167 protein-coding genes and 5 pseudogenes (1 of these 172 cut by a window edge) are annotated in these 230,686 nt (G+C 72.9%); 92 read left to right on the top strand and 80 right to left on the bottom strand.

Annotated features, from left to right (window positions below):
* On the bottom strand, positions 1-1,303 hold the 5' portion of the coding sequence (locus J2X68_RS22780; RefSeq protein ID WP_310434387.1) for an acyl-CoA dehydrogenase family protein. Its footprint begins 347 nt before the window's first position; 1,303 of the gene's 1,650 nt are visible here — the first part of the coding sequence; it begins with the start codon at positions 1,301-1,303; its stop codon lies beyond the left edge, outside the window.
* Between the two features lie 124 nt (positions 1,304-1,427).
* Here J2X68_RS22780 and J2X68_RS22775 point away from each other — a divergent pair, with 124 nt between their 5' ends.
* On the top strand, positions 1,428-2,609 hold the full coding sequence (locus J2X68_RS22775) for a YihY/virulence factor BrkB family protein (protein WP_310434386.1): 1,182 nt from the start codon (positions 1,428-1,430) through the stop codon (positions 2,607-2,609).
* Positions 2,610-2,686: 77 nt separating this feature from the next.
* Here the strand turns inward: J2X68_RS22775 and J2X68_RS22770 are convergent, their stop codons facing one another.
* A complete protein-coding gene (locus tag J2X68_RS22770; RefSeq protein WP_310434385.1) occupies positions 2,687-3,526 on the bottom strand; it encodes an NAD(P)H-binding protein in 840 nt (279 codons plus the stop codon).
* 80 nt (positions 3,527-3,606) lie between these two features.
* On the opposite strand from J2X68_RS22770, the gene J2X68_RS22765 reads away from it, so the two are divergent.
* Together J2X68_RS22765 and J2X68_RS22760 are read left to right on the top strand one after the other, a co-directional pair.
* Positions 3,607-4,602 carry an AraC family transcriptional regulator gene (locus J2X68_RS22765; protein WP_310434384.1) on the top strand — a complete coding sequence of 332 codons (996 nt, stop codon included), beginning with the start codon at positions 3,607-3,609 and terminating at the stop codon, positions 4,600-4,602.
* 314 nt (positions 4,603-4,916) lie between these two features.
* Positions 4,917-5,591 carry a helix-turn-helix domain-containing protein gene (locus tag J2X68_RS22760; RefSeq protein ID WP_310434383.1) on the top strand — a complete coding sequence of 225 codons (675 nt, stop codon included), beginning with the start codon at positions 4,917-4,919 and terminating at the stop codon, positions 5,589-5,591.
* 10 nt (positions 5,592-5,601) lie between these two features.
* On the opposite strand, the gene J2X68_RS22755 is transcribed toward J2X68_RS22760, so the two are convergent.
* Complete coding sequence (locus J2X68_RS22755; RefSeq protein WP_310434382.1) at positions 5,602-5,997, bottom strand: VOC family protein; 396 nt, start codon at positions 5,995-5,997, stop codon at positions 5,602-5,604.
* A gap of 304 nt (positions 5,998-6,301) precedes the next feature.
* Positions 6,302-6,934 (bottom strand): VOC family protein, encoded by a 633-nt coding sequence (locus J2X68_RS22750; protein ID WP_310434381.1) that lies wholly within the window; start codon positions 6,932-6,934, stop codon positions 6,302-6,304.
* Positions 6,935-7,457: 523 nt separating this feature from the next.
* Here J2X68_RS22750 and J2X68_RS22745 point away from each other — a divergent pair.
* The 3 genes from J2X68_RS22745 (at position 7,458) to J2X68_RS22735 (ending at position 9,396) form a co-directional block, all read left to right on the top strand.
* Positions 7,458-8,111 (top strand): ThuA domain-containing protein, encoded by a 654-nt coding sequence (locus J2X68_RS22745; RefSeq protein WP_310434380.1) that lies wholly within the window; start codon positions 7,458-7,460, stop codon positions 8,109-8,111.
* A gap of 167 nt (positions 8,112-8,278) precedes the next feature.
* Entirely contained in the window at positions 8,279-9,142 is an 864-nt protein-coding gene (locus tag J2X68_RS22740; RefSeq protein WP_310434379.1) for an isocitrate lyase/PEP mutase family protein, read from the top strand.
* Entirely contained in the window at positions 9,139-9,396 is a 258-nt protein-coding gene (locus J2X68_RS22735; RefSeq protein ID WP_310434378.1) for a hypothetical protein, read from the top strand. Before J2X68_RS22740 ends, J2X68_RS22735 begins: the two co-directional genes overlap by 4 nt.
* A 268-nt stretch (positions 9,397-9,664) precedes the next feature.
* Here the strand turns inward: J2X68_RS22735 and J2X68_RS22730 are convergent, their stop codons facing one another.
* The 4 genes from J2X68_RS22730 to J2X68_RS22715 form a co-directional block, all read right to left on the bottom strand.
* Complete coding sequence (locus J2X68_RS22730) at positions 9,665-9,877, bottom strand: hypothetical protein (RefSeq protein WP_310434377.1); 213 nt, start codon at positions 9,875-9,877, stop codon at positions 9,665-9,667.
* A 30-nt stretch (positions 9,878-9,907) separates the two neighbouring features.
* Positions 9,908-10,969: a substrate-binding domain-containing protein gene (locus J2X68_RS22725; RefSeq protein WP_310434376.1), complete on the bottom strand. Its 1,062-nt coding sequence runs from the start codon at positions 10,967-10,969 to the stop codon at positions 9,908-9,910.
* A gap of 532 nt (positions 10,970-11,501) precedes the next feature.
* The gene (locus tag J2X68_RS22720) at positions 11,502-12,626 is read right to left on the bottom strand and encodes a LacI family DNA-binding transcriptional regulator (RefSeq protein WP_310434375.1); all 1,125 of its coding nucleotides are present in this window, start codon (positions 12,624-12,626) and stop codon (positions 11,502-11,504) included.
* Positions 12,627-12,829: 203 nt separating this feature from the next.
* On the bottom strand, positions 12,830-13,843 hold the full coding sequence (locus J2X68_RS22715) for a hydroxyacid dehydrogenase (RefSeq protein ID WP_310434374.1): 1,014 nt from the start codon (positions 13,841-13,843) through the stop codon (positions 12,830-12,832).
* Between the two features lie 797 nt (positions 13,844-14,640).
* Here J2X68_RS22715 and J2X68_RS22710 point away from each other — a divergent pair.
* Positions 14,641-16,323, top strand: a complete 1,683-nt coding sequence (locus J2X68_RS22710) for a carboxylesterase family protein (protein ID WP_310434373.1) — start codon at positions 14,641-14,643, stop codon at positions 16,321-16,323.
* 344 nt (positions 16,324-16,667) lie between these two features.
* Here J2X68_RS22710 and mmuM read toward each other — a convergent pair whose 3' ends face one another.
* Positions 16,668-17,609, bottom strand: coding sequence for a homocysteine S-methyltransferase (mmuM, locus tag J2X68_RS22705; RefSeq protein WP_310434372.1), 942 nt, complete (start codon positions 17,607-17,609; stop codon positions 16,668-16,670).
* Between the two features lie 54 nt (positions 17,610-17,663).
* Positions 17,664-18,114: pseudogene (locus J2X68_RS22700) on the bottom strand (autotransporter); the annotation flags it as partial.
* 506 nt (positions 18,115-18,620) lie between these two features.
* Between J2X68_RS22700 and J2X68_RS22695 the strand changes: the two are divergent.
* The gene (locus J2X68_RS22695; protein WP_310434371.1) at positions 18,621-20,030 is read left to right on the top strand and encodes an RICIN domain-containing protein; all 1,410 of its coding nucleotides are present in this window, start codon (positions 18,621-18,623) and stop codon (positions 20,028-20,030) included.
* A gap of 6 nt (positions 20,031-20,036) precedes the next feature.
* Here J2X68_RS22695 and J2X68_RS22690 read toward each other — a convergent pair whose 3' ends face one another.
* Positions 20,037-21,719, bottom strand: a complete 1,683-nt coding sequence (locus tag J2X68_RS22690) for a rhamnogalacturonan lyase B N-terminal domain-containing protein (protein ID WP_310434370.1) — start codon at positions 21,717-21,719, stop codon at positions 20,037-20,039.
* Between the two features lie 191 nt (positions 21,720-21,910).
* Between J2X68_RS22690 and J2X68_RS22685 the strand changes: the two genes are divergently transcribed.
* The 4 genes from J2X68_RS22685 (at position 21,911) to J2X68_RS22670 (ending at position 26,520) form a co-directional block, all read left to right on the top strand.
* On the top strand, positions 21,911-22,957 hold the full coding sequence (locus J2X68_RS22685) for a rhamnogalacturonan acetylesterase (protein WP_310434369.1): 1,047 nt from the start codon (positions 21,911-21,913) through the stop codon (positions 22,955-22,957).
* An 87-nt stretch (positions 22,958-23,044) separates the two neighbouring features.
* A complete protein-coding gene (locus J2X68_RS22680) occupies positions 23,045-24,811 on the top strand; it encodes a DUF2264 domain-containing protein (RefSeq protein ID WP_310434368.1) in 1,767 nt (588 codons plus the stop codon).
* Positions 24,812-25,102: 291 nt separating this feature from the next.
* Positions 25,103-25,474: a VOC family protein gene (locus J2X68_RS22675; protein WP_310434367.1), complete on the top strand. Its 372-nt coding sequence runs from the start codon at positions 25,103-25,105 to the stop codon at positions 25,472-25,474.
* A 209-nt stretch (positions 25,475-25,683) separates the two neighbouring features.
* On the top strand, positions 25,684-26,520 hold the full coding sequence (locus tag J2X68_RS22670) for an isocitrate lyase/phosphoenolpyruvate mutase family protein (RefSeq protein WP_310434366.1): 837 nt from the start codon (positions 25,684-25,686) through the stop codon (positions 26,518-26,520).
* A gap of 5 nt (positions 26,521-26,525) precedes the next feature.
* On the opposite strand, the gene J2X68_RS22665 is transcribed toward J2X68_RS22670, so the two are convergent.
* Positions 26,526-27,131 (bottom strand): WHG domain-containing protein, encoded by a 606-nt coding sequence (locus J2X68_RS22665; RefSeq protein ID WP_310434365.1) that lies wholly within the window; start codon positions 27,129-27,131, stop codon positions 26,526-26,528.
* Positions 27,132-27,726: 595 nt separating this feature from the next.
* Here J2X68_RS22665 and J2X68_RS22660 point away from each other — a divergent pair.
* On the top strand, positions 27,727-28,431 hold the full coding sequence (locus J2X68_RS22660) for a CatB-related O-acetyltransferase (RefSeq protein WP_310434364.1): 705 nt from the start codon (positions 27,727-27,729) through the stop codon (positions 28,429-28,431).
* A 172-nt stretch (positions 28,432-28,603) separates the two neighbouring features.
* Here the strand turns inward: J2X68_RS22660 and J2X68_RS22655 are convergent, their stop codons facing one another.
* The 7 genes from J2X68_RS22655 to J2X68_RS22620 form a co-directional block, all read right to left on the bottom strand.
* Complete coding sequence (locus J2X68_RS22655) at positions 28,604-29,935, bottom strand: jacalin-like lectin (protein ID WP_310434363.1); 1,332 nt, start codon at positions 29,933-29,935, stop codon at positions 28,604-28,606.
* A gap of 120 nt (positions 29,936-30,055) precedes the next feature.
* Complete coding sequence (locus J2X68_RS22650; protein WP_310434362.1) at positions 30,056-30,586, bottom strand: hypothetical protein; 531 nt, start codon at positions 30,584-30,586, stop codon at positions 30,056-30,058.
* Positions 30,587-31,125: 539 nt separating this feature from the next.
* Positions 31,126-32,007, bottom strand: a complete 882-nt coding sequence (locus tag J2X68_RS22640; RefSeq protein ID WP_310434421.1) for a carbohydrate ABC transporter permease — start codon at positions 32,005-32,007, stop codon at positions 31,126-31,128.
* A gap of 8 nt (positions 32,008-32,015) precedes the next feature.
* Positions 32,016-32,981, bottom strand: a complete 966-nt coding sequence (locus J2X68_RS22635; RefSeq protein WP_310434361.1) for a sugar ABC transporter permease — start codon at positions 32,979-32,981, stop codon at positions 32,016-32,018.
* Between the two features lie 20 nt (positions 32,982-33,001).
* The gene (locus J2X68_RS22630) at positions 33,002-34,267 is read right to left on the bottom strand and encodes a sugar ABC transporter substrate-binding protein (RefSeq protein WP_310434360.1); all 1,266 of its coding nucleotides are present in this window, start codon (positions 34,265-34,267) and stop codon (positions 33,002-33,004) included.
* 745 nt (positions 34,268-35,012) lie between these two features.
* Positions 35,013-36,266 (bottom strand): ROK family transcriptional regulator, encoded by a 1,254-nt coding sequence (locus J2X68_RS22625; RefSeq protein WP_310434359.1) that lies wholly within the window; start codon positions 36,264-36,266, stop codon positions 35,013-35,015.
* 150 nt (positions 36,267-36,416) lie between these two features.
* Positions 36,417-37,661 carry an FAD-binding protein gene (locus tag J2X68_RS22620; RefSeq protein ID WP_310434358.1) on the bottom strand — a complete coding sequence of 415 codons (1,245 nt, stop codon included), beginning with the start codon at positions 37,659-37,661 and terminating at the stop codon, positions 36,417-36,419.
* A gap of 149 nt (positions 37,662-37,810) precedes the next feature.
* Between J2X68_RS22620 and J2X68_RS22615 the strand changes: the two genes are divergently transcribed.
* The 5 genes from J2X68_RS22615 to J2X68_RS22595 all read left to right on the top strand — a co-directional run bounded on the left by J2X68_RS22615 (position 37,811) and on the right by J2X68_RS22595 (position 45,351).
* Positions 37,811-39,130, top strand: coding sequence for a radical SAM protein (locus tag J2X68_RS22615; protein ID WP_310434357.1), 1,320 nt, complete (start codon positions 37,811-37,813; stop codon positions 39,128-39,130).
* A gap of 306 nt (positions 39,131-39,436) precedes the next feature.
* On the top strand, positions 39,437-40,936 hold the full coding sequence (locus J2X68_RS22610) for a cellulose-binding domain-containing protein (protein WP_310434356.1): 1,500 nt from the start codon (positions 39,437-39,439) through the stop codon (positions 40,934-40,936).
* A gap of 786 nt (positions 40,937-41,722) precedes the next feature.
* Complete coding sequence (rsgA, locus tag J2X68_RS22605) at positions 41,723-42,868, top strand: ribosome small subunit-dependent GTPase A (protein ID WP_310434355.1); 1,146 nt, start codon at positions 41,723-41,725, stop codon at positions 42,866-42,868.
* A 432-nt stretch (positions 42,869-43,300) separates the two neighbouring features.
* The gene (locus tag J2X68_RS22600) at positions 43,301-44,842 is read left to right on the top strand and encodes an AlkA N-terminal domain-containing protein (RefSeq protein ID WP_310434354.1); all 1,542 of its coding nucleotides are present in this window, start codon (positions 43,301-43,303) and stop codon (positions 44,840-44,842) included.
* Positions 44,839-45,351, top strand: coding sequence for a methylated-DNA--[protein]-cysteine S-methyltransferase (locus J2X68_RS22595; protein WP_310434353.1), 513 nt, complete (start codon positions 44,839-44,841; stop codon positions 45,349-45,351). Before J2X68_RS22600 ends, J2X68_RS22595 begins: the two co-directional genes overlap by 4 nt.
* A gap of 226 nt (positions 45,352-45,577) precedes the next feature.
* Here the strand turns inward: J2X68_RS22595 and J2X68_RS22590 are convergent, their stop codons facing one another.
* On the bottom strand, positions 45,578-46,060 hold the full coding sequence (locus J2X68_RS22590) for a DUF456 domain-containing protein (protein ID WP_310434352.1): 483 nt from the start codon (positions 46,058-46,060) through the stop codon (positions 45,578-45,580).
* Between the two features lie 71 nt (positions 46,061-46,131).
* On the bottom strand, positions 46,132-47,115 hold the full coding sequence (locus tag J2X68_RS22585; protein ID WP_310434351.1) for a helix-turn-helix domain-containing protein: 984 nt from the start codon (positions 47,113-47,115) through the stop codon (positions 46,132-46,134).
* A 1,478-nt stretch (positions 47,116-48,593) separates the two neighbouring features.
* Between J2X68_RS22585 and J2X68_RS40310 the strand changes: the two genes are divergently transcribed.
* Both J2X68_RS40310 and J2X68_RS22575 read left to right on the top strand, forming a co-directional pair.
* Positions 48,594-50,033 carry a PP2C family serine/threonine-protein phosphatase gene (locus J2X68_RS40310; RefSeq protein WP_399040560.1) on the top strand — a complete coding sequence of 480 codons (1,440 nt, stop codon included), beginning with the start codon at positions 48,594-48,596 and terminating at the stop codon, positions 50,031-50,033.
* A 62-nt stretch (positions 50,034-50,095) separates the two neighbouring features.
* On the top strand, positions 50,096-51,838 hold the full coding sequence (locus J2X68_RS22575; protein WP_310434349.1) for a pyruvate dehydrogenase: 1,743 nt from the start codon (positions 50,096-50,098) through the stop codon (positions 51,836-51,838).
* Positions 51,839-51,862: 24 nt separating this feature from the next.
* Here the strand turns inward: J2X68_RS22575 and J2X68_RS40305 are convergent, their stop codons facing one another.
* Positions 51,863-52,744, bottom strand: coding sequence for a hypothetical protein (locus tag J2X68_RS40305; protein ID WP_399040591.1), 882 nt, complete (start codon positions 52,742-52,744; stop codon positions 51,863-51,865).
* 465 nt (positions 52,745-53,209) lie between these two features.
* A pseudogene (locus J2X68_RS40300) lies at positions 53,210-53,395 on the bottom strand (helix-turn-helix domain-containing protein); the annotation flags it as partial.
* Positions 53,396-53,677: 282 nt separating this feature from the next.
* Here J2X68_RS40300 and J2X68_RS22565 point away from each other — a divergent pair.
* From J2X68_RS22565 to J2X68_RS22555, 3 genes are all read left to right on the top strand, one after another.
* Complete coding sequence (locus J2X68_RS22565; RefSeq protein ID WP_310434347.1) at positions 53,678-54,310, top strand: hypothetical protein; 633 nt, start codon at positions 53,678-53,680, stop codon at positions 54,308-54,310.
* A gap of 140 nt (positions 54,311-54,450) precedes the next feature.
* Positions 54,451-54,966: a hypothetical protein gene (locus J2X68_RS22560; protein ID WP_310434346.1), complete on the top strand. Its 516-nt coding sequence runs from the start codon at positions 54,451-54,453 to the stop codon at positions 54,964-54,966.
* Between the two features lie 1,046 nt (positions 54,967-56,012).
* The gene (locus J2X68_RS22555) at positions 56,013-56,501 is read left to right on the top strand and encodes an ATP-binding protein (protein ID WP_310434345.1); all 489 of its coding nucleotides are present in this window, start codon (positions 56,013-56,015) and stop codon (positions 56,499-56,501) included.
* 183 nt (positions 56,502-56,684) lie between these two features.
* Here the strand turns inward: J2X68_RS22555 and J2X68_RS22550 are convergent, their stop codons facing one another.
* A complete protein-coding gene (locus J2X68_RS22550) occupies positions 56,685-57,752 on the bottom strand; it encodes a DUF2637 domain-containing protein (protein ID WP_310434344.1) in 1,068 nt (355 codons plus the stop codon).
* A gap of 314 nt (positions 57,753-58,066) precedes the next feature.
* On the bottom strand, positions 58,067-58,915 hold the full coding sequence (locus J2X68_RS22545; RefSeq protein ID WP_310434343.1) for a (2Fe-2S)-binding protein: 849 nt from the start codon (positions 58,913-58,915) through the stop codon (positions 58,067-58,069).
* Positions 58,916-59,071: 156 nt separating this feature from the next.
* Between J2X68_RS22545 and J2X68_RS22540 the strand changes: the two genes are divergently transcribed.
* Entirely contained in the window at positions 59,072-59,896 is an 825-nt protein-coding gene (locus tag J2X68_RS22540) for a GntR family transcriptional regulator (protein ID WP_310434342.1), read from the top strand.
* A 176-nt stretch (positions 59,897-60,072) separates the two neighbouring features.
* On the opposite strand, the gene J2X68_RS22535 is transcribed toward J2X68_RS22540, so the two are convergent.
* Together J2X68_RS22535 and J2X68_RS22530 are read right to left on the bottom strand one after the other, a co-directional pair.
* Complete coding sequence (locus J2X68_RS22535; protein WP_310434341.1) at positions 60,073-60,858, bottom strand: hypothetical protein; 786 nt, start codon at positions 60,856-60,858, stop codon at positions 60,073-60,075.
* A gap of 171 nt (positions 60,859-61,029) precedes the next feature.
* The gene (locus J2X68_RS22530) at positions 61,030-62,739 is read right to left on the bottom strand and encodes a PucR family transcriptional regulator ligand-binding domain-containing protein (RefSeq protein ID WP_310434340.1); all 1,710 of its coding nucleotides are present in this window, start codon (positions 62,737-62,739) and stop codon (positions 61,030-61,032) included.
* 394 nt (positions 62,740-63,133) lie between these two features.
* On the opposite strand from J2X68_RS22530, the gene J2X68_RS22525 reads away from it, so the two are divergent.
* The 5 genes from J2X68_RS22525 to J2X68_RS22505 all read left to right on the top strand — a co-directional run bounded on the left by J2X68_RS22525 (position 63,134) and on the right by J2X68_RS22505 (position 70,032).
* Positions 63,134-64,024, top strand: coding sequence for an FAD binding domain-containing protein (locus J2X68_RS22525; protein WP_310434339.1), 891 nt, complete (start codon positions 63,134-63,136; stop codon positions 64,022-64,024).
* Positions 64,024-64,635 (top strand): 2Fe-2S iron-sulfur cluster-binding protein, encoded by a 612-nt coding sequence (locus J2X68_RS22520; protein ID WP_310434338.1) that lies wholly within the window; start codon positions 64,024-64,026, stop codon positions 64,633-64,635. Before J2X68_RS22525 ends, J2X68_RS22520 begins: the two co-directional genes overlap by 1 nt.
* Positions 64,636-64,637: 2 nt before the next feature.
* Complete coding sequence (locus tag J2X68_RS22515; RefSeq protein ID WP_310434337.1) at positions 64,638-67,031, top strand: molybdopterin cofactor-binding domain-containing protein; 2,394 nt, start codon at positions 64,638-64,640, stop codon at positions 67,029-67,031.
* Between the two features lie 159 nt (positions 67,032-67,190).
* Entirely contained in the window at positions 67,191-68,648 is a 1,458-nt protein-coding gene (locus tag J2X68_RS22510) for an NCS2 family permease (RefSeq protein WP_310434336.1), read from the top strand.
* 103 nt (positions 68,649-68,751) lie between these two features.
* Complete coding sequence (locus J2X68_RS22505; RefSeq protein WP_310434335.1) at positions 68,752-70,032, top strand: XdhC family protein; 1,281 nt, start codon at positions 68,752-68,754, stop codon at positions 70,030-70,032.
* Here J2X68_RS22505 and J2X68_RS22500 read toward each other — a convergent pair.
* The 8 genes from J2X68_RS22500 to J2X68_RS22465 form a co-directional block, all read right to left on the bottom strand.
* The gene (locus J2X68_RS22500; RefSeq protein ID WP_310434334.1) at positions 69,984-71,279 is read right to left on the bottom strand and encodes a lanthionine synthetase LanC family protein; all 1,296 of its coding nucleotides are present in this window, start codon (positions 71,277-71,279) and stop codon (positions 69,984-69,986) included. The genes J2X68_RS22505 and J2X68_RS22500 overlap by 49 nt on opposite strands.
* A 188-nt stretch (positions 71,280-71,467) precedes the next feature.
* Positions 71,468-71,908 carry an SRPBCC family protein gene (locus tag J2X68_RS22495; RefSeq protein ID WP_310434333.1) on the bottom strand — a complete coding sequence of 147 codons (441 nt, stop codon included), beginning with the start codon at positions 71,906-71,908 and terminating at the stop codon, positions 71,468-71,470.
* Positions 71,909-71,996: 88 nt separating this feature from the next.
* A complete protein-coding gene (locus J2X68_RS22490) occupies positions 71,997-72,764 on the bottom strand; it encodes a polysaccharide deacetylase family protein (protein ID WP_399040589.1) in 768 nt (255 codons plus the stop codon).
* A gap of 97 nt (positions 72,765-72,861) precedes the next feature.
* A complete protein-coding gene (locus tag J2X68_RS22485) occupies positions 72,862-74,310 on the bottom strand; it encodes a family 43 glycosylhydrolase (RefSeq protein ID WP_310434331.1) in 1,449 nt (482 codons plus the stop codon).
* A gap of 121 nt (positions 74,311-74,431) precedes the next feature.
* Positions 74,432-75,922, bottom strand: a complete 1,491-nt coding sequence (locus J2X68_RS22480; protein ID WP_310434330.1) for a family 43 glycosylhydrolase — start codon at positions 75,920-75,922, stop codon at positions 74,432-74,434.
* A gap of 289 nt (positions 75,923-76,211) precedes the next feature.
* Positions 76,212-78,431, bottom strand: a complete 2,220-nt coding sequence (gene katG, locus J2X68_RS22475; protein ID WP_310434329.1) for a catalase/peroxidase HPI — start codon at positions 78,429-78,431, stop codon at positions 76,212-76,214.
* A 67-nt stretch (positions 78,432-78,498) separates the two neighbouring features.
* Positions 78,499-78,936 (bottom strand): Fur family transcriptional regulator, encoded by a 438-nt coding sequence (locus J2X68_RS22470; protein WP_310434328.1) that lies wholly within the window; start codon positions 78,934-78,936, stop codon positions 78,499-78,501.
* A gap of 72 nt (positions 78,937-79,008) precedes the next feature.
* Positions 79,009-80,247 carry a cysteine desulfurase-like protein gene (locus J2X68_RS22465; protein WP_310434327.1) on the bottom strand — a complete coding sequence of 413 codons (1,239 nt, stop codon included), beginning with the start codon at positions 80,245-80,247 and terminating at the stop codon, positions 79,009-79,011.
* A gap of 518 nt (positions 80,248-80,765) precedes the next feature.
* Between J2X68_RS22465 and J2X68_RS22460 the strand changes: the two genes are divergently transcribed.
* Complete coding sequence (locus J2X68_RS22460; protein WP_310434326.1) at positions 80,766-81,941, top strand: SGNH/GDSL hydrolase family protein; 1,176 nt, start codon at positions 80,766-80,768, stop codon at positions 81,939-81,941.
* Positions 81,942-81,987: 46 nt separating this feature from the next.
* Here the strand turns inward: J2X68_RS22460 and J2X68_RS22455 are convergent, their stop codons facing one another.
* Genes J2X68_RS22455 through J2X68_RS22430 form a run of 6 tightly spaced genes read right to left on the bottom strand, consistent with a single transcriptional unit; the run spans position 81,988 to position 89,660 of the window.
* Positions 81,988-83,640, bottom strand: coding sequence for an FAD-dependent monooxygenase (locus tag J2X68_RS22455; RefSeq protein ID WP_310434325.1), 1,653 nt, complete (start codon positions 83,638-83,640; stop codon positions 81,988-81,990).
* A complete protein-coding gene (locus J2X68_RS22450) occupies positions 83,637-84,494 on the bottom strand; it encodes a fumarylacetoacetate hydrolase family protein (RefSeq protein ID WP_310434324.1) in 858 nt (285 codons plus the stop codon). The genes J2X68_RS22455 and J2X68_RS22450 overlap by 4 nt, the downstream gene beginning before the upstream one ends.
* Positions 84,491-85,411 (bottom strand): dioxygenase, encoded by a 921-nt coding sequence (locus tag J2X68_RS22445; RefSeq protein ID WP_310434323.1) that lies wholly within the window; start codon positions 85,409-85,411, stop codon positions 84,491-84,493. Before J2X68_RS22445 ends, J2X68_RS22450 begins: the two co-directional genes overlap by 4 nt.
* A complete protein-coding gene (locus J2X68_RS22440; protein WP_310434322.1) occupies positions 85,408-88,122 on the bottom strand; it encodes a glycoside hydrolase family 78 protein in 2,715 nt (904 codons plus the stop codon). Before J2X68_RS22440 ends, J2X68_RS22445 begins: the two co-directional genes overlap by 4 nt.
* A gap of 25 nt (positions 88,123-88,147) precedes the next feature.
* Positions 88,148-89,110 carry an alpha/beta hydrolase gene (locus J2X68_RS22435; protein WP_310434321.1) on the bottom strand — a complete coding sequence of 321 codons (963 nt, stop codon included), beginning with the start codon at positions 89,108-89,110 and terminating at the stop codon, positions 88,148-88,150.
* A 1-nt stretch (position 89,111) separates the two neighbouring features.
* Complete coding sequence (locus tag J2X68_RS22430) at positions 89,112-89,660, bottom strand: quercetin 2,3-dioxygenase (RefSeq protein WP_310434320.1); 549 nt, start codon at positions 89,658-89,660, stop codon at positions 89,112-89,114.
* 201 nt (positions 89,661-89,861) lie between these two features.
* Here J2X68_RS22430 and J2X68_RS22425 point away from each other — a divergent pair, with 201 nt between their 5' ends.
* A complete protein-coding gene (locus J2X68_RS22425; RefSeq protein WP_310434319.1) occupies positions 89,862-90,689 on the top strand; it encodes an IclR family transcriptional regulator in 828 nt (275 codons plus the stop codon).
* An 89-nt stretch (positions 90,690-90,778) separates the two neighbouring features.
* Here the strand turns inward: J2X68_RS22425 and J2X68_RS22420 are convergent, their stop codons facing one another.
* A complete protein-coding gene (locus J2X68_RS22420; protein ID WP_310434318.1) occupies positions 90,779-92,248 on the bottom strand; it encodes an MFS transporter in 1,470 nt (489 codons plus the stop codon).
* A 301-nt stretch (positions 92,249-92,549) separates the two neighbouring features.
* Between J2X68_RS22420 and J2X68_RS22415 the strand changes: the two genes are divergently transcribed.
* A complete protein-coding gene (locus J2X68_RS22415; RefSeq protein ID WP_310434317.1) occupies positions 92,550-93,659 on the top strand; it encodes a winged helix DNA-binding domain-containing protein in 1,110 nt (369 codons plus the stop codon).
* A 161-nt stretch (positions 93,660-93,820) separates the two neighbouring features.
* On the opposite strand, the gene J2X68_RS22410 is transcribed toward J2X68_RS22415, so the two are convergent.
* From J2X68_RS22410 to J2X68_RS22400, 3 genes are all read right to left on the bottom strand, one after another.
* The gene (locus J2X68_RS22410; protein ID WP_310434316.1) at positions 93,821-94,612 is read right to left on the bottom strand and encodes a serine protease; all 792 of its coding nucleotides are present in this window, start codon (positions 94,610-94,612) and stop codon (positions 93,821-93,823) included.
* 294 nt (positions 94,613-94,906) lie between these two features.
* A complete protein-coding gene (locus J2X68_RS22405; RefSeq protein ID WP_310434315.1) occupies positions 94,907-97,726 on the bottom strand; it encodes a LuxR family transcriptional regulator in 2,820 nt (939 codons plus the stop codon).
* Positions 97,727-97,948: 222 nt separating this feature from the next.
* Complete coding sequence (locus tag J2X68_RS22400) at positions 97,949-98,818, bottom strand: helix-turn-helix transcriptional regulator (protein WP_310434314.1); 870 nt, start codon at positions 98,816-98,818, stop codon at positions 97,949-97,951.
* 177 nt (positions 98,819-98,995) lie between these two features.
* Here J2X68_RS22400 and J2X68_RS22395 point away from each other — a divergent pair, with 177 nt between their 5' ends.
* Together J2X68_RS22395 and J2X68_RS22390 are read left to right on the top strand one after the other, a co-directional pair.
* Entirely contained in the window at positions 98,996-100,666 is a 1,671-nt protein-coding gene (locus tag J2X68_RS22395) for an AMP-binding protein (RefSeq protein WP_310434313.1), read from the top strand.
* Positions 100,663-102,270, top strand: coding sequence for an AMP-binding protein (locus J2X68_RS22390; RefSeq protein WP_310434312.1), 1,608 nt, complete (start codon positions 100,663-100,665; stop codon positions 102,268-102,270). Before J2X68_RS22395 ends, J2X68_RS22390 begins: the two co-directional genes overlap by 4 nt.
* 74 nt (positions 102,271-102,344) lie before the next feature.
* On the opposite strand, the gene J2X68_RS22385 is transcribed toward J2X68_RS22390, so the two are convergent.
* Entirely contained in the window at positions 102,345-103,307 is a 963-nt protein-coding gene (locus tag J2X68_RS22385; RefSeq protein ID WP_310434311.1) for a hypothetical protein, read from the bottom strand.
* Positions 103,308-103,518: 211 nt separating this feature from the next.
* Here J2X68_RS22385 and gcl point away from each other — a divergent pair, with 211 nt between their 5' ends.
* Positions 103,519-105,303 (top strand): glyoxylate carboligase, encoded by a 1,785-nt coding sequence (gene gcl / locus J2X68_RS22380; protein WP_310434310.1) that lies wholly within the window; start codon positions 103,519-103,521, stop codon positions 105,301-105,303.
* A 455-nt stretch (positions 105,304-105,758) separates the two neighbouring features.
* Here the strand turns inward: gcl and J2X68_RS22375 are convergent, their stop codons facing one another.
* From J2X68_RS22375 to J2X68_RS22360, 4 genes are all read right to left on the bottom strand, one after another.
* Positions 105,759-106,466, bottom strand: a complete 708-nt coding sequence (locus J2X68_RS22375) for a TIGR04222 domain-containing membrane protein (protein WP_310434309.1) — start codon at positions 106,464-106,466, stop codon at positions 105,759-105,761.
* Between the two features lie 153 nt (positions 106,467-106,619).
* Positions 106,620-106,883 (bottom strand): hypothetical protein, encoded by a 264-nt coding sequence (locus J2X68_RS22370; RefSeq protein ID WP_310434308.1) that lies wholly within the window; start codon positions 106,881-106,883, stop codon positions 106,620-106,622.
* Positions 106,884-107,656: 773 nt separating this feature from the next.
* Positions 107,657-108,559: a 2-hydroxy-3-oxopropionate reductase gene (locus tag J2X68_RS22365; RefSeq protein WP_310434307.1), complete on the bottom strand. Its 903-nt coding sequence runs from the start codon at positions 108,557-108,559 to the stop codon at positions 107,657-107,659.
* Positions 108,560-108,585: 26 nt separating this feature from the next.
* On the bottom strand, positions 108,586-109,407 hold the full coding sequence (locus J2X68_RS22360; RefSeq protein ID WP_310434306.1) for a TIM barrel protein: 822 nt from the start codon (positions 109,405-109,407) through the stop codon (positions 108,586-108,588).
* 225 nt (positions 109,408-109,632) lie between these two features.
* Here J2X68_RS22360 and J2X68_RS22355 point away from each other — a divergent pair, with 225 nt between their 5' ends.
* The 7 genes from J2X68_RS22355 to J2X68_RS22325 all read left to right on the top strand — a co-directional run bounded on the left by J2X68_RS22355 (position 109,633) and on the right by J2X68_RS22325 (position 115,580).
* A complete protein-coding gene (locus J2X68_RS22355; protein ID WP_310434305.1) occupies positions 109,633-109,917 on the top strand; it encodes a thiamine-binding protein in 285 nt (94 codons plus the stop codon).
* Positions 109,914-110,282, top strand: coding sequence for a helix-turn-helix domain-containing protein (locus J2X68_RS22350; protein ID WP_310434304.1), 369 nt, complete (start codon positions 109,914-109,916; stop codon positions 110,280-110,282). The genes J2X68_RS22355 and J2X68_RS22350 overlap by 4 nt, the downstream gene beginning before the upstream one ends.
* Positions 110,283-110,481: 199 nt before the next feature.
* Positions 110,482-110,991 (top strand): 2-oxo-4-hydroxy-4-carboxy-5-ureidoimidazoline decarboxylase, encoded by a 510-nt coding sequence (uraD, locus tag J2X68_RS22345; RefSeq protein WP_310434303.1) that lies wholly within the window; start codon positions 110,482-110,484, stop codon positions 110,989-110,991.
* A gap of 8 nt (positions 110,992-110,999) precedes the next feature.
* Positions 111,000-111,425, top strand: coding sequence for a hydroxyisourate hydrolase (gene uraH / locus J2X68_RS22340; protein WP_310434302.1), 426 nt, complete (start codon positions 111,000-111,002; stop codon positions 111,423-111,425).
* Positions 111,426-111,429: 4 nt separating this feature from the next.
* Positions 111,430-112,359: a factor-independent urate hydroxylase gene (gene pucL, locus J2X68_RS22335; protein WP_310434301.1), complete on the top strand. Its 930-nt coding sequence runs from the start codon at positions 111,430-111,432 to the stop codon at positions 112,357-112,359.
* Between the two features lie 206 nt (positions 112,360-112,565).
* Positions 112,566-113,945: an 8-oxoguanine deaminase gene (locus tag J2X68_RS22330; RefSeq protein WP_310434300.1), complete on the top strand. Its 1,380-nt coding sequence runs from the start codon at positions 112,566-112,568 to the stop codon at positions 113,943-113,945.
* A gap of 291 nt (positions 113,946-114,236) precedes the next feature.
* Positions 114,237-115,580, top strand: coding sequence for a nucleobase:cation symporter-2 family protein (locus tag J2X68_RS22325; RefSeq protein ID WP_310434420.1), 1,344 nt, complete (start codon positions 114,237-114,239; stop codon positions 115,578-115,580).
* Here the strand turns inward: J2X68_RS22325 and J2X68_RS22320 are convergent.
* Both J2X68_RS22320 and J2X68_RS22315 read right to left on the bottom strand, forming a co-directional pair.
* Positions 115,546-116,148, bottom strand: a complete 603-nt coding sequence (locus tag J2X68_RS22320; protein ID WP_310434299.1) for a 3'-5' exoribonuclease domain-containing protein — start codon at positions 116,146-116,148, stop codon at positions 115,546-115,548. The genes J2X68_RS22325 and J2X68_RS22320 overlap by 35 nt on opposite strands.
* 44 nt (positions 116,149-116,192) lie before the next feature.
* Positions 116,193-117,005, bottom strand: coding sequence for a helix-turn-helix domain-containing protein (locus J2X68_RS22315; protein WP_310434298.1), 813 nt, complete (start codon positions 117,003-117,005; stop codon positions 116,193-116,195).
* A 97-nt stretch (positions 117,006-117,102) separates the two neighbouring features.
* On the opposite strand from J2X68_RS22315, the gene J2X68_RS22310 reads away from it, so the two are divergent.
* Positions 117,103-117,954 carry an NAD(P)H-binding protein gene (locus tag J2X68_RS22310; protein WP_399040542.1) on the top strand — a complete coding sequence of 284 codons (852 nt, stop codon included), beginning with the start codon at positions 117,103-117,105 and terminating at the stop codon, positions 117,952-117,954.
* A 281-nt stretch (positions 117,955-118,235) separates the two neighbouring features.
* Here the strand turns inward: J2X68_RS22310 and J2X68_RS22305 are convergent, their stop codons facing one another.
* The 4 genes from J2X68_RS22305 to J2X68_RS22290 form a co-directional block, all read right to left on the bottom strand.
* Positions 118,236-118,658 carry an acyl-CoA thioesterase gene (locus J2X68_RS22305; RefSeq protein ID WP_310434297.1) on the bottom strand — a complete coding sequence of 141 codons (423 nt, stop codon included), beginning with the start codon at positions 118,656-118,658 and terminating at the stop codon, positions 118,236-118,238.
* Between the two features lie 58 nt (positions 118,659-118,716).
* A complete protein-coding gene (locus J2X68_RS22300) occupies positions 118,717-119,412 on the bottom strand; it encodes a hypothetical protein (protein ID WP_310434296.1) in 696 nt (231 codons plus the stop codon).
* Positions 119,413-119,459: 47 nt separating this feature from the next.
* The gene (locus tag J2X68_RS22295; RefSeq protein WP_310434295.1) at positions 119,460-120,071 is read right to left on the bottom strand and encodes a histidine phosphatase family protein; all 612 of its coding nucleotides are present in this window, start codon (positions 120,069-120,071) and stop codon (positions 119,460-119,462) included.
* A gap of 189 nt (positions 120,072-120,260) precedes the next feature.
* Positions 120,261-121,469, bottom strand: a complete 1,209-nt coding sequence (locus J2X68_RS22290) for a pyridoxal phosphate-dependent aminotransferase (RefSeq protein ID WP_310434294.1) — start codon at positions 121,467-121,469, stop codon at positions 120,261-120,263.
* Between the two features lie 86 nt (positions 121,470-121,555).
* On the opposite strand from J2X68_RS22290, the gene J2X68_RS22285 reads away from it, so the two are divergent.
* Positions 121,556-122,197: a winged helix-turn-helix transcriptional regulator gene (locus tag J2X68_RS22285; RefSeq protein WP_310434293.1), complete on the top strand. Its 642-nt coding sequence runs from the start codon at positions 121,556-121,558 to the stop codon at positions 122,195-122,197.
* Positions 122,198-122,323: 126 nt separating this feature from the next.
* Here the strand turns inward: J2X68_RS22285 and J2X68_RS22280 are convergent, their stop codons facing one another.
* The 3 genes from J2X68_RS22280 to J2X68_RS22270 form a co-directional block, all read right to left on the bottom strand.
* Positions 122,324-123,151 (bottom strand): hypothetical protein, encoded by an 828-nt coding sequence (locus tag J2X68_RS22280; RefSeq protein ID WP_310434292.1) that lies wholly within the window; start codon positions 123,149-123,151, stop codon positions 122,324-122,326.
* Positions 123,151-124,413: a VWA domain-containing protein gene (locus J2X68_RS22275; RefSeq protein ID WP_310434291.1), complete on the bottom strand. Its 1,263-nt coding sequence runs from the start codon at positions 124,411-124,413 to the stop codon at positions 123,151-123,153. The genes J2X68_RS22280 and J2X68_RS22275 overlap by 1 nt, the downstream gene beginning before the upstream one ends.
* Before the next feature lie 101 nt (positions 124,414-124,514).
* Complete coding sequence (locus J2X68_RS22270; protein WP_310434290.1) at positions 124,515-126,041, bottom strand: IucA/IucC family protein; 1,527 nt, start codon at positions 126,039-126,041, stop codon at positions 124,515-124,517.
* A gap of 102 nt (positions 126,042-126,143) precedes the next feature.
* On the opposite strand from J2X68_RS22270, the gene J2X68_RS22265 reads away from it, so the two are divergent.
* Positions 126,144-127,688, top strand: coding sequence for an IucA/IucC family protein (locus J2X68_RS22265; RefSeq protein WP_310434289.1), 1,545 nt, complete (start codon positions 126,144-126,146; stop codon positions 127,686-127,688).
* 118 nt (positions 127,689-127,806) lie between these two features.
* Complete coding sequence (locus tag J2X68_RS22260) at positions 127,807-129,309, top strand: amidohydrolase (protein WP_310434288.1); 1,503 nt, start codon at positions 127,807-127,809, stop codon at positions 129,307-129,309.
* Positions 129,310-129,623: 314 nt separating this feature from the next.
* On the opposite strand, the gene J2X68_RS22255 is transcribed toward J2X68_RS22260, so the two are convergent.
* Positions 129,624-130,931, bottom strand: coding sequence for a lysine N(6)-hydroxylase/L-ornithine N(5)-oxygenase family protein (locus tag J2X68_RS22255; RefSeq protein WP_399040535.1), 1,308 nt, complete (start codon positions 130,929-130,931; stop codon positions 129,624-129,626).
* Positions 130,932-131,027: 96 nt separating this feature from the next.
* Here J2X68_RS22255 and J2X68_RS22250 point away from each other — a divergent pair, with 96 nt between their 5' ends.
* Entirely contained in the window at positions 131,028-131,981 is a 954-nt protein-coding gene (locus J2X68_RS22250) for a methionyl-tRNA formyltransferase (RefSeq protein WP_310434286.1), read from the top strand.
* Between the two features lie 253 nt (positions 131,982-132,234).
* Here the strand turns inward: J2X68_RS22250 and J2X68_RS22245 are convergent, their stop codons facing one another.
* From J2X68_RS22245 to J2X68_RS22235, 3 genes are read right to left on the bottom strand one after another with little or no spacing between them, the layout of a single operon-like run.
* On the bottom strand, positions 132,235-133,236 hold the full coding sequence (locus J2X68_RS22245; protein ID WP_310434285.1) for an ABC transporter ATP-binding protein: 1,002 nt from the start codon (positions 133,234-133,236) through the stop codon (positions 132,235-132,237).
* Between the two features lie 4 nt (positions 133,237-133,240).
* Positions 133,241-134,338: an iron chelate uptake ABC transporter family permease subunit gene (locus J2X68_RS22240; RefSeq protein WP_310434284.1), complete on the bottom strand. Its 1,098-nt coding sequence runs from the start codon at positions 134,336-134,338 to the stop codon at positions 133,241-133,243.
* A 2-nt stretch (positions 134,339-134,340) separates the two neighbouring features.
* On the bottom strand, positions 134,341-135,366 hold the full coding sequence (locus tag J2X68_RS22235) for an iron ABC transporter permease (RefSeq protein ID WP_310434283.1): 1,026 nt from the start codon (positions 135,364-135,366) through the stop codon (positions 134,341-134,343).
* Positions 135,367-135,617: 251 nt separating this feature from the next.
* Here J2X68_RS22235 and J2X68_RS22230 point away from each other — a divergent pair, with 251 nt between their 5' ends.
* Both J2X68_RS22230 and J2X68_RS22225 read left to right on the top strand, forming a co-directional pair.
* Positions 135,618-157,814 (top strand): non-ribosomal peptide synthase/polyketide synthase, encoded by a 22,197-nt coding sequence (locus tag J2X68_RS22230; protein WP_310434282.1) that lies wholly within the window; start codon positions 135,618-135,620, stop codon positions 157,812-157,814.
* Between the two features lie 49 nt (positions 157,815-157,863).
* Positions 157,864-158,067 (top strand): MbtH family protein, encoded by a 204-nt coding sequence (locus J2X68_RS22225; RefSeq protein WP_310434281.1) that lies wholly within the window; start codon positions 157,864-157,866, stop codon positions 158,065-158,067.
* A 99-nt stretch (positions 158,068-158,166) separates the two neighbouring features.
* On the opposite strand, the gene J2X68_RS22220 is transcribed toward J2X68_RS22225, so the two are convergent.
* From J2X68_RS22220 to J2X68_RS22210, 3 genes are all read right to left on the bottom strand, one after another.
* Complete coding sequence (locus J2X68_RS22220) at positions 158,167-159,237, bottom strand: iron-siderophore ABC transporter substrate-binding protein (protein WP_310434280.1); 1,071 nt, start codon at positions 159,235-159,237, stop codon at positions 158,167-158,169.
* A gap of 81 nt (positions 159,238-159,318) precedes the next feature.
* A complete protein-coding gene (locus J2X68_RS22215; protein WP_310434279.1) occupies positions 159,319-161,172 on the bottom strand; it encodes an ABC transporter ATP-binding protein in 1,854 nt (617 codons plus the stop codon).
* A 137-nt stretch (positions 161,173-161,309) separates the two neighbouring features.
* The gene (locus J2X68_RS22210) at positions 161,310-163,157 is read right to left on the bottom strand and encodes an ABC transporter ATP-binding protein (RefSeq protein WP_310434278.1); all 1,848 of its coding nucleotides are present in this window, start codon (positions 163,155-163,157) and stop codon (positions 161,310-161,312) included.
* 212 nt (positions 163,158-163,369) lie between these two features.
* Here J2X68_RS22210 and J2X68_RS22205 point away from each other — a divergent pair, with 212 nt between their 5' ends.
* The 3 genes from J2X68_RS22205 (at position 163,370) to J2X68_RS22195 (ending at position 165,579) form a co-directional block, all read left to right on the top strand.
* Positions 163,370-164,125, top strand: coding sequence for a cobalt-precorrin-6A reductase (locus J2X68_RS22205; RefSeq protein ID WP_310434277.1), 756 nt, complete (start codon positions 163,370-163,372; stop codon positions 164,123-164,125).
* Between the two features lie 255 nt (positions 164,126-164,380).
* Complete coding sequence (locus tag J2X68_RS22200) at positions 164,381-165,295, top strand: HipA family kinase (protein WP_310434276.1); 915 nt, start codon at positions 164,381-164,383, stop codon at positions 165,293-165,295.
* On the top strand, positions 165,292-165,579 hold the full coding sequence (locus J2X68_RS22195; RefSeq protein ID WP_310434275.1) for an Rdx family protein: 288 nt from the start codon (positions 165,292-165,294) through the stop codon (positions 165,577-165,579). Before J2X68_RS22200 ends, J2X68_RS22195 begins: the two co-directional genes overlap by 4 nt.
* A gap of 39 nt (positions 165,580-165,618) precedes the next feature.
* On the opposite strand, the gene aceB is transcribed toward J2X68_RS22195, so the two are convergent.
* Positions 165,619-167,253: a malate synthase A gene (aceB, locus tag J2X68_RS22190; RefSeq protein WP_310434274.1), complete on the bottom strand. Its 1,635-nt coding sequence runs from the start codon at positions 167,251-167,253 to the stop codon at positions 165,619-165,621.
* 184 nt (positions 167,254-167,437) lie between these two features.
* Positions 167,438-168,049, bottom strand: coding sequence for a nucleotidyltransferase family protein (locus J2X68_RS22185; RefSeq protein WP_310434273.1), 612 nt, complete (start codon positions 168,047-168,049; stop codon positions 167,438-167,440).
* 192 nt (positions 168,050-168,241) lie between these two features.
* Here J2X68_RS22185 and J2X68_RS22180 point away from each other — a divergent pair, with 192 nt between their 5' ends.
* Positions 168,242-168,556 carry a DUF5955 family protein gene (locus J2X68_RS22180; protein WP_310434272.1) on the top strand — a complete coding sequence of 105 codons (315 nt, stop codon included), beginning with the start codon at positions 168,242-168,244 and terminating at the stop codon, positions 168,554-168,556.
* Between the two features lie 94 nt (positions 168,557-168,650).
* Here J2X68_RS22180 and J2X68_RS22175 read toward each other — a convergent pair whose 3' ends face one another.
* Positions 168,651-169,448 (bottom strand): IclR family transcriptional regulator, encoded by a 798-nt coding sequence (locus tag J2X68_RS22175; protein ID WP_310434271.1) that lies wholly within the window; start codon positions 169,446-169,448, stop codon positions 168,651-168,653.
* Positions 169,449-169,716: 268 nt separating this feature from the next.
* Here J2X68_RS22175 and allB point away from each other — a divergent pair, with 268 nt between their 5' ends.
* Together allB and alc are read left to right on the top strand one after the other, a co-directional pair.
* The gene (gene allB, locus J2X68_RS22170; protein WP_310434270.1) at positions 169,717-171,054 is read left to right on the top strand and encodes an allantoinase AllB; all 1,338 of its coding nucleotides are present in this window, start codon (positions 169,717-169,719) and stop codon (positions 171,052-171,054) included.
* 84 nt (positions 171,055-171,138) lie between these two features.
* Entirely contained in the window at positions 171,139-172,254 is a 1,116-nt protein-coding gene (alc, locus tag J2X68_RS22165) for an allantoicase (RefSeq protein WP_310434269.1), read from the top strand.
* Between the two features lie 144 nt (positions 172,255-172,398).
* Here the strand turns inward: alc and J2X68_RS22160 are convergent, their stop codons facing one another.
* The gene (locus tag J2X68_RS22160) at positions 172,399-173,151 is read right to left on the bottom strand and encodes an SDR family oxidoreductase (RefSeq protein WP_310434268.1); all 753 of its coding nucleotides are present in this window, start codon (positions 173,149-173,151) and stop codon (positions 172,399-172,401) included.
* A 146-nt stretch (positions 173,152-173,297) separates the two neighbouring features.
* Between J2X68_RS22160 and J2X68_RS22155 the strand changes: the two are divergent.
* Positions 173,298-174,119, top strand: a pseudogene (locus tag J2X68_RS22155) (AIM24 family protein).
* A gap of 190 nt (positions 174,120-174,309) precedes the next feature.
* Here J2X68_RS22155 and J2X68_RS22150 read toward each other — a convergent pair.
* Positions 174,310-174,696, bottom strand: a complete 387-nt coding sequence (locus J2X68_RS22150) for a ribonuclease domain-containing protein (protein WP_310434267.1) — start codon at positions 174,694-174,696, stop codon at positions 174,310-174,312.
* A gap of 110 nt (positions 174,697-174,806) precedes the next feature.
* Positions 174,807-175,007, bottom strand: a complete 201-nt coding sequence (locus J2X68_RS22145) for a hypothetical protein (protein WP_310434266.1) — start codon at positions 175,005-175,007, stop codon at positions 174,807-174,809.
* 201 nt (positions 175,008-175,208) lie between these two features.
* Between J2X68_RS22145 and J2X68_RS22140 the strand changes: the two genes are divergently transcribed.
* The 3 genes and pseudogenes from J2X68_RS22140 to J2X68_RS22130 all read left to right on the top strand — a co-directional run.
* Positions 175,209-176,462 (top strand): histidine kinase, encoded by a 1,254-nt coding sequence (locus tag J2X68_RS22140; protein ID WP_310434265.1) that lies wholly within the window; start codon positions 175,209-175,211, stop codon positions 176,460-176,462.
* Positions 176,463-176,546: 84 nt separating this feature from the next.
* Positions 176,547-177,236 (top strand): response regulator transcription factor, encoded by a 690-nt coding sequence (locus J2X68_RS22135; RefSeq protein ID WP_310434264.1) that lies wholly within the window; start codon positions 176,547-176,549, stop codon positions 177,234-177,236.
* A 98-nt stretch (positions 177,237-177,334) separates the two neighbouring features.
* Positions 177,335-177,457, top strand: a pseudogene (locus tag J2X68_RS22130) (cytochrome P450); the annotation flags it as partial.
* A 177-nt stretch (positions 177,458-177,634) separates the two neighbouring features.
* On the opposite strand, the gene J2X68_RS22125 reads toward J2X68_RS22130, so the two are convergent.
* Positions 177,635-178,651, bottom strand: a complete 1,017-nt coding sequence (locus J2X68_RS22125) for a Gfo/Idh/MocA family oxidoreductase (protein WP_310434263.1) — start codon at positions 178,649-178,651, stop codon at positions 177,635-177,637.
* A gap of 129 nt (positions 178,652-178,780) precedes the next feature.
* Between J2X68_RS22125 and J2X68_RS22120 the strand changes: the two genes are divergently transcribed.
* From J2X68_RS22120 to J2X68_RS22055, 14 genes are all read left to right on the top strand, one after another.
* Positions 178,781-179,518 (top strand): GntR family transcriptional regulator, encoded by a 738-nt coding sequence (locus J2X68_RS22120; RefSeq protein ID WP_310434418.1) that lies wholly within the window; start codon positions 178,781-178,783, stop codon positions 179,516-179,518.
* Positions 179,519-179,711: 193 nt separating this feature from the next.
* A complete protein-coding gene (locus J2X68_RS22115; RefSeq protein ID WP_310434262.1) occupies positions 179,712-180,716 on the top strand; it encodes a sugar ABC transporter substrate-binding protein in 1,005 nt (334 codons plus the stop codon).
* The gene (locus J2X68_RS22110) at positions 180,713-181,831 is read left to right on the top strand and encodes an ABC transporter permease (RefSeq protein WP_310434261.1); all 1,119 of its coding nucleotides are present in this window, start codon (positions 180,713-180,715) and stop codon (positions 181,829-181,831) included. The genes J2X68_RS22115 and J2X68_RS22110 overlap by 4 nt, the downstream gene beginning before the upstream one ends.
* On the top strand, positions 181,828-182,637 hold the full coding sequence (locus tag J2X68_RS22105; RefSeq protein WP_310434260.1) for an ATP-binding cassette domain-containing protein: 810 nt from the start codon (positions 181,828-181,830) through the stop codon (positions 182,635-182,637). Before J2X68_RS22110 ends, J2X68_RS22105 begins: the two co-directional genes overlap by 4 nt.
* Positions 182,638-182,964: 327 nt before the next feature.
* Positions 182,965-184,113, top strand: coding sequence for an ROK family glucokinase (locus tag J2X68_RS22100; RefSeq protein ID WP_310434259.1), 1,149 nt, complete (start codon positions 182,965-182,967; stop codon positions 184,111-184,113).
* A gap of 69 nt (positions 184,114-184,182) precedes the next feature.
* The gene (locus J2X68_RS22095; protein ID WP_310434258.1) at positions 184,183-184,776 is read left to right on the top strand and encodes a sugar kinase; all 594 of its coding nucleotides are present in this window, start codon (positions 184,183-184,185) and stop codon (positions 184,774-184,776) included.
* A gap of 126 nt (positions 184,777-184,902) precedes the next feature.
* Positions 184,903-187,746 carry a DEAD/DEAH box helicase gene (locus tag J2X68_RS22090; RefSeq protein ID WP_310434417.1) on the top strand — a complete coding sequence of 948 codons (2,844 nt, stop codon included), beginning with the start codon at positions 184,903-184,905 and terminating at the stop codon, positions 187,744-187,746.
* A 521-nt stretch (positions 187,747-188,267) separates the two neighbouring features.
* The gene (locus tag J2X68_RS22085; protein WP_310434416.1) at positions 188,268-190,472 is read left to right on the top strand and encodes an SWIM zinc finger family protein; all 2,205 of its coding nucleotides are present in this window, start codon (positions 188,268-188,270) and stop codon (positions 190,470-190,472) included.
* A gap of 373 nt (positions 190,473-190,845) precedes the next feature.
* On the top strand, positions 190,846-192,138 hold the full coding sequence (locus J2X68_RS22080) for a sulfite oxidase (RefSeq protein ID WP_310434257.1): 1,293 nt from the start codon (positions 190,846-190,848) through the stop codon (positions 192,136-192,138).
* A 223-nt stretch (positions 192,139-192,361) separates the two neighbouring features.
* Positions 192,362-193,684, top strand: a complete 1,323-nt coding sequence (pcaC, locus tag J2X68_RS22075) for a 4-carboxymuconolactone decarboxylase (RefSeq protein ID WP_310434256.1) — start codon at positions 192,362-192,364, stop codon at positions 193,682-193,684.
* 43 nt (positions 193,685-193,727) lie between these two features.
* Positions 193,728-194,363, top strand: coding sequence for an MBL fold metallo-hydrolase (locus J2X68_RS22070; protein WP_310434415.1), 636 nt, complete (start codon positions 193,728-193,730; stop codon positions 194,361-194,363).
* A gap of 39 nt (positions 194,364-194,402) precedes the next feature.
* Positions 194,403-195,182, top strand: coding sequence for an exodeoxyribonuclease III (locus tag J2X68_RS22065; protein ID WP_310434255.1), 780 nt, complete (start codon positions 194,403-194,405; stop codon positions 195,180-195,182).
* A 117-nt stretch (positions 195,183-195,299) separates the two neighbouring features.
* Complete coding sequence (locus J2X68_RS22060) at positions 195,300-195,719, top strand: DUF6278 family protein (RefSeq protein WP_310434254.1); 420 nt, start codon at positions 195,300-195,302, stop codon at positions 195,717-195,719.
* 116 nt (positions 195,720-195,835) lie between these two features.
* A complete protein-coding gene (locus tag J2X68_RS22055) occupies positions 195,836-196,579 on the top strand; it encodes an amino acid ABC transporter ATP-binding protein (protein WP_310434253.1) in 744 nt (247 codons plus the stop codon).
* A 48-nt stretch (positions 196,580-196,627) separates the two neighbouring features.
* Here J2X68_RS22055 and J2X68_RS22050 read toward each other — a convergent pair whose 3' ends face one another.
* Positions 196,628-198,175 carry a CocE/NonD family hydrolase gene (locus J2X68_RS22050; RefSeq protein ID WP_399040586.1) on the bottom strand — a complete coding sequence of 516 codons (1,548 nt, stop codon included), beginning with the start codon at positions 198,173-198,175 and terminating at the stop codon, positions 196,628-196,630.
* Between the two features lie 98 nt (positions 198,176-198,273).
* On the bottom strand, positions 198,274-199,032 hold the full coding sequence (locus tag J2X68_RS22045) for a hypothetical protein (RefSeq protein ID WP_310434251.1): 759 nt from the start codon (positions 199,030-199,032) through the stop codon (positions 198,274-198,276).
* A 143-nt stretch (positions 199,033-199,175) separates the two neighbouring features.
* Between J2X68_RS22045 and ggt the strand changes: the two genes are divergently transcribed.
* A complete protein-coding gene (gene ggt, locus J2X68_RS22040) occupies positions 199,176-200,987 on the top strand; it encodes a gamma-glutamyltransferase (protein WP_310434250.1) in 1,812 nt (603 codons plus the stop codon).
* 66 nt (positions 200,988-201,053) lie between these two features.
* On the opposite strand, the gene J2X68_RS22035 is transcribed toward ggt, so the two are convergent.
* Together J2X68_RS22035 and J2X68_RS22030 are read right to left on the bottom strand one after the other, a co-directional pair.
* Entirely contained in the window at positions 201,054-203,606 is a 2,553-nt protein-coding gene (locus tag J2X68_RS22035) for an ATP-dependent Clp protease ATP-binding subunit (RefSeq protein WP_310434249.1), read from the bottom strand.
* A gap of 131 nt (positions 203,607-203,737) precedes the next feature.
* A pseudogene (locus tag J2X68_RS22030) lies at positions 203,738-203,932 on the bottom strand (type I methionyl aminopeptidase); the annotation flags it as partial.
* A gap of 35 nt (positions 203,933-203,967) precedes the next feature.
* On the opposite strand from J2X68_RS22030, the gene J2X68_RS22025 reads away from it, so the two are divergent.
* From J2X68_RS22025 to J2X68_RS21985, 9 genes are all read left to right on the top strand, one after another.
* Positions 203,968-204,219, top strand: a complete 252-nt coding sequence (locus tag J2X68_RS22025; protein ID WP_310434248.1) for a helix-turn-helix transcriptional regulator — start codon at positions 203,968-203,970, stop codon at positions 204,217-204,219.
* Between the two features lie 141 nt (positions 204,220-204,360).
* Complete coding sequence (locus J2X68_RS22020; protein ID WP_310434247.1) at positions 204,361-205,911, top strand: hypothetical protein; 1,551 nt, start codon at positions 204,361-204,363, stop codon at positions 205,909-205,911.
* Positions 205,912-206,091: 180 nt separating this feature from the next.
* Positions 206,092-206,934: a nitrilase-related carbon-nitrogen hydrolase gene (locus J2X68_RS22015; protein WP_057606051.1), complete on the top strand. Its 843-nt coding sequence runs from the start codon at positions 206,092-206,094 to the stop codon at positions 206,932-206,934.
* On the top strand, positions 206,931-208,214 hold the full coding sequence (locus J2X68_RS22010; RefSeq protein WP_310434246.1) for an aspartate aminotransferase family protein: 1,284 nt from the start codon (positions 206,931-206,933) through the stop codon (positions 208,212-208,214). Before J2X68_RS22015 ends, J2X68_RS22010 begins: the two co-directional genes overlap by 4 nt.
* 30 nt (positions 208,215-208,244) lie before the next feature.
* Positions 208,245-209,828 (top strand): PucR family transcriptional regulator, encoded by a 1,584-nt coding sequence (locus tag J2X68_RS22005; RefSeq protein WP_310434245.1) that lies wholly within the window; start codon positions 208,245-208,247, stop codon positions 209,826-209,828.
* Between the two features lie 181 nt (positions 209,829-210,009).
* Positions 210,010-210,852: a nitrilase-related carbon-nitrogen hydrolase gene (locus tag J2X68_RS22000; protein ID WP_310434244.1), complete on the top strand. Its 843-nt coding sequence runs from the start codon at positions 210,010-210,012 to the stop codon at positions 210,850-210,852.
* A gap of 124 nt (positions 210,853-210,976) precedes the next feature.
* Positions 210,977-212,380 (top strand): dihydropyrimidinase, encoded by a 1,404-nt coding sequence (hydA, locus tag J2X68_RS21995; RefSeq protein WP_310434243.1) that lies wholly within the window; start codon positions 210,977-210,979, stop codon positions 212,378-212,380.
* An 11-nt stretch (positions 212,381-212,391) separates the two neighbouring features.
* Positions 212,392-213,411: a TIGR03842 family LLM class F420-dependent oxidoreductase gene (locus J2X68_RS21990; protein WP_310434242.1), complete on the top strand. Its 1,020-nt coding sequence runs from the start codon at positions 212,392-212,394 to the stop codon at positions 213,409-213,411.
* A gap of 227 nt (positions 213,412-213,638) precedes the next feature.
* Entirely contained in the window at positions 213,639-215,171 is a 1,533-nt protein-coding gene (locus J2X68_RS21985; RefSeq protein WP_310434241.1) for an NCS1 family nucleobase:cation symporter-1, read from the top strand.
* Positions 215,172-215,256: 85 nt separating this feature from the next.
* On the opposite strand, the gene J2X68_RS21980 is transcribed toward J2X68_RS21985, so the two are convergent.
* On the bottom strand, positions 215,257-215,925 hold the full coding sequence (locus J2X68_RS21980) for a hypothetical protein (RefSeq protein WP_310434240.1): 669 nt from the start codon (positions 215,923-215,925) through the stop codon (positions 215,257-215,259).
* A gap of 321 nt (positions 215,926-216,246) precedes the next feature.
* Here J2X68_RS21980 and J2X68_RS21975 point away from each other — a divergent pair, with 321 nt between their 5' ends.
* From J2X68_RS21975 to J2X68_RS21960, 4 genes are all read left to right on the top strand, one after another.
* Positions 216,247-218,073 (top strand): gamma-glutamyltransferase, encoded by a 1,827-nt coding sequence (locus tag J2X68_RS21975; RefSeq protein ID WP_310434239.1) that lies wholly within the window; start codon positions 216,247-216,249, stop codon positions 218,071-218,073.
* A gap of 160 nt (positions 218,074-218,233) precedes the next feature.
* The gene (locus J2X68_RS21970) at positions 218,234-219,091 is read left to right on the top strand and encodes an inositol monophosphatase family protein (RefSeq protein ID WP_310434238.1); all 858 of its coding nucleotides are present in this window, start codon (positions 218,234-218,236) and stop codon (positions 219,089-219,091) included.
* 299 nt (positions 219,092-219,390) lie between these two features.
* Positions 219,391-220,803, top strand: coding sequence for an NAD(P)/FAD-dependent oxidoreductase (locus J2X68_RS21965; protein WP_310434237.1), 1,413 nt, complete (start codon positions 219,391-219,393; stop codon positions 220,801-220,803).
* 34 nt (positions 220,804-220,837) lie between these two features.
* A complete protein-coding gene (locus tag J2X68_RS21960; RefSeq protein WP_310434236.1) occupies positions 220,838-221,347 on the top strand; it encodes an O-acetyl-ADP-ribose deacetylase in 510 nt (169 codons plus the stop codon).
* A 108-nt stretch (positions 221,348-221,455) separates the two neighbouring features.
* On the opposite strand, the gene J2X68_RS21955 is transcribed toward J2X68_RS21960, so the two are convergent.
* Positions 221,456-223,450, bottom strand: coding sequence for a M1 family aminopeptidase (locus J2X68_RS21955; protein ID WP_310434235.1), 1,995 nt, complete (start codon positions 223,448-223,450; stop codon positions 221,456-221,458).
* A 271-nt stretch (positions 223,451-223,721) separates the two neighbouring features.
* Between J2X68_RS21955 and J2X68_RS21950 the strand changes: the two genes are divergently transcribed.
* The 3 genes from J2X68_RS21950 (at position 223,722) to J2X68_RS21940 (ending at position 226,125) form a co-directional block, all read left to right on the top strand.
* Positions 223,722-224,243: a hypothetical protein gene (locus tag J2X68_RS21950; protein WP_310434234.1), complete on the top strand. Its 522-nt coding sequence runs from the start codon at positions 223,722-223,724 to the stop codon at positions 224,241-224,243.
* A 602-nt stretch (positions 224,244-224,845) separates the two neighbouring features.
* A complete protein-coding gene (locus J2X68_RS21945; protein ID WP_310434233.1) occupies positions 224,846-225,178 on the top strand; it encodes a MerR family transcriptional regulator in 333 nt (110 codons plus the stop codon).
* A 272-nt stretch (positions 225,179-225,450) separates the two neighbouring features.
* Positions 225,451-226,125 (top strand): hemolysin III family protein, encoded by a 675-nt coding sequence (locus J2X68_RS21940; protein WP_310434414.1) that lies wholly within the window; start codon positions 225,451-225,453, stop codon positions 226,123-226,125.
* Positions 226,126-226,343: 218 nt separating this feature from the next.
* On the opposite strand, the gene J2X68_RS21935 is transcribed toward J2X68_RS21940, so the two are convergent.
* On the bottom strand, positions 226,344-226,757 hold the full coding sequence (locus tag J2X68_RS21935; RefSeq protein ID WP_310434232.1) for a hypothetical protein: 414 nt from the start codon (positions 226,755-226,757) through the stop codon (positions 226,344-226,346).
* Between the two features lie 381 nt (positions 226,758-227,138).
* Here J2X68_RS21935 and J2X68_RS21930 point away from each other — a divergent pair, with 381 nt between their 5' ends.
* Positions 227,139-227,636, top strand: coding sequence for a hypothetical protein (locus J2X68_RS21930; RefSeq protein WP_310434231.1), 498 nt, complete (start codon positions 227,139-227,141; stop codon positions 227,634-227,636).
* Between the two features lie 1,052 nt (positions 227,637-228,688).
* Positions 228,689-230,248, top strand: a complete 1,560-nt coding sequence (locus J2X68_RS21925; RefSeq protein ID WP_310434230.1) for a pectate lyase — start codon at positions 228,689-228,691, stop codon at positions 230,246-230,248.
* Positions 230,249-230,686: the final 438 nt, after the last annotated feature.

Raw genomic sequence — 230,686 nt, 5'->3', positions numbered from 1 at the left:
GGACGTTGCCCGCGCCCTCCCAGATCGAGTTCAACGGCGACTCGCGCACCAGCCGGGGCATCCCCGACTCCTCGACGTAACCGTTTCCACCCAGACACTCCGACGCCTCCACGGCCACCGGCGCGCAGCGCTTGGTCACCCAGTACTTGGCCGCCGGAACAGCGATCCTCAGCAGCGCCCGCTCCTGCTCCCCACCGTCGTCGTAGGCGGCCGCGAGCCGCAGCCCGAGCACGGTCGCCGCCTCCGACTCCAGGGCGAGGTCGGCCAGCACATTGCGCATCAGCGGCTTGTCGACGAGCTTGCCGCCGAACACCTCACGGTGCGTGCAGTGATGGATCGCCTGCGCCACCGCCTGCCGCATCAGCCCCGCCGAGCCCAGCACACAGTCGAGCCGGGTCGCCGCGACCATGTCGATGATGGTGCGCACCCCACGCCCCTCCTCACCGACCCGACGGGCCCACGTCCCGTCGAACTCGACCTCGGCGGAGGCGTTGGACCTGTTTCCCAGCTTGTCCTTGAGCCGCTGGAGGCGGAAAACGTTACGGGTACCGTCTTCCAGCACGCGCGGCACCAGGAAACAGGTGAGTCCGCCTCCGCCCCGGAGCGGGGCCGCCTGCGCGAGCACCAGGAAACCGTCCGACATGGGCGCCGAACAGAACCACTTGTGACCGGTCAGCTCGTACGTACCGTCCTCGGCGAGCGGAGTGGCCACCGTGGCGTTCGCGCGGACGTCGCTGCCCCCCTGTTTCTCCGTCATTCCCATGCCGAACAGCGCCCCGGCCTTCAGCCGGGCCGGCCGCAGCTCACGGTCGTAGATCGTGGACGTCAGCCGCGGCTCCCACTCGGCGGCCAGATCCGGATCGGCCCGCAGCGCGGGCACCGCCGCGTGGGTCATCGACAGCGGACAGCCGTTCCCCGCCTCCACCTGCGTCCACACGAGGAAGCCCGCCGCCCGCCGCACATGCCCGCCCGGCCGTACCCAGGCGTCCGTCAGGTGGGCTCCGACCCCCTTGCCGAGCAGCCGGTGCCACGCGGGATGGAAGTCGACCTCGTCGACGCGGTGCCCGTACCGGTCGTGCGTCCGCAGCACCGGCGGATTCTCGTCGGCCTGCACAGCCCACTCGTGCAACTGTTCCGATCCGGCGGCCCGGCCCAGTGCCGACAGCTCGCCGTGCGCCTCGTCGAGCAGTTCCGGATCAAGGTGCCGTTCCACGGCCGCCACGAGCGCCTGATCAACGCCGTACACGTCGTACCCGGTCAGGGGCGGGGGCTGGTTGGTCACGGTGTGCGTGGTGCCTGCCATAGCCCGAACCTACCCCCGGGTACGACGGTCATGGCCGCCCAGCAGCCCGCGTGCCGCTCCCCGACCCGGTGAAGTGGCCTTGCCGGAGGTGAGTGCAGCCCCGAACGGCGGATACCTTTAGGGCGTGCAGCCAGGAAGTCAGTCACCCGAGCAACCCGGAAGCCCCACCGGGCGTCTCCACCGGGCGCGTGCCCTTTACCGGAACGTTTCCAAGCGACGGACAGCCTGGCTGCTGTTGAAGGACACCGTCAATTCCTGCATCGAGTACCGCATCCTCGGTCTCGCCGCCGAAGCCGCTTTCTTCACGTTGCTGTCCGTGCCGCCGCTGCTGCTCAGCCTCATCGGCCTGCTCGGCTACGTCGACGACTGGACGGGTACCGACACCATCACCAGCCTGGAGGCCAACCTCCTCGACGCCTCGCGCACGGTCCTCTCGGACAAGGGCGTCAGGCAGATCGCCCAGCCGATCCTCGACGACGTGATGAAGGGCGGCCGCCCCGACGTCATCTCCATCGGCTTCCTGTTCGCGCTCTGGTCGGGCTCGCGCGCGGTGAACGTCTTCATCGACACCATCACCGTGATGTACGGCCTCGACGGCGTGCGCGGGATCGTCAAGACGCGGCTGGTCGCCTTCCTGCTGTTCGTCGGGGCCCTCCTCATCGGCTCGGTCGCACTGCCCCTGATGGTCGCCGGGCCGGACGCGGTGGTGCGGATCGTCCCCTGGTCGACCACCGTGGTCCAGGTCCTGTACTGGCCGGTCGTGATCGTCCTCTCGGTCGCGTTCCTGACAACGCTCTACCACGTGTCCGTCCCCGTGCGCTCACCGTGGATCGAGGACGTCCCCGGCGCGCTCGTCGCCCTCGCCATGTGGGTGCTCGGCAGTTTCCTGCTGCGCATCTACCTGACCAGCACGATCGAGGGCGCCACCATCTACGGGTCCCTCGCCGCCGCCGTCGCCGTCCTGCTGTGGATCGGCGTGTCCGCGTTCGCTGTGCTGGTCGGGGCCGCCGTCAACGCCGCGATCGACCGGGTCTGGCCGGCCGCCGCGACGGCGGCGGCCCGCGCCGCCAACGAGCGGCTCCGGGAGGAGGAGGCCGCCGAGTACGTCGCCCGCATGGCCGCGATCCGCTCCCAGGAGGACTACGACCCCGACGATCCCGACATGCCGTCCGAGTTCCCCGAGCGGTGGTCCCGCTTCCTTCCGCCGGAAGACGTCACGGGACGTTTCCGGACGCACGCGAAGAGTTCTCCGAAGAGCCACGGGGGAACCGGCGGGAACAGCGAGGAACAGCCTCCCGAGAGGTGAGCTCCCGGGGAGCGGACCGAGAAGCCGGGGGCGAGAAGCCGGCGGGCAGGGCCCGGAGCGTCCCGGAAACGCGGAAACTACGCTTTCCAGACGCCCGCCGTCGCCGACTCCTTCGCGAACTCCGTGAAGTCGCGCGGCTCACGGCCGAGCACCTGCTGGACCCCGTCCGAGAGATACGCGTTACGACCGTCCAGCAACGACGCGAACAATTCCACCAGGAACGCCACTTCCTCCGGCGGCACCCCGAACCCGGCCAGCCGCTCACCGTACTCGGCTGCCGGAACGGGCGTGTACGTCAGCGCGCGCCCGGCTGCCCGCCCGACCTCTGCAACCGCTTCCCGAAACGTCAGCAGCCGCGGTCCGGACACCTCCACTGTCTCGCCCACGTACCGATCACCCCCGGTAAGCGTTCTCACCACCACGTCGGCGACATCGCGCAGGTCGACGAACGGCTCCTGCACCTCGCCACCCGCGAACACCAGCTCCCCGGTCTGCCGCAGTTCCTCCACCAGCGGCCCCTCGCTGAGGTTCTGCGCGAACCACGCGGCCCGCACGACCGTCCAGTCCGCCCCCGACGCCCGCAGCGCCTCCTCGGTCGGCAGCGCCCGCTCCTCACCCCGCGACGACAGCAGCACCAGCCGCCGGACCCCGAGCGCGACCGCCTGACGGGCCAGCCGTCCCACCGCGTCGGCCGCGTCCGGCGCCCCCACGTCCGAGGGATGCACCAGATACGCCGCGTCGGCGCCGCGCAGCACGTCCGCCCAGGTCGACCCGTCGTGCCAGTCGAACCCCTGGGCGCGTGAGGCCGCCCGCACCGTCAGCCCGGCCGACTCGGCCGCCTGCGCCACCCGGCTCCCCGTACGACCGGTCGCGCCGGTCACCACCAGTGTCATCCGCTGTGCCGTGTCCTGTGTCATGCGTTCAGTCAACTGCCGTACGCCGCACGGTCCCATCGCTGAACGGCTCATTCCCATAAGCGCGCGTCTACGCTGACCGCATGGACGCTCCCCCACGCTCGACCCTGCTCACGCGGGGGGACCCCCTCGGGGGCCTTCTGGAGGGCCCACGCGCGCGGGGCGCCCTCATGATCCGCGCATGCCTCGACCCGCCCTGGGCCGTACGGGTCGAGGACCGCGCCCCGCTGACCGTGATGCTCATGGTGCGCGGTGACGGCTGGGTCGTGCCGGACGACGGCGAGCACGTCCGCCTGCGCGCCGGCGACCTCGCCATCGCCCGTGGCCCGGCCCCCTACACCTGCGCCGACGCCCCCGGCACGCCTCCGCAGGCGCTGATCCTCCCCGGTGGGCAGTGCGCCTATCCGGACGGGCGCCTCCTCAACGGCTCCGTGGACCTCGGTGTGCGCACCTGGGGCGACCGGCCGGACGGCGCCACGGTCGTCCTGATCGGCACGTACCTGATGCAGGGCGAGATCAGCGGCCGGCTGCTCGACGCGCTGCCCCCCTTGCTGACCCTGACGCCGAGCATCTGGCCGTGCCCGCTGACCCCGCTGCTCATGGAGGAGATCGTCCGCGACGAACCCGGTCAGGAGGTCGTCCTGGACCGCCTGCTCGACCTCTTGGTCATCGCCGCCCTGCGGGCCTGGTTCTCCCGCCCGGAAGCGGCGACGCCGTCCTGGTACCAGGCGCTGGCCGATCCGGTCGTGGGCCGCGTTCTGCGGCTGGTCCAGGACGACCCGGCGCACCCCTGGACGGTCGCCTCCCTCGCCGCGAAGGCGGGCGTCTCCCGGGCGGCCATGGCCCGGCGCTTCAGCGACCTCGTGGGCGAACCCCCGATGACCTACCTCACCGGCCGGCGCCTCGCTCTCGCCGCCGACCGACTGCGCGACACCGAGGACACGATCGGCGCGATCGCCCGCCAGGTCGGCTACGGAAGCGCTTTCGCCCTCTCCAGCGCCTTCAAACGCGCGTACGGCGTCAGCCCACAGGAACACCGGACGCGTGCGGACCCGCGAGGGGACGGGGTGGGGGAGTGACGGGCGCGTGAGACGGCTGATGCGGCGGAGGAGAACGGGGCGGACGAGGTGGACGGGGCGGCTGGTTCGCCGGCTGCGGGCGGTGCGGAGCCCGGCTTGAGCGGGCGGAGTCGGCAACGGCGCGGAAACGCGTTTCCGTGGGCGTTTCGGCCTCTGCTGCAGCACTGACGGGGGGCTTCCGGTGTACGACAGCGGAACGGTCGGGGTGACACCGCACCGCACGGCGGCCTCGTGCGCTCGGCAGTCGGCGAGCGGGCGGGGACGGCACGACTCCGCACCGGCGTGCCGGATCCCGGCGGCGTAGCCTGGCGTGCATGTACGAGGAGCGACCCTCCCGGGTGGCCGGGGCGGTGGTGTGGACGAAGACGCCGTCCGCACCGCACGACGCGCTTCCCGTGCTCCCCGACGGCTGTATGGACCTGCTGTGGCGCGAAGGCACCCTGTTGGTCGCCGGACCGGACACCCACGCTCACGTGCCCGACGGCCCGCCCGTGACCTGGGCGGGCATCCGCCTGTTCCCCGGCACCGCGCCCGCGCTGCTCGGCATACCGGCCCATGAACTGCGCGATCGCCGGGTCGAGTTGGCCGATCTCTGGTCGCCGTCGGAGGCGCGTCGACTGGCCGGCCAGGTTGCCGCGTCCGCACACCCGGCGCTGGGGTTGGAGGAACTGGTGCTGGACCGGGCGGCGCCGCCGGACCGGGCGCTCCGCCGACTGGTCGCCGCCCTCGCCGCAGGACGGACGGTGGCCCAGACGGCCGACGAACTGGACCTCGGAGCACGCCAATTGCACCGGCGTTCGCTCGCCGCCTTCGGCTACGGTCCCAAGACGCTGGCCCGGATCCTGCGCCTGCAACGGGCTCTCGCGCTGGCCCGGCGCGGCGTGCCGTACGCGGACACCGCCAACCGGTCCGGCTATGCGGACCAGGCCCATCTCTCCCGCGACGTAAGGGAGTTCACGGGCCTCACGCTGGGCGTCCTGCTGCGCTGAGCGGTCTGCGCTACTGAGGGAGCGGGGCGAACAGGTCTACGCCGTTGCCGTCGGGGTCGAGCACGACGGCGTAGCGCTGGCCCCAGAAGGCGTCCCACGGTTTCAGTTCGCCTCGGTGCCCCGCGCCGAGCAACTCCTCGTACACCGTGTCGACCTCGCCCGGTGTGTCACAGCGCAGCGCGAGGGAGGTCCGACCACTTCCGGACGGCGGCCGCCAGCCCGGATTGAACGAGCGAACGGTGTCCTCGGTGTCCAGCAACAGCCGCATTCCACCCGGCAGTTCGGCCTCGGTGTGCGGTTCCTGCTCGGCCCCCTCGGGAAAGACGAAGCCGAGCCGACGGTAGAAGGATACGGACGCGGCCATGTCGGAGACGACCAGGCCGATGGCATCGAATCGTGGACTCATACGGCAACGGTAGGCAGCGCTGCCGCGGGCGGTCTTGAAAGAAACGGACACGCGCCCGGAAAACCTTTCCGTCACCCGGACGGCGCCGCTGGACGGACGCCGGACCGGGTGGACCGGGAACCCTGACCCGTCCTGACGTCCGGCGCAGCTTGTTACCGATCACTTTTCTCGGCCGCCCGCCGGGACGGAGCGCCGGTATGCGCGGACCCGGACCCGGACCTGGGGCGGGGGCCGTGGCGGGGCAGGGAGAAACGTGGCGTCGGTTGTCTGTTCCGTAGTGGGCCTGGCGGAGGGACTCCTCAGATCAGCCGAAGGTCACCGGCCCGTTGGGTGCGGCTACCGTGAACGAGAATCCCGCCGGGCCCTCGGTGAGAGCGAGATCGGTGCCGAGACTGGTCAGCAGAGGGTGGATCTCCGCGGGGTCGGGAGCGGTGGCGGTCAGTTCCAGCAGGGGACTGACGGGCAGGCCGGAAGCGGAAGGGTGGGTGGTGCCGCCCCAGTCGATGAGGAAGGGCACCAGGCCGGAGGGATGCGGGGACCCGCCATCGGTCAGCCGCCATCGCAGCAGCGTGCCGTCGGGGCGACGTCGGCTCATCTCCCGTACGTCACCGGTGTCGTAGCCCCGCGAGCGGGCGGCCGCAACCGTCGCGTCCAGGTCAGGCGGGCTGATGGCCCAGGTGATCGTCCGCGCGGAGGACAGGGCGTCCACGCCGAAGGGACGGGGGCTGGAGGGGGCCGGCTGTTCCCGATCCGGTCCGATGATCTCCAGGTATGCGCAATGCCCCAGGCCGACCAGGTAGTTGCGGGTACCGAGCCCGACATGCACCCCGCCCGGCGCCGGGGCTACCCCCGTGCGCCGGGTGAACTCGGCGACCGTCGCCGCCAGATCGGGCGTTGCGAGGACGATGTGATCGAGGCGTGCGGGAATGGTGTTCATCCCGGCGAGCCTACGCGCCCGGGTTCCGTAGCGGCCGTGCGTACGGAACGCCCGTGCGACCGACCAGGGTGCTGGAGCCACACGCCACTCGGTCTCCATGCCTTGTCCGCTTTACTGGCGCGAGTGCTGCTCCGCACGCTCGTCCTGGGGAGACCCTGGGCCCCCGGCCAAGGTCGGCGGCGGTCGAGATGGTCGGCAGCGTAAACCAGACGAAAGCGGTGGACTCACGTGCGCCTGCACCTCCCGCCGAAGTGTCCGGCGCCTTCGGGAGTCTCCGCGAACACGAGGCAACCGGTTACCCACCTGTGCAGCAGGCCGTCCGAAGCACCGATTCTCCGCGGCCGAGCGTGCCCTCCGGACGGTGTCCGACACATGCACACGGGTCTCACCGGACTGAGCGCATGACGTCCTGCCTCGGGAGGCGGGCTCGGCCCACCGTCTGCGAAAACAACGGGCACCGCCGAAATTTTCGCGCTGATCATCTCCCTGGGGCCCGGACTCACGGCCGCCTAGGCTCGTCTCCATGATCGCCCGCCTGCTCGTGTACACGCGCACAACCGATTACCGCCACGACTCCATCCCGGACGCCGTCGCCGCCGTACGCGGCCTGGCGGAGTTCGCGGTCGACCACACCGAGGATCCGGCGGCTCTGGAAGCCCCGCTGGGCGCATACGCGGCGGTGGTCTTCCTCTCCACCAGCGGCGAGGTGCTGACCCCGGCAGGGCGGGAACGTCTCGTCGGTTACATCGAGGCGGGCGGCGGTTTCGTCGGGGTGCACGCGGCGGCCTGCACGGAGTACGACTGGCCGTACTTCGGCGAACTCCTCGGCGCCCGCTTCGCCCGTCACCCCGAGTACCAGCCGGGCAAGGCGGTGATCGAGGACCACGACCACCCCGCCACCCGCTCACTGCCGGCCGTGTGGGAGTTCACCGACGAGTGGTACGACTTCCGCGCCAACCCGCGCGGGCGGGCGCGGGTGCTCGCCGTCGCCGACGAGTCGTCGTACTCGGGTGGCGGGATGGGAGCCGACCACCCGCTGGTCTGGTGCCGCGAGCAAGGCCGCGGACGCGTTTTCTACACGGCCCTCGGGCACGCCTCCCAGGCCTACGCCGATCCTCGTTTCCGCGGCCATCTGGGCGGGGGCATTGCCTGGGCGGCACGGCTGCGGGACCAGTGACGTTTCTCCGGTGAACCGGTTGCGCCATTGGGGTGAGCAAAGCCTTCACATGGGGAAAGCCGCGCGTCGACATAGAGATCCTTTTGTCTTCGTAAAGGGCTGTTGTGTCGCAACGGCTTTCTTTGCCTGGTGTGTTGACCCCTCGACTCCATTGGAGGAGCCGGACGGTGACTTACGGGAACAAGTTGCGGGAGCGGATCGCCGCCCCGGGAACGACCCCCCTGATCGGCGTGTACGACATGTACTCGGCGTCGATCGCCGCGGAACACTTCGACGGAATGTTCGTCTCGGGCTTCGGCTTCGCGGCCTCGCACTACGGGCTGCCTGACATCGGTTTCATTGCCTGGCCGGACATGGTGGCGTTCGTCCAGCGGCTGCGGGGCGCGTTCCCGCAACAGCACCTGCTGGTGGACATCGATGACGGGTACGTCGATCCGGAGGTCGCCTGCCATGTGGTCGAGGGCCTCGAACGCATCGGGGCCTCGGGCGTGATCCTGGAGGACCAGAAGCGGCCGCGCCGGTGCGGGCACGCCGACGGCAAGCAGGTGCTGCCGCTGAACGAGTACCTGGCGAAACTGGAGATGGTGCTGGCCACCCGGCGCGACCTGGTCGTGGTGGCCCGCACGGATGCCACCGACGAGCACGACATCCTGCGGCGGGCGGCCACGCTGGCGGCCACCGACGCGGACGTCATCCTGGTGGACGGGGTCCGAACCGTGGAATGGATCCGTCGGATCCGTGACGTGGTGGGAAACAAGCCGCTGCTGTTCAACCAGATCGCCGGCGGCAAATCCCCCAGGCTCTCGCTGAGCGAGCTGTCCGACCTGGGCGTGAACGTCGCGATCTACAGTACGCCGTGTCTCTTTGCCGCGCACGCGGCCATGGACTCCGCGCTCGTCGACCTCAAGCGTACCGACGGGCGACTCCCCGAGGTGGACGCGGAGAGCGGCATCGGAGTGCGGGCCTCGACCGAGCTGCTGGAGCGGAACATCGCACGTCTGCGGACCGCGACCGAGAGTGTGAACGCGTGAGGCCCGTCGCGCCCCGGCTGCGGACGGCGACGGTTCTGACAGTCGCCCTGCTGGGCGCCGCCACGGTGCCGGCCGTCGCCGAAAGCAGCCTGATCACCGTGATCGACAACTCGCACGCCGACTCGATTCTCGAGGTCGACCGGGCGGCCAACGTCCAGCAGGGCAGCAGTGGCACCGCGGGCAGTGACCACGACGGAAGCGCTGTCGACATGATGGAGGCGCTGGTGGGCGCGCCGGACCGGGAGGAAGACTGAGACGAGGAGGACACCGGCCGGGAGTCACCGTGATGGTGGCCCCCGGCTTTCCGCTGTCCGTTACAGCAACTTTCGCGGCTGCCTGTGCGTGCGCCCCGCTGCCAGGCGGGGCACTCCGCGGTGGAGAAACGCATGGAAACACACGTGGCAACAGTGGTGACGGCGACGGCCGGACCGGCCGGTCCCTGTCGCGACCGGAGCGGCACCAGTGACGTGCCGGCACATGCGAAGGGGCCCGGCCTGTGCGGCCGGGCCCCGGGCCGGTTCGTCAGTCCTCGCCCAGGTCGGGGCGTCCCGCCTCGTTCAGCTCGACGTCTTCGGGCTCGTCGCCGGTCTCGTCACCGGGCTCGCTGACGGTGGCGTGGGCGGTGGCGTCCCGAGGAACGGAGCCGAGAGTCGTGGCCTGGGCCGTTCCCATGACGGTGATGAGGGCGGCGGACGCAATGAGGAACAGGACCGGGGCGCGCGTGCTGAGGTTCATGCCCGGAAAACGATCAGTAACGCGGGGAGGTCACCGTTTCACGGCCGTGCCCCGATGCGGTGGAGCAGTGCTCGCTCGCTCCACGAGCCGCGTCGACAACTCCGTCCGCGTCCCCTCCGGGTGCTCGCCGTCCATCATCCGCAGCAACAACCGCAATCCCGTTGCCGCCATCTCCGCCAGCGGCTGGCGCACGGTCGTGAGAGCGGGCGTGGTCCACCGTGACTCCGGAAGGTCGTCGAATCCGACCACACTGACGTCATGCGGGATCCTCAACCCCCGTTCTTCTAAGGCCAGATAGGCGCCGAGCGCCATACGGTCGGAGCAGACGAAGACGGCCGTCGGCGGCTCGGGCAGATCGAACAGTTCATGCATGCTCCGGTACGCGACGGACTCGTCGAAAGCGCCGTCGCGCAGGTATTCCGGGCGGTACGCGATCCCTGCCGACGCCAGGGCGGACCGGTAGCCGGCGACCCGGGCGCTGCTGCACATCCTGCGGCGCGGTCCGGCGATCACGGCGATGCGTTCGTGGCCGAGCGCCAGCAGGTGTTCGGTCGCCGTCACTCCACCCTGCCAGTTGGCCGCGCCCACCGACACCACTCCGGGCGGCGGCTCGACCACCGGGTCGATCAGCACGAACGGAGTGCGGTGCTGCTCCAGCCACGCGTACTGAGAGCCCGTCAACTCGGTCAGGTTGAACAGCACTCCGGCCGACCCACGCACGGTCAGCTTGTCCAACCAGCCGCGCTGCGGGCGGCCGGCGCGGGTGCGGGACAGGGCGGCCGAGACGACCACGTCCAGACCCGCGTCGTGTGCCGCCTCCTCCGCGCCGTGCAGCACCGCACCCGACCAGGAGCTGTCCAGCGCATGCACGACGAGGTCGATCAGTCGCGGCGGCTTGGACGCGCCGAAGCGGGGTCTGCGCACGTAACCCAGCCGGTCCAGGGCCTCCGTCACCCGGCGTCTCGTCTCGGGGGCCACATCCTCCCTGCCGTTGACCACCTTCGAGGCGGTCGGTACGGACACCCCCGCCTCGCGGGCCACGACCGCCAGGGTCGGCCCGGCCGTCACGCTCACACCTGCCGTACGCACCATCGGGAACCACCTCTCCGGCCCGCCCGAAGGCCGGCGAAAGTTCGACCAGCGCCCTTTCGGAGCCGGTCGGGAACAGACGGCTCACAGAAAGCGCTTGCTATCCTAGGTGCGCCTCGGCGCGACGTGAAGACTCCGGAAAACGCGGGATCTTGAGCACTGGAAGTTGCGCAACCGCGGACGCGTGGCGCGGCCTCGATGGCATGAGGGCCATGAAAGCTGGGCCATGAAACACGGCTGGGCGCCGCGAGCAAGGTGTTTACCGCAGGGGCGAAGTGGGTGCGACGAGCCGTTCTACGTCCGCAGGGCCGATGTGAAGGCTCCGGTTCTCCCCGAGGGCACGGTGCCTTCACGTCGGCACGAAGGTCCGAAGCCGATGTCGAGCGTTCAGCTCGGCGGGCCCGGCTGTAACCGGTTGCGAACGAGATCGGGGTGTCGTCGAACGAGCCGCAGCAGCTGTTGGCTGTCCATTGTCCGGGGGTGCCGGCCTCGTACATGAACAGCTGATGCGGGTTGTTCCACCAGCGCGATCAGATCAACGCGCAGCCCGCTGTCGGCGTTGCGGTTCTCCTCGCCGCTTCGGCGGCCGCACCGAGTCCCGTACGACGACGTGGGTGCCCAGGACCCGGTGTTCGGCGTCTCCACTCTTGCGTCGGACGCCGCCCCCGGCGGCCTGTCGACGGTCGGCCACTGTGCGCAGGGCGACCCGGCCCATTTCCTCGTAAGGCACGTGCACCGTGGTCAGTTGCGGTGTGAGCTGAGACGCCAGGGGGATGTCGTCGTAGCCCGTGATCGACACGTCGTCCGGCACCCGCAAGCCTGCCTCGCACAGCGCCTGCATGGCTCCCGCGGCGACGATGTCGTTGCCGGCGAGCACGGCGGTGAAGTCAGGCGTCTCATGCAGCGCCGCCTGCACCGCGGCGTACCCGTGCTTGTCGTCGTACGGACCGTGCCGCACCAGCCCTTGGTCGAACGGCACGCCATATGCCTCGAAGGCCCGACGGGCTCCCTTCAACCTGTCTTGTGAGGTGGTGAGTTGAGCGGGGCCGGGTAAGGCCAGGATCCGCCGGTGGCCGGCCGAGAGCAGGTGGCCGGCCATGGCGTAGGCGCCGGACTCGTTGTCGTAGCCGATTGTCGTGGCCGGGACGTCCTCCTCCAGCGGGGGCCTGCCGACCAGGACCAGTCGCGAGCCGGCCGCGTCCAGCGAACGGGCGAACCGCGCCATACGCAGTCGGTACTCGTCGTAGTCGTAGGCGCCGCCGAGCAGAATCAGGGCGTCGACGCCCTGCCGGCGCATCAGGTTGACGAGGGCGAGTTCGCGTTCGGGGTCGTCGCCCGTGGTCCCGACGATCGACAGCCAGCCGCGCAGGGTGGCCGCACCCTCGACGCCCTTCGCCACGTGAGCGAATGCCGCGCTGGTGATGTTGTTCATGAGTATCGCCACCGTCGGAGTGCCGCCACCGGCCAGGGAGCGTGCGTGCGCGTTGGTGACATAGTCCAGGTCGCGGACGACCTTCATCACGCGGCGCCGCAGTTCATCGGAGACCGGGTAGCTGCCCGACAACGCGCGGGAAACGCTTGCCACGGACACACCCGCGCGTTCCGCCACATCCCGTATGGTCGCCCGGCCGGCATCACCCGTCGTCCTGCGCTGACTCACGTTGCGCCCCCTTCACTGTTCATGGGTGCCGACGAGGACGCCACGGTCACGGACCTCGCCGCGGCCTGATCAAGACACTGCAGGTGCCCGGCCCCCGTCGGTGCGGGAAACGTATCCCAATCGTCCGCGAGGAGAACTGGCCTGTGGACAACCCCGGTCGGCACCGTGGCCCGCGAGGTCGGCGGCGGCGCGAAACCTGCGCTTCAGGCCACCCGGGCCAGGTCGGCGTGGCGCACTTCGTGAGCGAGAGGCAGCCCGTCGGCCAGCCGTTCCAACTCCTCGACGACGATGCGGCCGAGCCGTTCCAACTCGTTTCCGAGGGAGCCGGCGATGTGGGGGGTCAGAAACACGTTCGGCAACCGGTAGAGCGGTGAGGCCGCGGGCAACGGTTCGGGTTCGGTGACGTCCAGCACCGCGTGGAGTCGCCCCGAGACCAACTCGTCGGTGAGAGCGGACTGGTCGACGAGGGCGCCCCGAGAGGTGTTGATCAGCACGCCGCCGTCACGGATCAGGGCGAGGCGGGCGCGGTCGAGCATGTGACGGGTTTCGGGGATGTCGGGCGCATGCAGGCTGACGATGTCGCTGTGTCGCAGAAGATCTTCCAGAGGGAGCAGCCGCGTGCCGAGTTCGGCGGCCTCCGCCGCGTCCACGTACGGGTCGTGCAGGAGAACCTCGAAGTCGTGCGGGCGCAACAGTTCCAACAAACGGCGCCCTACGCGCGAGGCGCCGACCACGCCGATCCGGCGGCCGAGGTTGCCGGTCGTCGAGGTTTCGGCGTGGGTCGGCTGGGCGTGAGTGCGGCGGAAGCGCTCACGGTGGACGAAGACGTCCTTCCCGGCGAGCAGGATCATCGCGAGCGTGTACTCGGCGACCGGGACGGCGTTGCCCGTCGCCGCGCTGGACACGGTCACCCCTCGGCCCCACAGGGCCCCTCCGGCGAGGGAGCGCACCGAGCCCGCGGCATGCAGGACCGTACGAAGGAGAGGTGCCGAATCGAGGATGTCCGGATCGAGCCGGGGACAACCCCAGCCGGTGATCAGGATCTCGACCTCGGCCAGTGTCGATGCCGCGGCGGGATCGGTGAAGTCCTTGACGACGTGCGTTGTGTCGATCTCGGCCGCCTTCCGTAGCCGGCTCACGAGCGACGGGGGAAACAGCAGGGGAAGGTGCACCGGGTCCATGGCGAACGCGGCCCTGGGCAGCTGGACGCTGGGCATGACTCTCCTGAGGTCCCGGGGGGAAGCGTTTTCTGAAAACGCCTTCTACCGTAGATCTGGGGTTGCGGGTGGTCAATCAGTCGGACGAGCGCGGGGTGGAGCCCTCTCGGTCGGTTGCCGGCGCAGAGTAAATAGCCATCTCAGAGCGGCCGTTGAGGTGGGAATGAGGGCCGGGACCTCTGAATGTGGGGGGGGGGAGACGGAACGTGTTTCTGGCCGTGGAGGTACCTGGTGGAGCGACGGAGGTGAGGGGTGAGGGGTTGTGCGGGTGCAGAGGTGCTGGCGACCGGTTGTCGTCGTCTCCTCGCGAGCAGCGAGCCAGAGCGGACCGCGACGACGGCCTTGGTCGATCCATCATCCTGACCGGCGCTCCCTGCATCGTCCGCATCGGGCTGTGCAGGTCAAGGCCCGGGTATTCGCAGCCGACGCGGCGACGGTCCGCTGGCGGGTGGTACCTGAGGTGCGCACTGGAGTTCTCAGCAAGGAGGCGGTCCCGTTGACGGATCAGCGGAAGCGACGGAAGCCTTGATCGATCAGTAGCAGTAACCGCTTTCTACTCGCTGCTACGACATTGGTCTGCAGAACGAGCGTCCGCCGACACTTCCATCGGCAGGCGCATTCCCCTTCCTCGCGAAACAGCGGTCGAGTGCACCCAGCGGCGGCTACGGCCATCTTGGCTTCGGCACTCCGATGTACGCCGGATGGCCCTGCCGCGGACTCGTGCGGCGGAATACTGCGCGCCTTTGTGGTGCTCTTGTCATACCGGTGCGTGAGTGCGGCGAAGGGCTGGTGAGCAAGTGGCAGCGGACCAGACGGACCCACGGGCACGAGTCCAGGCAGACCCCGACCCCGGTCCCGTCGTCACGACCCCCTACGGGGCCGTACGCGGGAGGTACGAGAACGGCATCGCCGCTTTCCGCGGCATCCCGTACGCGGCACCCCCTTTCGGCGCCCGCAGATTCCGGCCGCCCGTGCCGCCCGAGCCCTGGGACGGCGTACGCGACGCGGGATCCTTCGGCGCAACGCCGCCGAAACCGCCGTACTCCGAAGCGTTCGCCCAGTACCTGTCCGACCCCGTGGTGGAGGGCGACGACTGCCTCAACCTCAACGTGTGGACTCCCGACCTCGGGCCCGGCGCTCGGCTTCCCGTTCTCGTCTGGCTGCATGGCGGCGCTCTGACCAGGGGATCCTCAGCGGTGCCGGTGTACGACGGACAGAACTTCGCTCGGGACGGAATCGTTTTCGTCTCGATCAGCTACCGGCTGGGAGTGGAGGGCTACGGACTGTTCCCCGATGCCCCCGCGAACCCCGGTCTGCGTGATCAGCTTGCCGCGCTCGAGTGGGTGCATTGCTCGATCGGGGCTTTCGGCGGTGACCCTGACAAGGTCACGCTGGCGGGGCAGTCCGCCGGAGCCATCAGCGTCGGCGCTCTGATCGCGGCCCCGCAGGCACAAGGCCTGTTCCGGCGAGCCGTTCTCCAGAGCGGACCGCCGGAGGCTTTCGAGCGGGACAAGGTCCGGCGCATGGTCCGCCGTATGGCGAGCCGACTGAAGATCCCCGCCACCGCGGAGGCCTTTGCCGCTGTCGACCGGGATCTGCTCCTGCGCACGCAGGCGGAGGTCGGCAGGCTCAGCAGCCCTGTCCTCGGCGGGCCGGCCTTCGGCATCATCGTCGACGGCGACCTCGTCCCGCGCGACCCTCTCGAGGCCCTCGTCGCCGGTGACGCGGCTCCGGGCGTCGACCTGCTCCTCGGCTGGACCCGGGACGAGTACCGGTTGTGGCTGGTTCCGGGCGGCCTGATGGAGCGCGTGGACCGGATGGGGCCCGTCGCCCTCGCCGGCGCCATGGCCCGCTGTCACTGCGGCCATGAGGTGCCGCGCGGATACCGCGCCCTGCACCCCGAGGCGGGCACCGCCGAGATCGTCGGTCAGATGGTCACCGACAACCTGCTGCGCGGCCCCCTGCAACGGCTGGCCGAGGCCCGCCCAGGGGTGTCGTACGTGTACGAGTTCGCCTGGCCCTCGTCGAAGCCCGGCCTCGGCGCCTGCCATGCACTGGAGCTCGGCTTCGTCTTCGACACCGGCGAGACGGCCGAGTCCGCGAAACTGGCCGGGGGCGGCGCACCGCAGAAACTCGCCGATGCGATGCACGGGGCCTGGACACAGTTCGTGGCCACGGGTGACGCCGGCTGGGAGGCGTGGGGGTCGGCGCATCCCGTGCGAATCTTCGGTGAGGTGGACGGCGGGCGGTACACGGAAGACGGTACTGCGTATGAGGTCGACGGTATGTCGTATACCGCATACGGCCCGCGGGACCGTGAACTGGCCCTGTGGACCGCCGCGGCGGCCATCGCACCACGAGGGGAATCCGTCGACGAGACTGCGTCGCCGGACCCGCTGCCCGGCAAGACCCTGCGCAGCGCCGAACTCAGGTCCGCGGTGCGCCGATTGCGTCGGGCCGGGGGAGTGAGGGGACGCTGATCGTCGCATGCTTCGGCAATGGCGGCCGGTGCGCGGATTCCGTACGGGTTGACGCTCGAAGCACCCCCGGCAGTGCCTGGTCCAACCTGCTCCTGGCCCGACGACCCGTCGGGGGTCTCCCCGAGGTGACCGTAGACCGGAGTACCGGAAGTTCGCCGCCGAGCACCCGTGGCGCGGGAGGGGCGGACACCGCCGCCTTGGCGCGCAGACTCCGGCATCGTACTGCTCGCTGCGCGTCCGCAATCTCCTCGTCCTCCTTTACCGCACCACCCCCGAAAACCAGGGCTAACCGCTTTCTCCGACGGTGGCTGAGTCTCGCCTCGGTGGGCCGGAGGGACAGAGGCCTACGCCGAGGTCAGCGTCCGGGCGATCGATGCGACCGCCTCCGGGCCGACCCGGCAGCAGCCGCCGATCAGCCGTGCCCCCGACTCTCGCCAGCCCAGGACCTGTTCGGCGGTGAAGGTGGATCGGCCGCTCCAGGCACGGGCAACCGCGTCCCACACCTCACCGCTGTTGGGGTAGACCACGACCGGTTTGCCCGTCACCCGGGCCGCGGTCGCCACCGCAGCTTCGGCGTCTTCCGGGGCGCAGCAGTTCACCCCGACCGCGATCACCTCGTCCGCGTCGGCGGCCAGGGCGAACGCCTCGTCCAACGGCTGCCCCGCGCGCGTGCGGTCACCGGCGATCGAGTACGACAGCCACGCCGGCACCCCCAGCCCGCGTACCGCACGCAACAGGGCTTCGGCCTCATCGGCGTCGGGAACCGTTTCCAGAGCGAGCACATCGGGCGCCGCGGCGGCCAGAACCTCCAGCCGGGGGCGGTGGAAACGTTCCAGTTCCGCGATGCTCAGCCCGTAGCGGCCCCGGTATTCGGAACCGTCCGCGAGCATGGCCCCGTACGGCCCCACCGAAGCGGCGACCCACAGCGGGTGGACGAGGCCCTTGTTCCGGGCCTGGCGGGCGGCCTCCTGGGCGAGTTCCACGCTCAGCGCCAGTAGTCGCGCAGCCTCGTCCTGGTCGATGCCGCGTTTGGCGAAGCCCTCGAAGGTTGCCTGGTAGCTGGAGGTGATCGCCACGTTCGCGCCGGCCTCGAAGTAGGCGAGGTGCGCCTGAGTGATCGCCTCGGGCTGTTCGGCGAGCAGCCGTGCCGACCACAGTTCGTCGCTCAGGTCGTGCCCGGCGGACTCCAGCTGGTTGGACATGCCGCCGTCAAGGACGACGGCTCCCGCGGCGAGAGCCGTGAGGAGGGGGGTCCCGGCGCGGGGAGCGGGGTTGTCGCTGGTCATGTCACGACGCTAGTCGAAGGGGCGACCAGCAGTCGGATCCGTCCGGTGATTGAACGGAGTGCCCGCGATATGGAATGGGACGTGCCCGATCAGTGCCGTAACCCCGCCGGTGCCGTACTGGAGGGCCGTCCCACGCTCCACGATGATCGCGGGCGGATCGGGGCGGCGACCGTGGTCCAGGGATGGTTGCCGCCCTGGGTGTGCACTGCTTGCCGTCGGCGCGCCGTGGGCAACGGAAGTCGCTGTCCCTGCTCAGGACGAGGGTCCCGCCACCGCGCACGGTAAGCGTTCCCTCGCCGCGGAAAACGCCGTCGTAGGTTGTCGTCCCGGAGGTCACGGTGACCGCGGTGTCGCCGGCGAGCGTCACGTCCCGGTTCGCGAGGACGTCGGCGGGGCGGTGACATCCCCGGCCTCGGCGGCCATGCCGGAGAGCGGTGGCGACGAGGGCGGCGACGGTCGCGAGGGCACCGACGACCGCTACCGAGGTGTGGAAAGGGTTGCGCACGCATCGGAGACGCGCAGGGAGCCGCACGAATATCAGAAAAATGTTCCCCCGGACTTCGTCCAGGGTTCGGCTCACCCGGAAAACCCCCTTCCCGCCGGAAACCTCCTGAAAGGGCTTTCCGTCAAGTCCCGTCCAACCCGTTGACCTGCCCGTAACGCGCCCTTACCTTTTCGGCGTTCGTCATTTCACATGCCGTTCGGAGTTCCGAACGCCCCTCGCGAGGTGGTCGCGTGCATCCCCATCCGCTCGTCCCCCGCCGCGTCGGCCCCCAGGTGCGATCCGATGCCCTCCATGAGGACAACTGCTCGGCGAACCCTGCCTTCGCCATGGGTTGTCCATGCAACTGACGCGCCGTCAGTATCGGTCGTCCATCCCCCGTCACGCCCCGACGGCACTCCGTCGAACGGCCCCAAGCGCCCCACCGGTCCGGGCCTTCGGCCCGCACCTGGACGACACCCTCGAATTCGGCGTCTCCGTCGCCGACACCGTGAAGGAGAGTGCGTGAAATGAGACGTGCGTACGCGACCCTGCTCGCCCTCTGTCTCCTGCTGATGGGTGCCCTGGCGACCGCGGGACCCGCCCAGGCGGCACCCGTGACGATCGTCAACGGCACGCAGTTCACAGACACTTCGGGCAGCCCGGTACACGCCCATGGCGGTGGATTCCTCAAAGTCGGCTCCTACTACTACTGGTTCGGTGAGAACCGCAACGCCGACAACACCTTCCGGTACGTGGACGCCTACCGCTCCACCGACCTGCGGAACTGGGAGTTCCGCAACCATGTCCTGACCCGGTCCAGTGCTTCCGAGCTGGCCGCCGCCAACATCGAACGCCCGAAGGTCATGTACAACGCGTCCACCGGCAAGTTCGTGATGTGGATGCACAAGGAGAACGGGACCGATTACAGCGAAGCCCGAGCAGCTGTCGCCGTGTCGGACACCGTCGACGGAAATTACACCTGGCAGGGCAGTTTCCGCCCGCTCGACCAGCACATGTCCCGGGACATCACCGTCTTCGTGGACAGCGACGGCGCCGGATACATGGTCTCGGCAGCACGCGAGAACTACGACCTCCAGATCTACCGGCTCACCGCCGACTACGCCGGTATCGCAAGTCTGGTCGCCGACCCCTGGCACGGCGGCCACCGCGAGGCGCCGGCCTTGTTCAAGCGGGGCGGCGTCTACTTCATGCTCACCTCCGGCGCAACCGGCTGGAGCCCCAACCAGCAGCAGTACGCCACGGCGACCTCGCTCGCCGGCCCTTGGTCGGCCATGACGAACGTCGGCGACTCGACGGCGTACGGCTCACAGACCGCGTACGTGCTGCCCGTGCAGGGCACTTCGGGGACCTCGTACCTCTACTTGGGTGACCGCTGGGGCAACTCCTTCGGCGGGACCGTCAACGACTCCCGTTACGTCTGGCTGCCGCTGACCTTCCCCTCGACCACCTCGCTGTCGATGTCCTGGTCACCCGAGGTCACCGTCGACACGGCGGCCGGAACGGTTACCGGAACGAGTGCCACGTACAACACGCTCATCGCCCGGCACAGCAGCAAGTGCGCGGACGTCACCAGTCAGTCCCTCTGGGCGGGTGCCCAGATCAAGCAGTACGACTGCAACGGCGGCAACAACCAGAACTACTGGTTCAAGTCCGTCGGAAGCGGTTACTACCAGTTGGTCGTCAGAAGCAGTTCACTGTGCGTCCAGGAGAACGCGAGCACGATCAGTCAGGAGAACTGCACGACGGCCACGAGCCAGCAGTGGTCGCTGACGACGTCCGGCAGCTACGTGAGTCTGACGTCGCGTGCGAGCGGAGAATGCCTGGACGTGAGCGGCGCGTCCACCGCCGACTCCGCCGCACTCATCACTTACGCGTGCAACGGAGGGACCAACCAGCAGTGGACGCGCGGAAGCTGACCGGCATCAGGCGAGCAGGTCGATCGCGTCGATCGATGTGCCCGCGCTGAGGTAGGAGGTCGCCCCCGAACCGCTCACCACGTTGATCTTCAGCACGTTGTACTGGCTGGTGTCCGTGAGCCAGGCGCTCGCAGGAACGCTGTAGGTGAACGTGTAGTTGTTGCCCCGGTAGGACCCGTTGGTCAGGGACCGGGTGCTCGGCTGGGTGGGCGGGGAGGGGATGGCCGAGGTCCAGGTGTCGTTCACGACGATCTGCGGCCGGCCGTTGGCGTAGGCCGTCGTCACCCCGATGCGCAGGGTGTGTGCGGCGGCGGCCTGGGCCGCTGTGAGCTTGAAGTACACGAGCAGACCGCTGTTGACGTCCTTCCAGATGTAGCAGGGGAACGCCGAGGTCTCGCTGCCGCTGCCGATCACGACGTTGCCGGTCCATGCGGCGGCCCGGACGTCCGACGGATGCGCGTACGTCATCAGGTCGGCGTTCTTGAAGCCGCTCGGTGTGCCGGTCCAGTCGTTGATCCGCCAGATCGCGCTCGCGTTGCCCGGGTCGTTCGAGGACGGGATCGCGATCGAGTTGAGGGTGGTAGTCCCGCCTGCGGATACGGTCACCTGCGTACTGTAGACAGCCAGTTCGCTCTTGTGGACGGTCAGTGTGTACGTGCCGGGGAGCACCCCGGTGATCGAGAAGTAGCCGTCGGACGAGCGTGCCGAACCCCAGTACTGTGCAGCGGGGTTGGCCAGTCCGACTGTGTACGGGTACGCCGTGTTGCGTCCCGTGATGCCGACTCCCGCGACCCGGCCCCGGCCGCTCGCCGCGACATACCCGGAGATGCCGAGCGAGTCCGCCCACGAGGTGGTCAGGGCGCCCGGAAACAGAGACGAGGAGGGGGCGCCGCCGTCGGTGAAGGCGATGACATAGGGCCCCTGGAGGCCGAACCGCTGTTCCTCGGTCTGGTTCTGGCCGTAGTAGAGGATCTCGTACAGCCCTCCGCCGTCGGCGCTCTGATGGCGCAGGAGGGAACGGTAGAAGGGTCCGCCCGAGGCCTTCTCGTGGTTGCTGCGCACGATCCAGAGACCGACGCTGCCGGTCGTCCAGCCGATGTAGTCGTAGTCGATGACGCGCAGCTTGGAGTAGTGCTTGGAGCGGGTCTGGCCGTCGGACTTCGCGAAGACGTCGGAGGCCTCGATGGTGCTGGTCGTGTACGTGTAGGAGTCGGGCTCGTCGTTGAGGAACAGGCCCGCCTTGACGCGCACGATGTAACGCGTTGCCGAAACGGAGGTGTCGGCCTTGTTGGTCCACAGGTAGACGTTGTTCTCGCCGCTCCGGGCCGCGTAGTAGTGCTTGAGCGTGCCGTGGGTGACCGAGATCAGGATGGTCGAGCCGGACTGCGCGATCGTCACCGTGGAACTGCCGAGGCCCGACTCGATGTGCGAGTTCATGCCGCCGTAGCCCTGGTACTCAGTTCCCCGGTAAGCCAGCGAGGTGAGGTCGCCGGTGGATTTGCTGACCTTGAAGAGCAAGTTGGCGCCGGTGTCGACGACGTAGTTCGAGCCGTCGTCGCTGTAGCCGAAGGCCGCTGCCGCGGCCGGTGCGGCGAACGGGCCGGACAGGGCGGCCGATCCTGCCGTGGCCGCGGTGCCGAGGACGAAGGTGCGGCGTCGGATCGGCCGGTGGTTCTCGGATCCGGACATGGGGGTGCCTCCTTCGGGAGGTGTGGGGGTGCGGGTGCCTGAGAGAGTGACAGTTGAATCGATTTCGCGAAAGGGCTTTCGCTCGCGAGAGGTTGCCAATCTCGTGAAATCTGCCCTTGCTCTAGAAAGCGCTTGCCGGAGGCGATACGGTCCAGCCGCCACCCCCTGTTGCCGTGACGGAGGAGCCGCAAGTGAGACGTTTCAACATCGCCGTGCTGGCGGCGCTGACCCTGGCCGCCGGGCTGACGGCGGCGCCCGCCGCTCAGGCGCACAGTGGCCGCACGCCCCTCGGTATCGACAACTGCGCCGCAACCGCTTGTCACTTCGACGTCCCGACCGGCACGTACGACGTCGAGGTCGTCCTCGGTGGCGCCGTCGAGTCGAGTACCGGCATCACCGGGGAGACCCGGCGGGCCCTGCTCGCCGAGACCGCCGTTCCCGCCGGCGAACGTGTTGTCCGCAGTTTCACGGTGCACGTCCGGACCCCTGAGGGGGAGCCGACGGGCGCGGCCGGAACCGCCGGTCTGGATCTGGTGATCGGCGGATCGGCGCCGGCCCTGGCCGACATCAGGGTCACCCCGGCCCGGCACGCGCGGCAGGTCTTCCTCGTCGGTGACTCCACGGTCTGCGACCAGCCCGGAGACCCGTACACCGGGTGGGGCCAACAGTTGCCGCAGTACCTGCGCAGAGGAGTGTCGATCGCCAACTACGCCGATTCCGGTGAGAGTACGGTCACCTACCTGGGGAACCCGCTGCTCTGGGCCACGGTTCAGCCGCTGATCCGCCCCGGCGATCTGGTCCTCGTCCAACTCGCCCACAACGACAAGACGACCGATGAGCCGACCTACCGGGCCAATCTCGAGACACTGGTGGCGGGAGTGAGGGAGAGGGGCGGTCGACCGGTCCTGGTGACGCCCATCGTGCGTCGCTGGTTCAACGCCGACGGCACGCTGGACAACGGAACCGCACTGCTGGTCAACGGACTTGGTGTCGACCATCCGGCGGTGATCCGCTCGGTCGCCGCCGCGCAGGGGGTACCCCTGATCGATCTCACCGCGCAGACCAAGGCGCTGGTGGAGTCCCTCGGAGTCGAAGGATCGAAGGCGCTCTACCTTTACAACGAGAAGCGCGACAACACGCACACTTCCGTGCACGGAGCAACGGTCTACGCGGGCCTGGTCCGCGACGAACTCGTCGCCCGGCATCTGGTGCCGCGGGGCACCGTGCGGGTGGGATGAACGCCTGGGGGCGCCCCGACCGGAACCGGGACGCCCCCAGGTCCTGGCATCACCAGGCTCCGCCCCGGCCGCGAAGGAAGACAGCAGATGCATCTGCCCCCGCCCGACCTCGCCCGCAGCCCCCGCACCGGCTACACCCGCGCCCACTGGGAAGCCACCGCCGACGCGCTGCTCGCCGCGGTGGAGCCGTACACAACCGAGGATCACGCTCTCTACCACTTTCCCGGCGCACGGGAGAGCTGGTCGGGCCGCCTCTCCGACGGCCTGGAAGGGTATGCGCGCACGCTGCTGCTGGCGGCCTTCCGCCGGGACGAAACGGCGTTGGAGCGATACGCAACCGGTCTCGCAGCCGGTGTCAGCGGCGTCTGGCCCCGCATCGAGGACCGCGGTCAGCCCCTCGTGGAGGCCGCGTCGATCGCCCTCGCGCTGCGACTGACCCGACCGTTGCTCTGGGACCGCCTCGACGACGGCGTCCGGCAGCGCGCCGCGGTCTGGCTCGCAGACGCGCTGACCGCCGAGGCCTGGCCGTGCAACTGGGAGCTGTTCCCGGTGACGGTAGGCGGTTTCCTGGAGTCCGTCGGTCATCAGCCGGAGGCCTCCCGGGAGGCGATCGACCGCGGGCTGGAGCGCATCGAGCAGTGGTACGTCGCCGACGGCTGGTACAGCGACGGTGCCGGCCGTGCCTTCGACTACTACAACGGCTGGGCGATGCATCTCTACCCGGTCCTGCACGCCTGGCTGGCCGACGACCCCGAGCTGCTCACCCTCTACGGCGATCGGCTCAGGACCCATCTCGACGACTACGCTCACTTGTTCGGTGGCGACGGCGCCCCCCTGCACCAGGGCCGTTCCCTCACCTACCGGTTCGCCACCACCGCTCCGCTGTGGCTGGGCGCCCTGACCGGCTACACCCCGCTCCTGTCCGGCGAGACCCGGCGCCTCGCCTCGGGTGCGCTGAAGTACTTCCTGGAACGCGGGGCGGTAGATGAGCACGGCCTGCTGACCCTCGGCTGGCATGGCCCCGACGAGTCGGTTCTCCAGGGCTACTCGGGACCGGCATCCCCCTACTGGGCGAGCAAGGGTTTCCTCGGCCTGCTCCTGCCCCCGGAGCATGAGGTGTGGACCGCGACGGAGGAGGCGGGGCCGGTGGAACGGGGAAACGCCGTTACTTCCGTTTCCGCGCCCAACTGGCTGCTGCAGTCGACTTGTTCGGACGGCCTGGTTCGTCTGCACAACCACGGCAGTGAGGACGTTCGCTACGACCCGTACTACACGCGGTTCGCCTACTCCACCGTCACGCGGCCGCTGGACGCACCACCGGACAATGTCGTCATGGTCGGCGGCGACCCACGTCGCGAGGGCATCGTCCCGCTCGGGGTGGGGGACGACTGGGCGGCCTCCCGGTATGGCCTGAGCTGCGGGGCCGAGGTCACGAGCCTGGTGGTGGCCGAGGGCGCGGTGGAGGTGCGGGCGAATCTGGTGGTCGGCGGGGATCCGGGCACGGAAGTGCGCATCACGGGCTGGGTTCCGGTGGAGGGCGGGGATGAGCGGGTGCGGGCGGAGCTGGTGCCCGCGCACGGACTGACCGGTACCGGCACCCTGTCGGGTGAGCTGGGTGCAGGCCCCGCGACTCTCTTCGTCGCGGTGGCCCGCCTCACGGCCGAGCCGACCCCGCGGCCCCTTCGGGAACTGGTTTCCGTGGAGGTGCGGAGGACGGAGGCCGTGGAGGGCGGTACAGTTGACGGCGCGTACGACCTGAGTGTCCGTTGGCCCACGGGTGCGGAACGGCATTTCCGCTTCAAGGCTTCAGACTCGCCCTCCGCATCGGCGTCGTGGTCGGTGAAGCCTCGGTGAGCGCCTTTGAGCTGGAAGCGGCAACCGGGTCTACTGCTGCCGTACTCGGCGCTGTTCCAGGGCTTCAGGAGACGGGAGGTCGGCTCCAGCCGTACGGGGCGACGTGGACGTTGACGTACTGATTCGGCCGTGAACATGATGGCGGTCGGATGCGGCCGTCGGGGCGCACGGGACCTGTGCCGGATCGGTGGACCTGACTCGTCGACGTGTCGTGACCGGTCTCGGCGAGTGCGTGCTGGTGCAGGGGATTCTCCGTTGCCTCGCGAGAACGGAGTGCAGAAGAATCAGCGCATGACTTCTGCCATTCGTCACGTGACGATCCACAGCTCCGATTCCTACGCCCTCGGCACCTTCTGGTCCCAAGTGCTCGGCCAGCCTCTCCATGAGGACGACAAGCCGGGTGACGAGGAGGCGTTGATCGAGGGCGCGGGCATCCTCTTCGTCACCGTCCCGGACGCCGAGAGTCGCAGGAGCCGCCTTCATCTCGACCTGCAGCCGCAGGACCGTACCCGCGAGGAGGAGGTGGAGCGACTGCTCGAACTCGGCGCCACACTGGTCGCCGACCGCCGCAGGCCCGACGGCACCGGGTGGGCGGTCCTCGCCGATCCGGAGGGGAACGAGTTCTGCGTGGAGCGCAGCGCGGGAGAGCGAGCCGCAGGCTGAAGCGGCGGCCACGGGGCACGGCATGGACGGGTCCGGTGGCTGACTGCTCAGCAGGGGTGAATCGGTGACGAAGTGAAATCCGGCGGAATCGGTTCCTGGGAGAGTTCGTGGAGTTCGTGGGAACGACCTGCCGGAATCAGATCAGCGGAAACAGATCAGCGGGGACAGTTCGGCGGAGGCCGCAAGAACTTGCTCCTAGCGTGGACCGCATGCGTGCTCCCAGGCCCATCTCCGATCGCTTCGCCGACCTTCACCATGCCGACGCCCCCCTTCTCCTGCCCAACGCCTGGGACCATGCCACCGCGATGGCCATGGCGGACAAGGGGTTCCAGGCGATCGGTACGACGAGTCTCGCTGTGGCGGCGGCGGTGGGGCTGCCGGACGGGGCGTCAGCCACGCGCGACGAGACTCTGCGGCTCGCGCTGATTCTGGGTTCGCAACCGTTTCTCCTGTCGGTCGACGCGGAAAGCGGTTTCAGCGAAGATCCCGACGAGGTGGCCGAGTTCGCCCGGGAGCTTGCTGCGGTGGGCGCCGTAGGCATCAACCTGGAGGACTCCCTGGGGCCGGTCGACCGGCATGCGGCGAAGATCGCCGCGGTCAAGGCTGCCGCGCCCGGCCTCTTCGTCAACGCCCGTACGGACACGTACTGGCTCGGCGTGCCCGACGGAAACGGCGTGCGCGCCGGACGTCGCCGACACGGCATACGCAGTGCAGCCGAAACGCTGTCCCGCCTCGACGCCTATCAGCAGGCGGGCGCGGACGGGGTCTTCGTTCCGGGGCTGACCGATGGACGTGAGATCGCCGCGCTCGTGGCACGCCTGGACGTGCCGCTCAACGTCCTCTATTCGCCGAGCGGCCTCACCGTCCCCCAACTCGGCGACCTGGGGGTGAGTCGCATCAGTCTGGGTTCGTTTCTGTACCGGAGAGCACTGGGTGCGGCGCTCGACGCCCTCGATGAGATTTGCGAGGGGGACAGGCCGGGTGGCCGTACTCCGTCCTACGAAGACATACAGAACTGGGGCACCGACGCGGTACGCCATGTCTGAGGGCGTCAGGTGTCGGCGTCGCCTGTTTCGGTCTCCCGCGGCCAGTGGGTCAGGGCCATGTGCAGGGCCTCGATCCCCTTGTCCCACGACCGCTGTACGTCCCGGGGCGCACCGAAGCCGCCGGCGGCCTCCAGCGTGCAGTACCCGTGAAAGGTGCTGCGCAGCAGGCGGACGGCGTCGGTGAGGTCGGGTTCGTCGAGTCCGTAGGCGCGGAGCATCCCGTAGGTGATCTCGGCGGTCCGACGCGGAGCGGGGGACCGGGCGGCCAGGTCCCGGTCGACCTCCTGATCGAGCTGGATCTGGGTGGCGGCGTACCGGCCCGGATGCCGGAGGGCGTACTCCCGATACGCCCCCGCGAAGGCGATCAGCGCCTCCTTGCCGGCGAGTCCCACGACGGCCACGGCGATCCGGTCGATCATCTCGCCGCCGACCAGCAGCGCGAGCCTTGTCCGTAGTTCCCGGAGGTTCCTGACGTGCGAGTACAGGCTCGCGTCCTTGACTCCGAACCGTCGGGCCAGCGCCGAGATGCTGACGTTGTCGAAACCGACCTCGTCGGCCAGCTCCGCGGCGGCTTCGACGAGGCGGTCGGTGGTCAGGCCGACTCGTGGCATGGTGACCGCCTTGTGTGCGCTCGGACCTGCAGGTATCAGGCAGGATCCTAAGGCTTTCGCGGGTGAGCCGGAGGACGGCGGGTGGAGACGACAGGTGAGACGGCCGATGGAGACACCGTCGTGGAGCTGACCGAGGGTCCTGGAACCGCTCCGCAACCGTTTACCCGCCCCGATCTCCTCTCACGTTGCCGTTGCCGTTGCCGATGCCCATGCCGATGTCAATGCTCGTGCTGGCGTCTGGGGTTCGCCCCTGGGCCACGGTGTCGGAAAGGGATCCCGCATCGGCGGACCGGTTCGCCGATCACGCTCGGCAGCTGCTCTGCGCGGCCAGGAAATTACGGGCACCGCACGGCATGGGCTGGGAGCATGATCGACAAGCTGACTCTGTCGCCCGGGACCAGACCCAGACCTAGACCCAGACCCAGACCCGATACCCGAACCTCGCCCCCAGTCCGCGAAGACGGCCCCGGACCCGCAACCCGGGCCCGCAACCCGGCCCCGTACCCGCAACACAGCCCCAGCCTCAGCCCCGGACCCCGTACCCCGCTCGCAGCCCCGACTCCCGCCCCTCCCGAGCCCCGTAAGGACGCCTCGCATGCCAGTGCCCGCCGACCCCACCGTTCTGCACCCCATGCCCGAGCAGCGGAGGGTCGTGCTGCTCAGGCCGCTCGTGAAGTCCCCGCTGATCGAGGTCGGGGAGTACACGTACTACGACGATCCCGACGACGCCACGGCGTTCGAGGCGCGCAACGTCCTCTACCATTACGGTCCGGAGAAGCTCGTCATCGGCAGGTTCTGTGCGCTGGGAACCGGAGTGCGGTTCCTCATGAACGGCGCCAACCACCGTATGGACGGCCCCTCCACCTTCCCTTTCCCCACCATGGGCGGTTCCTGGGCCGAGCACTTCGACCTGCTCACCGGCCTGCCGAACCGAGGGGACACCGTCGTCGGGAACGACGTGTGGTTCGGTTACGGCGCGACGGTGATGCCGGGCGTCCGGATCGGACACGGCGCGATCATCGGCGCCGGGTCCGTGGTCACCGCCGACGTGCCCGACTACGGGATCGTCGGCGGCAACCCGGCCCGTCTCATCCGCACCCGCTACAACGAGACCGACGTCGCCCGGCTGCTGGCGGTCGCCTGGTGGGACTGGCCGACCGGGCAGATCACCGACCATGTACGGACGATCATGTCCGGCAGTGTCGACGACCTGGAGGCGGCCGCACCGAGCGCCGTGGCTCCACCCGCGGAAACCCCGGAAACCGATTCCCGGAGGACATCCATGCGAGGTCCTGCCTAACCCGCCGGGTACCAGACCCGAAGTTCCGGCCCCGGGGTCCCGGCGACCGCGAACGCGAGTGCCGCTCCGGGATCCGGCTCCGGGTCCCGGCTCCGCGTCTCGGCTCCGATATCCGAGTCCGGATCCGGATCAGCGACCCGAGTCGGCTCCGCGGTGCCGATCCGCACGGGGCTCAGCTGATCGGTGCGAAGAGCACGCCCAGCTTGTCCACCTCGTCGCCCGCGCGGCCCGTGAAGCCGACGATCTGCCAGCCGGACGGGGCCGTGAAGGTGGTGGCGTCGGTCGTCGCCGTACCGGAGGACAGGGTGCGGCCCCTGTCGGTGGTGAAGGCCGCCGAGAAGATTCTGGTACGGCCGTCCTTCTGGCCCTGCGTCAGCTTCACCGAGGTGAGGTGTTCGCCCGTAGCCAGCGTCAGTGTGGTCGCCGTGCCGCCCGTGCCGCCGTGGGTGAGGGTCGTACCGCTGTCGTGGGTCAAAGCCACCGCGTCGAGGCGGGCTCCACCCCGCAGGGTCAGCGTGCGCGGGGCCGAGACGGCCGGCAGGTCGTCCGCGTCGTTGAACGCGGTGCCGTGCGGACCACCGAAGAAGTCACTGGCCCGCAAGGCCGAGTTGAGGGTGTAGGAGAAGTCGACGGTGTGCGGGAAGTGGTCCGACAGGTTGCCGCCGGCGGAGTCCAGGAACGAGGCCCACTCGTTGTGGTAGCGAGTGGCGTTGAGGGTCAGGAGCTTGCTGCCACGGTAGAAGACCTTGTCCACGACCTCGCAGTCGTTGGTCGGCGCGGTCGTCGGGCACAGCAGCGCGTCCGTGCCCTGGGTGGGCCGCGTGCCGCCCTTCACCCGCTGTACCCACGCGTCCGTCAGGCCGTTCTCGTCGGCGAGGGTGCGGATGTTGTCCCCCGCGCGGGTGTAGCGGGTGTTGGTGTCGCCCATGACGAGCACCGCGTTGCCGGAGGAGTTCGCCTGGATGAAGTCCGACAGCTGCTCGATGTTGGCGCGGCGGGCGGCCAGCGCGTCGTCCGAGTCGTCCGCGTTGGTGTGCACGTTGTAGAGGTCCATGAAGACGCCGTCGGCCAACCGGACCCGGGACAGCGTGAAGCCCTTGGGGGTGAGACAGTTGGTTCCCGTGCAGTCGTTCCACCGCACGCGTTCGAAGTCCTCGAAGGCGTAGTCGGAGAGGGTGTTGAGGCCGTCGCCTATGGCCGCGCCACCACTGGTCGCGGTGCGGTACGGGTGGTTGTCGCCCGCGTAGAGCGCCGCGTGGTAGTTGAAGTCCTCCTGGACGTTCACGATGTCGTAGGCCGCCAACCGCGGTGAGATCAGCGGTGTGTTGGTCTCGGGGTGGCCGGAGCTGAGGCCCTCGGGGAGGCCCGCGACGTTGTACGTCAGGACGTTGAAGGTGCCGGATGCGGCGGCGGCGGTGGCCGCCTGGGCGGGGGTCACGGCGGTGGCGGTGAGGCCGGTCAGAGCCAGGACGCCGGCCGCCAGTGTGCCGATGAGTCGTCTCATGTGAGGGGATCTCCGGTGGGGGGAAGAGCGGCGAAGGAGCTGAACAAAGCTCAGATTGAGGCCGTCCGGAGTGACGCACAAGGGCTGTTGAGGAAACAGTGAGTACGGAGGAGAAAACGCTTACCCCCGTTGGTTCCGGGTGCCCTGCTTGTTCTCTTTGCGTTGCCTGCGGCGCTCCCCTCGCGACCGGTACGACTCCTCCAGCTTTCCGACCGGCGCCTGGACGTGTCCCGGCTCCCGTCCGTCGTTTCCGCCCGCGCACCGCCACACCGCGTGCCCGTCCTCCCACCCCGCGTGCATGCCGAGCCGGTGCTCGGCGCAGACCGGCCACACCTGCCACAGGCACCCCAGCACCGTCTCCTGCGCGGCCTCGGCGACATCGGCGATTGCGGCGCCCGGGGCCTGCGTGTCGGGGGGCAGGTCGTTGCCGTGCCAGCGTCCGTCGGGCAGGGCCACGTACACGTGCTCCGTCGCCTGCTCGTCGTCGGCCGATTCCTCCGGCCAGGCGGGCAGCGCCAGCAGGCACATCGGGCCCTGGTCCGGCAGAAGGGCGTTCAGGTCGTGGTTGACGAGGGCCAGTGCCTCGTCCCACGCCGGGTACTCGCCCGGCTCGACCGTGCGGGCGCGGGGTGTGTCGAAGATGTCGTGCATGGGGCCATCGTGTATCAGGCCTCGCTGCGACGGAACTCCGGGCATGCCGGAGCCTCCCCTCGGGATGCGCCAGAGCACGCCGCCGCACGACCGGGAGCCGATGCCGTGCCGGCCGTGGTCGTGGTTGAGGCCGACCGGGACGGGTCGCCGGGTGGGGAGAGGCCGGGCCGTCCCGTGGGCTGATCGAGGACCGACCGGTGTGCGCCGGTGGGGTTCGCGGTCGGCACCGGGCGCGGGTCGACCGGGAGGGGGTGGAGATGGTCCGTGCTGACGGGCAAGCCGAAGGCTCCGTCGCCCTGGAGGATCCCGTGCTCCGGCACCACGACCTCGGCTCAGTCTTGGGCGTCGTAACCGTTTTCGGTGCACGAGTCGTCCTCGGCATCGGTGGTAGCCGAGACGTGCAGTCGTCAACGTCCCTTGATGGAACCGATTTCGCGTCCGAGGCGGCGTACCGGGCGCGGGGCGGGAGGGCCCCGCTGCCCGGCGAGACGTTCTCGGCGTGGTCGGCGGCCCTGGTGCGGAAGACGCCGGTCTCCTGGTCAGCCCTTGATTCCGGTCTGCGCGATCCCCTGGACCAGCCAGCGCTGGAGGAAGAGGAAGACGAACACCAGGGGCAGGATGGAGAAGGCGGTGGCCATGAAGACCAGGTGGAAGACGACGGTCTGGTTGGTCATGTAGTTGGAGAGCGCCACCTGCACGGTCCACGAGCCCGGGTCCTGGCCGATGACCAGCGGCCACAGGAAGGAGTTCCAGCCGTTGATGAAGGTGATGGTCGCCATCGCCGCGAAGAAGTTCAGCGAGTTGGGCACCACGATGCGCCAGTAGGCGCCCCAGTGACCCAGACCGTCCACCCGCGCCGCCTCCTCCAGCTCCCTGGGGAACCCCAGGAAGTACTGCCGGAACAGAAAGCAGGTGAAACCGCTGAACAGGCCCGGGATGATGAGACCCCGGTAGGTGTCCACCCAGCCGAGCGACGACACCAGGACGAAGCTCGGGACGAAGGTGACCGCCGTCGGGACCATCAGGGTGCCGAGGACGGCGTAGAAGACCTTGTTGGCGTGCCGGTACGGGATGCGGGCGAGACCGTAGCCCGCGAGCGAGCACACCAGCAGGACGCCGGCGGTGTGCAGCGTGGCCACCACCGCGGAGTTCCACAGGGACCGGCCGAACGGAACCGTCCCGTCGGTGAACAGTTCGCCGATGTTGCCCCACTGGATGTCGGTGGGGAAGAACTTCCAGTTCTCTCCGGTGATCTCGGCGTCCGTGGAGAGGGCGTTGCGGATCAGCAGGTAGAACGGGATCAGGAAGAAGAAGCAGGCGATCCCGGTGGCGAGGTAGAGGCCGGTGGAGCTCATCACGCCGCCGCGACCGATGCGGCGGGGCCTGTCCGGGGACGGCGTGGATTCCGGTACGTCGGGCATCGTGGTGGTCACTTGGACTCCTCCCCCCTGCCGAAGCCCATGAACCTGCCCTGGAGCAGGGTCACGGCGCAGATCAGGACGGTCAGGATGACTGCGCCCGCGCTGCCGGAACCGTAGTCCTGGCTCTCGCCCAGGGCCTTGTAGTACAGCTCGACGAGGGGCGGCCGGCCCCACGTGGTCTTCGACAACAGGTTGAAGAACTCGTCGAAGGCCTGGTATGCGGCGATGAGCAGCAGCAGGATCACCGCGGTGGACGTGGCGCGCAGCTGGGGCAGGGTGATGTGGCGGAAGGTCTGCCAGCCCGGCTTGGCGCCGTCGATGGCGGCGGCCTCGTACAGCTCGCCCGGGATGTTCTGGAGCGCGGCCAGGAACAGGATCATGTAGAAGCCGGACTGGAGCCACAACCGGGCGGTGACGATGACGAGCCAGTACCAGGGCGGGCTGGGGTCGGCCAGCCAGGCGATGTTCTCGATCCCGAACCAGCCGAGGACCGTGTTCATCATGCCGAAGCGGACGCCGCTGAAGATGGACATCTTCCAGATGAGCGACGCGGCCACGTAACTGCAGGCGGTCGGTAGGAAGAAGACCGAGCGGAAGAACGCCCGCATGAAGCGCAGCCGGTTCACGAGCAGGGCCAGGCCCAGCGAGAGCGCCCAGGTGGTGGGCACGATGAACGCGGCGAACGCGGTGAAGGTGCCGAGCGATCCGACGAAATCGTCGTTCGTCAGCATGTACGTGTAGTTCTCGAAGCCGACGAACTTGTCGGGCGTGACGGTGAAGCGGGCCTCGAAGAAGCTGAGCCAGAGGCTCCAGAGGATCGGCGCGTAGACGAAGATCGCTAGGCCGATGAGGAACGGCCCGGTGAAGAGCCAGAAGTGGAAAGCGGGGCTGTCCCGCAGGCCCCGCCGCGTCCTGGCCGGGGCGGCCTCGGCCGGGGCGGGGCGCGCGCGGTCGCGCGTCTTGGTCGTCGACATGTCGTGGTCCGTCCCGCGACCTATCCGAACAGCTTCTTGAGTTCGCGGTCGACGGCCGTGTCGGCCTTGTCGAGCGCGGCCTCCGGGTCCATGTCCTTGCGGACGCAGTTGGCGAAGACGTCCTCGAGCGAGGTGCGCATGGCCTGGGTCCAGCCGATGTTGTCGAAGTGGCCGAACTCGTTGAAGAGCCTGACGCCCTCGGCGGCGTTGCCCGACTTGAGTTTGGTGGCCGACTCCGCGAGCGAGGTGCGCGGCGGGATGTGGAAGCCGAAGGAGGTGGCCCAGTCCTCCTGGTACTGCTTCTGGTCGATCCACAGCCACTTGACGTACTCCTTGGCCGCGTCGACGTTCTTGCCCTTGGCGTTGACGAACATCGACCAACCGCCGTTGTAGACCGACTGCTTGCCGGAGTCGATGGTCTTCGGGAAGGGGAAGACACCCCAGTCGTCGCCGAGCGCGGCCTGGATCCCCGGCATCGCCCACATGCCGCAGAACTGGATGGCGCACAGGCCCTGGTTGAGCGAGGAGGGGTCCCAGGACTCGGTCGGCGCGCCGAGGAGCAGGTTGCCGCTGGTGAAGAGCTTGCGCATCTTCTTCAGGCCTTCGATGACGCCGGGGGTGTGGTAGGCGATCTCGTTGTTGGCGGTGAGGTGGTCGGCCCCGGCCGACCAGATCATCGTGTCGATGACGTTGTGCAGGTCGTTGCCCATGTAGAGGCCCTTGACCTTGCCGGTGGTGAGCTTGGCCGCCGCCTCCGCCAGCTCGTCGAGCGTGGTCGGCACGTCGACCTCGGCCTTCTCCAGCATCGACTTGCGGTAGAAGAAGAACTGCGGGTCGTCGATCATGCGGACGCCGTATATCTTGCCGTCCACCGTGTGCGACGTGATGTCGGCCGGGTTGAAGTCGTCCTTGACCGGCGTGACGATGTCGGTCAGGTCCGCCACCTGGCCGCTTTTCACCAGCTGGATCTGCGGGTGGAACTCGAAGAGGTCGGGTGCGTTGTCGGTGAGCAGTGTCGCGAAGAGCTTGCTCTCGAAGTCGGCGCTGGTGATCCACTGCGTGGTCACGTCGGCCTTGTCGTAGGCCTTCGCGTACTTCTTGATGGCCTGCTCGGTGCCCTGCTCCCCGTACGCGTGGAAGTACTGCGTGAGGCCGACGCCCGAACCGGAGCCGCCACCACGGCCGTTGTTGCTGCCGCAGGCGGCGAGCGTGCCGGCGGCGGCCATGCCCGCGGCGGCTCGGAAGAGGGACCTGCGGGACCAGTTGCTGTTGCTCATTGCCGACATGGCGACGTCCTTGTCTCGAAGTGCGGCTACGGCTCCGGGGTGCGGCGCAGGTGGCTCAATTCCTGTCGCGGAGCGGGACGTTAACCTTCGGCTAAGCCTTCGGCAAGGGGTTGAACGAAGTCTGTTCGAAGCGTTGTGGTCGGTTCGGCATGGCGAACGAGACGGCCACCTGCAAAGGGAGTGGAGCGACTGCCGCAGGGTGACGCGAGTGCGTGGAGCGGGGGTTGAGGGCCGCCGGTGCCAGGGCCGGCGGCCCTCGGTCAGTGGGGTGATCGCCGCACGGCTACCGCCTGGTCAAGGCCTCGCCCGCTCGCGGATGCCGCCGTGGGGATCACTTCGGAGCCGCCGCCGACCGTGCGATCGCCGACGGCGGGGCGCGCGTCGGTCGTCCGGCGGGCGCGCCGTGCACCGGCATGCGGCAACCGGCGCGGGGGATCGCCATCGGCGTGCGCGGCGGTCGCGGCGGCCTCCCGCCGCCGGCCGGGGAATGACGCGGGGTGCTCCGGGGTGCCCTCTTCGCGCCGTACGACGGGACTCCTCAGCGCCGTTCCCGCGGAGGTGCGGGAGCAGGCGGCCGCCACGACGGCAGCGGTGTGCGAGAACGTTTTCCGCCCCGTGCTCCGTCACAGCAGGCGCGGGGGCGGCGCGTCTCTTCGGTGCTCCGCGAACAGAGGGCGTACGTCATCGTCGGTGCGCGTAACACTGCATCCTTCCGGCGTCGTGAAGGCGGTGCGTTCCGCTCGCTTCATGCGGGCGGTGCGGTACGGCTCCTCGCTCCGGCGGAAACGGCGCGCCTGGTGTTTCTCTGGCCGACCGACTGCAGCGCCCCTTCGAGCGCGAACGTCGCCGCGCCCAGGCATGCCGGGTCGGTCGGGATCGGGGACAGGACGATCCGGTTCGCGGCCAGGGGCCGTTTCAGCGCGTGCCGGGCCACCGCCTCCCGCACCTCGTCGAGGAGGGGTTCACCGAGCCGGGCGGCGACCCAGCTGCTCAGGACGACCACCTCGGGGTTGAGCACGTTGACCAGATTGGCGATGCCCGCGCCCAGGTAACGGGCGGTGCCGCGGACGACCTTCACGGCGACCGGGTCGTTCGCGGCGACCCCGGCGGCCAGGGCGTCGATGGTGGCGGTCTGGTCGTCGGGATGCAACAGCGGGCTCCGCGGGCTGAGTTCACGCAGGTTCTGCATGATGCCGGGCGCGCCGACGTACGTCTCCACGCAACCGTGGTTGCCGCACCGGCACAGCCGCCCGTCGAGCACGAGCGTGGTGTGTCCCCACTCGCCGGCGCTGTTGCTGACGCCCCGGTGCAGCCCCCCGCCGAGCACGAGACCGGCCCCGACCCCCGTGCCGAGGTTGACCACCACGGCGTCCCCGTGTCCGCGCGCCGCCCCGAACCACAACTCGGCGACCGCGCCCGCGCGCAGCGGGTTGTCCAAGTACAGCGGATACGCGATGTGTTCGGAGAGCAGATCGAGCAACGGAACGTCGTGCCAGTCCCAGTTGGGCGCGTACTCGGAGATGCCGGTGGCGCGGTCCACCTGCCCCGGAACGCTCACCCCGACGCCGAGCACCCGGGCGGCCTCGACCCCGGCCTGAGCGACCACCGAACCCGCGGCCGCGGCGACATGGCCGACCACCTGCTCGGGACGGCTCTCGCCGGGCCGCATGTGCTCCTCGGCGCGGGCCAGCACGTTCAGCGCGAGATCGAACAGCTCGACATGGACGTAGGTCTCCGCGATGTCCACGCCGATCAGCGCGCCCCCCGACGCGTTGACGGCCACGAGTCCACGGGGGCGGCCACCCGCCGAGTCCTCGAACCCGACCTCGGTGATCATGCGGAGGTCGAGCAGCTCACCGACGAGGGTGGCGACGGTGGCGAGCGAGAGACCGGTCGCGGCCGCGAGCTCCTGGCGGGAGGTGGGGGAGGCGGCGATGATCTGACGCAGCACCTCGTAGCGGTTCGCGGTGCGGATGTCCCGTGATGTGCCGCGCTTCATGCAGCGTGCCCCCTCGTCCCTTCCGTGCCGTCCGTGCCGGGCGGGCCCGCACTGCGACGGCACCGGCGCCGCGTCAGGCTATGGGCTGCCGAACCGTTCGACAAGGGGTTAGGAAAGGGGCTGTATGAAGTCGCCCGGAGCCGCCCGCGATCAGCCTGCCAGGACGTCCCGCACGAAGGCGTTGGTGAACTTCCCGGCCGGATCCAGCGCCCGCGCCAGGGCCGTGAAGTCGTCGATACGGGGGTAGCGCCCCCGCACCACGCCGGCCGGCACCTCGAACACCTTGCCCCAGTGCGGCCGCGGCTCGAACGGCTCCAGCGCGGCTTCCACCGTCCGCACCACCGGGAGCACGGCCGCCGTGTCCTCCACCCAGGTGAAGTGCAGCGCCACGGTGTCCCGCCCGTAGGAGGGACTCAGCCACTGCTCGTCGGCGGCGACCGTCCGCACCTCGCAGACCTGGAGCACGGGGGCGACCGTCGGCCGGATACCGTCGATCGCATACAACGCCTCGGTGGCATGCCGACGGTCCAGCAGGTACTCGCTCTGCAGCTCGTTCCCGCTGCTCGGGGTGAACTCCGCCCGGAAGTGCGGCAGCCGCTCGTGCCACGGCCCCGGCACCCCGAACTGCTCGGTGCAGTTGACCGCCGGCATCCCCGGCACCGGATGCAGCGCCTCCACGGCCGGCGTGGCCCAGGGGAAGTCGGCGAGGGGCTCGTCGGCGCGCCGCTTCAGCCACACCTGCCGGAAGCCCGGAGCGCCCCAGTCGGTGAACAGGCTGACGCTGTACGCCGCCGCCGCGACCGTCTCGAAGTCCAGCCCCTCCAGGGGCAGTTCGGTGAAGAGATGCTGCTCGACCTCGTAACCGGGCTCGAGATCGAGGACGAGGGCGGTGACCACCCCGAGAGCGCCCAGCGAGGTGACCGCCCCGCCGAACCGCCGGTCGCCGCGGCCGATGACGACGGTCGAGCCGTCTGCGGTGACGATCTCCACCTCGCGCACCGCCGAGGCGAGCGACCCGTTGCCGACCCCCGAACCGTGCGTACCGGTCGCCACCGACCCGGCGACCGAGATGTGCGGCAAGGAGGCCATGTTCGGCAGCGCCAGCCCGCGCTCGTGCACGCGACGCGCCAGCTCGGCGTACCGGACCCCGCCCGCGACCCGCACGGTCCGGGCCGCCGTGTCGACGTCGACCTCGCCGGCCAGCGCGCCCAGCGACAGCAGCACCCCGTCGGCGCCGGGCTCGGCGATCTCGTTGAACGAGTGCCCGCTGCCCAGCACCCGCACCCGCCCGCTGCCCGCGACGAGCGAGCGCAGCGCGTCGAGGGAACAAGGACGGTGCAGCTCGCCGGCCGCGAAGGTGATGTTGCCGGCCCAGTTGGTAACGGTTTCTGCCATGCGACTGCTCGCCCCTCCCGAGGAGATCGAGAACCCGGAATTCCCAGGTGGAACCTACCTTGCCCGCAACACGAGGGCCCCGCCCCCACCTCCGCGCCGCCGGGGGCATACCGTGAGGAGTCGTACGTGTGAACCGGGAGGAGAGAGGGATGGGCAGCCGTACCGCGCTGGTCGAGGATCTGATGGAGCGGTTTCCGCATGTTCCGCGGGAGGCCGTCTTCAAGGAGGACCTGCTGCGTGGAGGTGTGGCCTTCGATCCCTCCGCGCTGAGCGACAACGAGTCGGGCGAGGTCAAACCGAAGTCCTACTTCATCTTCTCCTTCGACCACGGCACCCTGCCCGAGCTGGGCGAGGCCGCGCTGCGCCGGCCGCCGGAGGAGATCATCCTCACGGGAGGCCCCTACGACCTGCGGCGGACCGTCGTCTCGGTCCGGGTGAACCCGTCCTCCCCGTACCGCGTCGCGGCGGACGACGAAGGTCTGCTGGGGCTCTACCTCGACGGGAAGCGCATCGCCGACGTCGGTGTGCCGCCGATGCCGGAGTACTACCGGCACAAGCTCTCCAACGGGAAGTCCGTCATGGAGGTCGCCCCGACCATCCAGTGGGGTTACCTGATCTACCTGACCGTTTTCCGGGTGTGTCAGTACTTCGGCGCCAAGGAGGAGTGCCAGTACTGCGACATCAACCACAACTGGCGCCAGCACAAGGCCGCCGGCCGCCCGTACACGGGAGTCAAGGACGTCGAGGAGGTCCTCGAGGCCCTGGAGATCATCGACCGGTACGACACCGCGAAGACCTCCACCGCCTACACCCTCACCGGCGGCGCGATCACCAAGACGGTCGCCGGCCGTGACGAGGCCGACTTCTACGGTCACTACGCCAAGGCCATCGAGGAGCGCTTCCCGGGCCGCTGGATCGGCAAGGTCGTTGCCCAGGCCCTGCCGAAGGACGACGTGCAGCGCTTCAAGGACTACGGCGTGCAGATCTACCACCCCAACTACGAGGTGTGGGACGAGTATCTCTTCAAGCTGCACTGCCCGGGCAAGGAGCGGTACGTCGGCCGCGACGAGTGGCACAAGCGCATCCTCGACTCCGCGGAGATCTTCGGCGCGCGCAACGTGATCCCGAACTTCGTCGCGGGTGTGGAGATGGCCGAGCCGTTCGGTTTCACCACCGTCGACGAGGCCATCGCCTCCACCACGGAGGGCCTGCGCTTCTTCATGTCGCAGGGCATCACGCCCCGCTTCACCACCTGGTGCCCGGAGCCCACCACCCCGCTGGGCAAGGCGAACCCGCAGGGTGCGCCGCTGGAGTACCACATCCGGCTGCTGGAGGCCTACCGCGCCACCATGGACGAGTTCGGGCTCTCCTCGCCCCCCGGCTACGGGCTGCCCGGACCCGGCCGCGCGGTGTTCTCCGTGAGCTCCTTCATGGACAGTCTTCCGGCGGAGGACTCGGCGACCGTATAGTCCGCGCAACGGTCACCACGGCCACCACGGTCACCGCAGTCGCGAAACAGCTGCCGGAACCGGTGTCGAAACGTGGCGCCGGTGTTGAGCACGAAGCGGTCCGCGTCCGTACCAGAGGCCGGAGTACCGGGCGCGGCCGCTTGTTCGTCCCGTTCCGCTGTCTGTCCTGCTGTCCTGACATGACATCTGAACAGGGCGCTTGTCAGTTGTGTTGGAAACGTGAAAAGCTCTGCCCCTGCCGCGAGGTTCCCCCCAACTCCATTGCCGTCATGGTGAGTTGACCTCGCTTGTGGATGCAGGAGACTCATGCCCGACCTGCCGACCCCGAAGGACGCCGCCGAGGCCGCGCTGTTCTCCGAGTGCTGGGACGCCGTCCTGTCGTACGCCGATCTGTGTACGTCCGGCTCGACCGCGGCGAACCAGCTGGCCCGTGAGGCCTTCGCGCTCGGCATACGCGAGGCCCGCGCCGCCGAGGACGGCACCGCACGAGGTGCCGGCCGTCGCTCGTCCCGGCTGCCCCGGATCCCGCTGCTGCTGACCGCCGTACGCACCACGGCCGCCGCCTGGGAGGCCCGGGGACAGGGCCACAAACTCGACCCCGATCTGCGCCTGTGGCTGAACTCCGACAAGGCCGCACGGTACGTCGGACCGCCCCTGAGCCGTCCCATCGCCCTGCGCGGACTGCGTGACATGCAGGAACCGGACGCCGCCCTGCTGTGGCTGGCCGAGGTGGAGGCGCTGCCGCTGCACGCCGTCGTCCGCAGGCAGGGCCTCGACCCGACCGCCGCGGTGGAGGAGCTGAACCAGGTCCGCGGCCTGTTCCGCGACCGCTGCCACCGCAACCACCTCGACACGCCGATGGACGCGGAGTGCCGCAGCTACGTCCGGCTCCTCGACGCCGTCACCCGCTCGCCCGCCGCCGACACGCCCCCCGACCTCTCCCGCCATCTCGCCACCTGCGTGGAGTGCGCGGAGGCCGCCGCCTGTCTGCGGCTGCACGGCGGCGGCCTGCCCGCGGCCCTCGCCCAGGGCGTCATCGGCTGGGGCGGCCTCGCCTACCTGGAGCGCCGCCGCCGGGCCGCCGAGGTGCGCCTCGGGCCCGGACGCCCGGACGCGCCGGACACCGAGGGCGCGGCGGCCCGGGCCGCCGCGAGCAGGGCACGCCTGCTGCGGGGCGGCATGCTCGCAGCCGCCGCCCTGGTCTCCGTGGTGGCACTCGCCGTGTCGATGATGCCCGGCGACTCCGGCGGCGGCAGCGGCGGCGAGACGGTCGCCCAGAACAACCCCGCGGACAGCACCCCGGTCGCGGGCCCCGGCTCCGTCCTGCCCTCCGCGGATCCCGCCACCTCGGCCGCGCCGTCCTCGTCCCGCCCGCCGGCGTCCGCGAGCGGCACGCCCTCGGCGACGGACGGCGACGACTCCGGGAAGCCCGATCCCGAGCCCCAGGGCACCTCCTCGGCCACCGCCGGGGCCGGAGGGAGCGAGGACCCGGCGGCCTGCGAGGTCACCTACGACCTCGTCAACCAGTGGCCCGACGGCTTCCAGGCCACCGTCACCGTCACCACCGCTGTGACGCTCGACGGCTGGAGCGTGGCCTGGTCCTTCCGCGACGGCCAGAAGGTCGACCAGATGTGGGACGCGAGCGTCGCCCAGGACGGCTCACGGGTCACCGCGACCGCAGCCGACTACAACAGGTCCGTCTCGGCGAACGGCACGCTGACCTTCGGCTTCCTCGCCTCCTGGCAGAACAAGAACAGCGCGCCGTACGCGTTCACCCTCAACGGACAGACGTGCACCAGCTCTTGACGCACGGCGGCTGAACAGGCCGCCGACGCGGGCCGGGCGCGAGGCGGAGAGAGGAGCGGGGTTTCCCCGCTCCTCTCTCCGCTTTCCGGCCGGCTTGCCGTGGGCGTGGTGCGCATGGTGGGCGCGGTGGGAGATGCGGGCGATGTGAGGGATGCGGAGGTCCCGCCCGGCGCCGGAGGTGCAGCACCAGCGGGGCCGTCGCAACCGGTTACGTCGACATTCCCGCGACGCTGTCCCGGTCCAGACCCAGGTCCAGACCCAGGTCCAGACCCAGGTCCAGACCCAGGTCCACCAGACCCAGGCCCACCAGACCCAGGGCCAAGTCCAGGTCCGGACGGACGGCGACCCGGTGCCGTCGGGGGCGAGGCGGACCTCCGCCCGGTGCCCGTCCGCTTCAGGCCCGTCCACGCCCGCTCGTCCACCCATGCTCGTCCACCCACCTCCGTCCCCCACGCTCGTCCACCCACCTCCGTCTGCCGTTTCGGTAGCGGTGCAGGTAACGGCGCGGTGCTTCGGCGACGTCGGCGACTGGGGCGGGAATTGGGTGGCAACCGGTGTACTGCGCGCCTATCCTGGGGGAGCTTCGAGCGGCGGGGCCGAGGGCCGCGCCGTCAGTCGTGTGAAGACCACGAGGAACAGGAGGTGTGACCGATGACTGTCGCCGAGAAGGGTGCTGTTCGCAGCGACCAGACGTTCGTTCACTCCACCTCCGCGGTCTCCGGCTGACCACCTCTTCCGCCTCGCGTATGCGAGCGTTGCCGGGGCCGCCCCTGTGAAGGGTTTCCCTTGCATTCCTCCTCCACCTCCTCCTCTTCGGCTTCGGCTTCGGCTTCGCCACGGTCTCTCGCCGCGTACGGCTGGGACGCCGACCGGGAAGCCGAGTTCGCCCCCCACGCCGAACGGGGCCTGCTGCCCGGCCGCGTCGTGCGGGTCGACCGTGGGCTGTGCGATGTCGCCACGGCGGCGGGCATCGTGCGCGCCGACACCGAGTTCGTCGTTCCCCGTGACCCGCTGAAGGTCGTCTGCACGGGCGACTGGGTCGCCGTCGACCCCGAGGACGCCGATCCGCGGTACGTGCAGACGCTTCTGACGCGTCGTACGGCCTTCGTTCGTTCCACCTCCTCCAAGCGGTCCGAGGGGCAGATCCTCGCCGCCAACGTCGACCACGCGGTCATCGCGATGTCCCTGGCCGTCGAACTCGACCTCGGCCGCGTCGAGCGTTTCCTCGCGCTGGCCTGGGAGTCCGGCGCCCAGCCCGTCGTCGTGCTCACCAAGGCCGACCTGGTGCCCGACCCGGTCGCGCTGTCGTATCTCGTCGAGGACGTCGAGGCGAGCGCGCCCGGCGTGCCCGTGCTCACCGTCTGCGCGCGCGACGGCGAGGGCGTCGAGGAGCTCGCCACCCTCGTGGGGCGGGGCACCTCCGTGCTGCTGGGGGCGTCCGGCGCGGGCAAGTCGACGCTCGCGAACGCGCTCGTCGGCGAGGACGTGATGGGCGTCCAGGCCACCCGGGACATGGACGGCAAGGGGCGGCACACCACGACCACCCGCAACCTGCTGTTGCTGCCCGGCGGGGGAGTCCTCATCGACACGCCCGGGCTGCGCGGCGTGGGCCTCTGGGACGCGGGTACCGGGGTCGGACAGGTCTTCTCGGAGATCGAGGAGTTCGCCCGGGACTGCCGTTTCCACGACTGCGCGCACGAGTCCGAGCCGGGGTGCGCGGTCCGGGCGGCCGTCGAGGACGGCGAGTTGCCGACGCGCCGGCTCGAGAGCTATCACAAGCTCGTACGGGAGAACCAGTGGATCGTGGCCAAGTCCGACGCCCGCATGCGTGCCGACGTCCGCCAGGACTGGAAGCGCAAGCAGGCCGCCGGCCGGGCCGCGGGCGAGGCGAAGCGCGGGCGTGGCCCGTGGCGGCCCGCTCCTCCGCGGTAACACTCGACCGTGGCGGTACCACTCGACTGTTGCGGTCAGCACGGCGGAATGTGGTCGGCCGCGTGGGTCGCGTCCGGCCTCGCTTGCCGATCTTGGTAGCGCTTACTGCTCCTGGCCGGCGCATGCTCGTTGCGGCAATTTGTTTTGCTTCTGGGGAGCCTGCTCCTGTTGCGGCAAGCCTGTGGCTGTTGTGACCACGTGTTTCCGTCCCGGCGAACGCGTGCTGTTGCGGCAACCTGTTTCCGGTCAGGAATCCCGTGTCTGTGACGGCAACGGGCACAGCAACCCGTTTCCGTTGCGGGAACCGGTTTCCGCTGCAGTTGCCCATCTGCGCTGCAGGTACCCGTCTGCGTTGCGGGAACCCGTTTCCGGTTCAGTGTCACGTCCGATTTCCGCTAGCACGGCGTCTCCCGGGCGCGAAGACTGGAGTGCATGACGGACCAGGACACGCGTTACGAGGCGGTCCGCAGCAGGGACGCACGGTTCGACGGCGAATTCTTCTTCGCCGTCGAGACCACCGGCATCTACTGCCGGCCCAGTTGCCCCGCCGTGACGCCGAAACGCCACAACGTGCGTTTCTTCGCGACGGCCGCCGCCGCGCAGGGCTCGGGATTCCGGGCCTGCCGACGGTGCCGTCCGGACGCCGTGCCGGGATCGGCCGACTGGAACGCGCGTGCCGACGTCGTCGGGCGGGCCATGCGGCTGATCGGCGACGGCGTCGTCGACCGGGAAGGCGTCACCGGCCTCGCCGTCCGGCTCGGCTACAGCGCCCGCCAGGTACAGCGGCAGCTCACCGCCGAGCTCGGCGCGGGCCCGGTCGCCCTCGCCCGGGCGCAGCGAGCGCACACCGCGCGGGTCCTGCTCCAGACGACGGGCCTGCCGGTCACGGAGATCGCCTTCGCGTCCGGGTTCGCCAGCGTGCGCCAGTTCAACGACACCGTCCGGACCGTGTACGCGACGACCCCGACCGCGCTGCGGGCCGCCGTACGAGAGGCCCGCCGCACCGCCACCCCGTCCGCCGGCATCCCGCTGCGGCTCGCCCACCGGGGCCCGTACCACGCGGGCGCCCTGTTCGACCTGCTGCAGCGGGAGGCCGTGGCCGGGGTGGAGGAGGTGAACGGGCCGCCCGGCGGGCGTACCTATCGCCGGACGCTGCGGCTGCCGTACGGCACCGGGATCGTCGCCGTGGACGAGCGGGCGGGCGAACCGGGCCGGGCCTCGGCCGTCCACCCGGGCGGCTGGCTCGAGACCCGGCTGCACCTGACCGACCTGCGTGACCTCACCACCGCCGTCCAGCGGCTGCGGAGGCTGTTCGACCTCGACTCCGACCCCTACGCCGTCGACGAGCGGCTCGGCGCCGATCCACGGCTCGCCCCGCTTGTCGCCGCCCGACCGGGGTTGCGTGCGCCGGGAGCCGCCGATCCGGAGGAGTACGCCGTTCGGGCGGTCGTGGGACGGGCGGCGGCCGAACGGCTCGTGCGCGCCTACGGCAAGACCCTCGACGCGCCCTGCGGAACCCTCACCCATCTCTTCCCCGAACCTGCCGTCCTGGCGCAGTCCGCATCAGGGACCGAGTCCGGTTCAGGGCTCGGGTCCGGTTCCCGGTCCGGGTCCGGGGCCGCATCAGAGCCCGGGGCCGGGTCCAGGGCCCGGCAGGAGGTCCGGTCGGACTCGTCCTCGGAGTCAGTCCCGGAGTCCGAGTCCCTGTCCGCCTCCGTGTCCGACGGCCCGCTGGGCGCCCTCGCCGCCGCCCTCGCCGACGGCACCGTACGGCTGGACCCGGGTGTCGACCGGGACGACGCCGAGGAGGCACTGCGCGCGGTGCCCGGTCTGGACGCCCGTACGATCGCGGAGATCCGTGCGCGGGCCCTCGGCGATCCCGACGTCGTGCCGCCCGGCGTGGACGTCCCCGACACCTGGCGCCCCTGGCGCACCTACGCCCTGCACCACCTGCGCGCCGCGGAGGAACGATGACCGACCTGACGTACTGGACCAGCGTCGAGAGCCCGCTCGGGCCGCTGCTGCTCACCGCCCGCCACGACGCGACACTGACCTCCCTCTCCGTGCCCGGACAGAAGGGCGGGCGGACCGTCCAGGACGGGTGGCGGAACGACCCCGGCCCCTTCCGCTCCGCAGCGGAGCAGCTCGCCGCCTACTTCGCCGGCGAGCTGAAGGAGTTCCGGCTGCCGCTGCGCAGCCACGGCACCGACTTCCGCGAGCGCGTGTGGGCCGCCCTCGACTCCGTGCCCTACGGGGCGACCACGACCTACGGCGAGATCGCCGCGCGCGTCGGCGCCTCGCGCATGGCCGTACGGGCCGTCGGAGGGGCGATCGGGGCGAATCCGCTGCTGATCGTGCGCCCCTGCCACCGGGTGATCGGCGCCGACGGCTCGCTGACGGGGTACGCGGGCGGCCTGGAGCGCAAGGTGCGGCTGCTCGCGCTGGAGGGCTCGCTCCAGGAGCCGTCCCGGGCGTCCGTCTGACCGAGGGCTGCAGTCGTCGAGGCGGTCCTCCTCCGGAACCGTCGTCCTCCGGGCTGCCTTCCCACCGGGTCCCTGCTGCCGCCGCCAGGACCGCCCCCGGCCACGCCCCCGAAACTGCCCCCGGAAGCGTCCCTGACCACGCCCCCGACTGCCCCCGTAGGCGCCCCTCCGGCCCTCAGCCCGTTCGCCCCTCCGGCCCCTCCGCCCCTCCGGCCCCGCCCGGGCATCACCCCCACAGAATCGCCCCCAGCCACGCCCCCATGACCAACAGGCAGGCGAACAGCTCCGCGAGGATGCTGGAGCCGCCCGAGCGCATGGCCGTGCGCAGGGCCGCGCGGGCTTCGCCGTGACGGCCCAGCCGGAGACGTTCGGAGAGGTAGATGCCGCCCATGAAACCCGGGATCGCGCCGATCACGGGGATCAGGAAGAAGCCGAGGAACGCGCCGAGCCCGGCGTACGCCGCCATCCGGGTGGTCGCGCCGCTCTCCCGGAGCCGGCGGGGCGGCAGCGTCCAGCGCACCACCTGCGACAGGAACAGCGTGACCGTGGCACCGACCAGCACGACCCAGGAGGCCGGCTGCGGATCCTCCAGCGCCCACCACAGGACCGCGGCCCACACCAGCCACGAGCCCGGCACGCCGGGCACCAGCACTCCGCACAGGCCGAGCAGAATGACCACGCCGACCAGCAGGAGTTGACCCACTCCCATCTGCCCAGAGTGCCCGAGTCGGGAAGAACCCGCAGGTCAGCCGTACGGCCTCGGACGGCCGGCGGGCACGGTCAGTGCTCCCGGGCCACCCACCCCCGTTCGTAGGCGTGCCAGCCCAGTTGCAGCCGGGTCGTCACTCCCGTCAGTTCCATCAGCCCCTTCACGCGGCGCTGCACGGTCCGCAGCCCGAGGTCGAGCTGCTTGGCCGCGCTCGCGTCGGTCATGCCGGCCAGCAGCAGGGAGAGGATCTCCAGGTCGGTGACGTCGGGACCGTCCTGGGTCTGCTCGACGACACCGGCCGAGCCGATACGCAGCGGCAGCGCCTCCCGCCACACCGACTCGAACAGGCCGGACAGCAGCTCCAGCAACCCGCTGGCGTGCACCACGAGCGCGGCCGGCTCCGCCGAGCGGCCGGTCAGCGGCACCAGGGCGAGCGAGCGGTCGGCGACGACCAGCTTCGTCGGCACCTGGTCCGCCACCCGCACCTGTTCGTCCCGGCCCAGTGCGGCGGTCAGCTCCGCCATGCCGTCCGGTTGGTCGAGGACCGCCCGCTCCAGTACGACGCGGTAGCGCACCCCGCGGGCCGTCGCCTGCTCCTCGGCGTCGTTCTCTCCGCCGGTGACGGCCACCGGGGTGCCGGTGACCAGCGCGCACACCTCCTCGCTCGCCCCGAGCTGGATCTGCAGGAAGCGCTGCGTGACGGCGGCGGCGCCCGTCACCACCTCGACGAGGTCGTGCACGGCCGGTTCGGCCGCGGCCGCCCGGTACTCCTCGGCGAGCAGCGCCGCCGCCAGTTCCGCCTTCTCCAGCTCGTGCCGCTGCTGGGTGAGCAGCGCGCCCAGGGCGACACCCGGAGGCGCGGCGACCCAGCGGCCGGGGCGACCCGAGGACTGCGCGGCGAGACCCTGCCGTTCCAGCCGGCGCAGCGCGCGTTCGGTGTCGTGCTCGCCGAGGGCCAGCCGACGCGCCAGGTCGGGCACGTCGGCGGCGCCCACGGACACGAGCGCCCGGTACGCCGACTCGTGCGTCCCGTCCAGCCCTATCGCTCCCAGCATCGGCTGCTGCCCTCCTTCTGACGTCCCGTGAGTGGCGGGAAACGGCCACGGCGTAAACCCGCCGCCGCACATCATCGCCGTACCGCCGGTCACTCTGCCAAGGTGTGGCCACGGCGGAAACACGTGATCATCCACTGATCATCCACAGCGGAGATCCGAACGCCGTGTCGACTCGTGCCGGCCGGCCACCACGCCGCGGCACGGAAACCTTTCGAAAACGTGATCCGGACTCATGATGCGCAGGGGCGCACAGGGGAAATGAGCCTGGGTCACCCATGTCGCCGGGCGGTTCTCCCGTGGGGGGTGGAACCGCCCGGCGGCCTTTGCCGCCTCTCGCCCCGCACTGCCGTCCAGACATCACTCGACCAACTGTTCGACACACGTGCGGTGGCGCATTTTCCGGATGCCCCGTTTTCATCCGGCCCCCGCAGTGGACAATCGGGGGCATGAGCCAGCAGGGGGGAAGGCCCACCGGTCACGAGGACGACTGGTGGGGGCAGTTGTACGACGACGCCACCGAGGACACGGGGCCCGCGCGCACCGCAGACTCCCTGGACGACCGTTTCGCCTCGGCCGCCGGAACGGTGCGCCCGGGCGGCGCGGGCGCGCCGGACGGCGCCGGCGGTCGCGGGTCCACGCCGCCTCCGCAGCGCCAGGGGGGCGCGGGCGGCACCGAGGGGCACGCCCCCGGCGCGGACGCTCCCGGCGCCGCGGGTCCGGTGCCGCCGCCCCGCGCGGAGCGGCCCGGTCCCGCCGGGCGGGCCGACTGGTGGGCCTCGCCGGCCGCGACGACGGCAGAGACGCCAGTGTCCCCGGAAACCACGGTTCCACCGCCCCGCAGCCGATCCGCCGCCGACTCCGCCCCGTCTCGGGACACCGGGCGCGAGACCGGGCAGGACGGCCCATGGGACGACGCATGGGACACGGGTCGGGACCCCGACCAGGCAGGTGCGGGTGCGGGTGCGGGTGCGGGTGCTGGTGTCGGCGCCGGAACCGGAGCCGGTGGTGGACGCGACGGCGGCGGGCGGAACGGCTGGAGTGACGCCGAGCCCGACAGCCTGTGGGACGCCGAGCCCGACAGCGCGTGGGACGCCGCGCCCGAAAGCGGGCGAGACGCCGGGCGAGACGGCCGGCGAGCCACCGCACCGGGTGCCGGACGGGACGCCGGGCGAAACGCGGCACCGGACGCCGGACCAGATGTCGGGCATGAAGGCATCGGGCGTGGCCCAGAACCGGACGTCGCCTCGCGGGGCGCAGATGGCGCCACGGGCGCCGGGGAGACGGGCCAGGACACCGGGCAGCCGGGGCGGCACCGTGCTCCCTGGGAACCGCCGTCGGCCACGCCCGCCGGTCCCACGAACTTCCCGCCCCGCCCCCTGCCCCCGGGGTTCGCCGAGTGGGCGCCCCACGGTCCCGCCCCGTCCCCCGCCGACGACCTCGCGGCGGCGGAGACACCCCCCGACGCCTGCGCACCCCCGGTGCCGACCGCCCCACCCGCCCCGCCGTCCACCCCACCTGCCGCACCCGTCGCACCCGCACCGCCGTCCACCCCACCTGCCGCACCCGTCGCACCCGCACCGCCGTCCACCCCACCTGCCGCACCCGTCGCACCCGCACCGCCGACGACCTCACCCGCCGGAACCCCAGGTCCCGCCGGACAGGCGACGACCGCGGCCGGACCCGGCGAGGGCACGGGGGAGGCCGCTTCCGCCACGCGGCCCCAGCAGCCCGCGACGCCTCCCGTTCCGGCCCACGCGCCGCCGCCCCCTCAGGCCCCCACCACCTCCGTCGACGGCTCGGCAGCCCCCTTCTACGGGACGGACCTCGCGCCCGCGCCCGCCCCCGGAGGCGAGCCGGACGCCGGACGCGCCCCCGCCGCCTCGAACACCTCCCCACCGGACCATCCCCCCAGCGTCCACGGCCTTCCCTCCCCGCCCGCGCTCCCGCCCACCACCTCCAAGGACTACGTCGGTTCCGGGCCGCCCACCTACGACGCCGAACCCACCGCGCTTCCGCCCGCCGATCCCGACGACCTGGACGACCTGGTCGCCGACAGCGTCCTGGACGGCGCCCGGTACGGCGTCTGGACGCTGCGCGCCGCGTCGGTGCGGGGGGATTCCGCGCGGTACCGGGGAGAGCCGCGCCGTGACTCGTTCCTCACCGCCCGCTTCGGCACGGGGGAGCAGGCGCTGATCCTGGTCGCGATGGCGACCGGCGCCCGCGCGACCCCGGGAGCGCACCGGGCGGCCGCCGAGGTGTGCCAGTGGATCGGGCGCGCGGTGGGCCGCAGTCATGTCCGGCTCGCGCAGGACATGCGGGCGGCCCGGCGCGGGGATCTGAAATCGGGCCTGCACCGGCTCACCGACCGCAGCCTCGGCCGGCTCCGCGCCAGCGCCGCCGAACAGGGCCTGGAACCGGAGGAGTACGCGGCCACCTTGCGCTGTCTGCTCCTGCCCGCCGACCCCGCCTGCCGGACGCGCGTCTTCTTCGGCGTCGGCCCCGGCGGACTGTTCCGGCTGCGCGGCGGTGTGTGGCGGGACATCGAGCCGCAGGTGGGCGAGGTGGCGGGTGAACCGGTCGTCGGGTTCGGCTCCCTGCCCGCCGAGACGCCGGACGGCGACCGGCTCACCATGGACCTCGGCATCACCACGCCGCCGAACCCCTACGATCCGGACCCCGGACCGCCGCGCGAGCCCTTCCGGTTCCGGGCCTCCGTAGCCCGCCCGGGTGACACGCTCCTGATGTGCACCGACGGTCTGGCCGAACCCCTGCGCGGGGAGCCGGAGCTGTCCGCGTACCTGACGGGACGCTGGTCGGGCCCGACCCCGCCCGGTCTCGCGGGCTTCCTCGCCGACACCCAGGTGAGGGTGAAGGGCTACGCCGACGACCGCACGGCGGCGGCCGTCTGGGAGGCGTAACGGAGCCGCCGCGGCCACTGTGGAGGGAGGGACCCGCAGAGAGCGAAGGGGTGCGTCGATCCATGGCCAAGCAGAACGTCGCGGAACAGTTCGTGGACATCCTCGCCCGCGCGGGAGTGCGGCGCCTCTACGGTGTCGTGGGGGACAGCCTCAACCCCGTGGTGGACGCGGTGCGGCGCAACCCCGCCATAGACTGGATCCACGTCCGGCACGAGGAGACGGCTGCCTTCGCCGCCGGCGCGGAAGCCCAGATCACCGGGAAACTCGCGGCCTGCGCGGGGTCCTGCGGGCCCGGCAACCTCCATCTCATCAACGGCCTCTACGACGCCCACCGCTCCATGGCCCCCGTGCTGGCCCTCGCCTCGCACATCCCGTCCAGCGAAATAGGTCTCGGCTTCTTTCAGGAGACGCACCCCGACCAGTTGTTCCGCGAGTGCAGCCACTACAGCGAGCTGATCTCCAGCCCGAAACAGATGCCCCGGCTGTTGCACACCGCCATCCAGAACGCGGTCGGGCGCGGTGGCGTGAGCGTCGTGTCGCTCCCCGGTGACATCGCCGACCATCCCGCCCCCGAGAAAGCCGTCGAAACCGCTCTCGTCACCGCCCGGCCCACCGTCCGCCCGGGTGACGCCGAGATCGACGCCCTCGTCGCGATGATCGACGCGGCCGACAGGGTCACCCTGTTCTGCGGCAGCGGCACGGCCGGCGCCCACGCCGAGGTCATGGAGTTCGCCGGGAAGATCAAGTCCCCGGTGGGGCATGCGCTGCGCGGCAAGGAACACATCCAGTACGACAACCCGTACGACGTCGGCATGAGCGGTCTCCTCGGCTACGGCGCCGCCTACGAGGCCACCCACGAGTGCGACCTGCTGATCCTGCTCGGAACCGATTTCCCCTACAGCGCCTTCCTCCCCGACGACGTGAAGATCGTCCAGGTCGACGTGCGCCCCGAACACCTCGGCCGGCGTTCGAAACTGGACCTCGCCGTCTGGGGCGACGTACGCGAGACCCTGCGCTGTCTCATCCCTCGGGTGCGGACCAAGGGCAACCGGCGTTTCCTCGACCGGATGCTCAAGAAGCACGCCGACGCGCTGGAGGGGGTGGTGAAGGCGTACACGCGGAAAGTGGAGAAACACGTTCCCATCCATCCCGAGTATGTCGCCGCCGTTCTCGACGAACTCGCCGACGAGGACGCCGTGTTCACCGTCGACACCGGCATGTGCAACGTGTGGGCCGCCCGCTATCTCACGCCCAACGGCCGTCGCCGTGTCATCGGTTCCTTCTCGCACGGCTCCATGGCGAACGCGCTGCCCATGGCGATCGGCGCCCAGTTCACCGACCGCCGCCGCCAGGTCGTGTCGATGTCCGGCGACGGCGGGTTCGCCATGCTGATGGGCGACTTCCTGACGCTGGTCCAGTACGACCTGCCGGTGAAGGTCGTGCTGTTCAACAACTCGTCCCTCGGCATGGTCGAGTTGGAGATGCTGGTCGCCGGACTGCCCTCGTACGGCACGACCAACAAGAACCCCGACTTCGCCGCCGTCGCCCGCGCCTGTGGCGCCCACGGTGTGCGCGTCGAGAAGCCCAAGCAACTGGCCGGCGCGCTGAAGGACGCCTTCCGGCACAAGGGCCCGGCCCTCGTCGACGTCGTCACCGACCCCAACGCCCTGTCCATCCCGCCGAAGATCAGAGCCGAGATGGTGACCGGTTTCGCCCTCTCCGCCTCGAAGATGGTTCTCGATGGCGGAGTGGGCCGGATGCTTCAGCTGGCACGCTCCAACCTGCGCAACGTGCCCCGGCCGTAGGGCGGTCGCGGCCCGTCGGGGAGGTCAGTCTCCGGTCGGGACCCACTGACGTTCACCGTTCTCGGAGCCGTACCAGTAGCGCGGCAACCCCTTGATGCCGCTCGTGCGGAACGGGCGGCCGCGATCGTCGATACGGACCGTGCCGGTGCGGCCCTGGGACGACCAGTCCAGTTCGAGGTACCAGTCGCAGGCGCAGGTCTCGGTCCGTGCCGTGACCAGCAGCACCTCGGGGTCGGAGCTGGACACGCGGTAGGGCAGGCTCACCGCCGGGATGGGCGTACCCGCGTCGTTGCCTGCGACCGAGTGCGCCACGGGGCGGTCCTTGTCCAGGTCGACCGCGAAGTGACGCCTGCTGAGGGAGCCGCCGCAGCCCTGGTCCATCGCGTAGGCGGTGCCGGACAGGGGTGCGGCACGGCCGACGACCCGCACGCGCAGCGCGGTCAGTACGACGGCCGTGGAGCTGCGGCCCTGCACCGAGATCTCCACGTTCGTCTCCCGCCCGTGCACCGCTCCCTGGGCGGACGCCCACGGACCGGCGTCCTGCTCCGGGGGCGGCGGCGGGACCTGCGAGGGCGGCTTGTCGATGACGTAGTCGTGACTGCAACCGAGCGCCCAGACCTGAGAGCCGACGGTCCAGGCGAGCGGTACGCCCGACGCGGGTTTCGAGGCCTCGCCGCCGTTGGGTGAGGCGTCCGGGGCGGGCGAGACTCTCGTGGGGCGGGCGGAGGGGGCGGCGGTCGCGTGCTCGGTGATGGTGGTCGAGCCGGCGTCGGGCGTCGGGGAGGGGGACGAGCCTGTTGTCCGGGGTGCGGCCGTGGCGGATTGGGCGGACCCGCCGACGTCGACGGAGTCCGAGGGGCGGCCGTCGCCGGGCAGCGCGGACAGCGTCCCCAGGGTGGCGAGCACCGCGCAGACGACACCGACGGCGACCGTCGTGCGCCGACGGCGGTACCAACGGCGGGGCGAGACCGGTTCCCCGAGCGGCTTCCGGCCCTGCGTGCCTGCGGTGGGCCAGCGTTCCGTTTCCGCTGCTTCTACGGTTTCTACCGTTTCTGCGGTTTCCGCGGTTTCTCGCGTTACCGGTGCCCTTCGCGTTACCGCCGATACCGGTGAGGCGGTGATTCCCGCCGTTTCCGCTGGTGCAGCCGTTTCCGTCGGTGCCGCCGTTTCCGCGGTTCTCGACCGTTCGCAGGCTTGAGGTGTTTCCTCTACTCCTCGGATTCCGGTTGCTTCCGGCTGGCCGGAAGGCGCACGCGTTTCCTGGGCCTGCTGAGCCCCGGCCGCTTCCTGCGTTGCCCGGTTCCCCCCTGTTTCCCGGGCCCGCTGGCGGGCCGCCGCCGCTCTCAGCCACCGCCGGTGCAGTTCGAGGCGTTCCTCCGGCGTGGCCCCGCAGAACTCCGCGAGCCGTTCGACCGGGGCGAAATCCTGCGGAACCGCTTCCCCCGCGCAGTACCGGTGCAGCGTCGAGGTGTTCATGCCCAGCCGTCGGGCGAGGGAGCCGTAGCTGCGCTGCGTGCGCCCCTTCAGTTCCGTCAGCAGCGCCGCGAACTCCGCCACATCGGCCACACCGTCGTCGGTCGACACCGTTCTCCTCGTGTTCGTCCGGCCCGGCGGTCATCCCAGGCACTCCTCTAGCTGCACGTCAGATGGGCTGGGATGGTTCCACCTCGGCCGATCGGGCGCCGGCCGTTGCACCGGACCGCCCGGACGGCCGATGCTCTTGGTGTCGCACCGACCGGGCCGGACCGACCGACCGGCGCCGTGGTGACGACCCACAGCCGTGCACTGGCCAGAGCCGTGCACTGACCGAAGCCATGCACTCACCCACGGGGGACACCCATGTCCAAGCGCACCCGAGCCGGCACGCTCACCGGGCTCACCGCACTCACGGTCGCGGGCCTCGCCCTCGGCACCGTACTCGCCGCACCGGCGGGCGCCGCCACTCCACGGCCGCCCGGCTTCCTCTCGGCCGCCGACCTTCCGCCGCACCCCAGCTCGTCCTGGACGGCCGGCAGGGTCACCGCCGGGGCGTCACCGGACGTGGAGTCGGACCGTTGCCTCGCCATGGCGCTGGGCGGCGGCCGGAACTCCTGGTACCGGGACTTCCGGACCGACCTGGACACGAGCGCCCGTCAGGTGAGCGTCAGGCTGTCGAGTGTCAGCGCGGCGAAGGGCCGGTTCGCGCGGATCGACCGGGACATCAAGTCCTGCGCCGCCCGGATCGAGCGGGCCGACCCGGAGGTCGAGGCCGAGCTCAAGGACTACGGGAAGCTGAACGTGGAGGAGGGCGCCCACGTCTACGGCCTGCACACCGAGACCTCCTGGGGCGCGACCGACATCCGCCTCCTCTCCGTCGGCCGGGACGGCACGACGGTGACGGTCGTGGACTGGGGCCGGCTGGGCGACTTCGGCGACGCCCCGGTCAAGGCCTTCAAGAAGACGACCGTGACGGCCGTCGCCAAGCTCCACTGACACACGACCACCGAGGAAGAACCGGGGCCGTCGCCCTCCCGCCACGGGGGTCGGGAGGGTCGGCGGTCCCGTACGACCGCACAGCCACCACCAGTGGGGCCGGACCGGCCCCGCCCACGAGACACACGGGGAACACGTACATGACCAGCAACAACAGCACGGCCGGCAAGAGCGACGCGACCGGTGACCGCACGGCCCGTTTCCGTACCGCCCGCCGTCGTACGGCGCTGGCCGCCGGCCTGGCGCTGGCCCTCGGCCTCGGTGTGACCGCGCAGGCCTCGGCCGGCAGCTCGCGCAGCGTGAGCGGCAAGCCCTCCGACAACATCACGCGCATCGCCGACTTCTACGGCGCGTACATCGACGCGGTGACCGACGAGGGCGGCGGCAAGCTCGCCGACGAACTCCGCAAGCACTACCTCACCCCCGCCTTCCGGAAGGAGCTGGCGGCCTGGGAGGACAAGAACCACGCCGACGGCGTCCTCCGGGCGCAGAACGTCCCGCTCGCATGGAAGGTCACCGACAACGGCACGGCGCACCACACGGAGGCCGTCGTCACCCTCACCTGGGGGAGTGAGACCACGCGGCTCGTCGTCGACATGACCCGCGGTACCCACAAGATCTTCCACATCGGCACGACGGGAGTCGGGGCCCGCTAGGCGGAAGCCGTCACAGGCCGTCACAGTTCGTCCCGGGCAGACCAGAGGCGTCGGCGGCCATCGGAATGCCGAGGGCCGCCGACGGAGGCGGCAGGGCGCTGCCGGAAGCCGGTGGAGGTCGGTGGAGGTCGGCAGTTCGATCGCCGGTGCGCCCAACCCTCTTCCCCAAGTGGCCGTTTGCGCACCAGCGGATTTCGGCCAACCTCGCCGGTCGTGTCGGGGCGGATGCGACGCGGCGGCGCGGTTCGGGGCGGTGGGCGATGCGGTGGGACGGTGGGTGCCGTCCCACCGCATCCCCGTATACGGCCAGGTCGGCGGGGGTGGGTCGGTGGACGGGGCGATTCCCGTCGGCCGGCGTGTCACTCGGGTGCCTCGGTTCGGGTGCGGCCGGGACCACCGGGCCGCCCTGCCGAATCGCACCGCGGGCACGCCCGCTCACGCCTGCTCGCACCCGCTCACGCCCGCTCGCGAGGGAAGTGACGGACGGGTGCCGCTGCGCCGGTGCACGCCCCCCGAAAGGGGGAGCGGGGCCGTCGTGCGGCTGCTCCGGCTCCCGGACATCGGGGCCGGTCATCGCCTCCGCCCGGCGGTCCGTCCGCCGCCCCGGTGCCTGCCCCGTCAACCGGAACCGGCTCGTCGACCAGGGCTTTCCGCTCCGGGCGCCGGACGTGCCGGGGCCCGGAGCGGACGGGGGCAGCCCGGTCCACCGGTACCGGCTCTCGTCCGTGCCGGGCCGCGCCGACGTCGCCCGTGGCACGGGGTACACACGCCGGGCGGGAGACGTGCACCGTCCCGGCGTCCGCTCCCGACGGGTTCGTTCGAGGGGGCGCGCCGTGTGACGTCTCTCCTCCACGGCCCGAACGGTCCCGAACAGGGCTGTCGGACGGTCTCTCCTTTCCCGGGAGCGTCCTGGCGGCCCGCCCGAACATGGCCGAACACCCGGGCGTCGATGATTCGACATGACTGGCGCGGTGCCGACCGGGCAAGGATCCCCGTGAACGTGTTCGAGCAGGAGGGGAACCCACATCGACACGCGGGCGGGGGTCATGGAGAGGCAGGCACGGGGAAGCGGTCCGACGGCGATCGCGGACACCTCGGCGACGAGACAGGCGGGGGAGAACAGGGCCGAGGACGTGGTGGAGCAGGACCGGGCGTCGCAGCTCAGGCGCAGACTCGGACGGGCGGACCTGCGGGCGGTGCCCGAGACGCGCCGGGCGCTGAGGGAGCTGTTGCGCGGCTGGGGGAGGCCGGGGCGGTCGGAGACGGCCGAACTGCTCACCAGTGAACTCGTCACCAACGCGCTCGTGCACACCGACGAGGACGCGGTCCTGACCGCCACCGTCTCACCGTCCGGTCTGCGGGTGGAGGTGCGGGACTCCGCGGCCCACCGCCCCCGGCCCAGGGTGCCGAGCGCCGACGAGGCCACGCACGGCCGGGGCCTGCTCCTGGTGGAGTCCCTCGCGGACACGTGGGGGGTACGGGCGCAGGGCGGTGGCAAGGTCGTCTGGTTCGAACTGGGCGCCGGAGCCGCGTGAGCGAAGCCGACGGGCGACCGGTCTTCGGGCGCGCGCCTTTCGGTTGACCGGCCTTCGGGCAATGAGCGTCGAGCGACGGGTGACCGGCCGTCGGGCGGAGGCTGCCCGGCGACGGGCCGCGAGAACGGGAAGGGGGCGCGACCGCCGAGGTCGCGCCCCCTTCCCGTTCCATCTGAGTGCTCGTCAGCCGAACTGCTGCTCCAGGTCCTTGAGCTTGCGCTCCAGGGAGTCGAGGCGCGGCAGGGCCATCGTGTCGTCCTCCGCGGTGAGGTCGACGGTGATCGAGGAGTCGGCTCCGTGCCGCACGGGCTGAAGGGAGGGCCGCGAACGGACGGGCAGCTGCTCCGCCGAGTTCGCTATGGCAGGCTCCGCGGAGACCCGTTCGGCCGTGGCCGGCTCCAGGGCGGCCGGGGCCTCCACCTGACGGCCACCACCGCCGCCACCGCGACCGGGGAAGCGGCCGCCGTGACCGCGGCTGATCGCCTTCAACTGGGCGCGCTCGACGCGGTGCTGCTCGCGGCGACGCAGCTTCGTCTCTTCCTTGCGTGCCTTGTCCTCGCGGACCTCTTCCACGGCCTCGTCCAGGCTGCGCACGTTCTCGAGGAGCATCAGGGACCAGGCCCTGTAGGTCTCACGGGGAGCGCGTACCCAGCGCACGACGCGGATCTGCGGCAGCGGGCGGGGCACGAGGCCCTGCTCGCGCAGCGCGGCCCTGCGGGTCTGCTTCAGGGCCCGGTCGAAGAGCACGGCCGCCGAGAGCGACATGCCCGCGAAGAAGTGCGGGGCGCCCGCGTGGCCCAGGCCCCTGGGCGCGTGCACCCAGTTGAACCAGGCGGCCGCGCCCGCGAACGTCCACACGAGTATCCGGGATCCGAGCGCCGCGTCACCGTGGCTGGCCTCGCGGACCGCGAGGACGGAGCAGAACATCGCCGCGCCGTCCAGGCCGAACGGCACCAGGTACTCCCAGCCGCCGCTCAGGCCGAGGTTCTGCTCGCCGAAGCCGACCAGACCGTGGAAGGACAGCGCGGCGGCCACGGCCGCGCAGCAGAACAGAAGGACATAGGAGGCGGTGCCGTATATGGCTTCCTTCCGCCTGCGGCGCTCCTCGGTACGCTCCCACGAATCGTCCGCGTTCGCGTTCGCCCCGGAGGAGCGCTTGCCGCGCGCGAGCACCGCCACCGCCGCCAGCATGCCCAGGAGCAGTACGGCGCCGGGAAGCAGCCAGTTCAGCGATATGTCGGTCAATCTCATCAGGGGTCCCTTGCATTGGGATAGGGCGTAACGCCCGCCATAGTGGCGCAATCCCGCCGTCCCTCAGGGGGTTTCGGGGCAAGAGGCCGCCAAGGAAGTGCAAGGGGATGCCCAGGGCGACGTTCTGCTCGAACTGCCGCTTGAGGGGCGGGAGTTGAGTTCGAATAAGACTACCCGTACGGGTGGTTCCTCGGAAAGTTCCCGGGACAAGTGAGGAAATTGTGAAGTCCCTGTAACCCTGGGAGGAGTCTCGTCCGGGTGATCTTACGGGACGTGCGGCGGTGCCCCGTCCCCCGGGAGCGCCTGAGGTCCCCTCAACTCACGGCGACCGCAGTCAGCTTGGCGACGCGGTCCGCGTCGCAGGTGCGCGGGCAGGTGGCGCAGGTGTCCTCGGGGCGCAGGGTGTAGAACATGCAGCAGCTCGCCCGGTCCCGGGTGGGCAGGGTCTCGCCCCGCGGTCCGGTCAGCTCGCGGAAGGACGCCGAGCCGACGTAGGGGCGGGTGGCGCCCGGCAGAAGCAGCTCCAGTTCCCGTCGGGCCCGGTCCTTCTCGCCGTCGCCGAGCAGCTCGGCGACGTACCAGAGGCTCTCGACGATCTCGTCGGTCACCATGCCCCACAGGGCCCGGCCGCGGCGTCGCGCGGGTGGTCCGAACCCGGCGAGCACCGGCTCGTGGTGCTCGGCTATCGCGGCCCGGACCTCCGCCCGCAGCGCCTCCTCGTCCGGGACGACCCGGGCGCCCGGCAGCAGCGCCGCCGGATCACCCGGCAGGCAGGCGAAGGAGGTGGGCGGCCGGACGGCCATCCGCATGCCGTCGCCGGTGCGGTCGTACGAGACGTGCGTCACGGGGAGGCGGGGGACCCGGCGGTGCAGGAACCAGGGGACGGTGATCAGCAGACAGGCGGGCCAGGAGTAGCGGTGCAGGCCGAAGCTCGCGACGACGTCCGGGCGCGCGGGCTGTCCGTAGTCGCGGAGGACCTGCGCGTCGTCCCAGGCGAGAAAGGCCTCCAGTGCCGCCCCGCCCTCCGCGAGCTCGGCCGCGGCGACCCAGCCGCCACCCCGGGGGAGCGGTTCCCGGTGCGCCAGCTCGGTGACGGTCAGGGCCGGGAAGACCTCCGCGAGACGGGCGTAGGCCTGCGCTGTGGCCGACGGGGCTGTGGGCATGCCGGGACCGCCGTTCCGAGAGGAATTAAAGGTAAGCCTTACCTTACTCAATATCGTCGGGATTTGAACTGACGGCCAGTACGCCTAAGGTGCTTGACGGACGAGTAACAACCCGCCGTAATGGCCCCAAGTACCGACAAGGCCGGAGGAGGCCCCGTGGAGCAGGGTGTGCAGGGCTCCACCGGTACCGGGACCCCGGCCGTGCCGGGCGCCGAGGGCCGCGCCCGGGTGCCGGCGCAGTCACGGGGGCCCGCCGGGTACGGCGAGGACGCGGACCGGGACAGATGCGGTCCGGCGGGCGCCGCGCGCGGGGAGCACACGCACAGCGAGAGCCCGGTCCCGCGCCCCCGACCGGTGATCCAGCGCGCCTCGGTGCGGGGTCAGATCCTCGACGCCCTGCGCACGGCGCTCGTCTCCGGGGACCTGCTGCCGGGCGAGGTGTACTCGGCGCCGGTCCTCGGTGATCGCTTCGGGGTCTCCGCGACGCCGGTTCGTGAGGCGATGCAGCAGCTCGCGCTGGAGGGCGCCGTCGAGGTCGTCCCCAACCGGGGCTTCCGGGTGATCGTGCGGGGGACGCGCGAGCTGGCCGAACTGGCCGAGGTGCGCGCGCTGATCGAGGTCCCCGTGATGCTGCGGCTCGCCCGTACGGTGCCCGCCGAGCGCTGGGCCGAGTTGCGGCCGCTCGGTGAGGCGGCCGTGCGCGCGGCGGCCTCCGGCTGCCCGGCCGCGTACGGGGAGGCCGACCGGGTCTTCCACCGGGCGGTGCTCGCGCTGTCCGGCAACGAGCAGCTGGCCGGCGTCGCCGAGGATCTGCACCGGCGCTCGCAGTGGCCGCCGGCCGGCGGGTCGGTGCGGCGCGGGCGGGCGGATCTCATGGCCGACGCGGCCGAACACATGGCCCTGCTGGACGCGCTGACGTCGGGCGAGCCGGACCGGGCACAGGCCCTCGTGCGAGGGCACTTCACGGGCGTCCGCGGCTGAACCGACGCCTGCTGACTGTGCCTGCTGGACCGACGTCTTCTTCTGCCCTGTGTCCTCGGCCTGCAGCCCGACCGGAGCCACAGCCCTCGGCCCCGGCGCTCAGCCCGACCGGAGCCGCCTCGTCCTCCCTCGCCGTCGAGTGGCCCCGGATCCCCGCCCTTCGCCCCCCGCCGCCCTCACGCTCCGGCCGGGCTGGGGGTCGGGGGCGGGGCCAACTGGCGTGCCAGCCAGGTCGGTACGCCGCCCAGGAGGCGGAACAGGCGGCGTGCCTCCTCGCGCAGCCGGGAGGCCTCCGGGTCGACCTCCGCGTCCGCCAGCGAGGCGAGCGCGGGGGCGGTGCCCACCAGGTAGCCCAACTCCTCCCGGATGCGCAGGGATTCGGCGAAGCCGTGCCGGGCCTCCGCCACCTCGCCGTCGCGCAGGGCCAGTCCGGCGAGGTGGCGCCAGGTGAAGGAGAGCAGCAGCGGGTCGGAGTGGGCCGCGGCGGCCGTGTGGGCGCGCCGGTACGCGGCCCTCGCGGCCTGCGGGGAGCGCGAGATGTTCTCCGCGAGCAGGCCGCGGCGGAAGTCCAGCAGCGCCCGTCCGGGGGCGTCCGGCGGGATCAGCGCCGCCGCCCGGCCGAGGGCCGCGCGTGCCTCGTCCACCCGGTCGCGCACGCCGTGCAGCGTGGCCGCGTAGGCAAGGTGCCCCCGTTCACAAGCGGCCGCGCCGCGCTCCTCGTCGTCGTGGGCCAGCGCCTCCGCGGTGCGCAGCGCGTCCTCCGCGTCCTGCCAGCCCTGCTCGGTGTACAGGCACCGTTCCACGAGCAGCGCGGCCCGCTGGACCGCGCCCGCCGCGCTGTCGGCCGGGAGCAGAGCCGCCGCGTCCGCCCAGCAGGCGCGCGAGCGCAGCCGCCATACCGCGGTCTGGAGAGGATCGTCACCTGAGGTCGTTCCGGTACCGGACATGGCGGTGTACGCCACGTTGCCCTCCCCGAGCGCGCCGTCGAGCTTTGAGTGGTGGCCGCATCTCAGCACGAATCGCGGGGCCGGGCCAAGGGGGCGGGTGAAGGATTTCACAAAGTCGTGGGACTCCGCGCCCCGCAGGTCTCCACCGGTGGTGACCCAGAGGTGGCGGCCGGTGTCGGCTCGAGGTCAGCTCATCCGCAGTGCGAGGAAGAAATCAAGCTTGTCCTCCAGCCGCGAGAGGTCACGGCCCGTCAACTGCTCGATCCGTCCGACCCGGTAGCGCAGCGTGTTGACGTGCAGGTGCAGACGAGCCGCGCACCGGGTCCAGGAACCGTCGCAGTCGAGGAACGCCTCCAGCGTCGGGATCAGCTCGGCGCGGTGGCGCTGGTCGTAGTCGCGCAGCGGGTCCAGCAGACGGGCCGTGAAGGCCTTGCGCACGTCGTCCGGGACGAACGGGAGCAGCAGCACGTGGGAGGCCAGTTCCTGGTGGCCCGCCGCGCAGACCCGGCCGGGGCGGGCGGCGGCCACCCGCCGGGCGTGCCGTGCCTCCTCCAGCGCCCCGCGCAGGCCCTCCGCCGAGTGCACGGCCGCGCTGACGCCCAGCGTGAGCCGCCCGTCGCCGTCGAGGCCGGACGACAACGGCTCGCGGACGGCGGCCAGCAGCGCGTCGGCGAGGACGCCGGTCTCGGATCCGTCGTGCTCGCTCGACACCGCCGGCAGCGGGACCAGGGCGATCGCCTCGTCGCCGGTGTGGGCCACGGCGATGCGGTCGGAGGGCTCGGGGCCGGTGGCGAGCGGGTCGACCAGGATCTCCTCCAGGAGCGACTGGGTCAGCGGGCCGGCCTCCAGCGCGCCGTCGTCCCACTCGACGCGGGCGACGACCACCTGCCAGTGCGGGGCGGCCCCCAGACCCGGGAGCAGCACCGGCGCGGCCACCCGCAGACGGGCCGCGATCTCGGCCGGGGCGGCGCCCGTCTGGACCAGCTCCAGCACCTCCTGCGCGAGCCGCCTGCGCACCGTGCGCGCGGCGTCCCGGCGGTCCCGCTCGACGGCGATCAGCTGGGTGACGCCCTGCAGCAGGTCGAGGCGCTCGTCCGCCCAGTCCCCGGCGTCCGCCTCGACGGCCAGCAGCCAGTCCGACAGGACGCTCTCGCGCACGTCGCGCGCCGGCTGGGCGGCCGGCGAGGTCCGCGGGGCCTGTGGCGCCGGCGGGACGCGGCCGCCGCCGCGGATCGGGAACAGCGAGTAGGTCGTCTGGCCGATGATCACCCGGTGCGGTCCGCGCCGCCCGGTGCGGACGGCCGCCAGGTGTTCCGCCGCCAGCTTCGCGCACGCCTCGGCCGGCAGGGCCGGACCCGTCGCCTTCGGGCCCGCGATGAGCCGTCCGGTGGGGGACAGGACCCAGGCCCGCAGGTCCAGGTCGGAGCCGAGCAGATCGAGGACGACGTCCGGGCCGCCGCCCGCCGGGCCCGAGGTCATCATCCTGCGGTGCCGGTCCACCACGGCGGCGAGGTCCCCGGCGCGCTCGCCGGACACCTGCCGTACGACGTGCTCGGTGATCGTCGCGAAGGCCACCGACTCGTGCACCGCGAACAGCGGGAGGCGGTGCCGGGCGCAGGCCACGGCGAGGTCCTCGGGAACCGCTCCCAGCTCCGCCTCGCCGGCCGCGAGCGCGGCCACCCCGGCCTGCACCAGGAGCCGCACGAACGGTTCGGAGTCCGCCGCGTCCCGGCGCCACGCCAGGCCCGTCAGCACCAGCTCGCCCCCGGAGAGGTAGCGGCTGGGGTCCCGCAGGTCGGTGGTCATGACGCCCCGTACCGTGCGGTCCAGCTCGTCCTGGCCGCCGAGGAGCCTGAGGCCCAGCGCGTCGGTGTCCAGCAGTGCGCGCAGCCGCATCTCGTCGCCGCCGTTCTTTGTCTCGAAAACTACGATGAATCGTGAAGGCCGTGGTGGGAGCGGACCCGTCGTCGGTCCGCCGTCGGTCCCGCCCCGGAGAGCCCGGCCGGCGCGGCGGACAGCCGCGTACCGCATTCTTCGGCGGCCAGGTCGTTTCCTACGTTTCCACAGGAAAACGAGGAGGTTACCGAGGATCTCCGTTCATACGAATCTACAAGATGCCCGGGTCGACCAGCCAACTCCTTCATGGTTTCCGTGACTGACCCGGTCGGAGCAAGGCGCTGTGTACTGACCTCACTCCGCGTGAACACCACATGAACGAGCCGGGCCCGCCGCACCCGATTCTGGCTCGATACGACTCACGAGACTCACGAGACGAAGAAGAGAGCCGGTCATGGACTTCCTTCGCCCCGCCAGCTGGGAGGAGGCGCTCGCCGCCAAGGCCGAGCACCCCACCGCTGTGCCCATTGCGGGTGGCACCGACGTGATGGTCGAGATCAACTTCGACCACCGCAGGCCCGAGTACCTGCTCGACCTCAACCGCGTGGGCGACCTCTACGAATGGGAGGTCGGCGAGGAGAGCGTGCGGCTCGGCGCCTCCGTCCCCTACACCCGGATCATGGAGCACCTGCGCGCGGAACTGCCGGGCCTGGCCCTCGCCTCGCACACCGTGGCCTCCCCGCAGATCCGCAACCGCGGCGGCGTCGGCGGCAACCTCGGCACCGCGTCCCCGGCCGGCGACGCCCACCCCGCCCTGCTGGCGGCCGGCGCCGAGGTCGAGGCCGAGTCGGTGCGCGGCACCCGCCTGATCCCGATCGACGCCTTCTACACCGGCGTGAAGCGCAACGCGCTCGCTCCCGACGAGCTGATCCGCGCCGTCCACATCAAGAAGGCCGACGGTCCGCAGCAGTACTCCAAGGTGGGCACCCGCAACGCCATGGTCATCGCCGTCTGCGCCTTCGGCCTCGCGCTGCACCCGCGGTCCCGGACCGTCCGCACCGGCATCGGCTCGGCCGCGCCCACCCCCGTCCGGGCGAAGACCGCGGAGGACTTCCTCAACGCGGCGCTCGAAGAAGGCGGCTTCTGGGACAACGGAAAGATCATCGCCCCGTCGGTCGCCAAACAGTTTGCCGACCTGTGCGCCGCCGCCTGCAACCCCATCGACGACGTCCGGGGGACGGCGAGTTACCGACGGCACGCGGTGGGCGTCATGGCCCGCCGCACGCTGACCTGGACGTGGGAGTCGTACCGCGGCCCCCGCCGCACCGCAAAGGGAGCCGCGTGATGCGCGTCAACTTCACTGTCAACGGACGTCCGCAGGAAGCCGACGACGTGTGGGAGGGCGAGAGCCTGCTCTACGTGCTGCGCGAGCGGCTCGGGCTGCCGGGTTCCAAGAACGCCTGCGAGCAGGGCGAGTGCGGCTCGTGCACGGTCCGGCTGGACGGCGTGCCGGTGTGCTCCTGCCTGGTCGCCGCCGGACAGGCCGAGGGCCGCGACATCGTGACCGTCGAGGGTCTCGCGGACTTCGCCAGGCAGCGTGCCCAGCACGGCGGTTGCGGAACCGGTTCCTGCGGCACCGCGGGCCACCCGGGCGCGTCGGACGCCTCCTCCGGCGAGGCCGAGGGACGGCCGGCCGGGAGCGCCGACTCCCACACCGGTGAGGGGACCGAACTCGCCCCGATCCAGCAGGCGTTCATCGACGCCGGCGCCGTCCAGTGCGGCTTCTGCACGCCGGGTCTGCTGGTCGCCGCCGACGAGATGCTGGAACGCAACCCGAACCCGAGTGACGCCGACATCCGCGAGGCGCTCTCCGGCAACCTCTGCCGGTGCACCGGATACGAGAAGATCATGGACGCGGTCCGCCTGGCGGCCGCCCGTCAGGGAGAGGCGGTCTGACGATGCCCACCAACGGCGCTCCCCTCGGCACCCCCACCAAGGTCACCCAGGGCTCCCGGACGAAGGGCGGCATCGGCGAGTCCACGCTCCGCCCCGACGGCACCCTCAAGGTCACCGGCGAGTTCGCGTACTCGTCCGACATGTGGCACGAGGACATGCTCTGGGGCCAGATCCTGCGCTCCACGGTCGCCCACGCCGAGATCGTCTCCATCGACACCTCCGAGGCCCTGGCCCTGCCCGGCGTCTACGCCGTGATGACCTACGACGACCTGCCGACGGACGTGAAGAACTACGGCCTGGAGATCCAGGACACCCCCGTCCTGGCCCACGGCAAGGTCCGCCACCACGGCGAGCCGGTCGCCATCGTCGCCGCGGACCACCCCGAGACCGCCCGCCGCGCCGCCGCGAAGATCAAGGTCGAGTACCGCGAGCTGCCTGTCGTCACCGACGAGGCCTCGGCGACCGCGCCGGACGCGATCCTGATCCACGAGGGCCGCGACGACCACCACATCGGTCACGTCCCGCACCCCAACATCGTCCACCGCCAGCCGATCGTCCGGGGCGACGCCGCCGCGGCCGCCGCGCGCGCCGACGTCGTCGTGCGGGGCGAGTACCTCTTCGGCATGCAGGACCAGGCGTTCCTCGGCCCCGAGTCCGGTCTGGCCGTGCCCGAGGAGGACGGCGGCGTCCACCTCTACATCGCCACCCAGTGGCTCCACTCCGACCTGCGCCAGATCGCGCCCGTCCTCGGCCTGCCCGAGAGCAAGGTGCGGATGACGCTGTCCGGCGTCGGCGGCGCGTTCGGCGGCCGCGAGGACCTGTCGATGCAGATCCACGCCTGTCTGCTGGCCCTGCGCACCGGAAAACCCGTCAAAATCGTTTACAACCGTTTCGAGTCCTTCTTCGGCCACGTCCACCGCCACCCGGCGAAGCTCACCTACGAGCACGGCGCGACCAGCGACGGAAAGCTCACCCACGTCAAGTGCCGGATCGTCCTCGACGGCGGCGCCTACGCCTCGGCCAGCCCGGCCGTCGTCGGGAACGCCTCCTCGCTCGGCGTCGGCCCGTACGTCGTCGACGACGTCGAGATCGAGGCCATCGCCCTCTACACCAACAACCCGCCCTGCGGCGCGATGCGCGGCTTCGGCGCGGTCCAGGCATGCTTCGCCTACGAGGCGCAGATGGACAAGGTCGCGGCCGAACTCGGCATGGATCCGGTGGAGTTCCGCCGGATCAACGCGATGGAGCAGGGAACCCTCCTGCCGACCGGCCAGCCCGTCGACTCCCCGGCGCCGGTCGCCGAGATCCTGCGCCGCGTCAAGGCGATGCCGCTGCCCCCGGAGCGCCAGTGGGAGAGCAGCGAGGGCGCGGACGTACGGCAGCTGCCCGGCGGTCTGTCCAACACCACGCACGGCGAAGGCGTCGTACGGGGAATCGGTTACGCGGTCGGCATCAAGAACGTCGGCTTCTCCGAGGGCTTCGACGACTACTCCACCGCCCGGGTCCGGATGGAGGTCATCGCCGGCGAGCCCGTCGCGACCGTCCACACGGCCATGGCGGAGGTCGGCCAGGGCGGCGTCACCGTCCACGCGCAGATCGCCCGCACCGAGCTGGGCGTCTCGCAGGTGACCATCCAGCCCGCGGACACGCAGGTCGGCAGCGCCGGCTCGACCTCGGCCTCCCGGCAGACGTACGTCACCGGCGGCGCCGTGAAGAACTCCTGCGAACTCGTCCGGGAGAAGGTCCTGGAGATCGGCCGTCGCAGGTTCGGCTCCTACCACCCCGCCTGGGCCACCGCCGAGCTGCTCCTGGAGGGCGGCAAGGTCGTGACCGACGGCGGCGAGGTCCTCGCCGACCTGGTGGACGTGCTCGAGGACGAGAGCGTCGAGGTCGAGGCGGAGTGGCGGCACCGGCCCACCGAGCCCTTCGACCTGCGCACCGGACAGGGCAACGGCCACGTCCAGTACTCCTTCGCCGCGCACCGCGCCGTCGTCGAGGTCGACACCGAGCTCGGCCTGGTCAAGGTCATCGAGCTGGCCTGCGCGCAGGACGTCGGCAAGGCGCTCAACCCGCTGTCCGTGATCGGCCAGATCCAGGGCGGCACGACCCAGGGCCTGGGCGTGGCGGTCATGGAGGAGATCATCGTCGACCCGAAGACGGCGAAGGTCAGGAATCCGTCCTTCACGGACTACCTGATCCCCACGATTCTCGACACGCCGACCATCCCGGTCGACGTGCTCGAACTCGCCGACGACCACGCCCCCTACGGGCTCCGTGGCATCGGCGAGGCGCCCACCCTGTCGTCCACCCCGGCGGTCCTCGCGGCCATCCGGAACGCGACCGGGCTGGAGCTCAACCGCACGCCGGTACGTCCGGAGCACCTCACCGGAACCTGACCCCTCGGGGTCCGACCAGGTGTCGTCCGGGGGTGCCGCACCCCCGGACCCACCCCCCCCTTGTTCGTCTCGGGCCGTCCCCCGGGTCGTCCGTTCCCAAATCCCGTGACCGGCCGAAGGCGCCGCGCGGGTGTCCCTTTGAACCTTGGGAGATGGCCCATGACCCAGCAGTCGACGGAGCCCAGGACCACAGCCGAGGACGCGGGCGCAGGCACCCGCGTCCCGGCCGGCCGGTCCTGGCTCGACCGGTACTTCCACATATCCGGGCGGGGCTCCACGGTCGCCCGCGAAGTGCGCGGCGGCGTCACCACCTTCATGGCGATGGCGTACATCCTTCTGCTCAACCCCCTGATCCTGTCCGGCAAGGACGCGGCCGGGGACACCCTCGGCCGGCAGGCGCTGATCACCGCAACCGCTTTCGCGGCGGCTTCCACCACCCTGCTGATGGGCTTCTTCGGCAAGGTGCCGCTCGCGCTGGCCGCCGGGCTGTCCGTCTCGGGCGTCCTGTCCTCCCAGGTCGCCCCGGAGATGACCTGGCCGCAGGCGATGGGCATGTGCGTGCTGTACGGCGTCGTCATCATGCTGCTGGTCGTCACCGGCCTGCGAGAGATGATCATGAACGCGATCCCGCTCGCGCTCAAGCACGGCATCACCATGGGCATCGGCCTGTTCATCGCGCTCATCGGTTTCTACAAGTCCGGCTTCGTCCACCAGGGCGAGGCGACCCCGGTCACCCTCGGTCCGGCGGGCGAACTCGCCGGCTGGCCCGTCCTGCTGTTCGCCGGCACGCTGCTGCTGATCTTCATGCTCCAGGCCCGGAACATCCCCGGCGCCATCCTCATCGGCATCGTCGCCGGCACGGCCGTCGCCGCGGTCCTCAACGCCACCGGGGTCGTCGACCCGAAGCAGTGGGCGGCCGGCGCTCCCGAACTGCACGGCGGCGCGGTCTCGATGCCGGACTTCTCGCTCTTCGGGGACGTGGAGTTCGGCGGCTGGGGCGAGGTCGGCGCGATGACCGTCGGCATGATCGTCTTCACCCTCGTCCTCGCCGGGTTCTTCGACGCGATGGCCACCATCATCGGCGTCGGCACCGAGGCCGGGCTCGCCGACGACAAGGGCCGGATGCCGGGCCTGTCCAAGGCGCTGTTCATCGACGGCGCCGGCGGAGCCATCGGCGGCGTGGCGGGCGGCTCCGGCCAGACCGTGTTCATCGAGTCCGCGACCGGCGTGGGCGAGGGAGCCCGCACGGGTCTCGCCTCGGTCGTCACCGGCGCCTTCTTCGCGGCCTGTCTGTTCTTCACCCCGCTCACCGCGATCGTCCCGCAGGAGGTCGCCTCCGCCGCCCTGGTCGTCATCGGCGCGATGATGCTGATGAACGCCCGCCACGTCGACTGGGCCGACCGGGCGACCGCTGTCCCGGTGTTCCTGACCGTCGTCCTGATGCCGTTCACGTACACCATCACCACCGGTGTCGCCGCGGGCGTCATCTCCTACGCCGCCATCAAGGCCGCGCAGGGCAGGGCGCGGGAGATCGGCGCCTTCATGTGGGTCCTGACGGCGATCTTCCTGGTCTACTTCGCCCTCCACCCGATCGAGAGCTGGCTGGGCGTGCACTAGCCCTCCGGCCCGGCGGGCACCCGGCCCGGCGGGCATACGCCCCGCGCACACCCGCCCGCCGTACAACCGCCCTCCACGCAACCGCAGTCAAGGAGACCGAGAGATGCTGGACATCGCCGAGGAGCTGAACCGGTGGGTCGGGCAGGGCCGTGACTTCGCCGTGGCCACCGTGGTGGCCGTCGGCGGCAGCGCGCCCCGCAGGCCCGGCGCCGCCCTGGCGGTGGACGCCGACGGCACGGCGATCGGGTCGGTCTCCGGCGGGTGTGTGGAGGGCGCGGTGTACGAGCTGTGCCGGCAGGCGCTGGAGGACGGGGAGTCCGTCCTCGAACGCTTCGGCTACAGCGACGACGACGCCTTCGCCGTCGGGCTCACCTGCGGCGGGATCATCGACATCCTGGTCACCCCGGTGCGGGTCGGCGACCCGGTCCGGCCGGTGATCGCGGCCGCTCTGGCGGCAGCCGCCTCCGGCGGGGCCACGGCGCTGGCGCGGATCGTGACCGGCCCGGCGGACCTCGTCGGCCGCGCGCTGCTCGTCCGCCCGCACGGGAGCGGCGAAAACGTTTCCCGCGAGAACGCCTCTTGCGACAGCGGTTACTCCGACGGTTACTCCGGCGCTGGCGGTTTCGACAGCGGTTACTCCCGCGGCCGCTCCGGCGCTGGCGGTTTCGACAGCGGTTACTTCGAAGGCGGCTTCGGCGCCCACCCGGAGCTGGACCGCACGGTCGCGGCCGAGGCCGGCGCCCTGCTCGACGCCGGTCGCACCGGCACCCTGGAGATCGGCGAACAGGGCTCACGCTGCGGGGCGCCGCTCACGGTCCTGGTCGAGTCGTCCGTCCCGCCGCCCCGGATGATCGTGTTCGGCGCGATCGACTTCGCGTCGGCGCTGGTGCGGGTCGGCAAGTTCCTCGACTACCGGGTGACGGTGTGCGACGCGCGTCCCGTCTTCGCGACCGCGGCCCGTTTCCCGGAGGCCGACGAGATCGTCGTCGAGTGGCCGCACCGGTACCTGGAGCGCACCGAGGTGGACGCGCGGACCGTGCTGTGCGTGCTCACCCACGACGCCAAGTTCGACGTCCCGCTGCTCCGGCTGGCGTTGCGGCTCCCGGTCGCCTACGTCGGCGCGATGGGCTCGCGCCGCACCCACCTCGACCGCAACACCCGGCTGCGCGAAGTGGGCGTGACCGAGCTGGAGTTGGCGCGTCTGCGGTCTCCCATCGGCCTCGATCTGGGCGCCCGCACACCCGAGGAGACGGCGCTGTCGATCGCCGCCGAGATCGTCGCCGACCGGCGCGGCGGCAGCGGGGTCTCCCTGACCGGCGCGCACACGCCCATCCATCACGACGTGACGTCGGCCCCGACGGGCCGGATCGGCTCGGTGGCCTGAGCCGCCGTACCCGGCACGGCCGGCTGGTCCGGCCAGGTGAACGCGTAGCGCGGGTCGCCGCCCCGGCTCAGCCGGACGTGGCGCAGCAGTTCGCGCGCGATGCCCGCGTTGCCCATGGCCCAGCCGGTCTGCGGCTCCAGGTGGCCCGGGACGGGCCGGTGCGCCAGGTTGGACCAGCGCGCGCCCTGCGCGTCCCGGGTCGCGCGCGAGGCGAGGTCCGCCACGAGGGTCCGCGCGAAGCCGGGGGAGTCGTCCTGCTCGGCGATCCGGTCGCAGGCCAGCGCCAGCACCCCGGCCGTCCCGCAGCAGCGGCCGTTGTTGTCCCAGAACCCGGGCCGCAGCGGGCGCGGCAGTCCGGAGCGGGTCACGGTGTGCCAGCAGCGGTCGGCGAGCGCGGCCCAGGAGGGCTCACCGAGCAGGTCCCGCAGCAGCCGGAAGACCTGGGCGTCGCCGGCCGGTCCGTGACACCAGCCGTAGCTGTACCGGTCGACCACGTCGGGCCGGTGGTGCGGGTCGGAGTGCGGCACGAGGAAGCCGTCCGGTCCGTCCTCGTCCCGGGCGACGACGTCCGCGACGCCCGCCCGCGCGAGCTCCACCAGGTCGGCACGGCCGGTGGCGGTTCCGACGGCGGCCAGCGCGTACGCGATCCCGAGCGTGCCGTGCGAGACATGGTGCAGCCGCGCTGCCGCGCCGAGCTTGAACTCCCAGGTGACACCGCCCCCTTCGGTGGCCTCGGCGGTCTCCAGGTAGGGCTCCAGCGCGCGTACGGCGAGGTCGGCGTCGCCGGCCGCCAGCGCGCCGAGGCCGATGCCCGCGTTGCCGCCCATCAGCTCGAACAGGACGCCCCAGCGCACCCCGTCGAAGTGCGACCGCACCCGCTCCAGGGCGCGGTCCGCGGCGGCGCCCGCGGTCTCGGCGCCGAGTTCGCGGTGGACGGTGCGCAGCGCGAGCGCGATGCCGGTCAGCCCGAAGTACAGGGAGTGGTCCGGGTGGTCGTCGACGGCGTCCGCGAGACTGCGGGCGGCGCGCAGAGCGGTGTCGGCCCAGGAATCGTCGCCGAAGTGCCGCCAGGCCTCCAGGAGTACGGGTACGACTCCGGCCGTCCCGGTGTAGAGCGTCGGATCGACGTGGTCGTCCGAGGGCCTGACGGGCCAGCCGAGCCCGCCGCCCCCGGTGTCCCGTGCGGCGCCCCGCAGCCAGCGCAGGGCGTCCACCGCGAGTTCCTCGACTTCTCCGGTCGCCGTCATGCCCTCACCCTGGCACGGCAGCCCCTGCCGTCGCACGGCGGTAGCGGGGAGCAGCCACCGTCCATGCCGTCGGCCGGGGGACCGTCTGTCCTCGTCGTCGCACGGCCGGTGGCCGGGGATCGGCCAACGGCCCTTGCCCCGCACGGCCGGTAGCCGCCGATCGGCCGCCCGTTTTCGCCGTCGTTCCGTCAGCGGCCGCGGAGCAGGCGGTTCACCGCGCGTCCGAACACCGAGCGGCCCGCGGCCCCGAGGAGGGGGTCGACGAGGGACGGCAGAAAACGCACGCGCACCTCTTCCCGCCAGAGCACCCGGGCCCGTCCGCCGGGGCCGGGCCGTACCTCGATCTCGGCCCAGCCCAGGACGACCCGGCCGCGCTTCTCCAGTCGGCACCGGCCCGGTTCGCCGTCGGACGGCGGCTGCCACTCGGTCACCTCCATCCGGTCGGCGAAGGACAGCGGGCCGAGCCCCGACCGCGCCTCGAAGACCGTGCCCGCGCGGGTCGGCGCGGGAGTGAGCACGGTGACGCGGGTGAGCGGTACCACGTCGCCGTGCCGGGGCCACTCCGTCAGGCGACGCCAGGCGTCGTCCAGGGACAGCGGTACCGTGCGTTCGAGCTGGAAGAAGGCCACGCGCCGATCGTAGGGAGTCGGAGCCGTCCGGTGGAGCATGACCCTCCGGCTCACAGGTTCGGACTCACCTTCGCGGTGTCGTGCCGGGTCAGCGGTAGACCCGCCCCGGCACCGCCGCCCCCGGCGCCAGCAGCTGGGGAACCGTCACGAAAACGTATCCGCGCTCTTTCAGCGCGTCGATGATCCCCGGCACGGCCGGCACGGTCCCGTCGTAGATGTCGTGCAGCAGGATGATGCCGTCCCGGTCGGCCTGGGCGAGCACCCGGCGCCGGATCAGCGCGGAGTCGGTCGTGGTGTAGTCCTTGGCGGTCACCGTCCACAGCACCTCGGCGAGGCCCATGTCGCGGCAGATCCCGTGCACGGTGTCGTCGGTGCGGCCCTGCGGCGGCCGCATCAGGGTGGGACGCCGGCCGGTGAGGCGCTCTATCTCGTCGTTGGGGCGCCGGAGTTCCTCGCGTATCTCCTCCGGGGTGATCTGCGTGAGGATCTTGTGGTCCCAGGTGTGGCTGGCCACCTCGTGTCCCTCGGCGGCCATGCGCCGGACGAGCTCCGGGTACGTGTCGATGTGCCGCGCGCCCAGCAGGAAGAAGGTCGCCGGGACCTGTCTCTCCTTCAGGATGTCGAGCAGCCGGGCGGAGTTCTCGCTCGGGCCCGCGTCGAAGGTGAGGGCGATGCACTTCGCCTCACGGCAGTCGACGGGGCCGAAGCGGGCGGCCTGGGTGGTGGCCGCGGGGCGGGCGCGGGCGGCGCTCGGGTGGGTGATGTCGGCGCCGCCGCAGCCGGTCAGCGTGACCGCCAGGCAGGTGGCCGCCGCCGAGACGGCGACGGCCCGCAACCCGGCCCCCGTTTTCTTCATCTTCTTGGTCAGAGAAGGCATGGCGCGACTATACATAGCGCGTATACACCCTATGTATAGTCTCGCCGTCATGCGCTCCCGGAGGCCGGAAAGGGCCTCACCGGGCGTAGAACGTCGCGTCCGCCCGGTCCGTGGCCGTGCTCGGCGTCTGCACATACAGCAGGTAGCTGTAGTGGCGGACATAGCGTCCGGCGTAGTTGTACGACTCGTACGAGACCCCCGCGGAGTCGGCGAGACCGGCCCGGCGGTGGAAACTCGCGTCGGACGCGAACCCCGACGTGCCGTCGTTCTTCTCCAGCCACACCTCGAAGTTTTTGTGCCGCAGGTAGTAGCCGGGGAAGTTCGCCGACTCCAGCGAGACCGTCCCGGCGCCCGCGAGACCGGTGACCACCCGGAACTGCGAGTCGGCGAGCGGGCTGACCCCGGCCTCGATGCGGGCGCGGTACTCCCAGTGCCGGACGAACCGGTCCGCGTGGTTGTACGAGGAGAAGCGCTGCGGGGTGACCCCGTCGGCCACCGGGATGCCGAAGTCGGGGCTGCCGTCCGCCTTCCAGTACACCTTCTGCACGCGGGTGCGGCGGTTGGGGTCGTTCAGCGGGTCACCGGTGATGTCCTTGTAGCTGCGGTCGTGGTAGACGAGGATGTCGGATGTGCCGTCCTCGGAGACGGTGAACGAGTTGTGGCCCGGCCCGTACTGCGAGGTCGAGGCGTTCGAGGTGAACACCGGCTGCGTGCCCTTGGTCCAGGACGCCGGGGAGGTCAGGTCGGCCGTCGCGGAGGCGGTCAGCATGCCCAGGCAGTAGTTGGCGTCGGTCGCGCTCGCCGAGTAGGTCAGGAAGACCTTCCCGCCGTGCTGGATCAGCGCGGGGCCCTCGTTGACCTTGTAGCCGACCGTCTCCCAGGAGAGCGTCGGCTGCGAGATCTCCGCCGGAGTGCCCTGGATCGTCCAGGGGTTGGCCAGCTTCGCGATGAACAGGCTGGTGTTGTTGTCCTCGGACGGGTTGCGCTGCGCCCAGGCCAGATAGCGGACGCCGCCCACGACGAAGGTCGTGGCGTCCAGGGAGAAGCTCTCCCAGCCGGTCGTGATCCGGCCCTTCTCGGCCCAGCTCGCGGTCAGCGGATCGGCGCCGGTGCCTTCCAGGACGTACATCCGGATCGCCCAGACGTCACTGGTGGACCCGGCCGCGAAGTACACGTACCACTTGCCGTCGATGAAGTGGATCTCCGGCGCCCAGATGTGGGCGCCCATGACCCCGCTGCTGTGCTTGGTCCAGATGGTGACCTCCTGGGCCGTCGACAGGCCCTGGATCGTCGTCGCCCGGCGCAGCACGATGCGGTCGTACGCGGGGACCGTGGCGGTGAAGTAGTAGTAGCCGTCGGTGTGCTTGTAGATGTGCGGATCGGCGCGCTGCTCCGCTATCGGGTTGGTGTACGTCACCGCGGGGGAGTCGGGCACGGCGGCCCGGGCGGGGGCGCCCAGGCCGGTGAGGACGGCCGCGAGGGCGACGAGGCCGCCCAGGATCAGCCGAACGGCGTTGCTTCTCAAGGGTGTTCTCCTGACGGAGGGGAGAGGTGGGGGCGAGGGCGGGGCAGGGAGAAGAGCGGGTGGGAGGGAGGGCGGGAGAGGGGCGATGGGGAGAGGGACGGTGGGGCGGTAGGCGCCGGGGTCAGGTGACGGGTACGAGGCGCCACTGCTGGCAGGCGTTGTTCAGCCAGGTCCACTGCCGTACGTCGGCGCCGTTGGCGGTCCCGCAGTCGGCGACGTCCGCGACCTTGCCGCTGTTCTCGTTCACGAGCCGGACGTAGTCGCCGCTCGCGGTGAAAACGGGCCGGAAACGCCGGCACTTGTTGTTCAGCCAGGACCACTGGCGCAGGTCGGCGCCGTCGGCGGTGGAGCAGTCGGCGGTGTCCAGCACCCGGCCGGTGGCCACGTTCACCAGTCGTCCGGTGTCGTCGCCCTGGTCCTCGATCCGCCACTTCTGGTGGGTCCCGCCGGTGCAGGTCCACTGGAGGACGTTCGTGCCGTCGGCCGTGGAACCGCCTTCGACGTCCAGGCACTTGCCGCTGTTGCGGTTGACGAGGGTGTACGCGGTCGGGGTCGCCGCCGTCTCGCCGGACGGCCCGGGAAGCGTCGTGCCCAGGGCGACCGGGGTGCCGAAGGCAGGGGTGCCGTCGGTGGTCCAGGTGAACTTCTGGGCGCGGGTCGTCCGCCCGTTTCCGCAGCCGCCGCTCGCGGAGGAGTTGGCGTGGTAGACGATCCAGTTCTCGGTGCCGTCGGGTGAGGTGAAGAAACCGTTGTGGCCCGGGCCGTAGACGCCGTTGGTGTCACTGCGCTGGAAGACGGGCGTCTGCTTCTTGGTCCACGACGCGGGGTTCAGCGGGTCGCCGCCCGTCAACTCCAGCCGGCCGAGCTGGTAGTCGGCGGTCTGGCAGTAGCTTGCGGAACAGGTGAGGAAGGTGCGGCCGTCGTGGTACAGCGGCTCCGGGCCCTCGTTGACGGGGGCGCCCACCCGCTCCCAGTCCAGCGTGGGGCTGGAGATCACCGTGAAGGTGCTGCCGGAAAGCGTGTACGGGTTGCTCATCGGCGCGATGACCAGGCTCTGTGCGCTGCCGTTCACGAAACCGCTTCCGACGAGATAGAGGTTCCCGTTCGCCTGGAGCACGCTCGCGTCGATCAGCCAGCCGCCCGGCGTGAGGTGGGAGCCGGTCAGGGAGCCCTTGTAGGTGTAGGGGCCCAGCGGGTCGGCGCCGGCGCTCTCCAGGACGTGGGTGCGCTGGGAGTCGCAGCAGGCGGCGCCGCCCCGGCCGGCCGAGTAGTAGAGGTACCAGTGGCCGTCGAACCGGTGGATCTCCGGTGCCCAGATGTTGGTGTTGCGGGTCGACGTGGTGTCGGGCCACACCTGCACGGTGGGCGCGGTGGCCAGGCCCGCCAGGGTCGGCGCCTTGCGCATGCCGAGGACGCCGGTGAACGTCGTCGTGATCAGGTAGTAGTTGCCGTCGTGGAACTCCAGCCAGGGGTCCGCGCCCTTGGCCGACTTCAGCGGGTTGGTGTACGGGCGGCCACCGGCCGCGGCCACCGGCTGGGTCGTCGCCACCAGGGCGAGGAGGAGGGCCGCCACGCAGACGAGCAGGGATCTGCGGCGGTGGTTCCGTGGCATACAGGACCGTCCCTTGTCCGTGAAACTGCCTGTCCGAGATATCGAACATAGTTCGTAACTTCGGCCAGAAGATAGGGGGCGGGCATGTCCTCGTCAATGGTTTGGACGGTCTCCCCGGCACCGGGAGGGTGCCCGTGCCGCGGCCGGCGCCGCCCGGGCGGCCGGCGGCGGAACGCGCCGGGGCGCCCGGCTCGGTCACTGGGGACCGGGCCGGACGCCCTGGATGTGCCGGCCGCGTACGGCCGTGCTGCCGGTGTGCTGGTGTTCCGGTCCTCCGGGGAGGCCGGGATCAGACCAGGTCGAACCGGTCGAGGTTCGAGACCTTGACCCACGCGGCGACGAAGTCGTTCACGAACTTCGCCTTCGCGTCGTCGCTCGCGTAGACCTCGGCGAGCGCGCGCAGCTCCGAGTTCGAGCCGAAGACCAGGTCGGCGCGGGTGCCGGTCCACTTGACCTCGCCGGTGGCGGCGTCGCGGCCCTCGAAGGCGGTCTGGTCGGCGGACGTCGACGACCACGTCGTACCCAGGTCGAGCAGGTTGACGAAGAAGTCGTTGGTCAGCTTGCCCGGGGTGTCGGTGAAGACGCCGTGCGAGGACTGGCCGTGGTTGGCGCCCAGGACGCGCAGGCCGCCGACGAGGACCGTCAGCTCGGGGGCGCTCAGGTTCAGCAGGTTCGCGCGGTCGAGCAGCAGGAACTCGGCCGGCAGGCGGTTGCCCTTGCCGAGGTAGTTGCGGAACCCGTCGGCGGCCGGCTCGAGCGCGGCGAACGACTCGACGTCCGTCTGCTCCTGCGTGGCGTCCACGCGGCCCGGCGTGAAGGGGACCTCCACGGCGTGGCCGGCGTCGGCCGCGGCCTTCTCCACGGCGGCCGCGCCGCCGAGGACGATCAGGTCGGCCAGGGAGACCTTCTTCGCGCCGGAGTTGAACTCCTGCTGGACGCCCTCCAGGACACGCAGCACCTGGGCCAGCTCGTCCGGGTTGTTGACCTCCCAGCCGCGCTGCGGCTCCAGGCGGATGCGGGCGCCGTTGGCGCCGCCGCGCTTGTCGCTGCCGCGGAAGGTGGAGGCCGACGCCCACGCGGTGGACACCAGCTGCGACACGGTCAGCCCCGAGGCGAGGATCTTGGCCTTGAGGGCCGCGATGTCCTCGGCGCCGATGGTCTCGCCCTCGGCGGCCGGCAGCGGGTCCTGCCACAGCAGGGTCTCCGCCGGGACCTCCGGGCCGAGGTACAGGGACTTCGGGCCCAGGTCGCGGTGGGTCAGCTTGTACCAGGCACGGGCGAAGGCGTCCGCGAACTCGGCCGGGTTCTCGTGGAAGCGGCGCGAGATCTCCCCGTAGATCGGGTCGAAGCGCAGCGACAGGTCGGTGGTGAGCATCGTCGGGAGCTTCTTCTTCGACGCGTCGTGCGCGTCGGGGATGATCGCCTCGGCGTCCTTGGCCACCCACTGCTTGGCGCCCGCCGGGGACTCCGACAGCTCCCACTCGTAGCCGAAGAGGATGTCGAAGAAGTCGTTGCTCCACTGGGTGGGCTTGCTGGTCCAGGTGACCTCGAGACCACTGGTGATGGCGTCGCCGCCCTTACCGGTGCCGTAGGAGGACTTCCAGCCCAGGCCCTGCTGCGCGAGGGCGGCGGCCTCGGGGTCGTCGCCGACGTGGTCCGCCGGACCGGCGCCGTGGGTCTTGCCGAAGGTGTGGCCACCGGCGATGAGGGCGACGGTCTCCTCGTCGTTCATCGCCATGCGGCGGAACGTCTCACGGATGTCGCGGGCCGCGGCCAGCGGGTCCGGGTTGCCGTTGGGGCCCTCGGGGTTGACGTAGATGAGGCCCATCTGGACCGCGCCGAGCGGGTTCTCCAGCTCGCGGTCGCCGGTGTAGCGCTGGTCGTCGAGCCAGGTGGTCTCCGGGCCCCAGTACACGTCCTCGTCGGCCTCCCAGACGTCCGCGCGGCCGCCGGCGAAGCCGAAGGTCTCGAAGCCCATCGTCTCCAGCGCGACGTTGCCCGTGAGGATGAGGAGGTCGGCCCAGGAGATGGACTGGCCGTACTTCTTCTTGACCGGCCACAGCAGACGGCGGGCCTTGTCGAGGTTGGCGTTGTCCGGCCAGCTGTTCAGCGGCGCGAAGCGCTGCTGGCCGCGGCCGCCACCGCCGCGGCCGTCGCTGATGCGGTAGGTGCCGGCGCTGTGCCAAGCCATACGGATCATCAGCGGGCCGTAGTTGCCGAAGTCGGCCGGCCACCAGTCCTGCGAGGTGGTCAGCACCTCGGCGATGTCCCGCTTCACGGCCGCCAGGTCGAGAGCCTCGAACGCCGCGGCGTAGTCGAACTCCGCGCCGAGCGGGTTCGCCACGACGGGGTCCTTGGCGAGGATCTTCAGGTTGAGGCGCTCCGGCCACCACTGGCGGTTGCCGCCGCCCTGGGTGGGGTGCGCGGCGCGACCGCCGTGCGCGACCGGGCAGCCGCCTGCCTCCTCCGCCTTCGGGTCGGTCACGATCGCATCATGGTTCTCGGTCATGGGGGAATCCTTCTGGACTGGTCGGATCACATGCTCACGTACCGCAGGCGTCGGGTCCTGCGGACGCTCAGGTGCTCGGGGCGGTGGAACAGTCGGGGCACAGGCCCCAGTAGATGACCTCGGCCTCGTCTATGGCGAAGCCGCGGTCGTCGGAGGCGGTCAGACAGGGGGCGTGGCCGACGGCGCAGTCGACGTCGACGACCGCGCCGCAGGACCGGCAGACCAAGTGGTGGTGGTTGTCCCCCACACGTCCCTCGAACCGGGCGGGGCTGCCCGGGGGCTCGATGCGGCGCACCAGGCCGGCCGTGGTGAGCGCGTGCAGCGCCTCGTACACGGCCTGGAGGGAGATGTGGCCCACGCGGCCGCGCACTCCCGTGGCGATCGCCTCGACCCCGAGGTGGTCACCCTCCCGGACGGTCTCGAGCAGCGCGACACGGGCGGCCGTCACCCGCAGGCCGACACCGCGCAGCTCTTCGGCGGTGGTCGGAGTACGGGGTGCTGTCATGGCGTCGAACCTACTTCATAAACACGAACCATTCAAGAAAACGAACGGTGCAAGTCTGGGGAACGGCACACGTCAGAGGAACGAGGCGAGCCCGTCGAGAAGCCGTTCGACGTCCTCGGCGTCGTTGTAGGGCGCGAGCCCCACCCGGAGCGCGGGGTCGTCGAGCTTCAGGGCGGTGAAGGTCTCGTAGGCGTAGAACGTGCCCGCCGGGGCCACGACACCCCGGGCGGCGAGATGAGCCTGCGCCGCGCGGGCGTCCCGGCCGGCGAGACCCATCAGGAGGGTCGGGGTGCGGTCCCGCGCCCGTGAGTGGACGGTGACGGAGCCGCCCAGCGCGCGCAGCCCCTCCTCCACCCGGGCGCGCAGCGCGTTCTCGTGCTCGTGCAGGGACCCCAGCGACCGCGCCAGCCGCTCCCTGCGCGACGGCGCCGCCCCCGGCGCGTCCCCCGGCGGCCCCGCCTCTCCGGGCCCGGTCGGGTCGAGCGCGGCGAGGAAGTCCACGGCCGCGGTGGCGCCCGCCAGGATCTCGTAGGGCAGCGTCCCGAGCTCGAAGCGCTCCGGCACGGTGTCCGGCGACGGCAGCAGCTTGTCGGGGGCGAGCGCCGCAAGGACGTCGGGGGATCCGGCGAGCACCCCGCAGTGCGGGCCGAGGAACTTGTACGGCGAGCAGACGAACAGGTCGGCCCCCAGCGCGGGCACGTCCACCAGGTGATGGGCGGCGTAGTGCACCCCGTCCACGAACACCAGGGCGCCGGCCTCGTGGGCCCGGTCGGCGATCCGGCGCACCGGAGGCCTGGTGCCCAGCACGTTCGAGGCCGCCGTCACCGCGACCAGCCGGGTCCGGGGCGACAGCGCCCGCTCGTAGGAGCCGAGGTCCAGCTCCGCGGTCGCGCCGTCGATCTCGATCCAGCGGACGACGGCCCCGGCGCGCTCCGCCGCCTGGATCCAGGGGCGCACGTTGGCGTCGTGGTCGAGCCGGCTCAGGACGATCTCGTCGCCGGGCCGCCAGCCCCGGGCCAGCGTCCGGGCGAAGTCGTACGTGAGCTGCGTGGCGCTGCGCCCGTGCACGACGGCCGTCTCCGGCACGCCCAGCAGGTCGGCGTAGGCGGCCCGGAAGCCGGCGACGGCCTGCTCCGCGTTGCGCTCGGAGGCGCTGACCAGCCCCCGGTTGGACAGCGGACCGGTCATCGTCCGGATGACGGCCTCGGCGACGGGGGCGGGCGTCTGTGTCCCGCCCGGCCCGTCGAAGAAGGCGAGACCGTGTGCGAGGGAGGGGAAGTGCGCCCGGAGGGCGGCGACATCGATGGCCATGGCCCCGACTCTGGCACCCGGACGCGGGCGCCACCAGGGAGCCACGGGAGCCGACGGTCCCCAGGGAGGCGTCAGCCCTTCGGGGGTCTCGACGTGTCCCGGTCCCGGCGCGCCGGGGAAGGGTGGTCGGCCGCTCCGGGGCGTAAGGGGGCGGCCGGACCGCTGCGGTACGCGGCGACGACGCGCCGGGCGCGGTCGCGGGCGCCGGGGCCGGCCCTGGCGCGCAGGACGCGGCCGCGTGCCGTCGGCGGGCTCGGGAACAGGCCACCGGGGCATCGTGTCCGTGCGGGCACTCCCGCCCGGTGCCGGCGCGGGAGACGACGTCGCGCTCTCCTCCTCCGGGAGGCCCCCCGCGTACCGCTCGCGCAGAAGGCCGGAGCCCATTCGGGGACCGGTGCGACGAATTACGCGACGAAAGCCGGACAGAGGACTACGACTGACCTGACCACCCGACTCGACCTGACCACCTGACCTGACCTGACCACCTGACCTGACCCGTGCCGTCGAGAGGTCCTCGCATGCATTCCGTACTCGACCGCGCGCTCGACTGTGTCGTCGGCGCGCTCGGGAAGACCACCGACACGACCGGGGTCACCCTGCACCGCTCCCCGGACGCGGGACGGGCGCGGCTGGCCGACCCGGCGTTCGACTTCGCCAGCGCCGTGCCGTCCGGGGTGCGGCTGGAAATGCTCACGGACGCCACCGAGCTGGAGCTCGACGCCCTGCTCACCGTCGTCCTCCCGCCGGGCATGCCGTCCGCCGGCAGCGTCTTCGACCTGCTCGTCGACGGCGAACTGCGCGAGCCGGTGGTGGCGACGAAGGAGAGCCCCGTCTACTTCGACCCCGCCACCGGTTCGCTGGAGGCCGGACCGGCCGAGCCCGCGACCGTGCGCTTCCGCCTCGGCCCGCGCCCCGTCGAACGGCGCGTGGAGATCTGGCTGCCCGTCACCCCGGCCCTCACGCTGATCGACGTCCGCGTCCCGGACGGGGCGTCGGTGCGCCCGGCTCCGGCGAGCGGTCCGCTGTGGGTGCACTACGGCAGCTCCATCAGCCAGTGCTCGGACGCGGGCCGCCCGACCGCCACCTGGCCGGCCGCCGTGGCCCGCTCGGCCGGCCGGTCCCTGGTCAACCTCGGCCTCGGCGGGCAGTGCCAGCTCGACCCCTTCATGGCCCGTGCCGTCCGGGACCTGCCCGCGAGCGCGATCAGCCTCGAACTGGGCATCAACGTCCACAACGCCGACAGCATGCGCGAACGCGCCTTCGTCCCGGCCTTCCACGGTTTCCTGGACACGATCCGCGACGGGCACCCGTCCACGCCGGTCCTGGTCGTCAGCCCCATCGTCTGCCCGGCCGCCGAAGAGCGGCCCGGTCCCACGGTGGTGGGCCCGGACGCCATGGTCCACACCGTCGACCGTCCCGCCGAGCTCGGATTCGGCGCGCTCACCCTCAGCCGTGTCCGCGCGTTGCTGGGCGAGCATGTCGAGCAGCGCCGCAAGGAGGGCGACGCACACCTCCATCTCCTCGACGGGACGGCCCTGTTCGGGCCCGACGACGTGGCCGACCTGCCCGACGGCCTGCATCCGAACGCGGCCGGTTACGCCCGCATGGCCGAACGCTTCCTGCCCCTGTCCTTCGGCGGCGCGGGCGTGTTCGGGCGGCCGGCAGGCGGGACAGGGGCCGACCTCCCCGCGTGACACCGGCGTGCCCGGTCGGTGTGCCCCGGTCGCCCGGTCGTTCCTCCTACCGCGCGCCGCTCTCCGAGCGCCTCGGACGGGGGTGCCCGGTCGGCACGGCGCCCCGGACGACGTCGAGGACCTCCCCGGCCCGGGTGCCGTCCGCGCCCCGCCACGCGATGTGCTGATCGGGCCGGACCAGCAGCATCGCGGCGCCGTAGCGTTCGCGCGGGGCCAGACCGGTCACGTCGACGACGGTGAGCGGGACGCCCCGGGCCGCGGCCTCCCGGACGAAGGCGGCGCGGCCGGGCTCCCGGTCACCGGCCAGGAGGAGCAGCGTCAAGCCGTCGCCGAGCAGGTCGTACAGGGATCGGCCGTCGGGCAGCCAGGCGTGCGGCAGCCGGGCGCCAGGGAAGGACAGGCCGTGGTAGTGGCGCGGCACGAGGGGCGGGATCGGCGAGCCGTCGTCGACGACGACGGGGGACGAGGCGTAGTGCTGGCCGAGGACGAGCCCCTCGCTGTGGAACTCGCCGGCCTTGGCCCGCAGAGCGGCCGCGGTGCGGGTCCGGCGGCGCTCGGCCTCCGGGGTGTCGCCGAGCAGCCCGGGGTCGGCGAAGGACGGTGCGAGGAGCCGGTCCTGGGCGGCGCCGCCCGCGATGATCCGCTGAGCCACCGGACGCCGCTCGCTCTGGTAGCTGTCCAGCAGCGCGGCGCCGCCCCAGCCCTGGAGGACCGCGGCGAGCTTCCACCCGATGTCCACCGCGTCGCCGACACAGGTGTTGAAGCCGTGCCCGCCCCACGGGGGGTTCAGATGGGCGGCGTCGCCCACCAGGAACACCCGGCCGCGGCGGTAGCGGTCGGCCAGCAGCATGCGGGCGGTCCAGGGGTCGGTGCCGAGCACCTCCAGGGGCCCGTCGTGCCCGGCGCCGACGAGAGCGCGGACCAGCGTCTCGGGCTCCACCGGGCGGTCGGGGTCGGTCCGCTGGACGATGGCCCACCACCGGTCGTCCAGGTCGAGACGGCCCATGAGGCCGGACGCCTCGGGGCTCACCACCCAGTACTGCACGGCCCGGTCCAGACCGACCGCCTCGCCCAGGCCCGGCGCCCGGAAGACGACGCTGAGGTTGGGCCGTTCGCCGGACGATCCGGCGTACTCCGCTCCGATGGCCTGCCGGCTGACTCCGCCGCCGCCGTCACAGCCCAGCAGATAGTCGGCCGTGAGCACGCGGACGGAGCCGTCGGGGGCGGTGACCGTGCCGCGCACGGCGTGTTCGTCCTGCTCGACGGCCGTGACCCGGTGTCCGGTCAGGCAGGTGACCGAGGGCAGTCCGGCCACCGCGGCGCGCAGGATCCGCTCCACGACCGGCTGCGGGACCTGCTGGCCCGGCTCCGCCCAGCGTTCGTCGCGGCCGTCGTACAGGCCGAACACGTTGCGGAACCGGGTCAGTTCGACGCCGAGGAGCCCGGTGCAGAAAATGACGTCCTGGGACCAGGCCACCGGCAGCGGGGCGGCCGTGCGCAGGCGGTCGGCCAGACCCCAGCGGCGGAAGTGCTCCATGGTGCGGATGCTGGTGGTCTTGGCCCGCGGCCGGTCGTCGTCGACGGTGGCGCGCGGCTCGACGAGCACCGTGCGGACGCCGCGGCGGCCGAGCTCGACCGCCGCGGCGAGCCCTGAAGGCCCCCCGCCGGCGATCAGCACCTGCACGGTCGCCCCGGTCACGCGCCGGACCTCGCGGACGCGTCGGTGACGGGCGTACGCAGCGTCCCGAGCCGGTCGACCTCCACCTCGACGACGTCGCCGGACCGCAGCAGACGCGGCGGCTTGCGGACGTAGCCGACGCCCTCCGGGGTGCCGGTCGCGACGACGTCGCCCGGATGCAGGGTCAGCGTGGCGCTGATCCGTGCCAGCAGCTCGGGCACCCCGAAGATCATGTCGCGGGTGTTCCCGTCCTGCATGATCTCCCCGTTGACGCGGGTGACCAGGCGCAGGCCGTCCGTGAGACGGCCCGCCTCGTCGGCGGTGACGACCGGGCCGATCGGGCCGCTGAGATCGGCGTTCTTGCCCAGCGTCCACTGGGCGGTGAGCTTCTGCGCGGTCCGGGCCGTGAGGTCGTTGAAGACGGCGTAACCGAGCACGGCGGCCTCGGCCTCCCGCTCGTCGGCGTCGCACAGCCGGGCGCCGACGACGGCCGCGACCTCGCCCTCCCAGTCCAGCCCCGGTTCGTTCGCGGGCACCGGGGCCGGTACGCCGTCCACCGACAGCGAGGCCGTCCAGCGGCCGAACACGGTGGGGTGCTCCGGGGCCCGGAAGCCGCCCTCGGCCGCGTGCGCACGGTAGTTGAGGCCCACGCACAGCACCCGCGCCGACGCCGGCACCGGCGGGGCCAGGGTCACCTCCGCCAGCGGGACCGTGCCGTGGCGGACCGCGCGGGCCCGCTCCAGCCAGTGGGGGAGGCCCGCGTAGAAGTCGTCCACGTCCGTGAGCGGGGTGACCCGGCCGTCCACGACGACGCCGATCACGACCTGCCCGCGACCGGACCCCCGGTCCGGATCCACCATGCCGACGAGCTTCATGCGCGCGTGCCTCCTGCTTCCGCCGCGGACGCGGCCAGACGGATGTCGAACTCGGCCTCCAGGAACGGGCCGTCCATGCCGAACCGGCGCGCCGTGTCCTCGCCGCCCGGTGCGAAGGGCGCGACCAGCGCGTCCTTGACGGCGAACGCCGCGTCGGAGTCGAGGTAGGGGTCTTCGGCGGCGAACACATGCGTGGTGAGCGGCCGGTGACCGGCCGCCTCCACCCGCAGGTGGACATGGGCGGGGCGCATGGGGTGACGGCCGAGCGCCCGCAGCAGTTCGCCCACCGGGCCGTCGGTCGGCACCGGGTAGCTGGCGGGCTTGACCGTACGGAACCAGTAGGCGCCGTCGGGACCCGTGGTGAACAGACCGCGCAGGTTGCCGTCGGGCTGCTCGTCGTCCTGGCTGTCGTACAGCCCCGTGTCGTTCGCCTGCCAGACGTCCAGCACGGCCCCGGCCAGCGGCCTGCCGTCGCAGTCCGTGATCCGGCCGTGCACCACGGCCTGTTCACCGCGCCCGAGCTCGGGGCCCTCGGCGATCCAGGCGCCCATCGGGCGGGCCGGCGCCGGCGAGTGGAACGGGCCCTCGACCGAGCTGGGCGTCATGCCGGCCGGGCCCGTGTGGCTGACGTCGTCCACGGCCGAGGTCAGGCCCAGCATGTCGGAGAGCAGGATGAACTCGTTGCGGCGATCGGTGCAGGCCCGTCCCGTGCGGACCAGGAAGTCCAGCGCGCTCAGCCACTCCTCCTCGCAGGGCCGGGTCTCCCGCACGAAGGCGTGCAGATGGGTCACGAGGCCGCCGATCAGCTCCCGCAGCCGCTCGTCGTCGCCCCGGACGGTGGAGAGGACCTGGCGCAGCAGGGCGTCCGGCGGCCCGGCGGCGGGGGCGGGCCGGGCCGATTCGGTGGTGTCGCTCATGGGGTCGCTCCCGTGGGAGTCAGGGCTGCGTCCGGTGCCGCGCAGCCGTAGGCGTGGGTGCCGGCCCCGGTGTGGTGCCGGGTGCCGTCGGGCAGGACGACGTCCGCGGTGGTGCCGGGCGGCACGGTGACGCAGAGGTGGAAGCGGCCGTCCTCGACGCGCCAGGACGAGCCGATCGGACCGTACGGCGAGTGGTGTTCGGCCCGGGCCCGGGTCAGGCCCCCGCCGGGGCGGGGCGCCACGGTGAAGCGGCGGTAGCCCGGAGCGTCCTCGTCGGGCCTGATCCCGGCCGTGCAGCGGTGCAGGAAGGAGACGACCGCGCCCTTCGAGTAGTGGTTGAGGGAGTCGTGCGGGGTGCCGTCCGCGTCGACGCCGTCCCAGTGCTCCCAGACGGTCGTCGCGCCCCGGTCGATCATGTGGAGCCAGGACGGGGCGGTGTCCTGGAGCAGCAGCTCGTACGCGACGTCCAGGTGTCCCGAGTCGGCGAGCACGGGCAGCAGGTCCGGGGTGGCGAGGAAACCGGTGCCCAGGTGCGTGTCCGCGGCGCGGACGAGTTCCACCAGCCGTGCGGCGGTCCGCGCCCGCAGCCCGGCCGGGACCAGGTCGAAGGCGAGCGCCCGCACGTGGTGCGCCTGGGTGTCGGGGCGCAGCGAGCCGTCGGCCGCGAGGAACTCCGTCCGCCAGGCGGCGCGCACCCGCTCGCTCAGTTCCCGGTAGCGGTCGGCCTCCGCGTCGCGGCCCAGGACGCGGGCGATGCGCGCCGCCAGCCGGGTGGAGTGGGCGTAGTAGGCGGTGGCGACGTCCGCCTTGTCGCGGGCCGCGTACTCCGTCAGGTCGGTGACCTGTTCACCGGGCACGAGCCACTCGCCCCAGTGGAACCCGGTGTCCCACAGGTACCGTTCGTGCGGCGCGGGACCGGGGGAGCGCCGGATCCGGTCCGGGTGACGCTCCTCGCGGGCGGCCCGCTCGACCCGGCCGAGCCAGGCGGTCATCGTCGGCCACAGTTCCTCCAGAATCCCGGGGTCGCCGTAGGCCAGGTAGAGCTGCCAGGGCACGATGACCACCGCGTCGCCCCAGCCGGCGGAGCCGTTGAGATGCGCCACCGGCCCCTTGGGGCCCTCGGTGCGGCAGGCCGGCGAGATGTTGGCGACGGTGCCGTCCGGCCACTGGTCGGCGGCGACGTCGCGCAGCCACTTCGCGGAGAAGCCCGACACGTCGTAGAGGAAGGCGGCGGTCGGCACGAACAGCTGCCAGTCCCCGGTCCAGCCGGCGCGTTCGCGGGTGGGGCAGTCCGTGGGGATGTCGCAGACGTTGCCCCGCAGCCCCCACCGGGCGGCCTCGTGCAGCCGCTCGATCCGCTCGTCGTCGCACGTGAACCAGCCGGTCCGCCGCAGGTCGGAGTGGACGACCACACCGCGCAGGTCGTCGGCGGTCAGCTGGCCGGGATGGCCCTCGACGCGGACGTAGCGGAAGCCGTGCGTGGTGTGCCGCGGCTCGAAGGACTCTCCGGGGCGGCCGGCCGAGACGACCCGGTCGACCTGGCCGGCCGGGAGCGGCTCGGGCAGGAACGGCATGTCCACCCGGAGGTGGTCCGTCGTCACATCGCCGTCGGGGCCCAGGGATTCGCCGTGGGTGAGGGTGAGGCGGGTGCCCGCAGGACCGAGGTCGGTCAGCCGCACCCAGCCGTTGATGTTCTGGCCGAGGTCGAAGACCTGCCGGTCGGGGTGCGGGCGGGTCACGGCGACCGGGACGAGTTCCTCGACGCGCCGCACCGGAGGGGCGGGTGAGGCGACCAGCCCGGCGTGTCCGTGGTCGGCGACCTCCACCGGCGTCCACGCCGAGTCGTCGTACCCCGGCCGGTCCCAGCCGACGGGCGTGCGGCGCAGGTCGGTGGACTGACCCGCGATCAGGTCGGCGGCCACGACCGGCCCGGGAGCCCAGCGCCAGTGGCCGTCGGTGCACACGACGGACGTGGTGCCGTCGGCGTGCTCCAGGTGCAGCTGCGCCAGGAACGAGACGCGCTCGCCCCACTGGTCGTGGGCCCGGGTGACCCCGACCTGCCCGCGGAACCAGCCGTCGGAGAGGACCGCGCCCAGCGCGTTCTCGCCCTCCCGCAGCAGCGCGGTCACGTCGTAGGCCTGCACCTGGAGGCGGACGTCGTACTGCGTGAACCCCGGGGTCAGCTCGGCGTCCCCGACCCGCTCCCCGTTGAGGAACACCTCGTAGAGACCTTGCGCGGTGGCGTAGAGCCGGGCCCGGCGGACCGGCGAAGCCGGGGTGAACGCCGTGCGCAGCAGCGGAGCGGGCCGGCACCCGGCGGGCGGCACACCGGGTCCGCCGGACACCGCGGGCCTGTCGGGCGCGACGGGTACGACGGGTTCGATCCACCGTGCCTGCCAGTCGGCCGGATCCAGCAGACCGGTCTCGAACCAGGCCTGCGGCGACCACGGGCTCTCGCCGAGGTCGGTCCAGACCTTGACCCGCCAGGTGATCCGCTCCCCGGAGCCGGGCGGCGGCCCGCCGTACGGCACGTGCGTGCTGTCGGCGGAATCGACGCGGCCGGAGTCCCAGCCCGTGCTGGCTCCGAGGCGGTAGGCGAACTGCTCGCGCGAGCCGGACGGCAGCCACCAGGACAGCCGGGGGCGGCGGTTGCCGAGGCCCAGCGGCTGTTCCAGTTCGTCGGCGCGCAGACAGGTGGGAGCGGCGTTCATACAGGTGACCAAACGTTCGGAGGGGTCAGGCCGTGGCGGGAGGCCCGGGGAGGCCGCAGACCCGGGAGGCGAACTCCAGGGCCTCGGCGAACACGGTCTCCGGATCGGGCAGTCCGGCCCAGAGGTGATCCGCGCCGTCGACCAGGCGCAGGCTCACCCGGCAGCCGTGGGCGCGCAGGGCCGCGGCGAGCTGTTCGCTCTGCCCGCTGGGGACGAACCGGTCGGCGGTGCCGTGGGCGAGCAGGAAGGGCGGGGCGGCGGCGGACACGTGGCTCACCGGGCTGGCCGCGGCGGCGCGTTCCGGCGCCTGCGGCACGGGTGCGCCGATGAGCTGCGCCTCCCGGGAGTCGGCGGCGTCCGGGGAGCTCACCGCGTCGGGCCGGGACTGGCCCTGCATGGTGCGCAGGTCCGCGGGCCCGTACCAGTCCACGACCCCGGCGACGGTCACGCCGGGACCGGGCTCCCCGACCTCGCCCTCCCACTCGGGCCTGCCGTCGGTCAGCCCCAGCAGGGCCGCGAGATGGCCGCCCGCCGACTCGCCCCACAGCACGACCCGTCCGGCGTCGAGCCCCAGCTCGTCGGCGTGCGCGCGCAGCCAGCGCAGCGCGGCCTTGCCGTCGTGCAGCTGGGCCGGGAAGACGGCCTCGCCGCTGAGCCGGTAGTCGAGGGAGGCGACCGCGAAGCCCGCCCGGACGAGACGGTCGAACGGTCCGACCGGCCATCCGGCGAAGGCCGGTCCGAACTGCTCCCGCCGTCCGATCCGCCAGCCGCCGCCGTGCAGGAACACCACCACCGGGGCCGGGTGCTCCGGGTCGGGCGCCGGGCGGTACAGGTCGAGCAGCAGCGGCCGGAACCCGGTCGGCACGCCGTACTCGACGCCGCGCAGCACACGGGTGCCCGCGGGCGTGCTCTGTTCGGCCGGCAGGGCGGCGGGGGCGGGCGCGGGCGCGGCCTGTTCCGCCGGAAGGGGGGAGGCGTTCGCGGTCATGTCAGCCGTCCAGCGGACGGAGGTCGAACCGGAACTCCTGCCGGTGCTCACGGGCGACGCGGGCCAGCTGCTCGTGGGAGGGGACGTAGGGCGGGTTCGGCAGCCCGGGCGAGTCCGTGCGGGTGCCGGCCTCCCCGAAGAACCGCTCGAAGCCGCCGCTGGAGGCGCCCATGATCCTCGTGTCGTCCGCCTCGACCCGGAAGGTGTGCAGGCAGCCGGCGGGCACGTAGCCGAAGTCGCCGGGCTTCAGGAGCTTCTCGTACGTCTCCCCTTCGCCGTCCTGGATCCACACCCGGGCGCGGCCGGACAGCAGATAGAAGGTCTCGTGCACGTCGGCGTGGCTGTGGGTGGGGATCGCGTCGCCCTTGGGAGCCGCGTAGGTGAACAGGCCGAACTGGCCGCCGGTCTCGTCCTTGCTGAGCAGAACGGTGATCAGGGCGTCGAACAGGTGGGACCGCTCCCCCTCCCCGGCCTCCAGGAAGAAGGGCACCGGCTTCCCCGGCAGGGCGAGGCGCTTCGCACCGCCGCTCTGGGCGAACTCCGCAGTCATGGGGTCTCCTCGGAAATTGGTCGGCTCTGCCCGAGGCGGGCAACCCGCCGCGGTGCCGCGGGGACGGCCGCCGTGGAAACGGGTGCGGTAAGAATGGCGTCCCACGCCACCGCCCCACCAGGCGGAATTCCATTGAATGGCATGCGATCGAAACATGGACGACATGTGTCCTGCGGTCGCGCGGTGGGTCACACTGCGAGGGTGACGAACCACGCGGGCACGCCCCGTGCCGCCCGGGGACGACGGCCGCCGCAGGGCGAGCCGGTGATCGACCGCGCGTTCGCGCTGCTCACGGCCTTCTCCGAGGACCGCCGCTCGCTGTCGCTCGCCGAGCTCAGCCGCGTCACGGACACACCGCCGAGTACGACGCTACGCCTGGCCCGGCGGCTCGTGCACTGGGGCGCTCTGGAGCGCGACGCCGAGGGCCGCTACGTCGTGGGCCTGCGGCTGTGGGAGGTGGCGTCGCTGGCGCCGCGCGCGCACGGGCTGCGCAGGGTGGCGCTGCCGTACATGGAGGATCTGTACGAGGCGACCCACCAGCACGTCCTGCTGGCCGTGCGGGACGGCACGGACGCGCTGCTCGTCGAACGGCTGTCGGCCCACACCGCCATCGACGTCCTGTACCGGGTGGGCGGCCGGCTGCCGCTGCACTCCACGGGCGTCGGCCTGGTGCTGCTGGCGCACGCCGAACCCGACGTCCAGGACGAGATCCTCGGCCAGGCCCTGACGCACGAGCCGGAGGGCGTCCCGCTGTCCTCCGCCGCGCTGCGGCGTTCCCTCGCCGAGATCCGCGGCACCGGGGTGGCCGTCGTCAACCGCGCGGAGCCCGTCCCGCTGCACGCCGTCGCGGCGCCTGTGCGCGGGGCGGACGGCGAGGTCGTCGCGGCGCTGTCGGTCGTCGTGCCGGCCGGCCACGCGGAGCCCCGCGTGCTCGCCCCGGCCCTGCGCGCCACGGCCCGGGCCCTGTCCCGCAGCCTCGGCGCGGTCACGGCCCCGCCCGCGCCGGGCGGCCCGCGCCGACGGCACTGAAGCGCCGGGCGGGTTTCGGCCGGGCACACGCCGATCCCCCCGCCCGGGGGCCCGGCGGGGGGGGGGGGAGGACGTCGCGGTGCGCGGGGTCAGGCGGCGGGCGCCGGATCGCTCTCCTCGGGATCCCGCAGCGCCGGGATGAACAGGGACATCGCCAGCGCCGCCAGCAGGATCAGCGCTCCGGTCCAGAACACCCAGGTGTAGCCCGCGTCCAGGTAGAAGGCGGTGCCCTTCAGCACCGTGCTGTGCGCGGCGAGGACGGCGAAGCACACGGCCGGGACGACCGTGCCGAAGAAGTTGAAGAGCATCTGCATCAGGCCGCTGCCCTGCCCCTGCTCCTCCACCGAGACCACGCCCAGGACCAGCACTGGGGCGATGGAGACGATCAGGCCGGTGCCGAGGTGGGCCAGACACGCCGTCAGGACGAGCTCGGTGGCGTCGGCGTGGAAGAGGCCCATCAGCCCGTATCCGGCCGCGCCCAGCCCCAGCCCGATGCCCCACAGCAGGCGGGCGTCGGCCTTGCGCAGCAGACGGCCGGCGAGGAATCCGGTGCCGAGCATGACCAGGTTCCAGGTCAGACCGACCCGCGCGTTGTGCGTGCTGGTCCAGCCCAGCCCGTCGGAGACCCCGGGGATCCTGGGGTAGAGGGCCAGCAGGATGCCCATGGAGGCCATCGCCAGCGCGGTGGCCTGGCCCACCGCCGCGGCGCTCACGGTCAGCGCGACCGGCCGCCGCCCGAGCACCCGCAGATCGAGGATCGGATGGGCGCTGCTCCGCTGGACGAGCACGAAGGCGACGAGCGCCACCAGTCCGCCGGCCGTCCAGCCCAGGGTCGCGCCGCTCGTCCAGCCCCGGCTCCCGCCCTGGCCGACCGCGTAGACCACGGCCGACAGACCCCCGCCGAGCAGGATCCCGCCCGGCCAGTCGAAGCCGTTCTGGAAGTCGTGCCGCGGGGTCTCCGGCACCAGCAGCGCCACCAGCACGAACGCCACCGCGGTCGCGCCGGCGATGAACCACAGCGCGGCCCGGTACCCCCCGGCGTCGATCAGCCATCCGGCGAGCAACGGCCCCACGACCCCGACGAGACCCATGCTGCCGCCGAGGATCGCGCTGGCCTGCTTCACCGTACGGGCGGGGAACAGGTCGCGCACGGCGGGGAAGGACAGCGCGGCGAACGGGGCGTAGCAGGCGGCGATGCCCCGGCCGACCAGCAGCAGCCAGAAGCTGCCCGCCGTGGCCGCGACGATGTCGCCGACGACCCCGAGACCGATCATGGCGAGCATGATCCGCCGTCGTCCGTACCGGTCACCGGCCTTGATGACGAACGGGATGAGCAGGGTCGAGACCATGGTGACGATCAGCGAGAACCAGGCGACCTGGGTGGTGTGGAAGCGCTGCGCGATGTCGGCCGTCGTGTTGGCCGTGACGATGCCGGCGACGGCCAGCAGCTGCGTCGGCCAGATCAGCGCGACGAGGAGGGCCACCAGACGACGGTTCCAGTGGTCGGCGGTCCGGGTGGGCGGTGCCGTGAGCGAGGGGCCGGGAGACGTCGATGTCACGCAGCCGCTCCTTTCGCGAGCCGGGGTGGGGGCGGGACGCCCGGGAGCGGCACATCCGACCCTTGGCGACCGGGCCCCCCGCGAGGCGTGCGGCAAGAATGAGGGTCCGCCGCCCCGGCCACCAGGCGGATTTCCATTGAATGGCACACGGCCGAAACGTGTCCGCAACGCGATCGACCTCCGGGCGGGCCCGCCCCACGGCGCGGGCGGGACACCCCCGCCCGCCCTCCGCCCGCCCTCCGCCCGCCCCGCGACCGCGTTGCGGACCGAAGGTGTCCGCAACCCCCGCTACGTTGCGCTCATGACGAAGACGACGTACCCGGCGGCCCCCGTGCTCGGCGCTCGTGCCCTCAACCGCGCCACCCTGGAACGGCAGTTGCTGCTGCGGCGGTCGTCGCTGTCCGCCGGGGCCGCCGTGGAGCATCTGCTGGGGCTCCAGGCGCAGAACGTCAAGCCGCCGTACTACGCGCTGGCCGCGCGTCTCGACGGGTTCGTCCCGGAGGAACTGTCGACGCTGATGGACGGCCGGGACGCGGTCCGTATCGTCAGCATGCGGTCCACCCTCCACACCCACACCGCCGACGACTGCCTGTCCCTGCGGCCGTTCGTCCAGCCCGCGCGCGACCGCGAGCTGACCTCCTTCCGCAAGGGCCTCGCCGGAGTCGACCTGGACCGGCTCGCCGCCCTCGCCCGCGACCTCGTCGAGACCGAGCCGCGCACCATGAAGCAGCTGCGCGAGGCGCTCTCCGCCCGGTGGCCGGACGCCGACCCGCAGTCCCTCGCCGTCGCCGCCCGCTGCCGGCTGCCCCTCGTCCAGGTCACCCCGCGCGGACTGTGGGGCAGGAGCGGGCAGGTCGCGCTCACCACCGCCGAACACTGGCTGGGCCGTCCCGCGCGGCCCGCCCCGACGGCGGACTCGGTGGTCCTGCGCTATCTGGCCGCCTTCGGCCCGGCCTCCGTCAAGGACATGCAGACCTGGGCCGGCCTGACCCGGCTGCGCGACGCCTTCGAACGCCTGCGCCCGCGCCTGCTCGCCTTCCGCGACGAGCGGGGCGCCGAACTCTTCGACCTCCCCGACGCGCCGCGCCCCGACCCGCGCATCCCGGCGCCGCCCCGCTTCCTCCCGGAGTTCGACAACCTCCTCCTCTCCCACGCCGACCGCACCCGGGTCGTCCCGGCCGAGTACGGGGGCCGCTCCTGGCAGGGCAACCAGGCGTACTGCACCCTCCTCGTCGACGGCTTCCTGGCGGGCCTGTGGAAGCGGGAGGAGGACACCCTGGTCGTCGAGCCCTTCGGCGCCCTCACCGCGGCCCAGCGGCGGGAGGTGACCGCCGAGGGCGAGCGGATGCTGGCCGTCATGCACCCGGGGCGGCCCGGTGACATCCGCTTCGGGACCGTCGTACGGCCGTGAGGGGGGGCGCTTTGCCCGGCGGACGACGGGAAGCCCCCGCCGGAGGCCGGTGAGGGCTTGGACAGGGGGCGCTGCGGGCCGCTCGTGGAGGCTCGCAGCGCCCCCTGGTCTTTCCCTGAGGGGTGCTCAGGAGTTCTCGGTGACTTCCACGCGGTGACCGGCTACGAGTTGACCTGTGCCGTCACCAGGCTGGAGAAGGTGGTCAGCCGGGTGTACACACCCGGGTAGCCCGCCTCCGCGCAGCCCTCGCCCCAAGAAGTGATCCCTGCCAGGACGCCCCCGATGAGCAGGGGACCGCCGCTGTCGCCCTGGCAGGTGTCTACGCCGCCGGAGGTGTATCCGGCGCAAACCATGTCGGTCGCGACGAAGTCGGAACCGTAGGAGCTCTGGCAGCTGGAGTCGGACACGATCGGGACGGTCGCGGTCCGCAGCTGGTTGGAGGAGCTGCCGTTCTCCGAGGTGGTGCCCCAGCCGATGATGCGGGCGGTGGTGCCGGCCGCGTACACACCGGTCTGCGACGAGGAGACGTAGGACGCCGTGGTGTACGGCATCGACGTCGACAGGGTCAGGACGGCCACGTCGTCCCCGTCGGTGGCGTCCGTGTAGCTCGGGTTGATCCAGATCTTGCTGACCCGGCTGACCGTGCCGTTGGTCCCGCTGAGGTAGGTGCGCCCGCCGACGACGCGCACACTGCTCGTGGTCTCGCCGACCATGCAGTGGGCCGCCGTGACCACCTTGGTCGCCGAGACGAGGGTGCCGCCGCAGAACTGGTTCTGCGAGGCGTCCGTGATCTGCATCATGAACGGGTACGTCGTGGTCGTGGTCGTCGTGCCGCCGACGATCGGCTGGGGCGCTGCGACAGCGGTGGGGGCGCTGAGCAGTGCGGTCGCCGTCGCCGCGGCGGTCGCCGCGAGGACGGCGGCGGTCTTCTTGAACCGGTTGAGCCCGAACATGGATCTCCTCGGTGGGGGATTGCCGGTGGGGGGTCGCGCGGGTGTGGGGGGTGCACGGGGGTCGCGGGACCGACCCCCGTATGCCCGGGCGAGCGGCACGTCCCTCACGCTAGGACCCGGTGCCCGTTCCCCCCAATGAGGGAACCCCCTAGGGGAGTTGGGGCAGGGAAAACCCTCGGTCGGCTCCGGCGAGCCGCAGTCGCGGCCGAGGGGACGCCCGCCGGGACCGCCGCGCGGGGCACAGCACCCGCTCAGGGCGGGGAGCCCTTCAGGGGCAGTTAACCCGCGGATTCCTCACTTCGCGTGACGCCCCGCCGCCAGTCGGACGATGTCCACCCGCGAACGGATCCCCAGCTTGCGGTAGACCCGGGTCAGGGTCGCCTCGACCGTCTTGACGCTGATGAACAGACGCGCGGCGATCTCCCGGTTGGTCGCCCCCTCCATGACGAGCGCGGCCACCTGACGCTCCATCGAGGCGAGCCCCTCCAGCGCGTCGGCCGCGGGAGCGCTCTGCCGGGGCACGGCGGCCGTCCCGGGCGTGGCCGCCGCGACCGCCGCGTCCACCTGACGCAGCCAGGGCAGCGCCCGGCACCGCCGGAACAGCCGCGCCGCCTCGTCGTACGACGTCGGCCCCGGCTGTCCCGTGCGCAGTACGGCCAGCGCGAACGCCGCCCGCGCCTCCTCCAGGCCGTAGCCCAGCTCGGCGAGCCGGTCCTGAACGGACGTCAGCCGCGACAGCGCCGCCTCGTGGTCGCCGCGGGCCGCCCGCACCATCGCCTCCGCCCGGTCCAGCACGGCCAGCACACTCTCGCGGCCCAGCCGGAGCGCATGCGCGCGCGTCACGTCGATGACGTCCTGTGCCTCGCCCGGCTCGCCGACCCGGACCAGCGCCTCGGCGAGGTCGCCCTGCCAGCGGCCCCGGGCGGGGTCGGTGATGCCCAGACCCTGCTCCAGCTCCCGCACCCGGCGCAGCGAGCCGACCGCGCCCGCCGCGTCCCCGGCCACCAACTGGGCGTGTCCCAGCGCGGCCAGCGCCCGCGAGACGTACATCTGGTCGCCGTCCTCCCCGGCCTTCCCCGCCGCCTCCCGGGCCAGGGCCAGCGCCCGGTCGACGTCACCGCCGGAGGCCTCGGCGAGGGAGGCCAGCATCGCGGAGGCGCCCAGGCCGATGCCGGAGTCCCGGGCCAGCCGCAGGCTCTCGCGGGCCAGGTCGAGGGCGCGCCCGCAGTGCCCGGAGCGCAGTTCGGTCTCGGCGAGGAAGCGCTGGAAGTGCACCTCGCTCTCGACCATGCCGCGCCGGCGCACCTCGCGCAGCAGGGCGGTGATGGTGGCCCGGGCCTCGGGCAGCTGATCGCTCATCAGCAGCCAGCGGAACCGGGCCGCCCCGACGCCGTTGTGATGGCACGCCACGTAGGGGTCCTGGGGTTCGCGCAGGGCCCGCTTGATGGTCGCGGGGGCGTTCGGATGGCCCATCAGGGTCTCGGTCGAGGCTTGGAAGGAGAGCGCCATGAGCTCGGTGCGCCGGTCGTGCCCGCGGGCCGCCAGATCGGCCGTGTGCGCGGCCTCCTCGCGGGCCTCGGCGAAGTCGCCCTCCACGATCAGCTTGCGCCAGGCCAGCCGGTAGTGGACCAGGGCGAGCAGCCGCGGGTCGTCACCGGCGTCGGCGAGGGCCTGCGGGAAGACGGCGTCGACCTCGCCCAGGGACTGCCCGGCGGCCTCGATCACCACCTCCCAGGCCCGGATCCGCTCGGCGGGCACGGTCGCCCGGGTCAGCACCTCGCGCGCGATGTCCCGGGCGAGGTCCACCTCGCCGGCGGTGATCGCGTCCTCGGCGGCCTGGAGCCGCCGGTCGTCCGGCGCGGCGCCGCCGTCCGGCGGGGTGTGCCGGGCGGCGAGCAGGCCGAGGGAGGCGGCGACCGACGGGGCGCCCCGGTCGCGGGCGAGCGCGGCGGCCTCGGCGAGCCGGGCGGCGACCTCCGGGTCGGTGCCGGTGGTGGCCAGCGCGAGGTTGCGGGCCCGCTCGATCGGATCGGAGGCGGCGGTGGACAGCGCCGCGTGCGCGGCCCGGCGCTCCTGGGCGGGCGCCTCCGCGTACAGCGCGGCCGAGATCAGCGGATGCGCGAACCGTACGGCCGGCCCCTCGGGCTCCGTCGCCAGCAGTCCGAGGGCCGCCGCCTGCGCCGTCTCGGCCTCGGCGTTCTCGCGGCCGGCCGCGTGCAGCAGCGCCAGCGTGGGGCGGGCGCCGGCGCTGGCCACGAGCAGGGTGCGGCGGGCTTCGTCGGACAGCATGTCGAGGCGGCTGAGGACCAGGGCGCGCAGCGAGGTCGGCACCGGCAGCGGCTCGCCGGGCCGGGGCGGCGTCGGGCTCTCGCCGAGGGCGCGGCCCAGTTCCAGGGCGAAGAGCGGGTTGCCGCCGCTGGTGCGGTGGATCTCCCGCATCGTCGAGCGGGGCAGGTCGGTGTAGCCGCGGTGGTCGAGCAGCGCGGAGACCTGGGCACGGGAGAGGGGGTTGAGCCGGACGGCGAGGGTGTCGGGCGGGGACGCGCGTAGATGACGGTCGTACTCCTGGTCTTCCGTCCGCACCGCGCAGAGCAGCTGGACCGGGGTGTCGCCGAGGCGGCGGGCGGCGAAGCCGAGGAGTTCGGCGCTGGCCGAGTCCAGCCACTGGAGGTCGTCGGCGACGAGCAGGACGGGACCGGCGGCGGCCAGGGCGCGCAGGGCCGACAGCACGGCCAGCCGCAGGGCGAGGCCGTCGCGTTGCAGAGTCGATTCGCCCCGGCCGGTGAGCGCCGACTCCAGGGCCGTGCGCTGGGCGACGGGCAGCTTGTCCGAGATCTCGTCCAGCACGAGGCCGAAGAGGTCGGCCAGAGCGAGGAAGGGGAGGTGCGATTCGGACTCGGTCGCCGAGCAGCGCAGCACGGTGCGGGCCGCCTCGCCGTAATCCGCGGCCAATGCCCGCAGCACGGTCGACTTTCCTATTCCGGCCGGGCCGTGCAGCAGCACACTGCCGCCGCGCGTCAGCTGGTCACGGGCGGCCGTGAAGAGCTCGTCCCTGCCGATGACCAGGTCGGGGCGGCATCTGGCAGGCTCCTTGAAGTCCCGTCGCACGGTCACCGCTCCCCTCCGAGTGTCGTGTCCGGGGCAAATTCTAGGCAACGTCCCTTTGAAATTCGGAGGCGCCGGGTGGTGAGGCATATAACAACGTGACGCATAGGGAAATTCACGGAGACGATGAATGAATGGTCACTTGTCGTGAGGGGCCTCCCCGGCTCGATGTGATCGCCCTCCCCGGCATCCTGCACCGCCCGCGCTACGGGCGTGTTGCGCGCCCCGCGTTCACGGCAGCAGCCCCGCCCTCCGGGCCGCGACCACCGCCTCTCCCCGGGTGCGCGCGCCCAGCCTGCGCATCGCCGACCTCAGATAGCCCTTGACCGTCTCCGGGCGCAGCCCCAGCCGCTCGGCGGCCGCCGCGTTCGTCGCCCCCGCGGCCACCCACGCCAGCACGTCCAGCTCACGCGGGGCCAGGGCGACCGGCCGCCCCCGCTCCGCCGGCCCGCAGGCCAGCAGCCCGCAGACCTCCAGGAGTTCGGCGCGCAGCGCGGGATCGGCGATCCGCGGGGCCAGGGCGCGCAGCGCCGCGTGCGCCTCCCGCACCTGCTCCCGGCCGGCCCCCGGCCCCGGCCCCGGACCGGCGTCCGGGCCGGGCCCCGCGCCCGCGGCGGCCGGCGGCCGGGCCACCGTCAGCAGGTCCCGCGCCTCTTCCCCGACCACCAGCGCCTGCTCCACGTCCCGCGCCGCCTGCACGGCCGCGGTCAGCGTGCGGTCGCCCAGCGGCTGGGCCGAGCGCAGGGCGCCGTACAGCACCCCGCGCACCCGGCGCCGCACGACCACCGGGATCGCCAGCACCGAGCGCAGGCCCTCCTCGGCGACGGCCGCGTCGTACTCGTGACTGATCTGCCGGGAGAGGGAGTAGTCCGTCACCGCGCACGGGCGGGCCAGCGCCACCGCCTTGCCGCCGAGACCGTTGCCCGAGGTCACCGCCAGTCCGCGCAGCGCGAGACCGGCCGCGCCGCTGAACTCGCTGATCCGCATCCGCTGCCGCCCCGGCTCCACCAGCCCGCCGAAGGCGACCGGCAGCCCCGTCGCCCGCCGCAGCCGTGCCAGCGCACCGCGAATCTCCATCGTTCCGGCCGCGTCTGCCGCCACGTTCTCGCCCTTTCCGCGCGGCTTGGTGCCGCACACCCCCGTCCGGGGGTAGTGAGACCTGCATCACGGATTACACGATGGCAGAGAGCCGCCCGGCAATGGTCCGGCACCACGGGAGTGAGCCGCAGGGTCCGACAGGGCCCCGGAGGTGCCCGACCGAGCAAGCAAGGAGGACTGATGACGACGGCGACGGAGCGTTTCCGCAGAGCCCGCGACTTCCTGCTGGAACACCGCGAGGACTACACCACCGCTTACGAGCGTTTCGAGTGGCCCCGCCCGGAGCGCTTCAACTGGGCCCTCGACTGGTTCGACGTGATCGCCGAAGGCAACGGCCGCACCGCCCTGCACATCGTGGAGGAAGACGGTTCCGAAACACGTCTCGGTTTCGCCGAACTGTCGGAGCGCTCCGACCGGGTCGCCAACTGGCTGCGCGAGCGCGGCGTCGCCGCCGAGGACCGCATCCTCGTCATGCTCGGCAACCAGGCCGAACTGTGGGAGACCGCGCTCGCCGCGATGAAACTGCGCGCCGTCGTCGTCCCGGCCACTCCGCTGCTCGGCCCCGGCGACCTCGCCGACCGCGTGGACCGCGGCCGCATCCGGCACGTCGTCGTCCGCACCGAGGACACCGCGAAGTTCGACGGGGTGCCCGGCGACTACCGGCGCATCGCGGTCGGCGGCGCCCCCGAGGGCTGGCAGCGGTTCGAGGACGCCTGCACCGCCCCGGCGGGCTTCACGCCCGACGGCCCCACCCTCGCCGACGACCCGCTGATGCTCTACTTCACCTCCGGCACCACCGCCCGCCCCAAGCTGGTGGAGCACACCCACACCTCGTACCCGATCGGGCATCTGTCGACGATGTACTGGATCGGGCTCAGGCCCGGCGACGTGCACCTCAACATCTCCTCGCCCGGCTGGGCCAAGCACGCCTGGTCCAACCTCTTCGCCCCGTGGAACGCCGAAGCAACCGTTTTCATCCACAACTACACCCGCTTCGACCCGGCCCGGCTGATGACCGAGATGGACCGGGCGGGGGTCACGACGTTCTGCGCCCCGCCCACCGTCTGGCGCATGCTCATCCAGGCCGACCTCACCCAGCTGCGCACCCCGCCCCGCGAGGCGGTGGCCGCGGGCGAACCCCTCAACCCCGAGGTGGTCGAACAGGTGCGGCGCGCCTGGGGGGTGACCGTCCGGGACGGCTTCGGGCAGACCGAGACGGCCGTGCAGATCGCCAACAGCCCCGGCCAGGAGCTGAAGACCGGCTCGATGGGCCGGCCCAGCCCCGGCTACCGGGTGGAGCTCCTCGACCCGGTGTCGGGCGCGCCGGGCGCGGTGGAGGGCGAGATCGCGCTGGACCTGGCGGCCCGGCCGGTCGGCCTGATGACCGGCTACCACGGCGACGCCGACCGTACGGCGGAGGCGATGGCCGGCGGCTACTACCGCACCGGCGACATCGGCAGCCGCGACGAGAACGGTTACCTCACCTACGTCGGCCGGGCCGACGACGTCTTCAAGGCCTCCGACTACAAGATCAGCCCCTTCGAGCTGGAGAGCGCGCTGCTGGAGCACGAGGCGGTCGCCGAGGCGGCCGTGGTGCCCGCCCCGGACGAGCTGCGCCTGGCCGTGCCGAAGGCCTATGTCGTGCTCGCCGAGGGCTGGGAGCCGGGCCCCGACACCGCCAAGGTGCTGTTCGAGCACTCCCGCGAGGTCCTCGCCCCCTACAAGCGCGTCCGCCGCCTGGAGTTCGCCCCGCTGCCCAAGACGGTGAGCGGCAAGATCCGCCGGATCGAGCTGCGGCAGGCCACCGAGGCGGGCTCGCCGGACGAGTACCGCGAGGAGGACTTCCGGTGAGCGGGGCGTCGTACGCGCACGGGACGAGCACGACCGCGCTGCTCGGGGACACCATCGGCGCCGACCTGGACCGGACGGCGGCGCGCTGGCCGGACCGCGAGGCGCTGGTCGACGTGCCGTCCGGGCGGCGCTGGACCTACCGCCGGTTCGTCGAGGACGTCGACCGGCTGGCGTACGCGCTGCTCGCGAGCGGGGTCGCCAAGGGAGACCGGGTGGGCATCTGGGCGGTGAACTGCGCCGAGTGGGTGTTCGTCCAGTACGCCACCGCCCGCATCGGCGCGATCATGGTGAACATCAACCCGGCGTACCGCACGCACGAGGTCGAGTACGTGCTCCGGCAGGCCGGGATCTCCGTGCTGTTCGCCTCGCTCGGCCATCGCACGAGCGACTACCGCGCGATGGCCGAGGAGGCGCGCCGCAGCTGCCCGGACTTGCGGGAAACGGTCTACTTCGGCGATCCGAGCTGGGACGCCCTGCTGCGGCGCGGCACGCCCGACCTCCACGAGGCCTTCCGCGCCCGCGTAGACGCGTTGTCCTGCGACGACCCGATCAACATCCAGTACACCTCGGGCACCACGGGCTTCCCCAAGGGAGCCACCCTCTCCCACCACAACATTCTCAACAACGGTTACTTCGTGGGCGAGTCGATCGCCTACAGCGAGCAGGACCGCATCTGCATCCCGGTGCCCTTCTACCACTGCTTCGGCATGGTGATGGGAAATCTGGCGGCCACCTCGCACGGCGCCTGCATCGTCGTCCCGGCGCCGTCCTTCGACCCGAGGGCCACGCTGGAGGCGGTGCAGCAGGAGCGGTGCACCTCCCTGTACGGCGTGCCGACCATGTTCATCGCGGAGTTGGGCCTGCCCGACTTCGCGGCCTACGACCTCTCCTCCCTGCGCACCGGCATCATGGCGGGCTCGCCGTGCCCGGTCGAGGTGATGAAACGGGTGGTCGCCGAGATGAACATGGCCGAGGTGTCGATCTGTTACGGCATGACCGAGACCTCGCCCGTCTCCACCCAGACCCGCCGCGAGGACGATCTGGAACACCGCACGGGCACCGTGGGCAGGGTCCTGCCGCACATCGAGGTGAAGGTCGTGGACCCGGTGGACGGCGTGACCCGGCCGCGTGGCGTCGCGGGCGAGCTGTGCACCCGCGGCTACAGCGTGATGCTCGGTTACTGGAACGAGCCCGGGAAGACCGCCGAGTCGATCGACGCGGGACGCTGGATGCACACCGGGGACCTGGCGGTGATGCGTGAAGACGGTTACGTCGAGATTGTCGGCCGGATCAAGGACATGATCATCCGGGGCGGGGAGAACATCTACCCGCGCGAGATCGAGGAGTTCCTCCACGGCCACCCGGGGATCCGGGACGTCCAGGTCGTCGGCGTCCCGCACGAGAAGTACGGCGAGGAGGTCCTCGCCTGTGTGATCCCGGCCGACGCGGCGGACCCGCTGTCGCTGGAGGAACTGCGCGCCTACTGCGAGGGACGGCTGGCGCACTACAAGATCCCGAGCAGGCTGCGGATCATGGAGGCCTTCCCGATGACCGTCTCGGGGAAGGTGCGCAAGATCGAGCTGCGTGCGGAACACACCGGGTAGCGGAGTTTCCGCAACTCCGGGAACACGCCCGGTGGCGGATCTTCCGCAGCACTCCGGGGGCGTCGGCCGTCGCCTCAGGCGCCCTGGGCGTCGAGGGCGTCGGCCGTCGCGTTGACCGGCTGCGGGACGCCCGTCAGGTCCAGGACGAAGAGCGGCACGCGCAGTTGGTCGGCGCGGGCGCGGGCCTCGTCGGCGTATCCGGCCAGGGAGAAGTAGACGCAGTCCGCGGACTCCGTCATGGCCGTCAGCCACAGACACTCCACGTCCCGCGGCGAGGCCGGACGCACGCCGGGATCGACCTGGGCCACGAGCCCGCGGGCGGCGAGTCCGATGCCGGAGGTGGGCCGCTGATCGGCCCGGCGGATGTCCCCGTGCCCCAGCCAGTTCAAGTAGAGCGCGGCGGTGGTGACCGCGTCGCGGGCGGTACGGATCGCGACGGGACGAAAGACACGGCGCGGCGGGGCGGGCGCGGGCGCCGTCGGGGGTGTGGGGGTGTGTCCCGGCGAGGGCGCGGGGCCGGGCGCGCTTGTGCGCCCAGGCGCCGGTGCCGGGGGGTGTGGCGCCGGTGCCGAGGCGGGTGTCGGTGGGGTTGCTCCGGGTTCCGGCTCGGACCTCGGCTCCGGTTCCGGCCCCGGATCGGCGTCCCCCTCGTACTGCGGCCCCGGCTCTGCCTCGGATCCCGGCCCGGGCCACGACCTCGGCTCGGGCCCCGTCCCCGGCCCGGGTGCTGCCTCCGGCCCCGCCTCTGCCTCGGGGGCCGGGTCCGCCACGGGGGCCGGGTCCGTCACCGGGATCCGTAGCACCGCTCCGCAGGGGCAACCCAGTTCGGGGTGGGGCCACTGATGCCGGCGGTGGCAGGCGGGGCATCGCAGGGCGACCCACTCGTCGTCCCACGCCCGGTGCACGACGGCCGTGGCCGCCGTCCGCCGGTCGAGCACGGGCGTGACGGGAGCACCGCACGCGCACGGGTAGCAGGGTGCGGTGTAGAGGCGCTCGCGCCGACAGGCCGGGCAGCGCACCGGCACGCTCTCGGACATGGCCCCCATCGTCCTCCTCCGGCCCCCGCTTGTCCGTCTCTTGACGACCTTCGCGGGCCCGCTTACATTGCTTCCAGATAGTAGAAAGTATTTTCCGCATTACGGAAGTGCGCGGAACGCTGTACACCGATGGAAGGGCTCACCGCGGGGCGCGACGGGAGAGCGAATCCGACAGCTGAAGCAGCTGAAGCAGTCGAAGCAGGAGGAGCCCATGGCCCGTATGACCGCTGCCCGCGCGGCAGTCGAGATCCTCAAGCGCGAGGGCGTCACCGACGCGTTCGGTGTGCCCGGCGCGGCGATCAACCCCTTCTACGCGGCGCTCGAGACCTCCGGCGGCATCCGCCACACCCTCGCCCGTCATGTCGAGGGCGCCTCGCACATGGCCGAGGGCTACACCCGTACCCGCCCGGGCAACATCGGCGTCTGCGTGGGCACTTCGGGCCCGGCGGGCACCGACATGATCACCGGGCTGTACTCCGCCGTCGGTGACTCGATCCCGATCCTGTGCATCACGGGCCAGGCGCCGACGGCGGTGATCCACAAGGAGGACTTCCAGGCCGTCGACATCGCCTCCATCGCCAAACCGGTGACCAAGATGGCGGTCACCGTCCTGGAGGCGGCCCAGGTGCCCGGCGTCTTCCAGCAGGCCTTCCACCTCATGCGCTCCGGCAGGCCGGGCCCGGTCCTGATCGATCTCCCGGTCGACGTGCAGCAGACGGAGATCGAGTTCGACGTGGACACGTACGAGCCGCTGCCCGTCTACAAGCCGGCCGCGACCCGTGCGCAGATCGCCAAGGCCCTCTCGATGCTGAACGCGTCCGGGCGTCCGCTGATCGTCGCGGGCGGTGGTGTCATCACGGCCGACGCCACGGAACTCCTGCTGGAATTCGCCGAGTTGACGGGCACGCCGGTCATCCCGACGCTGATGGGCTGGGGTGCGATCCCCGACGACCACGAGCTGAACGCCGGCATGGTCGGTCTCCAGACCTCGCACCGCTACGGCAACGCGACGTTCCTGGAGTCCGACTTCGTCCTCGGCATCGGCAACCGGTGGGCCAACCGTCACACCGGCCGGGTCGACGTCTACACGGCCGGCCGCACCTTCGTCCACGTCGACGTCGAGCCCACCCAGATCGGCAAGATCTTCGCTCCGGACTACGGGATCGCCTCGGACGCGAAGGCGGCCCTGGAGCTCTTCGTCGAGGCGGCGCGGGAGTCGAGGTCGGCGGGCACGCTTCCCGACCGTTCCGCATGGGCCGCCGCCGCGCAGGAGAAGAAGGCGACCCTCCAGCGCCGTACGCACTTCGACGACATCCCCATCAAGCCGCAGCGCGTCTACGAGGAGATGAACAAGGCCTTCGGCCCGGAGACCCGGTACGTCACCACCATCGGTCTCTCGCAGATCGCCGGCGCCCAGATGCTGCACGTCTACCGTCCCCGCCACTGGATCAACTGCGGCCAGGCGGGGCCCCTCGGCTGGACGATCCCGGCGGCACTGGGCGTGGCGAAGGCCGACCCGGAGGCGCAGGTCGTCGCCCTCTCCGGGGACTACGACTTCCAGTTCATGATCGAGGAACTGGCGGTCGGCGCGCAGCACAAGATCCCTTACGTGCACGTCCTCGTCAACAACTCCTACCTGGGGCTGATCCGGCAGGCGCAGCGGGCGTTCGACATCGACTTCCAGGTCAAGCTGGAGTTCGAGAACATCAACTCGCCCGAACTGGGCGTGTACGGCGTCGATCACGTCAAGGTCGCCGAGGGCCTCGGGTGCAAGGCGATCCGGGTGACGGACCCCGCCGAGCTGGGAGCCGCCTTCGAGCAGGCCAAGAAGCTGGCCGCCGAGTTCCAGGTGCCGGTCGTCGTGGAGGCGATCCTGGAGCGCGTCACCAACATCTCGATGAGCGGCACCAACGACATCGGCAACGTCGTGGAGTTCGAGGAGCTCGCCACCGAGCCGGGGCACGCGCCGACATCGATCAGGACACTGAAGGTCTGACGCCGAACGCCTGACGCCGAAGGGCTGATGCCGAACGCCTGACGCCGAACGCCTGACGCTGAAGGTCCGACGCCGAAGGGCTGATGTCGAACGCCTGACGCTGAGGTCCGACGCCGAAGGGCTGATGTCGTACCGCTGAGCCGAACGTCTGGCACAGGAGGGCTGACGCAGGGGCTGATGTCGAGGGGCTGCTCTCGAACGGCTGATGCCGGAGGTGTGTGGCCGGACGGTCGAGCCGCAAGCCCGACGCCGGGGCTCGTCGTCGCGAAGGGGCGGTCCACCCATGGGTGGACCGCCCCTTCGCGTGGTGTCCCCAGGTGCTTCCCCGCGTGTTTCCGTATGCGTTTCCGGAAGCCCGCCCGCCCGCGTTTCCCGCATGCGTTTTCCGTACGAGTTTCCGGAAGCGTTGCCGTGCGGACGTCCGGTAGGCGCTTTCTGAGCCCGTTTCCGGAGGCTCAGTCCGAGCCGCCGCCGTCTCCGCCGCCGCAGCTGTACATCGCCCCGCCCGTGCCGCCGCCCCGTGGTGAGCGCCGGTGGAAGCCCTGGTCCGCGACCTCGGCCCGGGCGATCAGACCGGCCCGCAGGGCGAAGCGCGCCGCCGGCGCACTCAGGGCGGGCTCGCCGTACAGGGCGACCGCCATCAGGATCTCGTCCGTCGACAGTCCCTTCCTGCCGACCGGCAGCGGGCGGCCGTCCCGCAGGGCGCGCAGAGCGCGTCGGGCGGCGAGGGTCCGCCTTGGTGGAAGGGAGCGCAGCATCCCGGCCGCAACCAGACCGGTCCGCAGCCCGGACAGCGTCTCCCGCACCTCCGGCCGGACCTCCAACTCCGCGACGCTCGACGGGCGTTGCACTACCGAGTGGATCGCCGCGGGCAGGGCGTCGAGGGCGGGCGGGGTGTCGCGTGGGAGCCCATGGCTTCCGGCGTCCTCGTCCGGCGCCGCCCCCGCGACCCCCGCCGCCCCCGCGACCCCCGCCGCCCCCGCGACTTCCGTGACCCCGGCCGCCCCCGCGACCCCCGTGGCCCGGATCCTGCCCGGTCGGCCCGCGTCGACCCTGCCCCCGAGGTGGAGCGCGAGCGCGGCCACCGTGACCGCCGCCCGCGGGCCGCCCCGCAGCAACGCGACCTCGTAAGGGTCCAGCCGGACCGACGTGCCACCGCTCATGTCGTCACCCCCGGACGAGGCCCGCCGCCCCCGTGTCGGCGGGCCCCGCGTGACCACAATGTGCCCTCGCCCGGGGGCGGTTGAAGCCCCTTGAACGGAGTTCAGAGGTTGATTTGAGGTTGGCGGGCACGGTCCCCTCCTCGTGCTCCTCCTCTACTTCCCCTCGTATGACTCTCCGGGCTGCCGGCCGTGCTCCTCCGACAGTCCCGGCCAGTCGTCGGGGCCACCGCCCTGCCACTCGATGAGGTCGCTCTCCTCCACCTCGATCCGGTCCAGGTCGGCCAGGCGGAGGATCTCGACGACGTCGTCGAGGTGGGAGGCGACCCCGAGAACGGTGTCACCCAAGGTGACCCGCCGGGATCCGTCCAGCGCCGGAGGGTGGACCACGATGTGCGGATATTGCGGCGAATTATTCATATTCGTATTCATATCCGGACCGGCGTCCTTGTCCAGCGGGCAACGCGCAGCGCTCCCTCGTCGATCCTGCTGACGGGGGAGCGCTGCGGCACGGGTGGCCGTCCGACGGCGCGAGGCTGGGCGCGACAGGACGTTCGCGCCGCCGGACGGAGTCCTTGGGGAGGGGTGCTGTGGGTGGTGGGGGCAGGGACCGCGGCGGGTTGCGACGGAGCCGGGAGCGGGCTTCCCTCAGGTCGAGAAGCGGGCCCCGTTCCTTCACCACCGCACTGGCTCGCACGCCGCCGCGGTCCTCGCCCTGCCCGCGTCCGCGTTCGGCGACCACCCCTCATCCGGGTCGCGCGGTACGGTCGCGGGCCGCGCGCACGAAGTCATGACCGATCGTCAGAACCCGTGCGCGAGCTTGTTTTTCCGTCGCCGCCGGTGCAGTGAGAACCGGGCGGCATCAGGTTGCCGGAAACGCTTTCCGGATCGGGTTGCCGGAAGCGCTTTCCGGATCGGGTTGCCGGAAACAGCTTCCGGAGCAGGTCACCGGAAACACGTTCCGCACAGAGTTGCCGGAACGGCTTCCGGAACCGGTTACCGGAAGTGCTCTCCGGGCCGGGTTGTCGGAAACGGCTTCCGGAACCGGTTACCGGAAACGTTCTCCGGGCCGGGCTGTCGGGAAAGGGCTTCCGGATCGGGTTGCCGGAAACAGCTTCCGGAAGCGGTTTCCGGACGGCGTCGTCGCCTGGGCGCGACAGGACAGATGTCAGCGACGGCGCCGTCCGGAAGTCTCAGAGGCGCGCGCCCGACAGGCGCTCGACGGCCCGCAGCAGGGCCGAGTGGTCCAGTCCGCCGTCGCCCTGCGCGCGCAGGCTCGCGACCAGTTGGGCGACCACCGCGCCGACGGGCAGGGCCGCGCCGACGTTGCGGGCGGCGTCCGTGACGATGCCCATGTCCTTGTGGTGCAGGTCGATCCGGAAGCCCGGCTTGAAGTCGCGGCTGAGGAAGTTGTCCTTCTTGCGGGCCAGCACGGTCGACCCGGCGAGGCCGCCGCCCAGGACGTCCAGCGCCGCCTTCAGGTCCACGCCCGACTTCTCCAGGAAGACCACGGCCTCGGCGCACGCCTGGATGTTCACGGCCACGATCAGCTGGTTGGCGGCCTTCACGGTCTGGCCCGAGCCGTGCGGACCGCACAGCACGATGGTCCTGCCGAGCGCCTCGAAGAGGGGCTCCGCCTCGTCGAAGTCGGCCTGCTCGCCGCCCACCATGATGGACAGCACGGCCTCGACGGCGCCGGCCTCGCCTCCGGAGACGGGGGCGTCGAGCACCCGGATGCCCTTGTCCTTCGCCGCCCTGGCCAGGTCGATCGAGGTCTGCGGGGTGATCGAGGACATGTCGATCAGGAGCGCCCCGGACCGCGCGTTCTCCAGGATGCCGTCGGGGCCGTAGGCGATGGCCTCGACCTGCGGCGAGGCGGGCACCATGGTGATCACGACGTCGGCGTCGCGCACGGCCTCGGCGAGGGACGCCGCGGCGCTGCCGCCTGCCGCGGCCAGCCGGTCCAGCTTGTCCTGTTCCAGGGTGAAGCCGGTGACGTCGTAGCCGGCCTTGAGAAGGTTCTCGGACATGGGCGAGCCCATGATGCCGAGGCCGATCCAGGCGATCTTGGGAAGTGCGGGAACTGCGTTGCTCATCGGGGATGCCTCTCGGGTACGGGGGATCAGCGGGGCAGCCAGTCGAAGGCCTCGGCGCTCGGACGGTCGCCCGGCTTGTACTCGAGGCCGACCCAGCCGTCGTATCCGGCCTTGCGCAGCCGGTCGAGGAGGTCCTCGAGGGGGAGTGAGCCGGTGCCCGGCGCGCCGCGGCCCGGGTTGTCGGCGATCTGCACATGGCCGGTCCGCGAGGCGTACCGCTCGATCACCGACGGCAGGTCCTCGCCGTTCATGGACAGGTGGTAGAGGTCCATCAGGAACTTCGCGTTGCCGAGCCCCGTCGCGTCGTTGACCTTGTCGACGATCCCGATCGCGGCGGGCGCGCTGACCAGCGGATAGCGGGGCGACTCGGGCCGGTTCAGCGCCTCGACGAGCAGGATCGCGCCGATCCGGTGCGCGGCCCGGGCCGCGAGGACCAGGTTCTCCAGCGCGAGGGCGTCCTGCTCGGCCGGGTCCACGCCGTCGACGCGGTTGCCGTACAGCGCGTTGAGGGCGCCGCAGCCCAGGGACTGCGCGAAGCCGGCGGCCACGTCGATGTTGGCGCGGAACCGCTCCGACTCCTCGCCCGGCAGCGACAGGGCGCCGCGGTCGGGGCCCGGGAGCTGTCCGGCGTAGAAGTTGAGGCCCGTGAGCTGTACGCCCGCGTCCTCGATCGCCTTCTTCAGGGCGTCGAGCTCGGACGGCTCGGGGGTGGGGGAGTCGATCCAGGGCCACCACAGCTCGACCGCGGTGAAGCCGGCCGCGGCGGCGGCCGCGGGGCGCTCCAGGAGCGGGAGTTCCGTGAAGAGGATCGACAGGTTGACGTTGAAGCGCTGGTCGTCGAATCCCATGGGGGTTCCGCGCTCCCTTCCGTGTCGAGTGTTTCCGTATTGCGGAAGTTGTTTTCTGCTTATTGGAAGATTGCCGTCGGGGTGGTCGGCTTGTCAAGGGGAGGCGGAGGCGCCGAGGCCCCGTCGGGGCGGAATCCCGGCTCCCGGGTGATCGTCCGCCCGGTCCGTTAAGGTCGGGGTCCGGGCGCCGAAGGTCCGGTCCGGTTCAGAGAGGTGTGGGGCGCGATGCGACTGAAAGTGGAGTTCACCACCGAGCCCTTCGACCTCGACGAGGCGCCCGAGCACGCGCTGGTCGCCCGCGAGGTGATCGAGGCGGCCGACCTGGACACGGTGGACGTCGGGCCGTTCGGCAACACCGTGGAGGGCGCCGCCGACGCGGTGCTCGCCGCCGTGGACGCCCTGCTGCGCAAGTCCCTCGGCGCCGGCGCCACGCGTATCTCGCTCCAGGTCAACGTCCTCGGGGACGCGGACCGGGACGCGGACGGCGACGTCGTCGGGGAGGGCGTGTGAGCACCTCCGGTGACGAGGCCTTCATCGCGGCCGTGAAACCGCTGGTCGACGCGATGGGCGGGGAGATGATCCCGCCGGACGAGGCCGGCGTCGACGACGTCGTGCTGGCCTGGGACGGGGCCGACGCCGTCGCCGTGCGCCTGCCCCAGCTCGCCGACTCCCTCGACCACATCCTCGCCGCCATGGAGCGCAGGAAGGGCAGACCGCTGGCCGACCTGGACCGCAAGGCCAAGCAGGAGGTCGTGCGGATACTCGAGGCGCGCGGCGCCTTCTCCGTACGGCACGGCGTGGAGACCGTGGCGAGCGCGCTCGGGGTGAGCCGCTTCACGGTCTACAACTATCTCAACCGGGAGAAGGAGGCCTGAGCGGTCTCCCTGGGGGGCCGAGGGGCCGCCCGGAGGCGTTCGCCGGGCCGGCGGGTGGGCGTCCGTCGGGCCGGCGGGTGGCGGCCGGGTTTCGTTACCCGGAATTTTCAACAAAGTGTTGACGTGGTGTCGCGGACAGGCGTTAGCTGGCCGCAGCCCGCTCAAGCACGAAGGCCGTCCCGCGGCCACGGAGGCTCCCGTGACGTCGACTTCCCCGCCCCCGGGCCTGGCCCGGTTCAACGAACTCGAGGAGTCCGCGGCCCGTGCCGCCCTCCACGAGGCGTGCGCCTCCACGGCGTGGGCCGCCCGACTGCTCGCGGCCCGCCCCTACGCCACCGTCGCCGGCCTGTACGCAGCGAGCGACGCGGCCATGGCCGACCTGACCGCCGCGGACCTGGCGGAGGCGATGGCCGGGCACCCGCCGATCGGCCGTCCGAAGCCCGGCGACCCGGCCTCGGCCCGCGAACAGCGCGGCATGGCCGGCGCCTCCGAGGACCTCAGGGCCGAGATGCTCGCACTGAACCTGGCCTACCAGGAGCGGTTCGGCCATGTCTTCCTGATCTGCGCCACCGGCCGCACCGGCGAGCAGATGCGCGACGCGGTCAAGGAGCGGATCGGCAACGCGCCGGAGGAGGAACGCGAGATCGTCCGCGCCGAACTGGGCAAGATCAACCGCATCCGCCTCGCCCGACTCGTCGAAGAGGACTGACAGACCCCATGAGCACCAGCGGCACCGCATCGGTGTCCACCCACATCCTGGACACCTCCGTCGGCCGGCCCGCCGCGGGAGTCGCCGTCCGGCTCTCCGCCCGCTCCGGCCGGGACGCCCGGCAGGAGCACGGGGGAGACTGGCAGGCTCTCGGCGGTTCCGTGACCGACGCGGACGGCCGCTGCAAGGACCTGCCGGCGCTGCCGGAGGGGACCACCCACGTACGGCTCGACTTCGCCGTGGAGGCGTATTTCGAGCGATCCGAGAAGAAGCAAGCCGATGCGCAGCAGGACGCCCCCGCGAATCGGGACAGCGGTGCCCCAGCAGTGTTCTTCCCGGAGGTGGCGATCACCTTCGCCGTCGTGCCGGGCGAGCACTACCACGTACCGCTGCTGCTCAACCCGTTCGGCTACTCCGTTTACCGAGGGAGCTAGCTAGATGACCGCCCCATCCCACCCGGCCCGGCCCGTGTTCCTGGGACAGAACCAGTACGGCAAGGCCGAGAACCGAGTCGTCAAGATCACGCGGGACGGCACCACCCACCACATCAAGGACCTCAACGTGTCCGTGGCGCTGAGCGGCGACATGGACGAGGTCCACTACTCCGGCTCGAACGCCAACGTCCTGCCGACCGACACCACCAAGAACACGGTGTACGCGTTCGCCAAGGAGTACGGCATAGAGTCCGCCGAGCAGTTCGGCATCCACCTCGCCCGCCACTTCGTGACCTCGCAGGAACCGATCAGGACCGCGCGGATCCGCATCGAGGAGTACACCTGGGAGCGGATCGTGACGCCGGGCGAGGACGAACACTCCTTCGTCCGCCAGGGCCAGGAGACCCGCCTCGCCCAGATCACCTACGACGGCTCCTCCTGGGAGGTCGTCTCCGGGCTCAAGGACCTCACCGTCATGAACTCGACGAACTCCGAGTTCTGGGGCTACGTCAAGGACGAGTACACGACCCTGCCCGAGGCCCACGACCGCATCCTGGCGACCGACGTGTCCAGCCGCTGGCGCTTCCACTGGTCCGACGACGCCCAGCAGGCGCCGGACTGGGAGGAGTCGTACGCCCAGGTCAAGAAGCACATGCTGCTGGCCTTCGCGGAGACGTACTCCCTGTCCCTCCAGCAGACCCTGTACGCCATGGGCGCCCGGATCATCGACCACCGCGACGAGATCGACGAGGTCCGTTTCTCGCTCCCCAACAAGCACCACTTCCTGGTGGACCTGAAGCCGTTCGGACTGAAGAACGACACCGCCGACGGAGCCGTCTACTACGCCGCCGACCGTCCCTACGGCCTGATCGAGGCCACCGTGCTGCGGGACGGCCGCGAGGCGAGGATCCCGGTGGACCTCACCAACCTCTGAACCGCCCCCGCGAACCCCGCACCGCCGTTCCCGCCGGCCCCTTCGGCGGGTCCGGCCGGCCGGAACCCCCGGTCGGCCCCCTCTGATCAGAACCCTTTTCGGCACCCGTGGCCGGCGAGCCCGCGCCTCCCGGCCACGGCACTCAAACTCCCAGGGTCCTGCCGTGCCCTCTCCACCAGAGTCCACTGAGTGAAAAGGACGACACCATGGCAGCAGACCGGCGCACCGTCATCGAGAACTGCTCGATCGCGACCGTCGACGCTCAGGACACCGAGTACGCGGACGGCCACGTCGTTCTCGCCGGCAACCGGATCGAGTCGCTCGGCGCGGGCCGGGCCCCGGACGGCCTGGAGAACGTCGAACGCCGCATCGACGCCACCGGGCACCTGGTCACCCCGGGCCTGGTCAACACCCACCACCACTTCTACCAGTGGATCACCCGGGGCCTGGCCACCGACCACAACCTCTTCGACTGGCTCGTCGCCCTCTACCCCACCTGGGCGCGCATCGACGAGCAGATGGTCCGCGCGGCCGCCCAGGGCTCCCTGGCGATGATGGCCCGCGGCGGCGTCACCACCGCCATGGACCACCACTACGTCTTCCCGCGGGGCTCCGGCGACCTGTCCGGCGCGATCATCGGCGCCGCCCGCGACATGGGCGTCCGTTTCACCCTCGCCCGCGGCTCCATGGACCGCAGCGAGAAGGACGGCGGCCTGCCCCCGGACTTCGCCGTCGAGACCCTGGAGGGCGCCCTCGCCGCCACCGAGGAGACCGTCCGCCGGCACCACGACGCCTCCTTCGACGCGATGACCCAGGTCGCCGTCGCCCCCTGCTCGCCCTTCTCCGTCTCCACCGAACTGATGCGGCAGGGAGCCGACCTGGCCCGCCGCCTCGGTGTGCGTCTGCACACCCACGGCTCGGAGACGGTCGAGGAGGAGAAGTTCTGCCACGAGCTGTTCGGCATGGGCCCGACCGACTACTTCGAGTCCACCGGCTGGCTCGGCGGGGACGTGTGGATGGCGCACTGCGTCCACATGAACGACTCCGACATCGACGCCTTCGCCCGGACGGGCACGGGCGTCGCCCACTGCCCGTCGTCCAACGCCCGGCTCGCGGCCGGCATCGCCCGGGTGCCCGACATGCTGAAGGCCGGGGTCCCGGTCGGCCTCGGCGTCGACGGCACGGCCTCCAACGAGTCCGGCGAACTCCACACCGAGCTGCGCAACGCCCTGCTCATCAACCGCCTCGGCGCCCACCGCGAGGCCGCCCTGAACGCCCGTCAGGCGCTGCGCCTCGGCACCTACGGCGGCGCCCAGGTCCTGGGCCGCGCCGCGCAGATCGGCTCGCTGGAGCCGGGCAAGCTGGCCGACCTGGTGCTGTGGAAGCTCGACACCCTCGCCCACGCGTCCATCGCCGACCCGGTGACCGCCCTGGTCTTCGGCGCGGCGGCCCCCGTCACCGCCTCCTTCGTGAACGGCCGTCAGATCGTGGACCGGGGACGCCTGCTGCACGCGGACGAGGACGCGATCGCCCGTTCCACGCGGGACGAGGCGCAGCGGCTGGCGCGCATCGCCGCACAGGGCTGACCGCCCCCGCTCCGTGAGGGACTCGGTCCCCGCGGACACCGAACTCCGGTCGGGGGGGACGGCCCTCGACCGGCAGCCGTGGCCGGGGCGCGCGTGGAACGCGCGTGCCCCGGAACGGTTCCCCGCCGTCCCCGTTCCCGGGTACCCCGGTTCCCGGGTACTTCCAGCAGCGCCGCACCACCTCCCTGACACCCGCGTCAGAGCCGACGTGTACCCGACCGGAGGAGAGCCGCCGTGTCCCCGCATGCAGTCGACCGCCACCCCGTCGACGAGAAACTCCCCGCACTGAGAATGGCGACGAGCGGCCTCCAGCACGTGGCCGCCATGTACGCCGGAGTCGTCGCCCCGCCCCTGATCGTCGGCGCGGCCGTGGGCCTCACCGGCGCCGAACTCACCTTCCTCACCGGCGCCTGCCTGTTCACCGCCGGCCTCGCCACCTTCCTCCAGACCCTCGGCGTCTGGAAGATCGGCGCCCGCCTGCCCTTCGTCAACGGCGTCACCTTCGCCGGGGTGGCGCCCATGACGGCGATCGTGGCGTCCGCGGACGACAGGCGGGACGCCCTGCCCGTCATCTTCGGCGCGGTGATCGTCGCCGGTCTGCTGGGCTTTCTGGCCGCGCCCGTCTTCTGCAAGGCGGTCCGCTTCTTCCCGCCCGTCGTCACGGGGACGGTCATCACCCTGATCGGCGTGTCCCTGCTCCCCGTCGCCTTCGGCTGGGCGCAGGGTCCCGCCCCCGCGGCGCCGGACTACGGTTCGACGACGAACCTGGGCCTTGCGGCGGCGACCCTGCTGATCGTGCTGCTCCTGCGCCGCTTCACGCGCGGTTTCGTCAAGCAGATCGCCGTGCTGCTCGGGCTGCTCGCCGGCACGCTCGTCGCGATCCCCTTCGGTGTCACGGACTTCGGCCCGGTGACCGAGGCGGACGTCATCGGCTTCCCCACCCCCTTCCACTTCGGCGCCCCGCAGTTCCAGCTCGCGGCGATCCTGTCGATGTGCGTGGTGATGGTGGTCTCGATGACCGAATCCACCGCGGACATGCTGGCGTTGGGCGAGATCGTCGAACGTCCGGCGGACGAGCGGACCATCGCGGCCGGCCTGCGGGCGGACACCCTCGGCTCGGCGCTCAGCCCCGTCTTCAACGGCTTCATGTGCAGTGCCTTCGCCCAGAACATCGGGCTGGTCGCGATGACGAGGATCCGCAGCCGCTACGTCGTCGCCACCGGCGGCGGCTTCCTCGTCCTGATGGGCCTGTGCCCGATGGCCGCCTCGCTCATCGCCGTCGTACCCCGTCCGGTCCTCGGCGGCGCCGGGGTCGTCCTGTTCGGGTCGGTCGCCGCCAGCGGCATCCAGACCCTGGTCCGGGCAGGCCTGGAGAAGGACAACAACGTCCTGATCGTCGCCGTCTCGCTGGCCGTCGGCATCATCCCGATCACCGAGCCGGAGTTCTACCATGCCTTCCCGGAGACGGCGAAGATCGTGCTGGACTCCGGCATCTCGACGGGGTGCCTGGCCGCCGTCCTGCTCAATCTGGTCTTCAACCACATCGGCCGGGGGCGCAACGCGGCGGACGTGACCCACCCCATGGAGGCGGGGGAGGAGCTCACCGGGGCGTCCCGGGCCCCGGCCACGCCATGAGGTTCGCCAGCAACTCGGCCTGCTCGACGGCGTCGTCCAGCGCGTGGTGCGTATGAGGACGCCCCGGCAGCAGCTCCGCCGGCATCGTCCGCTTCCCCACCGCCCGCAGCGGGAGGCCCGCCTTGACGGCGTACAGCGTCTTCATGTCGAGGCAGCCGGAGTGGCCGAACGGGCTCTCCCCGGTGAAGCGGATCAGGTACCAGTACAGGAACGTCCAGTCGTACGACGCCGGGTAGCCGCACATCACCGGCTGGGCGTCACCGCTCACCTCGCGCACCCAGCGGGTGAACTGAGCCAGCGCCAGGGCGGGTTCGAGTCCCTCCGAGGCCAGGCGCTCCCGGTCGAGGCCGCTCACCGCCAGCGCCTCGGGGACGAACGCGTCGCTGATGGGCCGCAGTTCGCGGTAGAAGGTCTGCCGGGCGGGGTCGGCGGCGGTGAACCCGTCGGCGTCCTGGCGTCCCGCGACCGCCGCGCCCAGGCTCAGCATCGAGTACGGCCCCGGGATCGGACCGTCCGCCTCGATGTCGACGGAGAGGTAGAGGCTGGGTTTCACACGTCGTACCGACATGGGACCGGAGCATCGCAGGTCCGGAGGGCTTCCCGCATCCGCATTCACCGCCGGGGAAGCGCCCGGCAGGGTGTGGCCCGGGGCAGCCGACCGGTGAAGAAGGCCCGGGGCGGGACGCCCATCAGGGTGCGGAAGTCGGCCGTCATGTGCGACTGGTCGTAGTAGCCGGTGGCGGCGGCGAGTTCGGCCCACGGGGCGGACGCCGCGTGCGTGAGGACGTGCCGCAGGCGGTCGATACGGGCGAAGTGCTTGGGGGAGACTCCCACGCCGTCGGCGAACAGGTTCCGCAACTGGCGGTCGCTGACGGCGAGTTCCCGGGCGACCTCCCGGACGGGGGCGGCGGCGCGGTGCGGGCGGGTCGACAGCGCGTCGACGGCGTCCCGCAGCACCCGGTCGCGCGAGCCGTCCCCGGCGGGCGGGAGCAGCTCCGCGAGACGTGCCGTGACCGCCTCCCGCTCGATCCCGGTCAGCTCGCGGGCGAGGCGCCGGGCCGTGCCCGCCGGCAGCTCGCCGAGCGGGACCACCCGGCCGACGAGCTCCACCGCCGGCACACCGAACAGCGGGCCCACCATGCCCGGCCCCAGGCGCAGTTGGACGCACGACACCGACCGCGCGTGCAGGTCCGTGTGGTACGAGGCCCGGGTGCGCGGCCCCACCACCAGGGTGTCGCGGCGCCCGTCGCCCTCCTCGCGCACGACCAGTTTCGTGTCCGGCACGTGCGCGAAGGCGTCGTCGAAGGGGCCGTCGACCGTGACCGCCCCGATGCCGGTGAACCACGGTCGCAGCGCGGACGGGACGGGCAGGGCCCGCTCGGACGGGGGCGGCGGGTCGGCCGCAGGCGCGGGGGTGTTCGTCACGCTTCCACGGTAGGCGCGTCCCGCCCTTCCCCGGGGGGTCCGAAGCGTGCCGGAATTTCCTAGCGACGCGGCCGGGCCGGACGTCAGCGTGGTCGGCATGATTCTCGTGACCGGTGCCACCGGCACCATCGGCAGCGAACTCGTACGCCACCTGGCCGCGCGGGGTGAGAAGGTACGGGCCCTGACCCGCGACCCGTCGAGGGCGCGGATGCCTCCGGGGGTCGAGGCGGCACGGGGGGACTACCTCGACCGTTCTTCCCTGGAGGCGGCGATGTCCGGGGTGACGGCGGCCTTCCTGGTGGGTCTGCCCGGACCGTCCGCGCAGCACGACGGCGCCCTGGTGGCCGCGGCACGGGCCGCGGGCGTGGGACGGCTGGTCAAGCTGTCCGCGATCGCCACGGGGGATCCCGAGGTGGGCCCGGGAGGGGAGTGGCATGTCGCCGGAGAGCGGGCCGTCCGGGAGAGCGGGTTGCGATGGGCGGTGCTCAGGCCCTCCTCCTTCGCCTCGAACACGCTCGGCTGGGCGCCGGCGATCGGCGCCGGCGAGCCGGTGCCGAACCTGAGCGGCGACGGGCTCCAGGGTGTCGTCGACCCGCGGGACGTGTCCGAGGCGGCGGCCGTGGTCCTCCTCGACGAGCGGTGGGCGGGACGGACGTACACCCTGACCGGGCCCGAGACCATCAGCGTGCCGGGCCAGGCGGCCGTCCTCGCGGACGTCCTCGGCCGACCGGTGACCACGCACGACCTCGCCCCGGACGAGGTGCGCGCACACCTCCTCGGCCTGGGCCAGGACGAGGCCGTCGCGGACGGCGTCGCGAGGGGCTCGGCGTACGTCCGCCGGGGCGGGAACGCCGTCGTCACCGACGAGGTGCGGGAACTGCTGGGGCGCCCGGCGCGGACGTACCGGGTGTGGGCGCGCGACCACCGGGAGGCTTTCCGGACGCCCTGAGCCACGGGGGCGGGCGCGCGGCCGGGGTCCGGGCCCCGCCGCCCGCCCGCCTCTTCCGGGGCTGCGCGCACGCCTGCCCGGCGCCCGTTCTCGACGGGCTACCGGGGACGTGGGGCGTGCGGATCCCCGCCGCCGCGGCGCACGGTCCGGTCCGCTTCACGGGGCCGGTGCGCGGCATCGAGGGCGCCGGCCGACCCGTGCCGAGGCTCACCCTGCGCCGCGACGCCGAGACACCGAGCGGGAGCCGGAGCCGGAGCCGGTGTCGGTGTCGGTGTCGTGTCCTACAGCCCGAACAGGCCCGGATCCGAGGCCAGTTCCTTGAAGCGGGCCGACGGGTCGGCGACCATGCGGCGCTTCTCGAGGTCCAGCAGCCCGCCGACCGCAGTGATCTCGGCGGACACCGTGCCGTCCGTCTTGCGGATGGTCTGCAGGATCCGGAAGGTCTTGCCGCCGCCCCACTCGAAGACGCAGTCCACGTCGACCTCGTCGCCCGCCAGCAGTTCGCGCCGGTAGCGGATGGTCGTCTCCAGGGCGACCGGGCCCACTCCCTCGGCCAGCAGGCCGGCCTGGGTGATGCCCGCGGCCTGGAGCAGTGACCAGCGAGCGTGCTCCGCGTAGTTGATGTACACGCTCTGGTTGAGGTGCCCCTGCACGTCGGTCTCGTATCCGCGCACGGTGATCCGGACGGAGAACGGCTCGCTCACGGTGTCCCCTTCTCGCTCTCTCGATGTCGGTGCCCTGCCGCCGATCTTGGCATGTCCCTCACACCCGGCGCGGGGACGCCAGCAGATAGCGCGCTCGCGTGCGGGGGTCGGTGTGCGCGCCGACCTGCCAGCCCGCCTGCTCCAGCGTGTCCGCGCAGACCCGCAGGGCCGCGTCGTCCGGCCCGTGCACGGCGACCGCCTCCGGCTGCGGGGTCGCCCGCACCCGGTAGCCGTCGGCGCCCCGCGGCCCGGCGGGAGGGTGGCCCGCCGCCTCCAGGGCCAGCGCGGCGGCCCGGACGAGGTGGCCGCGCTCCCAGGCGCACGGCCGGTCCGTGCCGCCGTCCGGGTTGGTCATCCGGCGCAGTTCGAGCAGCCCCTGCCAGGCGCCGTGCACTTCGCGGGCCCGGGCGGGGCCGGCGGCCGGCCCGGTGTCCTCCTCGCCGCCGACGCGCGCGGCGAAGACGCCGGTGTCCGCCGCCGGAGGTTCGGGAGCGGTCCGCGCAGGGCCCGCGGGAGCGACCGCGGCAGTGCTCGCGTGAGCGGCTCCGAGGGCGCCCGGGGGTTCGGGGACCGCCTCCCGTGTCCGGTGCCCGGCCGGGGTCAGGAAGTGGTCGTGCGGGGGGCGCGGGTGCCGGAAGGCGAGCCCGAGCCGCACCAGCGACGCCAGCTGCGCCTGCGTGCCCCGCAGTCGCCCGGTGACCGGGTCGGCGGCGTCGATCACACGCCGCTGGGCGGCGGTCGGCGGTCGTGTCACGGCGTGCTCCCCTCGGGTGCCGCCCCCGTCGGGGGCCTCCTCGAAGGCTACGGCCCGGGTCTGACATTCCAGGCGGCGATCACCGGCCGCCCGTGCTCCGTGCCCAGTCGGCAGAGCGTCCCCGTCGCCAGCTGGAACAGCGCTCCGGCCGCTGCCGGGAGTCCGAGGCGGCGGGCGGTCAGCACCCGCAGGAAGTGTCCGTGCGCCACCAGCATCACGCCTTCCTCGGCGCCTTCCCCGGCCCCGGCGTCCGCCGCGTCGACCTGGGCCAGCACCCGGTCGGCCCGCTCGCCGACCTGCTCGGGCGTCTCCCCCGGGCGGTTGGTCGGGCCCGGCGCGACCCCGTCGGTGAACAGGAACCAGCCGGGGCGCGTCCGCTGGATCTCGGCCGTCGTGACGCCCTCGTAGCCGCCGTAGTCCCACTCCCGCAGATCGGCGTCGACCCGGACCTCGCGCAGGCCGATCAGCTCCGCCGTCTCCCGCGCGCGCTGCGCCGGGCTGACGAAGGCGGCCCCGATCCGGTGCGAACGGATCAGCGGAACCAGCCGTCGCGCCTCGTCCCGGCCGTGCTCGGTGAGCGGGACGTCCGTCGATCCGGTGTGCCGGCCCGAGCGTGACCATGCGGTCTCCCCGTGCCGGACGAGAAACAGGTCGCCCACGCGCGCGTGCCCCTTCCAGCCGTGCCTGTGAGCACCGTGACACAGGACCCGGGCGGGCGCATTCCGGCGACCGGCGGTGTGCGGGGGACGGCGTCGGCCCGCGGAACTCCGCCGGGCGGACGGTCCGGCGAAGGTGCGGCGGGCCCGTCGCCCGCCCCGCTCCTGCCGGTATCCCTCCTGCCGGTATCCCTACTGCCGGTATCCGCCGAGGAAGCGCCCGATCCGGCCGATCGCCGCCTCCAGGTCGTCCGCGTGCGGCAGGGTCAGGATGCGGAAGTGGTCGGGGGTCGGCCAGTTGAAGCCGGTGCCCTGGACGACCTGGATCTTCTCCCGCAGGAGCAGGTCCAGGACGAACTTCTCGTCGTCGTGGATCGGGTGCACCTTGGGGTCGATGCGCGGGAACGCGTACAGCGCGCCCTTGGGCTTCACGCAGGACACGCCCGGGATCTCGTTGAGCTTCTCCCAGGCCCTCTCGCGCTGGTCGTGGAGCCTGCCCCCCGGCGCCGTCAGTTCGTGGATGGACTGGCGGCCGCCGAGCGCCGCCTGGATGGCGTACTGGGCGGGCGCGTTGGCGCACAGGCGCATGGAGGCCAGCATGGTGAGGCCCTCCAGATAGTTCTTCGCGTGCTGCTTGGGGCCGGTCACCACGAGCCAGCCCGAGCGGAAGCCCGCCACCCGGTACGTCTTGGACAGGCCGCAGAAGGTGAGGACCACCAGGTCGGGCGCGAGCGCGGCGGCCGAGTGGTGGACGGCGTCGTCGTAGAGGATCTGGTCGTAGATCTCGTCGGCGAAGACCATCAGCCCGTGCCGGCGGGCCAGGTCGAGGATGCCTTCGATGATCTCCTTCGGGTAGACCGCGCCGGTGGGGTTGTTGGGGTTGATGATGACGACGGCCTTGGTGCGGTCGGTGATCCTGGACGCCATGTCGTCCAGGTCCGGGTACCACTCGGCCTGCTCGTCGCAGAGGTAGTGGACCGCCCTGCCGCCCGCGAGCGTGGTGACCGCCGTCCACAGCGGGAAGTCGGGCGCCGGGATCAGGATCTCGTCGCCGTCCTCGATCAGCGCCTGTACGGCCATGGAGACCAGCTCCGACACGCCGTTGCCGAGGAAGACGTCGTCGACGCCGACCTCCAGGCCGCGCTCCTGGTAGCGCTGGGCCACGGCGCGGCGGGCGGAGAGGATGCCGCGCGAGTCCGTGTAGCCGTGGGCCCGGGGGAGCATCCTGATCATGTCCTGGAGGATCTCCTCGGGCGCCTCGAAGCCGAAGGCCGCGGGGTTGCCGGTGTTGAGGCGCAGGACGCTGTGGCCCGCCGCCTCCAGCGCGTCGGCGTGCTCGATCACCGGGCCGCGGATCTCGTAGCAGACCTCGCTGAGCTTGTTCGACTGCCGGAACTCCATGCGCGCTCGCCCCTCCGGTTGGTGTGTTGCTTGGTTTTACCAAGTTCCAGCTTGGAAAGTCCAACGACATGTCTAGACTGCGTGCCATGTCACCTCGCCGAAGCTACGACCAGTACTGTTCCGCCGCCCGTGCGCTCGACACCGTCGGCGACCGCTGGACCTTGCTGATCGTCCGGGAGCTGCTCGCCGGCCCGCGCCGTTACACGGACCTGCACGCCGATCTGCCGGGGGTGAGCACGGACGTGCTCGCCTCACGGCTGAAGGACATGGAGCGGGACGGGCTGACCACCCGGCGCCGGCTGCCTCCGCCGGGCGCCGCCTACGTGTACGAACTCACCCGGCGCGGAGGGGAGTTGCTGCCCGTCCTGCAGGCCCTGGGTGCGTGGGGGGAAGGTGAGCTCGGCGAGCGGCGGCCCACCGACGCCCTGCGGGCGCACTGGTTCGCGCTGCCGTTGCTGCGCGGGCTCGGCGGCGAGGCGTCCGGGAGCTCCGGGCTCGTCGAAGTCCGGCTCGACGAAGGGGTCTTCCACCTGTGCGTCGGCGCGCAGGACGGGCCGGTCTACGGCGACGGGCCCGCGCCCGGGGAGCCCGACGCGCGCCTCGTCCTCGACACGGACACCTGCACGGCCGTCGCCCAGGGCGAGTTGGGCGTGCTCGACGCGGTACGGGCCGGCCGGATCGAGGTCGCCGGGGACGGCGCCCTGGCCAAGGCGCTGCGGGAGGCCTGAGGGCGGGCGCGCGGGCCACGCCCGGGGGTGGGGCCGCGGCGGCGGTCACCGGCGGCGGGGCGGACGGTACGGCAGAAGGCCCGCCGCGGTGCGCGGCAGGCCTTCCGATGAAATGTCGAGTGCGGGTCAGGCGCCCGGCGGCACGTGCCGCGGCCGTCCCGATCCCCGGGTCAGCGTGTACCCGCCGATCCCGGCGAGGGCGGCCAGCACCGCGCCGATCGCGGTCCACACCCAGCGGTCCGACCACCAGCCGGACGCCCAGCCGTCGTCCGGCTCGATGCTCGACAGCACGGCCGAGGCCGACGAATCGTCCTCCTCCGCCGCGGACTCGACCGCGATGCCCGGCACGAGCGGCTCCGCCAGCGAGCCGTCGACGGCCGCGGCGCCGCCGATGTCCTTGGAGTCCACCCGCAGTTCCGTGCCGACCGGCAGACCCAGGTCGGCCGCCTTCAGGTCGAGGACCGTCAGCCGGACGTAGTACGTGCCCGGCAGCGGGTCGTCGGCCCACGGCTCCGACCAGGCGCGGACCGTGCGCAGCACACAGGCCAGCTCCACCGAGGACGTGCCCTGGGCGGCGGTGCGCGTCTGGGCGCCGTACTGGCAGGCCTGCCGGCGGCGCAGACCGTCGTACACGTCGACCTGCCAGGTCTGCGTGGCGTGGCTCTCCGGCAGCTTCACCGTCGCCTTCACGGTGGGGCGCTGCCCGGAGTCCGCCGGGAACGACCAGTAGAGGTAGTCGCCCGCGGACCCGCTCGCCGTCGCCGTCTGTCCCTGGTCGATCTCCGTCGCGGTACGGAAGGACGTGCCCGCCTCCGTGGGCGCGGAGCCGTCGCCCGACGGGCTCGCCGACGGGGTGGAATCGGCCGCGGCCGGTGCGGCCGCCGCCCCGGGCGTCAGCCCGAGCACCGGCCCCAGCGCCAGCAGGGCGCCACTCAACACACGTGTGATACGCATCAGTTGGTCCTCCAGACCGCGACCCGCCAGCGGGACACCCAGCCCCACAGCACACCCGCGAGGAAGCCGAACAGCACCAGGACACCCAGCAGCCACCAGCCGCGCCCGAGGCCGAAGGAGGCCACGTCGCTCGCCTGCGACGGGCCGTCGACCACGTCCACGGTCAGCTCCAGCGGCATGCCCGGCGTGGTCTTCACCCCCGCCGCCGCCGAGTAGGAGTTGGTCACCTGCACGCACACCGTCTCGGCGGGCGCCTCGTCCTCGTCGCTCTCCGCCTTCGGGTAGCGCAGACCGGTCGAGATGACGTCGGTACGGCCGTTGCCGGCCGCCTCGCCGCGCACGATCTCCCGGCCGTGCACCGTGACCGCCCGCAGCAGCACCCCGTAGTCGGGGTTCACGGCCCGGTCCGCCGACACGCTCACCGAGGCGCGCAGCTCCTGGCCCGGCTCCACGTCGACCTTGTACCAGCGCTCCTGGCCGAACTCCTCACGGTCGGTGTACAGACCGGACTTCAGGGCCGGGGCCGCGGAGCAGGAGGCCGCGCCCTCGGTGGCGACCGGCGTCACCACGGGGTCGGCGGCCCGGTCGACCAACTGGTTGACCCGGTCGGTGAGTTCGTCCGTGTGCTCCACCGAGGTGTAGGTGCCGCCGGTCGCCTCCGCGATGCAGCTGAGCTGCTGACGCATCTTCACGTTGGGCACCAGGCCGAGCGTGTCGATCGTCAGGCCGATGCCCTTCGCGGCTATCTCGCGGGCCACCTCGCACGGGTCGAGCGGGGCGCAGGTGTCCTCGCCGTCGCTGATCAGCACGATGCGCTTGGAGCCGGTGCCGCCGTCGAGGTCGTCGGCCGCCTTCAGCAGGGCGGGGCCGATCGGCGTCCAGCCGGTCGGCGACAGGGTCGCCACCGCGGTCTTGGCCTCGGTCCGGTCCAGCGGGCCGACCGGGTAGAGCTGCGCGGTGTCCTTGCAGCCCGTCTTCTGGTCGTCGCCGGGGTAGTTGGCGCCCAGGGTGCGGATGCCCAGGAGCACGTTCTCCGGGGTCGCGTCCAGCACTTCGTTGAACGCCTGCTTGGCCGCGGCCATCCGCGTCCCGCCGTCCATGTCCTTCGTCCGCATCGAACCGCTGACGTCGAGGACCAGGTCGACCTTGGGCGCGGTGGCGGTGGTCTCGTCGGCGACCGCCCCGGCCGGGAACGCGATCCCCGCCGTGAGCGCGGCGAGCAGGGCGCAGACGCCCGCCGCCAGCCGTTGTGTTCTGATCATCGGCGGATCCTATTGATCAGAGGTGTCCGGCCACAAAACGGCGGCGGTACCGGTGCCGGCATCCGGGCCCCGCCTCGCCCACGGCCCGCCCGTGCCCGCGGTCAACAGGCCTCCTGCAGCAGCGGGTTGGGCAGAAGGGCCCACTGGTCGCCGGGCGCCCCCGCCGACAGCCGCATCAGCGTCAGCGCCTTCGCCGGAAGCGGTTCCTCGCACAGCGCCACGAGGTCCGGCGTGCGCGGGAGATCCCGGACGGCCGTCTCCAGGGCCGCCCGCAGGGCCGGACGGCTGCCCGCCGTCCCGGCCAGCGCGCCCGCGACCAGCGAGCCGAACAGCTTGCGCCGCAGCGCGGTCACGTCGTCCGTGCGGATCCGCTCGGGCAGCCCGTCCGGCAGCGGGATGCCGTGCCGGGCCAGCCGGGCCGGGCTGACCCGGATGTCGGCCAGGTCGCGGTAGACCAGCCGCAGCGGAACACCCGACGACGACAGCACGACCAGCAGGTTCTGCCCGTGCGCCTCCAGCGCCACGCCCAGCTCCAGCAGCCGCAGCCCCACGGTGAGCGCGAGCCGGACGAACCGCGCCGACCAGGCGGGGGAGGAGGGGAGGCCGGTGCCGGTGAGGGCGGCGACCGGGACGACGTGTTCGCCCGCCGCCCCGAACACGCGCGGCGACTCCCGGAACACGGCGGCCAGATCGGGTGAGTGCGCGGTGGCCGCGCCGAGGGTGCGGGTCGTGTGCAGCAGGCCGCCGGTGTGCGGGGTCAGGGTCTCCGCGAACGCCGAGAGCGCCGCGGAGGCGGCGATGGAGCCGACGGAGATGTCCCGCACGGAGGACGTCAGCCGGGTGCTGAGCGCGGTCTTGACGTGCGGGCCGCCGGCCAGGGCCAGGGTGCGCAACGACATCAGCGGATGCGCGGCGACCTCCTGCGCGCAGGACCGCTTGAGCACGTGGTCCGCCTGCCACGGATGCACCGGGATCACCAGCCGCGTCCCGTCGCGCAGTTCGCGGGGCCACTCGCCCGACACCAGGCACTCACCGGCCGGCACCGCGAGCAGCCCCAGCCGCACCGAGGGCCGGTGCTCGGGCCCGTAGGCCAGCTGCTCGGCGACCGAGAAGCCGGGCCGCGCACGGCAGTTGGGATGGTACGGATGCCCGTCGACCACCCGCTGCTCCCACTCCCAGTCGTGCGCCGGCCAGTCGTCCGGGTCCTCCAGGGAGACCGGGCCGGGCTCCTGCGCGGCCCGCGACAGCGCCATCGACGCCACGCTGTGTCCGAGCTCGGCGGCGAAGCCGGAGCCGTGCGGCACCCCCAGCGCCGTCATCAGCCGCGCGGGATCGTCGTACGCCACGCCGTCCAGTCGCACGTCCGTCACGTAGGCGGCGGTGGCGTACGGATCCGCGCGCGGGCCGTGCAGACGGCGGCCGTCGCGCAGCCGCAGCACGCTCTCCCCGCCGGACCCCCCGCGGTGCGCGACCCACGGCAGGGGCTCGTGGACGAGCGCCCGCCACAGCCGGGTCAGCACCGCCGCCCGCGCCCCGGGCAGCGCGGTGGCGAACCGCGGGCCGAGCGAGGGGCGTACGGCGGCCAGTTCCGCGGCCAGCTCGGCCTCGGCGGTGGGGGGACGGTGCACGGGTGGGCTCCTGAGGGTACGGGTACGACGTCACGGACGGGCCGCGACGACAGCGATACTGATCATCTCCGCCCGGAAGAACCGTAGGGAACCAGAGAACCAGTGGATCGCGTGGACCTCATCCCCCAGCCCGCCGGGGCCGCCGCGTCCGACGGCGGCGTCGCCGGGCGCGCCGACGCCTGCGCGGCGGCGCCGCTGCTCAACTGCCTGCTGCGGGAGGTCGCCGAACCGCTGCCCGGCCCGCCGGACGGCGACGGCCGCTCCGTGTACCGGCTGCCCGGCGGCGGGTCGCCCGGCGGCGGCCGGCTGCTGCGCGTGCGCGGAACCCGGCGCCCCGCCGAGCCCGAGGTGCACGCGGCGGGCGCCTGGCACCGCCTCGGCCACACCGCCCTCGTCGGCCTGGTCGCCGAGGTGCTGTACGCGCACACCGGGCTGGCCAACCGGGAACTGCCCGCCGAGATGACCGACAGCCGGGACGTGGTGGCCGCGATGCTCACCGCACGCGCGCGCGCCACCCCGCCGCCCGGCCGCTATCTGCGCTCCGAGCAGGCGCTCCTCACCGGCCACCCGCACCATCCCGCCCCGAAGGCGCGCGGCGGCGGCCCGCCGGCCGGCTGGCTGCCGTACGCCCCGGAGGCGCACGCCCGCTTCCCGCTCGTCCTGCTGGGGCTGCGCGAGGACGCGGTCGTCGAGGAGGGGGACACCTCCGCGCTGGACGCCCTCGGCACGGCCCCGCCCGGCTACCGGCTGCTGCCCGCCCACCCCTGGCAGCTCGCCCTGGCCGGACGGGAGCTCGCCCCGGCCTTCGCCGACGGCCGCCTGCTCCGGCTCGGCACCACCGGCTTCGACACCTGGCCCACCGCCGCCGTACGGACGGTCTACGCACCCGAGCCGGACCTCTGCCTGAAGTTCAGCCTCGACGTCCGCATCACCAACGACATCCGCCGGCTGTGGCGGCACGACCTGCTGAAGCTGCGCCGGACCGACGAGGCGGCGGTCCGGGCCCTCGCGGCGGGCGGCGGCGCGGCGGCCTGGCTGAGCGACCGCGGCTACCGCACCGCCGACTTCGCCTTCGAGGCGCTCGCCGTCCTGGTCCGCGACGGGCTGCGGGGCGCTGTGCGGCCCGGTGCGACCCCGCTGCTCGCCGCGGGGCTCGTGGAGGGCTTCGAGGGCAGCCCGCTCGCCACCGCGGCGGACCCCGCGGCCTGGTGGGAGGCCTATCTGGCCGTCGTCGTCCCTCCGGCCCTGACGGCCTTCGCCGAGCACGGCGTCGTCCTCGAGGCGCATCTGCAGAACACCCTCGTCGCCGTGGACGCCGACGGCACCCCCGTGCAGGCCCTGTTCCGGGACGCCGAGGGCGTGAAGCTGCTGCCCGACGTGGAGCGGGCGGCCGGCTGGGAGCGGCTGGTGTACTGCCTCGTGGTGAACCATCTGTGGGAGGTCGCGGCGGCGCTCGCCGAACGTCACCCGGGCTTCGACCCCTGGCCGGCTGTGCGCGGTGAACTGGGCCGCCACGACCTCCCCGAGACCGCCGCCCTGCTGACCGCTCCCACCCTGCCCGGCAAGACGAACCTGCTGCTGCGCTGGACCGGCGCGGACGGCGCCGACGCCCGCTATCTGCCGCTGCCCAATCCTCTCGTGCGGTGAGGACGGCGGGGGTACACCCAGCCGGCTATTGGGTAAGGTAAGCCTCACTTTACTGAGCGGGGTGTCCTCCGGCGGTTCCGGGGCGCCGGGGAGACGCCCGTCGCGGAGGGAGGCTCCCATGGCGGACCACGCGCGCGCCGCGCTGACACTGGACCGGGTGCGGCTCGGCGCCGGCGGGCCGCTCGCCCGGCTGCGGATCGCGGACGGCAGGGTCACCCACGTCGTCGCGGAGGCGGACACCGGGGGACGCGCGGTGGAGGCCGACGGCGGGCGGGTCCTCGACCTGGACGGCCGGGTGCTGCTGCCGGGCCTGTGGGACGCGCACGTCCACCTGGCGGAGTGGGCGAGCGCCCGGCACCGCCTGGACCTGGCCGGGACCCCCTCCGCGCGGGCGGTGGCCGACCTGGTGCGCGAACGCGGCGGCGCGGCGCCCGACGGCACGGTGCTCGTCGGATACGGGTTCCGGGACGGGCTGTGGCCCGACGCCCCGCACAAGCGGCTCCTCGACGCGGTGCTGCCCGACCGGCCGGTCGCCCTGGTGAGCGCCGATCTGCACGCCGCATGGCTGAACTCGGCCTGTCTCGCCCTGGTCGGCCGGGGCGACCACCCGACCGGCCTGGTCAGGGAGACCGAGTGCCACGAGGTCCTGTCCGCTCTCCCGCAGGCGCCGGCGGCGGTGGTCGACGGCTGGACGGCGGACGCCTGCGAGGCCGCCGCCGCGCGCGGGGTCACCGGTGTCATCGACTTCCAGTTCGGCGACACGGTCGCCGACTGGGAGCGGCGCTCGGCCGCGTTCCGGCCGGCCGTACGGGTGGCGGCCGCGATCTATCCGAGCCGCCTGGACGCGGCCGTGGAGCGCGGCCTGCGCACCGGGGACGCGGTGGGCGCGCCCGGCGGCCTGGTGCGGGTGGGCCCGCTGAAGCTCTTCACGGACGGCTCGCTCAACACCCGCACCGCGCTGTGCCGCGACCCCTATCCGGGGCTGGAGGGCACGGACGGTTCCCACGGCATCGAGGAGACGCCGCCCCGCGCACTGGTGCGGCTCATGCGGCGGGCCGCCGCCCACGGGATCGAACCGGCGGTGCACGCCATCGGCGACCACGCCAACACGCTGGCCCTGGACGCCTTCGAGGCGGTGCGCTGCCGGGGCCGGATCGAACACGCACAGCTGCTGAGCCCCGAAGACCTCCCGAGGTTCGCGCGGCTGGGCGTCACGGCGGGGGTGCAGCCCCGGCACGCGACGGACGACCGTGACGTGGCGGACCGGCACTGGGCCGGACGCACCGGCCGCGCCTTCGCCTACGCCGATCTGCTCGCCGCCGGGGCACGGCTGGAGTTCGGCTCCGACGCCCCGGTCTCGCCGCTCGACCCGTGGCTCGCCATCGCCTCGGCCGTCAGCCGGACCGACGACGAACGCCCCGCCTGGCACCCGGAACAGCGCCTGTCCGTCCGGGACGCGCTGGTCGCGGCGGCCCGCGGACGCCGGCTCATCAGGGTGGGCGACCCGGCCGACCTGGTCGTCGTGGACGTGGACCCGTCGGCGGCCGGCCCGGACACGCTGCGCGCGATGCCCGTGCACGCCACGATGACCGCCGGGCGCTGGACCCACGGACCGTACTGAGGCGGGAAGCGGCGACGCGGCCGCCGCCGCGCGCGGGAGTGGCCGGACGGGGCGGCCGGACGACCGGTGGGCGGCCGATGCGGGCCCGGTCCCGCACGCCGTGCCGTGACCGGCCGCGCGGCCCGGCCCGTGCGTCGCGCCCGCCCCGGCCCGTGCGCTCACGCCCGCCCGGTCGCGCAGTCCCGGCCGGTGGCAGCACGCCGTTCGCCCCGGCGGGGAGGCCGGCCCCGACGGGCGGGGGCGGTCGTCGGCGCGGGGCCCGGGCCCGGAAGGGCCGTACCCTCCGGGCCCGGGAGCGGAGGGCGAGGCCGGGGTCAGCCCGTCGGCCGACCGGCCAGCACGGAACGGTGGATCTCCTCCGCCCGGACGGCGACCGTCGACAGCAGGGTGCTGGTCAGGCCGTGGGTGTGCTCGGTGCCGCCCTGCAGGTAGAGGCCGGCGGTCACCTCCGGCACGGTCTCCACCCGGTGGTCCCGGCCCACCCGGACCGCGTCCCCGTCGTCCCGGAGACAGAGCTTGGCCGCCTCACCGAGCAGCGAGGCCAGATCGCGCGGGCGGTACCCCGTGGCGAGCACCAGCACGTCGGCGGCGAGCACCTGCCGCTCACCGGTGGGCAGGAACTCCACGGCGACCTCGAGCCCGCCGTCGGCGGCGGGGTCCACGGCGCGGACCCGAGAGACGTTGAGGAAGCGCAGCCGCTCCCGGCCGGCCACCTTCTCCCGGTACGCGGTGGCGTAGAGGGCCTCGATCAACTCCATGTCGACCACGGAGTAGTTGGTGGACCGGTGGTAGTCGATCAGCGACTGCTTGACCTCGGAGGGCGCCGAGAAGTAGACGTCGACCGCCTCCGGGTCGAAGATGCGGTTGGCGAACGGGCTGTCGTCGGCCGGGGTGTAGCCGTACTTGGCGAAGACCGAGCACACCTCGGCCTCGGGGAAGGTGCGGTGCAGGTAGTCCACCGCCTCGGCGGCGCTCTGTCCCGCGCCCAGCACGACGGCCCGCCGCACCGGGGACCCCGCCTCGCCCAGCCGGGTCGCGCGCGGGATCAACTCGCTGTTGTGCCAGACCCGTTCGGAGAGCCCGAGACCCGGCGGCACATGCGGCTCGAGGCCCATGGCCACGCTGACGTTGCGGGTCCGGCGGGTCACGACCGGACCGGCGCCCGCGGTGTCGCGGGAGGTGACGTCGAAGCAGGCCACCTCGCCGTCGTCGCCGCGCACCGGGACGACGGAGACCACCTCGCTGCCGTACGAGACCAGATGGGCGACGCGTGCGGCGGCCCATTCGAAGTACTCGTGGAACTCCATCCGCAGCGGGAAGAGGGTCTTCTGGTTCAGGAAGTCGACGAGTCTGCCCCGCTCGCGCAGGAAGCAGAGGAAGCTGTAGTCACTGGTCGGATTGCGCAGGGTGACGAGGTCCTTGAGGAAGGACACCTGCATCGTCGCGTCGTCGATGAGCATGCCCCGGTGCCAGCCGAAGCGCGGCTGGCGCTCCAGGAAGAGGGCGTTGAGGCGGCGGTCTGCCGGAAGGTCTGCGTTGTGCTCCTCGACCGCTATGGCCAGAGCGAGATTTGAGGGACCGAATCCGATTCCGATGACGTCGTGGACGACGTCGTTACCCATGAGCGGTGACTTCACCTTGGCATCGCCTCCTCAGGCAGGCCCATGCTAGATAAGGTAAGGCTTACCTTGCAATGAGTCGTTGAAGGGGAGGACGTCATGCGGGTCGTCATGCTCGGCTACCAGACCTGGGGTCACCGCACGCTTCAGGCACTGCTGGACTCCGACCACGAGGTCGTCCTCGTCGTCACCCATCCGAAGAGCGAGCACGCCTACGAGAAGATTTGGGACGACAACGTCGCCGAACTCGCGGAGAAGAACGACGTCCCCGTCCTGCTGCGCAACCGCCCCGACGACGCCGAACTCCTGACCGCGGTGGCGGAGGCCCGGCCGGACGTCATCGTCGCCAACAACTGGCGGACCTGGCTGCCCCCGGAGCTCTTCGATCTGCCGCCGCACGGCACCCTCAACATCCACGACTCGCTGCTGCCGTCCTACGCGGGCTTCTCGCCGATCATCTGGGCGCTCCTCAACGGCGAGGAGCGCGTCGGCGTGACCGCGCACCGCATGAACGCCGAACTCGACGCCGGGGACGTGCTGGTGCAGCGTTCGGTGCCGGTGGGGCCCACCGACACGGCGACCGACCTGTTCCACCGGACCGTCGACCTCATCGCGCCCCTCGTGCGGGAGTCGCTCGACCTGATCGCCTCCGGCCGGGACGCCGGCCGGTGGGTGCCGCAGGACCGCGCCCGGGCCAGCTTCTTCCACAAGCGGTCGGCCGAGGACAGCCGGATCGACTGGAGCTGGCCCGCCGAACGGCTGGAACGGCTGGTGCGGGCCCAGTCCGACCCGTATCCGAACGCGTACGCCTTCCACCGGGGCCGGCGGCTGAGGATCGTCTCGGCGGCGGTGTCGGAGGGGCGTTACGGCGGCACTCCGGGCCGGATCTTCATCCGGGAGGGGGACGGCGTCGTCGTGGTGGCGGGGGCCGACTCCTGGTCGGGCCGCACCCGGGGCCTCCTCGTGCGCCGGGTGCGCACCGACGACGGCGCCGAGTACGCGGCCACCGACTGGTTCCGCACCATGGGCGGGTATCTGACGTCCCGTCCCTGAGGACCTGAACGGAAGCAGGCGCGGGAACAGGCGAGGAAACAGAAACAGGCGCGGGAACAGGCGAGGAAACAGAAACAGGCGCGGGAACCGGCACGGAAACGGAAACAGGCGCGGGAACCGGCACGGAAACGGAAACAGGCGCGGAAACGGGATCGGGAACGGGAAACCGGAAGGGGAAAGGGACCGCTGCACCGGGCGGGGCCCGGCCACGCCGTGGCGGGGCCCGTCGCCGGGTCCGCAGGCCCGTCGCCGGTCAGTCGGCGATCGCGGCCGGCCTCGTGTCCTCGGGCCGGTTCCCGCCGTCGTGATGATGCCGGCCCAGCGGGATGACCAGTGGCGTCCCGCTGACCGGGTCGGGGGTGATCCGGCAGCGCAGGTCGAAGACGTCCTCGACGGTGGCCTCGGTGACCACCTCCGCGGGCGGGCCCTCGGCGACGATCCGGCCCGCCTTCATGGCGATGACGTGATCGGCGTACCGGCAGGCCTGGTTGAGGTCGTGCAGCACCATCACCACGGTGCGCCCCTCGCGCCGGTTGAGGTCCGTGATCAGGTCGAGGACGTCGATCTGGTGGGCGAGGTCGAGATAGGTCGTCGGCTCGTCCAGGAGCAGGACGGGGGTGCCCTGGGCGACGGCCATCGCGATCCACGCGCGCTGCCGCTGACCGCCGGAGAGCTCGTCGACCGGGCGGTCGGCCAGGCCGGTGAGGCCGGTCGCCGCCAGTGCCCCGAGCACGGCCTCCTCGTCCGCCGCGGACCACTGCCGCCACCAGGTCTGGTGCGGTGAACGGCCCCTGCCCACCAGGTCGAAGACGGTCAGCCCCTCCGGCGCCACCGGCGTCTGCGGCAGGATGCCGAGGGTGCGCGCCAGTTCACGGGTCGGCACGGACCGCAGGGCGACGCCGTCCAGCTCGACGACGCCCTGTCGCGGCGTCAGCAGCCGGGCCAGCGCGCGCAACAGGGTCGACTTGCCGCAGGCGTTGGCTCCGACGATCGCGGTGATCCGGCCGGTCGGGACGCCGAGGTCCAGATCCTCGACCACCGACCGTCCGTCGTAGGCGAGGTGCAGGTTCCTGGCCCGCAACTGCGGTCCGGCAGCGCCCGGCCGGCCGACGGCCGGGACCGTCGCGTCGGCGCCGGTCCCCGGGCCGGACGCGTGCGGGAGGCCGGCGCCGTTCCCCGGATCGGACGGCCGGGGCAGGCCGGGGCGGGCATCGCGCCCGGACGGCCGCGGGGCGCGCGGGTCGGTGGTCGACATGGGATCAGCCTCCAGAGCCCGCGCGGTTGGCGCGGATGAGCAGCCACAGCAGGACCGGCGCGCCGAGCGCCCCGGTGACGATCCCGACCGGCAGTTCCGTCCCGGGGACCGCCTCGCGGGCGAGGAGATCCGAGCCGAGGACGACCAGCGCGCCGGTGAGACCGGAGACGATCGGCGGCGGCGACGCGGTGCCTGCCAGCCGCTGGGCGATCTGCGGACAGGCCAGGGCCACGAAGGCCACCGGACCGGCCGCGGCGGTGCCGAAGGCGACCAGCCCCACCCCGGCCAGCAGCAGGGCCAGCCGGACGGACTGGACGGGTGTGCCGAGCCCCGCGGCCACGTCGTCGCCGAGCTGGAGGGTGCGCATCCAGCGGCCCATGGCGAGGGTGACCGGCAGCAGCACGGCCAGGGCGACAGCCAGCGTGTCGACCTGGTCCCAGGTCCGGCCGTTGAGGTTGCCGACCAGCCAGCCGACGGCCTCCTCGGCCTGGAAGCGGCTGCCGCGCGCCACCAGGAAGTCGGTGGCGCTGGTGCAGATCCAGGAGACACCGATGCCGACGAGGATGATCCGGTACCCGGTGGTCCCGCCCTTCCACGCCAGCGCGTAGACGAGCAGCGCGGTGGCGAGGGCGCCCAGGAGTCCCAGCGTGGACAGTCCGAGGCCGCCGGTCCGGCCGAGGACCACGGCCGCCACCACGGCCGTTCCGGCGCCCTCGGTCAGCCCGATCATGTCGGGGCTGGCCAGCGGGTTGCGGGTCATCGTCTGGAACACGGCCCCCGAGACGCCGAACGCGACGCCGACCAGCAGCCCGGTCAGCGCGCGCGGCAGCCGCAGGTCCTGGACGACGACGACCGTGCCGGGGTCGCCCGCGCCGCCGAGCGCCCTGACGACGTCGGTGAACGGCACCGGGTAGTCGCCGAGGGCGAGGCCCCGGCAGAACAGCAGGAACGCGCCCGCCGCGACGAGCACGCCGGTCAGCGCCAGGCGCGGGCGCAGCAGGCCGGAGACGGGCGGAAAGGCGAGCCGGAACGGCCGGCCGCGCAGCGCGGGGCGAGCGGCGGGCGCCTCGGCGGCCGGGGCGCCGGTGGGCTGTGCGGACACGCTCACACCTCCGCGAGCTTGCGGCGGCGGACCAGGGCGATGAAGAACGGGCCGCCGAGGAAGGCGACGAGGACGCCCGCCTGGATCTCGGTGGGCCGGGCCACCGTCCGGCCCAGGATGTCGGCGGACAGCAGCAGGACGGGCGCGAGGGCGGCGGACAGCGGGAGCAGCCAGCGGTGGTCGGGGCCGATCCCGGCGTACTGGGCGAGGACCCGCGCGATGTGCGGGACGACCAGGCCGAGGAAGACCACGGGTCCGATGACGGCGACCGACGCGCCGGTCAGCAGCATCACGGCGGTGACTCCCTGGAGGCGGACCAGGCCGAGCCGCCGGCCCAGCGAGGCGGCCACGTCGTCGCCGAGGGCCATGCTGTTGAGCGCGGGCGCGCAGGACAGGGCGAGGGCGGCGCCGACGGCGAGGAAGGGCAGGATGCGCACCAGTTCACCGGAGCCCTGGCCGGCCAGTGAGCCGGCCGACCAGAAGCGGTAGCGGTCCAGGGCGTCCTGGTCGGTCAGCACCACGGCGCTGGTGAGCGAGGACAGCAGCGAGGTGACGGCGACCCCGGCGAGCGCCAGCTTGACGGGCGTGGCGCCGGAACGGCCCAGCCGTCCGAGGAAGAAGACCAGGACGCTCGCCGCGAGCGCTCCGCCGAACGCGAACCACACGGAGCCGTAGAGCGATCCGACGCCGAACACCGCGACCGCCAGCACGATCGCGAAGGACGCGCCCGCGCTGACGCCGAGGATGCCCGGGTCCGCGAGCGGGTTGCGGGTGAGGGCCTGCATCAGCGCGCCGGACAGGCCGAGGGCGGCGCCCGTCGTCAGGCCCAGCAGGGTGCGGGGGACCCGCACCGACCAGACGACGTTGTCGACGAGGCGGCTGGGCGGACGGCCCAGGACCGCGCGGACCACCTGGTCGAGCGGGACGTTCAGCGCGCCCAGCGCCACGGACAGCAGGGACAGGGCGACGAGGAGGGCGACGACGAGTGTCACCAGCGCCGCGGTGCGAAGCCTTCTGCCTGAAGCCACTTGCCGGTCTCCCTGTCGCGGTCCGGGGTCTCGCCAGGGGCGCCGCCGGGTCGACTCCCCTCGCGCGGACCCCTGTCGGCGGACCACCGGACCATCCCGTCAGCAGGTTAGGTGAGCATAACCTCAGCGACCGTGACATGGGCCGCGGTTGCCGAAAGGGGTCTATCAAGTTAGGCAATGCTTACCTTACTATGCGAGCGGTCGCGGCTCCGCTGAGCCGTTCCGCACCGCATGGGGAGGCACGGGCAGCTGTGTCGGGCAACACGCGTTCTTCCGCGCAGGCGACGGCCACGGACTACTGGCGGCGGCGATTCGCCGCACCGGTTCCCCGGCCCGCGCTGCCGCTGGACTTTCCGCACCCGTCCCGCCGGGAGGGGACGGCGCCGCGCGCACGGCGCGCCGCCGCACTGGAGGCCACCGCCGACGAGGGGGCACAACTCACCGCCCTCGTCGCCCTGTTGTACCGCTACGGCGGCGCCGCGGCGACCGAGGCGGCGGTGGTGGCGTACGACGGGCTGCCGCTGCGCGTCGCGGTCGACGCCGGTACACCGTTCGCCGAACTGCGCGAACGGGTCGCGCAAGCGTGCGCGCAGGCCGCCGCGCACCGCCTGCCGACCGCCGAGCTGCTGGCCCTGCTCGCCCCCGAACCCTTCCGCGGCGGCGGGCTGTTGTGCGCCACGGGCTTCGGCGGCGCGCCCTGGGACGCGGGCGGCCCGCTGGACCTGGCCCTGACCGTGGCCGGCGGGGAGGTGACGGCGGACTACCGGAGCGACCTGTTCGAGGCGGCCACCGTCGACCGGATCCTCGGCCACTACCGCACGCTGCTCGCCGACGCCCTCGCCCGCCCGGCCACCCCGGTCGCGGACCTCGAACTCCTCGACGCCGCGGAACGGCGCCGGATGCTGTGCGACTGGAACGACACCGCGCACGACGTGCCCGCCCTCACCTGGCCGCGGATGTTCGCCGACCAGGTCGCCGCCCGCCCGCACGAGGTGGCCCTCGTCCACGAGGACGTCCGCCTCACCTACGCCGAACTCGACGCGCAGGCGGCCCGGTTGGCGCACGCCCTGGTGGCCCGGGGCGCGGGTCCGGAGACCGTGGTCGCCCTCGCCGTACCGCGCTCGGCCGACATGATCGTCGCGCAGGTCGCCGTGCTGAAGGCGGGCGCGGCCTATCTGCCGGTCGACACCGACTACCCGGCCGACCGCATCGCCTACATGCTGGCCGACGCCCGGCCGGTCTGCCTGGTCACCACCGCCGACACCGTGCCCGACCTGCCCCCGGACAGCGATCCGCTGGTCCTCGACGCCCCGGACACGATCGCCGAGCTGGCCGCCCGGCCCGCGCGAGGACCGTCGACCGCCGACCGGTTGACGGCCGCCCACGCGGCCTACGTGATCTACACCTCCGGCTCCACCGGCCGCCCCAAGGGCACCGTGCTCTCGCACGCCGGTGTGGCCGGGCTGGTCGCCACGCAGCGGGAGCGCTTCGGGATCGGCCCGCACAGCCGGGTCCTCCAGTTCGCCTCGCCCAGCTTCGACGTGGCCTTCTGGGACCTGTGCCTCGGACTGCTGTCCGGCGGCCGGCTGGTCGTCGTGCCCGCCGACCGCCGGGTGCCGGGCGCGCCGCTCGCCGACTACGCGAACGAGCACGGCATCACCTTCATGATCCTGCCGCCCGCCCTGCTCGCCGCCCTGCCGGACGACGTGCGCCTCCCGCCCGGGGCCACCCTGCTGGCCGGTACGGAGCGGGTCTCGCCCGAACTGGTCGGCCGGTACGCGCGCGGCCGGATGATGTTCAACGCCTACGGTCCGACCGAGGCCACCACCAACTCCACGCTGGGCCTGTGCGATCCGGACACCCCGCCCGGCACCCTCGTGCCGATCGGCGTGCCCGACCCCGGAACCCGCGCCTACGTCCTCGACGACCGGCTGCGGCCGGTGCCCGCCGGTGTCACGGGAGAGCTCTACCTCGGCGGCGCCGGACTCGCCCGCGGCTACCTGGGCCGCCCCGGCCTGACCGCAGAACGCTTCGTCGCCGCCCCCGCCGGGCTCGCCGACGCACCCGGCGACCGGCTCTACCGCACCGGCGACCTGGTGCGCTGGAAGGCGGACGGACGGCTGGAGTTCCACGGCCGCGCGGACAGCCAGGTCAAGATCCGCGGCTTCCGCGTCGAGCCCGGCGAGATCGAGTCCGTCCTGCGCTCCCACCCGGCCGTCGACCAGGCCGCGGTCGTGGTGCGCGAGGACCGTCCCGGCGAACGCCGCCTCGCCGCCTATGTGGTGCCCTCCCTGGACGGCCCGGAGGCGGACGCCGAGGCGGGCGTCGCCGACTGGAAGGACCTGCACGAACTGCTGTACTCCGCGGCCGCTCCGGAGGGCTTCGAGGAGAACTTCGCGGGCTGGAACAGCATGTACGACGGGCTGCCCCTCCCCCTCGCCGACATGCGCGAGTGGCGGGAGGCGACCCTCGACCGGATCCGCGCCCTGCGGCCCCGGCGCGTCCTGGAGATCGGCGTCGGCTCCGGCCTGCTGCTGTCCCGGCTCGCCTCGCACTGCGAGACCTACTGGGGCACCGACCTGTCCGAGGAGGCCGTACGGGCCCTGGACGCCCAGGTGTCCGCCGTCCCCGGCCTCGCCGACCGGGTCACGCTGCTGGCCCGGCCCGCGCACGACCTCACCGGACTGCCCGAGGGCCACTTCGACACGATCGTCGTCAACTCCGTCGTCCAGTACTTCCCGGGCCGCGACTACCTCACCGGCGTGCTGCGCGCCGCCGCCGCGCTGCTCGCGCCCGGCGGCGCCCTGTTCGTCGGCGACGTGCGCAACCTGCGGCTGCTGCGCACCCTGACCGCGGCCGTCGAGACCGGGCGGGTGCGGGACGAGGCGGAAGGGGACAAGGAGGCGCTGCGCGCCGCCGTGGACCGGGCGATCGCCTGGGAGGGCGAACTCCTCGTCGACCCGGACTACTTCACCACCCTCGACGGCCTCGCCGCGGACATCCGGATCAAGCGCGGCACACACCACAACGAACTCACCCGGTACCGCTACGACGTCATCCTGCGGCCGCGCGCCGACAGCCGCGCGCGGACCCCCGGGTCGCCCTGGACCGCGCTCGGTTCGGTGCACGCCCTCGACGCCCTGCTCGCCGGGCGCCCGGACCGGCTGCGGGTCACCGGCATCCCCAACGCCCGGCTCACCGGCGACCTGGCCGCGCTCGACGCCCTGCGCGACAGCAGCAGAACAGCCGACGCCCCGCCCGGAGTGGACCCCGAGTCCCTCCACGAGAGCGCCGCACGGCACGGCTACGAGGCGACGCTCACCTGGAACGGCGACGCCGACGACGGCAGCCTGGACGCCGTGTTCGCGCCCGCCGGGGACGGCCTCGCCGCCCCGTACCGCCCCGGCGGCGGCCGCCCGCTCACCAACCGCCCGGCGCCCTTCCGCAACGTCACCGCGCTGATGACGGCCCTGCGCCGGCACGCCGCCGACCATCTGCCCGACTACATGGTCCCGGCCGCCTTCGTGCCGCTGGACCGGCTGCCCGTCACGCCCAGCGGCAAGCTCGACGCCGCCGCCCTGCCGGTGCCCGGGCCCGCCCGGGCCGGCGCCGGACGGGCCCCCGGCACGGATCGCGAGCGGCTGCTGTGCGATCTGTACGCACGGGCGCTGAGGGTGCCCTCGGTGGGCGTCGACGACGACTTCTTCGCGCTCGGCGGCGACAGCATCGTCGCCGTCCAGCTCCTCGTCCTGGCCCGCCGGGCCGGACTCGAGCTGACCCCGCGCGACGTCTTCCGCCACCGCACGGCGGCGGAGCTGGCCGGGGCCGCCCGCACCGCGCGGGCCGCCCTCGTGGACGACACCGCGTGGCGGCTCGGCGACGACGAACTCGCCGCCCTCCAGGGGGATTCCCCCGTGGCCGTCGAGGAGACCCTGCCCCTCGGCCCGCTCCAGGAGGGCTTCTTCTTCCACGCCCTGACGGACGGCGCCGAACACGACACCTATGTCGTGCAGCAGCTCGTCGAGCTGTCCGGGCCGGTCGACGGCACCCTGCTGCGCCGGGCCGCGCAGCGGCTCCTCGACCGGCACGCGCCGCTGCGCGCCTGCTTCCGGCAGACGTCCGAAGGCCGACCCGTCCAGATCGTCGCCACCGGCCTCGAACTGCCCTGGCGCGAGGTCGACCTGGCCGCGCAGGACGACCTCGCGGTCCGCGGCGCCCTCGCCGAGGCCGTGGCCGCCGACGAACGCGCCCACCGCTTCGACCTCGCCCGGCCGCCCCTGGTCCGCTGCGCCCTGATCCGCTTCGGGGACGAGCACAGCCGACTGGTCCTGACGTTCCATCACATCGTCGCGGACGGCTGGTCCCTGCCGGTCCTGCACCGCGAACTGCTCGCGCTGTACGGCGACGACCCCGCGCCGCTGCCCGCGGTCGCCCCCTACCGCGGCTATCTCCGCCGGATCGCCGGCGCCGACCGCGAGGCGGCGCGCGCGGCCTGGCGGGCCGCGCTCGCCGGCGTCGAGGAGCCCACCCGGCTGGTCGAGGCCCCGGCGCCCGCAGGACCCGTCGAGCCCGCGCAGATCCGCGTGCAGCTGTCCGAGCGGCTCACCGCCCGGCTCACCGCCCGTGCCCGGGAGCGGGGGGTGACCCTCGGCACCCTCGTGCAGGGCGCGTGGGGCCTGCTGGTCAGCCGCATGACGGGGCGTCAGGACGTGCTGTTCGGCACCACCGTGGCCGGACGCGACGCCGCCGTCGACGGCGTCGAGTCGATGATCGGCCTGTTCATCAACACGCTGCCCACCCGGCTGCGCTGGACGCAGGGCGACACCCTCGGCGGGCTCCTGGAACGGCTCCAGCAAGAGCAGAGCGCCCTGCTCGACCACCAGCACCTCGGCCTCGCCGACATCCAGCGGGCCGCCGGGCACGCCGGGAGCGGCGAACTCTTCGACACGCTCGTGGTGTTCGAGAACTACCCCGGCGGCGAGGGCGCCCCGGGCGTCACCAGCCCCACGGGCGAGATCGCCGTCGCGGGGCACGCCTTCCACGACGCCGTGCACTACCCCCTGGCCCTCGTCGTGAAGCCCGGCCGCCGGCTCGACCTTCGGCTCAAGCACCACGCGCGGCGCCTGGACGCCCGCGCCGCCCGGTCCCTCGCCGACCGGCTCACCCTGGTCCTGGACGCCCTGGCCGACGACCCCGGCGCCCGCGTCGCCGATCTCGACCTGCTCACCCCGCGCGAGCGGGCCGGCGCCCACCCGGCGGGGGAGTCCCGGCGGGTCCCGGACACCACGCTGGCCGCCGCGTTCACCGCGCAGGCCGCGCGCACCCCGGACGCCGCCGCCGTCGTCCTCGACGACGCGACCACCCTCACCTACGCCGAACTGGACGCCCGGGCGGAGGCGCTGGCCGCCCGGCTGCGGGCCCGCGGCGTCGGCCGCGAGCGGTGCGTCGCGGTCGCCGTGCCGCGCTCGGCCGAGCTGATGGTGGCGCTGCTGGGCGTCCTGAAGGCGGGGGCCGCCTATCTGCCCCTGGACCTGGACTACCCGGCCGAGCGGCTCGCGTACATGCTGGCCGACTCGGGGGCGACCACGGTCGTCACGACGGCCCGGGACGCGGGACGGCTGCCGACGGCCGAGGACCTCGACGTGATCGACGGGCCGGCCGGTCCCGGCGCCGACGCGGCGACGGCCGGGCCCGTGGACCCGGCCCGCCCCGACGACCCCGCCTACCTCATCTACACCTCCGGTTCCACCGGCCGCCCCAAGGGCGTCGTCGTCACCCACCGCGCCATCGTCAACCGGCTGGCCTGGATGCAGGGCGCGTACGGCCTCACCGCCGACGACCGGGTGCTCCAGAAGACGCCGTCCGGCTTCGACGTGAGCGTCTGGGAGTTCTTCTGGGCGCTGTGCGAGGGCGCCGCCGTCGTCCTCGCCGCGCCCGACGGGCACCGCGACCCCGGCTACCTGGCCCGCCTGATCCGGGCCCGGGGCGTGACGACGGCGCACTTCGTGCCGTCCATGCTGGCGGCGTTCCTCGCGTCCGAGGAGGTCACCGCCGACCCCGCGTGGGCGGGCGGCCTGCGCCGGGTGTTCAGCAGCGGCGAGGCCCTGCCCGGGGCCGCCGCCCGCCGCTGGCACGAGCTGACCGGGGTGCCGCTGCACAACCTGTACGGCCCCACCGAGGCCGCCGTCGACGTGACGTACCACGCCTGCGACGGCGCGTCCGGCGCCACCGTGCCCCTCGGCCGGCCCGTGTGGAACACCGGCCTGCGCGTCCTCGACCCCTGCCTGCGCCCGGTCCCCGACGGGGTGCCCGGCGAGCTGTACCTGACCGGCGTCCAGCTGGCCCGCGGCTACCACCGGCGGCCCGCGCTCACCGCCGAGCGGTTCGTCGCCGACCCGTACGCCGACCGGCCCGGCGCCCGGATGTACCGCACCGGCGATCTGGTGCGCCGCCGGCCCGACGGTGTGCTCGACTACCTCGGGCGCACCGACCGTCAGGTGAAACTGCGCGGCAACCGCGTCGAGCCCGGCGAGATCGAGGCCGCGCTGACCCGCCACCCGGCCGTCGCCCGGGGCGCGGTCGTCGTCCGCGGGCAGCGCCTCGTCGCCTACGCGGTCCCGGCGGCGGGCGCCGCCGTCGACCCCGCCGAGCTGCGCGCCGCTCTCACGGACGCGCTGCCCGCGCCCCTGGTCCCGGAGGCGTACGTCGTCCTCGCCGACCTCCCGCTCACGCCCAGCGGCAAGCTCGACCAGGCCGCCCTGCCCGCCCCCGAGGCCGAGCGCGCCGACCGCCGGGAGCCGTCCGGCCCGCTGGAACGCCGGATCACCGAGATCTTCGCGGCGGTCCTCGGCATCGAGGACGCCGGACCCGACGACGACTTCTTCCGGCTCGGCGGCGACAGCATCAGCTCGATCGGCGTCGCCGGACGGGCCCGCGCGGCCGGCCTGGACCTGAGCCCCCGCGACGTGTTCACCCACCGCACCCCCGCGGCCCTGGCGGCGGCCGCGGAAGCGACGGCGGCCCCGGTCGCCGGCCGGACCCCCGCCGCGCCCCTTTCCCTCACGGACGCCGAACACGCCCGGCTCCGCGCCCTGGCCGCCCCGGCGGCCGTCGCCGACGTGTGGCCGCTGGCCCCCCTCCAGGAGGGCCTGTTCTTCCACTCGGCGTACGACGAGGGCTCCCCGGACGTCTACACCGTCCACGAGACCTTCGACTTCGCGGCCCGGCTCGACACCGGACGGCTGCGCGCCGCCGTCCGCGCCCTGCTCGCCCGCAACCCGGGCCTGCGCGCCGGCTTCACCAGCGAGGGACTCGACCGGCCGGTCCAGTTCATCGTCGAGGACCCGCGGATCCCGCTCCAGGAGGTGGACCTCTCCCACCTCACGGAAGCCGAACAGGACGTCCGGCTGGCGGAGTTGACGGACGCCGAGCGGCACCGGCGGTTCGACCTCTCGGCGCCCCCGCTGTTCCGGCTGCTCCTGCTGCGCCTCGGCGCGCGACGCGGCGACCGCCTGATCATCGGCCGTCACCTGATCCTCTGGGACGGCTGGTCGGCCTGGCTGTTCCTCGACGAGCTGTTCGCGCTCTACGAGACCGGCGGCGACCCGAACGCCCTGCCCGGGCGCGGCAGTTACCGCGACTACCTGAGCTGGCTCGACCAGCAGGACGACGCGGTCGCCATCGCCGCCTGGCGCGCCGCGCTGGCCGGCCTCGACGAGCCCACGCTGCTGGCCCCGGCCGCCGCCGACGGCCTCCGGCCGGTCGTCCCCGCACAGCTCGGCACCCGCCTCTCCGCCTCCCTCGGCGACCGGCTGCGCGAGACGGGCCGCGCCCACGGCCTGACCCTTAACACGCTCCTCAACGCGGCCTGGGCGCTCACCCTCGCCTCCGCCACCGGACGGTCCGACGTGGTGTTCGGCACCACCGTGGCCGGCCGGCCCAGCGAGGTCCCGGACGTCGGCGACATCATCGGGCTCTTCCTCAACACCGTCCCCGCCCGGATCGTCCTCGACCCCGCCGAACCGGTCCTCGACCTGCTCCGCCGCATCCAGGGCGAACGCCTCGACCTCATGCCGTACGAGCACCTCGGCCTCGGCGTGCTCCAGGCCGAGACCGGACACCGCAAGCTCTTCGACACCCTGTTCGTGCTGCGCAACAACGACACCGAGGAACGGCTGGCGGACCTGCGCACCCGGCACGGCGCCACGGCCGTCGCCAACGTCGACGCCACCCACTACCCGGTCAACCTCGTCGTCACCCCGGGCCGCCGGATCGCCGTCACCCTCACCCACCGCCCCGACCTCGTCCCGGCCGACCGGGCGCGCTCCCTCCTCGACCGGTTCGCCCTGCTCCTGGACCGTCTCGCCGCCGACCTGACGGCGCCGGTCGGCTCCCTCGACCCGCTGCTGCCCGCCGAACACGAGGCGCTGCGCGCGCGGTGGGCGGCGAGCCGGGTGCCCGGCCCCGAGGGCACCGTCGCCGACCTGCTGGCCGCGCAGGCCGCGCGCACCCCGGACGAGCGGGCCCTCGTCTGCGGCGAGCACACCCTGACGTACGCCGGACTCGACGCGGCCGTGAACCGCACGGCCCGGCTGCTGATCGCCCGGGGCGCGGGCCCCGAGCGGGTCGTCGCCCTCGGCCTGCCGCGCTCCCTGGACATGGTCGTCGCGCTCTTCGCGGTGCTGCGCACGGGCGCCGCCTACCTGCCGCTGGAGCTGGACCATCCGGCCGACCGGCTGTCCCTGATGCTGGCCGACGCCCGCCCGCTCCTGCTGCTCACCACCGGGGCCGTGTCCGCCACGCTGGACGGCGACACGGCCCGCGTCCTGCTCGACGACCCGGCCACCAGGGACGAGCTGGCCGGGCTGTCCGACGCCCCGGTCCGGCTGCGCTTCAGCCTCGGACACCCCGCCTACGTCATCTACACCTCCGGCTCCACCGGGCGCCCCAAGGGCGTGGTCACCCCCTACCGGGGCCTGACGAACATGCAGCTCAACCACCAGAAGGAGATCTTCGCCCCGGCCATCGCCTCGGCCGGCGGACGGCGGCTGCGCATCGCGCACACCGTGTCCTTCGCCTTCGACATGTCCTGGGAAGAACTGCTCTGGCTGGTCGAGGGACACGAAGTGCACGTGTGCGACGAGGAGTTGCGCCGTGACGCCGAGGCGCTGGTCGCCTACTGCGAGCGGCACCGCGTCGACGTCGTCAACGTCACCCCGACCTACGCCCGGCTGCTGATCGAGCAGGGCCTGCTGACCGGCCATGTGCCGCCGCTGGTGCTGCTGGGCGGCGAGGCCGTCCCGGAGACGGTGTGGACGGCCCTGCGCGACACCGAGGGGACGTACGGCTACAACCTGTACGGGCCGACCGAGTACACCATCAACACCCTCGGCGGCGGCACCCTCGACAGCGACACGCCCACCGTCGGCCGCCCCGTCCGGGGCACCCGCGCCCACCTCCTCGACGCCTGGCTGCGCCCGGTGCCCGACGGCGTGCCCGGTGAGCTGTACATCGCCGGCGTCGGCCTGGCCCGCGGCTACCTCGGCCGGCCCGCCCTGACCGCCGAACGCTTCGTCGCCGACCCGTTCGGGGAGCCCGGCGAGCGCATGTACCGTACCGGCGACCTGGTGCGCCGGCGCCCCGACGGCAACCTCGACTTCCTCGGCCGCACCGACGACCAGGTCAAGATCCGCGGCCATCGCGTCGAACCCGGCGAGATCGAGACCGCCCTGAGCCGTCACCCGCTGGTCGCCCAGGCCGCCGTGGTGGTCCGTGACGAGCGCCTCGTCGGCTATGTCGTGCCCTCGGCCGCCGGCTCCGAGCAGCGCTCCGCCGCCGAGGCCGCGCAGGTCGGCGAGTGGCAGGAGATCTACTCCGAGGAGTACGAGGAGATCGGCACCGCCGTCTTCACCGAACGCTACGACGGCTGGGACAGCTCCTACGACGGCCGGCCCATCCCCTTCGAGGAGATGCACGCCTGGCGCGAGGCCACCCTCGCCCGCATCACCTCCCTGCGGCCCCGCCGGATCCTCGAGATCGGCGTCGGCTCGGGCCTGCTGCTGTCCCGGCTCGCCCCGGACGCGGAGGCCTACTGGGCGACCGACTTCGCCGCCCCCGTCATCCGCAAGATCGGCGCGGAGGTGCGCCGCGACCCGGCCCTCGCCGCCAAGGTCGAACTGCGCTGCCGGCCGGCCGAGGACCTCGGCGGTCTGCCCACCGGCTACTTCGACACGATCGTCATCAACTCCGTCGTCCAGTACTTCCCGAGCGTCGACCACCTCACCGCCGTGCTGCGCGGCGCGATGGACCTGCTCGCGCCCGGCGGCGCCCTGTTCGTCGGGGACGTCCGCAACCTGCGGCTGGCCCGCGCCTTCCACACCGAGATCCAGCGCGCCCGCGGCACCGCCGAGGCCGACCTGGCGGCGGCGGTCGACCGCGGCCTGCGCCTGGAGAAGGAACTCCTCGTCGATCCCGACTACTTCACCACCCTCGGCTACGGCGTCGACCTGCGCACCAAGCGCGGCCTCCACCACAACGAACTGACCCGGCACCGCTACGACGTCGTCCTGTACGCCGGCGAGCCGGACGTACGGCTGGACGGTGTGCCGGTGGTCGACTGGGCCACGGCCGACACCGTCGGCGCACTCGTGCGCGGCGACCGGTCCGGCGCCGAGGGCATCGGCGCACTGCTCGGCGGCACCTGGTCCGCGACCGGCGGCGCCGGCCGGCGCCCGCGCGGGGAACGGCCCGCGAGCCTGCGGCTGACCGGCGTGCCCGACGGCCGGGTCGCCGAGGCGGGCGTCGACCAGGAGCAACTGCACGAACTCGGCGCGGCCGCCGGATACCGGGTGCTGACCACCTGGTCGGCGCGGACCGGGACGTTCGACGCGGTGTTCCTGGCGGCCGACACCGCCGCACCGCGCCTCACCGGCGGCCTGTTCCGCGCCGGCGGCGGCACCCACCCCTACGCCAACGACCCCACCGCCGCCCGCGAGGCGAGCGCCCTGGTGCGCAGGCTGCGCGTGGACCTGGGCCGCGAACTGCCCGACTACATGGTCCCGGCCGCCTTCGTCACCGTCGACGGCCTGCCCATGAACGCCAACGGCAAGCTCGACGTGCGCGCCCTGCCCGACGCGGAGCCCGCCGTCGCCCTCGGTGGCGGACGCGGCCCGCGCACCCCGCGGGAGGAGGTGCTGTGCCGGCTGTTCGCGGAGGTGCTGGGGCTGCCCGCGGTCGGCGCCGAGGACGACTTCTTCGACCTGGGCGGGCACTCGCTGCTCGCCACCCGGCTGGTCAGCCGCGCCCGCACCGAACTGGGCGCCGAACTCGCCATCCGGGACCTCTTCGAGGCGCCCACCCCGGCGCTGCTCGCGGGCCGCGCGGACCGGGCGGAACCGGCCCGGCCGGCCGTCGCCCCCGTCACGGACCGGCCCGCCCGCATTCCGCTGTCGGCCGCTCAGCGACGGCTCCTGCTCGTCGAGCAGATCACCGGGAGCGGCGTCGCCTACCACTTCCCGCTGGTCTTCCGGCTGCGCGGCGGCCTCGACACGGAGGCCCTGGCCCATGCCCTGCGGGACGTCGCCGGGCGCCACGAGGCGCTGCGGACCGTGTTCCCGGTGCACGAGGGCGAGCCGTACCAGCGGATCCTCCCCGCCGCCGAGGCGGCGCCCGGCTGCGCGGTGCGCGACTGCGCCGAGGAGGAGCTGCCCGCGCTGATCGAGGCGGCCCAGCGCCGCCCCTTCGACCTGACCGCCGAACTCCCCTTGCGCTGCGAGGTGTTCCGGCGGGGCCCGGACGACCACGTGGTGGCCGTCGTGCTGCACCACATCACCACCGACGAGTGGTCCGACCGCCCCTTCCTCGCCGACCTCGGCACCGCCTACGCGGCCCGCCGCGCGGGACGCCCGCCCGCGTGGGCGCCGCTGCCGGTGCAGTACGCCGACTACACCCTCTGGCAGGACGACCTGCTCGCCCGGACCGGGGAGACCCGGCTCGCCCACTGGACGGAGGCCCTGCGCGGCCTCCCCGACGAACTCGCCCTGCCCGCCGACCGGCCGCGTCCGGCCGAGCCGACCGGGCGCGGCGGGAAGGTCCGACTGGAGCTGCCCGCCGCCACGGGCCACGCGCTGCGCGACCTCTCCGCAGCCACCGGGACCAGCATGTTCATGGTGTTCCAGGCGGCCACCGCGGCGCTGCTGCACCGGCTCGGCGCCGGGGACGACATCCCGCTCGGGGCGCCCGTCGCGGGCCGCACCGACGAGGCGCTCGGCGATCTGGTCGGCTTCTTCGTGAACACCCTGGTCCTGCGCCCCGACCTGTCCGGCGAGGAGCTGACGTTCCGGCAGCTGCTGGGCCGGGTGCGGGAGTCGTCCCTGGCGGCGTTCGAACACCAGGACCTGCCCTTCGACCGGGTCGTGGAGGCCCTCAATCCGCCCCGGGTACCCGGTCGCAACCCGCTCTTCCAGGTCATGCTGGGCTACCACCACCGCCCCGACGGAGACCCGGACGTGCTCGGCCTGCGGACCGAATGGTTCGACATGGACACCGGCACGGCCAAGTTCGACCTCCACTTCACCTTCGTCGACGAGGCCCGCCGCGACCGGATCGTGCTGCTCCTGGAGTACGCGTCCGACCTCTTCGACCACGGGACGGCCGAGCGGCTCGCCCACCGCACCGCCCGGCTGCTGGAGCACGCCGCGGCCGGACCGGACCGCCCGGTACGGGACCTGCCGCTGCTGGAGGAGGCCGAACGGGCGCTGGTGCTGGAGGAGTGGAACGCCACCGCGCACCCCGTCCCGGCCACCACGCTGCCCGGCCTCTTCTCCGCCCGGGCGGCGCGCACCCCGCACGCCACGGCACTCGTCTTCGAGGGCGAGACGCTGACGTACGCGGAGCTGGACGCCCGGGTGGAGCGGACCGCGCGGGTGCTGGCCGCGCTGGGCGCGGGCCCCGAGCGGACCGTGGCCGTCGCGCTCCCGCGCTCGCCCGAACTGGTCGTCGCCCTGCTCGCCGTCCACCGGGCCGGGGCCGCCTATCTGCCGCTCGACCCGGACTACCCGCCGGAACGCCTCGCGCTCATGCTCGATGACGCCCGTCCGGTGTACGTGATCCGCGACGGCCTGCCGGTCGGACCCGAGGCGGACCTGCCCGGGTCGTACGATCCGGCGCACCCCGCCTACGTCCTCTACACCTCCGGCTCCACCGGCCGCCCCAAGGGGGTCGTCGTCCCGCACGAGGGCATCGTCAACCGGCTGCTGTGGATGCAGCACGCCTACGGCCTGACGGCCGCCGACCGGGTCCTGCAGAAGACCCCCTCCGGCTTCGACGTGTCGGTGTGGGAGTTCTTCTGGCCCCTGATCACCGGCGCCGCCCTGGTGCTCGCCCGCCCCGAGGGCCACCGCGACCCGGCCTACCTGGCCCGGCTGATCCGTGAACAGGACGTCACCACCGTCCACTTCGTGCCCTCCATGCTCCAGCTGTTCCTGGAGGAGCCGGCCGCCGCGCGGTGCGTGGGCCTGCGCCGGGTGATGTGCAGCGGCGAGGTCCTGTCCGTCGGCCTGGCCCACCGCTTCCACGAGGTCCTGGACGCCGAGCTGCACAACCTCTACGGGCCGACCGAGGCGTCGGTCGACGTGACGGCCGCGCGGATCGGACCGGACGCGCCGGGCGTGCCGATCGGCCGCCCGGTGTGGAACACCCGCGTGTACGTCCTCGACGCCGCGCTGCGCCCGGTGCCCCCCGGCGTCCCCGGCGAGCTGTACCTCGCGGGTGTCCAGCTCGCCCGCGGCTACCTCGACCGGCCCGCGCTGACCGCCGAGCGGTTCGTCGCCGACCCGTACGGGGCGCCGGGAACCCGCATGTACCGCACGGGCGACCTGGCCCGCTGGACGGCCGACGGGACCGTCGAGTACCTGGGCCGCACCGACGACCAGGTGAAGGTGCGGGGCTTCCGCGTCGAACCCGGCGAGGTCGAGGGAGCCCTGACCCGGCACCCGGCCGTCGCCCGGGCCGTCGTCGTGCTCCGCGACCAGCGGCTGGTGGCCTACGTGGTCCCGGACCGCGGCGCCGGGCCGGTGGACCCGGTCGCGCTGCGCGCCCACACGGCCGCGGTGCTCCCCGCGCACCTGGTGCCCGCGGCCTTCGTCCCGCTCGGCGCGCTGCCCCTCACCCCCCACGGCAAGCTCGACCGGCGGGCCCTGCCCGCGCCCGACTTCACGGCCGCGGGCGCGGCGGGCGCCCCGCCGCGCGGCCCGCGCGCGGAGATCCTCGGCGGACTCTTCGCCGACGTCCTCGGCCTCGACCGGGTCGGCGCCGACGACGACTTCTTCGCCCTCGGCGGACACTCCCTGCTCGCCATGCGACTGGCGAGCCGCGTCCGCACGGTCCTCGGGGCGGATCTCGGCGTCCGTACCGTCTTCGAGGCGCCCACCCCCGCGCTGCTCGCCGAGCGGCTCGACGACCGGGCCGGGGGGCTGCCCGCCCTCGTCCCCGCGGACCGGCCGGAGGAACTCCCGCTGTCCTACGCCCAGCAGCGGCTCTGGCTGCTGCACCGCATCGAGGGGCCGGACGCCACGTACCACATCCCGGCGGCCTGGCGGCTGACCGGCGCCCTCGCCCCGGACGCGCTCGCCGCCGCGCTGCACGACGTCGCGGTACGCCACGAGAGCCTGCGCACGGTCTTCCCCGAGGAGGACGGCCGGCCCCGCCAGGACGTGCTCGACCCGGCCCGCGTCACGGTCCCCGTCGAGCACGCCCGGGTCACGGAGGACGAGCTGCCCGGCCGGCTCGCCGCCGCCGCGGCGCGGGGCTTCGCGCTCGACCGCGAAATCCCGCTGCGCGCCCATGTGTTCGGCCTCGGTCCGGACGAACACGTGCTGCTCCTGGTGCTGCACCACATCGCCGGCGACCAGTGGTCCGACGGCCCTCTGTGGCGTGACCTGGCCACCGCCTACGAGGCCCGCCGCGCGGGACGCCCGCCCGCGTGGGCGCCGCTGCCGGTGCAGTACGCCGACTACGCCCTCTGGCACCGCGCGGCGCTCGGCGACGCCGACGCGCCGGACAGCCGCCTGGCCCGCCGGCTCGCCTACTGGCGGGGCGCGCTCGCCGGCCTGCCCGAGGAACTCGCGCTGCCCGCCGACCGGCCCCGGCCGCCGGAGGGCAGCCACCGCGGCGGCGCCGTCGGATGGACCGTCGACGCCGGACGGACCCGGGCCCTGCGCACGCTGGCCCGCCGCCACGGCGTCAGCATGTTCATGGTCGTCCAGGCCGCCGTCGCCGCGCTGCTGCACCGGCTCGGCGCCGGGGACGACATCCCGCTGGGCGCACCGGTCTCGGGGCGCTCCGACGAACACCTCGAAGACCTCGTCGGCTTCTTCGTGAACACCCTCGTCCTGCGCACCGACCTGTCCGGCGACCCCACCTTCGCCGACCTGCTCGCCCGGGTCCGGGAGACCGACCTCGCCGCCTACGAACACCAGGACCTGCCCTTCGAACGCCTGGTGGAGGCCGTCAACCCGGCCCGCTCACTGGCCCGGCACCCGCTGTTCCAGGTGATGGTCGTGCACCTGGAGAACGCCGGCGCCACCCCCGGCCTGCCCGGCCTGACCGCCCGGCGCGAACCGCTCGGCCAGCAGGCCGCCAAGTTCGACCTCAGCTTCGACTTCGTCGAACAGGGCGACGAGGGGATGCGGTGCTGGATCGAGTACAGCGCCGACCTCTTCGACGAGTCGACCGCCCACCTCCTCGCCGGGCGCCTGGACGCGCTCCTGGAACAGGTGGCCGCCGACCCCGGCCGCCGCGTCGGCGCCCTCGACGTCCTGCGCGACGACGAACGCGCCCTCGTCCTCACCGGCTGGAACGACACCGCCCGGCCCGTTCCCTCCCTCACCCTGCCGGAGCTGTTCCGCGCCCAGGCGTCCCGCACGCCCGAGGCCACCGCCGTCGTCTTCGAGGAGACCGCCCTCACCTACGCGGAACTCGACCTGCGGGTGGAACGCCTCGCCCGCACCCTCGCCGCGCACGGGGCGCGGGCCGAGGCCACCGTGGCCGTCGCCCTGCCGCGCTCCCTCGCCCTCGTGGTGGCCCTGCTCGCGGTCCACCGCGCGGGCGCCGCCCACCTGCCGCTCGACACCGGCCACCCGGCCGAACGGCTCGCCTTCACCCTCGCCGACGCCCGCCCGGTCTGCCTGGTCACCACCGACGGGGTCGCGCTCCCGGACTGCGGGGCGCCCGCCCTCACGGTGGACGCCGACGGCGCCCCCGACCGCCCGGCCCACGCGCCCCTGCCCACCGCCTACGACCCCCGCCACCCCGCCTACGTCCTCTACACCTCCGGCTCCACCGGCCGCCCCAAGGGCGTGACGGTGCCCCACGAGGGCATCGCCAACCGGCTCCTGTGGATGCAGGACGCCTACCGGCTCGACTCCGGCGACCGGGTCCTGCAGAAGACCCCGGCCGGGTTCGACGTGTCGGTGTGGGAGTTCTTCTGGCCCCTGATCACGGGCGCCACGCTGGTCGTCGCCCGCCCCGACGGCCACCGGGACCCCGCCTACCTCGCCGACCTGATCCGGCGGCAGCACATCACCACGGCCCACTTCGTGCCGTCGATGCTGCACGCCTTCCTCGACGAACCGGCCGCGGCGGGATGCGCCGGGCTGCGCCGGGTGATGTGCAGCGGCGAGGCGCTGCCCGTCCCGCTGGCCGCCCGCTTCCACCGGACCCTGCCGGACTGCCGGCTGCACAACCTGTACGGCCCCACGGAGGCGTCCGTCGACGTCACCGCCCACGAGGTGCCCGCCGACCCGGCCGCCGTGCCGATCGGCCGCCCGGTGTGGAACACCCGCACCTACGTCCTGGACGCCGGACTGCGCCCGGTTCCGCCCGGCGTGGCCGGCGAACTGTACCTGGCGGGCGTCCAGTTGGCCCGCGGCTACCTGGGCCGCCCCGGCCTGACCGCGGAGCGGTTCGTCGCCGACCCCCATGCGGACGCGCCCGGCGCCCGGATGTACCGCACCGGCGACCTGGCCCGCTGGACCCGGGACGGCGCGCTGGAGTACCTCGGCCGCGCCGACGACCAGATCAAGCTGCGCGGCTTCCGGATCGAGCCCGGCGAGATCGAGACCGTCCTCGCGGCGCACCCGTCCGTCGGCCACGCCACCGTCGTCCTGCGCGACGCGCACCTGATCGCCTACGTCGTCCCGGCCGGGGACGGCCCGCCCGTGAACGCGACGGCACTGCGCGCCCACGCCGCCGCCGCGCTGCCCGACCACATGGTTCCGGCCGCCGTCGTCCCCCTCGACGCCCTCCCGCTCACCCCCAACGGCAAGCTGGACCGCCGGGCGCTGCCCGCCCCCGACTTCGCCGCCGAGGTCACCGGCACCCGGCCGCGCACGGCACGGGAGGAGACCCTCGGCGCGCTCGTCGCGGACGTCCTCGGCCTCGGACGGGTCGGGGTCGAGGACGACTTCTTCTCCCTCGGCGGCGACAGCATCGTCGCCCTGCGACTGGTCGCCCGGGCCCGCGCGGCCGGACTCGCCCTCAGCCCGCGCGACGTGTTCCGGCACAGGTCCGTCGCCGGACTGGCCGCCGTGGCCGCCGCCACCGGCCCCGCCGGGGACGGACGCCGCGCGGACACGCCCCTGCTCGACCTCACCGACGACGAGCGCGCCGAACTCGCCGCCCTGCCCGCCGGGACCGAGGTCCTGCCCGTCTCCCCGCTCCAGGCCGGCCTGCTCTTCCACGCCGCCCTCGACTCCGGCGAGGAGGGCCCCGACGTGTACACCGTCCAGGTCTCCTACGACCTGGACGGGCCGGTGGACGCCGACCGGCTGCGCGCCGCGGCACAGGCGGTGCTCGACGCGCACGAGAACCTGCGCAGCGGCTTCCGGCACCTGTCCTCCGGGCGGCCCGTCGCCGTCGTCCCGCGCACCGCCGTGCTGCCGTGGCGGCGGCTCGACCTCACCGGCCGGGGCGCCGGCCCGGCGGACGACCCGCGGACGTGGACGCGGCTGCTCGGCCAGGAGCGCCGCCGGTTCGACCCCGAACGCCCGCCGCTGCTCAGGCTGCTGCTGGCCCGGCTCGGCCCGGACCGGCACCGGCTGGTGCTCTCGCACCAGCATCTGCTGCTGGACGGCTGGTCGCTGCCGCTGCTCACCGCCGAGCTGTGGGCGCGCTACGAGGGCCGCGCCCCGGCCGCGCCGCCCCCGTACCGCGACCATCTGCGGCTGCTGGCCGCCCGGGACCCGGCAGCCTCGGCGGCGGCGTGGGCGGAGGCCCTCGGCGGACTCGCCGAACCCACCCGGCTGGCGCCCGCCGACCCCGACCGCGCCGCCGCCGTGCCGCACACCCGCACCGTCGAGCTGGACGCCGTCCGCACGGCGGAGCTGGAGGCGTTCGCCCGGCGCCGGGGCGTCACCCTCAACACCCTCGTGCAGGCCGCCTGGGGCGTCCTGCTCGGCCGGCTCACCGGACGCGAGGACGTGGTGTTCGGCGCGACCGTCGCGGGCCGCTCGCCCGAGCTGGCCGGAGCCGAGTCGATGATCGGCCTCTTCATCAACACCGTGCCCGTCCGGGTGCGGATCCGGCCGCGGGAGAGCACGGCCGACCTGCTGACCCGGCTCCAGGACGAGCAGTCCCGGCTCATCGCCCATCAGCACCTCGGCCTCGCGGACATCCAGCGGGCCGCCGGACTCGGCGAACTCTTCGACACCCTGGTGGTGTTCGAGTCGTACCCGGTGGCCGAGGGGGAGGGACGGGGCGCCGGGCCGCGGGTCACGGTCCGCGACCACGAGGACTCCACCCACTATCCGTTCGCGTGGGCCGTCGAGCCCGCGGAACGGCTGCGGCTGACCGCCGAGTACCGCCCCGAGCTGTTCCCGCCCGCCACCGTACGGCGGATCACCTCGGCCCTGACCGTCCTGCTCACCGGCATGGCGGCGGACCCCGACCGCCCCGTCGGGCGGCTCGACCTGCTCGGTCCCGCCGACCGGGACACCGTCCTGGAGACCTGGAACGCCACCGCGCCGCCCGCGGCGGCGGACGAGGGGCCGGGCACCGTGCCCGCCCTGTTCGCCGCCCAGGCCGCCGCCGCGCCGGACGAGGTCGCCGTCACCGACACCTCGGTGACCTGGACGTTCGCCGAACTCGACGCCCGCTCCGACCGGTTGGCCCGCATCCTGGCCGGACAGGGCGCCGGACCCGAGCGGATCGTGGCCCTCGCCCTGCCCCGCACCGCCGACCACCTCGCCGCGATCCTCGCCGTGATGAAGGCGGGCGCCGCCTACCTGCCCCTCGACCCCGACCTGCCCGGCTCCCGGCTCGCCGGCATGCTCGACGACGCCCGCCCGGTGCTGGTCCTGGCCACCGAGGAGACGGCCCGCGCGCTGCCCGCCACCGGGATCCCGGTGCTGCTCCTCGACGCACCGGCCGACGGCCTGCCGGAGGCGGATCCCACCCCTCCGGCGCCCGGCCACCCCGCCTACGTCATCTACACCTCCGGCTCGACGGGCCGCCCCAAGGGCGTCGTCGTCACCCAGCGCGCGCTCGCCCACCTCTTCCGCAGCCACCGCCACGACCTGCACCAAGTGGCGCGGCGCCGTACCGGACGCCGGCACCTGCGCGTCGGGCACGCCTGGTCCTTCTCCTTCGACGCCTCCTGGCAGCCGCAGCTGTGGCTGCTGGACGGACACGCCCTGCACCTCGCGGACGACGAGACCCGCCGCGACCCCGAACTCCTCACCGCCTTCGTCCGGGACCGGGGCATCGACTTCATCGAGGTCACCCCCTCCCTGCTGGCCCGGATGGCGGACAGCGGGCTGATCACCCCCGAGGGCGACTGCCCGCTCTCCGTGGTCGGCTTCGGCGGCGAGGCCGTGCCCCCGTCGCTGTGGGCACGGCTGGCCGCGCTGCCGGACACCGAGGCGTTCAACCTGTACGGCCCCACCGAGGCCACCGTCGACGCCCTCGTCGGCCGGGTCCGCGACAGCGCGGGACCGGTCGTCGGACGGCCCGTCCATCACCTCCGCGCCTATGTGCTGGACACCGCGCTGCGCCCGGTCCCGCCCGGCGTCACCGGCGAGCTGTATCTGTCGGGACCGGGCCTGGCCCGCGGCTACCTCGGCCGGCCGGACCTGACCGCCGAGCGGTTCGTGGCCGACCCGTTCGGGGCGCCCGGGGAGCGCATGTACCGCACCGGCGACCTGGCCCGCTGGACCGAGGACGGCCTGCTGGAGTTCGCCGGCCGCACCGACGACCAGGTGAAGATCCGCGGCTACCGGGTCGAACCCGCCGAGATCGAGGCGGCGCTGGACACCCACCCGTCCGTCGCGCGGTCGGTCGTCGTGGTCCGCGAACCCCGCCCGGGCGTACGGCAGCTCATCGCGTACGCCGTCGCCCACGGGACCGCCGGGAACCCCCACGGCACGCAGGCCGCGGCGGCCGCGGACGCCGGGGCGCGCATCGCGTCCGGGGAGGTCGCCGTCGAAGCGGCCGCCCTGCGCGCCCACGCCGCCGCCGTGCTGCCCGACTACATGGTCCCGGCCGCCGTGGTCGTCCTGGACCGGCTGCCGCTGCTCTCCAACGGCAAGCTCGACCGGGCCGCCCTGCCCGCCCCGGACTTCGCCGCCGCGGGCGGCGGCCGGGCCCCCGCGAGCGACGCCGAGCGCGCGCTGCGCGATCTGTTCGCGGACGCCCTCGGGCTGCCCCCGGCGGCGGTCGGCACGGACGACGACTTCTTCGCCTTCGGCGGCGACAGCATCGTCGCCCTGCAGCTCGTCGCGCGGGCCAGGGCCGACGGCCTGCGGGTCACCCCCCGCCAGGTCTTCCGGCACCGCACCGTCGCCGCGCTGGCCGCCGTCGCCGTCCCGCTTCGCGCCGGCGAACGGCGCGCCGCCCACGACGACGGCACCGGCACCGTCCCGCTCACCCCGATCATGCACGCGCTCCTCGAACGCGGCGGTCCCGTCGCCGCCTACCACCAGGCGGCCCTGGTCCGCACCCCGGCGGACCTCACCGGGCCCGGGCTGCTGGCCGTCCTCACGGCGCTCGCCGCCCGGCACGACATGCTCCGCGCCCGGCTCGTCCGGGAGCCGGAATGCGCGCTGCGGGTGCCGCCGGCGCGGGACACCGACGTCAGCTCCTGGCTCACCCGGGCCGACGTGCGCGGCGCGGACGAGGCCGGACTGCGCGCCGCCGTCGCCGCCCACGCCGTGACGGCACGGGCCGGACTGGACCCGGAGGGCGGCGCGATGGTGCGGGCGGTCTGGTTCGACGCCGGACCGGGACACCCCGGCCGGCTGCTGATCCTCGTCCACCACCTGGTGATCGACGGCGTCTCCTGGCGGGTCCTGCTGCCCGACCTCGCCACTGCCTGGGCCGCCGTACGCACCGGCCGCCCCGCCGAACCGGCGCCCGTGGAGCTGTCGTTCGCCCGCTGGTCCCGGCTGCTCGGGACCCACGCGGCCGATCCGGCGGCCGAGGACGAGCTGCCGTGGTGGACCTCCGTCCTCGCCGAGGGCGCCGACCTTCCCCTGGCCCGCCCCCTGGACCCCGCCCGGGACACCGTGGCCACCACCCGCCACCTCTCCCTCACCCTGCCCGCCGACGTGACCGGCCCGCTGCTCAGCCGGGTCCCGGCCGCCTTCGGCGCCACCGTCAACGACGTCCTGCTCACCGCGTTCGCCCTCGCGGTCGGCGACTGGCGGGCCCGGATCCCGGGCGGGCGGCGGCCGGGCGGACCCGTCCTCGTCGACCTGGAGGGCCACGGACGCGAGGAGGAACTCGCGGGCGACGCCGACCTGTCCCGTACGGTCGGCTGGTTCACCAGCGTGGTGCCCGTACGGCTCGACCCGGGCGAGGCCGACGTGGCGGACGCCTTCGCGGGCGGCCCCGCGCTGGACGAGGCGCTGGCCAGGGTCCGTGCCCACCTCGCGGCGCTGCCCGCCTCCGGCATCGGACACGGCCTGCTGCGCCACCTCAACCCCCGGACCGGCCCCGCGCTCGCCCGGCTGGGCGCACCGCAGATCGAGTTCAACTACATGGGCCGCTTCGCGTACCCGGAGGCCGTCGACTGGTCCTACGCCCCCGAGGACGACGCGGCCGACCTCGACGCGGACCCGGGGATGCCCGCCTCCCACGCCCTCACCCTCAACGCGCTGACCGAGGACCGCCCCGGGGGGCCGGAACTGAGCGCCCACTGGGCCTACGCGGCCGGGCTCCTCACCGAGGACGCCGTACGGGATCTGGCACGGACCTGGTTCCGGGCGCTGGAGGCGCTGGTACGGCGGGCGTCCGCGTCCCGCACCCGGCCGCTGCCCGACCCCGCGGCGACGGCGACGACGCCCACGGCCACCGCGCCCACGACCACGCCCACGACCGACACGACCAGCACGACCGACACGAGCACGCGTACGACCACCCCTCCGACGACCACCCCTCCGACGATCACCCCTTGACCGCGCCGACCACGGCGACGGACCGGACCGGAAAGACAGGGACCCCGACATGAGCAACCCGTTCGAGAACCCCGACGGCGTCTACTCCGTCCTCGTCAACGACGAGGGCCAGTACAGCCTGTGGCCCGACTTCGTGGACGTCCCGGCCGGCTGGACCGTCGCGCACGGCCCGGCCGGCCGCCAGGAGTGCCTGGACCACATCGAGGCCCACTGGACGGACCTGCGGCCCAGGAGCCTCGTCGACGGTGCCTGAGCCCGGCGGGGCCTGAGCCCGGCGGGGCCTGAGCCCGGCGGGGCATGGCGGAGGGGGCGGCCCGCACGGGCCGCCCCCTCCGCCATGCCGTGGGACCGGTCAGGACGCCGGCTGCTTCACCTCGGTCGCCGTCCTGCCGTCCACCGCCGCGGCGAGCTGCGGCACCAGGCGGTCGAGGACGTAGGGGAGGCTCAGCACGGTCGACAGGGAGACCGCGTTGCCGTAGTCGCCGGTCTCCCGGACGAAGACCTCGCGGCCCTGCTTCACCACGTTCAGGTCGGCGTAGATCTTGTCGCCGTGCAGCTTGGCGACCGCCGTGGTGAGGTCCGGCAGGATCCACACGGCGACGTCCTGGTCGAGCAGGTCGAAGCGCTCCTTGCTGATGTTGGCCCCGAAGGTGTCCCCGATCACCTTGTCGAGATCCTTCGGCAGCGAGAAGCCGAGGCCGGACAGGATCCGCGAGCGGGTGTCCTGGCTGCCGTAGACGAACGTGCCCTCGTACGGGGTGGCCATGACGGCCGTGGCCCCGGCGAACGCCGGATGGGCCTTCCTGGCCGCCGCGAACTCGTCCTCGACGTCCGACACGAGCGCCTTGGCCTCGGCCTCCTTGCCCAGTGCCTTGCCGATCTCCTCGGTCTGCTGCTGCCACGGCACGCCGTAGTCGTTGTACGCCTTCGGCTGGGCGAGCACCGGCGCGAACTTCGACAGGCTCTCGTACTGGGCCTCGGTCAGTCCCGAGTACAGGGCGAGGATGAGATCGGGCTTCAGCGCGGCGATCTTCTCCACCTGCGGGCCGGTTCCGGTGTCGGTGAGGACGGCCGGCGCCGCCGCGCCGCCCAGCTTGTCCTGGGCCCAGGGGCCGACGGCGCCCCGGTAGCCGCCGAGCCACTCGGTCGTGCCGACCGGCACCTTGCCCAGCGCGAGGACGGCGTCCTGGTCGGTGAGACCGACCGTGACGATCCGCTGCGGCTCGGAGCCGATCGTCGTCCTGCCGTACTTGTGGTCGAGGGTCACCGGGAAGGCGCCGGCGGCGGACGATGGGTCCGGCCCCTTCGCGCCGGAGGACGAGGAACCGGAGTCGGAACCGCCGCAGCCGACCGCCGCGACGGCGAGCAGGACTACGGAGGCGAGCAGGCCGGACAGCCGTGAGGCTCTGGTTGCGCGGGGCATCGGTGATCCTTCTGTTCGTCGCGGTGCGTTCGGCGGGGAGTGGCCGGTTCCGGGGCGGGGGAAGGCGGGCGGGGGTTCTCGTCAGGGGCTGTGAAGGGGGCAGGGAGCGTCAGGGGCGTCGAGGGTGTCAGGGGCGGAGGAGCGGCTGCCGGACCAGGCGTGCCACAGGGCGGCGTACGCGCCGTCGGCGGTGAGCAGTTCGTCGTGCGTGCCGTTCTCCACGACCCGGCCGTCACCGAGGACGACCACCCGGTCGGCGGTGGCGGCCTGGCTGAGCCGGTGCGCCACGACCAGCGCCGTGCGGCCCCGCAGGGCCTGTTCGGCGGCCTCGTCGAGCCGGCGGGCGCCCGAGCTGCCCGCCTCGGCGGTCGCCTCGTCGAGGACCACGACCGGCGGATCGGCCAGCAGCAGGCGCGCCAGGGCGAGTTGCTGGGCGCGGTCGGCGGTGAGGCGGTGCCCGCCGTCGCCGACGACGGTCTCCAGGCCCTCCGGCAGCGCCTCGGCCCAGCCGAGGGCGCCCACGGTGGCCAGCGCTTCCCGCAGCTCCTCGTCGTCCGCCCGGGGACGGGCCAGCCGCAGGTCGTCGGCGAGCGACCCGGCGAAGACGTGCACCTCCTGCGTGACGAGGCCCACCAGGCGGCCGGACGCGTCCGGCGCGACGCCGCCGACGTCGATCCGGCCGCTCTCCGGCCGGTGCAGTCCCGCCACCAGTTTCGCGAGCGTCGTCTTGCCCGCCCCGGTCGTGCCGACCAGCGCGACCCGTTCCTCGGGCCGGATCTCCAGATCGACGCCGTGCAGCACCGGACGGCCGGGCACGTACGCGTGGGAGACGCCGGTCAGCGTCACGGACGGGGCGCCGGCCGTGGTCGCACGGTCCTGCGCGCGCTCGGCGGCCGCGGGTGCCGGTTCGTCCACCACGCCGACCAGCCGGGCCAGTCCCGCCGTCGCCGACTGGGCGTCGTCGAGCAGCACGAGCGCCGTGTTCACCGGTCCGAAGAGACTGTGGAAGTACAGCGCGGCGGCCGTGGCGGTGCCGACCGAGGCGGAGCCGGACCGCACCAGCAGGAACCCGGTGACCAGGACGGCGCTGAGGCCCGCGTACTCGGCGATGTGCAGACGGCTGTAGAAGCGCAGCACCAGCTGGACCCCGCGCATCGTCAGTTCCACCGACGCCCGCGAGCGGTCGGTGACCCGCCGGGTGTGTCCTGCCTGGAGCCGGTACGCCCGCACGGTCCGCGCCCCGCCGATGGTGTCCAGCAGCTGCTGCTGCTGGGCCCCGGTGGCGACGCGTTCCCTGGCGTACAGGGGCACGGCGTTGCGCACGTACCAGCGCGCGGTGTGCGCCTGGACGGGCAGCGCGACGAGCGCGGCCGCCAGGAACCGCCAGTCCAGCAGGGCGAGGGCGCCCAGGGTCAGCACGATCGACAGCGCGGAGCGCGCCAGCTCGGGCAGGGCGCCGCGCACCGCGTCGGCGACCCGGGACACGTCCCGGGTGACCCGGGCGTTGAGGTCGCCGGAGCCCGCCTTCTCCAGCCGCTCCAGCGGCAGGGAGAGCGCCCGCTCCACGAACAGCTCGCGCAGCCGGGCGAGCACGGTCTCGCCGAGCCGGGACACCAGCGACATGCCCAGCGCGGTCGTGACGCCCTGCACCACGGCGACCCCGGCCAGCGCGACGACGGGCAGGGTGAGGGCGTCGGGGGAGCGCCGCTCGGTGACGATGTCGACGAGGTGGCCGAGCAGGGGCTGGGTGAGCAGTCCGACGGAGGTGGCGAGCACCATCAGTCCGAACCCGGCCCAGGCCAGCCCCCGGTGCGGCCGCAACAACTCCCGCACCGCGGCCCGGGTACGGGCGGGAGACGCCGTCGGCAGCAACGCCCGATCGGCTTCCGCCTGTCCGGCCCGCGTCCGCGCGCCCGCCGTCCGTCCGGCTCGCACGCGCGCCGCTTCCGCTCGTCCGGCCGCCGCCTGTCCGCCCGCCGTCCGTCCGGCTTGCGTGGGCGGGGCCTCCGTCGGTCCGGTTCCCGCGTGCCCGGCTTCCGTCTGCGCGGCTGGTGTCCGCTGGGGTTCCGTGGTCACGCCAGCACCGCCGTCCGGTAGGTCGCGTCGGTCCGAACGAGTTCGGCGTGTGTGCCCTCGGCGCCGACCCGGCCGTCGTCGAGGAGGACCACCCGGTCGGCGACGGCGAGCAGGGCGGGGCTGTTGGTCACCACGACCGTGGTGCGGCCGTGCCGGATCTCGCGCAGCCCCTCGGCGATACGGGCCTCGGTCACCGCGTCCACGGCCGTCGTCGGATCGTGCACGACCAGGACGGGCGGCTCGGCGCGCAGGGCGCGCGCCAGCAGGACGCGCTGGCGCTGACCGCCCGACAGGGACCGGCCGCCCTCGCCGACACCGGTCGCGGCGCCGTGCGGCAGGGAGCGGGCCACCTCGTCGGCGTGGGCGGCGGCCATGGCGCGCCGTGTCCGGGGATCCGCCGCCCCGTCCGGCCCGTCCACCCCCTCAGGCCCGGCTGTCCCGTCCGACGCGTCCGACCCCTCCGAAGAGTCTGCCCCGTCCGGCGCGTCGGCCCCGTCCGGCGCGTCCGCCGCGCCGATCTCCGCAGGGCCGCTCCACGAACCCGGCTCCGACTCCGGTTCCGGCGTCACGTTCGCGGCCAGCGAGCCGTCGAACAGCACGGCGTCGTGGGCGGCCACCAGCACCGCCGCCCGCAACCCCGCCGGGTCGAGCCGGGTCAGCGGCACGCCGTCGAGCTCCACCGAACCCGACTCCGGATCGCTCTCGCGGCCCAGGCAGCGCAACAGGGCCTCGGCGGAGGCCGGATCCGTCACGGCGATCCCGGTCAGCCGCCCGGCCGGTACGTCGAGGTCGACGCCGTCCGGCCCGCCGAGCCGCACCCCGCGCAGCCGCAGTTCCCCGCGCACCGGGTCCGGCACCGGGGCCTCCCCGCCCACCACGGCGGGCGGCGCGGCGAGGACCGCGGCGACCCGGGCGGCCGAGGCCCGGCCCTGCGCCAGTTCGGCGTTCACCCAGGCGAACGTCTCCAGCGGCCCCAGCAGGAACAAAGCGAGACCCACCGCGGACACCAACTGCCCCAGCGTCAGCGAGCCGTCGAGCGCGAGTCGCCCGCCGACCAGCGCTATCAGCGCGATGAACCCCCCGGTCAGGGCGAGGACGAGCCCGGTCTGCCAGGACTCGGCGCGTGCCGCGCGCAGGGTGGCCGCGAGCGAGGCGCGGCTGGTCCGGCGGTACCGCTCGACGGCCGCCTGCTGGGCGCCGAGCCCCTTCAGCACCCGGAGTCCCGCCACCAGGTCGGCGGCCACTCCCGAGGCGTGGGCGGCCCGGTCCTGCTCGGCCTCGCTGCGGCGCTCCAGCGGCTTGCTCAGCAGGTGCCCCAGCCACAGCAGCACCGGCGTGCCCAGCAGCACGATCAGCCCGAGCGGCACGGACGTCAGCAGCAGCCACACGGCGCTGACGGTGACGCCCGCGACGGCCCAGATGCCGCTCATCAGCGCCATGTTGACCGCGCCGACGCGCTTGGCGTCCTCGGTGGCGACATTGGCCAGGTCGCCGGGCAGCCGTCCCGCCTCGGCGCCGCCGCGGGCGTCGAGCACCCGGCGCACGATCGCCAGGCGAAGGGTGTGCGCGGCCTCTTCGGCGCCCCGCTCACCGGCCCGCGCGCCCAGCCGGAAACTCCACGACAGCGTCACGTACAGCACGGCCAGGACGGCCAGCCAGAGGACGAGCCGCCCGGCGTCCTGCCCGGCCACGGCCTGGTCGATGACGACACCGATGAGCACCGGCACCAGGGCTTCCCCCAGCTGGTGCACACACCCGAGCGCCGCGCCGAGGCCGACGCGCCGCGCCTGCCCCCTGACCGAGCGCGTCAGGACGTCCCGCCCCGACCGTTCCCCTGAACCCACCGGCCACCCTCCGGACGCAAGTCAACTTAGGCAAGGCTACTCTAAGTGAATGCGGGCGAGTCAATGCCCCGGCGGCCCGCGGGACCGCGCGGAACGCTCCCGGCCCGACACCGGCCCGGCCCCGCCGGGGCCGGTGTGCTTCAGTGGGCGCCGTGACCGTCCCCGGCCGCGCCGCTCGGGCCGGCCCGCTCTCCGGAAGGGAACGGACGTCCGTGCACGTGCTGATCCTGGGCGGGACCGCCGAGGCCCGTCGGCTCGCCGAACTCCTGGCGGCCGGCGCCGTGCCCGGACTGCGCGCGACGACCTCCCTGGCCGGGCGGGTGACCGCGCCCCGGCTGCCGCCCGGTGACGTCCGTGTGGGCGGTTTCGGCGGGGCCGAGGGGCTCGCCGCGTGGCTGGCCGAGCAGGAGGCCGACGCCCTCGTCGACGCCACCCACCCCTTCGCCGGGACCGTCAGCCGCAACGCGGCGAAGGCCGCGGCCGACGCCGGTGTCCCGCTGCTCGCGCTGCGCCGCCCGGGCTGGGTCCCGGTGGCGGGTGACGTCTGGCACGAGGCCGGATCCCTCGCGGAGGCCGCCGAGCTGCTGCCCGCGCTCGGCCGGCGGGTGTTCCTCACCACCGGGCGCATGGGCCTGGCCGCCTTCGCGGCCCTGGACGACCTGTGGTTCCTCGTGCGGTCCGTCGACCCGCCCGAGCCGCCGGTCCCGTCCCGCGGGGAAGTGCTGCTCGACCGCGGGCCCTTCACCCTCGACGGGGAGCGCGAACTGCTGCGCCGTCACCGCATCGACGTCGTCGTGACCAAGGACAGCGGGGGAGCGGCGACCGCCCCGAAGCTTGCCGCCGCCCGGGCGGCGGGACTGCCCGTGGTCGTGGTGCGCAGACCGCCGGTCCCCGCAGGGGTCCGGGTCGCGGCCACGCCGGAGCAGGCCCTGGAATGGCTCGCGCGAGCCGGGCGGGGCGGGCGGTAGCGGGCCGCCGGGGCCGACGCCGTGTCAGAGGGCCGGCCCGGCGCCCGGGCGGGGCGTCGGACTGACCCCGTCGAGGATCGCGCGCCGCCCGCGGCACGGGTGACCCGGTCGGCGCGCAGCCCCCGGACTCCGGTCGCCCCGTCACCGGTCGCCCCGTCACGGGTCGTGCCGTCATCGCTCGTCACGGCGGCTCCGGGCCTCTCACCGGCTGTCGTGCCTGGTTACTATGCTTCTTCAGGCCAGAGGGAGAGAGCCATGCTGACCGAGGTCACGGCGACCCGCTACCTCGCGCCGCTGCGGGCGGGCGGCTCCGTTCCCGCCGTCGTCGAGGCCGACGACCTGGGCACCTACGTCGTGAAGTTCACGGGCTCCGCGCAGGGCCGCAAGGCGCTCGTCGCCGAGGTGATCGTGGGCGAACTGGCCCGGGCGCTCGGGCTGCGCTTCCCCGAGCTGGTCCTGGTCCACTTCGACCCGGCGGTCGCGGACGCGGAACCGCACCAGGAGGTGCGGGACCTGCACACCGCGAGCGCGGGGCTCAACCTGGGGATGGACTTCCTGCCGGGGGCGGAGGACTTCACGCCGGAGGTCGCCGAGGTCTTCCCGGTGGAGCCGCTGGAGGCCGGCAGGATCGTCTGGCTGGACGCCCTGACCGTGAACGTCGACCGGACGGTCCACAGCTCCAACCTGATGGTCTGGCCGACGTTCGGCACCGTCCCGCCCCGGCTGTGGCTCATCGACCACGGCGCCGCCCTCGTCTTCCACCACCGCTGGGACGGCGCCGCCCCCGAGCGGCGCTACGACTTCCGCCACCACGCCCTCGGCCGCTGCGCCCCGGACACCCGGGCGGCCGACGCCGAACTGGCGCCCAGGGTGACCGAGGAGCTGCTGCGCCGCATCGTGGCGGAGGTGCCGGACGCCTGGCTGGCCGGCGAGGCGGGGTTCGCCGCCCCGGACGCGGTACGGGAGGCGTACGTGCGCTACCTCCACGCGCGCGTGCGGGCCTCGGCGGCGTGGCTGCCCACCGACTTCCCCGCCCCGGAGGAGCTCGCCGCCGACGAGGCCCGGCGCGCGGCGAGGACACGGCAAGGACGGCCCGACTGGCTCAAGCGGGTCCCCGACCTGCACGGCAAGCCGGCCGCGGAACAGGATTGGTCGGTGCACCTCGGATGAGCGGAACGAGTGACGCGGGCGGGCGGGTGGAGATCGAGTACTGCACCCAGTGCCGTTGGCTGCCGCGCGCGGCCTGGCTGGCGCAGGAGCTGCTCACGACCTTCGAGGGCGAGCTGACGGAGCTCGCCCTGAAGCCCGGCAAGGGCGGGATCTTCGTCGTCCGGGTGAACGACGAGGTGGTCTGGGACCGCCGCGAACAGGGCTTCCCGGAGCCGACCGCGGTGAAGAAGCTCGTACGCGACCGAGTGGCCCCGGGAAAGTCCCTGGGCCACTCGGACGGATGAGACGGACGAGACAGGGGCGCCTCCGGCCGGGGCCGGTGCTCAGCCCCGGAGCTGCTCGTACGCCGGCAGGGTGAGGAAGTCCGCGTAGTCGTCGTCGAGGGCGACCGTCAGCAGCAGGTCGTGCGCCTGCTGCCAGTGGCCGGCCGCGAAGGCCTCCTCGCCGATCTCCGCGCGGATCGCGGCCAGTTCCGCGGCGGCGACCTCACGGGCCAGCTCGGGCGTGGCCTTCACCGTGGTCCCGTCCCGCTCGAACTCCACCCCCGCGTTGATCCACTGCCAGATCTGCGAGCGGGAGATCTCGGCGGTGGCCGCGTCCTCCATCAGGTTGAAGATGGCGACCGCGCCCAGGCCGCGCAGCCAGGCCTCGATGTAACGGATGCCGACCTGCACGGCGTTGACCAGGCCCGGGTAGGTCGGCCTGGCCTCCAGCGAGTCGATGGCGATCAGGTCCGCGGCCTTGACGTCGACGTCCTCGCGGAGCCGGTCCTTCTGGTTCGGCCGGTCGCCGAGCACGGCGTCGAAGGAGGCCATGGCGATCGGCACCAGGTCCGGGTGGGCCACCCACGATCCGTCGAAACCGTCCTGCGCCTCGCGGTCCTTGTCCGCCTTGACCTTCTCGAAGGCGACCTTGTTGACCTCCTCGTCGCGGCGGGACGGGATGAAGGCCGCCATGCCGCCGATGGCGTGCGCGCCGCGCTTGTGGCAGGTGCGGACGAGGAGTTCGGTGTACGCGCGCATGAACGGGGCCGTCATCGTGACCGCGTTGCGGTCCGGGAGGACGAACTTGGCGCCGCCGTCACGGAAGTTCTTGACGATGGAGAACAGGTAGTCCCAGCGGCCGGCGTTCAGCCCGGAGGCGTGGTCGCGGAGTTCGTACAGGATCTCCTCCATCTCGTACGCGGCCGTGATCGTCTCGATGAGCACGGTGGCGCGGACGGTGCCCTGCGGGATGCCGAGGCGGTCCTGCGCGAAGACGAAGACCTCGTTCCAGAGACGGGCCTCCAGGTGCGACTCCGTCTTCGGGAGGTAGAAGTACGGGCCCTTGCCGAGGTCGAGCAGGCGCTGGGCGTTGTGGAAGAAGTACAGGCCGAAGTCGACCAGGGCGCCGGGGACCTGACCGCCGTCCGGGTCCACCAGGTGGCGTTCGTTCAGATGCCAGCCGCGCGGGCGCATCACGACCGTGGCGAGCTCGCTCTCTTCCTTCAGGGCGTACGACTTGCCCGACACCGGGTCCGTGAAGTCGATGTTCCGGGTGTAGGCGTCGGCCAGGTTGATCTGCCCGAGGACGACGTTCTCCCAGGTCGGCGCGGAGGCGTCCTCGAAGTCCGCGAGCCAGACCCGGGCGCCCGAGTTGAGGGCGTTGATGGTCATCTTGCGGTCGGTCGGACCGGTGATCTCGACCCGGCGGTCGTCCAGGGCCGCGGGGGAGGGGGCCACCCGCCAGGAGTCGTCCGCGCGGATCGCCGCGGTCTCCGGGAGGAAGTCGAGGGTGGAGGTGCGGGCGATCTCGGCGCGGCGGCGCGCGCGCCGGGCGAGGAGCTCGTCCCGGCGCGGTGTGAACCGCCGGTGCAGTTCGGCCACGAAGGCGAGCGCCGCCTCGGTGAGGACCTCCTCCTGCCGCGGCAGGGGCTCGGCGTCGACGATGGCCAGCGGGGACGGCGCTGGTGCGGACATGAGCGGTCACTTCCTTCAGCGGTGGCACCGGGTGCCAGTCGAACCGGGTACGGGCGGGCGGGGCCCCGGAAGGGCCGAGTCCTTCTGATCAGTGGATACTAGTTTCCTCATCGTGGAACTTCAATGATTTGTTGATGTCGAGACTCTCCGCGTCGAGGCAAGGTGGCGCTCGGTGCCAGGTCCCTCACTCGAGGTGGGCGAGGTCCTGCGGGGTGTCGATGTCGTAGGGCTGGGCCACGTCCCCGCACTCGACGAGCGTGATCGCCTCCTCGTGCTGTCTCAGATAGGCGCGTGCCCCCCGGTCGCCGGTGGCAGTCGCCGCGATGCCCGCCCAGTGGGCGGCGCCGAACAGGACGGGATGGCCCCGCACGCCGTCGTAGGCGGCGCAGACGAGCGAGGACTCGTCCTCGTACGCGCCCAGCACCCGGCCCACGGCGCGCGGCCCGATGCCGGGCTGGTCGACGAGGAGCACCAGCGCGGCGCGCGCCCCCGTTCCGGCGAGCGAGTCGAGCCCGGCCCGCAGTGACGTGCCCATGCCCTCCTGCCACGCCGGGTTCGGCACGATCACGCTCCCCTCCAGCCGGGCCCGCTCCCGTACGGTCCCGGCGGCGGCCCCGAGCACCACGTGCACCCGCGCGCAGCCCGCCGTGCGCAGTACCCCCACCGCGTGTTCGACGAGCGGCCGTCCCCGGTGTTCGAGCAGCGCCTTGGGGCGGCCGCCGAGCCGCCGCCCGCCGCCCGCCGCGAGGAGCAGGCCGGTCACCTGGTCCGCGGCCCGGTCTTCCTTGTGCGTCATGCGTCCTGCATACCTGACGTGGCGTCGGTCGTGCGGTCGCGCGGGGCTGAATTTCGGTCCGCGCAGTGGCGCCCGCCGCGTCGGGTGGCGTTTACTGACCCGCGCGTCCTCCGGTGCCCGGCCGGTACCGCGGGGCTGCGGGGCGGGTGAGCGCGCACGCGCGCTCAGCGGAGCGCGCGCGGGGGGAGAGCTGTGGTGCGGAGCTTGAGGCAGAGGGCAGTGACCGGCAGCTACGAGGATCCGAGGGTGACGGGACTGCGGACCGCGGTGTCCCGGCTGCGTCGCGAACTCGCCACGTATCCGGCCGAGTTCCCGGACCGGGCGATCGCCGAGGACGAACTCGCCGCGCTCGCCGCGATGGTGACCCACGGGACCCCCGAAGCCCCCCGGTTACGCCGGTCCTTGCTGCTGATCGCGGGCTCGATCGGTTCGGTGAGCGCGCTGGCCCGGAGCCTGTCGGAGGTGCGCCGGGCCGTGGAACTGTTCGGGGAGACGCCGCGCCGCTGAACTCCGGCAGGCCCGGCAGGCCGGTGCGCGACGCCGCGCCGGGGCCGGCCGGACGCGCGGGGGCCGTCCGGACGGGGGGCGGCGAGGGCCCGCGCTAGACCGCCGGTCCGGAGCTCGTCAGGGCCTGTGACAGTTCCACCGCGACCTGGCGCAGCACCGGCACGATCCGCTCCGTGGCCGCCTCCGTGACCCGGCCCGCCGGACCGGAGATGGAGATGGCCGCGGGGGTGGGCGAGTCCGGCACCGGCACCGCCAGGCAGCGCACGCCGATCTCCTGCTCGTTGTCGTCGACCGCGTAACCGGCCTGCCGCACGTCCGCGAGGGCCGCGAGGAAACCGTCCGGGGTGACGATCGTCTTGTCCGTGGCGGCGGGCATGCCGGTGCGGGCGAGCAGCGCGCGCACCTCGTCGTCCGGGAAGCCCGCGAGCAGCGCCTTGCCGACCCCGGTGGAATGCGGCAGGACGCGGCGGCCCACCTCGGTGAACATCCGCATCGAGTGCTTGGACGGCACCTGCGCCACGTACACGATCTCGTCCCCGTCGAGCAGGGCCATGTTGGCCGTCTCGCCGGTCTCCTCCACCAGGCGGGCCAGATACGGGCGGGCCCAGGTGCCCAGCAGCCGGGCGGCGGACTCGCCGAGCCGGATCAGCCGGGGGCCCAGCGCGTAGCGGCGGTTGGGCTGCTGGCGGACGTAACCGCAGGCCACCAGGGTGCGCATCAGGCGGTGGATGGTGGGCAGGGGCAGTCCGCTGCTCGCGGACAGCTCGCTCAGGCCGACCTCGCCGCCCGCGTCCGCCATCCGCTCGAGGAGATCGAAGGCGCGCTCGAGGGACTGGACCCCGCCGCCGGCGGGCCGGGCGGAGTCGGTGGTGCTGGCGCTGGACGTCGGCACGGCGCGTTCCTTTCGAAACTGGCGGAAGGGCTGAAGCCTACCCGGCGGTCGGTTGACTCCTCGCTTGCGCGTGTTGAGATTCTGCTGGTCGGAATAGTAATTCCACTATATGAAAACGTCCAGAGCGCCGAGGGTGGGTGCACTCTGGGGGAGTGGGCCCTTGACGGCGTGCGGGCGGGAGGGAAGACTCCTTCAACAGAACGTTGAATTCCGTTACGTGGAAGTTTCTGCGACGTAACCGGAGGAGAACGGAAGAGAGGGGTCCCGGGTGGCCGACGCCGAACTGGTCCTGCGCTCGACGCGCGTCATCACTCCCGAGGGGGCACGGCCCGCCGCGGTCGCGGTCGCCGACGGCACGATCACCGCCGTCCTGCCGTACGACGCGCCCGTCCCCGCGGGAGCCCGGCTGGAGGACTTCGGCGACGACGTCCTGCTGCCCGGTCTGGTCGACACTCACGTGCACGTCAACGACCCCGGCCGCACCCAGTGGGAGGGCTTCTGGACCGCCACCCGCGCGGCGGCGGCCGGCGGCATCACCACCCTCGTCGACATGCCCCTGAACTCCCTCCCGCCGACCACCACGGTCGACCACCTCCGGGTCAAGCGGGAGGTCGCCGCCGACAAGGCGCACATCGACGTCGGCTTCTGGGGCGGCGCCCTGCCCGACAACGTCAAGGACCTGCGCCCGCTGCACGAGTCCGGCGTCTTCGGCTTCAAGGCGTTCCTCTCCCCGTCGGGCGTGGACGAGTTCCCGCACCTCGACCAGGACCGGCTCGCCCGCTCCCTCGCCGAGATCGCCGGGTTCGACGGCCTGCTGATCGTGCACGCCGAGGACCCGCACCACCTCGACGCCGCCCCGCAGCGCGGCGGTCCCCGGTACGCCGACTTCCTGGCCAGCCGTCCCCGCGACGCCGAGGACACCGCCGTCGCGCACCTCGTCGCACAGGCGAAGCGCCTCCACGCGCGGGTGCACGTGCTGCACCTGTCCTCCGGCGACGCGCTGCCGCTGATCGCCGCCGCCAAGGCGGAGGGCGTCCGCGTGACGGCCGAGACCTGCCCGCACTACCTGACCCTGACCGCCGAGGAAGTCCCCGACGGGGCCAGCGAGTTCAAGTGCTGCCCGCCCATCCGCGAGTCCGCCAACCAGGACCTGCTCTGGCAGGCCCTGGCGGACGGCACGATCGACTGCGTGGTCACCGACCACTCCCCGTCCACGGCCGACCTCAAGACCGACGACTTCGCGACGGCCTGGGGCGGCATCTCGGGCCTCCAGCTGAGTCTGGCGGCGGTGTGGACGCAGGCCCGGCGGCGCGGTCACGGCCTGGAGGACGTCGTCCGGTGGATGTCCGCCGGTCCGGCAGCCCTGGTCGGTCTCTCCCGCAAGGGCGCGATCGAGGCGGGCCGCGACGCCGACTTCGCCGTCCTCGCCCCCGACGAGACCTTCACCGTCGACCCGGCCGCGCTCCAGCACCGCAACCGCGTCACGGCGTACGCCGGGAAGACCCTGCACGGCGTCGTGAAGTCCACCTGGCTGCGCGGCGAACGCATCGTCTCGGACGGCGAGTTCACCGAGCCGAAGGGCCGGCTCCTCACCCGTACCCCCTGAGCCGAAGGGACGCGCGAGCCGCGTTCGCACTCCCCGGCACCCGCACCCGCACCGGCCGACTCCCGAAAGGCAGACCTGATCACCGTGACGGCGATAGAGAGCTTCACCGGCGACGCGAACCCCTACGGCGGCGGCGACCCGTACGCGGACTACCGCACCGCCGACTTCCCCTTCACCCGGTACGCCGACCTCGCCGACCGGCGGCTCGGAGCCGGGGTCGTCGCCGCCAACGACGAGTTCTTCGCCCAGCGCGAGAACCTGCTGGTGCCCGGACCCGCCGAGTTCGACCCGGAGCACTTCGGGCACAAGGGCAAGGTCATGGACGGCTGGGAGACCCGCCGCCGGCGCGGCGCCTCCGCCGACCACCCCTGGCCGACCGACGAGGACCACGACTGGGCGCTCGTCCGCCTCGGCGCGCCCGGGGTGATCCGGGGCATCGTGGTCGACACGGCGCACTTCCGCGGCAACTATCCGCAGGCGGTGTCGGTCGAGGGCGCCTCGGTGCCCGGCTCGCCGTCCGCCGCGGAACTCCTCGGCGACCATGTGAAGTGGACGACGCTGGTCCCGCGGACACCGGTCGGCGGCCACGCCGCGAACGGTTTCGCCGTGTCGGTGGAGCAGCGCTTCACCCACCTGCGGGTCAACCAGCACCCCGACGGCGGCATCGCCCGCCTGCGTGTGCACGGGGAGGTCGTGCCCGACCCCGAGTGGCTGGCGGTGCTCGGGACCTTCGACGTCGTCGCCCTGGAGAACGGCGGCCGGGCCGAGGACGCCTCCGACCTCTTCTACTCACCCGCGAGCAACACCATCCAGCCGGGCCGCTCCCGCAAGATGGACGACGGCTGGGAGACCCGCCGCCGCCGTGACCGGGGCAACGACTGGATCCGCTACCGTCTGGCGGCCCAGGCGGAGATCCGCGCGCTGGAGATCGACACGGCCTATCTCAAGGGCAACAGCGCCGGCTGGGCCTCGGTGTCGGTCAAGGACGGCGAGAGCGGCGCGTGGACGGAGATCCTCCCGCGCACCCGTCTCCAGCCCGACACCAACCACCGCTTCGTGCTCCCGGCCCCCGCGGTCGGCACGCACGCGCGCGTGGACATCTATCCCGACGGCGGCATCTCCCGCCTGCGCCTGTTCGGCTCCCTCACCGGAGCGGGCACGGCGGCGCTGACGGCCCGCCACCAGGAACTCGGCGGCTGACGGGCGCGCGGCGGCCGCCACCGCCGTGCACACCCGCGACGCGAGAGGGGTGTGTGCGGCGGCGGCGACGGGACGCGACGGCGGTCCCGCGCTTCCGCGGCACCCGGCCCGGTCCCGCCCGGGGCCGGGCCGCCGTCCGGGGGTCTACGCCGCGTGTCCGCCGTCCACGGCGAACTCGGCGCCCGTCACGTAGGCGGCGCCCGCCAGGTGCGCGACCGTCGCGGCCACCTCCTGCGCGGTGCCGAAGCGGCCCAGCGCGGTCATCGTCGCCTGGCCCGCCGCGTACGGGCCGTCCGCCGGGTTCATGTCCGTGTCGATCGGGCCGGGGTGCACCAGGTTCGCGGTGATCCCGCGCGGGCCCAGCTCGCGGGCGAGGGCCTTGGTCAGGCCGACCAGGGCCGACTTGCTCATCGCGTACAGGGTCCCGCCGGGGCCGGGCACCCGCTGGGTCATGCAGGTGCCGATCGTGATGATCCGTCCGCCGTCCGTCATCCGTCCGGCGGCCGCCTGCGAGGCCAGGAACACCCCGCGCACGTTCACGGCGAGCACCCGGTCGACCTCGCGGAGGCCGAGCTCCGCCAGCGGCCCGAGCACACCGACCGCCGCGTTGTTCACCAGCACGTCCAGGCCGCCCAGCGCCCGGACCGCGCGGTCCACCGCGCCCGCGGCCTCCCCGGCGTCCGCCGAGTCCGCGCGCAGCGCCACCGCCCGTCGTCCCAGGGCCTCGACGGCCGCCACGACGTCCTCGGCCGCCCGCTCGCCGTTCACATAGGTCACCGCCACGTCCGCGCCCTCCCGGGCGAGTCGCAGCGCGGTGGCCGCTCCGATGCCCCGGCTGCCGCCGGTCACGAGGGCCACCTTGCCGGTCAGGGTCCTGTCGGTCGTTGTCGTCGTCATGACTCCATCCCACCGCCCGGCGCCCGCGCGCGCTGGCGGCGAACGGACGTCGAGATCGCCGGTGCGGCCGGACGCCGGGAGGCGCGCGGAGCGCAGGGGCGCCCGCGGACCGGAACTCTTTCCTCCGCCTTCCGCGTTCTCCCTGTGTGACCCTTCAGCGAGAAATCGTCGGCAACGCCATGCAGATGGCGGTCGTCACCCTGTCCCCCGGCCGGACCGTGTACTGCGAGGCCGGGAGGTTCCTGTTCAAGACGGTCGGCGTGACCATGGAGACCCGCCTGGGCGGCCCCTCCGGCGGCAGCGGCGGGCCGACGCAGGGCGGCCTGTCCGGCGGCGGCACGGGCGGCATGCTGCGCCAGGCCATGGGCACGGCCATGCAGGTCGGCCGGCGCGCCCTCGCGGGCGAGTCGGCGGCGTTCCAGTACTTCACCGCCCAGGGCGGTGAGGGGACGGTCGGCTTCGCGGGCGTGCTCCCCGGCGAGATGCGCGCCCTGGAACTGGACGGCACGCGCGCGTGGTTCGCCGAGTAGGACGCCTTCGTGGCCGCGGAGTCCACCGTCGGGTTCGGCATCGCGTTCCAGGGCGGCCGCACCGGCATGAAGGGCGGCGAGGGCTTCGTCCTGGAGAAGTTCACCGGACGCGGCACGGTGATCATCGCGGGGGCCGGCAACTTCATCGACCTCGACCCGGCCGACTTCGGGGGCCGTATCGAGGTCGACACGGGCTGCGTGGTCGCCTTCGATGAGGGCATCCGCTACGGCGTCCGGCGGGTCGGCGGTCTCGACCGGCAGGGCGTCATGAACGCGGTGTTCGGCGGCGAGGGACTGTCCCTGGCCACCCTGGAGGGCAGCGGCCGCGTCATCCTGCAGTCCCTCACCATCGAGAGCCTCGCCAACGCCCTGCGCAAGGCCCAGGGCGGTGACAAACAGGGCCCGACCGGCGGCCTGTTCTCGACGGACGCGGGCTGAGCCGGCGGGCCGCGGACGCGGCACCGCGCGGACGTACGGCCTCCGAGCCCGTCCGCGCCGTGGCCCGTCCGCGCCGCCCGGCACCGGCCGGCCGCGGGCGGTCCGTCCGGACGTGCCTCGCCCCGCGGCCTGGTGACGTGGGGGGTCCGCGGGGCGAGGGTCTGAGGATGGGACGGGTGAACGGGCTCGGTCAGCAGCCGTAGTTGATCAGGTCGAAGGTGACGTAGTGGTCCGCGGTGTAGTAGTCCTCGGCCGACTTCTGCCCGGTCACGATGCGGCGCGCCCCGCGCGTCGAGGAGCCCGGGGTCTTCACCGTGTACTCGTGGTAGTAGCCGGTGCTCCGGCTGGGCAGGACGCCTTCCCGGTTCTGGAAGACGGATCCGTCCTGCGAGTACGGGTACGGCCCGCCGGCCTCGATGAGATCGAGCGTGTCGTACGCCTGGGAGGGCAGCTTCGTGTAGCAGACGCTGCCGACGGCGGCGTGGGCCGTGGTGGCGGAGACGGTGCCGCCGACGAGGAGGGCGGACAGGACGGCCGCCGAGGTGACGGTACGAGTGATCCGTGGGGGGAATCTCATGGCCTCATGATGACGCGCGTAGACCGTGTCATGTCAATGACAAGGTGGCGGAATTTGCCGTCGGCCCCGAGAAGTTTTCACGGTGTTAACCGGCGTCCCGCCCCCTGCGTTCAGCCCGGCTTCCGGCTCTCCGCGGCGGCGAACAGGGCGAACGCGAGCACGATCAGCGCGACGCTCGCGTACACCTCGTAGCCGTCGAGGAGCCCGAGGCGCTGCACGAGGCCCACGTGCCAGTGGGTGAACTCGTGCAGCAGCCCCAGGACGCCCTGCACCAGGGCGAGGAATCCGAGTGCTCCCAGCAGTTCCTTCATGCCTGTGACTCTCGCCCCGCGGTGCGCGCGCGGACCATCGGCCGCCGGGCGTGACCCGGGCGACGGAAGGCTGCGGACCGGCGGCCCGGCCGGGCCGAAAGGAGACGGCGCCGCGACTCGGGTCGGCCCTCCCCGGCCTTCGGTAGCCGATCGCGTCCACGGGGAGGTGGCGCGGACCCGCGCTGCGTAGATTTGTCGACCATGAGGGCAGACGAGAGCACGGCACCGGCGGCGCCCGGGTTCACGGGCCCCCGGTGGCTGCTGCCGTCGGCCGTCGTCGCGGAACTCGCCCCGGAGGCCGGACGCCCGGGCCGCCGCACCGCGCGCGACTGGATCGTCGACTTCCTCTGCTTCCTCGTGGCCGTGGCCGTCGGCCTGACGGTCGCGGACGCCTTTCCCGGCGAACGGGAACTTCCGGAGGTCGTCGCCGCGGCGGACCAGCTCCTGGGCGCCCTCGCCTGCGCGGCGGTCTGGCTGCGCCGCCGGTGGCCCCTCGGCCTGGCGATCGCGATGGTCCCCCTCGGCTTCCTGTCCACCACCTCGGCCGGCGCCTGCACGATCGCCCTCTTCACCCTCGCCGTGCACCGGCCGTTCCGGTACGTGGCCTGGGTGGGCGGCGCCCAGGTGGCCCTGATCCCGCTGCTCGCCTGGGCCCGCCCGGACCCCACTCTGACGTACGGGCCCGCGGTGGCGTGGAGTGTGCTGTTCACCGTCACGACCATCGGCTGGGGCATGTTCGTCCGGTCCAGGCGGCAGCTGATGCTGAGCCTGCGCGACCGCGCCCGCCGCGCCGAGACCGAGGCCCGGCTGCGCGCCGAGCAGGCGCAGCGGCTGGCCCGTGAGGCGATCGCCCGGGAGATGCACGACGTGCTCGCCCACCGGCTGACCCTGCTCAGCGTCCACGCGGGCGCGCTGGAGTTCCGTCCGGACGCGCCCCGCGAGGAGATCGCGCGGGCGGCCGGCGTCATCCGCGAGAGCGCCCACGAGGCACTCCAGGACCTGCGGGAGATCATCGGCGTCCTGCGGGCCGGCGAGGGCGACGACGGCGGCCGTCCCCAGCCGACGCTGGCCGCGCTGGACACCCTGGTCGCGGAGTCCCGCGAGGCCGGCACGAAGGTCACCCTGGACCAGCGCGTCACCGACGCCGCAGCCGTCCCCGCCTCCGTCGGCCGCACCGCCTATCGCGTCGCCCAGGAGTGCCTCACCAACGCCCGCAAGCACGCGCCGGGCGCGGAGGTCGCGGTCACCGTCACCGGCGGCCCCGGCGAGGGACTCGACGTGACCGTGCGCAACCCGGCCCCGGTGGGCGAGGTGCCGCCCGTTCCCGGCTCGGGCCAGGGCCTGATCGGCCTGACCGAACGGGCCACCCTGGCCGGCGGGCGGCTGGAGCACGGGACGTGGGGGGACGGGGGATTCGAGGTGCGGGCGTGGCTGCCGTGGCCGGCGGCGGCCTGACGGGGCTCGGGCGGACCGCGCCGGCCGGCCCGTTCGTCGCGAACCGTGGACCGAGCTGCCCGCGACCGTGAGTACGTGAGGTCCATGACTGCGATCAGACTCCTCCTCGTCGACGACGATCCCCTGGTGCGGGCGGGGCTGGCCTTCATGATGGGAGGCGCCGACGACATCGAGATCGTCGGTGAGGCCGCCGACGGGAGCGAGGTCGAGGAACTCGTCGGGCGCACCCGCCCCGACGTGGTCCTGATGGACATCCGGATGCCGGCCGTGGACGGCCTCGCGGCCACCCGACTGCTGCGCGGCCGCGAGGACGCACCGCAGGTCGTGGTGCTCACCACCTTCCACGCCGACGAACAGGTGCTGCGCGCGCTGCGCGCGGGCGCCGCCGGGTTCGTCCTCAAGGACACGCCGCCCGCCGAGATCCTCGACGCCGTGCGCCGGGTCGCGGCGGGCGACCCCGTCCTGTCGCCCGCGGTCACCCGGCAGCTGATGGACCACGCCGCCGGCGCCACGGCCGACACCCGGCGCGCCCACGCGCGCGAGCGTCTCGCGGCCCTGGGCGAGCGCGAACGCGAGGTGGCCGTCGCGGTCGGCCGGGGCCTGTCCAACGCGGACATCGCCGCCGCCCTGTTCATGAGCGTCGCCACCGTCAAGGCCCACGTCTCCCGGGTCCTGGCCAAGCTCGGCCTCAACAACCGGGTGCAGATCGCCCTGCTGGCCTATGACGCGGGCCTCCTGGAGGACGGGGACGACGGGGCGGACGGGCCCGGGTGACGGGCCGTGAGGAAGAGGGCGCGCCGGGCACCGGACGGGCCGCCCGCTCGTTGCCTTCATGACGGCAGGGCCGCCGTCGGCACGGGAGGGGGCGGGGCGTGAGCGAGGTCATCGACCTGGGGGAGTTCGGCGACGCGCTCCGGCGTGATCCGCATCCCGTGTACGCGCGACTGCGCGAGCGCGGCCCGGTGCACCGGGTGCGGCTGCCCGTGCCCGACGCGCACCCGTGACCGGTCCCCGCTCGACCGCACCCCCGCCGGCGCTCGACGGACCGTCCGGCGACTGGCTGCCCGGCCCCCTGATGCGCGGGATGCGGAGCCTCCCGGTGCGCCGGTAGCACGGGGCCGCCCCGTCCGGTGGCGAGCGGACCCCGGTGCCGCACCGGGGTCCGGCCCCGCTCAGCCCGTCCCGGACGCCCCCGGGATCTCCGAGAGCCACACCGCCCGGCGGTCCCGCCGGGACACCTCGCAGGCCTCGGCTATGCGCAGGGCCTCGAGCGCCTCGCGGCCGCCGCAGGGGTTGGGCCGCTCGCCCCGCACCACGTCCACGAAGGCGTTCAGCTCCGCCGCGTAGGCGGGCTCGAACCGCTCCAGGAAGCCGGTCCACGGCTTGTCCGCGGCCGGTGGACCGGTGGGTTCGGTGGACGCGATCGGGGTGCGGTCGTCCAGGCCCACGACGATCTGGTCGAGCTCTCCGGCCAGTTCCATGCGGACGTCGTAGCCCGCCCCGTTCAGCCGCGTCGCCGTCGCGGTGGCGAGGGTGCCGTCGTCGAGGGTGAGGACCGCGGCCGCCGTGTCCACGTCACCCGCCTCGCGGAACATCGCGGGCCCGGCGTCGGAGCCGGCCGCGTAGACCTCCGTCACCTCGCGGCCGGTCACCCAGCGCAGACAGTCGAAGTCGTGCAGGAGCGCGTCCCGGTAGATCCCGCCGGACACCGGCAGCCAGGCGGCCGGCGGCGGCGACTGGTCGGACGTCAGCGCCCGTACGGTGTGCAGCCGCCCGAGCCGCCCCGAGAGCACCGCCTGGCGGGCCCCGGTGTAGCCCGCGTCGAAGCGGCGCTGGAAGCCCATGTGCAGGATCGTTCCGGCGCTCTCGACCTCGGCGATCGCCTGTAACGTGCCCGCCAGATCCAGGGCGATCGGCTTCTCGCAGAAGACCGGGAGTCCCGAGCGTGCTGCCCGACCGATCAGTTCGGCGTGGGCCGAGGTGGCCGTGGTGATCACCACGGCGTCGACGCCCCAGCGGAAGATCTCGTCCACCCCTGGAGCGGCCGTCTCGCCCAGCCGGTGCGCGAGCTCCTGGGCCCGCGCGTGGTCCGCGTCCGTCAGGATCAGGGATCCGACCTCGCGGTGACGGCTGAGTGTGTTCGCATGAATGGTGCCTATGCGGCCCGTCCCGATGACCCCGATGCGCATGGAACCAAAGTGACGTCGCAGGCCGGGCGCTGTCAATGCGTATGTCCGGACAACCGAACTACACAACTTCCCGTCAACCGGTCGCGGGGCTACGCTCGGGCCGTGCCGAAACCAGAAGTGGACCCGACCGTGCAGCTGGAACTCCGCGTGGACCGAAGTTCGCCGGTGCCGTTGTACTTCCAGCTCGCCCAGCAGCTGGAGGCCGCGATCGAGCACGGATCGCTCACCCCCGGCAGCCTGCTGGGCAACGAGATCGAGCTCGCCGGCCGGCTCGGCCTGTCCCGGCCGACCGTCCGCCAGGCGATCCAGTCGCTCGTCGACAAGGGCCTGCTCGTCCGTCGCAGGGGCGTCGGGACGCAGGTCGTGCACAGCCAGGTCAAGCGCCCGCTGGAGCTCAGCAGTCTCTACGACGACCTGGAGGCCGCCGGGCAGCGTCCGGCGACGACGGTGCTGGTCAACACCGTGGTCCCGGCGTCCGCCGAGGTCGCGGCCGCGCTCGCGGTGGCCGAGGGCAGCGACGTGCACCGGGTGGAGCGGCTGCGCCTGGCGCACGGGGAGCCTATGGCGTACCTGTGCAACCATCTGCCCTCCGGCCTGCTCGACCTGGACACCGAGCAGCTCCGGGCCACCGGCCTGTACCGGCTGATGCGGGCCGCCGGGATCACCCTGCACAGCGCCCGCCAGTCCATCGGTGCTCGCGCCGCCACCCCGGCCGAGGCCGAGCGGCTCGCCGAGGAGGAGGGCGCCCCCCTGCTGACCATGCAGCGCACGACCTTCGACGACACCGGCCGGGCGGTGGAGTTCGGCGACCACATCTACCGGCCGACCCGCTACTCCTTCGAGTTCCAGCTGCTCGTGCGCCCCTGAGCCCCGCCCGTGCGATCGGTCCGCCTTGGTCGCATTGTCCGGACAAGGTGACCGGATGTCCGGACAAGGTGAGTGACGGGCGGTCCCCGGCCCCGGTGTGCGTGATCCCCGTGTTCGATAATGGGGCGTTTGTGTCCGGTGAGAGGTCACCGGACGCGGGCTTCGACGAACACGGCAAGAAGGGCACCGCCTCGTGGCACGGCTTCGGACCTGGGCAGGGATCGCTTTGGCGGGGGCACTCACCGTGTCCCTGGCAGGGTGCAGCGCGACCGGCGGCAAACGCGCGGAGGACGCCCGCGAGGCCGCGGCGGCCCGGGGCGGGGCGGCGGTGGACACCCCCCGGTGGACTGTCGCGATGATCACCCACTCGGGTGATGGGGACACCTTCTGGGACATCGTCCGCAGCGGCGCCGAGCAGGCGGCCGACAAGGACAACATCAACTTCCTGTACTCGCACGACGACGAGGCCCAGCAGCAGGCCCAGCTCGTCGACGCGGCGGTCGCCAAGAAGGTCGACGCGATCATCGTCACGCTCGCCAAGCCGGACGCGATGAGGGCGGCCGTGGCCCGCGCCGGGAAGGCCGGCATCCCGGTGATCACGGTGAACTCCGGTTCGGCCGAGTCCAAGGCGTTCGGCGCGCTCGCCCACATCGGCCAGGACGAGACGATCGCCGGCGAGGCCGTCGGCGAGGAGCTGAACCACCGGGGCCGCGAGAACGTGATCTGCGTCCTGCACGAACAGGGCAACGTCGGCCACGAGCAGCGCTGCGCCGGCGTGGCGAAGACCTTCACGGGCAAGGTCGAGAACCTCTACGTCAACGGCACCAACATGCCCGACGTGCAGTCCGCGATCGAGGCCAGGCTGCAGGCCGACACCTCGGTCGACGCGGTGGTCACCCTCGGCGCCCCGTACGCGGACACCGCCGTGCAGGCCGGGCGGGGCGCGGGCAGCACGGCGGAGATCGACACCTTCGACCTGAACGCCAAGGTGGCCGCGGGTCTGCGGGACGGCACGCTCGGCTTCGCCGTCGACCAGCAGCCGTACCTCCAGGGCTACCAGGCCGTCGACCTGCTGTGGCTGTACAAGTACAACAGCGACGTCCTCGGCGGCGGCAAGCCGGTCCTCACCGGCCCGCAGATCATCACCAAGGACCAGGCGGCGGCCCTTGCCGAGTACACCGAGCGGGGCACCCGATGAGCGCGCTGTCGCCCGGGACGGCCGAGGTCACGGCTCAGAAGCCCTCGGATCCTTCCGGGGGCCCGCAGGCCCCGAAGGCTCCGGATACCCGCAAGACGGCTGACGAAAGGTTTCTTCGGACCTCGCCCCTGCGCCGGCTGCTGATCCGCCCGGAACTGGGCTCCGTCGTGGGCGCGAGCGCGGTCTTCGTCTTCTTCGCGCTGGCCGCCGACAGCTTCCTGCGCGCCGGCAGCCTCAGCACCGTCCTCTACGCGTCCTCGACGATCGGCATCATGGCCGTCCCGGTCGCGCTGCTGATGATCGGCGGCGAGTTCGACCTGTCGGCCGGGGTCATGGTCACGTCGTCGGCGCTGGTCTCGTCGATCTTCAGCTACCAGGCGACGGCGAACGTCTGGGTCGGCGTGGGCGTGTCCCTGCTGGTCACGCTCGCCTTCGGCGCCTTCAACGGCTTCATGCTCACCCGGACGAAGCTGCCCAGTTTCATCATCACGCTGGGCACCTTCCTGATGCTGACCGGCGTCAACCTCGGCTTCACCAAGCTGATCGACGGCACGGTGTCGACGAAGACCGTCGCGGACATGGAGGGCTTCGGGTCCGCCCGCGACGTCTTCGCCTCCACCCTCACGATCGGCGGCGTCGACTTCAAGGTCACCATCCTGTGGTGGATCGCCCTGGTCGCGGTCGCCTCCTGGATCCTGCTGCGCACCCGCCCCGGCAACTGGATCTTCGCGGTGGGCGGCAACAGGGAAGCCGCCCGCGCGGTCGGCGTGCCGGTGACCCGGACCACCGTCGGCCTCTACATGGGCGTCGCCCTCGGCGCCTGGATCTCGGGCCAGCACCTGCTCTTCTCGTACGACGTCGTCCAGTCCGGCGAAGGCGTCGGCAACGAGCTGATCTACATCATCGCCGCCGTCATCGGCGGCTGTCTGATCACCGGCGGGTACGGCAGCGCCGTCGGCTCGGCGGTCGGCGCGCTCCTCTTCGGGATGACGAGCAAGGGCATCGTCTTCGCCGAGTGGAACCCGGACTGGTTCACCTTCTTCCTCGGGGCGATGCTGCTCCTCGCGACCCTGCTCAACGCCTGGGTCCGCAAGCGCGCGGAGGCCTCGAAGTGACGGTGACGCACGAAGCGGAGGAGACCGCGGCGCGCCCGGCGCTCGTCGAGCTGTCCGGCGTCGGCAAGCGGTACGGCAACGTCCGCGCCCTCCAAGGGGTGTCCCTGGAGGTCCACGCCGGCGAGATCACCTGCGTCCTGGGTGACAACGGCGCGGGCAAGTCGACCCTGATCAAGATCGTCGCGGGGCTTCACCGGCACGACGAGGGAGTGCTCCGTCTCGACGGCGAGGAGAGCGCCCTGTCCTCCCCGCGCGAGGCCCTCGACCGCGGGATCGCGACGGTCTACCAGGACCTGGCCGTGGTCCCGCTGATGCCGGTGTGGCGGAACTTCTTCCTGGGCTCCGAGCCGCGCAAGGGCGCCGGCCCCTTCAGACGCCTGGACGTCGACCTCATGCGCCGGACCACCCGCGAGGAGCTCCTGCGGATGGGCATCGACCTGCGGGACGTCGACCAGCCGATCGGCACGCTCTCGGGCGGCGAACGCCAGTGCGTGGCGATCGCGCGGGCGGTGTACTTCGGCGCGAAGGTCCTCGTCCTGGACGAGCCGACGGCGGCGCTGGGCGTCAAGCAGTCCGGCGCGGTCCTGAAGTACGTGGCGGCGGCCCGGGACGCGGGTCTGGGCGTCGTGCTGATCACCCACAACCCGCATCACGCCTACCTGGTGGGGGACAGGTTCGTCCTGCTGCGGCGGGGCGCCATGGTGGGCGCACACCCACGCGACGAGATCACCCTGGAGGAGCTGACGCGCCAGATGGCGGGCGGCGACGACCTGGACGACCTCCGCCACGAGCTGCGGCGGGCCTAGGCCCTGCGGGCGGATCGGGTCGCGGGGGCGGCGGAACGGTTCCGCGTCCGCGACCTGACCGAGGGCGAGGGTTCCGCGTCCGCGACCTGACGACGGGGAGGGGTCCGCGTCCGCGACGCGATCGACCGGCAGGGTTCCGCGTCCGCGGCGTGAGAGACGGGGAGGGGTCCGTGAGAGACGGGGAGGGGTCTCAGTCCGCGGCGCGATCGACGGAGAGGGACCCGCGTCCCCGACCGGCGGCGACGCGCCCGGGCGGGACGGCGGACGCCCGCCCCCGCCGCCGCCCCGCTCGGCACCCGGCGGGACGGTGAGGCAGAATCGGCGGCGATGAGCACCTACGGCAACTTCAACGCCCCCATCGGCTCCCGCCGCGCCCCCGCACTCCGCACCGTGGGCACGAGGGAGCGCCGATCGCACCTCACCGCCCCCCGCGTGCCGACCGTCGGCATCGACATCGGGGGCACCAAGGTGATGGCGGGGGTCGTCGACGCCGACGGCAACATCCTGGAGAAGGTCCGCACGGAGACCCCGGACAAGTCCAAGAGCCCGAAGGTCGTCGAGGACACGATCGTCGAGCTGGTCCTGGACCTGTCCGACCGTCACGACGTGCACGCGGTCGGCGTCGGCGCGGCGGGCTGGGTGGACGCGGACCGCAACCGCGTGCTGTTCGCGCCCCACCTGTCGTGGCGCAACGAGCCGCTGCGCGACCGCCTCTCCGGCCGCCTCGCGGTACCCGTACTGGTGGACAACGACGCCAACACGGCCGCCTGGGCGGAGTGGCGTTTCGGCGCGGGCCGCGGCGAGGACCACCTCGTCATGATCACCCTCGGTACCGGCATCGGCGGCGCGATCCTCGAGGACGGCCAGGTCAAGCGCGGCAAGTACGGCGTCGCCGGCGAGTTCGGCCACATGCAGGTCGTGCCCGGCGGCCACCGCTGCCCGTGCGGCAACCGCGGCTGCTGGGAGCAGTACAGCTCGGGCAACGCGCTGGTCAGGGAGGCCCGCGAACTGGCCGCCGCCGACTCCCCGGTGGCGTACGGGATCATCGAGCACGTCAAGGGCAACATCGGCGACATCACCGGCCCGATGATCACCGAGCTGGCCCGTGACGGCGACGCGATGTGCATCGAGCTGCTCCAGGACATCGGCCAGTGGCTCGGCGTCGGCATCGCCAACCTGGCCGCCGCCCTGGACCCGTCGTGCTTCGTGATCGGCGGCGGCGTCTCGGCCGCCGACGACCTGCTGATCGGCCCCGCGCGGGACGCCTTCAAGCGCCAGCTCACCGGGCGCGGCTACCGCCCCGAGGCCCGGATCGTCCGCGCCCAGCTGGGCCCCGAGGCCGGTATGGTCGGCGCCGCCGACCTGGCCCGCCTGGTCGCCCGCCGCTTCCGGCGCGCCAAGCGGCGCCGTGTGGAGCGCTACGAGCGCTTCGAGCGCTTCACCGAGGCGGCCCGCCGTACCCAGGACACGGCGTGACCGCCGCCCCGCCCCGCCCCCAGGACGCCGCATGACCACCGCACCGCCCCGCACGACCCGGGACACCGCATGACAGCCTCGCTGCCCCGCCAGGCCGCGCCCTCCGACGGGCCGGACCGCCCGCCGGAGGACCGCCGGCACGTGATCCGCCGCCGGGCGCTCACCCTGCTGATCATCGTGCTGCTCATCGGCGTCCCGGCCGGCTACCTGGTGATCTCCGCCAACCAGAGCCGCGACAGCGGCAAGGACAAGGAGGCGAAGTACTCGGCGACCGGCCTGACCGAGGGCTGGCCGTCGAAGGTCCAGCGCCGCCTCTACCAGGTGCCGATCCCGCACCCGTCGAACCAGGTCGCCTACTACGAGACGAACAACTGGAAGACCAGCCGGCTGTACGCGCAGTTCCAGACCACCCAGGCCGGACTCGACCAGTTCCTCGCCGAGATCGGCGTCAGCCGGGCCGACCTGAAGAAGGGCCACATCACCATCAGCGCCCGCGACCAGGAGGTCACGGGCTGGAAGTTCGACGGCCCCGGCTCGCGCCCCGGGGACGACTTCGGCATCGTCCACGAACAGAAGAACCCCAAGCCGACGCTGGACGTGGTCGTGAACACCGGCAACGCGATCTACCCCTTCGTGTACGTGGTCTCCCGCACGGTCCCCTGACCGGTCCCGCCCGGCCGGAACGCCGTGACCGGCCGGGCTCCGGAGCCGATTGTCAGACCCCGCCCGTAGAGTCGAAGACGACTGATCCGACACGCGGGCGGGAGGTGGACACCAGTCATGAGCGTCATGGCCGACGGCACGGCCGCGGAGACCGGGCCGGGATCCGGCTCCGTCTGCGTGCGGCTCGCCGCCGTCTTCCTGCCCGCGCCCCTCCCGCGCGAGGGCCGCGTCGCGTTCTGGGACCCGGCGGACGGCCCGCTGCCCGGCACGGCGGACGCGGAGCGCGCGGAGCTCACCGTCGTCCGGCGCCGCGGCTCCGCCATCCGACGGGACCAGGTCCCCGCCCTGTCCCTGCCGCTCGGCAAGGCGCTCCCGCTGCTCGTGCGGGCCCGCCGCGACCCGGCCGCCCACCCGGCGACCGCCTGCTGGGGCGCGGCCGCGCTGCACGCGCTGCGGCTCACCGCCCGCGGCCGCCTGCTGCCCGGGCTGACGCCCGCGGGACACGACGCCTGGCGGGCGGGCCCGCTGGACCCGGAGGACATCGCCCATCTGCGCGCGGTCGCCGCCGCGCTCCCGCCGGAGGGCCACGCGGTGCCGCTCCCCGGCTCCGGACCGCTCCGGCTGCCCCGGCCCGAAGCCCTGATGCGGTCCTTCCTGGACGCCGTGGCGGACACCCTGCCCCGCACCCCGGCCGCGCCGTACGCGTGCGGGAAGCCCTTCGCCGACCGCCGGCCCCAGCGGCTGCCCGGCGCGCACGACTGGGCCGCGGAGGTCGCCGCGGGCATGGACGCGGGCGTGCGGATCTCGCTCCGCCTCGACCTGTCCGCGTACGACATGTTCGACCGGCTCGACGACGGCGGGCGGGCGCGCCGGGCCGGGGCGGCGATCGTCCAGGTGCACAGCCTCGCCGACCCCACCCTGATGACCGACGCGGCGGCCCTGTGGGCGGGCGAGGCCGACGCCGCCTTCGGGGCACGCGCCCGCGTGGACGCAGCCCTCGCCGTACGGCGCGCGGCCCGTGTCTGGCCGCCGCTCGCCCGGCTCGCCGAGCAGGACGCGCCGGACGTCCTGGCCCTGTCCGAGGACGAGCTGAGCGATCTGCTCGGGGTGGCGGCCACCCGGCTCGCGACGGCCGGGGTCGCCGTGCACTGGCCGAGGGACCTGGCGCAGGACCTCAGCGCCGCCGCCGTGATCAGGACCGCCCCCGGCTCGGCGACCGACGGCACCGGCTTCTTCGAGAGCGAGGAGCTGCTCCAGTTCCGCTGGCAGCTGGCGCTCGGCGGCGACCCGCTCAGCGACGCCGAGATGGACACCCTGGCGGAGGCCCACCGCCCGGTGGTCCGGCTCCGTGACCAGTGGGTCCTCGTCGACCCGGCGCTCGTGCGCAAGGCCCGCAAGCGGGAACTGGGCCTGCTCGACCCGGTGGACGCCCTGTCCGTCGCGCTCAGCGGCACCGCGGAGGTCGACGGCGAGAGCGTCGAGGCGGTGCCGGTCGGCGCCCTGGCCGCCCTGCGCGACCGCCTCACCGCCGGGGTGCACCCCGCCGAACCGCCCGCCGGTCTGCACGCCACGCTGCGCGACTACCAGCTGCGCGGCCTGGCCTGGCTGGACCTCATGACCACCCTCGGCCTGGGCGGCTGCCTCGCCGACGACATGGGCCTCGGCAAGACGATCACCGTCATCGCCCTGCACCTGAAGCGGGCCCGCACCGAACCGACCCTGGTGGTCTGCCCGGCCTCACTCCTCGGCAACTGGCAGCGCGAGATCCACCGCTTCGCGCCCGGCGTCCCGGTCCGCCGCTTCCACGGCCCCGACCGCAGCCTGGACGACCTCGCCGGCGGCTTCGTCCTCACCACGTACGGCACGATGCGCTCGGTGGCGCCCGCCCTCGCCGGACAGCCCTGGGGCATGGTCGTCGCGGACGAGGCCCAGCACGTGAAGAACCCCTACTCGGCGACGGCGAAGGCCCTGCGCACGATCCCGACCCCCGCGCGCGTGGCCCTGACCGGTACCCCCGTCGAGAACAACCTCTCCGAGCTCTGGGCCCTGCTCGACTGGACGACACCCGGACTCCTCGGCCCCCTGAAGTCCTTCCGCGCCCGGCACGCGCGCGCGGTCGAGAACGGCGAGGACGACCAGGCGGTGGAGCGCCTGGCGCGGCTGGTCCGCCCGTTCCTCCTGCGGCGCAAGAAGTCCGACCCCGGCATCGTGCCCGAGCTGCCGCCCAAGACCGAGACCGACCACCCGGTCCCGCTCACCCGCGAACAGGCCGCGCTGTACGAGGCGGTGGTGCGCGAGTCGCTGCTGGCCATCGAGACGGCGGACGGCATCGCCCGGCGCGGCCTGGTGCTGAAGCTGCTGGGCGCGCTCAAGCAGATCTGCGACCACCCGGCTCTCTACCTCAAGGAGGAGAGCGCCTCCGTCGGCGACGCCCTGGCCGCCCGCTCCGGCAAACTCGCCCTGCTGGACGAGCTGCTGGACACCCTGCTCGCCGAGGACGGCTCGGCCCTCGTCTTCACGCAGTACGTCGGCATGGCCCGTCTGATCCACGCCCACCTCACCGCCCGCGCGGTCCCGGTCGACCTGCTGCACGGCGGCACCCCGATCCCCGAGCGGGAGCGGATGGTGGACCGTTTCCAGGCCGGTGCGACCCCGGTCCTCGTCCTCTCCCTGAAGGCCGCAGGCACCGGCCTCAACCTCACCCGCGCGGGTCATGTCGTCCACTTCGACCGCTGGTGGAACCCCGCGGTGGAGGAACAGGCCACCGACCGCGCGTACCGCATCGGCCAGACCCAGCCGGTGCAGGTGCACCGCCTCATCACCGAGGGCACCGTCGAGGACCGCATCGCCGAGATGCTCCAGGCGAAGCGCGCCCTGGCCGACGCGATCCTCGGCTCCGGCGAGTCGGCCCTCACCGAACTCACGGACCGCGAACTGTCCGACCTGGTCAGGCTGCGGAGGGAGGCGTGATGGGGGAGACGGAGAAGCGCGGGACGACGACCGAGACCACGGCCGTCACCGGGGCCGAGCCCGCCCTGCCCGCCCACGAGCCCACAACCGGACCCGCCCCCGACGCCGGGTCCGCCGCTGACGCCGGGCCCGACACCGATGCCGGGAGCGTGACCGCCGCTGACGCCGGGACCGCCGCCGCCCCCGTCACGTGGCCCGTCACCGAAGCCGGGACCCGCGCCTCCGCCACCGGCACCGCACCCGCAGAGTCCGGGTCCGCTGCAGACGACGACGCCGGAACAGCCCCCGACGCCGGGAGTCCGCCCACCGCCGCCGTCACCGACGGGGAACAGCGGGAGAAGTCCACCAGTCCCGCGGACGAGGCACGCCGAGCGCTTCGGGAGGCGCGGGAGCGCTCGCAGGAGCAGGACCCGACGCAAGCCCCGTCCCGCAAGTCGACGCACGCCCCGTCCCGCAAGTCGACGCCCGCCCCGTCCCGCAAGTCGACGCCCGCCCCGTCGCGCGCGTCGTCGCACGACCCCATGGTGCGGCCCGGAGATGCCGCCCCCCGACCCGGCGACGCGGTGCGCGCGGCCCTGCGGCGCACGGCGGGTGCCGCGCCCGTGGCGGACACCGTGGCGGACCCCGTGACGGTGGCCGGATCAGCCTCCGCGGAAGCCGCCGAGGCCACCGACGCCGACTCCCCCGGGGCCCCGACCCCGTCGCCGGAGGCACGGCCGTCGCCACCCTCGCGGACGTCGCCCCCGCCGGCGGACACCCCGGAGGCCGGCGCCCCGTCGGAGGCCGCCGGGCCGTGTGCCCCGCGGGGCGGCACCGGCTCGCGCCCCGGCGACGTCGCCCGGGAGGCACTGCGCGCCGCGCGGGCGGAGGCTCGGCAGAGCCTGGCCGGGACCGGGACCGGGACCGGGGCAGGCCGCGGGACCCCGCGCGGCGGCGCGGGCACCCGCCCCGGCGCCCGCGCCGCCGAAACCCGGCGGCACCGCGGCGCAGCCGACCAGGTCGCCGACGAACGAGCGCGTGCCGTCAGGGAGTTGCTCGCGGGCGCCTTCCAGATGCCGTCGGAGGAGACGGCCGAATCCGCTCCCGACGAGGCCGCGACCACGTCCGAGGCCGGGCCCGGAACCGGGACCGCTTCCGAGCGCACGACCCTGTCCGAGGTCGGACCGCGAGCCGAGCCCGCCCCCGAGCGCGGGACCACGTCCGAGGTCCACCCCGCAACCGGCACCGGCCGTGAGGCCCTTTCCGCGCCCGAGGCCACTTCCGCTCCGGAGGAGGCCGTTCCCGGGCGCGGGACCGAGCCCGGCCTCGTTCCTGGTCCCGGGGCCGGTCCCGGGACCGATCCCGGGCCGGATGCGGCTCCCGGCAACACGACCGCCGCCGAAGGAGGTTCGTCCCGAGGCGCGGCCCCCGCGAGGTTCCCCGAGGACGCGCCCTCCCCGTCCGCCGAGCCCTCCCGCGCCCGCCGCTCCATGGGCGCCCCCGCACGGGACGGCGACCACCGCCGCACCTTCCCCGCGTTCCCGCCGCGCACCGGTGGATCCTTCGCCGGGACCTGGTGGGGCAACGCCTGGGTGACCGCGCTGGAGGAGGGCGCCCTCGACGCCAAGCGCCTGGCCCGCGGGCGTGGTTACGCCGAGCAGGGAAACGTCGACGCCATCACCGTGACCCCCGGGCTCGTCCTGGCCTACGTGCAGGGCAGCCGCCCCCGCCCCTACCGTGTGCAGGTGCGGCTGCGCACCCTCGGCGCCGAGGACTGGGAGCGGTTCCTGGAGGCGGCCGTCGAGCGTCCCGGGCACATCGCCGCGCTGCTCGACAAGGAGATGCCCGAGTCTCTCGCCGAGTGCGGGGTGCCGCTGCTTCCCGGCCCCGGCGACCTCGAGCCGCAGTGCAGCTGTCCCGACCGGGGCCACCCGTGCAAGCACGCGGCCGCCCTCTGCTACCAGACCGCGCGGCTGCTCGACGCCGACCCGTTCGTGCTGCTCCTGCTGCGCGGCCGGGGCGAACGCGAGGTGCTCGACGCGCTGTCCCGCCGCAACGCCACCCGTGCCGCCCGCGCCGCCCAGGAGCAGGAACCGGAACCCCTGCCGGGCGTCCGGGCCGCCGAGGCCCTCGCCGAGCGCCGGCTCCCGCCGCTGCCCGCCCCGCTGCCCGTGCCCCCGCACCCCGAGCAGCCTCCCGCCTATCCCTCCGCGCCGAACGGCCCCGACTCCTTCGCACTGGACCACCTCGCGACCGACGCGGCCGCCCGCGCCCACGCCCTGCTGGTCACCGGCCACGACGAGATCGGCGAACTGACCCTCTGGCGGGACGCCGTGCGGCTCGCCGCCTCCCGGCCCGGATCCGGGCTCACCGTCACCACCCGCGCCCTCTACGCGGCGCTGGCCTCGGCCGTCGGCCGCACCCCGGTCGAGCTGGCCCGCGCGGTGGCCGCCTGGCGGCAGGGCGGGCCGGACGGGCTCACCGTCCTGGAGGAGACCTGGGACCCGCCCGCCGGTCGCTTCGACCGGGCCCGGCCGCTCCTCCTCGCCGCCGACCTCCCGGCCTTCCGCCCGCGCCACAACCACCTCACCCACCCCCGCGGGCATGTCCAGCTCCGCTTCGGCCGCGACGGGTTGTGGTACGCGTACGAGTCCGAACCGGGCCGGGACGACTGGTGGCCGCGCGGCACCCCCGACCCCGATCCGGTGGGGGCGCTGACCGGTCTGGGCGGCTCGGACGAGTTCTGACCCCCGCCGCCCCACTCGACGCGCGGGCACCCGGCAGGCCGTTGCCCGGGTCCTGCGGGCGTTGCCCAACTCGACCGATCCGCTCCCCACGTCACCGATCCGCGCGCCAACTCGACCGACCCGCTCCCCACGTCACCGATCCGCGCGCCAACTCGACCGATCCGCTGCCCAGTTCGGCGCCCTCCTCGTACGATGGCGCCCGTGACCCTCGACGACCACCGCCACGTCCCGCGGTACCGCGCGCTGTTCCCGCGCGGCTGTTGTTGATCCTCACCTCACCCCTCTCCGCCCTCCCGCCGTGGACGCGCCGCGCCTTCTGACGCCCTGATCGCGTCCCGGTCCAGGCATCCCCCGGCTCCGGAAAGGCACGCCCATGCCCACGTCTCCCACGCCCGAATCCGCCTACGACCGGCGCAGACTGCGCCAGTGGCTGGCCGGCGAGGCCCGCGCCGACGGCGTCTCCCGGCGCGACCTGCTCCGGCTCGCCGCCGCCGCCGGACTCGCCACCGCCGCGGCCCCGGCCTTCGCCGCGCCCGCCGCCGCGGCCCCGGCCTTCGCCGCGCCCGCCGCCGCGGCGACCTCGCCCGGCATCGTCAAGGCGCTCCCCGACGACTGGTTCACCGTCCGCGGGACCAACGCCGAGACGAAGTTCGCCTCCCTGGCCGGCACCGGCTACCACACCCCCGTCGACCACTTCTTCGTCCGCAACCACACCGCCACCCCGGTGCTCGACGCCGCCGACTGGACCCTCACCGTCCACGGCGACGGACTCACCCGCGCCACCCCCGCCGAATTCACCCTCGCCGACCTCAAGAAGTTCCCCGCGGTGACCCGTACGGCGTTCGTGGAGTGCGCGGGCAACGGCCGCAGCTTCTTCGCCTCCCAGCAGGGACAGGCCGTCACCGGCACGGCGTGGACGCTGGGCGCGATCGGCACCGCGCGCTGGCGCGGCGTCCGCCTCGCCGACGTCCTCCGCCGGGCGGGGCTCTCCCGCGACGCCGTCGACGTCCTGCCCCGCGGACTCGACGCCGCCTACGTCACCGCCGACGGCACCGACCTCGGCCGGGTCCGCCGTCCGCTGCCGGTGTCCAAGGCGCTCGACGACGTGCTCCTCGCCTACGAGATGAACGGCGAACCGCTTCCCCACGACCACGGCTTCCCCGTGCGCGTCCTGGTCCCGCACTGGATCGGCATCGCGTCGATCAAGTGGGTCGGTGACATCGAGGTGTCCGCGCAGCCCCTCTACTCGCCCTGGAACACCGACTTCTACCGGCTGTTCGGCAGCGCCCACCCCGAAGGCGGCAGCGCCCCGCTGACCCGGCAGACCGTCAAGAGCGCCTGGGAGCTGCCCTGGGACGCGACCTTCGGGGCGGGCGCCGTGCACCGCCTGACCGGACGCTCCTGGTCCGGCGCGGGCGCGGTCGTGCGCGTCGACGTCAGCACCGACGGCGGGACCCGCTGGCGGCCCGCCCGGCTGCACGACGCCCCGCGCCGCGGGGGCTGGGTCCGCTGGTCCACCGACTGGCGCCCGTCGGAGCCGGGCGGGTACACCCTGCTGGCGCGGGCCACCGACAGCACCGGCCGCACCCAGCCCGACACGACCGTCCCGAACACCCAGGGCTACCTGTTCGACGCCGTGGTCCGGCACGCCGTACGGGCGGTGTGAGGCGAACGCGCGTACGGGGGACAGGCGTCGGCCGAGGGCTCGGGAGGGGTTTCCCGGGCTCCGTCTGTACGATGCACGCGCATCCGGTCTCACGGACCGCCCGGCGCGGGTGGGTGAAGCCCGGTGCAGAGGATCTTCGCGGGGCTGCCACAACCTGGGACGGCTTGCACGGGGTTCCGACCCAAGCGCGTGAGAAATTGTGAGATGTGGGAGCGTGAACCGGGTGAGCGAGAGTACGACCAACACCCTGCAATACCGCTTCGACGGGCCGGAGGACGCACCTGTCCTGATCCTGGGTCCCTCACTGGGCACGACATGGCACATGTGGGACCGTCAGGTTCCCGAGCTGGCCCAGCAGTGGCGGATCTTCCGCTACGACCTCCCCGGCCACGGCGGCGCCCCGGCCCATCCGGTCGGGTCCGTCTCCGACCTGGCCGGGCGGCTGCTCGCCACCCTCGACGGGCTCGGGGTGCAGCGCTTCGGCTATGCGGGCTGCGCCTTCGGCGGCGCGGTCGGCGTGGAGCTGGCGCTGCGGCACCCGGAGCGGGTCGCCTCCCTCGCGCTGATCGCGGCCTCGCCGCGGTTCGGCACGGCCGACGAGTTCCGGCAGCGGGGCGTGATCGTGCGCACGAACGGGCTCGACCCCATCGCCCGCAGCTCGCCCGACCGCTGGTTCACCAGCGGCTTCGCGGCGGCGCAGCCCGCGATCACCGAGTGGGCCGTGCAGATGGTGCGCACCACCGACCCCGGCTGCTACATAGCGGCCTGCGAGGCGCTCGCCGCCTTCGACGTGCGGGCCGAGATCGGTCTCGTGGGGGTGCCGACGCTGGTCCTGGTCGGCTCGGACGACCAGGTCACCGGTCCCGCCGAGGCGCGCACCCTGGTGGCCGGCATCCCGGACGCCCGGCTGGCCGTCGTACCGGGAGCCTCGCACCTGGTCCCGGTGGAGCAGCCCGCGGCCGTCACCGACCTGCTGGTGCGCCACTTCTCCACGGCCTGGCAGCCCGCCTACGACGCCGGCACCGGGCAGACGGCCGCCGTGCCGGGCATTCCCGTCCGAGCGGTCCAGACCGTGCCCCAGCAGCAGCAGCAGCCGCCGCAGCCGGTGGCCATCGCGGAGATCGCGCCCGCCCCGGTGCTCGAGCCGGCCCAGGTCATGGGCCGACCCGATCCGTACGACGCCGGTCTGAAGGTGCGCCGCGAGGTCCTCGGGGACGCCCATGTGGACCGGGCGCTGTCGCAGGCCGACGACTTCTCCGGGGACTTCCAGGAGTTCATCACCCGCTATGCCTGGGGCGAGATCTGGGACCGGCCCGGCCTCGACCGGCGCTCCCGCTCCTGCGTCACGCTCACCGCGCTGGTCGCGGGCGGCCACCTGGAGGAGCTCGCCTTCCACGTCCGGGCCGCGCTGCGCAACGGCCTCACCCCGGACGAGATCAAGGAGGTGCTGCTCCAGGCGGCCGTCTACTGCGGCGTGCCCGCGGCGAACAGCGCGTTCAAGGTGGCACAGCAGGTCATCCGGGAGGAGACCACCCCCACCGAGTGAGCCCTCCACGGGGCGCGGGGGCAGGATGGATCCCATGACCGCTCTGAAACTCACCAAGAAGTCGCACGCGTGCGTGCGCCTGGAGAAGGACGGGCGCACGCTCGTCCTCGACCCGGGCGGATTCAGCGAGGCGGACGCCGCGGTCGGCGCGGACGCGATCCTGGTCACCCACGAGCACCCCGACCACTTCGACGAGAAGCGGCTGCGGGCGGCGCTGGAGGCCGACCCGGCCGTCGGGATCTGGACCCTGCGGTCCGTCGCGGAGAAGCTCGCCGCCGCGTTCCCCGGCCGGGTGCACACCGTGGGCCACGGCGACACGTTCACCGCCGCGGGCTTCGACGTCCAGGTCCACGGCGAGCTGCACGCCGTCATCCACCCCGACCTCCCGCGTGTCACCAACGTCGGCTTCCTCGTCGACGGCGGGCGCGTCTTCCACCCCGGGGACGCGCTCACCGTCCCCGACCACCCCGTGGAGACCCTGCTGGCCCCGGTCCAGGCCCCCTGGAACAAGATCTCCGAGGTCATCGAGTACGTCCGCGCGGTCCGGCCGCAGCGCGTCTACGACATCCACGACGCCCTCCTCACCGACCTCGCCCGCCCGATCTACGACACGCACCTGGGCAACCTGGGCGGCGCCGACCACGGCCGGCTGGCGCCGGGGGCCTCCGCGGAGGTCTGAGCGAGGGCGTTGTCGGACCCGCCGGGTAGGTTGTGAGGCATGCGTATCGCGACCTGGAACGTGAACTCGATCACCGCCCGCCTGCCGAGGCTGCTGGCCTGGCTGGAGAGCAGCGGCACCGACGTGCTGTGCCTCCAGGAGGCCAAGGTCGCCGAGGCGCAGTTCCCGCTCGACCAGCTGCGCGAGCTGGGCTACGAGGCGGCGGTGCACGCCACGGGCCGGTGGAACGGCGTGGCGGTGATCTCCCGCGTCGGCCTGGCGGACGTGGTCAAGGGCCTGCCCGGTGACCCGGGCTACGACGGGGCGCCGGAGCCCCGCGCCATCGGCGCGACCTGCGGCCCGGTCCGCGTCTGGTCGGTGTACGTGCCGAACGGCCGCGAGGTCGACCACCCGCACTACGCCTACAAGCTCCAGTGGTTCGAGGCCCTCAAGGCCGCCGTCGCGGGCGACGCGGCGGGCAGCCGCCCCTTCGCGGTGATGGGCGACTACAACGTGGCGCCGACCGACGACGACGTGTACGACGTGGCCGCCTTCGAGGGCCTCACCCATGTCACCCCCGCCGAGCGGGCCGCCCTGGCGTCGCTGCTCGAGGCCGGCCTGTCGGACGTCGTCCCGCGCCCCCTGAAGTACGACCACCCCTTCACGTACTGGGACTACCGCCAGCTCGCCTTCCCCAAGAACCGCGGCATGCGCATCGACCTGGTGTACGGCAACGAGCCGTTCGCCGCGGCCGTCAAGGACTCCTACGTCGACCGCGAGGAGCGCAAGGGCAAGGGCGCCTCGGATCACGCTCCGGTCGTGGTCGACCTCGACGTGTGACGGCGGGCCGGTGCCCGTCCGGCCGTGCGCGATGCCCGCCCGGACGCGGGCCCCGGCCCCCTGCCTGTGCCAGCGCGCCTGTGGTGCGCATGCCGGTGTGAATGTCACGCTGGGCTTATGAACATCCCTTTCCTGGGCAACAGGAGCAAGAAGTACCGTGTGGCGGTGCTCGCCGAGGACCCCGAGGGGATCGCCGAACTCCTCTCCGAATGCGAGCTGTTGCGTTCCCAGGCGGCCCGGGAGGGGATCGGACTCGACGACACGGCCGCCTCGTTGGAGGCGCTGGACCAGCTTCCGCCGCGCTGGCGCGACGACGAGGAGAACCTGCCCTGGTTCGGTCACGACGCGGGGCTCTACCTGGGAACGGTCCTCGTGCGCACGGTGCCCGGCGCCGTCTGGGTGATCTGGCCCGGCGGGGAACCCGTCGTGCGGCTGGCGTCCGGCCGCGAGATCGACGTCGTGGCCGCCGGGCGCGAGTGGGCCGCGACCGGCACCCCCGAACTGTCCCAGCTGTACGCCGAGGTGGCCGAGAACTGACGTGCGGGCGCGTAAATACGGCTAATGGCGGCGAAGTGCGTGTCGTGCCTCGGCTCCGATCCTGTGTGGATAGTTTGCGGCGACCACGACACAGCTGAAAGTGAGTAGGGCTGCGCATGGCCGTCGATCCGTTGATCGAGCTGCGTGACGTCAACAAGTACTTCGGGGAGCTCCATGTCCTCCAGGACGTCAACCTCACCGTCGGCAGGGGGGAGGTGGTCGTGGTGATCGGCCCTTCGGGGTCGGGGAAGTCGACACTGTGCCGCGCGATCAACCGGCTGGAGCCGATCCGGTCGGGTTCGATCACGCTCGACGGCCGGCCGCTGCCCGAGGAGGGCAAGGCGCTGGCGCGACTGCGGTCCGACGTCGGCATGGTCTTCCAGTCCTTCAACCTGTTCGCCCACAAGACCGTTCTCCAGAACATCTCGCTGGGCCAGGTGAAGGTGCGCAGACGCAAGAAGGACGAGGCCGACGCGCGCTCCCGCGAACTGCTCGACCGGGTGGGCCTCGCCGACCAGGCCGACAAGTTCCCCGCACAGCTCTCCGGAGGCCAGCAGCAGCGCGTGGCCATCGCCCGCGCCCTCGCCATGGATCCCAAGGCGCTCCTGTTCGACGAGCCCACCTCCGCCCTCGACCCCGAGATGATCAACGAGGTCCTGGAGGTCATGCAGCAGCTCGCCCGGGACGGGATGACCATGGTCGTGGTCACCCACGAGATGGGCTTCGCCCGCTCGGCCGCCAACCGCGTGATCTTCATGGACGACGGTCGCATCGTCGAGGACCGCACCCCCGAGGAGTTCTTCACCGCCCCGCGCAGCGACCGCGCCAAGGACTTCCTGTCCAAGATCCTCAAGCACTGAGCGACGGCGTCCGCCCCTGAGCCCACCCGCCCCGGCGGCGGCCGGAGATCACTGCCCGCGCAGCGGAACCGACACGTACGACGGGTCGTCCGCCGGCGAGGAGAAGGTCAGCCGCGCGCCGGACGGGTTGTGCTCGACGTAGAGCGGGTCGACCGTGTCGACGACCAGGGCGAGCCGGTGGCCCGCCGGGACGTCGTAGGCCGTGGAGACCAGGTCCAGGTCGAGACCGAACGGCTTGCCGGGCGTGTGCCCGTGGAAGGTGTACGGCGCGTGGGAGACCAGCTTGCCGAGGCCGAGCGGCCCCACGTCGTAGAGGTAGGCGACGAGGGTGCCGCTCTCCTCGGTCGGGGTGACGGTGGTGTGCAGCGTCGCGGTGCCGCGCACCTGCTGGGCGGTGGCGTACTTCCCGGACTGCCACACGGCGGCCCAGCGGCGGGGGAGCAGGGGGATCGAGGCCACCGGGGGCAGCTTCGCCACCTGGTCGAGGATGCTGGACAGGAAGACGATCCCGCCGTCCGCGCCCGAGTCCACGTCGGTGCGGATCGTGGTGGAGCCCGCGAGGTCGATCTTGTTGCGGGTCGCGGTCGCCGACTTCCAGTCCGGATAGCCCTCGTAACCGCTGGTGGAGCGGGACTTGAGCCGGACCGGCTGCTCGCGGTCGATGCCGTTGTCCTCGCCCTTGAGGTAGTGGTCGAACCAGCGCTCGGTGTCGTTCCACACGTCGTTGGGCAGCCCGAACAGGCCGGGGAGCTCGGCGGTCGCGTGGTCGCCGGGGCGGAACTCCAGGCGCTTCGGACCGGTCAGCCGCTCGTAGAAGGCGGCGGACTGGTTGGGCGGGAAGATCGTGTCGCCCCAGGCGCCGGCGAGCATGATCGCCGTGCCGTTCTTGTTGAGCCGGTCCAGGTAGGTGGCGGGGGAACGTTTCTGCCCCCAGGCGACGATCTCCTTCTCCTTCGACAGGTCGGAGGAGTAGAAGGCCGAGAAGACCTCCTGGGACTCGGCGCTGCGGCGGCCGGCGACGGTGCCGACGGTGTCGAGGACGGCGGCGGCCTGGACGTGCTGGGTGCGGCCGGAGTAGATCGAGTCGATCAGGTCGCCCCAGCCGCTGAGCGAGGCGACGGCCTTGACGCGCGGGTCGTGGGCGGCGGCCAGCAGGCTGATCCCGGCGCCGTACGAGACGCCCGCCATGCCGACGTGTGCCGGGTCGCTCGGGGTGTTCGCGAGCGCCCAGTCGACGACCTCGGCGGCGTCGGCGACATCGTGCGGCCCGGCGACGTCGATCTCGCCGCCGGACTGCCAGAAGCCGCGCACGTTGTAACTGAGCACCACATAACCGGAGTCGGCGAGGCGCCGGGCCTGGGCGAGGTACTCGACCTGCGGGAAGCCCCAGCTCGTCGGCAGCACGATCAGCGGGTGGCGGCGGGTGCCGTCGGCGGGGGTGACCACGTTGGCCTTCAGGACCGTTCCGCCGTCGCCCGCGATGTCGACGAAGCGGACGCCGCCGGTGGCGGCCTGCGCCGCGGGTGCCAGGCCCAGCATCCCGCCGGCGACGAGGGTCGCGGAGACGGCGCCCAGGGCGGTCGCGCGAAGGGCCATGCGGTGCGGTCGTCCCACGGGTCACTCCTCTTGCCTGCGTCATCGCAAAGTGACCCGACGGTAACCGTTCTGACCCCTCGGAGGTAACCGTCGGTAAGTTACGTGGCAGTAACAATTGGCGCGTCGGGAGCCGGGTCCGGCAGGGGGGTCTGGGCCGTCCGGGTCACGTCCTCGACCAGCTCGACCACATCGGGGCCGTACGCCTGGGAGTTGATGACCTTCAGGAGCAGTACGAAGGAGCCGTTCCCGTGTTTGCGGGCCAGCCGCTCGTGATTGCGGACCAGATAGCGGGTGGCGGCCTGGTTGTTGATCGCGCGCTGGCCGCAGAACAGGAACACCGGACGCGCGTCGCGCCGCCGGCCGGCGGTGAGCCGGGCCAGCAGGACGTACTCGGTGACGCCCGGCTCCATGCGGTGGTGCTCGCTGCCTATCTGGAACGCCAGCCGGTCCGGGCCCGGTTCGCGGTCGGTGTTGATGCGGACCCCGGGCAGCATGGCCTGGATGTGGGCCGCCATGCGCCGGTTCGACCCGGGGCCGCCGACGCAGAACTCCGTCCGCTCGCCGAAACCCTGCCGGGCCGCGTCCTGCGTGACCACCTCGGCGCCCGCGCCGCAGTCCTTGATGAGCGCGGAGAGCTCCAGGAGCGCGAACACGTCGTGGCGGTGCACCGCGAGGTCGGGGCTGCCCGCGTCACGGTTGACGACCAGCAGGCACTCCGAGTTCTCCGGCAGCCCGAAGAAGGCCTGCTTGCGCCGGAGCCGGCGCTTCCACAGGTAGGTGCGGGCCAGCCAGCCGAGCGCGGCACTGATGCCGGCCGCGACCACGCCCAGGACGATGTTGCGCACGTCGTCGTTCATGGGCGCGCATGCTAGCGGGCGAGCGCGGCCGGGGCGTACCCGTGTTCGAGGTGTGGCAGTCGTATGACAGTGCCCGGAAGGAGGCTGTCGGGGCCCCGGGAATCTGGTTACGCTGCGCGGACGTTCCTGGACTGGAGGTACGGATGCGTCGCCCTGTCGCGCGGAAACTGTCGGTCCTGGCGGTCTCGGCCGCCGTGGTCACGGTGGGGGCCGCGGCGCCACCCGCCGCCGGGAGAGCCCCTGTTGCGAAGGTCCCGGTCGCCGTCGGCTACGGCGGCGCCGTGGCCAGCGTCGACGCGGACGCCTCCGCGGCCGGCATCGAGGTGCTCCGCAAGGGCGGCAACGCCGTCGACGCGGCCGTGGCCACCGCGGCCGCCCTCGGCGTCACCGAGCCCTACTCCTCCGGCATCGGCGGGGGCGGCTACTTCGTCTACTACGACGCCGACTCCCGTGCGGTGCACACCATCGACGGCCGGGAGACCGCGCCGCTGACCGCCGACTCCGGTCTCTTCCTGGAGAACGGCAAGCCGCTCGCCTTCGCGGACGCCGTCAGCAGCGGTCTGGGCGTCGGCACGCCGGGGACGCCCGCCACCTGGGCGACCGCGCTGCGGGAGTGGGGCAGCGAGAAGCTCGGCACGGTCCTGAAGCCCGCCCAGCGCCTCGCCCGCGAGGGCTTCACCGTCGACGACACCTTCCGCACCCAGACCGCCGCCAACGAGACCCGCTTCCGGTACTTCCCCGACACCGCGGAGCTGTTCCTGCCCGGCGGTCGACTCCCCGTCGTGGGATCGACGTTCAAGAACCCCGACCTCGCCCGGACCTACGGGGAGCTGGCCCGCAAGGGAGTGGGCGCGCTCTACCGCGGCGACCTCGGCGAGGACATCGTCGACACGGTCAACAAGCCGCCCGTGGACCCGGCTTCGGGCTGGAACGCCCGGCCGGGCGAGCTGTCCGCCGAGGACCTCGCGGCCTACCGCGCCACACTCCAGGCGCCCACGAAGACCTCGTACCGCGGGCTGGGCGTCTACTCCATCGCGCCCTCGTCCTCGGGCGGCACGACGGTCGGCGAGGCCCTCAACATCCTGGAGAGGACGGACCTGTCGAAGGCGAGTGAGGTCCAGTACCTGCACCACTACCTCGAAGCCGGCCGCATCGCGTTCGCCGACCGCGGGCGCTGGGTCGGCGACCCCGCCTTCGAGGACGTCCCCACGAAGCAGCTGCTGTCGCAGAAGTACGCCGACTCCCGCGCCTGCCTCATCAAGGACGACGCGGTCCTCACCAGCCCGGTGGCGCCCGGCGACCCGCGGAACCCGGCCGCCTGCGCCACCGGCGGCACCGCCGCTCCGACGACGTACGAGGGCGAGAACACCACGCACCTCACCGTCGCCGACAAGTGGGGCAACGTGGTCTCCTACACGCTCACCATCGAACAGACCGGCGGCAGCGGCATCACCGTGCCCGGCCGCGGCTTCCTCCTCAACAACGAGCTCACGGACTTCTCCTTCGCCCCCGCCAACCCCGCCGTCCACGACCCGAACCTGCCCGGCCCGGGCAAGCGGCCGCGCTCGTCGATCTCGCCGACGATCGTGCTCGACCGCCACGGCAGGCCGGTGGTGGCGCTGGGCTCGCCCGGCGGCGCGACCATCATCACCACCGTGCTGCAGACCCTGACCGGGTTCCTCGACCGCGGACTGCCGCTCGTCGACGCGATCGCCGCCCCGCGGGCCAGCCAGCGCAACGCCGCCCAGACGGAGCTGGAGCCCGCGCTCTACGACGACACCAGCCCCGGCGGGCTGCGGGCCCGGCTGGAGGCCATCGGGCACTCCTTCAAGCTCAACCCCGAGATCGGCGCGGCGACCGGCGTGCAGCGGCTGCCGAACGGCAAGTGGCTGGCCGCCGCGGAGACCGTACGGCGCGGCGGCGGCTCGGCACAGGTGGTGCGACCGGCGCCCTAGCAGCCTCGGTCCGGGCGCGCCGCGGGTCGGGCGCGCCCGCCCCGAGGTGCTGAGGCGCTCAGGTGCTCAGAGTTCGGGGGCGGGCGGTCCGCCGGTGTGCGTGCGGAACGCGAGCCGCCCGTCCTCGACCTCCACCGTCACCCGGTCGCCCTCCGCGACCCGCCCGTCGAGCAGCAGCCGGGACAGCTGGTTGTCGACCTCGCGCTGGATCGTGCGGCGCAGCGGGCGGGCGCCGTACTCGGGCTGGTAGCCGCGCTCGGCGAGCCAGTCGACGGCCGCGTCGGTGAACTCGGCCGTGATGCCCCGGGCCTGCACGAGTTGCCGTGTCCGTTCCAGCAGCAGGTCCGTGATCCGCCGCAGTTGCTCACCCGTCAGCTGCCGGAACACGACGATCTCGTCGATCCGGTTGAGGAACTCCGGACGGAAGTGCTCGCGCAGCGGCCGCAGGATCTGCTCGCGCCGTGCCTCCTCGTCGGCGTCCGCGCCCCCCGAGCCGAAGCCGATGGCGGCGCCGCGCCGTGTGATCGCCTCCGAACCCAGGTTGCTGGTCATCACGATGACCGTGTTGGTGAAGTCGACCGTGCGTCCCTGGGAGTCGGTCAGCCGGCCGTCGTCGAGGACCTGGAGCAGGATGTTGAAGACGTCCGGATGCGCCTTCTCCACCTCGTCGAGCAGGAGCAGCGAGTACGGGTGACGGCGCACGGTCTCCGTCAGCTGCCCGGCCTCCTCGTGGCCGACGTAGCCGGGCGGGGCGCCGACCAGACGGCTCACGGTGTGCCGCTCCTGGTACTCGCTCATGTCGAGCCGGACCATGCGCTCCTCGCTGCCGAACAGCGACTCGGCGAGCGCGCGCGCCAGTTCGGTCTTGCCGACGCCGGTCGGGCCGAGGAACAGGAAGCTGCCGATCGGCCGGTCCGGGCTGGCGAGCCCGGCGCGCGAGCGCAGCACGGCGTCCGCGACGACCCGTACGGCCTCCTCCTGGCCGACGACCCGCTCGTGCAGGTGCTCCTCCAGGGCCAGCAGGCGGTCCTTCTCCTCCTGGGTGAGGCTGGCGACCGGGATGCCCGTCTGCCGGGACACCACCTCGGCGATCGCCTCCGCGGTGACCTCCAGGTGCCGGCCCTCGTCGGAGGTGACCTCGCCGGTCGCCTCCTCGATGCGCTGCTTCAACTCGACGATGCGGTCCCGCAGCCGGGTGGCCTGCTCGTACTGCTCGTCCGCGACCGCCTGGTCCTTGTCACGGGCCAGTTCCTCGGCCTCGCGCTCCATCGCCCGTACGTCCGCACCCTTGGTGCGGGCTCCGAGCCGCACCCGGGCGCCGGCCTGGTCGACGAGGTCGATCGCCTTGTCGGGCAGCCGGCGGTCGGTGAGATAGCGGTCGGACAGCTGCACGGCCGCGACGAGCGCCTCGTCGGTGTACCGGACCTGGTGGTGGGCCTCGTAGCGGTCGCGCAGCCCGCGCAGGATCTCCAGCGCGTCCGCGACGGACGGCTCCGGGACCAGGATCGGCTGGAAGCGGCGGGCGAGCGCCGCGTCCTTCTCGATCCGCCGGTACTCCTCCAGCGTGGTCGCGCCCACGATGTGCAGTTCGCCGCGGGCCAGGGCGGGCTTGAGGATGTTGCCCGCGTCCATCGACCCGCCTTCGCCGCCACCGCCCGCGCCGACCACCGTGTGCAGTTCGTCGATGAAGACGATCAGCTGGTCGGAGTGCGCGCGGATCTCGTCGACGATGGTGTTCAGCCGCTCCTCGAAGTCACCGCGGTAGCGGGTGCCCGCGACCACGGCCGTCAGGTCCAGGGCGACCACGCGCCGCGCGACGAGGACGTCGGGCACGTCCCCGTCCGCGATGCGCTGGGCCAGTCCCTCGACGATGGCGGTCTTGCCGACGCCGGCGTCACCGATCAGCACCGGGTTGTTCTTGCCGCGCCGGGAGAGCACCTCGATGGTCTGCTCGATCTCGTCGTCGCGGCCGATCACCGGGTCGATCCGGCCCTGGCGGGCCAGCTCGGTGAGGTCCGTGCCGTACTTGTCCAGGGTGGGCGTGCCGGTGGGGCGCTGCGGGTCACCGGGACGGGGCGCCTGCGCGGTGTCCGGCTCGTCGTTCGGCAGGCCCGAGGCGGCGAAGCGGGCCGCGTTGAGGATGTGCCCGGCCGCCGAGTCCGGGTTCGAGGCGAGGGCGCTGAGCACGTGCTCCGGGCCGATGTAGCCGGCGCCGCGCGAGCGGGCCAGGTCGTGCGCGTCCAGCAGCGCCCGTTTGGCGGCCGGGGTCAGCGACAGGGACGTGGGCGGAGGCACCTCGCCCGGCGGATGCTGGACCGGGCCCGAGCGCTCGTCGATCTCCGACGCGAGGGTCTCGGGGTCGGCGCCCGCCCGGCTGAGCAGCGAGCGGGTGGGCTCCGCGCCGAGCGCCGCGCGCAGCAGATGCTCGGTGTCCAGATCGCGGCTGCCGTGCTCGGCCGCGTACTGGGCCGCGTCGCGCACGAGCTCCCGCGCGGGCCGGCTGAGGAGCTGGCCGATGTTGATCTGCCGGGGGCCGGGGCGGGGCCCGCCGAAGAAGCGGGCCAGGAACTCGCCGAAGGGGTCGCCGTACCCCTCCGGATGGGAGAAGCCGCTGGTCATGGCGTTCCGTTCGATCGACTTGCGCTGCCGGTGCGGACGGGGGCCCGGTCCGTGCCGGGCTACACCACGATGGCACGATCCGCAGGCCGCGGCATGTCCTGGAGCCCGCGGCCGCCCGGGGGACCGGGGGGCGCGCGGGCCCGCTCGGCGGTCTCGGCCGGCCGGACATCCGCCGGTCGCGGGGCGCCCGCGGTACAGCTGATCGCGGCGTCGCCGGCCCAGCCGTCGGGCGTGGCGCCGAAGCCGGCCGGGAGGGGAGCGCTGTCGCGCAGCCGGTATCCGGCGGGGATGCCGTGCGCGATCGCGTCGTCCACGGACGCGCAGAGCGTGCCGATTACGGTACCGGTATTAGAATGGCCGCATGGTACGCACCCCCCTCACCCCGGAAGAGCGCGAGCGCGGCGAACGGCTCGGGCTGCTGCTGCGCGAGGCCCGCCGCGGCCGGAGCATGGCCGACGTGGCGGCGAGCGCCGGCATCTCCGCCGAGACCCTCCGCAAGATCGAGACCGGCCGCGCCCCCACCCCGGCGTTCTTCACCGTCGCCGCGCTCGCCCGCGTGCTCGGCCTGTCGATGGACGAGCTGGCGGGGCTGTGCGTCCCCGCCCCCGCGTGACACCCTGGGGTCGCTGTCCGCGCCCGGCCGGGTTCACGCGCACGTCGTCGCGTCGGTTTCGAAAACCGGCTGTAGCCGCGCTGTAACACGATGGGTGTTCTCTACGAACCGGAGTGTTCCGGTCGGGGCGGGAGTCGAGCGATGGCTGTGGATCAACTCCCGGGCCAGGTACGGGAGTTCGCGAGCTACCTGAACGGTCTGCTGTCGCGCCTCGATCAGGGCGCCGGCTGGTGCGCGGTGTTCTGGCAACGCGATCCCGACGGCATGCGGGCCTGCCTCGACGGGCGCGAGGTGCCGCCCTGGGACGTGGTGGAGGCGGTGCTCCAGGACCTGGCCGCGGAGTACGGGGCCGCCGTCGCCGAACAGCAGGCGGCTCGGGTCCGGCCGCTGCACGCCGCCGCCCTCGTCGCCCACGACGCCCGGCCCGGCGGCCGTGACGCCCTCGGGGACCGGCTCGACGTGATGCTCCGCGAACAGCGCTACGCCGCCGAACGGCTGGCCGAGCTGGGGCGCAGGCTGCCGTCCGCGGCCACCCACGAGCAGGCCGAGGCCATCCGGCTCGACCTCGCCTGGGCCCACGACGACCACGAACGGGCGACCGCGCGCTGCGCCGAACTCCGCTCCCGGATCGCGGCGTCGGACCGCCTCCCGCCGCCCGCAGCCGGCCCCCGTCCCGCCCGGCGCACCACCGCCGACCCGTCCCGCGAGACCGCCGCCGGGTACGGCACTCCCGCCGGGTACGCGGCGCCTGACGGAGACGCCGACCCCGCCGGGTTCACCGACCCGGCCCCGTACGCCGACCCTGCCCGGTACGAAGCCGCTGCCGGGTCCGGTGCCGCCGGGCCCGCGGCCGGGCGGCCTGGCGACGCCTACGAGGACGAGGCGCCGGCGGCCGAGGCCCCCGCCGCCCGGCCCGCTCCCCCCGAGGACCCGCCCGCCCCGGCCACCGTCCCCAAGCAGCGCAAGCGCCGCCGCGGCAGCGCCCGTTTCGCCGGGATGGCCGAGGAGGAGGACGCCGCCTCCGTCGCCGTACCGCCCGACGCCGAACCCGTGACGCCCGCGCCCGCCCCGACCGGGCGACGCACCCCGCGCGGCGCCCGCTTCGCCGGGGCCGCCACCGAGAGCGCCGGGCGCCCCGAGCCGCGCCGCGAAGCGCTGGACACGGCGGCCCGGCGGGAGACCGTCGAGACGGTCGAACGGCTGGTGCGCCTGCGCGGCGAGGGCCGCAGCGGCGAGGCGCACGCCCTGCTGGCCGAGCTCGCCTCCTGGCCGGCCGCCCGCATCCCGCTGCTCGCGGCCGAACTCCGGCGCGCCGGGCTCACCGCCGACTGGACCACCCTGCTCTGGGAGGCCGCCTCCCTCCCCGCCGACCGGCTCGTCGCCGCGGCCGACGCGCTGGTCGCGGTGGGACGCACGGCGGACGGCGAGCAGATCCTGCGCCAGGGCGTCGCCCGCCCGGCCGCCGAGATCGGACAGGCCGTCCTCGGTCTGGTCGAGGAGGGCAGACGCCGCGAGGTCCGCGCGCTGCTCGACGCCTACGTCCGCGTCCGCACCCCCGAGGAGGCCGCCCGCAGCGTCGCCCCGGCCCCCGAGACCCTCGTGCCCCTCGTGCTGGAGGCCGCCCGGGGCGTCTCGGAGGAACGCCACTGGGACCTCGTGCACGCCCTCAGGGTCGCCGGCTTCACCGCCTGACCCGGGGCGCCCTCTTACGCCGTACGCCCCGCGACTCACCCACCGGAGTGTGAAACGCGATCGACTCGGCGGGTTAACGACGATGGTCTTGGCAAGCCCGTCCCGGAGGCTTACGTTCGTCCCTCTACGACCTTCGTCTACGGGCGTAGAGGCTCTGACGTCCCGTCGAAGGAGCAGCTCATGGCCAACGTCGTACGTGCCGCACTGGTCCAGGCCACCTGGACCGGCGACACCGAGTCCATGGTGGCGAAACACGAGGAGCACGCCCGCGAGGCGGCCCGCCGGGGCGCGAAGATCATCGGGTTCCAGGAGGTCTTCAACGCTCCCTACTTCTGTCAGGTCCAGGAGCCGGAGCACTATCGCTGGGCCGAACCGGTGCCCGACGGGCCGACCGTGCGCCGTATGCAGGAACTCGCCCGCGAGACCGGCATGGTCGTCGTCGTGCCGGTCTTCGAGATCGAGCAGTCCGGTTTCTACTACAACACCGCCGCCGTGATCGACGCCGACGGCTCGTACCTCGGCAAATACCGGAAGCACCACATCCCGCAGGTAAAGGGTTTCTGGGAGAAGTACTACTTCAAGCCCGGCAACCTCGGCTGGCCCGTCTTCGACACGGCCGTCGGCAAGGTGGGCGTCTACATCTGCTACGACCGGCACTTCCCGGAGGGCTGGCGGCAACTCGGTCTCAACGGCGCCCAGCTGGTCTACAACCCGTCCGCCACCCACCGCGGCCTCTCCGCCCACCTCTGGCAGCTGGAGCAGCCCGCGGCCGCGGTCGCCAACGAGTACTTCGTCGCCGCGATCAACCGGGTCGGCGTCGAGGAGTACGGGGACAACGACTTCTACGGGACGTCGTACTTCGTCGACCCGCGCGGGAAGTTCGTCGGCGAGGTCGCGAGCGACAAGGACGAGGAACTCGTCGTCCGTGACCTCGACTTCGACCTGGTCGAGGAGGTCCGGCAGCAGTGGGCCTTCTACCGCGACCGCCGTCCCGACGCCTACGAGGGGCTGGTGCAGCCGTGAGCGAACTCCACGCCCGCCACCGCAGGGTCCTGCCGGACTGGCTCGCCCTCTACTACGAGGACCCGCTGGAGATCACCCACGGCGAGGGCCGGCACGTCTGGGACGCCGAGGGCAACACGTACCTCGACTTCTTCGGCGGCATCCTCACCACCATGACCGCGCACGCGCTGCCCGAGGTCACCAAGGCGGTGAGCGAGCAGGCCGGGCGGATCATCCACTCCTCGACCCTGTATCTCAACCGGCCCATGGTCGAACTCGCCGAGCGCATCGCCCACATCAGCGGCATCCCCGACGCCCGCGTCTTCTTCACCACCTCGGGCACCGAGGCCAACGACACGGCGCTGCTGCTCGCCACCACCCACCGGCGCAGCAACACCGTCCTCGCGATGCGCAACAGTTACCACGGGCGTTCCTTCAGCGCGGTCGGCATCACCGGCAACCGCGGCTGGTCACCGACCTCGCTGTCCCCGCTCCAGACCCTCTACGTGCACGGCGGGGTACGCGGACGCGGCCCGTTCGCCGGTCTCGGCGACGCCGCGTTCATCGAGGCCTGCGTCGAGGACCTGAGGGACCTGCTCGGGCACACCCGTCCGCCGGCCGCCCTGATCGCCGAACCCATCCAGGGGGTCGGCGGGTTCACCTCGCCGCCGGACGGGCTGTACGCGGCGTTCCGTGAAGTGCTGGACGAACACGGGATCCTGTGGATCGCCGACGAGGTGCAGACCGGCTGGGGCCGCACCGGCGAGCACTTCTGGGGCTGGCAGGCGCACGGGCGCAGCGGACCGCCGGACATCGTCACCTTCGCCAAGGGCATCGGCAACGGCACCTCCATCGGCGGCGTCATCGCCCGTTCCGAGATCATGAACTGCCTGGACGCCAACAGCATCTCGACGTTCGGCGGCACCCAGGTCACCATGGCGGCCGGTCTCGCCAACCTCTCCTACCTGCTGGAGCACGACCTCCAGGGCAACGCCCGGCGGGTCGGCGGCCTGCTCATCGAGCGGCTGCGGGCCGTCGCCGCCCAGGACCCCGGGGTACGGGAGGTGCGCGGGCGCGGGCTGATGATCGGCGTCGAGCTGACGAAGCCCGGCACCGACACGGCCGACCCGGACCGGGCGGCCGCCGTGCTGGAGGCGGCCCGCGCCGGCGGGCTGCTGATCGGCAAGGGCGGCGGTCACGACACCAGCGCCCTGCGGATCGCCCCGCCGCTGTCCCTCACCGTCGCGGAGGCCGAGGAGGGCGCCGCGATCCTCGAAGGCGCGCTGAGGAGCACGCAGTAGCGCAGGCCTGAGCCAAGGGAACACCACACCATGACCATCACCCTGGAGCCCTGGGGGCCCGTAGAGCCCCTGGAACCCGCCCTGTCGGTCCGTCAGGTCCTGTCCCTGGAACGGGTGCTGGCCGGGGAGCCCGAGGTGGTGGCAGGCGCGGGCCAGCTCGACCGGCCGGTGCGCTGGGTGCACGTCGCCGAGGCCGCGGACGTCGGCGTGATGCTCAGCGGCGGCGAGATGGTCCTCACCACCGGGGTGCTGCTCGCCGGTGACGAGAACGCGCAGACCGAGTACATCCAGTCCCTGCACCGCGCGGAGGCCGCTGCCGTGGTGCTGGGACTGGGACGGGCGTTCCCCGCACCGCCGGACGGGATGCGGCGCGCCGCCGAGCGGTGCGGGCTGCCGATGGTCGTCCTCCACCGGCCCTTCCCCTTCGCCGAGTTGACGGAGGAGGTCCAGTCCCGGCTGGTCCGCCGCAAGTTCGCCGCCGTCAGTCTGTCGGAGGCGGTGCGGACCGCGCTCACCGGTCTGATCACCGCGGGCGCCCCGCTTCAGCTGCTGCTCGACGAGATCGCCCAGCACGCCGCCTGTCCCGTCGTCGTCACCAACCTCGCCCACCGGGTGCTGGCGACGGCGGGGGAGCGGTCCGCGGTCGACGACGTGCTGCGGGACTGGGAACGCATCGCCCGCCAGGCCGGCGGCAGCGAGGGCGACGGCTGGATCCGCGCCGAGCTGGGCGGACGCGGCGAGCGGTGGGGGCAGATCATGCTCTGCGGCCACCGCGGCGACACCGCCGGCGGACGGCTCCTCGCCGACCGGGCCGCCGAGGCCCTCGTCCTGCACCGCATGCTCGGCGGCGCCTCCGCCCACACCTGGGAGGAGCAGTCGGCGCAGAGTCTGCTCACCGACCTGGTCTCCGGTGTCGTCCCGGCCCGGCAACTGCTGCCCCGGGCCCGGGCGGCCGGCCTCCCCGTCAACCGGCGCACCTTCGTCCCGCTCGTCGTCCGTGACGGCGACCCCGCCCAACTGGAGCGCATGCTGCGGCTGCTGGGGATGCCGGGGCTGGTCGCCGAGCTCGCCGACGGGGCCACCGCCGTGCTGCTCAGCCTCGCCCGCGACCAGGACGCGGAGGCGCTCGCCGCGCACTTCGCCGCCCGGCTGCGGACCGAGTCGGGGGAGAGCCATGCGGTCGTCGCGGCGGCCGCCCCGCGCACCGTCTGGGACGACGTGTCCGCCGGGCTGCGCGAGGCCCAGCATGTCGCGGACGCCGTGGCCGACTCCTCGGCCGCCCTCGACCTCCCGGCCGTCGTCCGCCTCAAGGACGTCCATCTGCGCGGCCTGGTACGGCTGCTGCGGGACGACCCGCGGGTGCAGTCCTTCGCCGAGCGGGAGCTGGACGGCCTGCTGTGCGCGGCGGGCGACGACCTGCTCGCCGTCCTGCGGACCTATCTCGCCACCGGGCGCAACAAGTCCCGCACCGCACAGCTCCACCATGTCTCGCGGCCCGCCCTGTACCGCCGGCTGGAGGCGATAGAGGGCCGGCTCGGCGTGGACCTCGACGACTTCGAACAGGCCGCCTCGGTGCACATCGCGCTGCTCGCGCACGACGCGCAACAGGGCTGACCGCGGACGGTCGGCAACAGCCCAGAAACATGGAACGACCAGGGAAAACGGTGGTGAAACATGGGTCCGGAAAGACGTGACACGGTGGCACGCCGGACGCCCCGAGGCGTGACACCGTGCCACTCAGAGCAGGCGCGCGGGCTTCCTAGGCTCCTCGTACACCGAGCGACCGGAGGTCCCGATGAGCAGAGTGATCCGTGCCGCCGTCTTCCAGACGGCCTGGACCGGCGACAAGGAATCGATGATCCAGGTCCACGAGCAGGCGGTCCGCGACGCGGCCGCGCAGGGCGCTCAGGTCCTGTGTTTCCAGGAGCTGTTCTACGGACCGTACTTCTGCCAGGTCCAGGACCCGCAGTTCTACGAGTACGCCGAGCAGATCCCGGACGGCCCGATCGTGAAGCGTTTCCAGGCGCTCGCCCGGGAGCACGGCATCGTCCTGGTGCTGCCGATGTACGAGGAGGAGCAGCCGGGCGTCCTGTACAACACCGCCGCCGTGATCGACGCGGACGGCTCGTACCTCGGCAAGTACCGCAAGCACCACATCCCGCAGGTGAAGGGATTCTGGGAGAAGTTCTACTTCCGGCCCGGGAACGTGGGCTGGCCCGTCTTCGACACGGCCGTCGGCAGGGTGGGCGTCTACATCTGCTACGACCGCCACTTCCCGGAGGGCTGGCGCGCGCTGGGGCTGGAGGGCGCCGAGATCGTCTTCAACCCCTCGGCGACCTCGCGCGGCCTGTCCGCCTACCTGTGGCAGCTGGAGCAGCCGGCGGCGGCCGTCGCCAACGAGTACTTCGTCGGCGCGATCAACCGGGTCGGCGTCGAGGAACTCGGCGACAACGACTTCTACGGGACCTCGTACTTCGTGGACCCGGAGGCCCAGTTCGTCGGCGAGGTGGCGAGCGACAAGGAGAGCGAACTCGTCGTCCGCGACCTCGACATGGCCAAGCTGCGCGAGGTCCGCGACCGCTGGCAGTTCTACCGGGACCGCCGCCCGGAGGCCTACGGCCCGCTGACCGCACCGTAAGACCCGAGGCCCCCGCGCCCCCGCCGGGGGCGCGGGGCAGCGTCCGTGTGCGGCTCCGCCGCGGGGCGCGACCGGCCTCGAACGACCCGCACGCCACGACCACAACCCAGCGGAGCGTCCACGCATGAGCACCCGTACCGTCATCCGCGGCGGCCTCGTCGTCACCGCGTCCGACGAGATCCACGCCGACGTCCTGATCGAGGACGGCCGTATCGCCGCCCTCGCCGCCTCCGGTACCACGGCCGCCGAGGCCTGGACCGCCGAGCGGGTCATCGACGCCACCGGGAAGTACGTGATCCCGGGCGGGGTCGACGCCCACACCCACATGGAGCTGCCCTTCGGCGGCACCTTCGCCTCCGACACCTTCGAGACCGGCACCCGGGCGGCCGCCTGGGGCGGCACGACGACGATCGTCGACTTCGCCGTGCAGAGCGTCGGACGCAGCCTGCGCGACGGGCTGGACGCCTGGCACGCGAAGGCCGAGGGCAACTGCGCGATCGACTACGGCTTCCACATGATCGTCTCCGACGTCAACCAGGACACCCTGAAGGAGATGGACCTGCTGGTGGAGGAGGGCGTCACCTCCTTCAAGCAGTTCATGGCCTATCCCGGCGTCTTCTACAGCGACGACGGCCAGATCCTGCGCGCCATGCAGCGCTCCGCCGAGAACGGCGGACTGATCATGATGCACGCGGAGAACGGCATCGCCATCGACGTCCTGGTCGAACAGGCGCTGGCCCGCGGCGAGACGGATCCGAGGTACCACGGCGAGGTCCGCAAGGCCCTCCTGGAGGCCGAGGCCACCCACCGCGCCATCAAGCTCGCGCAGGTCGCGGGTGCTCCGCTGTACGTCGTGCACGTATCGGCGATGGAAGCGGTTGCGGAACTGGCCCGGGCGCGCGACGAGGGGCTCAACGTCTTCGGCGAGACCTGTCCGCAGTACCTGTTCCTGTCGACGGACAACCTCGCCGAGCCCGACTTCGAGGGCTCGAAGTACGTCTGCTCGACGCCGCTGCGGCCCAAGGAGCACCAGGCCAAGCTGTGGCAGGGCCTGCGGACCAACGACCTCCAGGTCGTCTCCACCGACCACTGCCCCTTCTGCTTCGTGGGCCAGAAGGAGCTCGGCCGGGGCGACTTCTCGAAGATCCCCAACGGTCTGCCGGGGGTCGAGAACCGGATGGACCTGCTGCACCAGGCCGTCGTCGACGGGCACATCAGCCGCCGCCGCTGGATCGAGATCGCCTGCGCCACCCCGGCCCGCATGTTCGGCATGTACCCGAAGAAGGGCACCATCGCCCCGGGCGCCGACGCCGACGTCGTGATCTACGACCCGCACGCCGAGCAGATCGTCTCCGCGCAGACGCACCACATGAACGTCGACTACTCGGCCTACGAGGGCAAGCGGCTCACCGGCCGCGTCGAGACGGTCCTGTCGCGGGGCGAACTCGTCATCACCGAGCGGGAGTACACCGGACACGCCGGGCACGGCGCCTACACCCCGCGCTCCACCTGTCAGTACCTCAACTAGGAGCAGCGCACATGGACTTCGGACTCGTCCTGCAGACCGACCCGCCGGCCTCGAAGGTCGTCGAGCTGATGAAGCGTGCCGAGGAGAACGGCTTCACGTACGGCTGGACCTTCGACTCCGCCGTGCTCTGGCAGGAACCGTTTGTGATCTACAGCCAGATCCTCGCGAACACCAGCAGGCTGACGGTGGGCCCGATGGTGACCAACCCGGGCACCCGCACCTGGGAGGTCACCGCCTCCACCTTCGCCACCCTCAACGACATGTTCGGCAACCGCACGGTGTGCGGCATCGGCCGCGGCGACTCCGCGATGCGGGTCGCGGGCCGCACCCCCAACACCCTCGCCCGGATCAGCGCGGCCATGAAGGTCATCAGGGCGCTCGCCTCGGGGCAGGAGGCCGACCTCGGCGGCACGGTCGTCAAGTTCCCGTGGATCAAGGAGGACGCCCGGCTCCCCGTCTGGATGGCCGCGTACGGCCCCAAGGCGCTGAAGATGACCGGCGAGGAAGCCGACGGCTTCATCCTCCAGCTCGCCGACCTCTACCTCACCGAGTACATGGTGAAGGCCGTCAAGGACGCCGCCGTCGCCGCAGGACGCGACCCCGCCGAGGTGAAGATCTGCGTCGCCGCCCCGGCGTACGTCACCGCGGACGACTCGCCCGAGGCGCTCGCCCACGCGCGGGAGCAGTGCCGCTGGTTCGGCGGGATGGTCGGCAACCACGTCGCCGATCTCGTGTCCAAGTACGGAGAGCACTCCGCCGCCGTACCGGACGAACTCACCGACTACATCAAGTCCCGCGAGGGGTACGACTACTCGCACCACGGGCGGGCCGACAACCCCGACACCGCGTTCGTGCCCGACGAGATCGTCGACCGGTTCTGCATCGTCGGACCGGTCGAGAAGCACATCGAGAAGCTCGAGGCACTGCGCGCGCTGGGCGTGGACCAGTTCGCCGTCTACGACATGCACGACGCCCAGGAGGCCACCATCGACGCCTACGGGACGCGGGTGATCCCGGCCGTCAACGGCTGACCCGCACCCGGAACGCCGTCCGGCGCACCGCCGCCGGACGGCCCCGGAAACCGCATGAAACCGCTCCACTCCCCGTTTCCCCACCCCAGTTCTCCCCTCCTCCGGCGTCCGGGGGAGGGGGTGGCGGGACCGGGGAAGGGCAGGCACCCTCCCCCCACACTCCCTTCCCCGGCCCCGCCGGCCCGCACGGCCTTTCCGGATCCGCCCCTCGTTTGATTGGCCTGCCCATGACCGACACCGCTCCCACGGCCATACCGCCGACCTCCCAAGTCACCCTCGCCGACGGCCGGGTGGAGATCGCCCCTGGTTCGCCGCAGCCCAGCGGCCCCTACGCCAACGAGGACCTGCTTCCGGTCCCCGTGGAGAAGCGCACCTGGACCACGTACAACTTCTCCGCGCTGTGGGTCGGCATGGCCCACAACACGGCGTCGTGGACACTCGCCTCCGGTCTGATCGCCGTCGGCATGGACTGGAAGCAGGCGGTGCTCACCATCGCCCTGGCCAACGTCATCGTGCTGATCCCGATGCTGCTCACCGGGCACGCGGGGCCGAAGTACGGCATCCCCTTCCCGGTCTTCGCCCGTGCCTCCTTCGGGATCCGCGGCGCCAACCTGCCCGCCGTCGTCCGGGCGTTGGTGGCCTGCGGCTGGTTCGGCATCCAGACCTGGATCGGCGGCGAGGCGATCTACTTCCTCGCCGGGAAACTGATCGGAAACGGCTGGAGCGACGCCGGTGAGATCGGCGGCTACGCCTGGACGATGTGGCTGTCGTTCGCGATCTTCTGGGCGATCCAGGTCGCGATCATCTACCGGGGCATGGAGACGATCCGGCGCTTCGAGAACTGGGCGGCGCCCTTCGTCCTCGTCGGCGCGCTGGTGATGCTGATCTGGATGAGCAACAAGGCAGGCGGTTTCGGCCCGTTGCTCGACCAGCCGTCGAAGCTCGGCTGGGGCGGCGACTTCTGGAAGCTGTTCTGGCCGTCCCTGATGGGCATGATCGGTTTCTGGTCGACGCTGTCGCTGAACATCCCGGACTTCACCCGGTACGGAAAGTCGCAGAAAGCGCAGACCTGGGGACAGGCGCTCGGTCTGCCGACCACCATGACGCTGTTCGCGCTGCTGTCGGTGATGGTCACCTCCGGGTCGCAGGCGGTGTACGGCGAGACGATCTGGGATCCGGTACAGCTCGCCGCCAAGACCGACAACGTCTTCGGCCTGCTGTTCGCGCTGGTGACCGTGCTGGTGGCGACCCTGTCCGTGAACGTCGCGGCGAACCTGGTCTCGCCCGCCTTCGACTTCTCCAACATCGCGCCCCGGAAGATCAGTTTCCGTACCGGCGCCCTCGCCACCTGTGTCATCGGCGTGCTGATCTTCCCGTGGAAGCTGTACTCCGACCCGCAGGGCTACATCTTCACCTGGCTCGGCCTGGTCGGCGGACTGCTGGGCACGGTCGCCGGCATCCTCATCGCCGACTACTGGATCCTGCGCCGCGGCAAGCTCGACCTGACCGACCTGTACCGCACCGGCGGCCGCTACTGGTACGACGGCGGCTGGAACTGGCGGGCCGTGGTGGCCTTCGTGACCGGCGGAGTGCTCGCCGTCGGCGGCGCGAGCTTCAAGCCGCTGGTCGACGGACGGCCGATCCCCGCGCTGGAATCCCTCGCCGACTACGGCTGGGCGGTCGGGCTCGGCACCTCGATGGTGCTGTACCTGGCCCTGATGCTGCTGCTGCCCGCACGGCAGGAGCAGGACGCCGTCTGACGGGTGGGACGGGAACGGCCGGAAGAGCGACCGGGCTCTTCCGGCCGGCCCGTGTTCCGGTCCGTGCGGTGCGCGGCGGGAGCGCTCAGCTCTTCAGGCTGTTCACCAGGGCGGCCACCACTTCCTTCGCGGCCTTGATCGCACCCTTGTTGATCTCGTCGGTGCTGGGCGCCTTCTTCGTCTCGAAGTCGCTGCCGTTGTAGTTGACGACCACGAGTGCGTTGGACACCCGGGCGATGACGACGCCCTCACGGGTCTGCTGCTTGTCCTCGGTCGTGAGGTTCACCACCGAATAGGCCTCGTCGCCGAGTCCCGGGACCGCGCCGCCGCCGCTCTTCTCGCCGGTCCGCTCCTTGTACGAGGTCTGCGCCGCGTCGTCCGACTCCGTGATCTCGAAGGAGACGTCCAGCCACCGGTAGTCGTATCCCTTGAGCGCGTTCCAGGAGCAGGTGCGGCGCAGGTCCGTGTCCGTGGAGGGGATCTCCTTGCCCGCCGTCTTGGCGCCCGGCACGAGAGAGGTGATCGTCTTGGCGGCGATGCCGGTGCACGGGGCGGGCGCGGCGGCGTACGTCTTGGACACGGCCGTGGAGGAGGGGCCGGTCGTCTTCTCGGACTGGGTCTTCTGCGTGTCCTTGGCCGCCGTGTCCTGCGTTTCGGTGAGCGGGCCGGACGACATCGCCCAGCCTGCGCAGGCGAGCACGACCACGGGAGTCAGGCGCGCGGTGAGGGCGAGCGGCAGTGGGAGTGAGCGCACGGCGCACTTTCGTGGGGGACGGTGCGGACGGAGTCCGCGGTGCGGACGGGAAACGCCAGTGTCACACGACTCCCTGTGGGGCGGAAGTGCGAACTCGCTCCGTGGCTGCGCGGTGACGAAGGGGCCCCGCCCAACCGGGACATCACGGCCCTTCGTGAGACATCTTCACCGCCCGCCCGCCTGTGCCGCCTTCTCGCGAAGCCGGACACGACGCCCTCACGCGGCCGCCCCCGGCGGCCTGTTCGTGATGCGGGGGACGGCTGCGCGACGGGCGGGTGCGTACGATCCGGGGAGCGGCCGCAGCGCAGTGAGGAGCCTCCCGTGTTCACCACCCGCCCCACCCTGCAGGGCACCTTCGGCATGGTGTCGTCCACGCACTGGCTGGCCTCGCAGTCGGCGATGGCCGTCCTGGAGGCCGGCGGCAACGCCTACGACGCGGCCGTGGCGGGCGCCTTCGTGCTGCACGTCGTCGAACCGCATCTCAACGGGCCCGCGGGCGAGGTGCCCGTCCTGCTCGCTCCGGCCGGTGGCGAGGTGCGCGTGCTGTGCGGACAGGGAGTGGCGCCGGCGGGCGCGACCGTCGCCCGCTACCGGTCGCTCGGCCTGGACCTCGTCCCCGGCACCGGCCCGCTGGCCGCGGCCGTGCCCGGCGCGTTCGACGCCTGGATGCTCCTCCTGCGCGACCACGGCACCAAGTCCCTCGACGAGGTGCTCACGTACGCCATCGGGTACGCCGAACACGGACACGCGCCCGTGGAGAACGTCGGCGCGACCGTCGGGGCGGTACGGGAGCTGTTCGAGACGGAGTGGACGTCCTCGGCGGAGGTCTACCTGCCGGGCGGGCGGCCGCCCCGCCCGGGCGCGCTGCTGCGCAACCCCGCCCTCGCCGCCACCTGGAGGCGGCTGCTCGCCGAGACCGCCGGGGCGGGCGACCGGGAGGCGCGGATCGAGGCCGCACGGGAGGTGTGGCGGACCGGGTTCATAGCCGAGGCGCTCGTCCGGCAGGCCGCCCGGCCCACCCTGGACACCAGCGGGGAGCGCCACACCGGCACGCTCACGGCCGCCGACCTCGCCGGCTGGTCCGCGTCCTACGAGGCGCCGGCGACGTACGACTGGAACGGCTGGACGGTGTGCAAGGCCGGCCCCTGGAGCCAGGGCCCGGCCCTTCTCCAGCAGCTCGCCCTGCTGCCGCCCGAGCTGCCCGCGTACGGCTCCGCCGACTACGTCCATCTCCTCATCGAGGGCTGCAAGCTCGCCATGGCCGACCGCGAGGCCTGGTACGGCGACGCGGCCGAGGTCCCGCTGGGCGAGTTGCTCGCCGCCGGTTACAACGCGGAGCGGCGGGAGCTGATCGGCGACAAGGCGTCGTACGAGCTGCGGCCCGGCAGCCCCGGCGGACGCACCCCGCGCCTCAGCGCGCACGCGTACGTGGTCGCCGCCGACGACCCCGCCTTCGACCCCATGGGCGCCGGCGAGCCGACGGTCGCCGGGCGCGGCGCGTCCCCCGTGCCGGGCGAACCGGAGGTCGGTGCGGAGGGGGCCACCCGGGGGGACACCTGCCACCTCGACGTCGTCGACCGCTGGGGCAACATGGTCGCCGCCACGCCCAGCGGCGGCTGGCTGCAGTCCAACCCGGTCGTGCCCGAGCTGGGCTTCCCGCTCGGCACCCGGCTCCAGATGACCTGGCTGGAGGAGGGCCTGCCGAACTCGCTGACGCCCGGCCGCCGCCCCCGCACCACCCTCACCCCCTCGATCGCGCTGCGCGGCGGGGTGCCGGTGCTGGCGTTCGGCACCCCGGGCGGTGACCAGCAGGACCAGTGGCAGCTGCACTTCCTGCTGGCCGTCGCGCTGCGCGCGCGGGTGCGCGGCGGTCTCGACCTCCAGGGCGCGATCGACGCCCCGAACTGGCACAACGACGCCTTCCCGGGTTCCTTCTACCCGCGCGGCATGCGGCCGGGCAGCGTCACCGTGGAATCCCGGATGCCGGCCGGCGTGGTGGAGGAGCTGCGGCGGCGCGGCCACGACGTGACGACGGGCGACCCGTGGTCCGAGGGCCGGCTGTGCGCGGTCGCCCGCGACCCGGAGACCGGGATCCTGCTCGCGGCCGCGAACCCGCGCGGGATGCAGGGGTACGCGGTGGGTCGCTGACGCTGACGCTGACGCGGGTTCGGGTTCGGGTTCGGGTTCGGGCGGGACTCGGCCGCGCCCGTCGGTGAGGTCGCCGCCGCGCTCCTGTTCTTCATCCCGATTCCACCCGGGATGCACCGGGCGGGTGGGGATTGTCAGTGGGGCGTGCTCTCATGGAGGCATGATCGAAGACACGGAAACCATCGACGAGTTTCTCGCCCGCCACTCGGCCGACGTGGAGGAGGCGGTCCGCAAGGCCGCCGCGGCCGAGATCATGCCCCGCTTCCGGCAGCTCGGCGCGCACGAGATCGACCAGAAGAGCGGACCGCACGACCTGGTGACGGACGCCGACCGCAACGCGGAGCTCCACCTCACCGCAGCCCTCGGCGCCCTGCTGCCCGGCTCGGTCGTCGTGGGCGAGGAGGCCGTGCACGCCAACCCGGCCACCTACGAGGCGATACAGGGCGACGCGCCGGTCTGGATCGTCGACCCCGTGGACGGGACACGGCAGTTCGTGCACGGCGACGACGGCTTCTGCACCCTGGTCGCGCTCGTCCGGCACGGCGTCCTGCTCGCGTCCTGGACCTACGCCCCGGCCCGCGACCAGCTGGCCACGGCCGTGCGCGGCGGCGGCGCCTTCCTGGACGGCGAGCGGCTGTTCGCCGGCCCGCCCGAGCCGGGCCGTGACCTGGTGGTGGCCACCTCCCACCCCGACTACACGACCGCCGACCAGAAGAGCGCCCTGCTGGGGCTGTGGACGGACGGGGTCGCCCCGCGCGCGTGCGGATCGGCCGGCCTCGAGTATCTGGCCATAGCCCGGGGTGAGGTGGACGCCACGGCGTTCTCCTGGGAGGCGGCCTGGGACCACGCGGCCGGGCTGCTCCTGGTGGAGGAGGCGGGCGGCGCCCATCTCACCCTGGACGGCGGACCGTTCCGTGTCACGGGCGGCAACTCCCTGCCGTTCACGGCGGCCCGGGACGCGGCGACGGCTCGGCGCGTGGCGAGCCTGCTGTCGGGAGCCGGGCCTCAGCCGAGGTGAGGTCGGGCGGGGAGGATCCCGTGCCGGCAATTCCACGGGGTCCGGAGCCGCTGCGCTCCGGCCGGGCGCGAGCGAGGCACCGCCGGGTCGAGAGACCCTGGGCCGGGTCCGGTCGTGTCCGGCCGTGTCCGTGGGGGCCCCTCTCCGGCGGCGCCCCCTGAGGGCGGGTCGGCCGGGGCGTCCGGGGCGGCGCCGGGGGCCCCGCGCCGCCGGTGTCGTCGTACCCCCGGCATATCCTGATCGCGGGGGCCACCGGTCTACGGAGGCCACCGGCTGACGAAGGGGTCGAAGTGCCGTCGATGCTCGATGCGGTCGTGGTGGGAGCGGGGCCCAACGGGCTGACCGCGGCGGTGGAGCTGGCCAGGCGTGGCTTCTCCGTGGCGCTCTTCGAGGCGCGGGACACCGTGGGCGGAGGAGCACGCACCGAGGAACTCACCCTGCCGGGCTTCCACCACGACCCGTGCGCCGCGGCGCACCCCCTCGGCGTCAACTCGCCCGCGTTCCGCGCACTGCCCCTGGAGCGCTACGGCCTGGAGTGGCTGCACCCCGAGCTGCCCATGGTCCACCCGTTCGCCGACGGCAGCGCCGCGGTCCTGTCGAGGTCGGTCGCCGAGACGGCCGCGTCCTTCGGGCCGCGCGACGCGGGCACGTACCGCCGCCTGGTCGAGCCTTTCCTGCCCAAGTGGGACACCCTGGCCCGCGACTTCATGTCACTGCCGCTGACCGCGCTCCCGCGCGACCCGGTCACCCTGGCCCGTTTCGGCCTGGTCGGCCTGCCGCCCTCCAGCTGGCTCACCCGACGCTTCCGCGACGAGCGGGCCAGGACCCTCTTCGCCGGACTCGTCGGGCATGTCATGGCCCCGCTGAGCGGCTTCGCCACCGGGGCCATCGGGATGGTCTTCGCCCTCGCCGCGCACGCCCGCGGCTGGCCGGTGGCCCGCGGCGGCTCCCAGTCCCTCTCGGACGCCCTCGCCGCCTACCTCAAGGACCTCGGCGGCAGCATCCACACCGACTACGAGGTGAAGCGCCTCGACGACCTGCCCCCGGCCCGGGCCTACGTCTTCGACACCTCGCCCACCGCGCTCGGCCGCATCGCGGGCTTCGGCAACTACTACGAGGGATACCGGTACGGACCCGGCGTCTTCAAGATCGACTACGCGTTGGACGGACCGGTCCCGTGGACCGCGAAGGAGGCCCGCGTCGCCGGCACCGTGCAGATCGGCGCGGACAGCGCGGAGATCGGCGCCGCCCTCCGAGCCGTCTCCCGGGAGAACCGGGCGCCCGACCGGCCCTTCATGATCACGGTGCAGCCCGGCGTCGTCGACCCCGGCCGCGCCCCGGCCGGCCGGCACGTCTTCTGGGCCTACGGCCATGTGCCCAGCGGCTGGACCGGTGATCTCACCGACGCCATGGAGCGCCAACTGGAGCGCTTCGCCCCGGGGTTCCGCGACCGGGTCCTCGCGCGGGTGAGCGCGGGCCCCGCCGAGCTCGCCGCCCGCAACGCCAACTACGTGGGCGGGGACATCGCCTCCGGAGCGGTCTCCGGGCTCCAGATCCTGCTGCGGCCCAAGCTGACCCCGTTCCCCTACGCCACGCCCCACCCGGCCGTCTTCATCTGCTCCTCGGCCACCCCGCCCGGCCCGGGCGTGCACGGCATGTCGGGTCACAACGCGGCGAAGGCCGTCTGGCGCCGGCTGCGGCAACAAGGATGACCGGCCGTCCGGTCCGGTTGGTATATACGCAGGCATGACCACGATCACGCTCGTCCAGGGCGACATCACCCGGCAGTCCGTCGACGCCATCGTCAACGCGGTCAACTCCTCACTGCTCGGCGGCGGGGGCGTCGACGGCGCCATCCACCGCCGGGGCGGCCCCGAGATCCTCGCCGAGTGCCGTCGGCTGCGCGCCTCGCACTACGGCAAGGGTCTGCCCACCGGCCGGGCGGTGGCCACGACCGCGGGTGAGCTGGACGCGCGCTGGGTGATCCACACCGTGGGCCCCGTGTACAGCGCCACCGAGGACCGGTCGGAGCTGCTGGCCTCGTGCTTCCGGGAGTCGCTGCGGGTCGCGGACGAGGTCGGCGCCCGCACCGTCGCCTTCCCGGCGGTCTCCGCGGGCATCTACGGCTGGCCGATGGACGACGCCGCCCGGATCGCCGTGGAGACGGTCCGGGCCACGCCGACGGACGTCCAGGAGGTCAGGTTCGTCCTCTTCGACGAGCAGGCCTTCGCGGCCTTCGCCCGGCAGGCCGACTGACGGCCCCGGCCCGCCCTCCGCCCGGCCGTTCGGCCTGGCCGGCCGCGCTGGTGGCACCGGAAGGGTCACCCACGCGGCCGGTGGGCAGGGAGTGGTCGTCGGGCCGGGTCAGCCCTCGATGCGGTGGGTGGTCCAGAAGGACGTCAGGTCCGTGGTCGTGGCGGCCTGGGCGGCGGCCTTGAACTCGGCCGTGGTCGAGACGCCGTACCCGTGCGAAGTGGCGTAGTCCTTCAGCAGCTTGGCCATCGCGGTGTCGCCGATGAGCCGCCGCAGGTCGTGCAGGGCGCACTTGCCGTAGCCGTAGACGACGGTGGAGTACCGGGAGGAGTGGGTGTCCCAGTACGCCATCGAGTTGGTGATCTTCTCGGCGGACGAGGCCCACGAGACGCTGCTCCAGCAGCCGGTGCCCGTCTTGCCCAGCGCCAGATCGGTGGCGTAGTCGGTGAACGACTCGTCCAGCCAGGGGCTGTTGTACTCGTCGTCGCCGACGATCCCGTACCACCACTGGTGGCCGATCTCATGGGTCAGCGCGGTGGTGCTGACCAGGTCGAGGACGAACCCGGGGTACTCCATGCCGCCGAACCAGAAGTTGTTGTCGATGACCGCGTCCAGCTCGCCGTACGGATAGGCGCCGAAGCGGGAGGCGTGCGCGTCCACGGCGGTCTTGGCGGTGGTGAGCATGGACTGCGCGTTGGCCGAGCTGATGCCCGTGACGGAGTAGACGTTGATCGGGGTCCCGGCGGTCGAGGTGCCGGAGATCTTGCTGAACGGGCCCGCCGCCCACGCGAAGTCACGGACCTTGGTGGCGGTGGCCGTGGTGACGGTGCGGCCGCTGGTGCCGGCGGCGTCGACCGAGGCGCCGGTGGCCGGCACCAGGAGGGTGGTCGGATGATCGAGGGTCACCTTGAAGTCCGCGGCCAGCGAGTAGAACGACTCGCCGTTGTTCGTGTACGGGTCCAGATGCCAGCCCGCGCCGTCCTTCACCGCCAGCAGGGGCAGCGCGTTGCCGATGAAGCTGAACGCCCCGTCGTAGCCGAACCGGTCGGCGCCGTTGGGCACGGTGATGCCCAGGTCGAAGCCGATCGTGGCGCTCTGCCCCTGGGCGAGGGGACTGGCGAGGGTGATCCGGAGGGCCGTGCAGCCGACCGACAGGGCGCCCGCGGCGCCGCCGGTGACGTTGCCGACCGTGATCGGCATCGAGGTGCAGGTGCCGTGGTAGTTGTCCCAGAGCCGCAGGTACACCTCGCCGAGCGTGTTCGCGGAGGCGTTGGTGAAGGTCGCGCTCTCGTGACCGGTCCAGACCGTGCCGGCCGTGTTGCTGGTCAGGCTGACGGTGTACGACGGCGCCGCCGGGGTGCGGGTGGAGTCGGCGGGCGGAACGGTGTCGCCGGAGGTGTCGAGCGCGAAATCGTCGAGGACGAAGCTCGACTGGAGGCTGGAGTCCTCGGTGCCGGTGAAGGCGAGGCTCACGGTCTGGCCCGCGAACGCCGACACGTCGAACGACTTCTGGACGTAGCCGGTGTTCTTGTCGAGGTTCGAGTACGTGGCCAGCGTCGTCGTGCCGATCTTGGCCGTCAGCTTGTCGTACGCGGTGGACGAGGTCGTCTCGGCCGTGTCGATGTGCAGCCAGAACGTGAGGGTGGCGGTGGCGCACCCGGACGGGATCGTGACGCTCTGCGAAAGGGTGTCGGTGTGGGTGCCGCCGACGCCGTCCAGCCAGGCGAACGCGGTGCCGCCGTGGGCACTCTGCCCGGTGCGGCTGGTGATCACGCTCGTCGACGACTGGGTCCAGGGCGGGACGCCGCTCTCGAAGCCGCCGTTCGTGATCACCTGAGCGGGGGTGCAGGCGCCGGCCGCGGCGGCCGCCTTCGCGGGTGCCGCAGCCGCGCGCCCGTGCGCGGTGCCGGCGGTGGAGGTGACGCCGGTGGAGGCGGTGCCGGCCGGTGCGGTGGCTGCCGTCGGGGCGGTGACCCCGGGTGCGGCCGCGACCGGGGCGGCCCGCTCCGGCATGGCTGCCGCGGGCGTGGCGGGGAGCGAGACGGCGGCCAGCGCGGCGAGGGTGAGCGCGCTCGCGACGACGGCCTTGCGGGGGGTGGGTCTCACACGTGGCTCCTTTGCGGCGGCCGGGATCCCGGCCTGCTCGGTTGCTGTCCCCGACGGCGTGGGTGTGCCGCAGGGCGGTGCGCGACGGCTGCCGGAAGCGTGACAGATTTGACGCGGCCATGCCATCAGGTGCCGGTAAAGGGTCCACCCGGATGCGAGGGAGGGCTTGAGGGTGGGGGAGGCGCGAGGGCGGGCGAGGCCTTGAGGGTGGGGGAGGCCTTGAGGGTGGGGTGGTTTTGAACGTGTTCAATTACGCGCGTACGCTACCCCCATGAGCGACCGAGCCGCCCTTCTGAAGGGCATCCGTGCGTGGTTGGCCTTCTTCGTCGTGTGCCTGGTGCTCAGCGGGGTCACGGCCTTCCCGCTGGTGCACGAACTTCACTGGGTCGAGGCGCTGTTGCGCCACCTGTCCGTTCCCGAGCATCTGCCCGGCCTCATGGCCTGGATCGAGCGCGTCCGGCGCGGCCTCGACGCCGCCGACGCCGAACACCCCTTCCTCCTCTACGGGACGGACTGGCTGGCCTTCGCCCATCTCGTCATCGCCGTCGCGTTCTACGGGCCCTGGCGCGACCCGGTCCGCAACATCTGGGTCGTCGAGTTCTCGATGATCGCCTGCGCCGGGATCATCCCGCTCGCGCTGATCTGCGGACCGCTCCGGGGGATTCCCCTCTGGTGGAGCGTGATCGACATGTCGTTCGGGGTGTTCGGGGTGATCCCGCTCCACGTGGTGCGCAACAAGATCAAGCGGCTGGAGTCGATGACCGCAGGCGTTCCCGTACCGGCCGCCGCCTGAGTGCGACCCGTGCGACCCGTGTGGCCCGTGGGGCTCGCCCTCTCCGTACCTCACCGGTCGGCGAACGAAAATCTATCCCGGTGAGAGTAGACATTGGTCGATGGCACGGTTATGGTTTCTCTCGTAGCCCAGAGAGACAGCAAGGCCCGGCAGACACGAACTGGCGGGAGCAGTAAGGAAGTTGCAGTACCGCAGTGGTAGTACGCAGGACGGTACGGCGGTGGAGTTCCGAAGCCAGGGTGATTGCAGGACGGCGACGGGACTGACGGCCGGACCGGGTGGTCCGCGGATCAGGGGCCGCCGAGAGCAGTGCGCAGTAACCCGTTCGGCAGCAGTTCATCACCGAGGGAAGAACGGAGGAACCGAACGCCATCAGGATCGCCCGGGCGGACGCATCGAGCCCGGGTACCGCAGGACATCGACAGTGAGGTGGTCTCCGGTCAGGCAACCGCGATCCCGGTATCCGCGACGGCAGTTCGGTCGGGGATACGGACACAGAAGGCCGGCGCAGTAGCAGGGCCGGCAGATGGTGTGGCAGTTCCTTCGGGCCCTGGCGCCGTACGGCGCCAGGGCCCGTCTACGCGTTCCCCGCAGAGGTGCATGTGACAGCGGACGACTCCTACGACCGCCTCGACGACGATGACTACCCGGCCTACACCATGGGCCGGGCCGCCGACATGCTCGGCACCACACAGGGCTTCCTCCGCGCCCTCGGCGAAGCCCGCCTCATCACCCCGCTGCGCTCGGAGGGCGGCCACCGGCGCTACTCCCGCTACCAGTTGCGGATCGCCGCCCGAGCCCGCGAACTCGTCGACCGCGGGACCCCCATCGAGGCCGCCTGCCGCATCATCATCCTCGAAGACCAGCTCGAGGAAGCCCAGCGCATCAACGCCGAGTACCGCCGCACCGCCTCCGGGCAGACGGCCGCCCTCTGAGCCTCTGCCCCCTGGCCCGCGGCGACGCGCCGGGCCGCACTCGTCCGCCGATCTCAGAAGAAGAGCGCATGATCGCCCCAGACACTCAACCGCCGGTACCCGGACGGGAACCCCGGCCCGGCCCCGACACCTGGACCGGCCCCGACACCCGGACCGGCCCCGATGGTCAAATCGGCACCGGGCCCGGCCCCGACGCTCGGCCCGGTCCTGACGCCCTGTCCGAATCCTCGCGCCCCCCGGCGGTCGACGCGTCTTCCGGCTCGACCGGCCGACTGGCCGCCGCCGTCGGCCTCGAAGGCAGCGTGGAGCGCGCGGCGGCTGCGCTGAAGCCCAGGATGCGCGGCTGGCTGCACGCCGGTGTGTTCCCGCTCGCGCTGGCCGGCGGCATCGTCCTGATCGCCGTCTCGCACTCGGCGGCGGCGGTGGCGGCCTGCTCGGTGTACGCGCTGTCGGCCTGTCTGCTGTTCGGCACCAGCGCGGTCTACCACCGCGGCACCTGGGGCCCGCGAGGCGAGGCGGTGCTGCGGCGGCTGGACCACGCGAACATCTTCCTGATCATCGCCGGCACCTACACCCCGCTGGCGGTGCTGCTGCTCCCGACGAGCCGGCAAGTGGTGCTGCTGGCCATGGTGTGGGCGGGTGCGCTGGTGGGCGTCGCCTTCCGCGTCCTGTGGATCGGGGCTCCCCGGTGGCTGTACACCCCGTGCTACATCGCGCTGGGCTGGGTGGCCGTCTTCTACCTGCCCGAGTTCGCGCGCACCGGCGGCACCGCGGTCGTGGCCCTCGTCGTCGTCGGAGGCCTGCTCTACACGGCGGGCGCGGTCGTCTACGGACTCAAGCGTCCCGACCCCTCCCCGGCATGGTTCGGCTTCCACGAGGTCTTCCACGCCCTGACCATCGCCGCCTTCACCGCGCACTACACGGCCATCCTCCTGGCGGCCACCTGACCGCGTCGACGACCGGACACCGCCGCCGTGGCCCGAGCGCCCACCGGGCGGGCCGTCCATGGCCCCGGCGGCGGAGAAGTCCGGAGCGCCCACCACTGCTCCGGCGACGGAGGAGTGCGAGGGTCCCGACCACTGCTCCGGTGACGGAGGCGTCCGAGGGTCCCGACCACTGCCCCCGCGGAGTGACGCGTGGGTCCCGCCTCCCGCTCCGGGCGGGGTCACGCGTGGCTGAGGACGACCAGCAGCGCCGTGCTCTCCGCGAGGACCTGGGCGGCGAGCGCAGCCTGCCGTACCCGCAGGACCGGGGCGGCCACGGCGACGAGGAACGCCACAGCGCCGACGCCCGTACTCCCGTCGAACAGCCGGCCCGGCAGACCGGGGGCGCACTGCTCGCCGTAGGTCAGGCACCGCCCGGCCCGATCCGAAGCCAGCGTCAGCACACCGATCGCCCCGGCTCCCGGCAGGAAGAGGAGCGCGGCCACGGCGGCCCACAGACGTGTGCGGTCCCCGGACCGGACCGGGGAAGCGGGAGCGGGGGCGGTGGTGGCCGAGATGGACGTGGAGGCCGTGCCGGGTGCGGAGGCCGTGGCGGGTGCGGAGGCCGTGGCGGGTGCGGAGGCGGATGTGTTCATGAGTCCATCCCATCCGGGCGACCGAACCCGCACAGGCGTTCGGCTACTCAGATCCCGGGTGGCGGCTACTCAGATGGCGTGCGGGTACAGCGAGATCGCAGCACGGGGCCGCGGGCCGCCGGGCCGCGGGCCGCCCCAGAGCCCGGGTGCCGTGCGGCGGCCGGATCGCGCCCCACGCCGGCCGCCGCGCCCACGCCCGCCGCTGCTCGATGTCGTCCTCCGAGCGACGACACGACGGGAGCACGACGGCGACTGCGGCCGCCAGGTCCGCCGAGACCGCCGCCCTCTGGCGAACGCGCGTAGAGGTCGGGCACCATCTCCCTGCACCGACTGCACAGCCGTTCCACAGGAAGCACGGTCGTCCGCAGGAAGGTTCACCCCATGAAGTTCCGCTCCGCACTGACCGCCCTCGCGCTCGTGGTCGCCCCCGGCGTCGCGGTCGTCGGCACCGCGACCGACGCCGTCGCCGTAAGCAAGATCAGTCACGCCACGGCCACTTCGATGTTCCGGGCGGCGGGCATCACCTGGTCCTCGTCCGGCAACTGCTCCGACCGCAACAACTCCACCTGTACGTCCTTCGAGCAGCTCAACCTGCCCACCGCACAGGGCGCGCAGACGCTGAAGCAGGCTACCGGCTGCGCCCTCAACATCACCGGCGGCACGGAGACCGGTCACGCGAGCGGCACCTACTCGCACTGGAACGGCTACAAGCTCGACTACGGCAAGAACACCTGCGTCACCAACTACATCAAGAACACCTTCACCTACATCGGCCTGCGCGGAGACGGCGCCCCGCAGTACCGCTCCGGCTCCGGCAACATCTACGCCGACGAGGGCAACCACTGGGACGTCCTGTACTACAACTGCGGCGGCTGCTGAGCGCATCGGCTGGAAGTCCGGTGCGCCACCCGGACACGGCGTTCCCGCGCGCCCCGAACGCCGCGCCACCGCACCGGACTTCCCCGAGCGAGCACCGGCCACCGGATTCCGCAGTGCTGCGGCGTGCGTCGCGCCGTGCTGCCCCGCCCCGTCACGACCCGCGCCGGGGGCGGCGGTGGCGACCTCGGGCGCAGTGCGTCCGAACCCCGCTCGCCGGCCGCCGCATCGAGCCCGCCGAGCTCCGGCACGCCGCGCCCTCAGTGGGTCAAGCGATGTTCATGTACATGAACGTCGGAAGGTGTGCGGCAGCGGCGGCGGTGTGCAGCGTCCTGGCTCTCCTTGCCACTCCGCCCGGCTGACCATGCCCTGGGCAGGGCTGACCGCTCGACAGTGAAAGTCCGACGGGTCGATCAGCGTTCACATACTTGTCACCCCGTGAGGTCCGTCCTATTCTCACGAGGGAGAAAGCGCTTTCCCGGCACTTGTTGACCGTGCCGCGGGAGGTGGCCCGCGGTATCGGCCGTGGGGCAGTCCGCGCGCCGCAACCGATCCGGCGCACGGCTGGCCAGGGCTGACCGCACCGAGATGCCGACGCGCCAGGACTCCGGGATGCGCTCCGGGGTGCGGACGCATCGCGTTCGTCGCCGTGGCCGCGGTGGCGGGCACCCTCACAGGGGCAGGCCGGGGCGCCCCACAGTCACGTACCCCGGTCGTCCCCTCGCGGCGGCGTCCCCCTGCGTCGCTTCGGTGTGCGCGTGACCCGGTCCGGTCCCGACCCCGTCGCCCGCACGGTCTTCGTGCCGCTGATGTCGCGGCGCCATCGCCCCACCGCGGCGGCACGGCATCGGCGTCACATCAGCGCCGCATCAGCACGATCGTCCCTTCCGGCTCGTGGCGAGAACGGCCTGCGCCCCGGGTCGGCAGCGGCCCGCTTCAGCACTCCGCATGGCATGAACATGGCATAGGTGTCGGACGGTGACCTCAAGTGCCCCCGCAACAGGGCACGGAGGCACGCGGCGCCCCGGTACGCGATGACGAAAGACGAGGCAAGGATGAGAAAGCCAGTCGCTCTGCGACTCTCCGCGGCACTCGGCACACTGGCCCTGGCGGCGGCGACGGGCGTGGTCCTGTCCATGCCCACCGCGTCGGCGGCCGCTGCCGGCGCGACCGGGTACGCCACCCAGAACGGCGGCACCACCGGCGGCGCCGGCGGTGCGACGGTCAAGGCCACCACGGGCACGCAGATCCACGAGGCCCTGTGCGCCCGGGCCAGCACCAGCACCCCCCTCACCATCCAGGTCGAGGGGACCGTCACCGTCGGCAACACCGCGAAGGTGTCGGGCACCGGCTGCAACACCGCCGCCGGTGTGATCGAGCTGAAGGGCATCAGCAACGTCACCCTCGTCGGCGTCGGCGGCGGAGCGGTGTTCGACCAGATCGGCATCCACATCCGCGCGTCCAGCAACATCATCGTTCAGAACGTGACCGTCCAGAACGTGAAGAAGTCGGGCTCGCCGACCTCCAACGGCGGTGACGCCATCGGCATGGAGAGCGACGTGCACAACGTCTGGGTCGACCACGCCACGCTCATCGCCTCGGGCGGCGAGTCGGAGGGCTACGACGGCCTGTTCGACATGAAGGACAGCACCCAGTACGTGACCCTGTCCTACAGCATCCTGCGCAACTCCGGCCGTGGCGGCCTCGTCGGTTCCAGCGACAGCGACCTCGCCAACGGTCCGGTCACCTTCCACCACAACCGTTACGAGAACATCGACTCCCGCACGCCCCTGCTGCGCGGCGCCACCGCCCACATCTACAACAACCACTACGTGAGCCTGAACGAATCGGGCATCAACCCCCGGGCCGGCGGCAAGGCGAAGGTCGACAACAACTACTTCGAGGACTCCAAGGACGTCCTCGGCACCTTCTACACCGACCTGCCCGGGTACTGGCAGGTCAGCGGAAACATCTTCGACAACGTGACCTGGTCGGAGCCGGGCGAGGACAACAACCCCGCCGGACCGAACCCGACGTCGAACACGACCGTCAGCATCCCCTACTCCTACAGTCTCGACGCCGCGTCCTGCGTGCCGTCGATCGTGGCCGCGACGGCGGGCGCCAACACCGGCCTGAAGGTGTCCGACGGCAACTGCGCGGCGACCACGCCCACCGCGACCGCCACGGCGACTTCATCGCCGACCGCCACCGCCACTGCCACGCCGACCGCCACCGCGACCTCGACGCCGGGTGGGACCAACCTGAGCATCGGCGCCGACTCCGACGGCTCCAGCAAGGCCTCCGGCACGAGCTACGGCAACGTCCGTGACGGCGACACGAGCACCTACTGGTCACCGGCCGGCTCCACCGGCTCCATCTCGATCAAGTGGGGCTCGGCGACCACCGTCTCCAAGATCAACATCAAGGAGGCCTCCGGCGCCTCCGGCAACATCGGTTCCTGGCGGGTGCTCAACGCCGACACCGGCGCTGTGCTGACCTCGGGCAGCGGAGCGGGGGTCATCGCCTTCACGTCCACCTCGCTGAAGAAGATCACCTTCGAGATCACGGGCTCCGGCGCCACCCCGAAGGTGGCCGAGTTCGAGACCTACGCGTAGGAGTTGCCGGCCGCTCACTTCTCCTCGTCCGATCGTCTCGGCGGATGGGGCTCGGGCCGGCCTGAGAGCCGAGGGCTGACAGCTGAGGGGCCGAGGGCTGGGATCGGGATTGCGATTGGGGGTCGGGGGCGGGTTCGGGTTCGGGGTCGAGGTCGGGGAGCGCACGGTGATCTGCCGGACGCGGAGCAGGAACGGCTGCCGGCGTTCCCGCCCCCGCCCCGTCTCCTGCCCTCCCGTTCCCGCCCCCGCCCCGTCTCCTGCCCTCCCGTTCCCGCCCCAGCCCCGTCTCCTGCCCTCCCGTTCCCGCCCCCGCCCCGTCTCCTGCCCTCCCGTTCCCGCCCCAGCCCCGTCTCCTGCCCTCCCGTTCCCGCCCCCGCCCCGTCTCCTGCCCTCCCGTTCCCGCCCCCGCCCCGTCTCCTGCCCTCCCGTTCCCGCCCC

It is taken from the genome of Streptomyces sp. 3330, from assembly GCF_031456635.1.
Classification (GTDB): domain Bacteria; phylum Actinomycetota; class Actinomycetes; order Streptomycetales; family Streptomycetaceae; genus Streptomyces.
Note: the sequence above shows the minus strand (reverse complement) of the source record. Positions and strands in the feature narration are given on the sequence as shown.

What these genes read in the sequence shown, in the direction of transcription:
- J2X68_RS22110 (WP_310434261.1), top strand. Translation starts at nt 180,713, where the DNA reads ATGAGCGCGCTGTCGCCCGGGACGGCCGAGGTCACGGCTCAGAAGCCC.
- J2X68_RS22055 (WP_310434253.1), top strand. Translation starts at nt 195,836, where the DNA reads ATGGCCGTCGATCCGTTGATCGAGCTGCGTGACGTCAACAAGTACTTC.
- J2X68_RS22065 (WP_310434255.1), top strand. Translation starts at nt 194,403, where the DNA reads ATGCGTATCGCGACCTGGAACGTGAACTCGATCACCGCCCGCCTGCCG.
- J2X68_RS22160 (WP_310434268.1), bottom strand. Translation starts at nt 173,151, where the DNA reads ATGACGACGACAACGACCGACAGGACCCTGACCGGCAAGGTGGCCCTC.
- J2X68_RS22015 (WP_057606051.1), top strand. Translation starts at nt 206,092, where the DNA reads ATGGCCAACGTCGTACGTGCCGCACTGGTCCAGGCCACCTGGACCGGC.
- J2X68_RS22525 (WP_310434339.1), top strand. Translation starts at nt 63,134, where the DNA reads ATGGACTTCCTTCGCCCCGCCAGCTGGGAGGAGGCGCTCGCCGCCAAG.
- J2X68_RS22140 (WP_310434265.1), top strand. Translation starts at nt 175,209, where the DNA reads ATGAGGGCAGACGAGAGCACGGCACCGGCGGCGCCCGGGTTCACGGGC.
- J2X68_RS22080 (WP_310434257.1), top strand. Translation starts at nt 190,846, where the DNA reads ATGCCCACGTCTCCCACGCCCGAATCCGCCTACGACCGGCGCAGACTG.
- J2X68_RS21985 (WP_310434241.1), top strand. Translation starts at nt 213,639, where the DNA reads ATGACCGACACCGCTCCCACGGCCATACCGCCGACCTCCCAAGTCACC.
- J2X68_RS22725 (WP_310434376.1), bottom strand. Translation starts at nt 10,969, where the DNA reads ATGGTGCGTACGGCAGGTGTGAGCGTGACGGCCGGGCCGACCCTGGCG.
- J2X68_RS22260 (WP_310434288.1), top strand. Translation starts at nt 127,807, where the DNA reads ATGGCGGACCACGCGCGCGCCGCGCTGACACTGGACCGGGTGCGGCTC.
- J2X68_RS22125 (WP_310434263.1), bottom strand. Translation starts at nt 178,651, where the DNA reads ATGCGCATCGGGGTCATCGGGACGGGCCGCATAGGCACCATTCATGCG.
- J2X68_RS22755 (WP_310434382.1), bottom strand. Translation starts at nt 5,997, where the DNA reads ATGAGTCCACGATTCGATGCCATCGGCCTGGTCGTCTCCGACATGGCC.
- aceB (WP_310434274.1), bottom strand. Translation starts at nt 167,253, where the DNA reads ATGTCCGCACCAGCGCCGTCCCCGCTGGCCATCGTCGACGCCGAGCCC.
- J2X68_RS22660 (WP_310434364.1), top strand. Translation starts at nt 27,727, where the DNA reads ATGCCAGTGCCCGCCGACCCCACCGTTCTGCACCCCATGCCCGAGCAG.
- J2X68_RS22020 (WP_310434247.1), top strand. Translation starts at nt 204,361, where the DNA reads ATGGCTGTGGATCAACTCCCGGGCCAGGTACGGGAGTTCGCGAGCTAC.
- J2X68_RS22200 (WP_310434276.1), top strand. Translation starts at nt 164,381, where the DNA reads ATGCTGACCGAGGTCACGGCGACCCGCTACCTCGCGCCGCTGCGGGCG.
- J2X68_RS22520 (WP_310434338.1), top strand. Translation starts at nt 64,024, where the DNA reads ATGCGCGTCAACTTCACTGTCAACGGACGTCCGCAGGAAGCCGACGAC.
- J2X68_RS22515 (WP_310434337.1), top strand. Translation starts at nt 64,638, where the DNA reads ATGCCCACCAACGGCGCTCCCCTCGGCACCCCCACCAAGGTCACCCAG.
- J2X68_RS22545 (WP_310434343.1), bottom strand. Translation starts at nt 58,915, where the DNA reads ATGCCCACAGCCCCGTCGGCCACAGCGCAGGCCTACGCCCGTCTCGCG.
- J2X68_RS22670 (WP_310434366.1), top strand. Translation starts at nt 25,684, where the DNA reads ATGCGTGCTCCCAGGCCCATCTCCGATCGCTTCGCCGACCTTCACCAT.
- J2X68_RS22480 (WP_310434330.1), bottom strand. Translation starts at nt 75,922, where the DNA reads ATGCCACGGAACCACCGCCGCAGATCCCTGCTCGTCTGCGTGGCGGCC.
- J2X68_RS22220 (WP_310434280.1), bottom strand. Translation starts at nt 159,237, where the DNA reads ATGCCCCGCGCAACCAGAGCCTCACGGCTGTCCGGCCTGCTCGCCTCC.
- J2X68_RS22690 (WP_310434370.1), bottom strand. Translation starts at nt 21,719, where the DNA reads ATGTCCGGATCCGAGAACCACCGGCCGATCCGACGCCGCACCTTCGTC.
- J2X68_RS22560 (WP_310434346.1), top strand. Translation starts at nt 54,451, where the DNA reads ATGACCAGCAACAACAGCACGGCCGGCAAGAGCGACGCGACCGGTGAC.
- hydA (WP_310434243.1), top strand. Translation starts at nt 210,977, where the DNA reads ATGAGCACCCGTACCGTCATCCGCGGCGGCCTCGTCGTCACCGCGTCC.
- J2X68_RS22640 (WP_310434421.1), bottom strand. Translation starts at nt 32,007, where the DNA reads ATGCCCGACGTACCGGAATCCACGCCGTCCCCGGACAGGCCCCGCCGC.
- J2X68_RS21970 (WP_310434238.1), top strand. Translation starts at nt 218,234, where the DNA reads ATGATCGAAGACACGGAAACCATCGACGAGTTTCTCGCCCGCCACTCG.
- J2X68_RS22715 (WP_310434374.1), bottom strand. Translation starts at nt 13,843, where the DNA reads ATGCCCAGCGTCCAGCTGCCCAGGGCCGCGTTCGCCATGGACCCGGTG.
- J2X68_RS22310 (WP_399040542.1), top strand. Translation starts at nt 117,103, where the DNA reads ATGATTCTCGTGACCGGTGCCACCGGCACCATCGGCAGCGAACTCGTA.
- J2X68_RS22145 (WP_310434266.1), bottom strand. Translation starts at nt 175,007, where the DNA reads ATGAAGGAACTGCTGGGAGCACTCGGATTCCTCGCCCTGGTGCAGGGC.
- J2X68_RS22730 (WP_310434377.1), bottom strand. Translation starts at nt 9,877, where the DNA reads ATGAACCTCAGCACGCGCGCCCCGGTCCTGTTCCTCATTGCGTCCGCC.
- J2X68_RS22585 (WP_310434351.1), bottom strand. Translation starts at nt 47,115, where the DNA reads ATGCTGGGAGCGATAGGGCTGGACGGGACGCACGAGTCGGCGTACCGG.
- J2X68_RS22330 (WP_310434300.1), top strand. Translation starts at nt 112,566, where the DNA reads ATGGCAGCAGACCGGCGCACCGTCATCGAGAACTGCTCGATCGCGACC.
- J2X68_RS21935 (WP_310434232.1), bottom strand. Translation starts at nt 226,757, where the DNA reads ATGAACACATCCGCCTCCGCACCCGCCACGGCCTCCGCACCCGCCACG.
- J2X68_RS22005 (WP_310434245.1), top strand. Translation starts at nt 208,245, where the DNA reads ATGACCATCACCCTGGAGCCCTGGGGGCCCGTAGAGCCCCTGGAACCC.
- J2X68_RS22385 (WP_310434311.1), bottom strand. Translation starts at nt 103,307, where the DNA reads ATGTCCGAGAGCGTGCCGGTGCGCTGCCCGGCCTGTCGGCGCGAGCGC.
- J2X68_RS22510 (WP_310434336.1), top strand. Translation starts at nt 67,191, where the DNA reads ATGACCCAGCAGTCGACGGAGCCCAGGACCACAGCCGAGGACGCGGGC.
- J2X68_RS22750 (WP_310434381.1), bottom strand. Translation starts at nt 6,934, where the DNA reads ATGAACACCATTCCCGCACGCCTCGATCACATCGTCCTCGCAACGCCC.
- pucL (WP_310434301.1), top strand. Translation starts at nt 111,430, where the DNA reads ATGACCGCCCCATCCCACCCGGCCCGGCCCGTGTTCCTGGGACAGAAC.
- J2X68_RS22410 (WP_310434316.1), bottom strand. Translation starts at nt 94,612, where the DNA reads ATGTTCGGGCTCAACCGGTTCAAGAAGACCGCCGCCGTCCTCGCGGCG.
- J2X68_RS21965 (WP_310434237.1), top strand. Translation starts at nt 219,391, where the DNA reads ATGCTCGATGCGGTCGTGGTGGGAGCGGGGCCCAACGGGCTGACCGCG.
- J2X68_RS22655 (WP_310434363.1), bottom strand. Translation starts at nt 29,935, where the DNA reads ATGAGACGACTCATCGGCACACTGGCGGCCGGCGTCCTGGCTCTGACC.
- J2X68_RS22625 (WP_310434359.1), bottom strand. Translation starts at nt 36,266, where the DNA reads ATGAAGCGCGGCACATCACGGGACATCCGCACCGCGAACCGCTACGAG.
- J2X68_RS22250 (WP_310434286.1), top strand. Translation starts at nt 131,028, where the DNA reads ATGCGGGTCGTCATGCTCGGCTACCAGACCTGGGGTCACCGCACGCTT.
- gcl (WP_310434310.1), top strand. Translation starts at nt 103,519, where the DNA reads ATGGCCCGTATGACCGCTGCCCGCGCGGCAGTCGAGATCCTCAAGCGC.
- J2X68_RS22695 (WP_310434371.1), top strand. Translation starts at nt 18,621, where the DNA reads ATGAGACGTGCGTACGCGACCCTGCTCGCCCTCTGTCTCCTGCTGATG.
- J2X68_RS22465 (WP_310434327.1), bottom strand. Translation starts at nt 80,247, where the DNA reads ATGGCCATCGATGTCGCCGCCCTCCGGGCGCACTTCCCCTCCCTCGCA.
- uraH (WP_310434302.1), top strand. Translation starts at nt 111,000, where the DNA reads ATGAGCACCAGCGGCACCGCATCGGTGTCCACCCACATCCTGGACACC.
- J2X68_RS22185 (WP_310434273.1), bottom strand. Translation starts at nt 168,049, where the DNA reads ATGACGCACAAGGAAGACCGGGCCGCGGACCAGGTGACCGGCCTGCTC.
- J2X68_RS22600 (WP_310434354.1), top strand. Translation starts at nt 43,301, where the DNA reads ATGACGGACCAGGACACGCGTTACGAGGCGGTCCGCAGCAGGGACGCA.
- J2X68_RS22500 (WP_310434334.1), bottom strand. Translation starts at nt 71,279, where the DNA reads ATGACGGCGACCGGAGAAGTCGAGGAACTCGCGGTGGACGCCCTGCGC.
- J2X68_RS22665 (WP_310434365.1), bottom strand. Translation starts at nt 27,131, where the DNA reads ATGCCACGAGTCGGCCTGACCACCGACCGCCTCGTCGAAGCCGCCGCG.
- J2X68_RS22630 (WP_310434360.1), bottom strand. Translation starts at nt 34,267, where the DNA reads ATGTCGGCAATGAGCAACAGCAACTGGTCCCGCAGGTCCCTCTTCCGA.
- J2X68_RS22635 (WP_310434361.1), bottom strand. Translation starts at nt 32,981, where the DNA reads ATGTCGACGACCAAGACGCGCGACCGCGCGCGCCCCGCCCCGGCCGAG.
- J2X68_RS22595 (WP_310434353.1), top strand. Translation starts at nt 44,839, where the DNA reads ATGACCGACCTGACGTACTGGACCAGCGTCGAGAGCCCGCTCGGGCCG.
- J2X68_RS22325 (WP_310434420.1), top strand. Translation starts at nt 114,237, where the DNA reads ATGGCGACGAGCGGCCTCCAGCACGTGGCCGCCATGTACGCCGGAGTC.
- J2X68_RS22445 (WP_310434323.1), bottom strand. Translation starts at nt 85,411, where the DNA reads ATGAGCGACACCACCGAATCGGCCCGGCCCGCCCCCGCCGCCGGGCCG.
- J2X68_RS22280 (WP_310434292.1), bottom strand. Translation starts at nt 123,151, where the DNA reads ATGCGTATCACACGTGTGTTGAGTGGCGCCCTGCTGGCGCTGGGGCCG.
- J2X68_RS22360 (WP_310434306.1), bottom strand. Translation starts at nt 109,407, where the DNA reads ATGGGATTCGACGACCAGCGCTTCAACGTCAACCTGTCGATCCTCTTC.
- J2X68_RS22760 (WP_310434383.1), top strand. Translation starts at nt 4,917, where the DNA reads ATGTACGAGGAGCGACCCTCCCGGGTGGCCGGGGCGGTGGTGTGGACG.
- J2X68_RS22505 (WP_310434335.1), top strand. Translation starts at nt 68,752, where the DNA reads ATGCTGGACATCGCCGAGGAGCTGAACCGGTGGGTCGGGCAGGGCCGT.
- J2X68_RS22590 (WP_310434352.1), bottom strand. Translation starts at nt 46,060, where the DNA reads ATGGGAGTGGGTCAACTCCTGCTGGTCGGCGTGGTCATTCTGCTCGGC.
- J2X68_RS22245 (WP_310434285.1), bottom strand. Translation starts at nt 133,236, where the DNA reads ATGTCGACCACCGACCCGCGCGCCCCGCGGCCGTCCGGGCGCGATGCC.
- J2X68_RS22275 (WP_310434291.1), bottom strand. Translation starts at nt 124,413, where the DNA reads ATGATCAGAACACAACGGCTGGCGGCGGGCGTCTGCGCCCTGCTCGCC.
- J2X68_RS21960 (WP_310434236.1), top strand. Translation starts at nt 220,838, where the DNA reads ATGACCACGATCACGCTCGTCCAGGGCGACATCACCCGGCAGTCCGTC.
- J2X68_RS22765 (WP_310434384.1), top strand. Translation starts at nt 3,607, where the DNA reads ATGGACGCTCCCCCACGCTCGACCCTGCTCACGCGGGGGGACCCCCTC.
- J2X68_RS22770 (WP_310434385.1), bottom strand. Translation starts at nt 3,526, where the DNA reads ATGACACAGGACACGGCACAGCGGATGACACTGGTGGTGACCGGCGCG.
- J2X68_RS22395 (WP_310434313.1), top strand. Translation starts at nt 98,996, where the DNA reads ATGACGACGGCGACGGAGCGTTTCCGCAGAGCCCGCGACTTCCTGCTG.
- J2X68_RS22435 (WP_310434321.1), bottom strand. Translation starts at nt 89,110, where the DNA reads ATGACCGCGAACGCCTCCCCCCTTCCGGCGGAACAGGCCGCGCCCGCG.
- J2X68_RS22225 (WP_310434281.1), top strand. Translation starts at nt 157,864, where the DNA reads ATGAGCAACCCGTTCGAGAACCCCGACGGCGTCTACTCCGTCCTCGTC.
- J2X68_RS22550 (WP_310434344.1), bottom strand. Translation starts at nt 57,752, where the DNA reads ATGAGATTGACCGACATATCGCTGAACTGGCTGCTTCCCGGCGCCGTA.
- J2X68_RS22680 (WP_310434368.1), top strand. Translation starts at nt 23,045, where the DNA reads ATGCATCTGCCCCCGCCCGACCTCGCCCGCAGCCCCCGCACCGGCTAC.
- J2X68_RS21990 (WP_310434242.1), top strand. Translation starts at nt 212,392, where the DNA reads ATGGACTTCGGACTCGTCCTGCAGACCGACCCGCCGGCCTCGAAGGTC.
- J2X68_RS22025 (WP_310434248.1), top strand. Translation starts at nt 203,968, where the DNA reads ATGGTACGCACCCCCCTCACCCCGGAAGAGCGCGAGCGCGGCGAACGG.
- J2X68_RS22050 (WP_399040586.1), bottom strand. Translation starts at nt 198,175, where the DNA reads ATGGCCCTTCGCGCGACCGCCCTGGGCGCCGTCTCCGCGACCCTCGTC.
- J2X68_RS22610 (WP_310434356.1), top strand. Translation starts at nt 39,437, where the DNA reads ATGCCCGACCTGCCGACCCCGAAGGACGCCGCCGAGGCCGCGCTGTTC.
- J2X68_RS21925 (WP_310434230.1), top strand. Translation starts at nt 228,689, where the DNA reads ATGAGAAAGCCAGTCGCTCTGCGACTCTCCGCGGCACTCGGCACACTG.
- J2X68_RS22035 (WP_310434249.1), bottom strand. Translation starts at nt 203,606, where the DNA reads ATGACCAGCGGCTTCTCCCATCCGGAGGGGTACGGCGACCCCTTCGGC.
- J2X68_RS22650 (WP_310434362.1), bottom strand. Translation starts at nt 30,586, where the DNA reads ATGCACGACATCTTCGACACACCCCGCGCCCGCACGGTCGAGCCGGGC.
- J2X68_RS22090 (WP_310434417.1), top strand. Translation starts at nt 184,903, where the DNA reads ATGGCCGACGGCACGGCCGCGGAGACCGGGCCGGGATCCGGCTCCGTC.
- ggt (WP_310434250.1), top strand. Translation starts at nt 199,176, where the DNA reads ATGCGTCGCCCTGTCGCGCGGAAACTGTCGGTCCTGGCGGTCTCGGCC.
- J2X68_RS22365 (WP_310434307.1), bottom strand. Translation starts at nt 108,559, where the DNA reads ATGAGCAACGCAGTTCCCGCACTTCCCAAGATCGCCTGGATCGGCCTC.
- J2X68_RS22615 (WP_310434357.1), top strand. Translation starts at nt 37,811, where the DNA reads ATGGGCAGCCGTACCGCGCTGGTCGAGGATCTGATGGAGCGGTTTCCG.
- J2X68_RS22100 (WP_310434259.1), top strand. Translation starts at nt 182,965, where the DNA reads ATGAGCACCTACGGCAACTTCAACGCCCCCATCGGCTCCCGCCGCGCC.
- J2X68_RS22370 (WP_310434308.1), bottom strand. Translation starts at nt 106,883, where the DNA reads ATGAATAATTCGCCGCAATATCCGCACATCGTGGTCCACCCTCCGGCG.
- J2X68_RS22460 (WP_310434326.1), top strand. Translation starts at nt 80,766, where the DNA reads ATGCATTCCGTACTCGACCGCGCGCTCGACTGTGTCGTCGGCGCGCTC.
- J2X68_RS22575 (WP_310434349.1), top strand. Translation starts at nt 50,096, where the DNA reads ATGGCCAAGCAGAACGTCGCGGAACAGTTCGTGGACATCCTCGCCCGC.
- J2X68_RS22530 (WP_310434340.1), bottom strand. Translation starts at nt 62,739, where the DNA reads ATGCGGCTGCGCGCACTGCTGGACACCGACGCGCTGGGCCTCAGGCTC.
- J2X68_RS22060 (WP_310434254.1), top strand. Translation starts at nt 195,300, where the DNA reads ATGAACATCCCTTTCCTGGGCAACAGGAGCAAGAAGTACCGTGTGGCG.
- J2X68_RS22045 (WP_310434251.1), bottom strand. Translation starts at nt 199,032, where the DNA reads ATGAACGACGACGTGCGCAACATCGTCCTGGGCGTGGTCGCGGCCGGC.
- J2X68_RS22620 (WP_310434358.1), bottom strand. Translation starts at nt 37,661, where the DNA reads ATGGCAGAAACCGTTACCAACTGGGCCGGCAACATCACCTTCGCGGCC.
- J2X68_RS21950 (WP_310434234.1), top strand. Translation starts at nt 223,722, where the DNA reads ATGAGCGACCGAGCCGCCCTTCTGAAGGGCATCCGTGCGTGGTTGGCC.
- J2X68_RS22195 (WP_310434275.1), top strand. Translation starts at nt 165,292, where the DNA reads ATGAGCGGAACGAGTGACGCGGGCGGGCGGGTGGAGATCGAGTACTGC.
- J2X68_RS22000 (WP_310434244.1), top strand. Translation starts at nt 210,010, where the DNA reads ATGAGCAGAGTGATCCGTGCCGCCGTCTTCCAGACGGCCTGGACCGGC.
- J2X68_RS22490 (WP_399040589.1), bottom strand. Translation starts at nt 72,764, where the DNA reads ATGAAGAAAACGGGGGCCGGGTTGCGGGCCGTCGCCGTCTCGGCGGCG.
- mmuM (WP_310434372.1), bottom strand. Translation starts at nt 17,609, where the DNA reads ATGACCAGCGACAACCCCGCTCCCCGCGCCGGGACCCCCCTCCTCACG.
- J2X68_RS22320 (WP_310434299.1), bottom strand. Translation starts at nt 116,148, where the DNA reads ATGTCGGTACGACGTGTGAAACCCAGCCTCTACCTCTCCGTCGACATC.
- J2X68_RS22290 (WP_310434294.1), bottom strand. Translation starts at nt 121,469, where the DNA reads ATGGAGTTCCGGCAGTCGAACAAGCTCAGCGAGGTCTGCTACGAGATC.
- J2X68_RS22095 (WP_310434258.1), top strand. Translation starts at nt 184,183, where the DNA reads ATGACAGCCTCGCTGCCCCGCCAGGCCGCGCCCTCCGACGGGCCGGAC.
- J2X68_RS22555 (WP_310434345.1), top strand. Translation starts at nt 56,013, where the DNA reads ATGGAGAGGCAGGCACGGGGAAGCGGTCCGACGGCGATCGCGGACACC.
- J2X68_RS22415 (WP_310434317.1), top strand. Translation starts at nt 92,550, where the DNA reads ATGACGAAGACGACGTACCCGGCGGCCCCCGTGCTCGGCGCTCGTGCC.
- J2X68_RS22450 (WP_310434324.1), bottom strand. Translation starts at nt 84,494, where the DNA reads ATGAAGCTCGTCGGCATGGTGGATCCGGACCGGGGGTCCGGTCGCGGG.
- J2X68_RS22355 (WP_310434305.1), top strand. Translation starts at nt 109,633, where the DNA reads ATGCGACTGAAAGTGGAGTTCACCACCGAGCCCTTCGACCTCGACGAG.
- J2X68_RS22285 (WP_310434293.1), top strand. Translation starts at nt 121,556, where the DNA reads ATGTCACCTCGCCGAAGCTACGACCAGTACTGTTCCGCCGCCCGTGCG.
- J2X68_RS22150 (WP_310434267.1), bottom strand. Translation starts at nt 174,696, where the DNA reads ATGAGATTCCCCCCACGGATCACTCGTACCGTCACCTCGGCGGCCGTC.
- J2X68_RS22675 (WP_310434367.1), top strand. Translation starts at nt 25,103, where the DNA reads ATGACTTCTGCCATTCGTCACGTGACGATCCACAGCTCCGATTCCTAC.
- J2X68_RS22745 (WP_310434380.1), top strand. Translation starts at nt 7,458, where the DNA reads ATGATCGCCCGCCTGCTCGTGTACACGCGCACAACCGATTACCGCCAC.
- J2X68_RS22135 (WP_310434264.1), top strand. Translation starts at nt 176,547, where the DNA reads ATGACTGCGATCAGACTCCTCCTCGTCGACGACGATCCCCTGGTGCGG.
- J2X68_RS22430 (WP_310434320.1), bottom strand. Translation starts at nt 89,660, where the DNA reads ATGACTGCGGAGTTCGCCCAGAGCGGCGGTGCGAAGCGCCTCGCCCTG.
- J2X68_RS22565 (WP_310434347.1), top strand. Translation starts at nt 53,678, where the DNA reads ATGTCCAAGCGCACCCGAGCCGGCACGCTCACCGGGCTCACCGCACTC.
- J2X68_RS22375 (WP_310434309.1), bottom strand. Translation starts at nt 106,466, where the DNA reads ATGAGCGGTGGCACGTCGGTCCGGCTGGACCCTTACGAGGTCGCGTTG.
- J2X68_RS22085 (WP_310434416.1), top strand. Translation starts at nt 188,268, where the DNA reads ATGGTGCGGCCCGGAGATGCCGCCCCCCGACCCGGCGACGCGGTGCGC.
- katG (WP_310434329.1), bottom strand. Translation starts at nt 78,431, where the DNA reads ATGACCGAGAACCATGATGCGATCGTGACCGACCCGAAGGCGGAGGAG.
- J2X68_RS22255 (WP_399040535.1), bottom strand. Translation starts at nt 130,931, where the DNA reads ATGGGTAACGACGTCGTCCACGACGTCATCGGAATCGGATTCGGTCCC.
- J2X68_RS22470 (WP_310434328.1), bottom strand. Translation starts at nt 78,936, where the DNA reads ATGACAGCACCCCGTACTCCGACCACCGCCGAAGAGCTGCGCGGTGTC.
- J2X68_RS22440 (WP_310434322.1), bottom strand. Translation starts at nt 88,122, where the DNA reads ATGAACGCCGCTCCCACCTGTCTGCGCGCCGACGAACTGGAACAGCCG.
- J2X68_RS21930 (WP_310434231.1), top strand. Translation starts at nt 227,139, where the DNA reads ATGAAGTTCCGCTCCGCACTGACCGCCCTCGCGCTCGTGGTCGCCCCC.